Genomic DNA, 230,686 nt, shown 5'->3' on the forward strand with positions numbered 1-230,686 from the left:
CTCACCTCTTACCATTCCGAACAGAGAAGTTAAGCCTATTTGCGCCGATGGTACTACACTTGTGGGAGAGTAGGTCGTCGCCTTTTTTAGAAATCCTCAGCATTTATTTGTTGAGGATTTTTTGTTTATAATCGGTTTTTCTTTTTGAAACCTTAAAAGCGAGGATTATCATAGAACTGTAAATCTAAAAAAAATGATACTGTTTCCTATAAAACAAAAGTTTAATAACAGCTTTTTATAATCATTTTTTTATCTTCAAATTTTCTACTTAATTAAATGAAAACTAATAAACAGTTAGAATTAGCTTGGAATTTTGTTAATAACACCGAGAGAAACGTGTTTTTAACAGGGAAAGCAGGAACGGGAAAGACCACTTTTTTGCACAAATTAAAAATGAAATCTCTTAAAAGGATGATAGTCGTTGCACCAACAGGAGTTGCAGCAATCAATGCTAAAGGGGTAACGATACATTCATTCTTTCAGATGCCTTTTGGCCCAATTCTACCTAACGATGACTTAAATAGCGCTTCTGGTTTTAATAGAAAATTTGGTAAAACCAAAATTAATATTATTAAGTCCATGGACTTGTTGGTGATTGATGAAATTAGTATGGTTCGGGCAGATTTATTAGATGGTATCGATAAAACCTTAAGAAAATTTAGAAATAGAGAAAAAGTTTTTGGAGGCGTTCAATTATTACTGATTGGAGATTTACAGCAATTGTCGCCTGTAGTTAAGGAGAACGAATGGCAAATACTAAAACCTTATTATAAAAATGCTTTCTTTTTTAGCAGTACGGCTTATAGAAATTGTCATGCTATTACTGTAGAATTAAAGCATATTTATAGACAAGATAACCCGAGATTTATAGAAATTCTAAACGAGATTAGAACAAATACATTATCCTATTATTCAGCTGACATATTAAACAAAAGATATCGACCAGATTTTTCTCCACAAGAAGATGAAGGTTATATATCATTAACAACGCACAATAATAAAGCAGAAAAGATAAATAATTTAGAACTACAACAACTTAAAGGGGAGGAAGTTGTTTATTATGCAACAATAGATGGCAAATTTCCTGAATTTTCTTATCCTAATAAAGAAAAATTAATTTTAAAAGTCGGTGCTCAAGTCATGTTCATTAAAAATGATAGTGCTGTTGACAAGCGTTACTTTAATGGTAAGATAGGTAAAGTCATTTTATTAGATAAAGATGAAGTTGTTGTAAAATGTCCTGATGACGACTTTAATATTATTACTACGCCAGAAGCTTGGGAGAATATAAACTACTCGGTTGATCAAACTACCAAAGCAATAACCGAAAATAAAATAGGTTCGTTTACACAAATGCCCTTAAGATTGGCATGGTCAATAACTATACATAAAAGTCAGGGTTTAACTTTCGAGAAAGCAATTATAGATGCACAAGGAGCTTTTGCTCATGGGCAAACTTATGTAGCTTTAAGTCGCTGTAAAAGCTTAGAAGGATTGGTACTAAAAAGTAAAATTAGCTCTAATCAAATTATTAGCGATAGTAATGTTATTTCATTCAATAAATTAGCCGAAGAGAATCAACCAGACGAAACTGTTTTAGAACAATCTAAATCAGAATTTCAACTTAATTTAATCTATGAAGTATTTAATTTTTACAAGTTTTTATATCCTGTAAATCGGCTTTTGGATTTATTTTATAAAAACAGAAATAGCGTTGAGGGTAATGTTGAAAGCCCAATGTTAAGTATAAAAGAATGTGTAACGCATTTATTAAAAATTGCCAACGCTTTTAAAGCGCAGTTGGTAGAACTTTCTGAAATTACTTTAATACCAGAATCGAGTAAAGAAATACAAATTCGTTTTAATAAAGCCATAGATTATTTTAAAAAAGAAATTGAAACGAAAATCGAAGAACCCTATAAAGATTTTAGCTTTACAACAGATAATAAAGCTACAGAAAAAGAATTTACAAAAAACTTAGATTTACTTGAAGAATTAATAGCTACCAAAAAACTTTACTTTAATGGCTTAAAAGATGGTTTTAAGGTTAAGGAGTTTTTAGAATTGAGAGCCAAATCTGTGTTTTTAAATAAAGATGCTCCAAAGAAGTCAAGAAAAACAGTAATTGATGGAACAACAAATGTTGAGTTATTTGAGTTACTCCGTGAACTTAGAAATAAAATTGCAAATGATAATGATTTAATTCATTATCAAATTTTTACTCAAAAATCCTTATATGAGATGTGTGAAATCTTACCAACTAATAAAACAGAATTGTTAAATGTAAACGGTTTTGGAAAAACACGTGTTGAAAAATATGGTTCGGATATTCTAAAAGTAATAAGAGACTATTGTGATGAAAATGACATTGAAACCTCTAAAAACAATGAGATTTTTGAAGCACCAAAACCAAAACGACAAAGAGGTGATACGAAGAGAACATCTTTAGAATTATTTAACTCTGGTAAATCTATTGAACAAATTGCTATGGAACGCGATTTAAATGTAAATACAATTATTGGTCATTTGGCAAGTTTTATTACTTCAGGAGAAATAAAAATTTTAGATTTAATTTCTGAAAAGCATTATAAGGAATTATCTGAAATTATACCAAGGCAGAAATTTGAAAATCTTTCAGAATTAAAACATCAAATTGATGATAAATACACTTATGGAGAGCTACGTTTGGTGTTGGATGACTTATCCAATAAATAGCTTAATTTTGTGAAATTAATACTTACGTTAAAATAAAAAGGCTTCGAATTTTTTCCGAAGCCTTTAATAATTTACTTGTATAGTCTTTATTACCCTTTAATAACACCTCTCGATATTACGATTTTCTGTATTTCGGAAGTTCCTTCATAAATTTGAGTAATCTTGGCATCACGCATTAAACGTTCTACATGGTATTCTTTTACAAATCCATTTCCACCATGAATTTGTACAGCTTCTACGGTTTGCTCCATTGCAACTTTTGAGGCATACAATTTTGCCATAGCACTAGACATGTCGTAATTATTACCTTGATCTTTATCCCATGCAGCTTTCATAACTAACATTCTTGCAGCTTCAATTTCAGTATACATATCTGCTAATTTAAAAGCAATAGCTTGATGGTTGCAAATCTCTGTTCCAAACGCTTTACGCTCTTTAGAATATTTTAAAGCTAATTCGTAAGCACCAGCAGCTATGCCTAATGCTTGAGATGCAATACCAATACGACCTCCAGAAAGTGTTTTCATGGCGAATTTAAAACCAAATCCATCTTCACCTATTCTATTTTCTTTAGGTACTTTTACATCATTAAACTGTAAAGTATGTGTATCGCTTCCGCGTATTCCTAATTTGTCTTCTTTAGGTCCTACATCGAAACCAGGAGTGCCTTTTTCTACTATAAAAGCATTAATACCTTTATGTCCCTTGTCTCTATCAGTTTGTGCGATTACTAAATAAACGTCTGCTCTTCCTCCACTTGTAATCCAGTTTTTTGTACCGTTTATAATATAATGATCACCTTTGTCAATTGCCGTTGTTTTTTGAGATGTGGCATCACTACCAGCTTCAGGTTCACTTAAACAGAAGGCTCCTACAAATTCTCCAGTTGCTAATTTTGTTAAATATTTTTGTTTTTGCTCTTCGGTTCCATAAGCTTCCAGCCCATAACATACCAAAGAGTTATTTACAGAAACAATCACCGAGGCAGAGGCATCAATTTTAGATAACTCTTCCATGATAAGAACATAAGAAATAGCATCCATTCCACTTCCTCCATATTTAGGATCTACCATAATACCCATAAAGCCTAAATCTCCCATTTTCTTAACTAATTCTTGTGGGAACTCTTGTTTATTGTCACGTTCAATAACGCCAGGTAGTAATTCAGTCTGTGCAAAATCACGAGCAGCGTCGCGTATCATTAAATGCTCTTCGGTTAAGCTAAAATCCATAATTGAATGTAGTATTGATTTGATAAAATAAGAGTGCAAATATAGTTTTTTATTGGCTTTTTGTCAATAGATATTTATATTTTTACTTAATATGATAAAAAACGAATACAATGTTATTGGTGTTATGTCTGGCACCTCATTAGATGGAATTGATTTAGCATTGGTAAACTTTAGTTTACAAGATAAATGGAAATTTAAAATTATTACAGCCGAAACGTCCTATTATGAGGAAGATTGGGTCGATAAACTTAGATCCTTATCTCAATATAGTAAAGAAGAACTTGTTGAATTAGATATAAATTACACTAATTATCTGGCAGGAGTTATTAATAAATTTATAAAAAAAAATAATATTAATTCTATTGATGCTATTTGTTCTCATGGACACACAGCACTACACGAACCTAAAAAGGGATTGACTTACCAAATAGGCAATCTTTCTGTTCTGGCAAGCCTTATAAAGCAAAAATTGGTTTGCGATTTTAGAGTGCAAGACGTAGCATTAGGAGGTCAAGGTGCGCCGTTGGTGCCTATAGGAGACCAACTATTGTTTTCAGATTACGAGTTTTGCCTAAATCTTGGAGGATTTGCCAATGTTTCTACTTTAATCAATGGAAAACGCATAGCTTTCGATATTTCTCCTGTAAATATTGTGCTTAATAAATATGTTGCATCATTAGGTTTATCTTACGACGACAAAGGTAATATAGCGAAAAAAGGAAAGATAAATAGTGATTTATTATATGCTCTTAATAACCTTCAATATTATAAAGAGACTTATCCTAAATCGTTAGGTATAGAATGGGTTAATGCAGTTGTTTTTCCTTTAATAGACAGCTATACAATTTCTGTGGAAGATATTTTAAAAACATTTGTTGAGCACATTGCTATTCAAATTACAAATGTAATTAATGGCAAACAAAAAGCGTCTGTCTTAGTTACAGGAGGCGGTGTTTTTAACTCATATCTCATGTCAAGAATAAAAGATTTAAGCCACAATGAAATACATATCCCTTCAAAACAAATTATAGAGTTTAAAGAAGCATTAATTTTCGGTTTTTTAGGCGTTTTAAAATTAAGAAGCGAAAATAACTGTTTAGCCAGTGTCACGGGTGCAAAACATGATCATTCTTCAGGTGTTATTTTTCAGTTCTAAAAAAATAAGAAATTTAACTTAGTACACTTTTTTGTTTTTTATATTTGTGAAACTTAAAACAAACCATAAAATGAACCAACTTTAACTTTTCTTCAATTATATTCAGAATTAAATCTAAAATTATAAAAGAGTTTAAAAATATATAAATGAAGGAATTACTAAAAAAATACGAAAATAAAGAACCAGAAATTGTTTTTAATTGGAAAGATGCTGAAACAGAAGCTGAAGGTTGGACGGTTATAAATTCGCTTCGAGGTGGAGCAGCAGGAGGTGGTACAAGAATGCGTCAGGGTCTTGATATGAATGAAGTATTGTCTTTGGCAAAAACCATGGAAGTAAAATTTACAGTGTCTGGTCCTGCTATTGGAGGCGCAAAATCTGGTATTAATTTCGACCCTAACGATCCAAGAAAAAAAGGAGTTTTAGAGCGTTGGTACAAAGCCGTTTCTCCATTATTAAAAAGTTACTATGGAACTGGAGGCGATTTAAATGTAGACGAAATACATGAAGTAATTCCAATCACAGAAGAATCTGGAGTTTGGCATCCTCAAGAAGGTGTGTTTAATGGTCATTTTAAACCTACAGAAGCAGATAAAATTAATAGAATAGGACAATTACGTCAAGGCGTTATAAAAGTGATAGAAAACCCAGGTTACTCACCAGATGTTTCGCAAAAATATACTGTAGCAGACATGATTACTGGTTACGGCGTTGCAGAAGCTGTTAAGCATTACTACGAAATTTATGGAGGCAGCGTCGTTGGTAAAAGAGCTGTTGTTCAAGGTTTTGGAAATGTGGGATCGGCTGCAGCCTATTACTTAGCCCAAATGGGAGCTAAAGTAGTTGGTATAATAGATATTTCTGGAGGTGTTATAAAGGAAGAAGGCTTTTCTTTCGATGAAATTACAAACTTTTTCTTAACCAAAAATGGCAATACGCTATTAACAGATAATATGATTCCGTTTGCCGATATGAACAAACGCATATGGTCACTTCAAACCGAAATTTTTGCACCTTGTGCAGCTTCAAGATTAATAACTCAGGATCAAATCAATCAATTAATTGACACAGGACTTGAAGTCATTTCTTGTGGTGCAAATGTACCTTTCGCAGATAAAGAGATTTTCTTTGGTAGTATAATGGAGCACACAGATGAAAAAGTGAGCTTAATACCAGATTTTATTTCAAACTGTGGTATGGCAAGAGTATTTGCTTATTTTATGGAACGTAAAGTACAAATGACGGATGAAGCCATATTTAATGACACTTCTAATATTATTAAAAAAGCCCTGCAAAACACCTACGATAAAAACCCAAGTAAAACCGAAATCAGTAAAACTGCTTTCGAAATCGCACTAACTCAACTCGTATAAATATTTAATAGACTATGGAAACAGTTATAATTCTTGTATTTGTTTTTGGTTATTTAGCCATTACTTTAGAACACAGCATTAAAATAGACAAATTAATTCCTGCTTTAGTAATGATGGCCATAAGTTGGGCATTAATATCGTTAGGTATAGATTCGTTCCCATCATGGTTCGACTCTGCTAAACACGCATTAGTAGACAACTTTCCTTCGTTAGGGCATGACGATAAAATGCACTTAATGGAAGAAACCTTGTTGCATCATTTAGGGAAAACAGCAGAAATTTTAGTGTTTCTTTTAGGAGCAATGACTATTGTTGAAATTATTGATTATTTCGATGGTTTTTCTACGATTAAAAATTTTATTAAAACAAAGAAAAAATCTAAAATACTTTGGATTTTTTGCTGTTTAGCATTCGTGTTATCTGCGATTATAGATAATTTAACAGCTACAATTGTTTTAATATCAATTCTTCAAAAAATAGTAAAAGACAGAAGCGTACGTATTTGGTATGCAGGTTTAATTATTATTGCAGCAAATGCTGGTGGTGCCTTTTCACCAATAGGAGATGTTACAACTACCATGCTTTGGATTGGTAAAAAAGTATCAACAGGACACTTGTTTGGGTATTTATTATTACCATCATTAATCTGTATGTTGGTGCCAACAATTATCGCATCGTTTATGCCAGCGTTTAAAGGGAATTTAGAATTCGATGAAGGTAACGTAGATAAACCAAAGAGCCGTTTTAGCGCTACAATGCTATATCTGGGATTAGGAGCTATTGTATTTGTTCCTGTTTTTAAAATGGTAACACATTTACCACCTTATGTTGGTATGATGTTGTCTCTGGGTATTGTAGCCGTTTTTGCCGAAATTTATAGTTCTTCAAAATTCAGCCTTACAGAAGTAGATGATAACGTTAGCGAAGCTCATGCGCATCACAGTCCAGTACATCATTCACTATCTAAAATCGAATTGCCAAGTATCCTTTTTTTCTTAGGAATTTTAATGGCAGTTGCTGCATTAGAGTCATTAGGAACACTGTTTAATTTTGCTTCTACCTTGAAAGAAACCGTACCAATGATGGGAACAGAATTGCATCACTCTGGTGTATCAGATTTAGTAGTTATTTTATTAGGAATAGGCTCTGCAGTAATCGATAATGTACCATTAGTAGCCGCAAGTTTGGGCATGTTTTCAGAACCAATGGATAACGAGCTTTGGCACTTTATAGCTTACTCTGCAGGAACAGGAGGAAGCATGCTTATTATAGGTAGTGCTGCAGGGGTTGTAGCTATGGGAATGGAAAAAATAGATTTTTTCTGGTATCTTAAAAAAATATCTTGGTTAGCACTTGTAGGGTTTTTGGCAGGAACATTAGTCTTCTTCTGGACAAGAACTTTATTTTAATATACTTAAGAAAAAAAAATCACGTTATACTTTTATCTAAACCAATACTATGTTAAATACTTTTTTACAAGAAACAGCTCAAGATGCAGATGTTTTAACTGATGGAGAACCAGTAGAAAAAACACTTTCAATTATCGAATTAATTACCACAGGTGGTACAGCCGGAATTATTATAATTTCAATTTTATTCGTGCTTTTTGTAGTAGCAATATATATTTATTTTGAAAGACTCCTTGCCATTAAAGAAGCCTCTAAAGTAGACGCTAACTTTATGAATCAAATTAGAGATTATATAAGTAATGGTAAAATAGATTCAGCTCAAAACCTTTGTTCTCAGGCAAATTCGCCAGTATCAAGACTAATAAGTAAAGGCGTTTCAAGAATAGGAAAGCCATTAGACGATATTAATAAGGCCATTGAAAACGCTGGAAGATTAGAAATTTATAGCCTGGAAAAAAATGTTAGTGTTTTAGCAACAATCTCTGGTGCAGCTCCAATGATTGGGTTTCTAGGTACAGTAATCGGGATGATACTTTCAATTTTCGAAATTGCCAATTCAGGAGGTTCTATAGATATTAAAACCTTGGCAGACGGTTTGTATACTGCCATGACCACTACAGTAGGAGGTTTAATTGTAGGTATTATTGCATACATTGCCTACAATCATTTGGTTGTTAAAACCGACAAAATAGTGTATAAAATGGAAGCAAATTCATTAGAATTTTTAGACCTGTTAAACGAACCAAGTTAATAATTAATTTATGAATTTACGCGGAAGAAATAAAGTAACACCAGAATTCAATATGTCGTCCATGACAGATATTGTATTCCTTTTACTAATCTTTTTTATGATTGCTTCTACGCTCGTTTCAGCCGAAGCCATAGATTTATTACTGCCAAAATCGTCAAGCAAAACAACACAAACTAAAAGTGTTTCAGTAAGTGTCGATAAAGACACAAATTATTACATAGATTTAAAGCAAGTTTCTAAAGAAGCCTTAGAGTCAGAATTACTCTCCAAACTTGGAAATGCCGAAGCACCAACAATAACCATCCGTTCAGATCAAGATGTAGAAATGAAACATGTGGTTTACATTATGGATATTGCTAACCGAAATAAAATTAAATCAACACTGGCAGTTAAGTCGCAGTAAAATGAAATATTTAGAAACAAAACACGAACAAAATTCAGCTAAAATCACTACTCTTATTGTAGTGATTATGGTTTTATTGTGTTTTGTTGTAGGGCAAAGCTATCAAGATCCACCAGAAGAATATGGAGTTGCAATAAACTTTGGAAATGCAAGTGCTATAAATGAAGAGTCAGAGCCGAGTAATGCTGAAGCACTTCAGGAATTTGAACCTGAGCCAGAAGAAGTATCTCCAGAAGAGATTATAGAAGAAGAATCTACACCAGAAGAAACCATTCCTGAAGAAACCGAAGAAGCACTTGAGAAAGCAAAAGAAATAGCTCAGGAAGAAGCTAAAGCTGCAGAAGAAGCAGCAGCTGCTGAAGCAGCGGCAGAGGCTGAGGCTGAGGCTGAAAAATTACTTATGCAAGAAGCTGAAGAAGCTTTAAAAGTTAAAAAAGCAGAAGAGGCCAGAGAAGCAAAAAAAGCAAAAGAAAAATTAGAGAAGGAAGCATTAGAAGCTAAAGAAAAACAACAAAAAGAAGCCGAGGCAAAAAAGACCGCAGAAGCAGAAGCTAAAAAAATAGCAGAAGCTAAAGTAAAGGCAGAAAAAGAGGCAGAAGCTAAACGCGCAATTGAAGCCAAGAAAAAAGCAGACAAAGCAGCCTCCGATGCAAGACAAGCAGAAGCAGCCAGGATTGCCAAAGCAAACGCAGAGGCAGCTTCAAAAAAAGCAGCAGCAGACGCGGCTGCAGCATCTGCAGCAAAAAATAAAGGTGATGGAAACAAGCCCGTTCCTTTTGCTTTAATAGAAAATGCACCAATATATCCAGGTTGCGAAGGTGGCAATAATGATGCTAAGAAAAGATGCATGAATGAAAAAATTAAGCAATTTTTAGGTGATAATTTTAATAGAATATTAATTTCAGATTTAGGCTTAACTGGGATACAAAAAATAAATATTTTCTTCAAAATAGACGAAACTGGTAAGGTTGTTGGTATAAGAGCTAAAGCACCAGACTCTAAATTAGAGCAAGAAGCAAGACGAGTAGCGAATTTATTGCCTAAAATGAAACCTGGAATGCAACAAGGGAGGCCTGTAGCTGTATCGTTTTATTTGCCACTTAGTATAAAAGCTAATTAGAATAATACCGATACAAAAGAGCATATTCAATTGTAAATAATAATACAATAAACTAACTCTATACAAGATTGATTTTTTTTAGTTAAAACGCCAAAAAGCAAAGGTTATGAAGTATTTAGAAACAAAACACGAACGTAATTCGGCAAAAATCACAATATTAATTGTAACGATTTTAATTCTACTTTGTTTTGTTGTAGGGCAAAGTTATCAAGATCCTCCAGAAGAGTATGGTGTTGCTGTAAATTTTGGAAATTCGGCAGTAGGGAGTGGCAATATTCAACCAAATAAACCGGTAAAATCTGAAAACTTAAATGTAAATAAGCAACCTCAAGAAGCACAAACGCAACCCAATAAAGCAGAAGAACAAACAGAAGAAACACAAGACGCAGCTTCAGAACAGGTTAAAGAAAATGTATTAACCCAAGAGACAGAAGAAGCAGTAGCTATAAAAAAAGCTGAAGCAGCAAAAAAAGCAAAGGCACAAGCCGATGCAAAAGCGAAAGCCGAAGCACAACGCAAAGCAAAAGCGAAAGCAGATGCAGAGGCTAAAAAGAAAGCCGAAGAAGCAAAAAAGAAAGCCGAAATTGATGCCATGATGGGAGGAATGACGAATTCCGATGGCGAATCAAGTGGAAGCGAAGGTAACGATAACCAAACAGGAGATAAAGGCCAATTAGATGGTAATCCATATGCTCCAAGTTATTTTGGTGGAGGCAAAGGGAATGGTGGAGTAGGATCTGGTCTGGGAGGTCGTGGTCAAGGAAAATTTAACGAAGTTAAACAAAATTGTAACGAAGCCGGATTGGTGGTAGTTAGAGTAGAGGTAGACAGAAGCGGTCGTGTGGTTAAAGCTACACCTGGAGTTAAAGGTACAGAAAACACAGCACCTTGTCTTCTAGAGCCAGCTCGTAAAATCGCCGAATCTGGAAAATGGCCTGCAGACTCGAAAGCACCAACCAGACAAATAGGTTTCGTGAGTATCGATTTTAAATTAGGACAATAAAAAATGACCTATCAAGATGCAGTTAATTGGATGTTTTCTCAACTCCCAATGTATCAAAAACAAGGTAAAAGTGCGTATAAAGTAGATTTGCACAACAGTATCTTATTAGCTAATCATCTTTATAATCCCGAGAAGAAATTTAAATCTATTCACGTTGCAGGAACTAATGGTAAGGGTTCAACAAGTCACATGTTAGCATCTATATTGCAGGAAGCAGGATATAAAGTAGGGCTTTATACATCTCCACATTTAAAAGATTATAGAGAGCGTATAAAAATTAATGGAAAGGATATTAGTAAGCACTTTGTTATTAATTTCATTAAAGAAAATAAGTCATTTTTTGAGACTCATTCATTATCTTTTTTTGAGATGACTGTTGGTCTGGCATTCGCTTATTTCGCTAAGCAAAACATCGATATTGCTATAATAGAAGTGGGTTTAGGTGGCAGATTAGATTCTACAAATATAATTACGCCAGAAGTGTCTGTGATTACAAACATTGGATTGGATCATACACAATTTTTAGGAACCACCTTAGCTGCAATAGCCCAAGAAAAAGGAGGGATTATTAAACCTAACATTCCGGTCGTTATAGGAGAAACTCAAAAAGAAACAACTCACGTTTTTAACAAATTAGCTAAACAAAATAAATCTAAGATTATATTTGCCGATCAGGAGAATTTAAAAAGTTACACAAGCGATTTAAAGGGAGACTATCAAGTAAAGAATATTCAAACTGTGGTTCAAACCATTGAAGAACTTAAAATTAAAGGATTTATTATTTCCGAAGAAAACATCACAGAAGGGATTTTAAATGTGATTAAAAATACTGGTTTACTTGGCAGATGGCAAATTTTGCAAGAAAATCCAAAGGTTATTTGCGATACTGCACATAATCGAGAGGGTTTGTTAATTACTATGCAACAGCTTAAAAACGAAAAATTCAAGAACTTGCATATCGTTTTTGGAGTGGTAAGTGATAAAGATTTAGACTCAATTGTAGATTTACTACCTAAAGATGCCACTTATTATTATTGCAAACCAAATATTCCAAGAGGATTAGATACTAAAAAATTAAAGCTATTTTTTCAAAACAAAAATTTACTTGGAAAAGCTTATAATTCTGTAAATGAAGCATATAAAACAGCCCTAAGTAGTGCTAATGAGAACGATGTTATTTATGTAGGCGGCAGCACTTTCGTGGTTGCAGAAATTATTTAAAAATTTTTGTAAAAAAGTTTTTGTGTAATCAAAATCTCGTGTATATTTGCACACCTAATAATTAGGGCGACTAGCTCAGTTGGTTCAGAGCACTTGGTTTACACCCAAGGGGTCAGGGGTTCGAATCCCTTGTCGCCCACATAAATTGAAATCCCGATGACATTCTCATCGGGATTTTTTATTTTACAAATACACCACAGTTTAAAAGTTTCAGTTAATTGAAAGCGTTTGTAATTTATTGTTTTGCAATAGTGATTTGTAATTCGGTTTCTTTAAATTTGTTATTAATGAATCTTTATATATGAGTAAGTGGTTGCGTATTAGTTTAGTAAGTTTATTCTCTATTACGTTAGTAATCATTGGTGTAGTTTTAGTCAGCAATCATTTTATTAAGAAAAAAGTAGAACATTTTTTAGAATATAGGCTTCCTAGTTATATTTCTCAAAATTACAGTAGCATCGACTTAAACTCTTTTGAAGGCACTGTTACTATTAATGAACCAGTTATAAATATCAGTAATACTGATAACCAAACCGTTCATACAAAAATAAGTTTAGACAAAATTATTGTAGAAGATGTTAGCTATTGGGATTATTTATTTAATGATAAAATACACATAGAAGATATAAAATTAAAACAACCTAAAATTTTATATTTTAAGGATAATTTCCTTCAAAATAAAACCAGAGATACCACAACTGGTTTGGTGAAAATTTTCAAACCTTTTATTATTGACGAATTAAGCATAGACAATGCTACGCTGCATATTTACGATAAGAGTAAAGATTCTTTAATGCTTTATGTGGAAAATGCAACTATAGAGATTGATGATATTGATATTAACAATAATACCATTACAAAAAAAATTCCTGCACAATTTAAAGACTACGAATTTGAAGCAGATTCAATATTCTTAAAAGCGAATACTTTCGAAAATTTAATGACTTCTAGTATTAAGCTTAAACATAACAAAGCAAAAATTAGAGATTTAGAGTTTAAGACCAAATACTCGCGGCAAACAATGTCAAAAATCATTAATAAAGAAAGAGATCACTTCGATTTAAAGATAGATAGTTTACAACTTGAAGGCATCGATTTTGGCTTTAAAAACCGAAAGCTCTTTATTAAAACAAATGCTATTGAAATTAATACACCCAACTTAGAAATTTTTCGCGATAAGTTAGTTGCTGATGATCTTGAAATAAAAAAATTCTACAGCCAGTCTCTACGTGAGATTCCTTTTAACTTAACTGTAGATGCTGTTAAGCTTAAGGATGCTCAAATAATTTATACTGAAAAAGTAAAAGCAGAAAATAGCGGAGGTACTATAACATTCACAAATTTTTACGCTACTATTAATAATGTCGGTAATACATACAGTTCGCCCAATAAAACAACCTTAGATATTGCAGGTGATTTTATGGAAACCACTCCATTTAAAGCCTTTTGGAGTTTTGATGTTAATAACAATGCGGACGATTTTATCTTTAAAATGAATATGAATTCCCTCGAATTCTCAAGAGTTAATATGTTTACCGAACCGAATTTAAAAGTACGCTTAAATGGGGAATTGAAAAAGATGTTATTTACAATTGATGGAAATAATACTAATTCAACCGTAGATATGAAAGTTGATTATGAGGATTTAAAAATTTCAGTATTAAACAAAGAAGGCAACAAAAAGAATTGGTTGTTATCTACTGTTGCAAACTTATTTGTTTCTAAAGATAGTAAGGATGTAGATGGTAATTATAGAGAAGCAAAAACTGAGGTTGAGCGCGATAAAACCAAATCGGTTTTCAATTTTATCTGGTTAAATACCAAACAAGGTTTGCTAAAAAGCATGGCAGGTGATGGTGAAAAAGATAACTAAAGGTAATTATAAATTATAACAAGTCTAAAATACGCTCCAGAGCCATACCACGTGAGCCTTTAATTAAAAGGGTTGATTTATTAACTGAAGACGTATTAAAATTGGTTTTAAAAGCTTCAAAAGTAGCAAATTGTTTAATTTTATTTGACTTGCTTTTGGTTCTGTTAAAGTTCTCACCAATTAAATAAACTTCATCTATATCTAAATCTGTTAGTAAATTTGAAATGTTTTGATGCTCTTCTTTGGCTTGGTCCCCAAGTTCAAACATATCTCCTAAAAAAACAATTTTATATTTATCCTCAAGGTTATTAAAATTATCCAAGGCAGCTTTCATACTTGTTGGGTTTGCATTGTAAGCATCTAAGATTATTTTATTTGTGCCTTTTTCAATAATTTGAGAACGATTATTTGCAGGCGAATAGCTTTCTAAAGCATCTTTTAGCTCGACTAAGGGCACATTAAAATACTTACCTATTATCGATGCAGCACAGAGATTAGTAAAATTATAGCTTCCAATAAGCTGAGATGAAATAACGGTGTCTTCCATTTTTAACGATACAAACGGATTTGCTTTAATAAATTCAATTTTATAAAATTTTTCATCATCTTTAGAAAAACCAATCTTCTTAACATAAGTGCTGAGTTTTTCTTTTTGTATGCTATCATCAGCATTAAAAAAAACGGATTTATTATTTCTAGTTAAATAACGATACAACTCACTCTTACCGTTAATTACACCTTGTAAGCTCCCAAAACCTTCTAAGTGTGCTTTACCAAAATTAGTTATGTAACCATAATCTGGCTTTGCTATGGTACATAAAAATGCTATTTCTTTTAAATGATTGGCTCCCATTTCTACAATTCCAATTTGAGTGTCTTTTGTCATTGCGAGTAAGGTGAGCGGTACGCCTATATGATTATTAAGGTTGCCAATAGTAGCAGTAGTAGCATATTTTTTAGACAAGACCGCATTAATTAACTCCTTTGTAGTTGTCTTACCGTTGCTGCCAGTTAAGGCAAGAATAGGGATGTTTAAATAGGTTCTGTGGTATCTCGCTAAATCCTGAAGCGTTTCTAAAACGTTATTAACAACTATTGTTTTCTCAGGTACTTCATATTCAACTTCATCTATTATAACATATTTTGCTCCCGCTTCCACAGCTTTTTTAGCAAATGTATTACCGTTAAAATTCTCACCTTTCAGGGCAAAGAACATATCGTTTTCAGAAATTTTTCTGGTGTCTGTAGATACATCGCTACAGTTTAAAAATAAGGTGTGAAGTTGTTCTATTTTCATTAAATAAAAGTATAAAAAAAGTCCTAACTAAATGTTAGGACTTTAAATATTATTTGAAACTAAAATTAGTTTTTAGATTTATTTTTAGTTTTAGATTTAGAACCAACTCTTGACATAGCACATCTAAACCCAATATAGTCTGTTGCCATATTTTGTGGGAAATAGCGTCTTTGTGCTGGGTCTAACCAGTATTCTCTATCTTTCCAAGAACCACCTTTGTAAACACGAGCCTCGTCGTTAATTAAAGATGTTCTTTTATTACTTTTATCCCATTCTCTAACCATTGTTCCAGTAGAATCGTACTCGATATTATGTTTAGGTGAGTTATACATTTTACTTGTAGAAACGTTTTCTTCACCTACCACTTCGTCGAAATCATCGTAACCACGAGAAGAGCGTCTGTCTCCATCTCTAAAGTTACGGTTATCACTTCTGTCAAAGTTAGTTCTTAAATAAGTCTCGTCTTCATCAACAGGTACCTGCGCAATTTCACCTGGTAAATCTCTTGCAATTACTTTACCGTTTGGTAACGTATCGTAAACAATTTCATCTGTAGTTACAATTTTAACAGTACCATCTTCCCCAATTGCATTCTTGGTATAAACGTTACCTCTATAATAGTTAAAATCGTTAAACTCGTCATCAACAATAGGTCTGTAAACATCAGCAACCCATTCTGCCACATTTCCTGCCATATCATATAATCCGTAATCGTTAGGCGCATAAGATTTTACTTGAGCTGTAATATCTGCACCATCGTCAGACCAGCCAGCAATTCCACCATAATCACCTTTTCCTTGCTTAAAGTTAGCCAATTGGTCACCACGAATTTTACGTTTTCCAGAACGAGTATATTGTCCATCCCAAGGATATTTTTTACGACCTCTGTATACGTTGTAGCTTCTTATTTCAGATAAACCTAAAGCAGCATATTCCCACTCAGCTTCTGTTGGTAATCTATATTTAGGAGAAATTATTCCGGTTTGTCTTGATGCAAAAACATTCATTTCGTTTCCTTCAGCATCAGTTTGTGGCTTTAATTTTCCACCTCTTAAAATGTCTTCATTACCTCCAAAAGTTTGTGTTGGAGCATTAATATAAGTATCTGTACTAAAGTTAGCATCAGCAGTTGCTTCATACTGGCTGTCTTGTTTTAAATAACCATCTTGTTGTAAATACATTTCGTTTACACGATCTGTTCTCCAGTTAGCAAATTCAACAGCTTGAATCCAACTTACACCTACTACTGGATATTCTGCGTATCCTGGGTGACGTAAGTAATTTTCTGTCATTACTTCATTATAACCTAATCGGTTTCTCCATACTAAAGTATCTGGTACAACACCTTCGTAGATTTTTCTGAAATTTTCATCTTCTGGCGGATAAACACGCTTAATCCAATCTAAATACTCCATGTACATTAAATTGGTAACTTCAGTTTCATCCATATAGAATGACTGAATGTGTTGCTGGTTTGGTGTATTGTTCCAATCGTGCATGACATCGTCTTGTACACGTCCCATTGTAAAAGTACCTCCTTCTACAAAAACTAAACCAGGAGCAGTTTCCTGCTCTTTAAATTTTGTGTTGTATTGAAAACCACCTTCTTTGGCATTAATTTCCCAACCTGTAGCTCTAGAGGTATTTGATCCTCCAGACCTTCCACATCCAACCAAGGTTAGCGATACTGCTAATAACATTAAAATCCTTGATGCAATTACTTTTTTCATATTCATACGTTTAAGTAAGCTAATTATGTTTTTTTTGGAGACGCAATATAAGAATTCTACCTAACTCTACAAGTTATTTTGTAAAATTTACTCAAAAAAAAATTACCGTTCATCCTATTTATTAACTATACATCGATGTTTTATTTACGTTTTAACGATGTTTTGAGTCAGTATAACGCATGTTTTTTTAATTTATTATTGTAATTTTGAAACGTTTTTAAGAAAATGTTAAAATAATCAATACTAACATGGAATTAATAACGTTATTTAAAGCAATGAAAAAGATATTATTTGTTATTACTGTGCTGCTATGCACTTTAGTTTACTCACAACAGAAAAAATTTAGTATAGACTGGGATACGGCTAAAACTTTTAATACTGAAGGTTATAGCTTAACACTTCCTAATTTTTCTCCAACAAAGCATTATAGCTATGATGCCGATAACGGTATCGCTTTTGTCGCACAATGGGAAACAAATGCACCTGTTAATGAACGTAGTGTAAAATTGATTAACGTTCAATATACATCGATATCTGTTAATGAACTGGGAGATTTAGATGTTAAAACAATACCATCTACTATTACATATAGTTTAAAAAACAGTATTGCCCGAGCAGAACGCTATGCGATTTTAACTGTCTCTCCAATTGTTAAAATAGGTAATAATACCTTTAAAAAAGTAACTTCTTTCAGTCTAAATTATGAAAACGGAAGCACAACGTCGTTAAGAAGTAGCAAGTTTCCTATTACTAACTCTGTTTTAAGTACAGGAAGTTGGTATAAATTTGGTATCGACAGATCTGGAGTTTTTAAGTTAACAAAAAGCTTTTTAAACGATTTAGGAATAAATACCAATAATATCGATCCACGAAATATAAAAATCTATGGTAGTGGAGGCCAGATGATACCTTATTTAAACAGTAGCACTTACCCAATTGACCCTGCTGAGAATGCAATAAAAGTAATTGGTGAGGAAGATGGTGTTTTTAACGATGGCGATTATGTATTGTTTTATGGTGTTGGCCCCAAAGGTATTGTTGAAGATCCATTAATTAATACAAATATAAATCCTTATCAAGATGTTGCTTTTTATTATTTAAACGTTGGGTTTGGTACTGGTAAGCGTGTTCAAAATATGGTTGAACCTGCTGGTAATGCTACCACAAACATCAATACATTTCAAGACTATCAGTTTCATGAGGTCGATGAATTTAATATAGGTTTTGTAGGGAGACGATGGTTTGGTGATAAATTAGACGTAGAAACTACCAAAACATTCGATTTTAACTTTCCAAATCTGGTTTCAAGTGAAGACGTCAATTTTAAATTTTATGGTGTTTCTGCAGCAGAAACTACAGCAAGTTTTACCCTAAATATAAATGGCACTGCTATTACAACACTAACCACTCCTGGTGTGGCAAACGATAATTTTGGGGTAGGAGCAACTTACGATGAAGACATAACAGTTGGTACAGATAATATTTCTGTGCAGGTTGTTTACGATAAACAAGGCGTGCCAAGTGCAGTGGGTTATATAGATTACATAAGTTTAGAGGCAACAAGAGCGCTTACGTTTAATGGCAACCAATTTCAGTTTTATAATAGAGCTACTACGCAAACTTCTGGTATTGGTATGTACACAATAGCTAATGCAGCAAACGTTTCAGAAGTTTGGGATATTACTAACATAAATGATATTACTTCTAAAGTAAATACAGGTGCTACCTTAACTTTTAAATCTACTTTAGGAAGTTTAAAAAAATATGTAGCAGTAACAAATTCAGATTTATACAGTCCGTTAATTTTAGGAAACACAGCAGTAGCAAACCAAAATATTAAGGGTACAATTTTTAATAATAATCAAGGCAGTTTTCAAGATATAGATTATGTAATTGTGTCACCTAATACGCATTTAAATCAAGCGCAGCGACTGGCTCAAATTAATAGGGACAAAAATAACTTAAATGTAAAAGTAGTTAGTGTCGAATCTATATATAACGAGTTTAGCACAGGAAATAGAGACATTTCGGCCATAAGAAATTTTGTAAAATACGTGTACGACAATGCAAGTACTCCCGAAAATAGAGTAAAATACTTATGTATTTTTGGAGACAGCTCTTTTGATTATAAAGATCGTATTTCTTCTAATGCTTACAACATGCCTTCATGGAACGCATATAATAGTTTCAATTTAACAAACTCTTTTGTCTCAGACGATTTTTATGGCATGATGGACCCAGGAGAAGGTACCATGCAGGCAACAGACAAGTTAGATATAGCAGTTGGTAGAATATTGGCAGATTCTCCAGAGCGTGCCAAACAGATGGTAGACAAAGTTGAAGTTTATTATTCTAAAGAAGCATTTGGGAGTTGGAGAAATAATTTTATCGCAGTTTCAGATGATGTAGATGTCGATTGGGAAAGAGATTTACAAGAAACAACAGATATGATTGCAGACGAAATTACTGCAGCAAAACCGTTTTTAAATGCCATTAAAATTCATTCAGATTCTTATCAGCAAGAAGCTTCAGCAGGAGGAGATCGTTATCCAGCGGTTACTACCGCAATGGCAGATGCTATAGAAAATGGCGCATTAGTTGTTAACTATTTTGGGCATGGAGGAGAAGATGGATTGGCTTTTGAAAGAATCTTTCAAAAAACAGATGCTCAAGCTTTGAGAAACGATTGTAAATTAAATTGTTTTGTTACCGTTACTTGTGAGTACACACGATTTGACAATCCGTTACGTGTAACAGCTGGTGAGTTAATTTATTGGAATAAAGATGCAGGATCTATATCGCTTATTACAACAACACGCCAAATATTTGTTACCGTTGGAATAACTTTTAATACTGTTTTAGAAGAATATTTATTTTCCTACAGCGATAATGATACTTTTGGAGATAATGAATATCCATCAATGGCTGAAGCACTCAGACTTGCAAAAAACGATAATAATGTTTCAGGAATTAGCCAAAAATACTTAGTATTCTATATTGGAGATCCAGCTTTAAAACTCTCCATTCCTAAACCAAACGTGGTGCTTACTAAAATAAACGATGTGCCAGTTGCCGGAAATACCGAGGTGTTAGAAGCATTAAGTTATGCTAAATTAGCAGGACAAGTTACAGACGAAGCTGGCAACTTACTCTCAAATTATAACGGGAAACTGGTAACTACTATTTTCGATAAACCTATACAAAGAGAAACCTTAGGTAACGATAATGTGTTTGAAGGTGGCCAACTTATTACAATGCAGTATGAAACCTTAGGAGAAGTAATTTTTAGAGGTCAAGCTACGGTTACTAATGGGGAATTTGAATTCGACTTTATCGTCCCTAGAGATATAGGCATACCTGTTGGCTATGGTAAAGTAAGTTTTTATGCTTCAACCGAAAATCCTGTTAGTGATCAAACAGGTGGAACCATTAACACCTTACAAATAGGTGGTATAAATGAAAATGCTCCAGAAGATAATCAAGGACCAAACATAAACTTGTTTATGAATGATGAAAATTTTGCTTCCGGAGGGATAACAAACGAATCGCCAACCCTTTTAGTAAAATTACAAGATGAAAACGGAATAAATACTGCAAGTGGTATTGGCCATGATATTGTAGCAATTATCGATGGAGATGAAGTTAATCCTTTCGTATTAAACGATTATTATGTAACCGAATTAGACGATTATACAAGAGGAAGTTTAAGTTTTCCTTTTAGGGATTTAGAACCAGGCTTGCATACATTAACTTTAAAAGCATGGGATGTTTACAATAATTCTTCTACAGCAGAGTTACAGTTTAGGGTTTTCGATGAAAAAGAAAACTTAGTTATTGAAAACGTTTTAAATTATCCAAATCCATTTGTAAACTATACCGAGTTCTGGTTTACGCATAACAGCTCCGAAACCTTAGATGTTTCCGTTCAAATATTTACCATTTCAGGAAAATTGGTAAGAACTTTAAATGGTAAAACTACTGGAGTTGGCGTAAAATCTACAGGTTCTACTTCTAGAGATATTGTTTGGGATGGTAGAGACGACTTTGGAGATAAGATAGGAAAAGGAACCTACGTATATAAATTAAAAGTACACTCTAGTGCAACAAATAAAACAACCGAAAAAATAGAGAAACTTGTAATCCTATAATAAAAAATTATATTTGCCAAATAAAACCCATCTATGAAAAAGAATATTTTAGTAATTATTGTATTAATTTTTGCTTTTAATGCAAAGGCGCAAACCGTAGTAATACCAGATAACGACTCAAGAGTAATAACCACAGGAGTGCCATTTTTATTAATTGCGCCAGATGCCAGAGCAGCTGCAATGGGAGATATGGGAGTAGCAACGTCTCCAGATGCCTTTTCGCAACAATGGAACTCGGCTAAGTATGTGTTTTCAACAGATAAATCTGGATTTGCAATAAGCTACACACCATACTTAAGTAAATTAGTAAAGGATATTTTTTTAGGTAACATTACTTATTTTAATAGAATTAATGAGCAAAGTGCCTTTGCTGCCAGTTTTAAATATTTTTCTCTTGGAGAAATTGCCTTTGTAGAAGATGAGTTTTCCGAAGAATTAATACAAAAACCAAATGAGTTAACAGTAGACCTTTCTTATGCGTTAAGACTAAGCGACCAGTTTGGTATGGCAGTCGCTATGCGTTATTTACGTTCAGACTTAAAATTAAATTTTGGTGATAACGATGCTACAGCTGCAAGTACCTTTGGTGTAGATATTACAGGATATTACCAAAGTGAAGAAGAAGCCTATAACGATTTCAACGGACGTTGGAGAGGAGGTTTTGCTATTCAAAATTTAGGACCAAAATTTAAATATGATGAAGGAGGACAAGAGAACTTTCAGCCTACAACATTACGTTTAGGAGGTGGTTTCGATTTTATTTTCGATCAATATAACAAATTAGGTGTCACTGCAGAATTTGCAAAATTATTAGTACCAACACCACCAGTTACAGGAAAAGAATACGAATTTAACGACGATAATGGTAATGGTGTTTACGAGCCAGAAGAAGGTGAAACTTTAGGAGCAATTGTAGAGCCACGTGTTATTATAGAAGGTCAAGATAACGATGTGGATTTTGTCTCAGGAATGTTTCAATCTTTTGGAGACGCACCAGGCGGTTTTAAAGAAGAATTAAACGAGTTTACTTATGCTTTAGGTTTAGAGTATTTATACCAAGAATCGTTTGCTTTTAGAGCAGGTTATTTTAACGAGCATGAAACTAAAGGCGCACGTAAATTTTTCGCCTTGGGAGCAGGTTTTAAATACAATGTAATTAATATAGATTTATCTTACTTATTTTCGGCGTCTCAAGTACAAAGTCCGTTAGAAAGTACATTGCGTTTCTCTTTAACATTTAACCTTGGAGAAGGAACATATACAGAATACTAAACGTGTAAAAAAGTTTATAAATAAAAACTATTGCCAAAAGCAATAGTTTTTTTGTCTAAATTAGTTTGTAGTTTACACTAAATTTAATTTATGAAAGAACTTAAAATAGAATCTAAACTCTATGTTTTCGATGGTTTAAACGAATCACCAAAAGAGATTCAAAATTTAATGCAAAAGGCTATAGAAGTACGAGACAATGCTTACGCTCCTTACTCTAATTTTTATGTTGGTGCCGCTTTATTGCTGGATAATGGAGAAATTATAGCAGGAAGTAACCAGGAAAATGCTTCCTATCCTTCAGGTTTGTGTGCAGAACGCACCGCTGTTTTTTATGCAGGTGCAAAATACCCTAATGCTAAAATTGTAAAAATGGCTATTACAGCTGCATCACAAAATCAAAAAACCGATAAACCTATTCCACCATGTGGTGCGTGCAGACAATCCATTGCAGAGTACGAAACGAAACAAAATCAACCCATAGAAATCTACTTTATGGGAGCAACAGGAAAAGTTGTAAAGTCTAATTCGCTCGCTAATCTTTTACCTTTTGGGTTCGATTCTTCAAATCTATAACGTTTTCGTAAACTTAAATATTAAAATTCATTACAGATAAGTTAATTTTCACTTTTGCATTACCAAATCAAAGTGTTACTTTTGTTTGTGAAATTTTATTTTAATTTATTAAATTAAAAAATTCAACTCATATCAATTTCATATTGGAATCTAATAAAACAAAGATTTTCTAATGCAAAAAATAACAAAAGAAGTTTACCTTAAATGGTACGAGGACATGTTTTTCTGGAGAAAGTTTGAAGACAAGCTTGCTGCAGTTTACATTCAACAAAAAGTTAGAGGTTTTCTTCACTTATATAACGGTCAGGAAGCAGTTTTAGCAGGTGCTTTACACGCCATGGATTTAACAAAAGATAAAATGATTACCGCTTACCGTAATCACGTACAGCCAATAGGTATGGGCGTTGACCCTAAACGTGTAATGGCAGAACTTTACGGTAAAGCAACAGGAACATCCAAAGGATTGGGTGGTTCTATGCATATTTTTTCTAAAGAACACCGTTTTTATGGTGGTCATGGTATTGTAGGTGGCCAAATTCCTTTAGGAGCTGGAATCGCTTTTGGAGATAAATACCACGATAAAGATGCTGTTACCATTTGTTGTTTTGGTGATGGTGCGGCAAGACAAGGTTCGCTTCACGAAACCTTTAATTTGGCTATGCTTTGGAAGTTACCAGTAGTATTTGTTTGCGAAAACAACGGTTATGCCATGGGAACATCGGTTGAAAGAACAGCAAACCATACCGATATCTGGAAATTAGGACGTGGGTACGAAATGCCTTCCGGACCTGTAGATGGTATGAATCCTATTAAAGTTGCCGAGGCTTTCGATGAAGCCATTACAAGAGCTAGAAACGGAGAAGGACCAACATTTTTAGAAGTAAAAACGTATCGTTACAGAGGGCACTCTATGTCCGATGCACAACATTACAGAACAAAAGACGAAGTTGCAGAGTACAAGAAAATAGATCCAATTAAGCAGGTAAAAGATGTTATTTTAAAGGAAAAATATGCAACCGAAGACGATATTAAAAAAATTGATAAACGCGTAAAAGCATTAGTTTCAGAATGTGAGAAATTTGCAGACGAATCTCCATATCCAGAAAAGAGTGTCATGTACGATTCGGTTTACGAGCAAGAAGATTATCCATTTATAGACCATAAAATAAATTAAGCTATGGCAGAAGTAATAAACATGCCGCGTTTAAGCGACACAATGGAAGAAGGCACAGTTGCATCTTGGCTTAAAAAAGTTGGCGATAAAATTGAAGAAGGTGATATTCTGGCGGAAATTGAAACCGATAAAGCGACTATGGAATTCGAGTCTTTTAACGAAGGCACATTACTTCATATTGGTATTCAGGAAGGCGAAACTGCAAAAGTAGATACGCTTTTGGCAATTATAGGTGAAGAAGGTGAAGACATTTCAGATTTGTTAAACGGAGATTCCCAAGACAATAAAAAGGAAACAAAAGAGACTGAAGATAAAGACGAAGATTCAGAAGAAGAAACGTCATCTAAAGCTACTAAAGACGATAAAAAAGAAGACGACAGTAAAACTGAAACAGCTTCTGAAGATAATACCGATTCCAATAAAACAGAAGAATTACCAGAAGGCGTAACTGTTGTAACCATGCCACGTTTAAGTGATACCATGGAAGAAGGAACAGTAGCGACCTGGTTAAAAAAAGTTGGTGATAAAGTAGAAGAAGGCGATATATTGGCGGAAATTGAAACCGATAAAGCCACTATGGAATTCGAGTCCTTTCAATCTGGAACCTTATTACATGTAGGTTTAGAAGAAGGAGATTCCGCAAAAGTAGATGCTCTATTAGCTATTTTAGGACCAGAAGGAACAGATGTTTCTTCTATTGCTAAAAATTTTAACGATAGAGGCGCTTCAGCTAAAAAAGAAGACGCACCAAAGCAAGAGCAAAAAACCGAGCAACCTAAAGCAGAACCAAAAAAGGAAACGGCTAAAAAAGATGTGCAACCTGCTGCGTCAAAATCAGGTTCAGACACCAATAGAATTTTCGTTTCTCCTTTAGCTAAAAAAATGGCCGAAGAGAAAGGTATTCAATTACAACAGGTGCAAGGTACTGGTGAAAATGGACGTATTGTAAAACGCGATATCGAGAACTTTACAAGCTCACAGGCTTCCTCTGCTTCTGCAGCCAAGTTTGTGCCAACTGGTCAGGAAGATTTCGACGAAATTCCAAATTCGCAAATGCGTAAGGCAATCGCCAAAAACTTAGCGAAATCTAAATTCAATGCTCCGCATTACTATTTAAATGTGGAATTCGATATGGAAAACGCCATAGCATTTAGGGCTCAATACAACTCGATTCCAGATGTAAAAATTTCTTATAACGATATGATTGTTAAAGCCTGTGCTTTAGCTTTACGTCAGCATCCACAGGTTAACTCGCAGTGGTTCGATGATAAAATGAAATTAAACAACCATGTACATATTGGTGTGGCTGTAGCTGTAGAAGATGGATTATTAGTACCTGTTGTTAAATTTGCTAACGAGCAAAGTTTACCGCAAATTGGAGCAGCTGTAAAAGAATATGCTGGAAAAGCCAGAAATAAGAAGTTGGCTTTAGATGAGATGGAAGGCAGTACATTTACTATTTCTAACTTAGGTATGTTTGGTATAGAGAGTTTTACATCTATAATCAATCAGCCAAATTCAGCTATTCTATCTGTTGGAACCATAGTTGAAAAACCAGTGGTTAAAAACGGACAAATTGTCCCTGGAAATACTATGAAATTAACATTGGCTTGCGATCACAGAACGGTAGATGGTGCAACAGGAGCACAATTTTTACAAACCTTAAAAGGGTATATTGAAAATCCAGTAACCATGCTTGTATAAGTCGTATTACTGTCATGCCGTAACTAATACGGAATCCATAAATATAAAAACCTATTTCAAGTAAATGAAGTAGGTTTTTTTTATCTTTAAACTCAAATAATCAACACATGAAAATAATTACCACACTAAGTCTTTTAGCTGTTTTTATAGGCTGCGATTCTACTAAAACCACAACCGAAACAAAGACAGAAAACACCAAGGAAGTTAAAGTTACCGAAAGCACGCCTAACACTGTTGAGTTCGTAACTGCAACAGAAGTAAAAGAAATGGTTTCCTTTTTAGCTTCCGATGATTTAAAAGGAAGAGATACAGGAAGCGAAGGCATTAACGAAGCCGCTAATTATATAGAAAGCGCGTTTAAATCTTACGGTGTAAAACCTTATTTCGATACCTATCGTGATAATTTTAAGGTTGGTGATCTGGATGCTTTTAACGTAGTTGGTTATCTTGAAGGTAACGATCCGGAGTTAAAGGATGAATTTATTCTTATTGGTGCGCATTACGACCATATTGGTGTATCTCAAGGTAACGATGAGGATACAATCGCTAATGGTGCTAACGATAATGCCGCAGGAACAAGTGGTGTTTTGGCATTGGCAAAATATTTTGCTGAAAAGAAAACAAATAAAAGAAGTGTTATTTTTGCAACATTTACTGCCGAAGAAAAAGGATTATTAGGCTCTAAGCATTTAGCGGAACGATTAAAAGAAAATAATCTAAATCTTTACACCATGATTAATCTTGAAATGATTGGTGTGCCATTTACAGACCGAGATTACGACGCTTTTATAACGGGTTATGAATTATCGAATTTAGCCGACAAGATGAATAGCTATGCAGGCGAAAAACTAATAGGCGCTTCAGATGTGGCAAAAAAATACGGACTCTTTAAACGCTCTGATAATTATGCGTTTTATCAGGTTTTTAACGTGCCAAGCCACACCGTATCGTCTTGCGACTTAACAAACTTCGATTTTTATCACCATGTGGACGATGAGGTCGATAAGTTAGATTACAATTTTATGGCAGGTTTGCTAAACAAATTGGCACCCGTTTTAGAGCAAATAGCAAATGCTACAACACAAGACATTAAAATGCATGAGTAAAAACATTATTATTACAGGAACAAGCAGAGGAATTGGTTTCGAGTTGGTACATATATTTGCCAATCAAGGTCATAACGTATTGGCATTATCGCGTAACGAACAAAAAGTAAGCAATCTTAATTTTGATAATATAGAGTCTTTTTCTTTCGATTTAAGTAAGAAAGAAGATTATAAAAAGGTTGAAGACTATGTTGCTAAAGAGTGGAAACAGGTCGATATTTTAATTAATAATGCAGGAGCTATATTAAACAAACCATTTGCCGAAACATCTATTGAAGATTTTGAAACGGTCTATAAAACCAATGTATTTGGCGTTGCCGAAATGACGCGTTGCGTATTACCATTTATGAAAAAAGAAAGCCATGTCGTTACCATAAGTTCTATGGGAGGCGTACAAGGTAGTATGAAGTTTCCAGGATTAGCAGCTTACAGTTCCAGTAAAGGCGCTGTAATAACATTAACCGAGTTGTTAGCCGAAGAATATAAAGATACAGGCATCAGTTTTAATGTACTTGCTTTAGGCGCTGTACAAACCGAAATGTTAGCCGAAGCTTTCCCAGGTTACCAAGCACCAACAACAGCCTTAAAAATGGCGCAATACATTGCAGATTTTTCTTTAAATGGGCATAAATACTATAATGGGAAATTGTTGCAGGTTTCTAATTCTACGCCTTAGGTTTTTGGGGTTTTGAATTTGAATTAACGGTTTTGTATATGAAAAGTAGGGCAGAAAATAGGCTTTATCCATTCGGTTGAGTCACAAGCCACATTTTTAATTTTTCTTTTTTAACTTTTCAGTTATAAAAATACATAATTAAAAATGTGGTGGCATTGCAAATACACAAATACCTTCCTTTTAAGCCAAAATCGCCCTATTTTTTATATACTTTGTTCTCTACTGGCTTTCTGCGTTCAGATTGGTTTTCGGCGTTGGCAGAGCCATACTCTTTTACAGTTTGGGTGAAGCTTGGATGGCGTGACTGTGAAAGTGTATGGCTCGTAGCGTTGGCATTTTACTACTTGTAATAGATAAAAACGCAATCTAAAGTTTTAGCTCGATTTGTTGGGTCTGGCAATTTGATATCTTCAGTAATCAGCTCGCTTGCATTCAACTTATCTTTTGAGGATTGCGGAAATTCATCAAAAATTGTTTTTGGAATAAGTGCTTTTACTTCAAAATCATTATTACCCCATTTCTCAACTAACTTTGAAAATACTTTTTGAGGATGCTTAATTACCCACATTCCTCTTATTCTCAAATAGGTAATTTTTAAGTTATCGACATTGTTAATTCGACCTAATTCATTCGTTTCTGTATCTTCATCTTGAAGTTCTTCCAAATTACTTTCAATTTTGTTTGCAGTTACTTCATAGACTTCTTGTAGGTCACAAAAAATTCTTCCATAAACAAACCAGATTGATTTTAATAAATTTTTCTTGCTTGGAATATAGCCAAAGCAGTATAACATCTCTCTTTCAATCCATTCCTTATCCTCACAAATTCTTGCGGATGCAGCAATTCTTTTGTTACTGCATTTAAGAGTGTGTTTAGGACTTGAACTATTGAGTTGAACTGTAGATTGAGAAGATTTTTTAATTTCTAACGCTTCTGCTCCTCTAACTATAGCATCTGGCATTTTACTTTTAGAGCCTAAAAATGAGAAAACTTTTCGGTGTTCTTCTAATCGCTCATCTTCATCAATTATCTTAAAAGAATTACAATAAGAATCCAGAATATATTGTTCAAGAGCTTCTCCCATATTTTGGGCACGATTACTTCCAGTCGTATATTGTTTGATTTCATAATCCTTGTTCTCAACTATATTTACTAAAGCTTCTAAAATGTTACTCATATCGTTTCAACTAATTCTCTTTGTTTCTTATTCTGTTTGATGGCGTTTGTTTCAATCTGTGATTTTATACTTTTTGCTAAAAATTTAGCAAGATTAACAGGGACAGCATTTCCAATCATTTTATAACCTGCTGCAACCTTTTTATAATGAAAAATAAAATCGTTTGGAAAAGTTTGTATTCTTGCACATTCTCGAACACTCAATCGTCTATATAAATGTTCTTTTCCTGGAACGAAAACACGAATATTTTGCTCAATGAATTTCATTTTAGGTGCTTGTGGATGAATAGGTGCGTGTCTTCCACCTGCTTGAATTGTATATGATTGTTCATCCCAACTTCTTACACGGTTTCTTGACATAAATATTGTAGAAAAACTGCCAATCATATATTCGTGATTAGGAACTACGCAATTCTCTCCATTTGTCTTATTAAATTCTAAAGCAGGCAAAACGCCTTCTTTCAAATCTGAAATTACATTTTCTAATGGGATTTTTGGAAAGGTTTCGGTTGGAAATTGATATTTGAAATTCAAATCTTTTCTAATTCCTATGAAGAACACTCTTTTTCGGTCTTGAGGAACATTGTAATCAGATGCGTTTAGCATTTGAAAAGAAAGTTCATATCCGATTCCTGCGTTTCTGAAAAGTTCTTTTATTCCCTCTAAAGCTTCTGTATGTTTTGAAATTAGCATCCCACTAACATTTTCTGCTAAAAAGAATTTCGGTTGTTTAGCTTCCAATATTCTGATAAAATCGTAAAACAATTGACCTCTTTTATCTTTAATTCCTCTCGCTGCGCCAGCCTCACTCCAACTTTGACAAGGTGGTCCGCCAATAATCCCATCACATTCTGGAACTTCATCTGCTGGAATATTTACAATACTTCTTTTGTCAAGTATCGTATTTGGATGATTTTTTTCATAAGTTTCCCAAATCTCTTTGTCATATTCGTTTGCCCAAATAACATTGAAACCAGCTTGTTGGAATCCTAAATCAAGTCCGCCAGCTCCTGCGAAAAAAGATACTATTTTCATATTCTATTGTGTTTGAAGTGATTTATTAAGTGTTCTGCGATATTCTGCTTTTTCCTCTGCAACTTGTAAAAGTTTTTTTGTGCAATTTGTTTCGTATATATGTTTGCCAATTTGGTCAGTCACATATTCATTCCGCAATTCTGTAAGATTGAGTTTAAAAATTTTCGCAAGTTTTGGTAAACGTTTTTCATCAAAATCTCGTTTGCCGTTTTCGATTTTACTCAAATTAGCAGAGTCCAAATTCAGTTTGGCCGCCAGTTGAGTTAAAGTCAATTCGTTTTCATTTCGTAAAAGTCGGATGTATTCTCCAAATGTGGTATTCATAAGACTTGTCATTTTTTGACAAAATTAAACTTTTTATTCGGATTTCCAAAGAGCGCTGGCAAAAACAGCTCTTTTATTTTTTAAGCGAGGGATTATGTGTTTGGAAAAAATGAAAGTGCTGTTTCGAGCGTTGGCTTAAGCTTGTAGAGAACGATTACAATGATATGAAATCGTTTAAATGTTTTATATCATCCGTTAGTTTCAATTCGAAGTTCGACTATTTTTTTGAGAAAATCAACAATTATATAGTAGTTTAAGGCGTTTCTTTTTTAGCCTGTTCATAGAGTTCGAGGCATCTTTTTTCAAACTCAAAATTTATAGCATCACTAAAACAATACAAAAAGGTTTTGGTAAAAACCATAGGTTTGGTAATGGTTGGGAGTTTTCTTAATTTATTTTTAGACACGTCGTAAAAATTACCAATGTAGGTATTGGTTAATAAATTAACACTGGATTTCCCGCTGCCATGCTTTACTTCTGGACCGAATTTATGCCTGTCGCGATCATAATCTGTACGACGCATGGTAATGAGTTGCATTTTTTTTTCTTCAGTGTTGTACTCAAATTCGTTTATCCAACCCGAACGTCCATAATCGTTCCAAAACTCGAAACCGTTTTTAGTCTCTACAAGTGTGTTGCCAAAATTTAAACTTTTAATTTCCAGACTCGAAATGGGTTTGTAATTGTTAGAGGATAATGCACAGATTAATTTGCGTGCATCGCTATCTATAGAAACCGTATCCATTTTTTTATCACCATCAAAGTCTTTTATAATGGCTCTTGTAGATTGAGAAAAGCCAATACAAGTGGTTAAAAATATTATTAAAAGCAGGTGGTGTTTCATTCTGTAGTTGCGTAAATTAAATACTAATGTTACTAATTAGGCTTAAAAAGTAATAAATAGCCAAAGAATAAAATGTAATGCACAGCTACTATCGATAATAGTTTTAAAACGGATGCCAATACCTTATCTTTTACTTTAGCATTTAGTTTTTTATTAATGAAATAAAAAATAACAATATTAATAATACCCAAAACACTACCAAGCATTAAGCCAATAATTGGCCAATCTGTCCATAATATAACGAGTACAATCGAAATAATAAGTATAATTACACTCCACAGTAAAAACTGAACGGTCTTGTTTTTGGTCATATTATCCTTTAAATCCTGGGTTTTTACCAGATGAGAATGACGACATTAAAGCGTCTTTTACGTTGTGCTTGCTATCGTCAAATAATTTTGTATGGCTTAAGCTATGCGCTGTCATGGCTAAATAAGGTATGCTGCCAGGTTTTATATCTAAGGTATCATCATTCATATCAGACTCGGCAATTAAATCGGCATTGTATATTTCTACCAATTCCTGATAGACACCTAAACGCGTGTGTAATATATTTAATTGCGTATCTGTTGCGCCCCAAACAATAAAGCCAAACCACCACAGTTTATCTCTCACATCGTCTAATGCATCTGCCGAAACAAACTGACTTAAAAGCCTAATAAGTGCTTCCTTAACAGAGTTTTCGTCGTTTCTGGCGATACTGTCCTCTATGCCTTTTGCAAATTTCTCAAAATTATTCTTTTTGTTTCTTGAATCGTAAATGTCTAAATCTGTAATATTAATATCTACAATTTCAAATTTACCATTAACCTGGTTTTTAGGCGTCCACGAGGTATCGTCAATCATGTCAATCAAGCCTGTGTTTTCTTCGGTTAAAATAGTGTTTAATAAGTTTATTAAATAACTGTCTTTCTCGTCATCTTCTATGGCAAATATTCTGTTTAATAAAGTTAAAGCGGTTAACAAATCTAAATCTTCAAAATATTCACTGCGTCCATAACCTCCGTTTCTGCCCTGAGCGTTAGCTTGAAACACGGCTCTTTGTGTAATAGACCAATTTGTTAGTGCTTCTAAAATATTTAAAAGCTCTAATTTTTCTGGAGATGTAATGCTACTATTTCCTATAAAAGAAACACTGTTTTTAAACGCTTCTATTAACTCGTTAAAACCTTGTAATAAGGTGATGGTTTCGTTCCAAACCGCAGGACCTTCGGTGTGGTTATTAACTACAAACCCTTTTAAGTGGTCTAAGGTTTCAAAATTTACGCTGTTTAATGTTTCTTTTGCTTTTTCAAAGCCTTTATCGTCTATACTGGTTAGAATGGTTTCCAAATTTCGCATAGAAAAATCGGCTACAAAGCGTTGCGTAATATCGTATTCATTATACACATTTATAAGCTTACATTCTGGATGTAAGTTTTTGTGGTTTAATTGATGCTGCTCTTTAAAAAAGGGCGTTGATAAATAGGTTATGGATTTTACTTTCCATTTTTTAGGAAAGCCACCATCGTTGGCAATAACGTTAGTAAATTCATTAATGACGTTGCCGCCATGAGAATGCCCAATAAGATGAAAATACACATCGTCGTCTTTCCAGTTAGGATAGAGCCTGTAAAACAAATCTAACAACCTGTTGGCACCTTCGGTTCTATCGGCATTATTGTTGTCTCCAGACCAGCTGAAGAATTGATCTTCAATATGAAGGTCATGAAATTGTGGTTTTAACTCTTTTACGCTCGCATGTAGGTTTTTTAAATCTTTAACATCAGTTCTCCAATAGTCCTTATTTGCCTGATGTTTTGCTGCAGTAGTGTTAACAGGATCCGTTGTTCCGGCAACAAACATCACAACATCTTTGGGAACAATAATTTCTATTGAGGCTGTTTTTGTTGTGCCATCTTCGAACGCTATTTTAAATGTGTTTTTTCCCATGAGGTATTAGTTTTGTTGTGCTACTACTTCTAATTCTATTTTTTCAGAATCGCTTGAAATTAAATAATCGCTTATGGTATCGTTTTGTAATAGTTGTCCGTTGTATTTAAAGTCATGTGTTTTATCCTCTAAATAAATCGTCATATTATCACCAATTCTATTTGCGGTTTCAATGTTAAGTACAATGGTGTCGCCAACTTGATAACGTTCCAGTTCTTCGCCATCTGTGTCTGTAATAAAGTAGCCTGTTACTTCTTTTTCCTCTTCTTCACGAGTAGTCTGGTTTATGGCAATAAAAGGATTGTGTGGGTTCCAAGGCTCCTCATGGATAACACCTTTTGTTTTCATAATTCCCCAACCAATAGCTATATTTAAATGGAGAGGTAAATTGTCATTAGCATTAAAAGACTCGTATAAGTTTAATATTTGCGCATTGGCAAATTCCATTTTAAACAGAGTACTCACACCATCGCGTTTATAGAATATAATTTCTCCCTGACATTTGGTTGTGGGAGAAAACATGTTTTCGTAAAAAAAGCTATCGTCTGTAGTAGATTCTATAGCAAACTCTAACTTGTGACCATACGGTCTTGCAGTTGGTCTTCCGTTAACATCTGTTAAGCGCGAATACGCTTGTTTTGCATTAAGGATGTTTCTAACTTCATCATTAATAAACAGTTTTGCTAAAAAACTCATGGATTAAATTTTAAAATAGAGAAACTAAAATACAAAAAAAAGTCTCTTAATTGTGGTTTAAATACATTAAAACACAAACATTTCCCAATTAATTTACCAAAACCTAAAATAGCACTACCTTTGCTTTTCATTTAAAGAGGTAGCCTAAATAAATAGTGTTTATCTCACCATTTTATTTATGTCATTTCAATTATTAGGCTTATCTGAGCCTTTACTAAAAGCAATTAGTAAAAAAGGATACAATACACCATCTCCTATACAAGCAAAAGCCATTCCGCCCATTTTAGATGGGTACGATGTTTTGGCCTCTGCACAAACAGGAACAGGAAAAACAGCAGGTTTTACTTTACCCATGCTGCATATTCTATCCAAAACAAAACAAGAACGTTTCAGACCAATTCGTGCTTTAATACTAACACCAACACGAGAATTGGCTGCACAGGTGTATGCCAATGTAAAGGAATATAGCGAGTTTTTAAATTTACGTAGTGCTGTTATTTTTGGTGGTGTAAACCAAAAACCACAAGTTGCTAATATTAGAAACGGATTAGATATTTTAGTGGCGACACCAGGACGTTTATTAGATTTAAACAATCAAGGATTACTGTCTTTAAAACATGTGGAAATTTTTGTCTTAGACGAAGCAGACCGTATGTTAGATATGGGTTTTTTACGCGATATCGAGCGCGTTATGAAAATTATGCCTGATAAAAGACAAAATTTAATGTTCTCGGCAACCTTTTCTAAGGACATTAAAAAGCTCGCATTTAATATTCTTAATAAACCAGTTCAGGTTGAAGCTACTCCAGAAAATACTACAGTAGAAGCTATTTCGCAGAAAGTGTATCGCGTGGCTAAAGGCCTAAAAACGGGTTTGATAATTAAACTTATTTCTGATGGAAACTGGAATCAGGTGTTAGTTTTTACACGTACCAAACACGGTGCAAATAAATTAACCAAAAAAATGATTAGCTCTGGCATAACTGCTGCAGCAATACATGGTAATAAAAGTCAGGGAGCCAGAACTAAAGCTTTAAAAGGTTTTAAAGAAGGTACAGTTCGTGTTATGGTAGCAACAGATATTGCTGCTCGTGGTTTGGATATACCGTTATTGCCACACGTTATTAATTTCGAAATTCCAAATATTTCTGAAGATTACGTACATAGAATTGGTAGAACAGGTAGAGCAGGAGCAAAAGGTGAAGCAATCTCTTTAGTAAGTGCAGACGAAACTACGTTTTTACGTGATATTGAAAAATTAATAGGTGAGAAGCTAAAGGTTGAAGTTATGGATGGTTTCGAGCCCGATCCTAATGCCTCTACCGCACCAGTAAAACAAGGTCAAGGCAGGCAACAACGTTCTAATAAAAACACGAGAAACTCTAAATCTAATAATTCCAGACGCCCAAAAGAAGGCGGCACCTCTGGTAATGGAGGAAGAAACCGAAATAAAAATCGCAATAAGAACAGACGCTCTAATAATTCAGTAAATTAAAATGACTGAAAGTTTAAAAACTAAAATCTTAGCAGTTTGCAACAAAAAAATCGAAGAGAAAGGCGACACTGTTGGTCTTTCATTTTATGCTTTTTTTAAAAACAAAAATGATGATCCCGAATTATTAATGGAAGCTGCAACGTGGTGGATTAAAACACATCAATTAGATCATTTTGAAAAGGCAGTTAAAGTAAAAAACCTCGTAAAATAAAATAATGTCAGTTCGAGTGAAATACTTGCAAAGCATTTTGTATCGAGAACCACTAGATATAACAACAAAATAAACTAATTTGTCATGCCGCACTTGATGCGGCATCAAAAACAACAAAAATAGATTCTTGCTTTCGCAGGAATGACAGTATGAAATCACAACCAAACAATCCACTTCACGGTATTAAGTTAGAAAAAATCGTAACCGATTTACATGCGCATTACGGTTGGGAATATTTGGGTTACAATATTAAAATAAAGTGTTTTACAGATAATCCTTCGGTTAAATCGAGCTTGAAATTTTTACGACGGACACCTTGGGCACGCACAAAAGTTGAAAATTTTTATTTGGAGTATTTGGAGAAAAATAATAAATAAAAAAAATGTCTTAGAATTTTCTAAGACATTTTTTTATTTTAATTAAGCTTATTTTTTCATTTTAGCTTTCTTACCTTTTTTAGACTTGTTCATGCCAGCTTTAAATTCTGCCATGTCTAAAACACCATCTTCATTAGTATCCATTTTCGCAAAACGCTTTTCAATTTGTTCTGCTTTCGAGGCATCTTTCATTCTTTTTTCTTTAAACTCTTCTAAAGAAATAGAACCATCTTCATTAGCGTCTATTTTTGCAAACATTTTCTCAGGATTTTTTTGTTTTTCTTCTTGAGCCGTTACAAAAGTAACAGAACATAATGCTAATGCGAAAAGACCAATTTTTATTGTTTTAGATTTCATAATGATATTGTTTTTATAGTTAATGCTTATTTTTTCTATAAGACTTCAAAAAATTAATAAAGTTTAATTAAGTTTTTAAAATATTTATTGAGCACATAAATCTATGGACATTAAGTCATCCTTAGTCTTCATCCTCTTCTTCAAATTCAATAACTTTTACATCAAATTCTGCTTCTGTAAATTCATCGCGACTCATCCAGTATTCAGATGTGGTTAGCGTGTAAGATGCATCTCCAGTAGCTTTTAAATCCCAGATAATGCTTTCGGCTTCATCAAATGCTTCTTTACCATTTATGGCGTCATCAAACAACCTTTTAATAACATTGCTTTTTGCCAATGTTGCGTTCAAGCATTTTAATACTACCTCTTTGGTAACGTCTTTATTTGGTGTGATTTCGAAGGTAACTAGCGTGGCTTTTGCATTAGGGAAGGTTCCATTATAAGCTCTGTATAACAGCTGATTGATGTTGTATAATTGATGGTGCAATGTAATATCTGCATACTCTTCAGAAATTTTATCTAAAAGCATTTCATGAGAAATCTGTTCTATTTGATTGTCGTTTAAAACATCAGATAATTTGTAATTTAAAATGATTGCAGCAGCTTCTTCGGGCTCAAAATCTGAGATGGCTAAAAATAATAATTCTAATAATTCTTTTTCTGAAGCATCTCCTGCATCTTCAAAACCAAATTTGTCCAATAATTGTACATAATCTGCTTTATTCCAGGCGTTTTGTAGTTCTTCAACAGTTTTAACACTGTTTATTATAATGTGGTATTTCATTTTTATAAGTTTATTAAAATGTACCACAAATTGAGCATTTTACCACGAGATTTTGGTTAAAAAAAGCATAAATTACAGCTTGAAATAAATGCTATTTTTTATTTAGATCTAAATAGCAATATGGAGTTATCTTCTGTAAATGTTGTGGCTCTGTTTTCACTAAAATCAATTGCCAGACGCATGGTGTTTTCATCTTCAAATTTCACAATACCTTTCATGGTTCTGCTCTCATCACTGTCCATTTTGGTCATAATAAAATCTAATTGTATAGGTGTTGTTTTTGTGTTAACAGCGTAAGTCATCTTCATCCGTTTTCCATCCATTTCAAATTCGGGTCCTCCAAAAACTTCATCATTAATTTCAAAAGTGGCATAGCTATCGGCTTCTAAGGTTATTACGCCTATGTCACCTTTGTCCTCACCTTTCCATTTGCCTACAAAAAGGGATTCGGTTTGTATAACATTAAAGGAAAATAATGGAAGTAATAGAAATATTAATGCTAATTTTTTCATAGATGTTGATTTTGCTTTACATGTTAAAAATAACAAAAATCGAGGTATTTGCCATATTAATGAACCGCATAAATTATTTAATGAGTCGTAATGCTTCTTTTCTACTTAAATTACTTAATGTGGTAGCATCGACAAAATCTAAAACCCATTCTGGATTTGTGCGACTGTATTCTCTTAAAACCCAGCCAATGGCTTTGTTAATAAAAAATTCTTTCGAGCCTAATAAATGTGAAATAGTATAAGCCATTAAGTTGGCGTCTAATGCTTTTTTATATTTTAGTTGAAACAATAAGGCCGAACGTTGCAGCCAGATGTTTTCTGAAGCCAGCCATTTATCGATATATGTTTGGCGTAATTCAGGATAGACCTTAAAATAGTTCCCCATTAATTTTACAGCAATAAAATCTACAGTGTCCCACCAGGATTTGTGTGTGACCATAAATTCGAATAAAGGAATATCTTCTTTTTCGGTTTGTTTTAAATATTTAAATAAGAGCTCCTGCGCAAAGTATTGATATTCGCGTTGCGGTTTGCGCCAAAGTATTTTTACAAGCGGCTTAAGTTCGCTTTTTAAAGGTAGAAATTCTTTAGCTAAAAAGGGTTTTTGAATGGTTCTCCTATCTTCGGTTTTTATGCCAAAGGTTTTAAATTGATTACGCATGTAGGCTTCTTGCTGTAATGCTATATCTGGGTTAGAATTATTAGCAAACTCTATTTCTAAAGTATTTATTAAATCGTTCATTTTAGTTGTCTTAAACCTTCATAAACAACAATACTTACTGCATTAGCTAAATTCAGGCTGCGAATATGGTCGCTATATAAAGGAATTTTAAATAATACATTGGCAAACTTTTTAGTTATAGCCTTAGGCAGACCTACAGATTCTTTGCCAAAGATTAAATACATGTCGTCTTTAAATTCAATATCCCAATGTTCTTCTGTGGCATGGCTTGAAAGAAATACCATTGTTTTATCTTTATTTTTTATGAAGAAATCGTCAATACTATCGTAATATATTAAATTGATATGCTGCCAATAATCAAGTCCTGCACGCTTTAATCTAGTGTCTGTAATTTCAAAACCAAACGGTTTTACTAAATGTAAATTAGCGCCAGAGGCTAAAGCCAATCTGCCAATGTTTCCTGTATTGTTAGGGATTTCGGGTTCGAATAGTACAATGTTAAGCGGCATTTTTTTTATATAGTTTTAAAAGTAAAAATCGAATGAGTAACAACCAAGGCAAGCCGTGTAGCAAAACATCTAACCAATCTTTCAACAGCATACCTTTTGCGCCTCCTAAAAGCCATTTAAGTTTTCCCCATAGATGTGGTTCGGGAAAAAAAGGAGCTAAGCCAATGGTTAAGCAAAGCAGTAAAACAATACGATAGTCGTTTAAAAAGTTCAACCTTTAATGGTTTTTGTGCATAAAAATAAAGCCCAAACTTAGTATTAAGTTTAGGCTTTACAAAATAATAATTTAATATGTTAACTTTAAATTATTTCTTTTTTTGTTGGTCTTTGATTGTCGATTTATCGATATCAAATTTATTAGTTTCTATATCCGTTTTTCCCGTAGGATTTGTAGGATTTGTTTGTGTTTTAGTTGTTTTAAATTTTCTTTTATCTTCAGTAATTCCCATGATTTCTATATTTTTAGGTTCATAACTAAGTTAATAAATACTTATTATTTCTCTATTAATATTATCATAAGGTTTTGTTGATAAAACGTTAAAACTAACTAATAATATGCGTGTTCTTTCTTTCTGAAATAGGGGTTGGTTCAATAGGTTTTTTAGGGTCTGGACCATATTCATTAGGACCATAGTCTCCTTCGGTAGCCATTAAAACAAGAAGCCAGATGCCTCCAACAAACGGAATTAGTGATACCAAATAATACCAACCACTTTTTCCCTGATCGTGCAAGCGTCTTACCGAAACCGCAAGACCCGGAATTAAAACTGCAAGTGCATACAACGCGTAAATAATCATAAACGCAGGTTCTTCTGTTACGCCAACCAATATTCCAGAAACTATTGCTAACGCAATAATTATTAAAACATTAATAAGTGTAAACATCCAATATTCTTGGCGTCTTGCTCTTCCTTCAAAATTTGCGTAATTATCTCTTACGACTTTTAAATACCATTCCATAAATTTAGGGTGTTAGTTTGTTAAAAAAAGGCAATATATAAATTTAATTTAATATTGATTTTATAAAATTATCAATTTTAGATGTTCCGTTTTTTGTTAGATGTTTTATAAATGCCGAACCAATAATAGCGCCTTTAGCATGTTTGGTAGCCTGAGTAAAAGTCTCATTATTAGAAATCCCGAATCCTACAATTTGCTGATTTTTTAATGTCATATCTGCGATGCGTTTAAAGTAGCTGGTTTGTTGCTCACCAAAACCAGAACTATTGCCAGTAACACTTGCACTGCTTACCATATATATAAACCCATTAGAAATGGAATCTATAAATTCTATACGCTCCACACTTGTTTGTGGTGTGATTAAAAACACATTAATAAGCCCATGTTTTTCGAATGTTGCTTTGTATTGTTCATTATAAACTGCGACAGGAAGATCAGGAATAATTAATCCGTCAATTCCTATTTCCTGGCATTTTTTACAAAATGCTTCCACACCATATTGAAGCATAGGATTAAAATATCCCATAATTATTAATGGAATAGAAACTGTTTTTCTAATGTCCTTTAGTTGGTTAAAAAGCACTTGGGTTGTCATGCCGTTTTTTAACGCTTCGGTTGAACTGGCTTGTATGGTTGGCCCATCGGCTAATGGATCGCTAAAGGGAAGTCCTATTTCAATCATGTCCACACCACTTTTTTCAAGGTTTTCGATTATTGAAACGGTATCGTTTAGTTTTGGATAGCCTGCCGTAAAGTATATTGACAGTAGTTTTTTGTCTTCGTTTAGTTTTTGGTTTATTCTATTCATATTCATTTCCCACGGAAGTGGGAATCTTATTAATTATACTTTTTAATCTCTTTATTATGTTTTTGTTAGCTTAAATTATTTTTCATTTTTTCTAACTGCTAACTGCTAACTGCTAACTGCTAACAGCTAACAGCTCACTGCGTTAAGGATTGAAAGGTTTGTTTGAGCTCCTCGCAGAGAGCGAGCCTTGAAAGCCTGACTTTTTGCGATCCTGCAAGGTTTTTGAAACCTTGTAGGTATGAGTAAAAAGTAACGCCATAATTCTATAAATTGAAATATTTTATATAGTTACTTAAATCTTTATCACCACGACCTGATAAATTTATTACCACGATATCATCCTTTTTAAATGTTTTCTCATTTAAAACAGCAAAGGCATGTGCACTTTCTATGGCAGGAATAATGCCTTCCAGCTTGCATAGTTCTAACCCAGCTTCCATGGCTTGGTCATCTGTAATCGATATGAATTCGGCACGCCCAGTTTTATATAAATGGGCATGCATTGGGCCAACTCCAGGATAATCTAATCCTGCCGAAATAGAGTAGGGCTCGGTAATTTGTCCGTCGTTAGTTTGCATTAATAAGGTTTTACTACCATGAATAATGCCTTCTTTTCCCAATGCCGATGTTGCTGCACTTTCTCCAGAATGCACACCTTTTCCAGCGGCTTCTACAGCAATAAGATTAACATTGGTATTTTCTAAATAATGATAATAGGCGCCAGCAGCATTACTACCACCACCAACACAAGCAATAACGTAATCTGGTGTTGTTTTACCTTCTTTTTCTTGTAATTGCCATTGTATTTCTTCTGAAACTATGGCCTGAAAACGTGCCACCATATCTGGATAAGGATGCGGACCAACAACACTACCTATAATATAATGTGTGTTTACCGGATTATTAATCCAATCTCTTATGGCTTCGTTTGTGGCATCTTTAAGCGTTTTACTGCCAGAAGTTGCTGGTACGACTGTTGCGCCTAACATCTTCATTCGTGCCACATTTGGTGCTTGGCGCGCAATATCTATTTCTCCCATATAAACAATACATTCCATACCCATAAGCGCACAAACGGTAGCTGTAGCAACACCATGCTGTCCAGCGCCAGTTTCGGCAATAATCCGTTTTTTGCCTAAACGTTGTGCCATTAAAATTTGTCCGATGGTATTATTTACTTTATGTGCTCCTGTATGATTTAAATCTTCTCTTTTTAAGTAGATTTTAGTCTTATACTTTTCACTAAGGCGCTTGGCAAAATACAGAGGAGAAGGTCTGCCAACATAATCTTTTAATAATTGGTCAAATTCTTTTTTAAACGATGGTTCTGCCATTACTTTTAAGTAGTTTAGGCGTAACTCTTCTACATTAGGATATAGCATTTCTGGAATGTAAGCGCCTCCAAATTCGCCATAATAACCGTTGTCGCTAATATTATATTTCATAATTTTTATTCTATCGTATGTAATTAGTTGCTACTAATTTTTGCTTGAATGCTTTTAATTTAGTGGTGTCTTTTAAACCTGCAGCTGTTTCGAATTTACTATTTAGGTCTAGCGTACAGCAAAATTCTGATTCGGGTCTTTTTAAAAACAGGAGTAATGAGTCTATTTCTTTTGGACCAATACCACCACTTAAAAAATAGGGTTTTATAGATGGGTATTTTTTTAAAACGTTCCAGTTAAAGGTGTAACCATTACCACCTGGTTCTTTGCCTTTGGTATCGAATAAATAGTAATCACAATGCGCTTCGAAAGGCTCTAAAACTTTAAAATCGAACTGATTTTTTATAGAAAATACTTTAATTACGATGATGTCGAGTGCTTTTAATTGTGCGCAAAGTTCTGGTGACTCATCGCCATGTAATTGCACGCCTAGCAAGTTGTGTTTTTCAACTTTACCTCTTATATAATCGAAAGTTGCATTAACAAAAACGCCTATTTTTTTAATGCTTTCAGGGAGTTCCGGAATAGTGTTATTGAAATAGCGTGGCGATTTTTCGTAGAAAATAAAACCCATATAATCTGGATTAAGGTCTGCAACATCTAAGATGTTGTTTTCATTTTTCATTCCGCATATTTTTAGTTTCATAGTCTTTGGCGTTCCTGTGGATGCAGGAATCTATTTTAGTTAATGTTTTTTATGTTTTGTTTATTTCTGTTCGAGTAATTTTTTTAATCGATTTAAAAGTTTTTAGAGCCTTCTCGATACGATTTTTTTCATGCTTCAAAAATCACTCGAAGTGACGTCGTTATTTAATGCTTTTATAAATTGCTTTGCGCTTTCTCCGGCGTTTTCAGTTTTCATAAAATTTTCACCTATTAAAAAACCCTTATAACCATAAGGTTGTAATTCTTTTATAGCTTCAACACTACTAATCCCACTCTCTGAAACTTTTACAAAATCGTTAGGTATTAATTGGCTTAATGCTTTACTGGTTTGTAAACTGACTTCGAACGTTTTTAAATTTCTATTGTTTACACCAAGCATATCTAAACTTGGCATTATTGATTTATTTAATTCTTTTTCGTTATGAACTTCTAAAAGCACATCTAAATGTAAGCTTTTTGCAAATTCTGAAAATTGCTTGATTTCATCTTTAGAGAGTATGGCTGCGATTAATAAAATGACATCTGCACCATAAGCTTTGGCTTCTAATATTTGGTATTGGTCAATTATAAATTCTTTACGTAGTAAAGGTAAATTACAGCTTGCTCGCGCTGTCAATAAATCGTCTAAAGAGCCACCAAAATATTTACCATCTGTTAAAACCGACATGCCGGAAACGCCAGCATCTTCGTATCCAATTGCAACATCGAACATGTTTAAATCATGATTTATAACTTGTTTAGATGGTGATCGACGTTTGTGTTCTGCAATGATACCTGTTGTGCTGTTTTTTAATTTTTGAGCAAGTGAAATGGTTTTACGCTCAAATAATATAGATTGCTCTAACTGCTTAGTAGGTATAAGTTGCTTTCGAAGGTTTACTTCGATGCGTTTGTCTTTAGTTATTTTATCTAAAATATTCATATTTATTTTTTATTAATGTTCATTTTGCCTTGATGCACTATTTAATTTAAAAGGTCTTGTAGACCTTTTAAATTAAATACAAAACCAAATCTGCCTGTCGGCAGACAGGAAATCACGATCAAAATAAGGAAATTGCTAAAGCATCATTCATTTTCGGAATTTCGTACTTAAAGCTGCGCTTTGCATCCTCATTCCTTCATTCATTATTTCTGAATTTTGATGTTTTCCGACTTTATTAATCTTTTTCTTTATGAGTTGGTACTGCTAACTGCGACTAAATAATGCTTACTTTCTATCTACTCAATTCTATTAATTTTTCTAAACAAGCTTTCGCTTTTCCGCTTTCAAGACTATCTTTTGCACGGTTAAATCCTTCGGTATGCGAAATACCTTCTACTGTAGCTATAGCTAATCCTGCATTAGCACAAACCACGTTGTTTTGAGCTTCGGTACCTTTGTTGCTAATTATCTTTTTAAAAATTCTTGCTGCTTCTTTTACTGTTGTGCCACCAGAAATTTGAGATTGCTCTATTTTGTCGATATTTAAATCTGAAGGTTGTAAAATGTTTTCAGACAGATTAGAAATAATTTTTGTTTCTCCGGTAAGAGAAATTTCGTCATAACCATCTAAAGCGTGAATAATGCTGTAATTTTTATCGGTATTCTGATAAAGGTAACCATACAATCGTTGTAACTCTAAACTAAAAACACCAACCATTTGATTTTTTGGAAATGCCGGATTTACTAAGGGACCGAGCATATTAAAAAATGTTTTTACGCCAAGCTCTTTTCTAATTGGTGCAACGTTTTTCATGGCTGGGTGAAATAGTGGTGCATGCATAACGCAAATTCCTGCCTGATCTATTGCAGTTTTTAATTTGTCTATGTCGTTTGTAAATTTCACACCCAGGGCTTCCATAACATTAGATGAACCTGAAGCCGACGAAACACCATAATTACCATGTTTAGCAACTTTAACGCCTGCTCCAGCGGTAACAAATGAGGATAACGTTGAAATATTAAATGTGTCTTTACCATCACCTCCTGTACCACACAGGTCTATGGCGTTAAAATTCGATAAATCCACAGGTATGCATAATTCTAAAAGTGCATCGCGAAAACCTTGAAGTTCTGAGAGCGTAATGCTTCGCATCATAAAAATAGTAAGAAATGAAGCAATTTGACTTTGGTTATATTGTCCTTCGGAAATATTTACCAATACTTTTTTAGCCTCTTCGCTACTTATATTTTCGTGATTAATTAATCTGTTTAGTATTTGTTTCATTGTAAAACTTGTTTTTTATTTCCGCGAACCTGCCTGTCGGCAGACAGAGCGGTAATCTGGCTTTCTTTCTGTTCATTTTGCCTTGATGCAAAACGAACCAAAAAATCACAATCAATCTGAGGAAATTCCTACGGATCATTCGCTACCAAAACTTCATGCTTGAAGCTACGCTTCGCAGTTACGTTTTTTCGCTCATTATTTCTGCAGATTGATGTTTTCCGACTTAGTCGGAATTTAGGACTTGACTTTTTATTTTCTTGTTTATTAATTTCTTTACTCTTATTCAAATTAGTAAATACTGTTTACTGAACACTGAACACTAATCCTTAATCCAATTCTCTAAAATCTGTTTTCCGTGTGGCGTAAGCACACTTTCTGGATGGTATTGCACACCTTTTACATCGTAAACTTTGTGTCTTAAAGACATAATTTGTCCATTATCATCTATTGAGGTAGCCTCTAATTCTTCGGGTAAATTTGCATCTACTACCCAAGAATGGTAACGCCCAACCTCAATAGTTTTATCCATGTTGTTAAAGAGTGTTTCGTTATTAACGGTTACTTTAACTTTGGTAGCCACACCATGAAAAACGGTGTCTAAATTTATAATTTTTCCTCCAAAAACTTCTGCGATTGCCTGCTGCCCCAAACATACACCAAGAATGCTTTTAGTTGGCGCGTACTGTTTAATAATGGCTTTAAGTAAGCCAGCTTCGTCTGGAATTCCTGGTCCAGGAGACAGTATTATTTTGTTATACGCGTCCACTTCATTTAATGTTAATTTATCGTTTCGTTTTACGGTTACTTCGCAACCCAAGTCTTCTAAATAGTGGACTAAGTTGTATGTAAAACTATCGTAATTGTCTATTACTAAAACCTTCATAATTTATTTATTATTCTTTCACTTTTTAAGTGGATGATTTGCTTTTAACTTATGTATTGTGCTAATTCAATAGCTTTAGTTAACGCACCTAATTTATTATATACTTCCTGTAGCTCGTCCTCTGGTTTGGATTTTGAAACCAAACCTGCTCCAGCTTGCCAATGGAGTTGATGGTTTTTACTTAGAAAAGTTCTAATCATGATGGCGTGATTATAGTTGCCATTAAAATCCATAAAACCAATAGCGCCACCATAGAAAGCTCTACTTGTTTTTTCGTATTTTTCTATAAGCTCCATAGCCTTGTATTTTGGAGCACCACTTAAAGTTCCTGCAGGAAATGTATCTGCAACAACCTGCATAGTAGGCGTGCCCTCGTGTACTTTTCCAGTAACCTTACTAACTAAATGGATAACGTGCGAGAAAAATTGTGCTTCTCTGTAGGTTTCTACTTTTACTTGACTACCATGCCTGCTTAAATCGTTTCTTGCAAGATCGACTAACATCACATGTTCTGCATTCTCTTTTTCATCGCTAGCTAATTGTTTTGCTAATTCGGTATCTTTCTCATCATTTCCTGTTCGTTTAAAAGTTCCTGCAATGGGATGTATTTCTGCAGTGCCATTATTAACAACCAATTGAGCTTCTGGCGAACTTCCAAAAATTTTAAAATCGCCATAATCGAAATAAAATAAATAAGGTGATGGGTTTATGCTGCGTAAGGCTCGATAGACGTTAAATTCGTCGCCTTTAAATTTTTGAGAGAATTTTTTTGAAAGCACCAGTTGAAACACATCGCCTCGCGCGCAATGTTTTTTTGCTAACTCTACGTGAGCTTTGTACTCCTCATCTGTTAAATTAGATTGAATATTAGAATCTGTTGAAAAAGCATATGATGCAAAATTCCGCGATTTAATAATATTTAAAATCTCTTCTATATTGTTTTCTGCATCATGACAATGTGCAAAAACATAAGCTTCATTTTTAAAATGATTAATAGCAATTATATTTTGATAAACAGCGTAATAAATTTCTGGTATGTCTATAGAATTTGGTTTTTTAGAAATTTCAATATCTTCAAAATACTTGACAGCATCGTAAGTGGTGTAGCCAAAAATACCATTGTTTATAAACTTAAAATCTTTTTCAGAATTTACTTTAAAACGCTTAGTAAATTTATGAATCATTTTAGGCACATCTTTCGTGCGGTTTCTTAATATACTACCATCTGGAAAAGTTTGTTCAATAGTATTTCCAGAAACTTTTATAGAGGCTATGGGATTAAAACAGATGTACGAAAAACTATTGTCATTAGCATGGTAGTCGCTACTTTCTAACAAAATGCTATTAGGAAATTTATCGCGTATTTTTAAATAAATACTTACAGGAGTAATAGTATCAGCAAGTATTTTTTTATAATGTGTGTAAAGGCTAAACGTCTTCATAATGTTGGTTAAAATGAAAAGGCTTGTCGTGAGACAAGCCTTTTTGTATAGTTAATTAAATAATACTTATAGGATTAGTTCACGAAGTTATAGTTTCGAGAATTCCACCACCAAGAATTATTTAAAGTTGCGTTCATAATTAAATTTTGAAAACTCAAATATATAAAGGAAATCGCTATTAACAAATTAATTTTAACGTAATTATTTGTTAAAAAGTGAAATAGATAGATTTGTCTGTTTATTTTTATCTAATGAAAAGATATGTTTTAATATTGGTTGTCTTATTTATAGCCTGTAAACAAGAAAGAGAAGTAGCTAATAAAGAAGAAGATGCTAACTCACATGCTATAGTTACGCAAGAGGAAGAATCAATAAATAACAAAGCGATTGAACTTGAAGTTTACGATTTTGAAGGTCTCGAGCCATTATTAAATAAACAAGACGATAATGTGTATGTTGTCAATTTTTGGGCAACATGGTGTGCGCCTTGCGTAAAAGAATTACCGTATTTTGAAACCCTAAATCAAGAATATCAATCTAAAAATGTGAAGGTAATTTTGGTAAGTTTAGATTTCCCTAAACAATATGAAACGAAATTAAAACCTTTTATAAAAGATAAAAATTTAAAATCTAAGATTGTAGTTTTAAACGATGTAGACGCCAATTCTTGGGTGCCTAAAGTAAGCGAAGACTGGACAGGAGCAATACCAGCAACAGTAATATACAATAAAAATAAACGAAGCTTTTACGAAAAGTCGTTTAACTTACAGGAATTAAAAGCAGAAGTAAATAAATTTTTAAATTAATAAAACAATGAAAAACGTAGTAAAATTAGCGCTGTTGTTAGCATTAATTATTAGTGTAACAGCATTCACCAAAAGTGACAAAACAAAAAACGATGGCTATAAAATTGGAGACGTAGCTACCGATTTTAAATTAGAAAATATCAACGGCAAAATGATGTCTCTGTCAGATTTTGATGAGGCAAAAGGCTTTATAATTACATTTACCTGTAATACATGTCCTTATGCAGTGGCATACGAAGACAGAATTGAAGCCTTAAATAAAAAATACGCGCCTAAAGGTTATCCTGTAATTGCAATAATGCCAAATAATGTAAAGGTTAAGCCTGGAGATAATATGGAAGCAATGCAAAAACGAGCAAAAGAAAAAGGGTTTACTTTTCCTTATTTAATGGATAAAGGGCAGGATGTGTACCCAAGATATGGTGCTACAAAAACACCACATATCTATGTGTTGGAAAAAACAGAGGAAGGTAATATTGTAAGATATATTGGTGCCATAGACGATAACTATCAAGATGCAAACGAAGTTAAAAATAAATATGTCGAGAATGCGGTTAACGCGTTATTAAATGGTGAAGAAGTAGAGGTTAATGAAACTAAGGCCATTGGTTGTTCTATAAAAGTTTAAATTAATACCTAAAATTTAAAAGAAAACCTGAAGTCATGACTTCAGGTTTTTTTATTAATATCACTTGGCAAAACATTAATTGATTAACTTTGTAGTATTAAAATTTTAAAATGGCAGATTTAACCCAAGAGCAGTGGGCTCAACAGTTAGAAGCAGATGATAATGCTTTAATATTAGACGTAAGAACGGAAGAAGAGGTAGAAGAAGGCTATATTCCAAACGCTAAAAATCTTAATATTTTTAAAGGTCAGGCGTTTATTTACGAGTTGGAAGCATTGGATAAAGATAGAAATTATTACGTGTACTGTAAGTCTGGTGGTAGAAGCGGTCAGGCCTGTGCAATTATGAATCAAATGGGATTTAAAAATGCTTATAATTTGCTTGGTGGTTTCTCGGAATGGACTGGTGCAAGGGAAGAGTAAAATTAACCAACTAATTTAAAAAAAATCATGAAAAAAGCTTTAACCGTTTTATTACTTGCAGTGCTATTTACCTCTTACAGTTGTTCTAAAAAAACAGAAAGCGTTATAACTGTAGTTTCTGTAGAAGAAATGGAGACACTTTTAGCCTTAGAAAATGTACAATTGGTAGATGTTAGAACACCTGAAGAATATAAGGAAGGGCACTTAGCGAGTGCGCAAAATATAGATTTTAATTCTCCAACTTTTGAAGAAGATATAGATAAACTGGACAAGAATAAACCAGTGATTTTATACTGTAAATCTGGAGGGAGAAGTGCCAAATGCGCAGATAGAATGCAAGAAGCAGGCTTTAAACTCATTTTCGATTTAAAAGACGGTTTTACCAAATGGCAATACCAAACATTGGATTTAAAGCTTTACCCGTAAAAAATTATTTCTCTTTTAATGCTCTTTAATAAAACGTAATATTTCGTCGTAGCGATTAGTCCACGGAAAGAAATAGTGCGACATCATTGGTACGTGTTTTTTATCTAAAAAAATCTGTTTAACGTTTGGTTGATAGGGTTTTAATGCACTAACAAAAGCTTCGTTTTGTTTAATAATAGAGGGATAAGTTTTCTCTCCTACATAAACCATAAATGGAGGTGCGGTGTTATCTAAAAAATAAATAGGTGAGGCGTCTTTCCATTTCTCTGGGTTTTCGGTCCAGGTGGTTTTATAATTGTACTCATTTGTTGGTGGATTCTCTTCGAGATAGCTTTTCATATCTAAACCAGCAGCATCATTTAAAATGACGCCTTTAATAACATTTTTATCTTCCAAATATTTAGGATTGGTACTTATTAACGCAATTAAATGCCCACCAGCACTATGTCCCATTAAAAATATTTGATTGGGATCTCCTTTATATGCCTCAATGTTATTTTTAGTCCACTGTACCGCTTGCGCAATTTCTTTAGCCATTGTATCGTAGTTTCCTTCTGGGCTTAAACTATAGCCAGGTATTACAGTAACTACATCGTTTTTAGCAAAATTACGCCCTAAAAAACCATAGGTTTTTTTATCGCCTTCTGTCCAATAACCACCATGCACAAAAATAACTACAGGATTTTTAGCAGCTTCGGTCTTTCTGGGTTCAAAAATATTTAGTGTTGGTTGGTTAACCGCTTTAGTTTCGGCTTGCGTTAAATAAGCCACGTCGCTTATTTTCCGCGAAGCGCAATTAAAAAGCAATAGAGAAAAAAGCAGGAAAGTGGTTATTTTATGGTTCATTCTTTTTAAAGCGAATTTAAGTATTTCAATCTCTTATTTCGTTAAGGGAATTATAAAGGTTTAGTAAATACACTGTCGTTAATAGCTCTTTTTACTAAGTATTTATACTCGTTTTTTCATTTAACGTAATTCTACTCTTTTTTATCCGCTTGATAATCAGCAACTTTGATAAAACGAAAAATAATGATAGCCAAGGCTTTAGAGTTTTTAACAAGTCAACTAGATGATTATTTAATTAGAAAACATCCAAGCAATAAATCTATAGTTGTTCTGTCTGGGTTAGTAACTGCAAGTGGAGAGATTGCTGTGACACAAGAAAATGCTTTGGTAATTTCTGTTGTAAACATTGCAGAGGAAGGAAGTATAGCCAACCAGCCAAATATTAGAAGACAAGGAAATACTATCGAAAAACAAGCATCGCCAGTATATATAAATCTATACATTTTAATTACGGCTTTGTTTAAAGACAGTCAGTACAAAAGCGGTTTAAGTTGGTTATCTCAAGTTATTACATTTTTTCAACAGAATCCTTACTTTAATTCAAGTCAGGTTGAAATGCCAGAAGGCATAGACAAATTAAGTTTGGAGCTGGTAAATTTAGATATTGATAACATGAGTAGATTTTGGGGCGCATTAGGAGCAAGATATCAGCCTTCAGTAATTTATAAAATGAGAATGTTAAAAATTAGCGCAGATTCTGTTGATGCTGTTTTACCAGAAATAAAAGAGCCTAATGTAAATGTGCCAATGCCATGAAACCATTTTTTAGTATTGAAATAATACATGATTACGATAATGGACTGGCTCAACATTTAAGCATTACACCAGCTAATTCAAGTGCTCCGCTAATTAGAAACAACAGGCTTTTGTTTAGGAAGCAGTTAGGTAGTATAGCCTGTTATATAGAAGAGGATAAAGCAATAATAAATGACATAGAATCTATTGGTTTTTGGGTGATTTGCGATAATGAAGCTTTCTATAATTATACCGAATACGGTCAAGATGTAAATTTTTACAAACCGCATTATTATTGGTTTAATACAGAAATGGAAGAGATAAGTAGTTCCACAATAAGTGAACAAAAAGACGATTTAAAAATATCCGAAGAACAGTTGCATCAGGCGCCAAAAAACGCTATTGGATATATAAATATTAATTTAAGTGATGTAAAGGATGATACCATATTTAAAATCCGCTTTTTAACTAAAGCCACGATTTGGGAATATAATATAAAACTCAGGCCCGAACACAAAGAGTGGGATTATAGTATTATAGACGAAGAAGGATCATGGCAATTTAAAGCGGTTAGTAAAGATGATGAGTTTATAAAATTTCAATCGGACACAGCAATTGCATATTCAAAAAAAGCAAGCAAACGATTAAAGCTTATTTGGACAACTAAGGAAGAATCAAGATTTCAAGAAGCGCAAAGCATGATATTACCTTTTGCAAATTATACATATAAAATGGTTACCGAAGACAGCAAAGAGTTGACACCAGTTTACATATATATTTAACTTTTAAACAACAAAAATTATGGCATTACCACCAACTTTAAAAACTCCGGGTGTTTACATTGATGAGAGAAATGCATTCCCTAACTCTGTAGTAGGAGTTGAAACAGCAATACCAGCATTTATTGGTTACACCGAAAAATCAAGGTACAATGGTCAATCTCTTCTTAATAAACCCATTCGAGTAGATTCTTTTATGGAATTCGAACTCTTTTTTGGTAGAGGAGCACATACCACTTACAAAATGGATGAGGTTACTACACCAGTAGAAGATCCAAAAAATTACGATTTACACATTAACGACAAAGCTTATTCTTTAAATGCTGAAGCAAATACACGTTTCAACTTATATGAATCGATGAAGTTTTTCTACCAAAATGGAGGTGGAAGTTGTTTTATTATATCTGTAGGGACGTATCAAAATGGCGTTATTAATCCTCAACTTTCGGCAAACCCGTTTATGGCAGGAATTAAAATATTAGAAAAAGAAACAGTACCAACCATGTTGGTAATACCAGATGCGGTGCTTTTACCAGTTAACGATTGTTATTCGTTACAAGTACAAATGCTTAATCACTGTGGCGCTTTTATGAACAGAGTGGCTATTTTAGATATTTACAGAGGAGACGAAGGATTAGATAATCCTACTTATAATCCAATAGATGAATTTAGAAACAAAGTGTCTTCAAGTTCTCTAAAATATGGTGCAGCCTATTATCCTTGGTTAAATACTACTATCCTGCAAGCACCAGAAGTAAGCTATAAAAATTTAGATGATGATTCCGCAGCAACATTAAAACAAATATGCGAAGACTATATTAACGAGGCATTAAATCCTGCTCAAATTACTACTATAAAGCCTTATTTAGATCAACTAATTGGCGTTGTTGCTCCTGGTGAAAAAGAAATGGCAGCTTTAGTGAAAGCGCAAAAAACACAAGCGGACTTAGCCGAAGATGCATCAGACGATGATAAAAAGAAAGCACAAACCGCTGTAGACGAAGCTCAAACAGCATTAACTGAAGCAAAGAAAGTGCCAACAGACGATGAGATTACTGCGCTTAAAGAGGCTGTTGAGAAAGAAACAGATGATAATAAGAAGAAAGAGGCGCAAAAAACACTTGATGCGGCTACCACGAAAAAAGAAGCTGCAGATTCAATTTTAAAACCAGAAACAATAAATAGTGTTTTAAATATTGCCATTCCAGATTATAAATTAATCATGGAAGCCATCTTAAAAAAGAAAAATTTGTTACCACCGTCTGCAGCAATGGCAGGAATCTACACACTTGTAGATGCACAACGTGGCGTATGGAAAGCACCAGCTAATGTCGCGGTTAGTAGTGTGGTATCGCCAGCCGTTTTAATAGACCATAAACAACAAGAAGATTTAAATGCGCCAATATTAGGTAAGGCCATTTGTGCTATTCGTCCGTTTATTGGTTTGGGTACCATGGTTTGGGGAGCCAGAACATTAGATGCCAACAGTTTAGATTGGAAATACATGAACGTAAGAAGAACTGTAATTATGATGGAGCAATCCATAAAATTTGCAGCTAAAGCTTATGTATTCGAGCCTAACGTAAAAAACACTTGGGTTTCTATACAATCTATGATTTCTAATTTTCTTACCAATTTATGGAAACAAGGTGCTTTAGCAGGAGCTTCTCCGGCAGATGCCTTTAGCGTAAATGTTGGATTAGGAACAACTATGACAGCAATCGATATTCTTGAAGGCAAGATGATAATAGAGGTAAAAATTGCCGTGTCTCGTCCAGCAGAATTTATTGTGATTTCGTTCGAGCAGCAAATGCAAAAATCGTAAACAGTTAACTAAAACATTAATTTAAAAATATAATATTATGGCAGATGATGGATCAAAACAAAGCGAAAAGGTATGGCCAATATCTAAATTCTTTTTTACTGTAGATTTAGGTGGAGGAATGGAAAATGCCTCGTTTCAAGAAGTTTCAGGCTTAGATATAGAATCTCAAATTATAGAATACAGACATGGCGACAGCCCGCAATTTTCAACAATAAAAATGCCTGGCATTGTAAAATCAAGTAATGTAACACTTAAAAAAGGCGTTTTTGTAAAAGATAATCAGTTTTACGATTGGTACGCTACTGTAAAAATGAATGTAGTAAAACGGGTTACTGTTACCATTAAGTTGTTAGACGAAGAAGGGAATCCAACCATGACATGGACACTTCAAAACGCATGGCCAACTAAAATTACAGGAACCGATTTAAAGTCTGATGGAAATGAAGTAGCTGTTGAGACTATTGAAATTGCACACGAAGGATTAGTAATAGCAAACAAGTAATAACATGAGTGCTCAATCGGTTTATCCAGTTGCTGGCTTCTATTTTCAGGTAAAAGTGGGAACAGAAGCCTACAGCTTTAAGGAGGTCTCTGGTATTTCGTCCGAAATTAATACGGAAGAAATTGCAGAAGGTGGCGAAAACCGTTTTAAATACAAGGTGCCAACAGTAACCAAGTACACTAATTTGGAATTAAAAAGAGGTGTAGTAGCTAAGAATTCTAATCTGTTAACATGGGTTAATAACTCGTTATCACAAGGGTTTTCCAAACCAATTAAGCCTAAAAAACTCGAAGTGTCTTTATTAAATAGAGAAGGCGATATTATTATGCTTTGGGATTTTGTTGGTGCATGGCCTGTGGGTTGGAGCACTGCTAATTTAGATGCAATGAATAACGAAGTTTTAATAGAAACTCTTAGTTTTTCTTATAACTATTTTACAAGTAAAATAATAAAACAGGTAAAAAAATGACAGTCATTATAAAAGAATTAGTGGTTAAAACCAGTATTGTGGAAAACCACAATCGAAATCCTGATTTTGATAAAAACCAATTTAAAAATGATATTGTTAAAGCCTGTCTTCAGAAAATAAAAAAGACCAGTAGAAAACAAGCAGAACGCTAAATTTTTTTAGCATGGGAAAACTTAATAAACTTAAAATTTATGCCTATTCAAACGATACTTTTCGCTCGGAGGTGGGCAATTATACGGTGAACATTAATCCGGAGAGTTACTCCTATAATCATGCTGTTAAATTTTCAGATACTAAAAATGTAGCTGAAGGCGCCGGAAATTCGGGTAAGTTTAATTCTGTAGACAAAGAAACTGTTGGGTTCTCTATATATTTTGATGGCACAGGAATTTTTAAGGAAAAAGGGAGCGTTAACGATCAAATTATAAAATTTAAAAAACTTGTATACCAGTATAATGGTAAAATTCATCGTACCAATTACATAAAACTGTCTTGGGGAACACTTGTATTTTACTGTTATTTAACAAAGTTAGATATTTCTTACACGCTTTTTAAAGACAATGGTAACCCGTTAAGAGCGAAAGCAGATGTTAGTTTTTCGGGGTTTTCAAACTCAAAATTATTAGCAGCTTCTGCAAATAAACAATCACCAGATGTTAATCATTTAAAAGTAGTTAAAATTCATAATACCATTCCATTGTTTTGTAATGAAATCTATGATGATTCGAGCTTGTACATTCAAATTGCTGAGGCTAATAAATTAGATTCGTTTAGAAACGTACCCATTGGTACAAAACTTTTATTTCCTCCATTAAAAAAATAATATATGGCAGAGGCATCAGATCTTTTATCGGTTCAAATTAATATAAACGGAAAAGCTTCAAACGCAGAAATCATGGAAATTGAAGTGTTTAAGACTATTAATAAAATTGCAAGAGCAAAAGTAAAACTCATTGATGGAAGCAAAGCAAAGGAGGATTTTAAACTAAGCGATTCTTCAGATTTTGTACCTGGAAACGAAATAGAAATCAAGGCAGGCTACCATTCTAAAGAGAAAACAATTTTTAAGGGTATTCTTATAAGCCAGACCATTTCAATTGATGCAGAGGAAGGTCCATCGTTAGTTATCGAGTGTTTCGATAAAGCTTTCGAGACAACTAAAGTGCAAAACAATGCTTATTTTATTGATAGGAGCGATAGCGATATTATTAATAAAATTTTAGGTAATTATTCTTTTTCAAAATCGGTCGATAGCACTTCTTATAAATATGAAAAAGTAATACAATATGGTGCTACAGATTGGGATTTTGTAGTGTCGCGTGCAGAAATAAACGGTTTAGTTGTAATTACTAGCGACGGTAAAACCACAGTTACCAAACCAGATATTAGCAGTTCTCCAGTACTTTCTCTAACGTATGGCGATAACATTCTTGAGTTAGATATTTCGGTAAGTAGTAATGATCAGCTTGCCGATGTTACAGCTATAGCTTGGGATACAGAAAATCAAGCACTTGTAGAAGGTAACTCTGTAGAGCCAAGTGTGAACTCGCAAGGCGATTTAACAGGGAAAAAACTTTCGAGTGTTCTAAGTGCCAAAGCGGTTTTACAATCGCCAGTTCCTTTAGAGGGTGATGTTTTAACATCCTGGGCAAATGCTCAGCTTTTAAAATCTCGATTATCTCGTTTTCATGGTACTATACTTTGCGAAGGCAGTGCAATTATACTACCTAACACATTAATAGAGATTAAAGGTGTTGGAAAAAAAATAAACGGTAAAGCTTATGTTTCTGGAGTGCACCATGAATTAAAAGAAGGTCGTTGGTTTACAGAGATTTCTATTGGGTTAAGAAAGAACTGGTTTACTCAAGACGTACCAGTAAATGCACTCACAGCAGCTGGTAGATTACCTGCTATTAATGGTTTGCAAATAGGTGTGGTAAAAAAAATACATGAAGATCCAGCGCAAGCGTTTAGGGTTTTAGTAACCTTACCATTAATAAAAACATCAGACGATGGTCTTTGGGCACGTTTAAGCACTTTTTATGCGTCTAATACATTTGGAAACTTTTTCTATCCCGAAATTGGCGATGAGGTTATTTTAGGTTTTTTAGACGATAATCCCTCTGCACCAATAATATTAGGAAGCGTATACAGTAAAAAAAATGCTCCGGCTTTAGTGCCTGATGAAAAAAACACACACAAAGCGATTACTACGCGCAGTAAAATGACGATGGATTTTGATGACGAACTTAAAATAATTAAAATAGAAACACCTGCTAAAAATAGTATTATTATTAGTGAAGAGGACAAAGCAATTACTATAACAGACCAGCATAAAAACGAGATTAAACTCAATGAAGATGGTATCACCATACATAGTATTAAAGATATTATTATAGAAGCCACTAACGATATAAAAATGTCTGGAGTTAACATAGACATAAAAGCCTCTGCCGATCTTACAAGATCTGGAGCCAACACAAAAACTAAAGCACAAATGGCATACTCTGCCGAAGGTGGAGCCACTGCTGAGTTAAAAGCAGGAGGAAATACAACCATTAAAGGTGCTATGGTAGCTATTAATTAAATAAATAAAAATCATGAAAGCTCAAATTGATAAAACACCTAAAAACAAGAGCGAGTCTTTTACTCCCGATAATTTTCAAAAACAAAATAGGGAAAAGGCTTCACTTCAATTTGTAGACAATAGACCAGAAGCAATTGCTCAAAGAAAAGTTCAAAAGCTTGTAAACGATAAATCACAAACTATTCAATTTACTAAATGTGAAAATTGTGGTAAAAACGAAAAAACATGTAAATGTACAAAGGAAGATAGAGGAGAACCATTGTCTGCAGTAAGTTGGTGGGATACTTTATCCAACAAAGAAAGACAACTGTTGCTAAGAAAAATGGGTACTCATGAGGCAAGTGGTGGCGCAAACAAAACCGATACAACTACTGCTGGTAGTAAAAAAGGAGATTCGCATGGTAATTCATCGGGAGATGGTAAAGCAGATATTTTTAGAATATATAAAGGAAACCCAACCCTATATTCTAATATTAAAAGTTGGAATAATAAAAATGCTGTAAAAAAGGCAAAAAAGAAAAAATAAAGCTAACAATAAATATTTCTCTTTTTTAAAAACAAGTAGTAACACTGTTTTTTAAAGCGCTAAACTTCTCTAAATTGTAGCTTATAATTCTTTAATTATGAGCGAATTAAAACCAAATATTTTTCTTGGTACTGGTTGGGGCTTTCCACCTACTTTCAACTTTGTTACAAAAAAAACAAACATGGTTTCTGCCGAAGAAGATATAAAAGAAAGCTTATTTATTCTTTTATCTACCATGAAAAGCGAACGCGTCATGATGCCTGAATATGGCTGCGACCTAATAAAACTTGTGTTTGAAGAAATGGATAATACCTTATACCATTTTACTATCGATATGGTTAAAAATGCCATTATTCTTAATGAGCCAAGAGTAGATGTTGAAACGGTCGATTTAACCATTGAAGCCGATACGCTTTACGTTAATGTAGATTATATTATTAGGGACACAAACAGTCGCCACAATCTTGTTTACCCATTTTACATTGGGCAAGGCACAAATATAGAGAGCCATGATAGAATCTATTGATGATGTTAACGTTTCGGTAGAGCCTTTCCAGCCAGATTATGTAAGGTTAGATGAGCGCTCTGTTAGAGATTTAATGCAACTGTTTTTAGGCTATGCAAAACAAATTCCTTTTGTAAACGAAGATGGAGCGACCTTAGGTAAATGGGACGAAATGTACTCGCAGCAAACTTTATTTCTATGGCTGGATATTTCGAGTTTAGATACCATTACACTAAATAACCGAAAAAAAAACATCTTAGAGTTTTGGGATTCCGATGGCGAATCTAAAGCTGTGAACTTAATAATAGAGATACTTGAGATTTTAAAACAATTATTCGACAAAGCGGTTTTGGTCGATGGAATTTGGGTGTTAGAAGAAATACGCTCTGTTATTGCTGGCGATTTGTTTTTTAATATTTTATCCTTAAAAGGTTTACTAAAAGAATGTACACCAGAGCAGTTAAAAAGTTTAGAAATCTGGATAGAATGGTTGCAGAACACTAAAGCAACTTTCGATTTAAACTATCTTGCATCCGCGCCACAGGACACAAAAAAAAATCTATTTAGAGATATTGTAAACGAAGGAATCAATTGCTTATTCATTTTAAAAAAGAAGTCTAAAGGAGAGGATTTTAATAACATGCTTAAAAACGGAAAGCATCCTGCACATATAGGTTTGCTATTTGGGTTTTTAAAAAGTTACCAAACAATACAGCAACAAGTAAATAAAATACCTAAACGACATTTAGATTATTATTTTAGAACAATTTTAAATCAAAAACAGCTTAACGCAGAGCCGGATTATGCATACTTGTTTATTGACTTGGTTTTAGGTGTCCACACAGCAACCATAGAAAGTGGTAGTTTATTTTCGGCAGGACAAGACGAAACTGGCGAAGAAATTATTTTTAAAAATGAAAAAAGCATACCACTAACAGGAGCCAATATTACAGCTTTAAAAACACTACTGTTTCATAAAAACAAAAGCGTATTGCCATTACAATATGCTAATATGGTAACAGGTGTTTATATGGATAATATTCCCTTGGAAACCATTAAAAAAGAGCAGGTTATTAGTAATGCATGGCCATTGTTTGGTGGGCCGCAAAGCTATAAAAGCAATAAAGAACTGCCAGAGGTTGGCTGGGCTGTTGCATCTCCAATTTTTAATTTAAACTCTGGTGAAAGAACAGTGAAACTTTCTTACAAATTAGAAAGTGAAAGTATACAGGCTTGCGATTCCATTTTAGAAAAGTTAGTAACGCAAGGCAATGATATTGATTTAGTTTCTAAGGAAGAAATGCTATTCCGTTTTATAGATAATGCTTTTAATATGGAAATAACTACAGCAAATGGTTGGTTAGCTATTGAAGCGTATTCATCTAATTTTACCAATGCCTTTAGTAATGAAAACTGCTGTTTAGAGTTTTCGTTCGTATTGTCTGAAAATTTTCCTTCATGGGTTAACTATTCAGAAGCCATACACCAAAGAAAATTCGATTCGAATTTGCCTTTGCTAAGTATAAAATTAAAACAGGATTCTGCATATTATCCATTTTCATTATTAGAACAATTAACAGTTAAAACCTTAGATATAGATGTTGCCGTAGCCAACTTTAACGATTTCATAGTTTACAACAAACACGGTTTGGTAGATGCTTCCAATCCGTTTCCACTTCTTGGAATTAATCCGCTTCAAGGTAATCGATTTTATATTGGAGCTAATGAATGGCTGAATAAGAAAATGAGTCATCTAAAATTAAAAATAGAATGGGCAGATTTACCAAAACCTAATTTTAAAACCTATTACAATAATTATAAAACGGAAACGATTACAGATCAATCTTTTAAAATAGAACTTACCAATTATGCAACTAATAAAACTACTGAAAATTTATTTGCCGTAGACAACGGAGTTTTAAAAAATGAAACTCATTTTCCTGAAAAATATATTGACAAACCAGCCAGCAACAAGCTAAATAGCAATTCAGAATTTTTAAACCCGAACACGTTTCCTTTAGCATTTATTGGTTTCGAATTGGTAGCCCCAAATATAGGTTTTGGTAGTTCTATCTACCAAGAAGAAATGACGCTATATGGGCAAAGTGCAATAAAAAATCGTAAAAAACAGGACACCCAATTTCCGCCGAAACCGCCTTATGTGCCCTTGGTAAGAAAGCTAAGCATAAACTACAAGGCTAACCAGTCTATTTCTTTTAATAGTATTACAAGTGTGAAGCAAACTGAAGCATTCGATTTTTTTCATATGCACCCATTTGGAAATATTAAAGAAGCTCATGAGAAAAAAATCAGAAATAACAATTTGCTTACCAATGCCTATCAGGACAAGGGTTATCTTTTTATAGGATTAGAAAACCTGCAACCTTTTACAGAGATTTCCATTTTTTTTAAACTTATTCCTTCGCAAAAAAAATTAAGCAATGATAATATGGTTTCAATCTCCTATTTATCTGGAGAATCCTGGTCAGATTTTGGAGAGAATGTAGTAGAAAACACAACGATTGAAACTCAGGAGACAGGAATAATCAGACTGTTTTTACCACTAGATATAGAGAGTAACCATCCGCTTTTCGATAAAGATAAAGATTGGATTCGCCTTTCAGTAGATAGCTCTAACTTAAAATATATTGGACGTTGTGTTTATATAAACACTAACGTTGGTATGGTAAAGCGAAAGCTTAAAAGCAGGGATGCTTCATTTAAAATATTAAAACCTTTATCTATAAATAAAATAATTACCAAAAATGCATCTGTAGTGTCTGTTACCCAGCCTTTTTATTCTTTTGGTGGTCGACAAAAAGAAGAAGAAACTAAGTTTTATTCCAGAGTTAGTAATCGTTTAGGTCATAAAAATAGAATGATTAGGCCAAGAGATTATAAACGAATGATTTTAGAGAAATTTCCAGAGGTAAACTGGATAAAAGTCTTAACACCTTCAGTCTACGGAAACAGTAAAGGATCGGACAGAACAAATCCTGGTACGGTAAAACTTATAGTGATGCCAAAAATTAATCAGGAGAGCGATAAAAGCAGTTTTTATATTCATAAGAATACGCAATTAGCCATTAAAAAGTATGTAGAAGCACATTGTGCACCAGAATTAACTATTGAAGTAGAATCTCCCGAGTATGAAGAGATTGAGGTAAGGTGCAGGTTGGAGCGTGAGAATATAAACGAATACATTCCTTACGTAGAAATTGATGAGATTATTAAGAGACAAATTTCACCTTGGTTGTATTTTGATAAAACCGATTATAAAAAGGTAGAAACCGAATTTAGCGTTGGTAATTTAGTATACGCCATAAGCAAACACCCAAAAGTAAAAGATGTGCCATGGTGTCAAGTTATTAGAGTATCGAAAGACAATAGATTATCTGTTATGAAAGACGATTATCGTTACACTTATTTCGATTCGAGTGTCGATGGCGACATTGTAAAACCATCTAATGGAAAAGCCATATTGGTTCCAGCAAAGGAGTTTAAAATATACCAGTCGCAACAGGACTATGCACAATTTAAAAAGCTGTCGCTTAGTAACATGGATTTAGAGCAAACCTATATTATTACGGCTAAAGATAATGCGCAACAAAAGGAAGCAGAAAGCTATATAAATAGTCTTGAAAAGGAAGTGTTAAAGGCTAAAACTAAGAAGAAACAATATTACGTTCTTAATTTAAAAGAACTTTAAAACTAAGAGATATGGAACAGGTTACAAAAAAACAAAACCATACACCAAAACAATTAAATAGAGATACACTTTACGAACGTTTTGAAAATGGCATGCGCCCATCTGGTAACGATTTTAAAGATTTAATCTATTCCTCCTTAAACAAATTGGACGATGGAATTTCAAAATCGTTTAAACACGGTTTAAAACTGTCGCCACAAACAGAACAAAAGGATTTAACAGATACAGATTCCAGCGGAAGAGTAATAAGTTTTTACGAAGTTATAAATGGAGAAGAAGCTGCATGGACCATAAGTTTGGTAGGTGAAAAAGGAAATAAATCTTTAAGCATTGCTACTGGTAACAATCCTAAATCTAATATTACCATAGCGCAAGATGGTACTTTAAACGTTGGTTCTGTTAATATAAGCAGCAAAATTGGTACGCATGCAGAGGGTGTTACAAAGGCAGATGGCGAGTGGCATACGTTATTAGATAATCTTGAAGGCTGTAATATGTTCGAAGTCGTTGCAATGGCACATAGCGAAAGAGGAGAAGGCAAATATGCTTCTATTCACGCCATAGCATCTAACGCTTATGCAGGAAAAAAAGGAAGAATACATTGTAACCGTAACTTTTATGGCTGGAAATTCTGGAACAGAATATCCTTACGTTGGGTAGGTAATGAGTTTAACTATAAACTACAAATTAAGACACACAGTAATTATGGTAGTAATGGGAAAATAGAATTTAATATAATGAAATTAAACAGACCGATTAATTATAGTAGAGCAGAATAACTTTAGTTACCATGAAGGTGAAATAGTGTATTCAAGCAATTGTTTATCGACATCTACAAGTTCGTGCATTAATGCAAAAACAACTAAACCAGCCGTGTTTTTAGCACCTGTTTTGTCTAAAAGATGTTGCCTGTGGCCTTCAATAGTTCGTATACTTCTGGAAGTCTTTTCGGCAACTTGCTGGTTGGTTAAGCCATGGCAAATTAATTTTAATATTTCCAGCTCCTTTTTAGTAATACTTTCTTTATTTTCAAAATGTGGTTTTTTGGGCATTTGTAAGTTTTGCACTTTAAAAGCTTCGGCATATTCTTTAGTAAAATAAAGCCCTTTTTCGTGAACCATATCTATTGAAAATATTAATTCCTGCGGATTTATATTTTTTGGTAAAAAAGCGTTCACTCCCAATCTTACCATATAATTAATAAAACTTGGGCTGTAAAAAGAAGATAAAATAATAATCTTACTTTCTGGAAATCTTTCTTTAATGGCCTTTGTGGTTTCAATACCATCTAAAGGAGTCATTTTTAAATCTAATAAACAAACGTCAGGAAATTGGCTGCCAGCATCAAGCTTCTCTAATAATTCATTACCACTTGATAAAGAATATAAAACCTGGTAGTGCAAGTAGTCGTTTAAAAGTTTGGCAATACCTTCTCTAAATAGAGATTCGTCGTCAACCAATGCTATGTACACTTTAGAATTCATATATTAAATAGTATTTAGTGGAACAACAATAATAAAGAGCGTACCAAGATTCTTTTTAGTAAAAAACTTATACTTCGCCTTTAAGGCTTCAGCTCTGTAGACAATGTTTGTTAGTCCTATACCCTGTTGCTTACCCAATGTTTTAGAAAAACCTATACCATTATCTTTTACCGAAAGACTAACCGATTGCTCTGTAAAGCGAATACGAATTAATATACAGCTCGCATTGGCATGTTTTAGAATGTTGTTTATCAACTCCTGGAAAATCCGGAATAAATTAAGCTTTGTTATCGTATTTAATGGTTTCGGCTTTTCATTAACACATTGTACTTCAATATTTATAGAATTATGAAGCGGTGTAACAAAATCGCGAACAGCATCCAGAAAGCTACAATGCTCTATGGCAGGAGAATACAAGCCATGAGATATTTTTCTAACAGATCCAATAATATTATCTAAAAGTGAGAGTAATTCAAAGTCGGTATTATTAGGTTTATCGCAAAGTTTAAACCTAAGTATGGAAAGTTTAGACGATAAGTTATCGTGCAGTTCTCCAGCCACCCTTTTATTTGCTCGTTCTGTTAGTAGTATTTCAAAGTTTGCATGTTCGTTAAAATTGGTTTTTTTAAGTTTTTTTGATAGCATGTAAAGTAAAAGTATTTCTATTCTTAGGAAGCGTAAACATCTTTTTACTATATATCTTTAAATATATTATAATTCTATGAGATTTATAGTGTTTTAGGTTTAAAATATTGAAAAACAGGTAGTTCTACGTGAATTTGCAATCTCGAAAAATAAGTATTTTTACGCTTTCCTATTGCTTATGGTTTTTTTAAATTGTTCTTCTAACTTTTTAAAATGAGATTTAAAGTAAATAAAACCGTTTTATTTTTAATTCTACTTTCAAGTATTGTTTACCATAATCATGCTAATGGTTTATCTGTTGAATTTAATAAAGTAAATTATGGTTATGGTAGTAATAAAATTAATTTCATTACTACCATAAACGATTCAGTTAAAGAAAACACCGAAGAACAGAAGCCATCTCCAATTATTGATTATGCTAAAAACAAGATGTATAAATATTTTAATGCAGTCGAATGGTTTTTAAAAAAGCCTGTAAAAAATAAGGAAGATGCTGGCTACACCTTAACACGTTGCGAGGAATTAGCCTTACTTCCTAAAACCAATAGTGTTACCAAATCTGTAGATATTCCTGAAAAAAAGAATAAAAAAGTAAATATAACAACCGATAACGAAATCTTTGGCTTTCATGCTTACTTTGGAAACCAGCAGGCCTACGAGAATTATAATTATAAAATTCTCACTTCGCTATCTTATTTTGCTTATGATTTAAACCCGAAAACCGGAAAATATAAATCCATTAGAGATTGGAAAACAAATCCGGTAATAGATTTAGCACAGGATAATAATTGCAAAGTTTTTCTAACCATTACAAATTTTGGGGCGTCCAATAACAGAACATTTCTTACTAACGAAGAAGCACAACAAAACTCTATTAATATAATAGACAATCTGTTAACCTTAAGGCAGGCCAATGGCGTGACTTTAGATTTTGAAGATGTTCCAGCATCATTAAGTTTAAATTATACCAACTATGTTAAAAATCTATCTAACAGGTTAAAGAAAAATGCGATGACTTTAAATCTAACCTTACCTGCAATAGATAGGGTTAAAGCGTTTAATATTGAAGCGTTAAATCCGTATGTCGAGCATTTTATAGTTATGGGCAAAAACTTTTATGGAAAATGGGGTGACATAGCAGGTCCTGTAGCACCACTTAAAAGTGGTGATATATGGAAAGAAGGCAGTATTGAAACTGCCGTTAATACCTATTTAGACGATGGCTTACCTAATAATAAATTAATATTATCACTTCCGTACTATGGTAGCAGGTGGGAAACTTTAGACACTTTAATAGCATCTAAAAATGCTGTCTTTAAAGATCATTTATCCTATCAAACCATAAAAGAAAAATTTCCAGAAACACCCAATTACGAACCTCAAAGTGAAACCGCATATTTAATGTTTTCAGAAGGCGGCAAGAACGTTCAGGTATGGTTCGACGATGTTGCGACGTTAGAAAAAAAATACGATTTTATAAAAGATAAACAATTAGCTGGTGCAGGAATCTGGGCTTTGGGATATGGCGATGGACGTTCCGAATTATGGAACGCACTATCTAAAAAATTTGGCAACACCAAAAAAGTAATAAGCGCTGACCAAACTAAACCAGTTTTAAATACCCAAGACAAATGGCATCCACTACTGCCAGGAATAGAAGTACTAAAAAACCTTGGCTACATACTCTGTATAATATTTGTGTTAGGATTTTTATTATCATTACGAAGTCAGGCCGTACGAGCTGTCGTGTTTAAAAACCAGTGGATAAAAAATATAATTTTATTAGGTATTCCTTTACTTATTTTAATCCTGTTTTTTGCAAAAAAACAGTTTTTATATGGTGTATTGGTATTCGCAAGTTTGCTCCTGGGTTATATAATATATTCAGGATATGATAGAACAGAAAATTACAACAAAAACCATAACCGAATACCCTAATGGAATATATCGCAAAATTTTTAGAGTGGTTAAAAGTAGCTTTAGCAAAGAGCACCTTATTTATAATTTTTGGTGTTTTAGCAGCTATTTTTATGTCCTGGATTGCAAACATGCTATTGGTAAAAATACCAAGATTCAATGAGCACCTAAGTTGTTTAGATATAAACAATCGTGAATATTGGTTATTTCTATTTATCACATTTATGATTATAATAATAGCCATTCGTGTGGTAGAGATTGTAATAAATATATTATTAATTAAAAAAGAGGAAAAATAATTATGGGACAGCAAGTATGTATGGGAGCTTTAATGCAATGCTCATTTGGAGCAGCACCCTCAAGTTTAGTAGTATTACCAAAAAATAGAGTCACAACGTCGTTTATGCCAGACGCTAATATTATGGATAACATTCCATTTGTTAATATTCTCCCGTTTGGAGTCTGTACTTCGCTGGCTAATCCAGCAGTTGCAGCTGCCACGACAGCAGCACTTGGCGTATTAACACCAATGCCATGCACACCAGTAATTCCGGCACCATGGACTCCCGGAAATCCAACTGTTTTAATAGGTAACTTTCCAATAATTAATAATACCTCACAATGTTTTTGTGCATTTGGTGGTGCCATTGCTTTTACTTTTGCTGGACAAACTACCGTAATGGATTGATGTAATTATTTAATAAACAGGTATTTATACGCTTTCTAAAATGCCCGAAGCTTTTTAACTTGTATCCAAATATTCATGTTATGCGTACTTCTATTGATAAAGCTGAAAGTTTAAACCGAGATAAAACATCAAAACAATTACAATCTGAGGTAAAAAACACACTTAAAAACAACACCTCTAAAGCGAAATCGGACAGATCCTTACAGCTTAAAATCCAGGAATCTGAAAATGGTAGAACCATTCAACATAAAAAAAACAAAACAGGTTTGCCCGATTCGCTTAAATCTGGAGTAGAAGCCTTGTCTGGTCATACCATGGACGATGTTAAGGTGCATTATAATTCTTCTAAACCAGCAAAAGTACAGGCACATGCCTATGCGCAAGGCAACGAAATCCATTTAGCATCAGGACAGGAAAAACATTTACCACACGAAGCCTGGCATGTAGCACAACAAAAACAAGGGCGTGTACAACCAACAACTACTGTTGCAGGCATGGCAGTTAATGATAATGTTGCGTTGGAGAAAGAGGCAGATGATATGGGAAGTAGGGCTACGCAGATGAAATTTTATAAACCAACCAATAATCCTAAGTTAGCAGTAACAAGTAATAAGCAAACCAAACAGTTGAGTGTTATTCAATTAAATGGTAAAAGTGCTAAAATAAAACTCTCAAAAGCAGCAAGGAAACATTATAAAGATCATAATGAAAAATCGTTACCTAAAACTGATACATCTTTAATAGAGTTAATCCGAGAGGATTATAATTATTTTAAACCAAAGGGCAATGGAGAATGGGTTTTAGATTTAGATGAGTATGAAACTACTAGCAAAGGTGGTAAAGATTATAAAATGTGGACTATAATTTTAGTTGAAATTGGGGCAGAAGGAGAAGAAAATTACTTAGTTAAACATTATGGACCTTCCAAATCTTTATAATGAAAAGTATGACCATAATAGAAAAACAAAACATAAAACAATTCCACGCAGTCAGATTAAAAGACAAAACCATTACACGTTCTAAAATGATGGGTTGGACCACCAAACAAGCCCAACAATTAAGGTTCGAAGCTATTGTGTCTTTATTCGATTTTAATAACGCTTCAGTATTAGATATAGGTTGTGGTGATGGTGATTTTAAAGCTTTTTTAGACGAGCGTTTTGTAAACATCGATTACATAGGCATAGATATTCAAAACCAATTTATAGACTTTGCAAAAAAGCGTTTTAAAGACCAGAAAAATACTTGGTTTTACCACACAGATTTTACTACCTGCCAGTTACCAAACGTAGATGTAGTCGTGGCCTGTGGCGCATTATCATACAAAAGCGCGATACCAGATTTTTATACAAAAATGATTGAAAAATTTTACAAAGCGGCTAGCCAAGCATTCATTTTTAACATGCTAAACGCAGCGTATTTTGAATCTGGAAATATCATCGTGGCACATAGTAAAACACAAATCTACGAGTACTGTCAAACGCTTAGCTGTAACGTGAAAATTGTGGATAATTACTTGAAAAACGATTTTACAATCATTATGCATAAATAATCTTACAACACGTAGTAATACCCTTTTTCTGCTCCCTTTACTCTTGTATCTTTTTAGTACAACTTAATAGTTTGAAAGAAGATATTATACATAACCAATTTCCCGTTTTAAGCGGCAAACCATCTCATTTTTTCCAGCATAGAAAAACAGCCTTACGCTGGATACAATTGCTGTCTGGTAAAGAGTGGACAGACTACAATACGCACGATCCAGGCGTTACCATTTTAGAAGCGCTATGCTACACCCTCACAGAGATAGAGTATAAACTGGACTTTTCAATCGAGGACATTTTATCATCGTCATCACTAAACAAAACATTCAACCTGTCTAACAATGCACTTTTTTTAGCCGAAGACATCCTTACCACAGCACCTGTGACCATTGCAGATTATCGTAAACTAATTATTGATGCAGTTCCAGAAATTAATAATGTTTGGTTGATGCCTTCAGAAGAAAACAACACCGCCTTCGAGGTCATTCTGTTAAAGAAAAAACAAGTAGAAACACCCATTGCAATTGAAAGAGTTACAACACTTTTAAAGCAATACAGAGCATTTGGTGTACCACACATGAAAGTAAAAGCAGCCAAATTTACCGCAATAGCGCTAAAAGTGGATATGTATATAGATAATGACAAGGAAGCTGAAACCATTTTAGCCGAAATGTTTTATACCATTAACGAGTACCTTATAAATCCAAATCCGCTCAGGCAACCGTTTACGGAGTTAGAAGAACATTGGAGTTACAACAAAATATTCGATGGCCCAAAAATGCATAACGGCATCATTAAAACAAGTAACCTTTCTCCTTTTTTAGCTACCGTTACCAGCATTACCATAAAAAAAATCGTGTCTGCTTTAGAAGGCGTACAAATGATTAATAATTTATCTATTTACGATAATGAATCGCTAAAAACACAAAAGGAAATAGATACTAACGAAGCGCAAAAGGAATCGTTAATTCAATTAAAAAAAGGATATGTGCCGTTTTTTACACCCAAACATTTAGATAATAATATCAGGGTTTATAAAAATAAAGAATTGATGGCTGTAAATTTCTTTAAGGTTTTCGAAATCATAGAGAATATGGTTAGAGTAACCAGTAGAAATTATGTTTTAAAAAATGAAGTCAACCAGAAAACCTACTCTATAAATGCTAAAAACAGAAATATTAAAAATTACTACAGCATTAAAAACGATTTTCCGCAGGCTTACGGTTTAAACGAAAATGGTTATGCTTACATTCAAAATCAAGAAGCTTATAGTACAGATCAGCTTAAGGCGTACTTATTACCTTTCGAGCAAATTATAGCCAACACCTTTATGCGTTTGGCGCATACCAGCCATTTCTTTTCCATTACAGCACTTACCGAAAATGTACTACACCAGCCACTGTATTGGGAAGATTCTCGTGTGGAGCAAAACCATATTAACATTTTTTCCACACAACTTACCACAACCAAAACAAAGTTAAATGCCGTAGAAATAAACCCAATAAACCGCCTGAAAGCACGTAATAACATGTTAACCCATTTGTTGGCTAGATTCGATGTGCATCTAGATGATAATTTCGAAATGCACAGTTTCCACAGTGAAGCAGACCATTTAAGCCAGGAGATAAGAAGCAAAGAATTATTACTTCAAAATATAAAAGACATAGGTTACAATAGAAATATTTATAATTCTGAAGAAGTTACAAGTTTAGAAAAAGAAATTTATTTACGATTAAGTATTAACGAGATACCAGAGAAACCTCTATACAGAGCAGTTTCTAAGTTAAAGTATAATATAATTGAAATTAAAAATAAAAAAGTAAAACATGTAGATGCTACTAAAATAGACGATAGTATCTATAGCGATTTAAAAATTGAACGCATAAAGAATTTTAGTTATAGCCAACACACAATTGCCTACCATACCCATAACAAAAATCTTATTCCAGAGCTTTTATATAAAGGCAGCAACAAAGGTGCTTATAAAATTGTCGAGGCTGCTAACAGAAAACAAAATTATGTGGTTTTAGAGTATAGCGATCAAAATCATGCTAAGTTGTTAACCATAGAAAAAACAAAGAAAGCCGCATTAAATCAAGTCCATTATTTTGTAGATACCTTTAACGCCATGTCTAATAAAAGCGAAGGTTTTTATTTAATAGACCACGCGCTATTAGAAATAGATGATAGTGATTTTACAACATTCAGAATGAGTTTTGTGTTTCCAGATTGGAGTACGCGTTTTCAAAATAAAGGCTTCCGAAAAGAGGCAGAACGCATTATCATTAAATTGGTGCCTGCTCATATTTGCGCTCGCTTTTTGTGGTTGGATTTAGAAGAGATGACGCGTTTTGAAGATTTACACCTTAACTGGAAGCAAGCCTTAAATAGAACATCTCACACCACACAAGAATTAAGTTATAAACTAAGCGATTTCTTAAAAAAGCATCTTGAAAAAAAAGGTAACTAATGGGAAACGCTCATCAAATACAGACTTTAAAATTCGATTTCGATATTCCATCTTTATCTAAAAATATGGAAATACAAAATCGGTTAGTTAGCTTATTCAATACACGTTTTACTGCTATGCTAAACGAGGTGTTTAACCGTTATGGCGCAGATAAAAATATCGCAATTGAAACCATTAATTTACAATTAGAACCTGTTTTACTGGAGGATTTCGAAAAAAACGTCATCAACCAAAGTCGCGAACAACTCATTGCTTATTTTGAAAGTGAAAGTATTAAAAAGGCGATGGCGAACAGCCATTCTATTACTATAACCAATAGCGAAGATGCGACGTTTAATGCTGTTTTTTATTTTTTGTTACACGGTGTTGCCACATGGAATGTAAAAGATAAAAGCACATTTTTAGTGCAATGGCGAGACATACTAAAAGACCATGCTTTTACTGTAAAATCGAAAGCCTTTGCCTGGAATAAAACCGCAGTTAAACGCTTGGTGTTTCAGCTAAATGAAACAGTATTAGAAGCAACCTTAAAAAAAACAGCTGCAGAACATGCGATATCCATTTTAGAATACCATAATAGCTTATTTCACTTTTATAACTCCGGAAAACATAACATCTCCATACCATTTTACCGATTTAAACACTTGGTTTGGGAGCTTAGCTTATCATATATTTTATTAGCCAAAACCAATAGGTTTTCGATAGTTAGTTTTATAGCCTATCACACAAAAACGTTGGCAAACCAGGTTGGTATTAATGCAAATAAACTAATTATTAATCTTACAAAAACGCTAAATAAGACAGCAAACAAAGTAATAGCTGCTGCAGATTTTAAATTGATTTTAGAAAGCGTTCAAGATGAAATAATTATCAATTCCTCTGTAAAACCCGAAGAAAAGAATGATGCTTCCATACAGGAAATTGAAAAATTACTGCTTAAAAGCAACAGTACAAAAACCGAACTCCTAACCATTAAAAATTGGCTGGTACACAAACAAAATAAACCTAAAATCAAACATTTTTGGATAGCCACTTTAAAAGAAAAGGTATTAGAAAGCGCCTTGTTGGTGCTATTACCTAAAGGAGCAAAAGTGATTTTAGAATACCATGATGAGGTGATACACACGCAAAAATTAATAGCTGTGGCGTCGTCGCTTTCTACTATTAAAAAAGCTGTGTGGCTATTTACTATGGAATATGCGTTAAGCAGGTTTAGTTCCTTTTTTCAGCTTAAAGAATTTGTAAAATACCACAGCAGTAAATTCGCCAATCACTATGCTATAAGTTATCCGCTTTTTTTGGACGCCTTACAAACAAGCGTGCTGGCGTTTTCTAAAAACGATGTAAAAAACAACGCACTATTAGCTGCCATTCAGGCATTACAGACAGAATTAGTCAAGGCAAATAACAGCAAAATAAAAACCAAAGTTAGCGCCTTTTCGTTGCAGGATGTTAAACATATTTTGGAAAGTAAAGCGGCAATTTTCTGGCAACAAGCTCAAAACATCAAGCTTTGGTTGTTAGAGCAAAACAACACAAACACTATTTTAAAATGGTGTTCTAAAGAAGGTGGTGAAATACATTTTAAAAAACTACTAATGGTTGTGTTTCCAAAAGAATTTTTATTTGTTTCTGAAAGTCTAAACGCTATTTATAACCTCTTCAAAAACGAGGAAACGATTAAAAATTCAGAAGTAAATTTTAAAGCAAACAGCTATAGCCAAGCCATACATTATGGCATTTCACATTTAAGAGCGTTTGATAAAACCGACTTTATAAACCACCAATTAAAGCACATAGTTAAAACGTATAGTCTAAGTTTTAAATCCATTGTAACAGCTTATAAAAACCATTTGTTGCATCATGCAACAGGCAATAAGCTGCCGTTAGCATTTGTTTCTATTTTAAATAGCTTGCAATTAGCTATCGAAGCAAAAAACAGCGTAACAAATAACATTGCAATAAATAAAAGCACGGTTGAAGTCATTTTTCAATTTTTTACTGCAACGAATTTAAACACCAAAAATGCCCAACAAAAGGCGCTCTTAGTCCAAAACATTGAGGCTTTAGTGCATTTAATAAATAAGGAGCCAATTCTTTGTTTTAATTATGTAAAGGATAAAAAAGCGTTTTTTTATATCCCGAAAATGGTGTTTTCTAAGTTAAAACCACAGCAAATCAGGACTATTTTATACTTTAAAGCCCAACTCGTAAAGTGGGAAACGTTCCAAAAATCTGCTAGCAGTAATTTGGTGTTATCTCAAACTGAAGATGAAATAGCCATTCTGTTTTATTTGGAAACTGGTGTTTTTCCGCAATGGATTGTTAAAGCCAAACAAATGGTGCTATTAAAACAAGCATTTTCTAAAACCACAATTTTGGTTTTAGAGCAGCATAACTGGTCGCAAAAAGCCATTGCGAACTGGAGCAAAACGGTTTCGGAAGCAAACAGATTGTCTTATTTAAAACACCGCTTTAAAAACAATACAAAGCACGTTGTATTTAGCTTTTATCAGCATTTAGAAACCATTTACAATAGCATTCCGGCAAATAAACGACCCATAACAAGTTCTCATTTTGAAACATCATTTTGGACACAGGTCTTTAAAATTTTTAAATCGCAGCATACTGTTGAAAGTATTCATTTTTCCGAAGCATTTTTCAAAGTATGGCAACAAAAGGTTCAGGTTAATGTATTTGATAATATTGTAATATATCATCTTTTAAAGCAAACCACTTACTTCTCAGAAAAGCAATTTAAAGAAGTGGCAGCACGTATTTATGCTTCCGAAGTTAATAACAAAAATAAAAATAGCAGTATGCATCAATTGGCGAACGAAACAGTTAAAGGAGAACATAAAACAAGAAATTCAGCAACCGAAAATTCAAAAGCAGAAAACACATTAGAAAACACATTAGAAAGCGCAACAAACCCTAAAAACAGAACAGAGCATACAACAGGACATGCTGTACATGATAAAAATAGAGCAGAAAGTAATGCAACACAGCATCCATTTACCAATTTACAGCAAGACAATACAACTAAAAACGATATATTTATGGAAGAGAACAGTAATATAATGGATTCAGAAGTAGTGAAATGGTATGTGCCACATGCAGGCATAATAATAACCCATCCGTTTTTAAACAACTTGTTTAAAACCTTAGATTATTTAGAAGCAGACAAACATTTTAAAAACCAAGAGGTGCAATGGCGAGCCGTATATTTAGTCTATTTTTTAGCCACTGGCAATAATGGCAATGTAGCGGAAGTCGAGTTGGCAATGCCCAAAGTGCTTTGCGGTATGGCAATTAATGATCCCATTCCTTTAGATATTGTGTTAAACGATAGAGAAACAGACATGGCAAATTCGTTACTAATGGCATTAATAGACCATTGGAAAAAATTAGGGCAAACCAGTATAGAAAACCTTCAAAACACCTTTTTAATGCGAAACGGTAAGTTGGAAATTCAGGAGAATGGCTACCATATATTTGTTGAAAAAAATGGTGTAGACATACTCATCGATTTTTTACCATGGAGCCTTAACATGATAATATTACCTTGGCAACCTGCTATAATTCATACACAATGGAGATAAATCATTATTTAGCAACCGAAACCTTTTTACAGGAAGAATTTAAATGGTTAGAAGAACTAATCAGCATTCGTTTACAATCGTATTTTAATGTCGCCGAAACCGAACAATCCATTTACGATGTAAAACCACCTATTGTTGGCGACAGAAGTACTTACGAACAGTTTTTAATTAAATACAGATTCGATTTTAGGGAGCGTGTTATTGTAGCCATGATTGCAGCATCGGCATTAAAACCGGAAGTTTTCGATTTGTTGCATACGCAAAATGCAACCACAGGCATGACCTATACCGAATTTGGTGGTAAAATTACAGACCGCAGATTTGAGCCAACCTTTAGAACAGCTGCTTTTGTTTTAAACGAAAGCCAGATGGCACTCCCATTAATTCTGTATCCTTTGTTCGATGAGTCGCATCCCTTTTCCACCTTTTCCTTGTTAGATTTTTCTCAAGCCACTTTCCAGACCAGAATAGACACGGTTATGCGTTTTACCACAGAAGCAGAACACCTGTTGTACACAGGCGAAGATTATTTACCAGAATACAACAGCGAGTTTCCCGCCAAAGCCTTGGTTACCGATTTAGAATGGGAAGATATGGTAGTCTCTAAAACCGTAAAAAAGAACCTTGAAGAACTATTAATGTGGTTTACATTAGAACCTACGTTAAAAGCCGATGACCATTTAAAAAAATGGATAAAACCAGGCTACAGAGCGCTGTTTTATGGCGTTCCGGGAACAGGTAAAACACTCACGGCATCTTTACTGGCTAAAAAGGTAAACCGACCTATTTACCGTATCGATTTATCTATGGTCGTATCTAAATACATAGGCGAAACCGAAAAAAACCTGGCAAAAGTGTTCGATCGTGCCAAAAATAACGATTGGATTTTATTTTTCGATGAAGCCGATGCACTCTTTGGGAAACGTACCAAAACAAGCTCGTCTAACGACAGGCATGCCAATCAGGAAGTCGCTTACCTGTTGCAGCGTATAGAGGATTTTCCGGGTATGATTATCCTGTCTACCAACCTTCAAAATAATATGGACGATGCCTTTTCGCGTCGTTTTCAAATGCAGATAGAATTTAAAAAACCAGACCAAGAACAACGTCTGAAACTGTGGAAAAAAATCTTTATAAAAGACTATGGTTTAGACGAAGCGTTTATAGACAAAGTTGCCGAAGATTACGAGCTTACAGGTGGCGCATTAATCAACATTCTACGTACAGCAGTGGCACATAGCCACAGTAAAGACGGCATTACCATTGTACCCGAAACACTGTTATATGCTATAAGAAAAGAACTTGAAAAAGAAGGGCATGTTTAGGGTGATTTAAGTGTAATACATTGTTTTTTAATAGCTTACGCTATTTGCTGTTAACTGGAAAAAGTTGCTCTAATTTTACTATGGTTTTTTCCAACTATTTTTTCTACGGTTTACTACTTCAAATTTAATAAAGGTGTTATATTTAAGGTCTCCCTTAATAATACAAATCAATAGCAATTTTAATTTTATTAAAAGATAATTGTAATTACAATATGGCAAAAAGCAAAAACACCTTTGAGCAAGACCTGTTCAAAGCAGCAGATAAATTGCGTAAAAACATAGATGCAGCAGAGTACAAACACGTAGTGCTTGGGCTTATTTTTTTAAAATACATTTCAGAATCTTTTGCAGAACTCTATGCCGAATTAGAAGAAGATGAATGGAGCGACCCAGAAGACAGAGATGAGTATATTGCAAAAAACACCTTTTTTGTTCCAAGATTAGCACGTTGGAGTCATATTCATGCACAAGCCAAGCAACCAAGTATTGGTCAAACTATTGACGAAGCGATGGAAGCGGTAGAAAAAGAAAACACAGCACTTAAAAACGTATTACCACATGTGTACGGTAAAGCCAATTTAGATAAAACCGCTTTAGGCGAACTTATCGATTTAATATCTAACACAGAGTTACAAGCCGAAAACGAAAACTCTAAAGACCTCTTTGGCAGAGTATACGAGTACTTTTTAGGAGAATTTGCCAATGCCGAAGGTAAAAAAGGCGGACAATTTTACACACCAAAAGCCATTGTAAAGCTCATGGTAGAAATGATAGAACCTTACAAAGGACGTATTTACGATCCTGCTTCTGGTTCTGGTGGTATGTTTATCATGTCCGAAAAATTTGTAACTGCACACTCTGGTAACATAAAAGACATTACGGTTTATGGGCAAGAAAGTAACCAAACCACCTGGAAACTCTCGCGTATGAACCTTGCCATACGTAACATCAACTCCAAATTTGTGGCTTGGAACACCGAAGGTTCTTTTTTAAAAGATGCACATCCAGATTTAAAAGCAGATTATATTCTCGCCAATCCACCATTTAACCAAAAAGAATGGGGAATAGATATTTTACAGGACGATGCACGTTGGCAATATGGCACACCACCAAATGGTAACGCCAATTTTGGTTGGATGCAACACATGCTCTACCATTTATCACCACGTGGTGTCATGGCAACTGTTTTAGCCAATGGCTCTTTAAGTTCTAATACCTCTGGTGAAGGCGATATACGTAAAAATTTAGTAGAAGCTGGCTTGGTAGAATGTATCGTCGCCTTACCAAAACAATTGTTTTACAATACTGGTATTCCTGCGTGTATTTGGTTTTTAAGACGTGGCAGAACCAACACCAACGAAGTTTTATTTATAGATGCCTCAGAAATGGGCTATCTAAAAGACCGTGTACATCGTGATTTCTCCGATGCTGATGACGACAACAAAAAAGGAGACTTCCACGACAACGGTTTAGGCGATATCCAGAAAATAACAAAAACCTATCATAATTGGCGTAAACACATTTTAAACGAACCGTCATTGCGAGGCACGAAGCAATCTCACGAAGCTAACGTCATTGCGAGCGAGGAAGGAGCGAAGCAATCTGCCTATTATAAAGACATAAAAGGCTACTGCAAAAACGCAACCCTAGAAGACATACGCAAACACAACCACGTACTCACACCAGGACGTTATGTTGGCATACCAGACGAAGAAGACGATGGCATCCCATTTGAAACCAAAATGGCAGACCTTACCGCAACTTTAAAACAACAAATGCAAAAAGAGGAAGCGCTAAACCAAGAGATTAAAACACAACTGGCTAATATTGGGTTTAAGTTATGAGTATAGATAATGAATTACCAGATCGATGGGTGAGTAAGAGTTTGGATGAAGTGGCTAAAATTAAATATGGTAAAGATCACAAAAAGTTGAACGATGGTGAAATACCTTGTTTTGGTTCAGGTGGATTAATGCGTAAAGTTGACGAAATTTTATACGATAAGTCTTCAGTTTTGATTCCTCGAAAAGGAACTTTATCAAACCTGTTTTTTATTGAAGAACCATTTTGGACTGTAGATACTTTATTCTATACAATTATTGATGAAAATGAAATCATACCTAAGTATTTTTTCTACAAACTGAAAACAATAAACCTTGCCGACTTAAATGTTGGTTCTGCAGTACCTAGTTTAACCACAGCTGTATTAAACCAATTAGAAATAGATATTCCAAAAGACATAAAAGAACAAAAAGCCATAGCCAACGTCTTAACCGCTTTTGATGATAAAATAGAAAATCTACGCGCACAAAACCAAACCTTAGAGCAAACCGCACAGACTATTTTTAAAGAATGGTTTGGTAAATACCAAATTGGTGATGAACTGCCTGAAGGTTGGCGTGTTGGGACGTTGGGAGATATAGCTTTTAATCATTCTAAATCTTTCAAATTCACTGAAGAAGATGTTGTTTTTGTTAATACAGGAGATGTTTCAGAAGGGCAGTTTCTTCATGCTAATAAAGTTAGTCCTCAAGGATTACCTGGTCAAGCAAAAAAAGCAATTGAATTATACGATATACTATATAGTGAAATAAGACCAAAAAACAAACGTTTTGCATTTGTAGATTTTGATACTTCAAACTATGTAGTGTCAACAAAGTTTATGATTATAAGACCTAAAGATGATTTTAGTTCTCATATACTGTATTTAATTTTAAAAAATCAAGATACTGTTAACGAGTTTAATGTAATTGCTGAATCACGTTCTGGTACTTTTCCGCAAATTACATTTGATTCAATAAGTGATTTCCCTGTTAATATTCCAACCAAAGAATTTCAAAATAAATTTGAAAAAATTTTAAGACCTTTAATGGAAAAGGAAAGAGTTAATCATCAACAAATCCAAACCTTAACCCAAACCAGAGATGCTTTATTACCCAAGTTAATGCGTGGTGAAATTAGGGTTAATGGGTTTAAAGAGTAAGAGTAAAAGAAAAAAGCGTAACGTCATTGCGAGGCACGAAGCAATCTCATAATTTATAGAAATTTTATAGTGTAATGAATAACAACCAACAAGTAAAAGTATTTACAATAGTTTAGTGTACAAATTATGCCAAAATTAACTGAAAACACCATAGAACAAGCCTTTATAGACCAATTAGTTGGGCAAGGTTACACGTATTATTACGGTCCAGACATTGCACCTTATAGCAATAATCCACAACGTGAAGGTTTTGAGTCTGTGTTGTTAGAGCAACAATTAAAAAATGCGTTACTCCATTTAAATCCAGAGGTTCCAGAATCGGCAAGAGTAGAAGCCTATCAAAAAATTGTAAATCTTGGTACACAGGATTTAATGGAAAACAACGAGCGTTTCCATACCTTGTTAACCAATGGAGTAACCGTAGAATATAATAAAGAAGGCAGAACAAAAGGCATTAATGTAAAATTGTTAGATGTTGTAAATCCAGAGAATAACCAGTTTTGGGTAGTCAATCAATTAGTCGTTAAAGAAAATAATAACGAGAAACGTTTTGATGTCGTTATCTACATCAACGGTATGCCTTTAGTATTTGTAGAGCTTAAAAATGCCACAGATGAGAAAGCAACGGTTAAAAAAGCACACAGACAAATACAAAATTATAAAACAGCTATACCAAGTATATTTTATTACAATAGTGTTTGCGTTATTAGCGATGGTATAGATGCAAAAACTTCTAGTGTGTCTGCTCCTTTTTCTCGTTTCTTATCTTGGAAATCACCAACACCAACAGACAACGACCCAAGAACAGAATTGCAAATTCTAACAGAGTATATGCTTAATAAAAAAACGCTGGTAGAGCTAATTCGCTACTGTACGGTTTTTGAGCAAGAAGAAAAAAAAGATGATGTAACAGGATTAATTTTTCAGGTTAAAATTAAAAAAGTGGCAGCTTATCATCAATATTATGCTGTGCAAAAAGCAGTTACACAAACCATAAGAGCCACAGATAGTGAAGATGGAGACAGAAAAGTAGGTGTTGTTTGGCATACACAAGGTTCTGGTAAATCGTTATCTATGGTATTTTATTCTGGGCAAATTGTAACACATCCGCAAATGGGAAATCCAACCATTGTGGTATTAACAGATAGAAACGATTTAGACGACCAACTCTTTAGTACGTTTGGTAATTGTAAAGAGTTACTAAGGCAAACGCCTGTGCAAGCACAAAGCAGAGACCATATAAAAGAGTTATTAAATGTATCTGGTGGAGGTGTTATTTTTACTACTATTCAGAAATTTTCTCCAGAAGAAGGTAATGTGTTCGATACCTTATCAGAACGCACAAACATTGTTGTGGTTGCAGACGAAGCACACCGTAGCCAATACGGCTTTAAAGCTCGTGTGGTAGATTTAGATGAAGGCTCAGAAATTAGATATGGTAATGCTAAGTATTTACGCGATGCATTACCAAAAGCCTCTTACATAGGGTTTACAGGAACACCAATTGAAAAAGAAGATAAATCTACACCAGCAGTTTTTGGTGAGTACATTGATGTTTATGATATTAAACAAGCGGTTGATGATGGCGCAACTGTACCAATAAGCTACGAGTCGCGTTTAGTAAAAATTAAACTCAATGAAGAGGTAACCAAATCTATAGACAGCCAAATAGACGAGATTGAAGGCGCCACCGAAGAGCAAATAGAAAAAGCTAAAACGGCAAGCGCAGCTATAGAAAAAATTGTTGGCAAAGACGATAGATTAAAAGATATAGCTGCCGATTTAGTATCGCATTTTGAAGCCAGACAAAAGGTTTTTGAAGGTAAAGCAATGATTGTGAGTATGAGTCGTAAGATTTGCGCAAAATTATATAACGAGATAATAGCCTTACGTCCAGATTGGCATCATGAGGATTTAGATAAAGGTGCTATAAAAGTTATTATGACAAGCACCAGTGATGATGAAGCCATATTACAACCACATCATACCACAAAAACACAACGAAAACTCTTAGCAGCACGTATAAAAGACCCTAACGATGCCTTACAAATGGTTATTGTTAGAGATATGTGGCTTACTGGTTTTGATGCACCAAATTTAAACACCATGTACATCGATAAGAAAATGCAAGGTGCTAATTTAATGCAGGCTATAGCACGTGTCAATCGTGTGTATAAGGACAAGCCAGGAGGTTTAATTGTAGATTATATTGGTATTGGTCAAGATTTACGTAATGCCATGGTTACTTATTTACAAAGTGGAGGCGAAGGCACACCAATTGTAGATATAAAAGAGGCAATTGCAGGCATGTTGGAGAAATTTGAGATTGTCGAACAAATTTTTCATGGCTACGATTACAAGTCTTATTTTAAAGTAGAAACTAATATTAAACTTCAGGTTTTATTAGGCGCACAAAACTTTGTAATGCAAAGCGAAAAGTTAAAAGACCGTTTTCTTAAAGAAGTGACATTATTATCTAAGTTGTTTGCAATGTCCATTCCTAGTCCGCAAGCCGATAATATTAAAGATGAGGTTGCCTTTTTTCAGGCAGTAAAGGCAAGACTGAATAAGTTTACAGGAAGTACAACTAAATCAGACTACGAAGTAGAAACAGCTATTAAGCAAATTGTAGATGATGCTTTATCTAGTGAAGGTGTTATAGATGTGTTTGAAGCCGCAGGTATTAAAACACCTTCTGTAGGTATTCTCTCCGATGAGTTTTTATTGGAAGTAAAAAACATGCAACAAAAGAATGTAGCTTTCGAGCTACTTAAAAAATTGTTAGCAGATGAGGTGCGTGTTCGCAAAACTAAAAATATAGCACAAGGGAAACGCTTTTCAGAAATGTTGGAATCTGTAGTTAAACGCTATCACAATAACCAAATAGATTCCGCTCAAGTACTTGCAGAATTATCTGCAATAGCTAAAGACATGCGATTAGAAGACCATAAGTCTGAAGAATTAGGCTTAACACCAGAAGAATATGCTTTTTACACTGTGTTAACTCAAAATGATTCTACAAAAATGTTGGATGATGAAAAAATGAAGGAGCTAATACATACTATTGTTGAGGTAGTAAGAAAAAATGCAACAGTAGATTGGAGCAAACGTGATGATGTGAGAGCAAAATTAAGGCTTACGGTTAAGAAAATTTTAATGCGTTATGGTTATCCGCCAGATTTGGCAAAAATTGAAGCTGATAGGGTTTTAGCACAAAGTGAAAACTTAGCCGAATTTTTTGCAGGAAAGTAATTTTTGAGTAAACAGATTGCTTCGGCTTAAAAAAGCCTCGCAATGACCTTGCGACCGTCATTGCGAACGCAGTGCAGCACTCTTTTGAAGTTTAGAATGAATAAGTAACAGATTGCCACGTCCTGCATCTCTGTCTGCCGTCAGGCAGGCTCGCAATGACGGTTACATATACTCGCAATGACAAAACATGATGAAACCAGGCTACATATATATACTCACCAACAAAAACAATACAACGTTATACGTAGGTGTCACAGCAACATTAAAAGAACGTGTACAACAGCATAAAGACAAGGCAGATGCCAAGTCGTTTACTGCACGCTATAATTTAAATAAGTTGGTGTACTACGAAGCACACCAAATGATTGGTGATGCCATTGCAAGAGAAAAACAATTAAAAGCAGGAAGCAGAGCTAAGAAAATAGCGTTAATACACAGTATAAATCCTAATTGGGACGATTTGTTTGATGCGTTGTAAACGTCATTGCAAACACAGTGCAGCTATCTTAAAAAACCACTACATCTTAGCCAAAATAGTTGGTTTTAAAGCCAAACTACATAAAGCGCTAAACGCTAAAACGGCAAATTCGTTAAACGTATTGGGTACAGAGAACCTTAAAAAACTAATGCCAAGTACATAATAAATAACAGCGCCCAAAAAGCCTATTAAAACGCCAGCAATAAACAATTTTGGAGGCATTTTTTTTTCTTTTTTAAATCCTAATTTAATCACCATTCCTAATAGGCCTCCAATAAGTGAAGCGATTATAAATACATACGGAAAGGTTTGCCTTATAACGAGCGTGTTAGAATCTGCAATGGCTAATGCACCAGAAGACGTAGAAGCAGTTATCTTAAGGTTTTTAAGGCCTTGAGACCTTATACTCACCAGTTGAGCCTCATTATAGGCCAATGTAAAAGACGAAGGGTCAACTTCTCCATGATTGGATCTTACAATTACTTGTTCTCTGGTTTTAGAATTTGAACCAGAAAACCTAACCAAAATCTGCGCCTTGTCTACGCCAAAGCCTTGTATGTCCTCATCATTAGTTGTTAACGTAAGTTTAGGACTTACTTTTATATAATGCGTATAGCCTTTTTTTAGATTACTATTTGTAAGTATACGAATAGCAACAGAGTCTTTTATCTGCGCGCGTTCTGTATAAAGCTCCACATCTGTAGAGGGTAAATTAAGATTTGTTAACGTTAGTTTGCCTTGCTTTACTTTAAGCGCATTGGATACAATTTCTAATTTAACATCAACCACAGCCTTATTGGCTTTTTCAGTTTCATTTTCACTAAATAATACAAGGCTTATTTTGGATTTATAGCCTTTTTCACCGTCTTTAATTAAAGGTTCACTTCTTATAATCATGGGAGTGAAAATTAAAGGCTCGTCCTCGTCTTCAGACTCTTCTGGGAAATTTACATAGTATTCGGGTAAAATAAAGACATCCTTAATATTAATATTTGGATATAGTGCTTTATACCTGCTATTAGCAATTTTAGGAAGCGCTTTAAGGTGCTCATCATATTTTAAAACAGTGGTTTTTTTTATGTCCTTAGGAATGTTAAACTTATTCAGTTTTATAGTTTCGACCGTAAGTAATTGATTGGCATCATTAAACCGCCTCAACTCTATATTTTCTTTAGATGACGAAGTCTTAATTGTATTATTAAGTTCTTGTATCGTTTTTTGCGCATTACTAAAATTTATAAAACACAAAAAAAGGAGTACTGTTATTACTTTTATCATCATTATTATATTAGTTTAACGCTCTGTATTCCAACTTAAATCCTCTACTTTTTGCTCAAGCGCTTCTATTTTAAGCCGCATGGTTTTAAGTATGGCTAAAACATCTTGTCCGGCAATCTCTAAGGTATTCGGGCATTTTACAGTACCGTTTATAGTCACGCCTCCAGGATAATCTTTAGCCCAGTTAATGGTGAGCCCATCTTTACTATCATGAACCAAAGCTCTGCGATGTGGAGTTTGGTTTTTTCTTCGTGGTGTATGGTCAATCTTAAAATCTGCACCTAACATTTTTAATGAAAACGCATCAATCTTATGCTCATGAATGGCATTTTTGCCCGCTTTTGCTTTTGCTTTTGCCTCTGCTGCTTTAGCTGCTGCCTGAACAGCTTTCATATTCACTTCGTGTAATTTTCCCAATCCAAAGGGTTTATTTGTTTTGCTCATAATTGTTATGCTTTTATAATTCTAAGTGTATGGTAGTCGTTACATTTCTAAAGGTGTTTCAATCCATCCTTGTAAGAAATTTTCTCCCATTCTATTACGTTGCCCAAATAATTGAGGTGTTTGTGTAACACCAGGACGACCTGGGTTGATAAGCGTTCTTATTTTATCGGCAACATTAGCTTGTAAGGTGTCCATAAAATCATGGTAGGTAATCTCCATATTACTTTGCGTTACAGATTCTAAAATAGCCTTAGTAAAAATACCATGACCAATGCTGCGAGTCTCCCATGAGAGTTCATTAAAGTGACACGCTGAAAGTAAGGTGGATTTAGTAGAACCTATTAATATCTTGTTTGGATCCGGATCTAAATCTATATTGCCATTATTATTCTCAACATTACTAACGTTATTATTTAATTGGCTAGTATCCTCTACACAAATACCGCAAGGAATGAGGGTGTTTAAAAAACTAGCGATAGTGTTAAGCAAGTCGTCGCTAAAAGTAGGTGTACGACACTTAATGTTATCATCTGCGCTGTGCATACCACCAGAATTACAGGCATCTGTTATAATTGTGAAATTAACGGCATCTGGATATAAATCCTCTGTAATTTGCTTTAAATCTCTGTCTGTAATCCAACCTCCTGAAGCTGGTACTAATGCTTCGTAATATTTATCGCAATCTCCTGCAGACATATCTGAACGCTGGCGTGAACCATGTCCAGAAAAATAAAAGCAAATAGTATCTCCTGCTTCAGAGATATTGATTAAATGCCTTAAAGTATCTATGATTCTGGTTTTACTGGCATTTAAATCTTCTAAATGATAAAGATCTGTAAATCCGAAGCTGTTTTTTAACAAATGATACATGCTTCTCGCATCTGCCACACAGGCACTTAAATTCGCTCTTCCTCTTGGGTCTAAAATTGAATAATTATTTATTCCTACTGTTAATGATCGTTTTGCCATGATTTTATGTTTTATATTGAACTAATTGACGTGTTCCACCCTTCTAAAAAGTTGTGATCCATACGTCCTAATTGCCCTCTTAGGGTCGGATTTTGTTGATCTCCAGAGTAACTTCTAACCCGTGTTACCAACTCATCTATTAACTGATTGTAACTTACTTGAGGATTACTGCTGTTTACAAAATCTAAAAGCGCTTTGGTTAAATAACCATGACCTTGAGCACTGCTTTCTCCTGCGGTTTCATAATATTTACAGGCTGCTATTAATGTGGCTTCGGCTGAAGCAACAAAGGTTCTGTTTGGGTCTTCATCTAAATCGACCAATACATGATTGTCTATTACGGGATTACTTACATTAGGAAATAATTCGTTTGTACCATCTGGCATACAAATACCAAATGGCCACACTTCGCGCATATGTTGTAAAACATTGGCTGTGCCAGGACTAAAAGGAATGGACCTCGCAATGGCTTGATCTGAAGTTACAGTAGGATGCATACCTCCCGAATGACAAGAATCTATAAAACAAGTGAAGTTAACTTCATTGGCATTAAAACCAGCATTTAATGCTGCTTCATGCAATCTGAAATCGTAAATCCAGTCGCCTTGATATGGAATTATAGATTGGTAAAACCGTGTGTTGTCCGGCTCTGTTGTTGCTGGGAGTAAACTGCCATGCCCTGAAAAACTAAAGAAAACAGTATCGCCTACATCTGCCTGTGAAAACAAATAAGTTATTGAACTTAGAATATTGCGTCGTGTAGCTTGCGCATCTCTTAGTATAATAACATTATCTCTGGGAAACCCTAAGGCTTCAATAAGTAAATGATATAAACTATCTGCATCTGCCACACAAAAGTTAAGTGATGGCCAATTTAATCCAACTGTTGCTGCACTGTGTTGACTTTGAACGGAATAATCATTTATTCCAACGACTAAAGCATATTTTGCCATAATAATATTGTTTATGAGATATCTATCCCGATTAATGTTTCCTTTGTGTCTATACTGTCATTCCTCTTAAGAGTGTTGTCTTTTCCTACTACTGTGGTTTGGTAACTATAAGTCCCTTTGGTATCGTCAATAACAAATAAATCGAACAGAATAGGATCTTGTGTTTCACCTGTCATTTTTAGTCGTTCTTTAACTTTGTAATCGTTCTCAACATCCTCATAAGTGATATCTATAAATATCGTTTTTACGCTATCGGGTTCAAATAATGGTATAAACTCTATGTTAATTGCTTTTGAAGGGTTATTAACAACAACGCGTGTAGCCTCAGTAGATACTGGCTCTAACTTACGTGTCGTGCCATCTTGCATGTGGTAAGTAATGGTATAAGTATAACCTTTGTTATTAACGTCTGATGATCTAATTTTCCAATGTTGATCTTCAGCTTTAGATTCACTAAAAAACAAGGTTTCTTTGTCACTCCAGGTATCAGATTTATACTCCAGTTCTATTTCTACGCTATCCACTTGCGACCAATTAACTTTGGAGGCAGAAACCACAACATTAAGAAAAATTAAAGAATCGAAAGGGTGTAAGCTTAGTGTTCGGTCTTCTGTCAAGGTATCATCAAAATCATAACTCATTTTATCACCTCTCCAGTTCGAATCGGGATCAAAATGGTATTGTACAGAATAACTGTATTTATTTATGCCTGGAATGGTTTTAACTAACCATTCTAATTTCTCAGAAGTTTCCTTATCAATAACAAAATCTTTATTTTTTTTATCGGTGTCGCCTTCTATGCCATAATTTAATTTAACATGAGCAGAGGATAAACCTATGCGTTCTCTGTCGAAAGGCGTTTCAACGGTTACTTTAAATTCTCTAAAAAAGGCACTGTCACCATCAATTTCAAAAAAGTGACCTTCCTTTTTTAAATCTTCGGCATATAAGCCAAAGAACCCTTGTGGTGCATAGGTACGTTGTACCACTTCTGCACGTGTAAATTTAAACGTGAGTGTTTTTTCTTCTATCTGTTTAATAAACTTTAGTTTAAAAGACACTAATGCTGTATCTAAAGACAAGTTTGCAGCACTTGGTGCAGTATCTGGGCGTACACCAGCTGCTGCTGCAGAGGTAGTTGGAGCTGTTGTTGGTGGCATTGCAGTAGCTGCATTGGCTGCATTGGCTGCGTCTCCAGCAATTACAGGAGGATTTGTAACAACAGCTTCAGATTCTGTCGCACCAGAGGCTTCATCTGGTCTGGCTACGGGTGGAGTTACAGGAGTAGGTGTCGCAGTACTTGCGCTAGCAGGAGTCGGGACAGGTGGTGGCGCAGTTGCAGCTGGTCGCATCATGTTTTGAGCCAAGGATTGTACTGCGCTAAGCGGTGATGCAGTTGCAGTACCTCCTGCCAAAGTACCAGGCGTAAGTGTTGGTTTAAACCAATCGTTTAATAAATCTTCTTTAAAGAAATTTAATGCCCAATCTTCTTTTGTAGCACGATCTTCTTGGTTAGAATAGTTAATCACTTTTATTTCTATAACACCGTCTTGCACTAATTTTTCGAAACCAGCATCTATACCTGCTCTTACAAAATAAACCTGAGCTTCTAATCCAGCACTAAAATGATCATAAACACGCTTTAAATTGGCTTTAATTTCTACATCTAATGCAGGCGTTAAAGCTGAGTATTTTAAATTATAAACGGCACCAACAGGTGCGCCTTTTTTCTTGAAGACATCTTCAAGTATGGTAACGCCTTCTTTAGTGAGCGATAAACTAAAAGCGGCACTGTTATCGCCATGTAAGGAAGGTATGGTGCCACCCAAAATATTTTCGACAGCTTGAAAAGTACCTTCTGCAGAAACTTCGGCAGTAGTACCGCCACCGCCTTGTAAATCTAATGCGATACATTCTACAGTGCCCTCGTCAAAAGGTACTGCAGCTAATTTAGGCGTGCCTTTTGCTAATGAAGATATTTTAGACATAATTTTACGTTCGGTACTTTTGTCTAATTTTAAGTTTACTTCAAACATTAAAAATCCTTTGCCTTGTATGGTGTCTCCCTGAACATTACCATATTTTATTAGTGTAAAAGCAGCTCTGTTATCATTAGCGCGTCGCGCCAATTTTACTTGTCCTCCTGATAAATACCAAAATTGATCTTCGTCGGCATGATCTGGGAATACGGTCACACCATCAACGGTAAATGTTTTGTTTCCTATTTCTAACATAGTATGTGTTTTTAAAAATTAATTAATTGATAGTACCAACGCTTCATCATTGCTGGTAGTCCATGGTATCTTTCTATTCATTCCATTGTCGTGTTGTACGCTTAGCTGATAGGAATAAGCGGCATCGGTTTCGCTTACAAAATCGTACTCGAAATAACGTACACGATCGGCATTGGAAATGAACTTAAACGAGTCGTTAAATGAAAGTCCAGCAGCTTCGTTTTCAAATTTTATCTGGACTTTTACATCTTTTATTTTCTTCGAGCTAAAAGGAATTTCAGAAGGATGTACAGCCACAATTTTATGGCCACGCATTTGTGGTGTTATAAAGACACGGTCTGCTAAGGTTTGGCACGTTGGAACTTCTAAAATCCTGCCATCTGCAAAGAGTAATGTGGCTTTGTATTGTATAATCCGTTTTTCAGGATTTTTAAATTCCTGTAATACCACCTCTTTAGGAGCGCTATCTGCTTCTGTGAAGCTTAAGCTTTGTTGTTCTCTTATATTATTTTCTAAATCTTCATAGGTAATATCTATAAACACATTTTTTACTTCGGTCCAGTTTACGGCTGGTACAAAATTAATTTTACGTTTATTTGGAAAAGGGTCTCTTATAATAAGTTTTTCCTTATCCGTTTCTTCCCAATTCATCTCAAGATCACGATGATCTACAGCTCTGTAAATGAGTTTGTAACTAAAGGTTGTTTTATCTGGATCTAAGGTGAATAAATCCCAAACGGCTTCTTTGGTTTCTGCATTTAGCAGGATGTTCTCATCAATTTTTATAGCATTTTCTTCATCGGTATATTTCAACAAAATTTCAATATGCGAATATACTTCCCAAGGAAAATCTAAGGCCATTATAGCGACAGGAACCGACCCATAAAGATCATGAGGACGTACTTCAAAATTTTCTACTTCAATAATTTGAGGTTCTGAAGCAATCTTTGTTGGACGTTCCATACTGTCGACATTCTTAAAATGCACTTCGTAAGACACTTCTACAGGCATAACCACCTTGTCACCTGCTGTTTTGCTCAACCATTGAATGGTTTCTTTCGTTTTAGACTTGTCTAAAACAACATTTTCTTTGTCTCCACCATAATTGAGGGTTACATTTAACGATTCTACATTATCTGATGCGAAATCTGTTCGTGAAATGATATTGATGGTACGTTTTTGAAACCAAGGATGATCTAATTCTACAGGTACTATAAATTGAGAAAGGTCTACACCATCTTCTCTTAGTACTTTAAATAAGCCTTGTAAATGTCCTTGTGGATAGATACTACGAACTACGGCAGTTCTTTCGGACATATTTACGTCGAGTTTCTTTTTATCTATACGTGTAATATCTGTTTTTTTATAACTGAATAATCCACCGACTTCTGAAGCTCCTGCCGAAAATAGCATGAGTCCTATTCTGGCGGCATCATCTACCTTGTCATCATCATCTTCAGAAGTAATAGGTTCTAAAGAGGGTTCAAAGAAACTATCAACAATCATTTCTTTAACCTGACTTACGGCTTGATCCATTCTTGCTTCCATAGATGCAGTAGAGTCATCAGTTATAAAAAGTTTATCCACTTGCATATCGATTGTTCTATCTTCAATAAGCTCATCTACAACGGTACTTATACTTGAACTGAAAACTGGTGTGTCTACGTTAAAAGATTCGTCAAAATGCTTTTGTACCCGCTCCCAGTTAACACTTACTTTTACCTTGTAACCATCTCTAAGCGCCATATAATCTAAGGCATAGACAATTCCAATTGGTGTCATGTTTCCTTTTATAGCTTCTTCTACAACAACAACGCCTGCCTCATCCAACTGAACCGAAAAAGCAGCCTGGTTTTTACCATATAATGAGGGTTTGGCATAATGCTGCATGTCGATTACAAACTTGGGCTGATTATTATCTACAGGTGTAGACACTGGTGTTGGTGTAGTATCCTCTGTATCTCCAATCTCGGTCTGTTTCCCTAAAATCATGAGTTTTACATAACCATCTAAAAGAGGTACAGGCGCCATGCGAGGTTCATTTCTTAAATTTTCTTTCGCTTGTATTGCGCTTGCAAGAGCACTCAACTGGTCTTCTGAAACGCCTAAATTGACATCAAAATTTAAAAACCCTCCGGAGCCTGCTTCTCCTCGGTATTTTATTAATTGAATTTGTGGCATCTCTATTCCAGTATCTTCGTCTTCTATTACCGTTAGATGTGGATCTAATGGCATAAAATAGTATTGCTCTTCATCTTCATGGTCTCTAAAAACAGAGATGCCATCAATAATATGATAAGGTGGTTTTAAGTATAACATAGTCTATTAATTTGTTGGTGGTTCTGGTAATATGGTAAGATCATCAGCCTCGGTTTTCTCGGTTTCTTTTCGCGAGCCATCTTTAAAAAAGTAACTTGCTTTCCAACTATATTTGGTCTTAGACTTATCTTTTAATTTAATATTCCAAATGGCTTCTTCTGCAGCGCCTTCTTTAAAGGTGAAATCTTTTCGTTCCTTTATATCGTTGTCTGTATCTACATACTCCATATGTACTATTGCTAATTTTAAGGTGCCAGCAAAGTCTAATAAGGCAGGGTTAATAGAAATACTCATTAAGTCTTCAACATTTTCTCCAACGATGATTGTTGATGCATCTGATGTTTTTTCGGGAATCTCTTCTTGTGTCCCATTTATTTTCACAATATGTCCTTTGTAAGTAATGGTATTTATTGACTCGTCGACAAGCGGTATTAACCAATCGAAAAACGTGAGATCCTTAGATAAGGCAATAGATTGTGTTACCACATAATCGTTGGCTTCATCTTTATAGGTGGCATCAATAAATATGTTGGCAATATCTGTAGTTAAATCTCCAGAAGCACGGAAACCAACAGTTTTACTCTGTGTAAAAGGATCGTTTATAAACAAACGGTTCGAGTTGCCTTCCACCCAATCGGTTTCAAATTCCTTACCGTTGCTCATTTTGTAGTTCACCTTATATTTATAAGGTTTAGAGCGTTTGCTAAAAATGATGTGTTCGAATTTATGATTAGGATTGTCTTTATCCATTATAAATTGATCCGTAATTTTATCGACACCATTAGAACGATCTTCATACTCCATGGTAATCTGTACTTGTTTAACCTGATCAAAATCGACATCTCCAGGTATAACAGCTACAGATAGGATTCCTGTTGCATCGGCGTTTATGGTAAGTACAGATTCGTCTGTAGTAATTTCTTCCGATTGAAAAATTTTACTTGCGCCTTTATAATTTACTTGGTAACTATAGGTATAGTTAAAGTCATCATCTTTTATAAAGGATGCAAAATGTGCAACATCATCAGCTTTTGAAAATTGAAATTCCCCATTGATAGCGCTACCTATAACATCCATAGGTTCGCCTTTGTAATTTAATTTCACTTCAATACTATGGATAGGTAATTCATCAAAAGGTGCATTGACTTTTACCGTAGCATTGATTTGTTTAAAAAACGGATGGTTTAAATCGACTTCTTCTGCATAATCTTCCCAAACAATAGGTTTACCTTCTTTATCTTTAAGCGTTGTGATATTAGGCATTACACCTTGAGGGTTAATGTTTACCTCTATATAAGCATGCTCTTTATACCTTAATGTAAAATCTGAAATACTTTTTCTTGTAACCTCTTTACGAACATCTTCTATATCTTGTTCTTGATACCATTTTCTTGCTTCTTCTGGATTTTCTACAGGCAAAGCTTCTATCATTAAACGTTCTGCAGCATCATCTAAAGAACCTTGAGCCCAGCTTCGTATTTGATCTAATACTTTTTTATCTACTTCTGCGCTTCCAGGATCTATGGTTAGAGTTTTCGATTCCGACCGCTTCATTATTTCTTTTAAAGTTTCTTTATAATCGTCTTCTGCACAAACACGCTCTTCAACATCAATTTCTTGAACAAATTTGTAAAATGACTTTGCTCGAAATTTACCTACAACCTTTATTGGTGGTAGTTTTGCTTCATGATATAATTCATACATGACTCCAAAGAAGCCGCCTTTTCCTTGTAATGCTTTTTCAAATAATGCAGCACCTTCGACCGAGAGTTCAACACTATAGGTTGATATGTTTTTACCAAATAATGAAGGTTTACCTGCATCTATTATACGTTCAACTAATACGCTGTTTTCATCATTTAGCATTAAACGAGAAGTCCCTTTTATATAACGAACAGCTCCTATTTTTACTGGTGGAGGTGGTGATATGTTTCTTTTCTGGGCAATACGGTTTACCTCTTCTTGAAGTTTTTCTTTGATGATGGTCATTTTTTCGTCGGGTACTGAAAACTCGACATCGAACACAGCAAAACCGCCACCTTTTTTACCGTCTGGACGGTCTATAGGAAATCTGTATTTTAAAAATTTAAAAATAGGTTTTCCTTCCTTGTCCAATCTAAATCGAGGTTGCTCTGGGATTGGATAAAAGACGTTCATTTTTAAATCGTCACCATAAACGATTACATCTTCTATTACTCTTTGATTATTAATGTATAACATAGTTTTTTGTTTTAAATGATTATTCTTTTATGCGATTATTTTTATATGATCGTTCGGGTTATTTTTAAACCAAGTACTAATATCTGTAGAGGCTACAAATTCTTCAGCGATAGGGACATCTTCTTGAATTTTTACTTCGAGAATGGATGTATCTGGTGTCATTTCTAAAGGATCTAAACCCATTTGGATTTCTGCGATTACTTTGTCAAGCAATTTTTCATGTACTTCTTTAACAAGATGCTCAGGTACAGCGTCATCGAAGTGGCTAATGAGTTCTATTTTACCATGTTCTATTTGCGCTTCTACCCATTCTTTAATATCCTCTCTGCTGCTTTCTGTATTTAAGGATGCACTGGCTTCATGTATAGCGCCTTTTAAAGTCATGTCTACAGCGTAGGTTTTATTCAATACCACGTAATAGTTTACTTTAAGGATGTCTTGTTGTCCATGAAAAGCAGCTACTACTTGCTTTTGCTTATCCTCGGTTAAACTACTGTTGAAAACGGCTGTAAACGGATAGTGGCCTGAAGATTTCGAAGTGCCCAATACTGTTTTATCTGATGCCGATGTTAAAACCAGTTCTACATTTTTAACTTCTACTGGTGCCAAACTTAAATCGGAAGAAGATTGTATTAATTCTTGTTGTATTAAACCTTGTGTTAAGGCTTCCAGTATTTCTTCTGGTACGTGATATTTAGCGCTTACCTGCAAAAACCAATTATTTCCGCCGCCCATAATCGATATCATAGGGTCACCATTACCGTCTGTTTGTGGCATTGCTTGTGTTGGAAAGTAGTTATAACGTCCTTTTTCTGAAGAATTAGGATAATAACGAACGCCTTCGAAATGTTGTTGCTCATTCATAATAGAATTGTTTTTGTTTTTTAGTAATAAGGTGGTTGTAAATGGCGATTGTATTTCAGACCAAGAAAGAGGTTCTTTATGTAACCGATACTTAAAACCAGACTTGAAAATTGAAGGTGAAAACCAGCGCCAGGTTTGAGTTTTGTTAGGGCTTAAAGCAATAGTAGTTATCGTGGTACTATTGGGTTCTGAATATTCTGGTACTAAATCAAGACCAATTATTTTTTCGCCTTCAGATGCGTAAGTTATATGCACTTCATGCGATCCGTATTCTTTAAAAGAGGTCAGGTCAATTTTTTTGTCTGATAACAGCGATATATTTGTTTTTACTTCTTCTGAAGCCGATAGAGATTGCGCAACAACCTCGCACGTAAATGCTGATAGATTTTCTTGTTTTGAAAACGCAATTATCGTAGCTGGCTGATTTATATCTAAAACTATAGGCTCTAAAAATGGTTCTTTTTGTGCTTCATTTTTTATAGTTAATTTAAGCGATGCCTGCTTTATTAAATTGGTGGAGCAGGAGAATGAGGTAAACCAAAAAGGATAATTGTCTTTGCTTAAAATCAATTCTTGGGTGCTGGTTTTAAACGCTGTTCCCAATAATTCTTTAGAACCTGTTACATCCTTATAAATAGCAAAAGGAATGACTTCATACGTTACAGATTCACTTGCAGAAAACCGTAAGGTTATTATTTTTTTATCTTGGTCAGATTCGAAAAACACAGTTTCATGAATGCTTTGGCTGCGGTGTGGCAAATTTGGTGGTGCTACTAATTTAACACCCAGTTGCTGGATGCCTTTAGGTATTTGAAAAAACGGATGGAATAGCTCTACTCTCACAAATCCTGTTGGTATGTCTTTAACAACCGTTGTATGGACCAAGGCATCGAGACCTTGTGATCCAACGATGGCTCGAGCCTCTTTTATAAGATCCATATCAAAAAAGGTATGGCGTGCTACCACTACATCGTCCATTAAATCCCATGTAAAATCGGCAGCAATTAATGCATCTTCATTTAAGGCAAAAATCACTTCCTTTTTACCAATTTCTGGCGCTGTTAAGACACAAAAACGTTGGCAATACCAATCCGCTAAACAGTTTGCTAAAAGCAAATCATCAGTGTTTTTATTTTTTTGAATTAAAAAAGGGAGTTCTGTAATTGACTTTTTAAAAAATTCAGTAATGGTGGCTTGCGATATAGCATCTTTTTGTCCTCCTGTGCTTAAAAGTGCGGTTGTAAGTGTTTTTGGATTAAAGGTTAGGGTTACATTAAGTCTTGGTGCATATCCTTTTACCGAAAATACGCCAAAGCCTTTCATCAATAACGTCTGGCTTTGAAGCGCATCTTTAATCAAGGTGGCATAGTCAATACTTATACGTCTTAAAACTCTTAATCGGGATAGCGGTAAATGATGTAATTGCACGATTTCTTGAGAATTCTCAACAATACTTTCCTTGTCTTCTGCTATAAAATAAATACCTAAATACCCACTGTTAAAATCGGGTGAATACGCTGTGGCTTCTGGAAACTCGTTTCTAACTGTTTCAAGCATATCAGGACTTATTTTTTCAGATGTCAATTGCATTTTTAACATGCCATATGGTTGTGGTTTGCTAAAAGGCGTCATACCTCGAATAAATTCAACATGAAAGGCAGGGAGATTATTGATGTTTTTGTAAACCTCTAAGCGGTTGGGAACTATACAAATGTCTTGAGAATTGCCCATAGTGGCATAAGCCGTAAATTCTGGCTCTCTAATACAATATGTAAAGTCTAATAGCTGCATTTTATTCTTGATCTTTTTTTGGTAATTTATCAGTGGTTATAGATAGATTATCTCCTTGTGTTTTAATCCATTCGCCTGCAATCTCTTCGGTGTTTCCTTGAGAGTCAGTACTATGTATTAGTTGTATTTTATACCAATAAGAACCACTATCTACACTGTCTAAAACAAAATCCTGCAACGATTGTCTAAGCACAACACGCTTTTCAATTACGCCTAAATCTGTATTTGGAACTTCACTGGCGTCAAATTGTAATTCGTTTGTTTTTGGCCCATCTTCTTCAGTTTTAAATAATACTTTTAATATGCGTATTGGTGACGCTTCTCCTTGTATAACAACGTGAAGTTGTATCGTAATTTCTTTCTCGTAAGTGTTATTAATAGAGGTGTCGACTATACTTTCATATAAATTTTGAAGATTTGGTTTGGCGCTAAAATCTAACCACTCGAATACTAAGTTTTCAGCACCTATAGAAATATTGTTCTGTGATACAGCTTCAAAAGAAAACGACTCACCAGGGTTTAGTTCTATTGGTGATGGAACATTTTTAAGTGTAAGCAATTGCTTGTCACCATCAACCACATTTAATACCTTTATTCCTGTGGCATTAATAATACTTTCTGTAGGATTAAATACTTGAAAACTTTGCCCTTCGTTAATGGATTGATTGGTAACAGTAAAAGATGCTGTGGTAGACGAGGTATTTCCTTCACTATCAAACTCTTTCATGCCTTCCCATGTTAAATTAACCAATGCTTCGGCTGGGTTTTGTATAATACCTTTAGGAACTACAACAAAGGTTAAAGAAGCATTAGGCCTCAATATTATTGGTAACTGTAAATTAATTTTAGAACCATCTACTATAGTTTCACCATCTTGAATTTGAGGCAATAAACCTTGTGCAGATAACATTTTAGAAGAGGTGTTAGTAATCTCTATTTGAAAATTGAAACTGGGTTGTGGATTAATAACCAACATACTCGCATCAACTGCTGCCAATGTGTTTAATACTGGTATTGGAGCTATGGGTATGCCAGGAAGGTCTATTTCTACATGGCCAGTAAAAAGGTTAGTAATGGCATTTTTATTTCCCAGATTGTTTAAAAAATCCTGAAAATCCTCTAATGAAATATCGGTAATTATATCTTGTAAATGTTCTGCGGTTATTAAACTGTTTTTAAGCTCAGATAGTCCATTGGTTTTTGGTAGAAAGAGCTTAAATTTAAACTGGTTTCCGCCCCAAGGTGGTAAACTTAATGTAATTGGAATTTTAGTATCGGTTGGGAGATTTTGTAACTGCTGTAATGCATTTTTTTTCCTATTGACATTGGTATAGGCTTTAGCTCTGTAATCTATAGTAACTTTTAATTGTTCTAAATCTTCTCCAACGAATTCTGCTCCCAATATGGGTGTAAATGGTGCTGAATTATCCCTTGCTATAACATAATGGTCTGGAAAAAAATAAAATTTTTCTGGCGATACTAAATCTTGGATGTATAAATGCTCACTACCATCTTCTGGAAAAGTTAAGTGAAATTCAGTATACCCTTCAGTAATATGCTCTTTTTTACCTATTAAATTTAAGTAGGTGTCCTCTAATAAGTTAAACTCCAGTTCTTGCGTAAATTGCTTTGCGACGCTTCTATATAATCTTTCACCAGATTTAACAGGTTGCATATCTGGATTCCCTTTACAATTTATTTTATTTGATGTGTATCTTTTGTTTGTAATTCTATCCCAGAGTACAATATGACAGGTGTTGGGTATAGGCTTGCTTAAAGGAACAGCAAAAGAAAAGTCTTGCAGTCTTTTATTTGTATTAATAGCACAATAACCATAAAGACGTTTTCCCTTATCATCATAAATTTCAAGCCAGGTTCTAGACGCATTCTTGTTTTTCCCACAAGGAGGTAACTGTGGAGAAGCTTTAAAAAAAGCATCTGTATATGCATCCCAGTTTTGTACTGATAAGTGTATTTTTAAAAACTTTAGTTGTCTTACAGTAATGGTTTCTTTCTTGGTAAATCCTAGAATGGGGTTTGGTATTACCGAAGAGCTAAAAAATCTAGGCACACCAAAAGTCTGACTACTTTTAACCAGTAGTTTACAGTTGTAAGCACTGTCGTTAATTGCCATTGAAATTTGAGACAATTCTGAAAAATTTGTAACCCGAAGTGTGGCGTCGTAACCAGAATCTGTGGCAACTAATTCTTGAAAACTGAAGGTCTTTTCTACCTTAGTACTAGGTACTAAAAATTGTAATGTAATTGAAGGTTTTAAATCAAAAGGAATGGCGTTGTTTACATCGCCAGTTAATTGGTCTGAAGGTACTGTTTTTAACGATACTTTTAATAAACCACCTTCTCCTTCGGAAGCTTCTAATAATTGGACTTTATGTTGCTGCATTCCAGAAACACGGTGTACATCTATTTTGTATGCTGGTATAAAATAATGTTTAGTATCGTTATTAACTTCATATAGTAATGTAGCAGTTGGCTCTTTTTCGTCTGTAAATGGTATTTTTAATTCAGATTGAGGTATACCTTTTTGTACACCCTTACTCCAAATTTTACCAATGGCTTTAAAATCAAGAATGGATGCTTTAAACAAGGTTGGTTTTGCCAATATTTCTAATCTCTGCTTTGTCATATAGTTAAAGTTTTGCTGCCAATTGTTTGGTCATGTGTTCTCGTGTAGCACGATCAAACACGCCATTAATGTTTAGTTGATTGTAACTGGATTGAAACAGCCTCAAAGCGTTCTCCGTTTTAGGTCCAAAAATACCATCAGATGTCCCTGGATTGTATCCTAATAGTTTAAGTGCATCTTGTAATCGAGTAACGTCATTGCCATAATCTCCATTTTTTAATGTTACCTTAGACAGGGTGAATTTTTGTACAGGCCTTAATCTTCTAAAGCCTAATAACTGGGCCGCAGAATAAGCCGATTGACTAACCATATTGCTTTGGTTTCCACCAAGGGTATATATTCTGGAGTTATCTTGACTATAACCCATAAATAGACCAACGTGTCCTTTATAAGAGTTTGGATCTTCTCTCCAAAAAATAACAATATCTCCCGGCTCTGGATTAATAACAGGTATTCCCACGTTCAACCAAGATCTGGCATTAGCGAGATTAGTAGTTTCTAAACCTGCCTTTAAGGCGACCCAATTCATAAAGACGCTACACCATGGGGTTTCGTCGTCTTTTATTGTACTAAAACCAGCTTCGCTGGCATAGGTTAAAACTCTAGCGCTATGCTGAGGTCCTGGAATTTCTGTAACTCCAATTTCTTTTGTTGCAATTGTTATTATATTATTCATTTTAATTGAGTGTTAAAGTGAAATCAATTACTATAATTACTATTCAAAGGGATTCAAATAAATAGGGGAGAATCTAAATGATTAAATTCACATTTAGAGGTGAGTTGTGCTATAGTCAGTATACCTCTAAAATGTGTTTTAAAGGTCATCATTTTTTACAAAGTGCACAATCCCTAAAAATGGGGATATTAGCGCCTGGTTGTTAAAAAACAAATGCGTAATTGTTTTGTATTGCTTGTATTACGGTAAAACAAGGCACATTAAACTTACAAACAGCCAGGTTCTAAATAAAAAATATCTTAAGTCTAAACAATAGTAAAATAGTATTGTCAAAACAATATTTAGCAAAAGGTTAAGGTATAAAGAAGGGAAAATCGGGCGTATTTTTTGATTTAAGAGATATTGACTGGTAAGGAGAGATTTAAGAAGCGTAATGATTTATTTATATTTCTAAAAAAAAAGTTGTTTAGTTGATTGAAAATCAGTACATTTATGTCTCCTTACTAATTAAGTTTACGTGTACAGTTATAATATTCATCATTTTTTTTAAATCTCCCTAGTTAACCTTTTAATTAACTAATCTATTAAAATTAGAATTAAGACAACTTTGTTTTTATACGAAACATTGTGCTCGATTCAATTTATAATTTTAGTTATAGAATGGGATTTAAAAGCAACAATATTAATCTTCATAATTTTGGTGATCAATCGAACCAGTTCGGTATTTCAGATCTCCTCAAAAGTTGCGATGCTCTCGAAGACCTTCAAATAGCAATCTATGTCCTTAAAAAAGAAAAATTTATATATAGCAATTTAGCACTATCAAAAACTATTGGAAATTATGCCTCCCAAATTCTAAATAAAGGCTGGGATTTTTGGTTTGAAATTATTGGTAAGGATGAGATGGTATCTGTTAAAAACAAAATAGAAATATTTTTTTCAACGCCATACTTCAAAATGCCATATGTGTTAAGGTACCATATAATTAATGAGCATGGTAAAAAAATTTATTTAAAACATGAGATGTCACTATACTACTTAAAAGAGAATGTCTTTGTGTTTAATTATTTTTTTGATATTTCTGATAAAGAAAAAATTGATGATTATTTTAAAAGAGCCAATGATAATAATAACGAGTTGTATATAAAACAAAATCGTATTTCACCCAGAGAGAAAGAAGTATTAAAATTGGTGGCTAATGGGTTTTCTTCTAAACAGATAGCCGACAAGCTTTTTATAAGTAACCATACTGCAATATCGCACCGTAAAAATTTAATTGAAAAGTTTAAAGTTAAAAACACGGCACAACTAATTAACAGAGCGTCGAGAAATATTGAGCTCTAAAACATGGTAAGTTGCTAATCTTTACATTTCAATAATAATAATGACAACCTTTATTATACTGCATGGCAATCCCAATCATTATCACAATAAACAATCTTTCTAAACAGCGAAACTAATAACTTCAGCTAAAAGTTGCCTCTCAAAAACACAGCCAAATATTGAGATGCTTCAATAATAGTTTTATAAAAGCACAGTTTCTAAAAATTAATTTAAGATTTTTGTAAAAATCAGACTTTAGTATGAACAACACTATACAATCAACACACACACCAACCTTTATTTTTACATTACTTTTCTTATTATTCTTAGGTTGCATTGGTCAAATACAGGCTCAGGAACCTGCCAAAGACATTTCAAAAAGTATCTATTTTACGGCTAACATAGGGTTAGAGAACAATACAGGAGCTAAACAAATTCTATCTGCCATTGTAAATGCTTCAAAAGAAGATGATAACGCAACTTTTGTTGCATTAGGAAACAGTACAAGAGAAAATGGGTTTCCAAAAAATGATAAAGACCGAAAAGCAGAAGAGGATTTTCTAAAATCTCAACTTTTAGAACCACTTGCAACCTTTAACGGTCAAGTTATATTTATTCCTGGTAAAAACGAATGGAATAAAGGAGGACACAAAAATATAGACGATTTAGAATCGTACTTACAAGACAATAGCGAAGCAAAATTTTGGCCAAACGATGGTTGCCCAATAGAACGCGAAACCTTAAGCGATGAGGTAGAATTGGTAATGGTAGATACCCAATGGTATCTTGAAGATTGGGATAAACATCCCTATATAAATAACGACTGTGAAATTAAAACAAGAGAGCAGTTTTTTATCGAGTTTAAAGATGAACTAAAAGACGAGCAGAACAAAACCATTATTGTAGCTTTACACCATCCTGTATTAACCGCTACGCGACCAGGTTTGGCTAACAGAATGGGCGGACTCTCTAAGCAAGCCTATTACCATAACGATATGCAATATCTGGTGGGTAGATTAGAAACGCTGGCCAGCCAGTTTAACGATGTTATTTTCGTATCTGGAAGCGATAAAAATTTACAGTTTTTAATGGATGATGGCATTCCGCAGATAATTAGTGGAGCCGTTGGAAAAACTAAAAAAACAAAACCAAACGAAAAGAAAGGATATTTTGGGTCTAACGAACACGGTTATACAAAACTTAATATTTTTAAAGATGGCAGCTCTGAAGTAGAGATTTATACCGTTGCAGGCAACACAACAACCAAAGTATTCTCTAAAGCGATTAGATTAAAAAAAGGAAGTGTTGAAGATTTTGCCTATCATAAAAAAAGTGATTTTGGTAATACCCAAAAAGCCAGTATTTATACGCAGGAGGAAGTAGATAAATCCGGCATATACAAATGGTTTTGGGGAGACCATTACAGAACAATTTATGGTCGTGAGATAGAAGCACCAGTGCTTTTTTTAGAAACCTTACCAAATAACGTTAGAGCCATTACCGAAGGTGGTGGAAACCAATCGAGAAGTCTACGTTTAATAGACGATAACGAAAATGAATTTACTGTAAGAGAACTTAGAAAAAGTGGCGTACGGTTTATTCAATCTAAAATAAAAGATCATTTTGTTTTAGATTACATGGATGAAACGGTTGCCGAAGAGATTGTACAGGATTACTACACAACAGCACAACCGTATGCGCAGTTTGCCATAAACGACCTTTTAGATGCTATTGATATAGCACATGCCAACCCAAGAATAGTATACTTGCCTAAGCAGGAACGATTAGGCAGGTTTAACGAAAATTATGGCGATAAGCTATACATGTTCGAAGAGCATGTTGGCGATGAAAATAAAAACTTTGATACGTTTGGTAATGCAGACGATATTATTAGCACCAAAGACATGTTGCTGGAACTGCAAAACGATAAAGATGCTAAAATTGATGAAGACAGCTATTTAAGAGCACGATTATTCGATATGCTTATTGGTGATTGGGACAGGCACGAAGACCAATGGCGTTGGGCGTTGCACGAGCAAACAGACGGAACAAAATTATACAAACCTATTCCACGAGATCGCGATCAGGCATTTTCAAAGTACGATGGTGTGTTTCCGTTTATACTTAAAGCCGTATCACCATTGGCACGTAACATGCAATCGTATGCACCAGAAATTCAGAATATAAAGACATTTAACAATGCAGTCTATTATTTAGATAAAAACTTTATTAATAGCGCCTCATGGGCAGACTGGAAAAAGCAGGCAGAGAACATACAGAATCAATTAACCGATGCGGTTATAGATGATGCTTTTTCAAACTTGTTAGAAGATACCAAAGGAGAAAGTATCGATAATATTAAAGACATTTTGAAGCAACGACGTAAAAACATGGTAAACATAGCTCAAGATTATTACAACTATTTTAAAGCTCACGAAATTATTGTGGCAACAAATAAGGATAATAAAATAGATGTTTTAAGGCAGCCAAACGGAAAAACTAATATTACCATTTCGCAAAAAGACATTACTATTTTTGAAAACACCTATTCTAAAGAGGAGACTAAAGAAATCTGGATTTATGCTTTAGATGGCGATGATACCATTACAGTATCTGGTGATGGTAGCGATTATATTAAACTAAAAGTTTTTGGTGGCGAAGAAAATGATGTTTATAACATTGAAAACAACTCAGCAATTAAAGTTTACGATTATAAATCGAAAGACAACACCTTTAATGGCGCTGTAAGTAAAAGGCTTACCGATTCTTACGACATAAATAATTATGATCCGCAAAAGCGCAAAACGTCTAATAACGTGTTATTGCCAACTATTGGTTTCGATCCGGACGCAGGCTTAAACGCAGGCATAACAAATACTTACACAACGTATGCGCTACTACGCAATCCGTTTACAACGCAGCATACACTTAACGCATCGTATTATTCGGCTACACAAGGCTATGAGTTTTCTTATAATGGCGAATTTGCCCATGTGTTTTACAATTGGAATTTAGGGTTAGACGCGCGCATTACAAGTGCAAACTATGCCGTTAACTTCTTTGGAGTAGGTAATGAAACGATGTACGATGAGGATGCAGTAGATATGGATTTTAACCGTACCAAAATAAGTCAGTGGCACTTTCAACCCTCTTTAATTTATAAAACAAGCGGGAATGTAAGTGCCCATATTGCAGCACGAGTAGAATCCCATAAAGTTGAAGATTCCGATAATGGTTTCGCCCAAATAGTCTTCAATCCAAATAATGATGTTTTCGAAAACCAAGTGTATGCTGGCGGTGAGGTAGGTATTCATTTTAATAATAAAAAAGGACTCTTAAGTTTACCACGCAGAGGTTTGGAATTAGGTGTTGTAGCAGGTTATAAACAAGCCATCGATTCAGAATTCGATAATAAATTTGCTTATGTTACACCAACAGCATCGTTTATATATCCTATTCACGAAAGCGGTATGGCTACTTTAGCTACAAAGGCACAGGCCAATTTTATTCTGGGTGATGACTATGAGTTTTATCATGCAGCCACTGTTGGTGGTAATACAAGTTTACGAGGCTTTAGAAACGATCGCTTTTTAGGGAAAACGTCGTTTTTTCAAACCACAGATCTTCGCGTTTGCTTTTTAGAAATGCGTACAGGATTTATACCACTGCGTATGGGAGTAACAGGAGGATACGACCTTGGTCGTGTATGGAATGAAAACGAAGACTCTAACAAATGGCATAGCAGTTATGGAGGTTCAATTTTTATAAATGGCTTTCAGGCATTTACGGCAAATATTGGCTATTATACCAGTAACGAAGACAGTCGTATTATTTTTACAGCTGGTTTCCGTTTTTAAACCAGGCACTAATTAAGAATATAAAAAAGGGCAATTCAATTAAACGGATTGCCCTTTTTAATGTTCAAAATGTATTACGTTAAAAATTAAAGTATCTGCATACACCTGTTTTAATGCTTTAAAGTATATTATTCTACAATAAAACTTAAAATACAGAAATTATGACAAAAGATAAAAAACATGCAGATTTTCAAAGTAAATACAGGAAATCTTCAAATTTCGATAAAGTAACTAAGGATGAAAAATTTCAGACAGACGGTAAAGGAAATTTAAAGAAAAAAAGTGATTTAAATGAATTAAGTGCAGAGCAAAAAGATAAAATTGCTAAGTCAATGGATAATATGCACCATGATATAGAAATGATCCCTGGAGCGCCGAGTAATGAAGAAGAATAAACAATTACTTTAAAAGTAGGTTTGGTCTTACTTTACAATAATGCAATTTAATATAAGGCTTAAATTTTTACAACTACATCCTCAGTCTTTACTTTACGCAGTAAGATTAAACCATAGATAAAACACGGTATAACCACAATGGTAAGTATTAAAGCATCTGCCATGCCAACAGTGCTGGCAGTGACGCCATTTGTAGTGTCTAAAAGGTTTTCTTTACGTTCTAATTTATCAAGATTCCCAGCCAAATCAATAAGTGCATGGAGGACAATTAAAGGCCAAAGTTTGTTGGTGCGTAATAATATAGCGCCAAACATGGTCCCAATAAAAGTTGCAAAAAACACTTGAGAAATCTCACCATATAATCCTTTGTCGAATTTTAGTAAATGTAATAATCCAAAAATCATGGCAGCACCAATAACCGAGAAATAAATCCCTTTTTTAGTACGTCCGTATTTGGTTAAAAGCATAGATTGTGTAAAACCACGAAGCATTAATTCTTCCGAAAAGCCTACTGAAATACTCCATGCTACTAATAAAACGTAGTTTAAAACGGTAACACCTTCTAAATTTATATCTTCTGGATAAGGTATATTTAAAATAACCAGATAAAGCGGAAACAATAGTAAAAACCAATTTTTAAATTTAAATTTTTTCCCTAATCCTGCTAAATCAATTAATCTATAACGTTTAATAAGCCATAGCGAGATAATAGCATAAACGGTATTAAAACCTATAATAACGGCGTGTTTAATATCTATGGATGTATAGCCTTGAGTGCCTAAAAAGTCTAAAAGCTCGGTTTTTAAAAAATTAAATGCAAAGAAGCACAGTAAAAAAATAATGATAATTAATGTTGGCTTGGTGAATTGGTTCTTCATTATAATAATTAGTTAGTTGTTAGAAAAAGGCTTCTATTATTATAGACGCTAAAAACTAACAATTGGTTGCCTGAAGTTTTTTTAATAGACTAAGTAGCCTCTATACCTTCAAGACGTTTAAGTTTAGGTTTTGATACAGCATTTCGCAAGAATTTATTTTAATACCCAAACTGAAAAGAAATAAAATATTCTAAAATACACACCTAAAAGCAAATAAAAAAAAGCCTTAACTAATTGTTTAGTAATTAGTTAAGGCTTTGTATTGTGGAGTCGGAGAGAAAGAGTTCGAACTTTTTAGATGAGGATATCAGTTTAATCATCTCAAAATCAAATAGTAAGTTGATTTAGTTTTTAGTGTATAATTTCAATTCTATCAACCGCTTTTAAAAATTTAACTACTGCTTCTGCAAATTCCTTTTGATTCTTTTCTTCATTAATGAAAGTCCAGGCATTTGGAATTCTTGTGTTCATTCTCATAACAACAGTATTGTGATGATCATTCTTTGCTATTCCGTGATTGAAATCGTAGTATTCAGGAAGCTCTTTATCTAATTGTTCTAAATTGGCTAAAGTTGAATTAAAGCGCTCTCTTGCTTTTATGGATACTGCATCTGGTTCATTTAAGTTAGCATCAAAACTTTTATGTGGTGCCTTTATAAAATACCAACATTCATATCTAGTTTCAATACGGTAATCTTTTGCACCAGGATGAATTGAAAAATCTACTCTATATCTATGCTTTGGTTTTTGTATGATGTAAGTCAAGTTTGACTGAACTCGTTTTTGATTGTACTGTAGTTCAATGCCAGATTCTTTAGCTAAAGAAATCAATGACTTTGAAATACGATTATTTAATCCTTTTAAGAAATGTGATTTATGTATTTCTTTAGGTTTTACTTCCTCAATGGTATCATCGTAACTAGTTACTGAAGCAACATCGATTGCATTGCTCATAATATCTCCAACAGATGAATCTTCTGAACTTCCAAGTGCTTCTTTTGCATTGTCTTCAATAAGGGATTTAAGAGTATTAAGCAAACGTGAGATTTGCATTGCTCTAGTGCTTAAGTAATTTTCTCTTTGGCAAAGCTGATAAAGAACCTGTTCCCATTCTTCATCAAAATATTCATTTTTGCTAAGCTGCTCTTTTAACTCGTCATCTAATTTATCTATCTTAAAAGTATCTAGTAACTGTTCATCCCAATTCTCAAAATCTGGATAGCGCTCTAATGCTCTATAAATAAATGGGTAAGAAATTTGAATACTAAAAACACCTATATTAATAAGCTTTTGAAAATCTGATGGTTTATTTTCCTTTTCAACAGCATACATTACATTTTTAACTAAAGACAAACTATTGAGCAGTCGTTTTATGGCTCTAGGATTAGATCCAACTGTTTGCTGACTTACTTCAACTATTGCTTCTAAGGAATTTTGCTGGTAATTCGAATCATCAAAATATCCAATGTTTTTAAGACCTTCACTTATTAGATCATTCACTTTGTATTGACCAACCGGCATTGTAAATGGAAGCTGGATGATTTTTTCAAAAAAGGATCTAAACTCTCTTTCATTTTGAGAAGTCTTTTTTCCAAATTTGGGTTCAAGACCTTTAACTACAACATCATAATCTATGGCTAATATGAAAATGCAATTTTCTAAGTCAAATATGTTTTTGAGTAATTCTAGTATCTGAACAGCAACAGGTGGATTTATCCTATCTAGGTCGTCAATAAAAAACAAGAATCCTTTAGTTTTTTCGTCTTTAGCTACACAGGTATTTATTTGTTCTTGTAATTCTGCATGTAAGTCTCTTAAAGAAGATTGTCCTGCACTTTCTTCCCAAAGCGCATCTACCGCATCACCAGCAATTCCTGCGGTGGCCATATTAGCACCAGTCTTCATCAAGCTCTTTGTTGCTGACATTAAAAAACGAGATGCTTTCTTTTTTAATACCTGCACATTTTGATTCTTATCTTTTTCTAATATAGCTATAACAGAACCTATAACACCTTGGATAATATTAGTCATTGTAGTGTACTCATCACTTAGTAATGAGTATTCCCAAGTGTTCACCCATATAGCTTGAAACGCACCATCTGCATCACATAAATCGTGTCGTACAGAATTCATCAATGATGTTTTTCCGCTTCCCCATTCTCCTTGTATAGCTATGGTTAAAGGTGTTTGCGCTGTATTTATAAAGTTGGTCAAGCCATTTTTGTATGCATCTATTCCTAACTGATCTGGCGAATCTGCTTTTTTTGGAACATCAATGATGCTTGAAGTAATCATTTAGAAAAAGTTCTGCTTAATTTCTTCCCTTTCTTATCATAGGTTTCGGCATAATTACCATCTTGAACAGAAAATGTCTCTCCAGAAGCCCCTATAAATCGATCAAACTTGCAAAACATTCTTTTAAGTTGTTTTAAGTTTTCATCAAAAACTTCAATATAGTTTCCATCCTTTACAAGGACTATACTATCTGAATGCCCCATCAGTTCTCCCTTATTATACGACCTTTTCAACTTCTTTCCTTTGGCGTCATATACTTCTATATAATTACCATCTTTTTGCACTCTTGCTATCATTTATGATTTGTGGTTAGTTATTAAAATATTTCATTTTACAAAATAAGAATTTTATATCGCCATTTTGTGTCGTTTTATTTTTAAATTTATATCGACATACTTTGGCGAAGTGCATTTATATATTTGAAACATAACAAAATGGCAAATTATAAACTATTGAAACGACTGTCCTGCATAATGCATCTTGTCACTAGCAAGCGAGGGATTTCAAAGATTGAAATGATTGAGAGATTGTTTACTGACTTTGATATTGATACTACTCCTAGAACGCTGGAAAGAGACTTGAAAAATTTGAAGGATGATTTTGGCATTGAGATAAATTATAGTAGATCAATTCGAGGCTATGTGTTAGAAGAGGATGAAGGTCAAATAAGTAGCTTTCTGAAATTTGCTGAATTTTCCTCTCTTGCAGAAATGTATGAAGAAGGGATCAAGGACTATAAATCTTTCAATAAGTATATCATTCCTGATGATAGCTCAGACTTTACGGGTCTTCATAATATGGCACGAATTATAAAAGGAATTACGCTTTCGCGAAAGCTAATTTTCACCAAAGAGAATTATTATAAAGAAACAAAAAAACTCTATAAAGTAACTCCTTTGAGATTGAAGGAGTACTTAAATAGATGGTATTTAATTGCTGTTCCTGAAGGAGAAAAGGAAATAAGAAATTTTGGAGTGGATAGGATATCAGATTTAAAATTGACAGAAGAAAGTAGTGTAACCTCAAATGATTTTGAAACACAGATTGAACTCTATGAAGATATCGTTGGTCTTAATTATAATGAATCAGAAAAAGTTGAGAAGGTCATATTAAGTGCAGACAACAAGCAGTTGAAGTATTTAAGAAGTCTACCACTTCACAAGTCACAAGTTTGTGTAGACGGTGAAGATGGGAAATGGGGACAGGCAATCTTTCATATAAAGCCTAATTACGAGTTTGAAACACAAGTGCTAAAAATGGCTGGAATGGTAGCTATTAAGGAACCTAAATGGTTACGTATAAAAATGAAAAATCATATAGATAGTATGCAAAGGCTATACACAGATTAAAACATTAAGAATAAGTATGCTAAAAATAAAGCAAGGACAAAAACTAGGAAACTTTTTAAACAACAATGAGGACAATCTAACCTTTAATGTGTTTACCAGACTTCTATATCTTAAAGAAGACTTTTTTATAGAGATATTGAAAAATGCTTTTGGGATAAAGTATGAACTCAAAAGTCTTAATTCGGTTACTTTTTGGCCGAGTTGGAATGCTTTAAACACAAACAATAATAAGAGAGTAATTCCGGATCTATTTATAAGATGCGAGCATTACGATATTATAATTGAAGCTAAGCGCTATGACTTAGGACAACAATATTATGGGCAGTGGGAAAATCAAATAAATGCCTACCAGAATGAGTATAGAAAGGATAATAAAAAGCTTATTTATATCCCTTTAGGTGGAATGAGTTACAGTAAATTCAATAATGCTGAAGCTGATATGTATCAGTCCTATTGGTTTCAATTAGCAAACGCTTGTGAGCTATCATTAGGTGAACTATCTGATAATGATAATAGCACGTCTAAAATCCTAGTTGATGTATTGAGAATATTAGCTTTTTATGGTCATACATCACTTAAAACACTTGGTTCATTACCCCAAACAAAGATTACAACAACACCTAATTATTTTATAAATGACTAGAGAGAAAACACAAGAAGCGCTTGAAGATGTCAGAAAGGCATATAGATTAATATTTGCTTATCAAAGACGCATCCTTGATTCAATAAGACTACTTACTCAAGAATATGAGGTGCTATATGGAGGTCCTAAATTTGCAGGACGTCCTAAATTTAAACGTTTTGAGTTTGACAGGTGGAGTTGGGATTATTTACCGCTTTACCAGGCAATATTTAAGTTCAGAATTAATGCAGAATTTGAGTTGTCTATCTATATAAATGCAGATAATGGTTTCTTCTTGAACGATAGAGGTAATCATCTTGATAGAACTAACCTAGATAGATTTGAAGATACTGAAAATTGCGATTCATATATCACTTTAATTGTTGCTAACGAGCACTTCGACCACGAGCAAAGAATTGCGTTAAATAACAAGTTTATTACCAACAAATTAGCGAATAATGAATTGAGTAACGAACATTTTATAGCCAAACGATATGACTTAACTGATTTGATAGATGTGCAGTCTATAAAAGCTGTAAGAGCAAATTTTAAAAGTTATTGCTTTAGTGTAAACCCTAACATTAAAATATTTTCTTAATGTCAAAACCACGCTACCTTACTAAATCCAGATTTAAGTTGGCTCTCGATTGTCCAACAAAGTTATTCTACACTAGAAAGAAGGAGTACGAAAACTCAAGTGAAACGGACACTTTCTTGGAAGCACTAGCACAAGGTGGATTTCAAGTGGAAGAGTTAGCTAGAATGGAATATCCAAATGGCGTTGCTATTTTGGGAGAAGATTGGAATTATCAAAAATTAGCTGATCGGACAAGTGAACTATTACAAAACGAAAATGTAGTCATATTTGAAGCTGCGTTTTTATTTGAAGGTTTATTTATCAGAACAGATATTCTTGTAAAGCGAGGCAATAACATAAAGTTGATAGAAGTGAAAGCTAAATCTATTGATAGTGTTCATCACGATAGCTTTATCAGTTCAAGAGGTAATTTAGGTTGGGCAGACTTCTTATATGATGTCTCATTTCAGAAATATGTAATACAACAATGTCAACCTGAATGGATAATCACACCATATCTTAACCTCGTAGACAAATCAAAGAAAACAACTGTCAACGGTTTAAATCAACATTTTAAAATAGTTCAAAATAGTGAAATGCGTACAGGCATTATTACAACACCTGGACTCACAAAAACACAAATAGGAGACTCTATTCTTTGTGACATTAATGTAGATGCAGAAGTACAAATGATTCAAAACGAAAATCCACTTTTTGAAACGCAATCTTTTGAAGATTGCATTCTGTTTTTTAGAGATAACTACAAAAATGATATTCGTCTAGAGACACCAATTGGTAAACATTGTAAAGGTTGTGAATTTAGAGTTGACGATGACAGCTCAGAAAACAAAAGTGGTTTTCACGAATGTTGGAGTAATCAGTTATCGCTTTCGCGAAAGCGTATATCAGAACCTAAAAGTTTTGATGTTTGGAACTTTAGAGGTAGTGGCAAATTATTTGACCAAGGCATTGTCTTTATGGATCAAATAGAATTAGAACACATCGATATACAATTAGAGGCTGATGCTATAAGTAATTCTGAAAGACGCTGGTTACAAATTGAAAAATATAAACAAGGAGACAATACACCACACGTTGAGTTAAATGGACTTCGCAATGAGATTAATAGGTGGAAGTTTCCGTTAAACTTTATCGATTTTGAAACTACAGCAGTTGCTATACCTTTTACTGCAGGAAGAAAACCGTATGAGCAATTAGCCTTTCAGTATAGCCATCATATTGTTTTTGAAGATGGTAAAGTTGAGCATTTTTCAGAACATCTAGACACAAGGATTGGTCATTTTCCAAACTTTGATTTTGTTAGAGCCTTGAGGGATTCTCTATCTAAAAACGAGGGATCAATTTTTAGGTATCATAATCACGAAAACACGATACTTAATAAAATCTATGGACAGTTATTAAAATCATCTGAAAAGGATAAAGACGACCTCATTTCATTTATCGAGTCCATTAGTCATAATACAGGAAGCTCAGCAAAAACTTGGAATGGAGCAAGAGATATGATTGATTTACATCAAGTAGTAAAAAACTATTACTTCCACCCAGAGATGAACGGAAGCTTATCTATAAAAGCTGTTCTTCCTGCGGTCTTAAATGCTAGTGAAGTCATAAAGGAAAAATATATAAAGCCAATAAGTGATATCAACTTAACCTCTAAAAACTTCCCTCAAGATTACGTGTTTCTTCAGTTTGAAAATGAAAAAGCAATAAGTCCATATAAAGCCTTACCATCTGTTTATGAAAACTGGTCTCAAGAACAATTAGATAATGCATTAGCAAACATAGGGGATATTGCAGATGGAGGAACTGCTCTAACAGCTTATGCAAAATTACAGTTTGAAGATGTAACTCAAGAAGAACGTGATGCACTTGAAAGTGCGTTACTTAGATACTGCGAGCTAGATACGCTTGCAATGGTAATGATATATGAGCATTTTAAAGAATTAATATAAATGTCTGAAATAGAAAACATAAAAAATATATTGAAAGATTCACCTAGTGTGAACCTTCTTAAGTTGCGTAATCCAGATATCGTAATAGCATTTTTATATAGCGCATTCAACCAAGATAGAAACTCAATCCTATCTGATGACTTGCATAGACGACTTGAGGACTATTTAGACCATTTTGAAGTTGATTTAGAGGATGAGAATGAAATACAACAAGCGTTTGACACTAATGAGGTGAAAGCTAAAAGATTAATCAAAAAGTGGGCAGACAACGGTTTTCTGAGTAATTACTACAACGATAATGGGGATATTGTTTTTCAGTTATCACCTTATACAATCAAAACAATTAATTGGCTAGAAACTCTAAAGAAAAAAGAGTTTGTAGGTGCCGATTCCAAGTTCAAGGACATATTTAATCAATTGCAGGTTTTAGTAGAAAACACGGATGAGGATGTCAAAAAAAGGATTAAAAGTCTCGAAGGGAAAAAAGCAAAACTGGACGATCAAATTCAAGATTTGAAAATGGGTAAAGAAGTTGAGACTTTGGATGATTTTCAAATAATACCAATGTTTGACAGGCTTAACAGTACTGCCAGAGAATTACTTTCAGATTTTAAGGAAGTAGAAGATAATTTTAAAAAAATCACAAATGAAATCTATCAAAAACACCTTGACCAATCCTTGTCTAAAAGCGACGTTCTTGATTTTACTTTTGATGCTCTAGATAGACTAAAAGCAAGTCATCAAGGCAAAAGCTTTTATGCTTTTTGGGAGTTCTTAATGGATCGCTCACTTCAAGAGCAATGGAAAGAACTTACTGAAGAGTTATACCTTAAACTGGACGAAAAAGGGATAAAGAACGATGATACTTTTTTAAAGGGAATAAAACGATATCTATTTAAGTCAGGAAAAAAAGTTTATGAAGCAAATGATAAAATGGCTGAGAAGTTAAGCCGAATAATAAGAGAAGGAAATGCAGTTGATAAAGTAATAATTAAAAATTTAATTCAAGATATTAAGAAGTGCCTATCTATTATTAGTCAAGATAGAATTCGACCTGATTTATCAATAGAACTAGAAACAGGAATTGTGTTTAATATCCCTTTTGAAAAGAAATTAACCTTTGAAAAAAAGGAGAATCATACGTATCAAACAAAACCTAAAAGGGCTGATAATGACTACTCACAAGCAGATGACTTTAAAGATGTAGTTACTAGGAAAACGATAAATAAAATCAAGCTCAAGTCAAACATCAAAGATGTTTTAAAGAATACCAATCAAACAACACTTACAGAAGTCATAAACAAGAGTGGAGGAATTTCAGAAGGACTTCCAGAGCTGTTCGGATATTTTGATGTTCTACAAGACTTCTCTCACGAGTTTAATGATGACCAAATGCAGACAGTATTCTTTGATACCAAAAAAAGCAAATCGATACAAATACCAAAAATACTAATTATAAAATGAGTTTAATAGAAAAGATACAACCTTATTCAAAAGCAGTTGTAAGACTGCTTAAAGGGACAGTAAATAAAAAAGACAGCGTCTGGGGAGATGTTATACTTTACAAAAAAGAGATTGCAGATTATATAAACATAATTGGACTAGAACTAATCATTCAAGAAGAAGATGGTTACGCCTTTGTCAAACAATTTATTATTGACGAAGATGATAATACTCTTGGACTAGTAAATCGAAGAGCTATTGGATTTGAAGTTTCTGTTGTTTTAGTCATTCTTAGACAGATGCTAGAGGAGTTTGAAAACAATCCAATAGAAATTCAATCAACGACTAAGTATGTTCTTAAAGAAGACCTTAAAGCTGAAATTGAACGCTTTCTTCCACAAAAATATAACACTGTACAATTTTTAAAAGACCTCGATGCTCATATTAATAAGATTATAGATTTAAAATATTTAAAAGAAGTTAGTGAAAACGATGAGGAACCAAAATATATTATTCATAAAATCATTAAAGACAAGGTTTCCCTTGATGTATTAAATGATTTCAAAAATCAATTAGAAGCTTATGTCGAGTCTATTTAGCACAGTATCTAGTGAAGCTGGATTTAGGCTTCAGTATATGGAAATTCTTAATTGGGGAACTTTTGATGAGAACGTTTTTAGAATAGATCCCGAAGGAAACAATTCGTTACTTACTGGAGCAAATGGCTCTGGAAAAACCACATTTATAGATGCGCTACTTACGTTAATAGTACCTCTTAAGAACAGTCGTTTTTACAACCAATCTTCCGGTGTAGAGAAAAAAGGAGATCGTACAGAACGTAGTTATGTATTAGGTCATTATGGAGATATTCAAAAAGACGGAGAGCTAAGTACTACAACTCAAAGTTTAAGAGATACTAGTTGCTATTCCATATTACTAGCAAATTTTAAAAACACAGATGGTAAAACCATTACGCTATTTCAAGTAAGATGGTTTTCTGGCAATGAAATGAAGAGAAGCTTCGGTCTAGCTTATCAACCACTTGAAATAGAGAAAGATTTCGCAATGTTTGACGGTGGTGGTGTATGGAAAAAGCTTTTAGAAACAAAGTACAACCAAAATAGTACTAGACGAAAGCTTGAGTTTTTTGATGGCCCAACCAAATATGCAGAACGCATTACTAAACTCTTTGGGATGCGCTCAGTTAAAGCACTTAATCTGTTTAACCAATTAGTAGGAATTAAAGTACTTGGAGATCTCGATGCATTCATTAGAAATGAAATGTTAGAATCCAAAGATGCAGAAGATGAGTATAAAACTTTGGACGAGAGTTTTGCAACCTTAATGAGCGCAAAGCGAAATATTGAAAAAGCGCAAGAGCAAATAGAACAATTAGAACCAATTAATGAGCTAGCTAATCAATTAAATTCAGAAAAAGAAAACCTAAAAGAGCTTGAATATAACAGAGATATAGCACTTTATTGGTTTGCAGAAAAAGGAAAAATACTATCTGAAATTGAAAAAAACAGATTAAACGAGGATATTAAAAAGAGTACTTCTAGAATTAATGAATTAGAAGTTGAACAAAAAGATTTACAATCTAAATTCAATAAAGTAGACCTTCAGATTCAGAATGATGAAGTTGGTAAACAAGTCGAAGATTTAAAAACAGAAAAAGCTCAAACAGATGTTGAAACAGCAAATAGAAAAAACAAATTAAAGTCATACAATAATATAGCTTCAGCTGTTCAATTAGATAAAGATCCATCTAAGAAGATATTTGAAAACTCTATAAAAGAGGCTGAACAAAACATTATAGACATAGCGAATCAACGTCCAATTCAAGAGCAGATTTTTTACAATTTAAAGACAGAAATCGAAACAAAAGGAAAGTTCATAGATGATAGTGTTGAAACTGTAAAGAATCTTAGAAATAACGGAAACAACATAACGGGTCGCGTTTCAGAAATAAGAAACGAATTAATTGAGGCAATTGGCGCTAGCAAAGAAGACATTCCTTTCGTTGGAGAATTAATTGCTATTAAAGACACTGAAACTACTTGGGAACTGGCAATTGAGAAAGCATTACACAGTTTCGGTCTCAAACTACTAGTGCCAGATGAATACTACGAAGCAGTCAATAAGTACGTCAACAAGACCAAGCTGAATGGTAGGATATCATACGAACGTATTCGCTCTTCTTTTTCTATCAAAAACCTTTCACAACAAGATTATGATAATAACTATTTAGTAAGTAAACTAAATTTTAAAACCTCAAGTCGCTATCAAGAATGGGTAGAGCAAAATGTTACAACGCGGTTCAATTTTTTATGTACCGACGATATGTCCGCTTTCGCGAAAGCAGAAAAAGCTATTACCTCAAAAGGGCTTACAAAATATGGTAAAGGCAGACACCAAAAGGACGATAGAAAACGAGCTTTGTCAAAAGAAAATTATGTTTTAGGATGGGACAACACTGCTAAAATAAGTTTCTTGAGAACACAAGTTCAAAAATTAAGAGAAGAGAAAGAGATATTAGAATCTCAGTACGATTCTGTTGAAGAGAAATTAACTAAATTAGACACTAAGAGAGATAACTTAAGAGAACTTATTACATTATTTCCATCATTTGACATCATAGACTGGAGTGCGTCAGCTAAAAACTCAGAAGCGCTTAAAAAGCGAATCGAAGATCTAAAAAAATCGAATGATAAGATTAAAGCTTTGGAGAAAGAAAAAGATATTCTTGAAGGCAAATTAAGTGAGAATAGCAATGAACGTGACCAAATACTAAAACGAATTGGTAAAACTGAAGCTAATATAGAAGACGCTAACAAAATCTATGATGAAAACTCTATATTGTTAGAGTCAATACCTACCCATCAAATTGACATCTCTAATTTTGGCTCAGATGATGATAGCTTAAGGAATATTTCTTACATCAATTTTGCGTCTACAAAAACAGCTTTCCAAAAAGAGAACATTACTCATATAGACAAGTTAACAAATTCTATCGGTAAACTAAAAACTTCACTTGAAAACAAGATGAGAGTGTTTAAGCATCCAACAGAAAAGACAAGGTTACGTTTCCCTTCTTGGGAATCTGATGCAAGTAGTTTGAGTTTAAATGTTGATTTAGTTTCTGCTTTTCAAGAAAAATATGTATTACTTAAAGAAGAAGCGCTACCTGATTATAAAAAGCGCTTTGATAGTTATCTAGAAGAGACTTTAACCAATAAAGTTGGCGAATTTAATGAGTTTTTTGATTCTTGGTCTGATGAAATCAAAGAGAATGTATCTGCCCTAAATGACTCATTAAGACAAATAGATTTTGAAAAGGTACCTCAAACAACTTACATTCAACTAGTAGCAAAGCCTAAAAAAAACGACTTGATAGCAGAGTTCAAAGAGTATCTAATAAAAGCTATCCCAAATTTTAAAGAAATGCATAGTAATATAGATGGGCAAAGAGTTCATTTTGAAAATGCAATTGAACCATTTATTAAAAAGCTTCGTGATTTTGAATGGCGAAGTAAAGTAATGGATGTAAGAACTTGGTATGAATATAAAGCTGAAGAGTTTTATAAAGAAGATGATTCTAAAAAGAAAACCTATGAAGGAATGGGACAGCTTTCTGGAGGAGAAAAAGCGCAGTTAACATATACTGTTCTTGGCTCTGCAATAGCATACCAGTTTGGCTTAACCAAAACAGGAACCGAAAGTGATTCTTTTAGATTTATAGCTATTGACGAAGCGTTTAAAGCTCAAGATAGTAAGAAGGCTAACTACTTAATAGATCTTTGTAAACAGTTACACTTGCAGTTGCTAGTTGTCACACCTAGTGACAATATTGATATCGTTGAAGATCATATATCATTTGTACATTTTGCATCTCGTAAAAATGACCGAAATAGTTGGCTATATGATATGACTATAGAGCAATTTCGAGAAGAACGTGAAAAATATGTTGCTGAAGAAATATGATAACACCAGAAGAGATTTTAAAAAAAGCTAATAGAAAATACACCTCTTATTTACAGAGTAAGATAACTGATGATGTGTTTTTCCCATTAATTATACCTGGAAACAAGATACCAAGTAAGAGCACTTTAAATTACAGTGAGGAAATCAAAATACTTTACCTAGATTCTAAGGAAAATAAAGGATATGGTTATGAGATTACTTATGCTGAAAAACGAAAAAAGGGATTAGGGTTACAGAGCTTACCGACACTGTTTACGTTTACTAATGAAACCGACTATTTAAAATATCTAGGAAAGCAAAAAGAGGTGGATTTATTCCATAGGTTTTGTGATAGCACCTTCACATTTTTTCCACAATTAAAAGATGTGATTTATAAGAAACCAGGCATTTTGCTCAAGAACCTAAGTAATTGGGAAGACCTTTTAAAGGTTTGTACATATTTCAAAAACAATCCTAGACCTAACCTTTACATAAGAGAATTACCAATTAAAGTTCATACTAAGTTTGTAGAGAAAAATCAAGCAGCTCTTACAATTCTACTTGAAGCTATTTTAATTCCAAGCGATGTTTCTTCAGAAAAGAGATTTGAGAAAAAGTTCGGTCTTAAATGTGCCGAACCTATGATACGTTTTAAAATCTTAGATCAAGATGTTGCAGACACTTCATTTTCTGGCGTTAATGATGTGGCTTTACCAATAAGTAACTTCAAACAACTTAATTTAGATGTTTCAAAGGTAGTTATTGTGGAAAACAAAACCTCTCTATACACTGCGCTAACACTTCCAAATATGCATAAAACTATCGCGATATTTGGACAGGGATTTGGAGTGTCTAGTCTTAAAGGAATCGACTGGTTGAAAACAAAAGAGGTATTGTATTGGGGAGATTTTGATGCGCACGGTTTTGAGATTCTATCACAAGTAAGAGGTTATTACCCACAAACTAAAAGTGTTTTGATGGACAAGATGACCTTTGATGTGTTCTTCGAAAATGACAAAGGAGCTGGGTCTAAAGTTTCTCAATTAGATAATCTCACGGAAGCTGAAATTGAATTACATAGATTCTTACTAGAGAATAACTATAGGTTGGAGCAAGAGAAAATACCTAATGACTATGTTATCAAACACTTTATTTCGTAGTTGCTTAAAAGGTGTATTTTGTAATATATTATAAAATAAATAATATATTGTGTTATTGAATTAATTTTACTTTAGTAACCTATTGGTTTTTAGCACTTCTATTTTGTGGTATTTAATTGGCTTATTAGCTTATTAAATATCGTAAAATGAAAATACTAAACTACCAATTGACATCGCACTTTGAAGAGCGAATGAGAATAAGACACATACCAGAGTTTTTAATTTCACTATGCCTTGTAAAGGGAGAGATAAAAACGACTAGTAAAAACAAAAAAGAATATAGCTTGAATCAAAATTACATATTGGAAGCAGTTGGTCAAGGCTACTTGAGTATTGCAGAATGCCTATCTATAAAGAAGATCGTTGTCGTAGCAAAAAAGAACATTCTCATAACCACGTATGCTACTTACGGAGATACAGGAATAAACTATAGCAACTAAATATGAGGTCTGAACCAAAAAGAACTCTTAGGCAGCTTAATGCTTTTAACAGAGAACATCAAGATGAGTACCGAGTTAATAAACTTTTAGATGGCGTTTTTCACGGTGTTAGAGATTCTCAAGATTATTTAAGAAGTGCAAAAGAAGTTATCCAAAATCAAAATGCTGTAGCTATACCAGTTCAATTAGAAACTTTTGAGAAAGAAATTGAAAAAGGCAAAAAAGGAAGAACTATTCTTTGGAGATATCATCTACTTAAAATGGATAAGATGAGAGATAAAGAATCTTCTGTAATTACTAATTACCTATTTAAAAATGAACAAGATACAATCTTCACTTCTAAACCTACAGGAAATTACAAAGCAGATAGAGAAAATGAGGTTAGGATAAGTGATCGAAATGAGGAGGAATTATACTTAGACTTTAATAAAGATCCGGGCATTGATAAAACCATTTATCTTAAGGCAAATGATTATCAAATCAGAATGCAAGAAAAAGCATTGTTATCATTAACTAAGAATCCTGAAAGTCATCATACGCCACTTCTTAGATTATTTGATTTACCGATTAAAAGTAAAACTTACTTTGAAGACAACTTTGACTTAAATCTATCTAAGGATATTGACTTTAAAATCCTCAACAATACAGCTATCGATGGAGCTAAAGAACAACAAGAGTTTGTCAGAAAGGCTTTAGCATCTAAAGACTTTGCACTTTTAGAAGGTCCACCAGGATCTGGCAAAACGACAGCTATTATAGAATTAATCATTCAATGCGTTTTACAAGGACAACGTGTATTATTAGTTTCTTCTACACACGTAGCAGTAGATAATGTTATTGACAGAATAATAGGTAAGTATAAAAGACATACCGAAGGCTTAATAAGTCCTATGCGCATAGCGTCAAGTCCTAGAGTAATAAGAAAAGAAAGCGTAGAGCCGTATCATTTAAAGCAGCTTATCAAGCATACCAAAAAAGAAATGCTTAATAACTTGAATAAAAAACAAGATTCTATTGGAGTGAATGCTCTAAAAGAAAGCCTAAACTCTGATAAAAAAACTTCCAACTTCGATCAGATTATACTGGATTCCGCAAATCTAGTAGGAGGTACGGCAATAGGTATATTACAGCATCCTGATATAAAGTCTGGTGTAGGTAGGCCTTTTGATGTAATGATTGTAGATGAAGCTTCAAAAGTCACCTTTTTAGATTTCCTAGTTCCTGCACTCCACGCAAAAAAATGGATTCTGGTAGGTGATGTAAATCAACTCTCTCCATACACAGAAGGTGACATAGTCACAGAACATCTCAACAAATTATTAGACCAAGACCAACAGGATCTTGTAGCTGAAACCTTTGACCTTCAAAAAAACTTGAAGTTAAAAAACGAAGAGAAAGTAATTCACGTATTATTTACTAGAAAAGATCAGCAGCATTGTAGTAATTTAAGAGGTGGCGACCTAGAAGTATTTCACTTAGATACACAAAAGCCATTATTGTCAAATATTTCGGGACAGTGGCTATTAAATAGTGCAGATATAATTGTAGCTCAGCCTTCTGAAGAAAATGAAATACTTCTTTCACAACACTTAAAATTTAAGGCAAAATTCTACGGTTCTAATCTTAAAAACCCAATTCTAAAACATTTTCAAAACTACTATCATAAAGGAAAGAATAGAAACAAAACTTGGATTGAGAGCTATTCTTTTAAATTAGATTCAGACCAGAGCTGGGGAGAATTAGTAGGTAACAGCCTTGAGCAGATGTATCAATATCGATTTGAACCAGAACTAGAAATAAATAAAAAAATAGAATATGATATACTAGTTCCTCCTTCCATTGAAAAAAAAGTAGAAGGGTTACGGCGAGTTGCACTACCATCAATATTAGAACTTTTGCAAATAGGTGTAGGAGAAAAAAATCGCACCACAAAAGACGGTAAAACTTATAGTGTAGAGAAAATACTTTATTCTGGTTTTAACAATATGCAAAAAGTGAAAGAATTGAAATTTCAATCCTTAAGCTTTCAGCATCGTATGCAAGATGATATTGCTCAATACTCAAGAAAACACTTTTATAATAATAGGAACTTAAAAACCGCAAACACAATTCTTAAACGTCAAGATAGTCTCATACCAGAAAGAGAAAATATTTTAAAAAAATATAATGAGAGCGAAGATTCGGTTATATGGATGCCCAATAACTACTATAGTTTTAAGAATAAGAAGAAAGGCAGACAACTTATAGAACCTATTGTTAACCCATACGAGGTAGAACATATAAAACAAGAACTGAATTCTTTTCACGCTTTCGCGAAAGCGAGGTCAGGACAAGTATATGAAGTAGCAGTACTTTCTTTTTATAATGATCAGGTTGCCAAATTAAAAGAAATGCTAAAAGAGCTCACGAAGCAATCCAGAAAAAATAAATTTTTCACTCTAGGAAACATCAAAATAACACTTTGTACGGTAGATAAATTTCAAGGTGACGAGGCAGATATGGTTCTATTATCTTTTACTAAAGCGACAGCTGGTGCTCACTACAATAGCCCCAACAGATTGAATGTGGCAATTACTCGAGCACGCTATAAACTTGTGCTTTTTGGAAATCCAGAACGATTAAAAAAGAAAGCAAGCCTTCCAGCTCTCCAAAAGATGGCAACCGATATTAACTCACGATTAACCAGTCGCAAAACAAGAAACTAAGGCAATGAAACTAGCACAACATATACCTACCATAACTTATCAAATACTTGCGGATTACACAGAAATTAGTAAGGAATCTCCACTAATTTCTATTTTAAAAGTTTGCAAAGAGATTGGCGTTTTTAACGTTTCAGAATTACAAGACTTCTTGAATCCATTAAACAACAAAGCTGTATCAAACTTATTATCTAGACTAGAAAGCCTTGAATATTTGAAAGGCATCGAAAAAGAAAATGGTGGATGGATATTTTCAAACAATGAAAAATCCTATGAGCTAACCCAAATGGGGCTTGATGTTTGTCTGAATGAAAAAATTGAAGAAGAGAAAAGAGGTGTCATAGAAATGACGGTTGCTTATCCCAAAACTGCAAGTGCTTTTATTGTAAAGCTAAAGCCTTTGTCTAAAGACGATTGGCACGACAAGGATATACAAAAAAGTAATGCTAAAAGAGAATTTAAAGGTTTTATAAATCAAAGTCAGAGCTTAGAAAACGGCACGTTTAAATTAAAACATATTGAAGATACCTATGTTGTTGTGGAAAAAAAAGAACAGGATTACATCTTCAAATTCAGTGATGATAGCTATACATCTCAACTACTAGATTTTTCAGAAATGTTTAAAGTTTCTAAAAGCGAAGTGATAGCAGAACTTTTGATTAATGAATACCAAAGTGATTATGATGAAGCGCAACAATTAATAAGATTGCCATTTAAAACGACGGAACTCTCACTAAAAAGAAATATTTCTATAGAAAATCCACAATATAACGGTCTTTGCTTTAATAAAATTGAACTCGAAGAACCTATACAAATAAGTCCATTGGATGATCAGGAAGCAGCACAGTGGTTTACTGCATTAGTCGTTTCACGTATTCAAAGTTATTTTTTTTCTGATGAAGAGTTCAATATGTACACAGAGAAGATTGCTGAAGAATTTGTAGAGTATCATCAGTCGTTGACTAACTCCATATCCAGATCGCAACTGATTAATAAATTAAATAAAAAGCCGGCAGGCTTCTATATCAAAGCAAAACTGGACACCATAAATTACCTTAATTATTAAAGACTATCAGATGCATACTATAAATTTCAAACAGACATTCCGTAATGAAGAGATTCTTGATAATGTCTTTGTCCCAACTACCAACAACTGGCAAAGTACAGAAGGGCAACAGCTTTCAATAATGGAATCAGGACCCAAACAGGTGCTTTTTCACAGCATCATTGAGTATATCCAGCAGGCAGAAGAAATGATTTGCTTACAATCCTTTCTTATTCAAGACACGAGTATCATTGATGCATTAATTGAGACTACCCAAAGAGGTGTGAAGGTATTTATTTTAGATGCAGCGGAAACACGTTTAAAAACACAGGCGCATCCAGAAGATGATAGCTTTATCGCTGATGAGTACAAAGAAATGATAAATATGAAGTTTAGAAGACATTTCGTACATCGTCAAGCAGAAAACCTACACGCAAAATTCATTTTAATTGATCCTAGATCAAACAACGCTAATGGATTTTTATTTACAGGTAATTTCAATGAAAAACCTTTTAAAGAAAATCCTGAGTTAGGTGTTGAACTTGATGAGGTACAAACCAATGAGCTATTTAAGTTATTTGTATATCATTTTTGGGAACATACTACAGATGAGCAAAATGACAGTAAAACTTTTGATAAAGTTAGGCCAGCAAATAAATTTCAAGCGCCAAAATTACATCATATTCTTTGCACATCTCCAAATACGGACTTGTCTAATCTAAAGAGCACTTTAATTACCGCTATTAGTAATACTCAAACTAGTATATCATTTTCAACGTTCGGATTCGATATGCAACACGAGTTAGCGATAGAGATTTTGAATAAAATTAAATCAGGAGTTGAAGTGACCATTTATTGTAGACCAAGAGAAAAAACCATCGTAAATCATATTTCGGAATTACACAAAGCTGGCGCAAAAGTATACTGCCATCCATTGATACACGCCAAAAGCCTTATAGTGGATGATAAAGAAGCGTATATTTTTACAGCAAACTTTGAAAAGCACGGAATGGATACTGGATTTGAGGTCGGTGTGCCTCTCAGTAACATACAAACCAAAGATTTAATAGGAATACATAATAAATGGAAACAGGACTTTCCCTTGATATTTCATTCTCAAAAAAGTGTCCAAGAAATTAGCAACTACAATACGTTCAAAAATAAGGTACTAGAAAGTGATGAGATATTAGAAACTAAAGAAGTACCACAGAAAAAAGAGGTTACAAAACTATTAGACATAATTACTTTTTTTAAGGATGATAATGGAACCAATAATTTTGAAAAACATAAAAATTTGGAAGTTGATAAGGTAGCTACATTAAAAGCATTTACAGAAAACGAATCAGTTAAACTAAAACCTATTGATGAAGTACTTTCTCAAGTATTGATTAAAAAAACAATTACGTCTAAAAAGAAAAAGGGAAAAGATAGGTCTCAAGAATCAGAGATTGAATGGAGAGCTGCAGGGAAGTTAGTTGTGAATGTAGATTGGGTAAAGTCAAATAAGGAAGAATTTCTACAAAATATTAATACAAAATGGTCAGAATATAAAAATATGGAGCTTTATGGGAACTAAAAACTACCTATTAACTTGGGATTCTTACAATCACGGTTTTATTGTTACTGCTAGAACTATTCTTGGTTTATTGGAGAATGAAAGTATTTTAATAAATGAAGTTTTGCATTTGCATAATCAACCATTAACGAATCAAAACATAGCTGAAAGAAAAGTCTTTTTAAAGGAAGAGTTAGATACTAAAATTTCAATTGACAGAGAAAGGTTAACCAAGGTAAAAAGGGTAAGAGATAAATTTGAATTACTAGAAAAACCGTTCCCAAAATTCAAAAACAAGCGAATCACCATAAAAGGTGTAACACATTACCAATCAATATATGATGGATTGGTACAATTACTTAAATCTGATTTTAGTTCCTATTCTGGTAATTTGCACATTAACGTTTCTCCTGGGACACCGCAAATGCACGTAGTATGGTTAATGTTAAATGCGAGTGGTTATCTTCCGCAAAACACTAAACTATGGTCTAGTCAATGGTCCAAAGCAGATGAAAAATATGCTCTTGATGAAATCAAATTTAAGCCTAAAACATATTTAAGTGAAGTTCTTAAACGTAAGTTTAATAGTGAATTTACTCCACTAATCAATCCTAATGATACAAGATCAGGACTCCGTCAAGAAGCAGAAAATCGAATTAAAGTATTTGCACATTTGTTAAATGTTCCCATATTACTTCTAGGAGAACGTGGAACAGGTAAATCAACTTATGTAAGAGAAGTGATTGCTCCATTACACAAAGATTTGCCTTATAAAGAACTTGCTTGTGGGACATTCAATGAAGAGCTATTAAGAGGAGAGCTTTTTGGATATTCCAAAGGTGCATTTACAGGAGCGATTCAGGACAAAGACGGAATATTAGCTGAATTTGAAAAAGGAGGTCTTCTGTTTTTGGATGAAATTCAAGATTTGTCAAAACCATTACAACGTCAGCTCATTCAAGTTTTGCAAACAGGTGTTTACTATCCTCTCGGTTCTAATATACCTAAAATAGCTAAGTTTAGATTAATCACAGCTAGTAATAAGAGTTTTCAAGAATTAAACGAAACTTACCTAGATCTAGATTTTATAGATAGAATTGCTCGCTTTATTGTGGAAATACCACCTCTGAGAAAGTCAAAAGAGGATTTATCAAGATTTTGGGTTGAAGCTTGGAAAAGCGTTAACAATAGCGATGATGGTCTTAAAGTTATAAGTTCAACTAGGCTTGATAATTTTTTGGCTGAAGATACACTTTATGGCAACTTTAGAGACTTACAAAGACTTGCGGCACTTGTAGGTGCCTTTTACTTATCTCATAAGAATCAAAAAACAGCTGTTAAAGAAGCCCTTTCAGAATTTAAAAAATGGTCTACTATCCAGCAGCCGTTAAAATCCAACGATATATTATTTGAAAAAGACAAAGATTACAATCATATCGTTGCACATTTTAATAAAGAACTAGTTATCTGGGCAGAATCTCAATATGGTTCATTACAAGAAGCTAGTAAGGTGCTGAAGCGTTCAGAAAGTGCATTGAGAAAAGATAAAAGTATGGAACGGCTGTTCAGGTTAGCAAAGACTAAACAAAAGGATTAATCTCAGCAGGTGTACCACTAGGATAACCCCAAGCCACATATTGTGACTTCATATCATCAGTATCGAGATGCACAAAGGTATTGCCAACACCTATGCGTTTAAAGCCAACATCACGAGCCGCTTGCACGAGATTGTTTCTTATGGTTTTAGAATGCGCTTTTATATCTACCGCTTTACAAATAGGCATTTTATGAGAAGAATTAGGAACACCACCAACTTTACGGTTATGCGATGGACTTCGAGCTCCAGAGTTTATCCAGCTAAAAATTGGGTAACCTGTACGAGCCTCAAGTTGTTGTAGCATAAAGAGCAGCTTTCTATCCATACAAGCACCAGAACCAGGAATATCAGGACTATCAAAAACCGACAAATCAATCGTTCTGTTTTGTATTGACATAGAGCGAGTAGCTTTTGTCTTTCGCTTTCTGTAAACAAGAAAAGCACCTAGCAGTAAAACCGACAAGGTGCCTAAACCGACATATATATGTTGGTTATTACTTCTTTCCACAGCCACAACCTTTTGCAGGTATTTTGCTCTTCTTGTAGCGCAAGTATAAATCTGAGCCCATTTTTACCGCACTTAGCAATATGAATGTTCCAAATAAGAGATTGAGTGTGTTACTTCCTTTGTCTGCGTTCATTTTCTTTCTGTTTGTTATAAAGTTGAATTTCGCCTTCTAGTTGCTCGATGTACTTTTCTAGTTCTGTGATGCGGTCACGCTGTTTTGTAATGGTTTTATTCATCAACGTGTTCTTACTTTCAAGTTGCTTGAGTCTTTTCTCCATATTCTCAGACCATAGCTTATAATTATCAATCACAAGGCTATTCGCCTGAATATTAAGATTTCGTATTTCGGCATTTTTCAGTCGTTTTTGCATACCGTACTGTAGCAGCATTTCGACAAGCTTCCAAAAACCTGTGGCGCCGAGTACGATAGCAAGTATTTTTAGTAAATCCATTTTCATTATTGTTTTTACGCTTTCGCGAAAGCGTAATTAGAGTTTACTCACTAGCATCGTTTCTAGTTCTTCTCGCTCTACGTCGTTCCTCTTGCGGAGTTTCTACAACCTCGGTAACAACTTTCTCTCGAAGTAATCGCTCATCTGGCACAGGTCTCGGTATGTCAGGTAACTCATCTGGAGGAAGCTCAAATGCTACACCGCCAAACGGTCTAAACTTTAAGGGTAACTCTGCCACATAAGGATTTATATTAAAGATGATTTCATCGTCCTCATCGTTAAATTCTCCACTTACAAATACACGACCATCATCATCTATGGCATAATAAAATGGTTTTCCCTGACGGCTCATTAATGTTCCAGTATGTTCGCCTTGTTGGTTTTTATTTATGGGTGCAGGTAGACTAATTTGCCAACCAGCTACTTCTTTCTGACCGCGACGAGAACGAATGCGAATGTCCTTACCAATAACGATGTTATCGTTTATGACCGCTATGATATTTCGCCCTGGAGAGTGAAGCATCTGTGGATTGATATATTGAGAGGCGAGAGCTATCTCTGTTTGACTATTTTCTATATTACCACCGTCATTTGGTATTTCTATCGGTGTGCTTTGATATCCTACTATACTCATTATTTCGCTATTATTATTCCGGTTAATACGAGTAAGCCACCGCCAAAAATCCAGCGCTCTAGCTTGCCTCTTTTAATCTTTTTGTTCTGTTGTTTGATAACTAGATTTAGTTGTTCCATCTGGACAGCATCATTTTCTTGAATAAGTGATAAATGCTCCACCTTAGTTTCTAATTTGAAAATGATAGTATCCTTCTTGTCGAGTAATAAATTCCATCGCAGCGTTTTCAATTTCAATGTGTCCAAAATGCTATCCTGAAACACGCTATACTCCAATCTTCTGGCGATGAATCGAGATTGCTCAATATCAAAACAGAAATACTTTTTACTGTTGATGTGCTGTACTGTCGGTTCTAAATCTTGCGAAATAACCGTACAAGTCCATAGCAGACATCCTATTAATACTGTCCATTTTTTTATAAAGTTCATTTTCTAGGTCTTTAATGGTTTGGTTACTATGGGTAATTTGACCTTTGAGCGCTTTAGCTTGTTTTTTAAGACTGGTTATTTCAGCATCTAAAGTTTTGTTTTTTAATTCTAGGTCTTTGTTTTCTGCCTCAAGCTTGATGATGGTTTCACTGTGTATCACTTCTTCTTGCGGAATGATATAAAACACTAAAAGCAGGGTAATTCCAGCAATCCAAAGAACCAGTAAAAAAGGTTTCCAAAACTTCATTATTCCTTGGGTTTCGTTTGAAATAGTTTATTTAGAAACTTCTCCAAAAGCAGTTTATGAAACACTAAGGCAAAAGCAAATGACTGCAACAAACATTCAATCATTTTGAGCTGATATCCACGTATGAAATACAATGCAATACCGTACAACAAACCGATTATGAAAACACGATAACGCGTCGCTATTTTGAGCTTAAAGACTTCATAGAAAAAGTCGGTAGCTCGGTAATGATTTAAGCCATAAGCTATCACTATAAATGTGAGTATATATGCCCAATCGAGGCTATTGAGGTAAATTGAAATGTGCTGTAAAATTTCTAACATTTGATTTAGTTTTTTAGGGTTGATTTTATTGATTTAATGTCCGCTTGTAGCGCTGCGAGTTGATGATTTGGAAATAGATTTTTGGTTAGATGAGCTACGACAACGATGGTCAATCCAGAAGCAAGAAGCGCTAACACAATCTTCGTTAGCGTATTGTTTGTTAGCGTAACCGTTACTTCTGTTTTAATGCCGTCCTTATCGACCAGACCATCTATTAAATCTTTAATGCTTCTTTTCTCTGGCATTGTTCTTCTTTTTTTTCAGGTTAGCCATATTGAGTTCTACAAAAAGTTCTTCAGATACTTCTTTCACTTTTAGATATTTTAAAACGTGAGCTTCGGTAGCATCATCAAAATCATCATTTACTATTTTCTGGGCTCCGTGATGACGCAGCAAATACATTTGAAGCTCCTTAACTCGATTTCCTTTACTGTTCCGTTTTAAAGGAAAATCATCATTCGGTTCTAGTGTAGCTTCCGCTGTTTTAGGAATCACTTTTTCTTCCTTTTTGATAGCTTCAACAGGCATCATTTTAATGACTGGAACAACCACTTTATCGGCTTCTACTGGTTTTTCAGCTTTTGGTTCAGCATCTTTTACGATGGTAAATTCAGCATCTTCAACCGTTTCTTCTTTTTCCCTGAAGAATAAGTAGCCTAGAATGCCCAAACCGAGAAGTCCGCCAGCAATCATTAATCCTTTATTTATGGTTTGCTCTCTCATTACTTTCCTAAGCTTGTCAGCGCTTTTCGCATTCCTGCGATATCTGCTGACGTGAATACTGTTTTCTTCAATCGCTTTTGCGCAGCTCTTGATGTCTTAGGGCCAAAAATGCCATCTACGCCATCACGTTTTGGACCACTACGACCTAAATCTTCTTTGTAAATTTTCAAGTAGCGTTGTAGCACTTTTACATCAGCACCACGGCTACCTCTTTTAATGGTAATGCCGCCAGTTGTTGTAACAGGTTTAGTTGCTGAAGAACTACCTCTAGTAGATACAGGGATAAATGGTGGTGTCGTAAATGTGGTCGTTGTTCCAGGAACAGAAGTTGTCGATGCCGTTGAAGTACTTGCTTGCGCTAGTTTCTTTTTCTCCTTTTTCTTCGTCATTAAATAGTATGTGAGCGCAGCGCCAGAAAGTACTACGATAACACCACCTACTACTAAAAGGTCTTTATTCTTTGCCATAAAAGATGGCTTTGCTTTGAGATTTGTTTGTTTCATTGATTCGTTTTATGATTGATAATTTGGTAATCTGCTCACATATTTTGAGACATATTCCTTCATTTCGCATTGACTTAAAAAGCTATTGAGATACTGCCACATATCTTTTTTATACAGCTGATAAAAGGCTTTTGACAGACTAGCTACTTGTGTTTTATCTCTCAACTTCTTACCAAAAACATCCTTTACAGCATCTTCATCATCGTTAAAAGTGCCTTTTGCATTCTTGATAATCGCAGCAAGCTTTTTTGCTGAAGCATCGTCCAGCACTTGAATTCCCTTTGGTGCTACCCATTTCTGGACATCGGTCAGATAGTTCATATCAAAGGGACTGTTCCAATTCGGTTCTTGCTTCGTAGTTCCTACATTTCCAGTAGTGACCTGTACGCCGTTACCGATTGCCGTGCTAGATGATATAGCAGTAGATTGTTGTTGTGTACGCTTTCGCGAAAGCGTAATAAAAACACCTATCCCAACCACGCCTAATCCTGCGCCGCCTATCATCCACCATCCTGTTTTTGAGATTTCCATTTTATGCTGTTCTGTAATTAGGTAGTGCTTTAATGATGTTGAGCACTATGGTTATTTCGCTTTTGTCAAAGCGGTCTTTGAGTGTGTCAATCAGGTTTTTGGAATAGTTTTCTTGATAGGCTTTTGCTACCTGAGACACCTGAACTTTATCCTTTAGTCTTCTGAAAACACCATATACTTTTTCTTCATCATCGCCGCCTTCATACCAACTTCCCCAAGCCTTGTGAATCTGGTCTGCATATCGTGATGCGGTACTTGTTTTGAGTACCAAAACCTCACGATTTACAGCTTGCAATACCTTATTCAAATAATGAATATCGAAAGCGTTTTGAGAGGTCAATCCACTTGAAATCGGTTGAATTTGCGCCTGAATCGCAGATAACAGTTTACTCGTGCGTGTATCACGATTCCGCTTTCTAACCGATAGCACCGTCGTTCCTACCAGTAGTGTTCCCACACTTACGCCTATGATTTTGTATGCCAAATTCATTTACCCAAGAGTTTTAAGCCACGACCAGCTGGCGTTAGCATTGCTAAATCTGATACATTAGCATCTTTTGCAGTATTGCGCAGTAATACGATGATTCCGACCAAAACCACGGCAAGAATCACAGGAACACCAATAGATAAGACCTTGGTAAGATTCTTACCTAATCCGAAAATATTACCACCTATTTCAGATAAATCTGCAATGGTTCTGGTTGCCATATTGGACACATTTAGGTTATTTTGATTGAGCCATTTATTAAAGTTTGGACTCGTGGTACAGGATGTTGAGCCGTTGGATTTCCAAGTGATAAGCCATATCATTTTTGCATTGTCTTTACCTAACTCACTTTTGAGTTTAGCATAGTAACTTGTCCAGAAGTCACAAGGGTCATCGGCTTCTGGAACTAGAAATATGCGGTTATCAATATTGATTTGTATGGCCATTGGTTTATCCTACGAGGCGATTACTCTGTTTTTTACTTTCGGTTTTAGTGAAATTATTGTCTTCTAAAAACTGCTGAAGACGTGCTTTGAGTTGGGCTTCTTTTTTAAGTGCTGTGCGTTTATCATAATTGATATACAACTGGCGTCCTAACCAAAAACCTACACCTAATGTGAGTATCGTCTTCATTTTTATCTTTTGAAAATATTGCGTTCTGGAATGTCTAAATCTCTTAGCCATTCTGCTACTTCAAAACCAGGACTATCTTCATCTGCTTTGGCTGGAATTTCATTAAAACCAGCGATAATGATATCTGGAAAGCGCAGTATATAGAACTTTACAATAGTTGCCAGTGCGTCCTTTTGTTCATCGGTACGTGTGTCCTTATCCCAAGCTTCCTTGAGCGTTCTTCCGCCAACGTAGGCTATATGTTTAGCAATACCAGTCACAGCATTTTTACCGTGAGAGATGCCCCATAAATCTGTGGTCGTCGGGCTGTCTTCATCAATGATGGTTTGCAATGATCCATCTTGTAAAATGAGGTAATCGATACCTGGACGGTTCCATCCAAAACCGCCATCGCGTAACGATGATGTGTGTTGTTTGATAATAACTTCTTTACCGAAATCCTTCACTTCAGAAGTATCGGTGCTTTGTATAATGAGGTAATCTACTCTTTCCATAATCGTAGTTTTAAGGGTTTATAGTTTCCAAGCGTCTAAAGCCCAAAAGGCGATACGCTGGATATTTTTTGATGTTGACTTGATTGTTTTGATTGCCACCTAAGACGTAGATGTATTTTTTGTCTTTGGTATAACCTATAAAGAATCCCACGTGACCTTTCCAGCTAGACTTTTTATGTCTCCAGAAAATCACAAGGTCGTTGAGTTGTGGTTCCTTAATTTCAGTCCCAACGTTGAGCCACGAACGAGCTGTTAGTTTATGACTGCGTTCTACGTTAGCTTTGAGTGCGACCCAGTTGACGAAGGCAGAACACCAAGCAGTTTCATCAGTAGTCACCCATTTTTGTCCTATTTCAGAAAAGTAGTTGAGGACTTTAGGATTGTGTGCATTGCCTACAATTTCAGTAACACCGTACTGACTTAGAGCGATATTAATAAGTTGACTCATTTGGTGGCTCGTCTTTAGGATTATCGAGCCACGATACTGGAATGCCCTTACTCATTTGGACACCAGTAGATATTCTTGATTTCTCGGGAAGTAGACTGTACATCTCGAATTGTTTGTGGTAAATCAAAAAGGTTACCACTTGTTTAGGATTAATTTTAAAGCACCAGATGGAATGTCCATCGATGATGTCACCATCAATGTCAAATACCTCAGAAATATTTCCGAAGTTCTGCGGACTTTGATGATTGCTCAATGAGAGCGTCTGGCAACTTTCTTTTCCAGTTGCAGATTTCTCAATAAGTTGTAAGGCATTGATTCTATCTTGGCCTGAAGCCACAATCTTTAAATGTGATATCAAGGTTGGGTTATGTTGAAAGTCTTCACGGTATTCGTAATACTCATCATTTACGGTTACGGTAGGACCACTTTGATTCCCAAAAACAGAAACCGTATCGTTGTTTGAGTTACTCAAAGCGATGATATCCTCTTTGGTACTGATTGCAAGCCCTAGATTAAAATCAGTTAAATCAAATCGTTCCTCAATTTGACGTTTGCTATTAATGGTTACAATCTTTTGGTCGTCTCTAGTCGTTACATAGGTCAACTGTTTATGGAGATTGTAGGCTATCGCAATAGGTGTATTACCCAGTTTTATTTTTGCAACTGCTCGTAATCTTGACGTATCTAGGATATCTATCTGCCCCAACGTATCTGATAAGATGTACATCGTCTTTTCAACAGGATGAAATAGAAATTGTACACTTTCGGTGTTTATCGTTCCGTAACTTCCACGTAAGTTTCCTAGCGTATTGAATACTTGTACTTGTTTTGAAAAACTACTGAACACGTATAAATCGCCATTATCCGAATTTACACCGATGCTTCGTGCTTGCTCGATTCTTGGTAGATTATTCACACGACGCACAGCACATATTTTTGAGATAGAACCAAAGACCAAATTCGTTGTGTAATAACAATCGTCAAAGCTGTTATAGACTACAGATACGGGACGTTTATCCGTTGCAACTCTTTTAGTGATTTGATGCGTAGCATCTATAAAAACCACTTCATCAGAAACAGAACACGCAATCGCTATTTCACCATAATTTGCGCTGTTGGGATTATCATTTACCGCGATATCAACAGGACTTATTGTTCCTGGCATTAAGGACGTACTCAAAGGAATCGTAGTCACTAAAACACCAGCCGAACTAATTACAGAAACTGAATTGTCCAACTGATTGACCGTATAAAAACTATCATTTACAGGATTGTAAGCCATTGCTTGGGGTTGTCCTGCAACAGCTATTGTAGCTTTCACTTGACCATCCAAAGTCATTGGGTCAGTAAGTGGCACACAAGAAATTGCACCCCATAGACAAACCTTACGAACATCATCGGTATGATTTGTGACTGTTATTTGGGTAACATCTGTATCTCTATGGAGCTGCTTATAATACTTGCGCATCGCAGCTTGCTTATCGAGAAAATTGTATGCTGAATTACGCATTGGCTCTGTAGTTTTCTATAAAATTGATAACATCTTTTGTACGCTCTATTTGAGACGCACCGACCATTTCAGGATTTTTACCGAATACTTTTGTGACTGCATAAACAGCTTCAATCGTTGGAAAACCATAATCCAGATATTGCTTCATTCCACATAAATCTGCGGTGGTTTGACTTCGTGTATTCAAGAACCAATGGCAACCTTCGTGTGCTAAAATGGCAACACGAATGGGAATCGTGTAAGCCTTGAATAAGCGCTGGGAAATCTGAACTCTCGGCATCTTACGATGTGTTCTCGCTGGCGTGATAAGCTCTGTGCCAAATGGGTCTGTGATAGCACTCAAATACTGAAATAAAAACTCGTGATCTGGGCTTTCATAAAATCCAGGTGGCACATAACCTGCCTTTTGTGCGAATTGAATTGCAAATTCTAAAAAGCGATGTTGCTCATCAGTCGCCCACATTTCAATGGCGGGCATCTTTTCAATCTTTACGTTTATGATTTCAAAAGCATCGTCTTCGGTTGCGTTTTTATCGTAGACTTCCATTTCCAAAACTTCTGGCGATACAGGTAATGAAATAACAAATTCTCTTTTTGTGTTCGCTTTCGCGAAAGCAGCCTTTCTACGGAAATAATACGAATTAGCATATCGTGGGTCATACACACGAATGCCTAACTGAAAAGGCATCTTCGCCAAGACAGTTAATTTGATTTTAAAGCGTTCGTTATTTGATGGAATGGTCGTTATCACTACGTGTATTGCTGATATTGTTTATTCTTATTACTACTCATTACGGCGAGACCTATCACACCAACTACTGCAACACCACCTAAAACATAGACAATGGTTGGGATGCCTTTTTTCTCTTCTTCGGGAACTTCTGGAGCGCCTATGTCAATCGAGAAATCCGTCGGTTCAGCTGTTGTACTATTTGCATAATCTGGTAATTTTGGTTTTGTAAATGAATCAATAGCCGCACCGATTGCCGTTGCTCCTCCAATGTCATTATACACTTGCCCAACGTCTTTAAAAAACTGTTTTCTCTTCGCCTTGCGCTCAATACGCTTAGGTGCAGAACGTCTAACGGTTCTTCTTTGAAGTCGTTTTGCTTTACGAGCAGCACGTCTTGCACGACGCTTCTTTTTATTACCAAAGAAGTCGTCATATTCCTCTTGCAAGTGGTCGTCTAGTAATTGTTCTGTTTCTCCAGTAATCATAAATGCTAATAAATTGCCATTATTCGTAATGTGGTTGCTCCTGTATCGTAGGCTATTTTCTTATAGCCTTTCCCTACAAAGGGATAACCCTTTGCTTCTCCAGGAAAGAGTAACACACCATTTACAAGCGCCTTGTTTTCTCCTACATTCTTGATAGATGCTGAAAGAAATCCTTCATTGATTTCTCCTGGTTGTTGAACGTCACTTTCATTTACTTGTGCTAATATGTCCATCGTTTAGTTTTTTGTTTTGAATGAATTTATAAATACCGAATCCTGTGACGCCTACCACACCTACAATTGCGATGACTTTGACAACTTTACTGGTTTTACTATCGCTCGCTATCGCTTTCTTCATCGTTTCCTTTTGAGCAGTTTCTAATTGCTTTACTTCGGTTTTTGCAACTTTAGATAACGGCTTACGTATTGCTTTTACCTGAGACTTTTTGATTAAATGGTCTATCGGTGTTTTGGTTTTGACAATCGGCAGTTTCTTCGTTTTAATAATTGCTGGTTTCCCTTTTTTACGTGGAATCACAGGCAAACCTTTTACTGGAATACGCGGCAACTTCATAGGACGGCCTTTGATTACTCGCGGTCGCTTTTTGATATATCTGGGAATACTTCTTATTGGTGGTCTTCCCATAATCGGTCTCACATATTTTCTACGTTTTGAGATTACCCTTTTGCGTCTACGTGCTTTTCTTCTGCGACGACGTCTGCCTCGAAAGTTGTCATAATCTTCATCATCGTACACATCGTAATCAGTAAGTGCGTAAGTGTTTGTCATACTATCGTGGCATTGGCATCGGTGGTTGTCCGTATAGTGGCGCTGGACGTCCCGATTTCATTAATACTACTGCTCCTAATCCTAACACCACGACGCCACCACCTATCATCAGCATCATATTGGTTTTCTTTTTGGCTGCTTCAGCTTTCTTTTTGGCCTCTTCACGACGACGTGCTTCTTCTTGTCGTCTGCGTTCTTCAGCTTCTCGACGTCGTTGCTCTTGTTCAGCACGCATACGTTGCATTCGCATTTCCATATCACGTTTGGCAGCCGCCGCTTGTGCAGCAAGTTTAGCTTGAACTGATTGCCCACTTGGTGTTGAACTACGGCGCTTTTTCTTTTTAAATATGCCACCTAAAATGCCTACAGCACCTTTAGCAATTGCACCCCAAAACTGGTCGTTCTCTTGTGATGAAAAGCGCTGGATTAAATTTTCTAACGCTTTCGCGAAAGCGGAATTGCCATCTTTGAGCAGTTCTACAACTTCATTAATAAGTTGTTCCTTAGACGGTTTTCCTTGAAAGAACACATTGCTTTCAGCAAGTAATTCTTGAACAGGCTTGGGGTAGTTCAATACCAAATAAGTGAGGTTGTCTATTGCCTGATTGTATTGTGATTGTTTATTTGACATTGCTGAAATTGAATTTAAAACCGTGACCGACTAATGCTCCTGCGATAAATACTACGCCGAAAAGCAGTAGTTCATCTTTTGTAATTCGGAAGCCTTTGGCTGGTTCAGTTTTGGGTTGTTCTATCTTTTTGAGGGCAAGCTTTCTGGTTCGGATTTCATTCCAAACCATTTGCACTTCTTGTGCTAGATTCTTGTCTTTTGGATTTGCGTTGGACTTCTTAACAATAGTCTGGTAATAGCGTTCTAGTTCTTTATCTGAATAACTTTCAAACTGACTTAGAAAACTATCCTCAGTTCCAGAACCTGCATAATTAGAATGTCCACAGCTTTGGCAATAATTACCTTCAGTATTGTATGAATCATTGCTACAAGCACCGCAAAAGTTATCCTCGTCTGGCGCACTCACTTTAAGAATAGCGCCCTTATCAGGATGTAATTGCAGTAACTCTTTAATGACCTTTCGACCTTTTTTTCGCGCAAGCTCCTTGATAGCTTCGGCAAGGTGTTTAGGGTTTTCTGGTGCTTCAAAACCGTATTGTTCCAACAAATCTGAAACATCATCTGCATTGTGGTAGACGATGTAGTCGATTCTGTTTTGACCTAGCGTTGTTGCGTTTGATTGATGTTTCATAGTTCTTAGAAATAAAAACAGCCAGAGTGTATGGTTTGGGGGAAAACCGACTCTGGCTGTCTGGTATTAGGTACAAAGTCGTAAGCTCGTTTCTAAAAACTAGCGTCTTTTACGTCTCACTAATCGTGACGCAGGTCTCTTACGAGCCACTGGTCTACGGATGTAGCGCACTCTTGGAGACGGACGTCTGCGCACTCTACGAACTCTACGCTTTCTGCGTAATCCTAAAGCTGTTGGTCTACGTCTGCGGATTAAATCCAGCTGTGGTAAACCTGTTGTTCTAGGTGCTCTTGAAAGTTCTGCGACGTTGCTTCCTTTAAGTAAGTTTCCAAGATTTGCTCTTGCCTTAATGGTAAATGTGAACACAGCTGTCACACCATCTTCGACCATCACACGCAGGGAATCCTGACCTGTTACATCCATCTCAAAGTTATCGTCATCGATAAGAGACTGTGTAAAGTTTTGCGGAGAAGTCGCATTACGTGGTTGGTACACACGTGTGGTCTTAGAACCTGATGCCGTTCTACGGTCGATGCGTAGGACGTTATCAAACTGCAACGGACTGCTTACCGAGTACTTCATTCCCGCAATTTTGAACGGATTTGATTTACTCTCTTCACGTACTTCCTTGTGACTCGATTCCTCGATATCAACCACCACACCATTAGGCTGAGGCGATTCTGCATTACCACCAAATATTACAGCCTCGGCAGCTGCCCCAGATTTGTTAGTAACAACAACTGTAAGCGTTCTGTCGTTAGGGTCTATTTTACCGATGCTTGATTTTGTGTAATCATCGTAGGCGTCATCGTCGTACTCGCCTTCATCGGCATAGTCGTCGTAATCGTCATATTCATCTTCGTACTCGTCGTCGTAGCCGTCTTCTAATCCTTCAAATCCAGAATCGAAGTCGTCTTCATCATCATCGTACATTTCGTCGTTATCGTAGTCGTCATACTGGTCTTCAGCAGCTTCTTCGTAACGCATTAATTCGTCGTTATAATCACTCATTATGATTGTCTTTTATTGCCTGTACTCAGTACAGGATTATACTTTTTTGAGGTGTCCACGTGCGTCTCTAAACACTACTTTTTCTTCGGACTTGCGATAGCTGTTTTCTTCTTTTCAGCTTCCTTTTTTGCTTTCATCTTTTGAACCATTGGAGCGACCAAAAATGTTCCTAATGCGAGTCCAGCGACGCCAGCTCCCACACAATATAAAATTGGTGTCCAGGCGATGTCTTTATTGTTTGCCATTCGTTTATTGATTAATTGATGTTAATTACTTGGCGAGGTCTCTAAACCTTTGTTGACTGCGAAGTTGGTGTGAAGTGTTGGTTTTTCCGCTGTCGCGAAAGGGACTTTGGGACATAAAAAAAACGCCTATGAGTGTCAAGGCGTTTCATTAGTGGTTTAGGCATTTTACAAAGGACTTGTAAGCCCATCATCGTGATACCTCAATTTATCTGAAATGAGTTTTACAATAGCCTCATTCTTGGTTTTATAAATATTATTCCCATCAAAGTCTTGCTCATTAAGTAGCATTTTTACTTTGCGACTTTCTTCCTGGTCAATAAATTTTTTACAAGCTCTTATAAATGCAGCGCGACTGCAACCTTTGATTCGTTGCTCTCGCATATTGACATAAACGAAAAAGCTTTTCTGAATTTTATATTCTAACTCTGTAATCTTGCCCATTGCAAAGGCATTAGAGCATAATTCATATTGTTCATCAACGATAAGCTGACCAATACGCACCATCTGATATTTAGGAATACGCTCTCTGTATCTCGTTACATCATCTACTTGATGATGCAAGCGTAACCACGTACAGTTTTGCCATTCAGATGTTGTAATTTTTGCAACGGACTGGTGTGTGAGTACAATGTCAATTCCTTTGTGACGTACTGTACACAAAGCACCTATCATTGATTGTCCTTTTGCACCTGTCATATAATGGTCAATATCATCTAGTACGACGAGTCCATTTTTATAGTGCTTCATAATTTTGGTAATGACTTCTTTCTTCTCGTCATTATCCATAGGCGAACCATCACTATTAAATGGACGTATTCTGCGTGATGATACCTTTGTGAGTGCCTTTAAATGGTTTGGGCTTACTGTTCTGAATTGTGGGTAATCATCGTCGTTAGTATCAAAAGCGAGCACCTTGCGACCTTTCTTTCCCATTACAAGATTATCCATCATATAATGTTTGATTTCTTGCTTGTTGCGATAGGTCTTACCGACACCTGTTTCGCCACAAACAAGCATAATCATTGGCTGGCGCTCTAGGTCTTCCTTTTTGTAGATAATGGGTTTGCGACCTCTGTTAGATTTTGTCGGTTCCATTAGGCTTCTGTTTTTTGTTCTTCAGCTACTTCAAGAATGGGTAGGTCTTCATCTCCTTCTTCTGCTTCGATGTTCTGAATGGCAGATTCCGCCTCTTTATGTTTTACTTCCGCTTTCACGAAAGCGGAATCATTATTTTTAACATCATCTTCAAGTACAACATCATCTGAATTCTCATCATCTTCATCTTGTTCAGAATAGCCTTTTTCTTGTCGTACAATATCCAAAATTCGGTTTTCAAGTAAGTTGTTTTCTGCACGGACTTCCATAACTATCTGAGCTTTCTTGATCAAAATTGAAATCACAGCTCCCATAAGCTGCTGCTCTGGAGTAAGCTTTTTTGCTTTCTTACGAAGTACTTGAGCCAATAATGGACGAAGTAATGCTTGGTCTTCCTTGTCAAGTTTTATGCGCTCGACATTCTTTTCATTCTGCTGGTCTACAACCTGAATGATTTCCTCAAACTCGTAAAACTCTTGATGCTTTTTGACCTTTACAAAATAACCGCCACCAACGGCAAGGACGTTGTTAGACATTCCCAGTATGGCATCCGCAGCTTGGTTAGCTTGTGCAAGTGGTACTTGAAAATCTTCATCAGTAACTGTGTCTTCCTCTTGGGTCTCAAAGCCGTTTCCATTGATTTCCTGTTCTGGTGCATCTAATGGTTCTTGTGCCTTTTCCTTTTGAACATTTTCTTCGACCGTACTACGGAAATCGGTTTGTGTATTTCCACTTTGACCAGGTTCTAACTCATCTATAGATTTTACATCTTTTTCTGGTTTCCAAACGTTCCAACTTTTCTGTTTTTCTTCTTCTGTTTCAACTGGGCGTCCGCCACCGATATCTTTTTCAATGACTGGTTGGTTAAGTGGACTGCTATCTTCGTTTTGTAACTGTTCAAAGCTGATTTCTTCTGGACTGGCGGTTAAGGCATCTTGTACCTCTTGTGCGATTTTATCTTGCATAGGCTAGTTCAACTTAGCAATAAAGTTGATGATGTTATTTTCTAAGATTTTAAATTTTTCTACAAAAGGCTTGTAGAACTGTGGGATGGATAATATTTCATCGCACTTGTGGTAATTGTAAAGAATAGCACGCTTGGACTGATTAAAGCTTTCTCCGATTTTAGCATAACTAGAATCTGTGTATTTCTTCAGTAAAAAATAACAACACATACGCGCCTCACGATATTCTTGGACGGTACTATCGTAAAAGTTAGCTTCCTTTAAATCGAATACTTCAATGCTTTGAGAAATGATAAAGACGAGCAGTAATTTGACTTTCTCTTTATCCTGTGAAGTAAGCTCCGTATTACTGGTTAAACTATCGATAACTTCAATCGTTTTTTGAAGTCCGAACTTCCCGATAAGGCTATCGATACTCTGTTGTAAATCGTGGTAATCGTATGCTGTCTTTTTCATTGGGCAAGTGCCGAATTGTTTGACAGGCAATGTATAGAAAGTTGTTTTACAGTCTTTTTATAATTGATTTACAGAGTATTTACTTTGGATTTATTCAAAACTCATCTCTATCTAAACCTCTAAATGTTTCATCTTCGCTTTCAATAAAAGGGTCGTACCAATCTGCTTTTTTCTTAGCCCAACTTAACCATTCAACAGCTTCGGAACTTAAATTATCTTCTTCCTTTAAACGTGTTTCGTATTCCTTTAAATACCTTCGTAAAGATTCAGATTTCTGCCAACGACCAGAATTATTAATTAAGGCCTTAAAGTCTGATATCTCTTTATCTCTTTTAGCTTTAATTTTCTGCTCCTTTTCTCTGAGTATTCTTTGTTTTTCCCAGCCTTTTTCAAGATAGATTTGATACGCAATTAATTCTTCACTAACATATTCAAGTTTAGCAAGTATTTCTGGTAATCTTTGCTCAAGAGGTCTCTTTTGAGAATCTCTCCATTCTGAATGACCTTTTGAATCGAATCTAAATGATAATATTCCAGAAGGCATACTAGTAATCCAACTATATTCTGGATGGGTTTTACGCTTAAGTATTTCTCTAAAGCGAACTTCTATTTTTTGACCATTAACTATGATTTTGGTAGTCGAGTCCACCTCGATTGTGTGCCCTCTCTTTTTTACCAGTTTTATGAACGTATCCATAAAACGAAGGGCTCGAGATATGTGCTCCTTTGCTACAGCTATGGAAACTGTTTCACCTCTAGCAAAAACAATAGTCCCTTTTGTATAGTAACGTTCTTTTTGAAAATTTTCGAGTCCTGTTTTTACAGCTACAATTAGTGGATCTGGTTTAACAAGCCTAGCAGGTACAGTAAAATCAAGATTTTTATCATTTAAAATTTCTCTCTTCAACTTAGCTAAGCGAGATTGAGGACTATCTGGTATACCAATTGTATAGAGATTGAAATTTATAAGATTATTTTCGTCTGGTGATGGAAGTGGTTTTGGAGGTTTATCTACACTGTGTTTAAGTTTTATCCAATGTCCAACTTCAGGAAGTGGGATATTATTTTTTACACAAATCGTTTTGAGTAATGTTGGAGTTAAGCCAAACTTTGGGGCTAACTTATTTAAAGGCAAAGACCAGACTTGATTGTATAGATCTTTTCTAAGGATAGATTTAGTCATCAATTTTATGAATTACCTGATCCTTTGCTCTCAAGTAAATACGCCCATCAGATTTTTTACAGACCTTGACATTCTCAGCAATAAAATGAGTTCCTATTTTATTTTTCTCTCTAATTTTTTTTAGGCATTCAATTACTAAAGTTGTAGGCACATCTTGACCTGGTAAAGGTCTTACGCGTATCCTATTAGTCTCTTTGTCAAGAAAAGATTCACATTTCACATTATCAATGTAATTTCCTATTATTAAACTCATTTTTAAAATACTTTTACTTTTCTACTAATGTAGACTTCTTTGTAAACACCGTTTTCGTCTTGTTTTAAATTGTCAGACAAAATTGGTGAATAAAATTCCAATTTTGCATCTTTTAGAACTTTACGAATCATTCCGAAGCCCATAGACTTACTAAAAACAATGCTGTTAACTAGTTGAGCATTAACTTCTGTACCGTTTATAGAGTTCTCAACTAAACCTTGCTTAAATTTTAAATAGTCATTGCAAAAACTGATGTCTAATAATTTACTAAGCGGGTCTTGATCTTCAAATTGTAATGCAGGCAGATTAAAAGAGTCGTAAATGTTGAGTAATATTAATTCCTTCCAGTAACTGAACTTATTATTCCATACTAACTTATTGATTAATTGGTTACTCAGTATTATCAACTTTAGTCTTTGAGATTGGTCAACCGTAAATTCTGAAGATTTTAATGCTATTATAATTTGACTTAAGCCTAAATCTATAAAATCAAATATCCAGTTTTTAGACGTGTAATCTTGGATGTATTTTATTGATATAATAGGATGGTCAATATTTATAGGCTCTGAAGGAGTATTAACTAATCTAAAGGCTTTATTACTATTTTCTATAAATAGGACAAATTGGGATAGAAGAGCGTAATCCACATAATAGCTTACTTCGTAATTCGAAGAGTTGATTTGTGATTCTAAACGTTTCAATCCAAATTTACGTTCCAATTTGTGTAAGTCGTCTAGTTCTTTATAGTAAACTTTAACTTGAGATAGTTCTTCAACATAGACTTCGTCCCAAAAATGTAACAGAATATGAAATCCCACAAATAGTGCATTAAGACTTTTTGTATCCTGTGAAACTTTATTAATCCTTCGATTATCAATTAGAGTACTAACCGCTTTAATTGTTTTCTCAATCTTACGACCTATTCGTTGACCTTCACTTGCATTGATAAACGATTGGGTATGATTTAAACTCGTTTCCTCGTCCATACCGTCATCGCCAGCTTCCGTAGCCAGTTCTTCTGCATTGTCTGACAGTTCTTCTGGATTCTCTCGTATTTTAAGAACATCCAAAAACTCTTCTACCATTGAAGTTATGTTATCGTTTGTCACTCGCTCATCAAGACTAAGACTTGCATTTTTATTGTATTCGTTTTCAGAAATAACTTCACCTTCATCCTGAGCAATTTCAGTGCTTACCAATAAAGGAGCCTGTGACGCCGTGCTATCCTTAAAGACTTGTTCTTCATTTACGAAATCTAATACCAGTTCATAATTTAAAGAACTAAATATATCTAAGTGCTCAAAACTCTGTAATCTAGCAAGGCGTTCGTCAGGGTTAGATTTTTTAAGAGCGTTGACATTTTGAATCAGTCCAAAGGTTGAGAGACGTTTTTCTGTAGTTGAACTATATAAGGCAACTTTAAAAATTCTTTCAACGATCTTAAGCGAGGTCTGGATGGTTTTAGAATTAAACGATAGATTTATATTCTCAAGCAAGATATTATTACTATCAAACGTTTTTAGAACGCATTCTTCGGTAAGTTTTTTGCTCAATGAAATTTCGATGATGCCATCATTCAACTCTACGTGTTTAATTCTAAATAGATCAGCTGTGATTTCTGGATTGTCTGATTCTGTATTTACTATCTTTTTAATATCAAGACTTCCTACTTTTGGAATTTTAATACCCAATTCTTTTATAAAGTCTTTCGCTTTTTCGGTTCGTATAGTAATTATAGCTTCATCATTTTTAAAGGCTCGATTACTTATTCCATAAGCCTCCAAGGTTGCATTTGCGCTTCCTAAAATAAATACTGTTTCATCTTTATATTCTATTTGTATAATCTTTGCGTGAAGTCTTTGAATGCTCTTAGAGTTTTCTGTATTGATAACATCTTTCCAATCAGAAAATTGACAAATACTTGATGTGAAGTTTACAGGTAGAATACCATTGCTAGTATCAACACAACAATGCATTTCTTCAGGCGATAAATCATCGATAAGTCTTTGTAAAAAGGCTCCAGACTTATTGTAATAAGGTGAAATTATTTTGATGCTTTTAGGCTTTCGCGAAAGCGTACTTATAACCTCACTGTAAAGAGACTTTGAAGTTCGGGTATAAAACATACTGTACTCTACACCCTTAATGTTAGCTATATTTTCTTGACTACTTTCTAACTCTGATATCCATTGCGAATGCAGTGTAATCCAATTAATCTTAGTAAGGTTTATACCTAAGCTGTGGGACGATAGTGATTGAATATATTGCCAAGCAGATTTAAAAATAGGCTGTGCACTCAATCGTTCTTTTGACGTGTAAAATGATGACCATATTTCATCGTTGTATAGCAGGCCACTCGAAGTAATATTACCACTACCTATGGCTAAATAACCTTTATCCTTTCCTGCTAAAAAGAGCATTTTAGGATGAAATGCTCCTGAAATACTAATTGGTGTAATACTATAATTTGCTTTGAATTTATTAAGACTATCTCCTAAATGTGACGCAAGATATTTTTCTAACATTGATGCATCTACAAAAAGATTAATATTAGTAATTCCTGCGCCGCGTAATCTAGGTAATATGAGTTGTTCAAAAAATGCGAGGTCGATACTGTAGCTTGTAATAACGCAACTATGGTACTTGTTCTTACCAGTTCCTATGAGCTCGAGAATATTAGATCTTTCTATTTTCATTGGGCAAGCATTTTTAAATGTTCTTGTCCTTTTTGTGTTAGAGCAGTACTGTCTTCTTCAATAATACTTAGATCTCTCATAAAGTCAACGAGTGTATGTATTCTCGGAGAAGAGTAGTCATATATAAAATGATCCACTAATCTAATCATACCATCTTCTCTATAAAACTTAGCACTGTTCTGAGTAGCATTAAGTTTTCGCAATGCTACAAAGTGGTGTCTATTGATAACATTACGAGTGATAAAATATCTGATAAATTCTGAAATTGTTAGATCTTCCTTGGATTTAAAGTCAACATAAGAAACAAGGAAGCTACTGGCTGTATGTATCTTGAACCTATTTGATATTTTTAAAAGAGCATCTTTACTTTCGCTATTTTCAAGAACTAATTTTTGGATTGCGCAAAGGGAAAATGATATTTTGATATAGGGATCAGGTTCACTTTTTGAGTGATAGACTAATTCTTCAATTGTATATTCCATAAAAGGAATTCCAAAAAATAAATCAGACTCTACATTTACACCTTCTGTTTCAAATAAGTCCAGAACTTTTGATACAATATGATCTACTAATTCAATCTCGTCTATCCAATTATTCTTGGATTGTTCATCCAGAATTTTGAGAAAAGCATCTAAACACCCTGTACACGAAACACTCCAGAATTGTTCAATAATAAAGAAATACCAAAGTTTTTGTGAGGTAGAGTAATCGTCTTTCCATCCATCACTATAAATGGAAAAAGGAACATTTAATTGTTCATATTTTACCTCGCTATCAATTACATCTACATTAGACAACAGTAGTTTTATTGTGTCTTTTCTGAAATAAGTTTCATTCTTTTCTTTGGGACGGTCTACACCAGAAAACAGCTGCCACAATAGCTGTTGTTCTTCGCTATTTTCAGGAATACTTAGCATATTAAACTGACTACTCAATAGCTCTAGCTCAGTCTTAGTAATAAAGTTGTTTTCTATCGCTTTCGCGAAAACGTGAGACGTATTAGAAATATTCAACCTAAAGGCATCGGCTAACTGTTTACCAGAAATTTTAGTTTCGTGTTGAAAATCAGTACGAATGTATAATCCTTCCTTGTCGCCCTGATCCCCTAAAATCCCCATCTGTTTTATAGAGCTTATGTAATACTGACCAAGCACTCCTCGTGGATTTTTCCAATAAGAACCATCACTTTTAGATCCTTCCTGCGTCCCTTTAGTTAAATCAATTTTCTCATCACTTTCGGCATAAATCGATAATGCTTTAGTGATTCCAGGAACACCACCTAATTCTTTATGTGCAGCTACTAATGATAGTAAAAACTCTGCTCTTCTTAGGTAGTTGTTTTGTTTACTTCTAGATGTTGTTCTAACTTGAGAAGCATACCAATCAAAAAACCAACAATAAAAAGAATAATAACGTATGCGACCAGTTACGTTATTAAGTCCAGGTAATAGTAAGTCAAAAATACGCTCACTTGTAAGATTCAACCCTAGTTGATCTAGACCTGATATTGGGTAATGTGGTTTGCCCAAAAATGGTGCTTTTACCTGTGCGGTTTCAAATTGTCTTATACTCATATCTTGACTTAATATCCTTTTCTTCCATACTCCTTCACTACATCTAGATGCTTATTATGCAATCTCAAATAGTTCTCTAACAAGTACTGAACACTTCCATTTTCTGAAGCCTCAAAGTGCTCTGGTAAGGGTTTGTATTTTTCTATGAGTTCATCATATAGCTTATCTAGTATTAAAAAGTAATCCATAACAAATTCATATCCTGCAATATCTAATTCTAATTCGACTTGTTTCTTTCTGTAGGATATGATTGTATTTGTTTTCCAATTCTCTGGAAACTCATAATAGGTGGAGCCATAATGATGCTTTTGGTTTTTGAAGAACCAAATCAATCTTTCTCTTTCCGTTTTGCAATTTTGATACTGAATCAGACTTTCAGTGGCTTGGTCTTGCACTTTAGACATCTCAAATACACGTTCTACTTGACTAGTTAAACTATAAGCATCGCTATATAAATTGTAGTCAAAACATTCAAATGGACCAAAACCATTAATTGTCTTGCTTAAGTAGTTGAAGTTGTCGTAATACCAATTCTTTAACTCATCTACTTTAATAGGTTTGCTAATTGCAGTTATTTGATTGAGCAACGCATTGTATTCTTTTTTTATAATGAGGTATTCTGCAGTAGGCTTAAAGTAATAGTATTCATCTTTTCTAAAACTAAAGCCTAAGTCCATAGATTTTTCAAGATCCGTAAAATTAGTAAGCTTATTGCATACGTAAATGTCATCAGCAGTTTTATTGTCTTTGCTCTCTATAAAAAGGTCTAGGTAGTATCCAGAATTAGATAGAAAAGTCATCCCTTCACAACCTTTATTACAGGATTCACAAATACCAAAAAACACATCATCAAAACCGTGACAATCATCCTTTTTAGCTTGGTTAAATTTTTTCTCTAGCGTTTTAAGAAATAGTGATTTTGATACGTCTTGATAGGGTTTGTCATCATCGAGCAGCTCGTTTAGAGAAGCTATGTCGAAGTTTTTGATGGCTTGGGTTATTTTTTCAATCATTAGAATTTTCAACTATTCTTTAAGTTCACTCAATTGATCTGAATAGCTAGCTAATTTTTCTAGAGCTGTTCGTGGTGTTCCATTACTTGAAAGCGCATTTAAATCACCAATAATATAAAGAGCTCCTTTGGCTCGCGTAATTGCAACATTTAACAAATAGGTTTTTCTATTGATAAAGTCCATTTTTGATTTGGCTGAATTACTACTTACAACGGTATTAAAAATAATTATATCCTTCTCGTCACCTTGAAATTTGTGCACTGTATCAATTTTTAATAGCTTATCGTTAGACCCAATTTTCAATTCCAAAAGATTTATTTGTTTACGAAATGGTGCAATGATCCCTATTGTTTTACCTGGGTTGTTAGTTCGTATTTGTTCATACAGTTTTTTAGTTGCTAAGGCTTGATTCTCATTGGTATTATTTTCATTATCCATATTTCCAGAAATATCAACCCAATGAAAACCTTTTCCACTAATATCATATTGTTCTGGTGAAGTCTTTATGGTCATTATTTGTCCTAGAGTTGTTTTATAAATGTTCTCATTAGACCATTTTATAATATCTGGATGACAGCGATAGTGTTCGTTTAACATTATTGATCTAAAATTTGACCTTTTAGATAAATCATCGACGTAATCAAATAGTGATTTGCTAGCAAACTGAACTTGATGCTTACCAATGTCATATTTAGTTGCAACGTAATTGGCTTCCGATCTAGTAATGTTTGTTATATGTGGCAGTTGATTAGGATCGCCTAAAATCACAACACGTTTAGCTCTATAAATCACTGGTAATAAAGATGCTAAATCACATTGCGAAGCTTCATCTACGATTACCATATCAAATATTTCTGGGCTTAATGTAAACGCATTCCGAACAGATAAGCTTACTGCGGTAACTAGATTTAGTGATTTAATAGCTCCAGACTGTACAACTTTTAATCGTTCTATTTCGTTGTGCTGCCAGGCATTTTTTGCAGGCAGAAAATCACGGTAGCTTATTAAAGAATCTCCATCAGAATTTGATATTTTTAATTCAATCAATGATTGCAAAACTTGCTTTGATAATTCCTGATGAGCAGTATCAAAATCGTGTAATTCTTCATTAAGGTGTGCTAAACTTTTGGTCGCAGTATTTAGCAGTAATCTTTCTTTCTCAAGTTCACTTTCCAGCTCTTTCAATTCATTAGTAGCTTTCACTAACTTTAAGCTATAAGCATCTTGTTTATTTTTAAACTTTTCAATTTCGTTTAAAAATTTCATCCCAGAGACTTGAATGGCTACTCCATTAACTTTTAAAGGAGCTTTATCATCAACTAGCTTTTCTAATTCTGATGGTAAATTTTCGCGAAACTGTGTAAGCGCAATATCAATTTTTCTTTTTTTACCCTTTCGAAATATATTGCTCAGAAAATCAACAGGATAACTTTCCAATTGACTTTTTAAGTTTTTCAAATCTGAATTTCTATAATTGAGTCTGTTGCTGTTTTTTATTAAAAAATCCCAGTCGTCAACATTAGTACCCAAATTATCTAGCTTGCTTTTAGCTAATATTATTTCTTTTTCAAGAGACTGTACTTTTATCTCGAGAGTCTCGATTTCTTGAGGAAGATTCTTCTTCTTATTGTTTTTGCTTAAGAGTTCTTTAATTTGTTTATTTTTTGCCTGAAATTCAATGTCTATAGATTCGTCTATACTCTGCATTCTGTTAGTAAGAGCCGTAATCGCAGGTTTTACATCTTCATCTATACTTCTGCTGCCAGCAAATTTTAGAAGATAGGGACTCGAAACAAGATCATCAAATCTTTCATTTACAGTATCTACAGCTTTATGATTTCTACTTACAAACAGACACTTTATATTATTGTATAAAGCATTTGCCATTATGTTTAAAACCACTTGTGATTTTCCTGTTCCAGGAGGACCAGTTATAACTGCAATAGGTTGTTTGAATGCTAGTGCAACCGCTCGCTTTTGAGAATTATTAAGAGGGCTAACACTCAATACGGGAGACGGAAGAATAGGCGAATTATTTTTATGAATGGGATTATTTAAAAGAAGTTGCTTGAATAAGCTACTATCATCCAATTCAACTTTTATTAATTTTCGTAATTCACTCATTAACTGTGCACTGTATAAACCTTCCTGATGCAGCGCTAGTGTTACACTTGATGAAAGCTCTACTACAGTATTTATTTCTTCACGTATAATAGATAGCTTTTCATCTAAAGTTTTAGTAACAGCAAGTTTAGATTGAATAGTCTCTAAAACATCTTCAGCTAGTTGCATTTTTTCCAGACTAGGTACGTAAAGTTCAGTATCTTCTTGGTTAATTTCTATGCTATAGTCTTCTGTAATGCCGCTCCTAGAAATAACTTTATAAAATAGCGGTACTAGGCTAGTTCCTACTAAGACGTTTATGCCAACAAATACATCTTTAGACCATTGCTGGGCACCATCTTCGATGTATGCCGACAAAAAATCTGGATAATTCTCTAGTTGAATTTGAAAGTTAGCTTGGTTAAAGCTAATATTATCTGCAATTACTTTTTCTAGTAGATCACTAGCTTTATAGCGTTCTGCCCTTACAAGGGTAAGATAATATTGTAAGATTTTTTTATGTGGCTCCCAACCTGTTGTATCCGCCAGATGTTTAAGTATTATACTGAGCCTGCCTGGATCTAAGGATCTATTAACAGGTTGGTCAATTGTATTTTCTGGATCAAACAACATTTCATCGTTTATGCCCAAACAGTTTACAAGTTTTTCAATTTCAATGTCAGTAAGGTTGAGTTTTTCACTATTCCTGTCATCTAACGAAGGTATAATCGTATTAACGTCTGTAACTTTAAACCACCTAATCGCATTCTTAGGTATATCTTTCTCTTCGTATTTAACGGGTTTTTGAAAGTTGACAAAAGCACTTATATGTCCCAAATCAATCTGATGGTTATCGTCTAGAAAATCTTTCGAGTGTAAGTTTAAAAATTCTAAAAGTGAAAACTTATATGCACGAACCTGTTGAAAAGGATTTCGCATTCTAGCGCCACCACTTACAAATACGGTTCCGCTCTCTTCAGAATCCATACTCCATTGACCATTTTCACTAAAGCTTAGTTCACCACCATAATCCTTAAAATCTATAACAGTAATTTGTCCGTGAGAAATATAAACAGCATCTAATTGATGACCATTAACGCTTAAATTCACAATTAAAACGTGAAGTCCTTTGGCTTCTTTTTCGCTATGATGTTTATGTAGTTTGATGGCTAGACTCCTGAAATACTCATTTTCGTGAGTAGTTTCTTTGTTGACACGATAAAATTTAATTGGCATAATAGGTTGGTTGTGTTAGTGCTTTCCCAAAAATGAGAAAATAAAATGTAAAACCATTACGGAAAACCGTAAGGAAAATCAGATTATTATTTTCTCTTAATTTTAGTCCAACAAAGTAATAAATATTCCACACATATTCCTTAAATTGTCCAATATTTGTCAAGTCTTTTAATGAAAACTTTACTAAGATGATAGGTGAACGCATACGAACTCTGAGAGAAGCTAATGATATCCTACTTCGACAGCTTGCAGCTAAGCTGGATATGGATCAAGCATTATTAAGTAAGATGGAACGCGGCGAGCGGTCGTTTAGAAAAGAAGATATAGATGCACTTGCAAAAATCTTTAAACAATCTAAAAAAGAACTACTTACACTATGGCTAGCAGACAAGATTTTAAAAATGGTAGGCAGTGAAAAATTCTCTAAGGAGGCATTAAGACTTGCTATTGAAAATGTATAACGACCAATAAAGTATAATTTGAATAACGATACACTAACCCAACAAACCAAAAAAGTTACTCCAGGAATAAGGATTAGCTTAAGAGGAGAAGACTTTATTGTAACAAATAGGGAACGCGACATTATTGATGTTGAAGGAATTTCTGAATTAGTCTATGGTCAAAGCTTTAAGTTTGATCTAAGATTAGAAAAAAACTATAAGGTTATACAGCCGGAGGAAACTGAATTAAAAGCAGACACCTCTACGCATTATAGACAAACAAAACTGTTTCTTGAAACGACCTTTAGGAACTCATCACATTACTCAGAACACATTGAGATTGCCCATAAAGCAGCCATTCGTGGTGCAAGCTATCAATATGAATCAACTATAAAAGCACTTAAATTACCGCAACCTAAAATTCTAATTGCAGATGCAGTAGGATTGGGTAAGACTGTTCAGGTGGGAATCTTTCTTGCGGAATTGATAAGACGAGGAAAAGGAAAGAAAGTATTAGTAGTAACTCCCAAATCTATCTTAGCTCAATTTCAACAAGAAATCTGGGCACGTTTTGCTATTCCTTTAGTACGATTAGATAGTCAGGGAATTGCTAAAATCAAAACAGAGATTCCATCTAATAAAAACCCTTTTGATTATTATGATAAAGTAATTGTCTCGATAGATACACTTAAAAATAATGCAAAGTTCAGGCATTATTTAGAGCGTGTTAAATGGGATGTAGTTGCTATTGACGAATGCCACACAGTTGCAAACGTAGCTTCTCAACGTGGCGGTTTGGCTAAATTCTTGTCAGAGCGCACAGAAGCAATGGTATTAACCTCTGCGACACCGCATAATGGCAAGCGAGAGAACTTTGCAAACCTTATTGGTATGTTAGATCCAACAGCTATTCCGTTTGATGGCGAGTTTACCAAAGAAGATATTCAGCCTTTATATGTGCGTCGATTTAAAAAGGATGTTGAAGATGAAGTTGGAGACGCCTTTAGGGATCGAGTTACAAGTAAAATTGATTGTCCTCTTAATCTAGATGAAGAGGAAGCACTAAGAATTATTCAGGAATTTAAAAAGGTAGCCCAAGAAGACAGTGATGGCGATCATAATTTTGGAGCACTCTTATTTTCCATAGGACTCTTTAAAGCTTATATGTCTTCGCCAAAAGCTTGTTTAGAAACGGTAATTAAAAGAATTGAAAAAAATGTAGATGAAGAAGGTGTTATTGAACATCTTGAAGAATTAAGAGACGTCCTTCAGAAAATTGTAGACGAAAAGAGCGATTCTAAATACAATCAGCTCAAATTTAAGTTAGATCAAATGGGTTGGAAAGGCAAAAAGAATGATGAACGTATCATCATTTTTGCCGAACGCCGTGCTACTTTAAATGAGCTTGAAAAAAACTTAACAGAAGACTTTGGATTAAAACCAAAAGCAGTTGTTCAGTTTAATGGAAGTTTGACCGATACACAACAACAAGATATACTGGAGGATTTTTCAAAAGAGGATAGCGAGATCCGTTTATTCTTAGCTTCAGATGCAGGAAGTCAAGGTGTTAACCTTCACTATTTCTGTAATCAGATGTTTAATTATGATATTCCTTGGTCTATTATCACTTTAGACCAGCGTAATGGACGTATTGACCGTTTTGGTCAAAAACAAACGCCTTTTATATACTATTTGATTTCAGATTCAAAAAGTGAAGACGTACAAGGCGATATTAGAATTGTAGAAAAATTAAAAGAAAAAGAAGAAGAGGTTCACAAGAGCTTAGGAGATGCCGGTAGTGTAATGGGCTTTTATGACCAGCAGCAAGAAAATAAGTTGGTTGAAAAAGCTATAGCCACAGGTGATGATTCTCTTTTGGATACAAAAAATAAAGATGTAATTGATGACGACTGGCTATCTAGTCTTATGGAAGATACAGCCACGACAAAAGAAGAAATAAAAAAAGACGAAGGTTTTGCTTCTTTCTATCCTGATGACTTTACTTATTACGCCACATTAATTGATGAATTAAAAGCTGAAGATGAACGATTAATACCTCGTATAACTATAGATAGAGAGGATAAGGTTATAGAGATTGAGCAATTTGAAGAGTTATCATCTAAAGGTGTTTTATACGATATGCCTAAAGAAGCTTTCCCGCAAAAGAATGAAACCTTTAATCTAACTACAGATTCAGAAATTGTAGAACGGTCTATTATAAGAGCCAGAAAAAAACAGAATGAATGGCCTAAATTTCAGTTGTTATATGACCTAAATCCCATTGCCAAATGGATGCAATACAAGTTGCTAGCACAAGTAGATCGTGGTAAAGCACTTGTTGCAAGATTACGTGAGCCATTACCTAAAAACACTGCTTGGTTTGTTTTTCAAGGTATTACTTCTAACCAGCAAGGAAAGCCTATGTTTTCTAAAACCTTTGTAATAGGTAAATCTTTTGATGGTGCTAGCGTTGGAAATTTAGAAACCTTCAATGAGTTTTTAAACCAGTTTCGCTTAAATGATAGGTTGACAGAATTAGAAACTACTAACGAGCAACTCGATAAAATTAAATCCTTACTACCTGAAGCAGTAAAAAGAGGCGAACAATTGTATAAATACACATTACAAGGTGGGCTTGAAGATGAGCAGGAAGAGAAATTAGAAAGCTATCAAGAAAAATTAGAATCTTGGTTAACCGCTTCTGAAGCACAAATGGAACTAAAATTTGGCGATGAAACATCCGGTTCCTTCCATAAAAAGAAAAGACAACGCGAAGTGAATTACGTGAAGGAACAAATGGACGAGTTCTACAATGAATTTTTCCAATTAGAAAACGAACCCTTTTTAAGAGTACTAGCAATATTTTTTAATGCATAACAACTGATGATAGAATTTTTAGAAAATATAGGCGATTACTTTTCTCAGCATTTCTTTGATGAAGATTTCCCGAAGAAAGTATTTGATAAATCGGGCTATGGTGCAGACCACATTAAGGAATTTACTAGTAAGATAGCGCCATTAAGTGAGAAGTATTATAAGTTTAAAAACGATTACTTAAACATACGTAGAACGAAGGACAAAGTAAAAAGAACCCACGATTTCCATACCCAATTATTGCAAGCACTAGGATACATAAATGGCGTGCGTGCTTATGATGAACCTGTGGTGATGGATGATAAAAAAATCATCCCAGTACGTTATCGATTTAACAAGAATGACAAGCCGTATTTGTACATAATGGAGATGCAGCCTATGATTCAAGTAGGTGAAGTAGACGCAGATGGGCTGTATGAACAAAGCTACATAAAGGAGGACTGGGAGAAAGTTCTTCCAGACTCTTGGGATGGTTATGACATACGACCAGAAGTTATAAAAGAAGCGCTGTCAGAATTGTTTTTACTGCCAGAAGAAGAGCGTCCGGTTTATTTAATAATGCTTGCAGGACCCAAAATATTTCTGATACAATATGAAAAATGGAAGTTTGATAGCTATTTACTTTTTGATCTAGAAGAGCTTTTTACAGTAACTAAAACAGCCTCAAATAAAAATTTACTAGCGCTATTTTATGCACTACTCGCTAAAAAGCAATTCATTTCGGAAACCGAAAGTGTTCTAGTAGGTTTAGAAGAAGATGCGCACAAAGCCAGTTATGGTGTTACGGTTACTTTAAAAAGTGCCGTAATCTATGCGGTAGAAGCCCTAGCAAATGAAGCCATATATTATAAATCATCACAAGCAAAAACCTTAGAAGCTAAAAAGGAAATTGTCAAGCTGCTAGATAACGACAACTTTGCAAGAGAACTTAAGGATGAATGTCTAGAAATGGTATATCGCCTGCTGTTCTTATTCTATGCAGAGTCACGAGCAGATCTTGAAATATTACCTATCAAAGACAGTACGTATCAAAAAGGGTATAGTCTAGAAATGTTACGTGATCTTGAGATGGTGCCTTTAACTACAGACTCGTCCCGTAATGGTTATTTCTTTTCAGAGAGTTTATGGAAGCTTTTTGACTTTTTACATACGGGATCAGATTTAAAAGATGGTTTCCAGATGCGACCACTAGACTCGCCATTATTTGATAATTCATCCTTAAAGCAGTTAAAAGGCATTCAGTTTCGTAATAAGATATTGCAAGAAATTGTGGTACGCTTATCACTTTCTGAACGCACAAAAAATAAAGGTCGTGGTAGAATTTCGTATGCTAATCTAGGTATTAACCAGTTGGGAAGTGTTTACGAGAGTTTATTATCGTACTCTGGTTTTTTTGCCAGAGAAGATCTTATCGAGGTAAAAAACGCTAAGGATAAAAACGGAACAGACGGTACCTTTTTAGTGCCTAAAACTAGGCGTGATGATTTTAAAGAAACCGAGATATTAAAAGACCCAGAGCATCCAGAACAAGACGTTATTATCCCTAAAGGACATTTTGTGTATCGCTTGAACGGTCGTGATCGTAAAAACTCAGCATCGTATTATACGCCAGAAGTACTTACACAAACCACAGTAAAATACACGCTTAAAGGCATTATAGAACGCCTCAAAGAAAAACAAGCTATTGTAGATGGTGTGCTTACTGGTGAAGCCTGTGCAGACGAGATTTTAAAACTTAAGATACTTGAACCAGCAATGGGTGCGGCAGCCTTCCATAATGAGGTGATTAACCAGCTGGCTGTTGCCTATTTAGAGCTAAAAGAAAATGAAGAACAAGCAGCTGGTCGCAAGCGCATTACACCTGGCGATTATAAAGACGAGCTACAAAAGGTAAAAGCCTACATCGCCGCAAATAATGTGTATGGTGTAGACCTTAACCCAACTGCGGTAGAGCTAGGTAAACTATCCTTATGGCTTAACTGTATGCATAAAAATATGGAAACGCCATTTTTTGCGCACCGTTTAGGTGCTGGTAATGCAGTTGTGGGCGCCTGGTTAAAAGTATATAATGATAAAGACTGTTTAGAGGAGTTTCCTGTTTTGGCAAACGGTAAAATTGGTAAGAAACCCATCCCAAAACCGTGGTGGGATAAGGCGCCTAAACGTGTAATGTGGAATAAAAAGGGTACGCTTTCGCGAAAGCGTAATCAAATCTATCATTTCTTGCTACCAGATGATAATATGGTACCTAGTTATGGTATTAAATTATTAAAAAATGAGTTAACCGAAGTTGAGCAAAAAGCATTTAAAGACTGGCGTAGCGATTTTAAAAAACCACTAACGCGTGTAGAGTTAAACCGACTGCAAAAAATAAGCAGCGTTATAGACTACCTGCTTGAAGAACATTACAAGCAGCAAATGGGTATGGTAAAAGATACCGCCAGTGTGTACCAGGTATATGGCCGGCCCAACCCACAGACCACTACCAAAGCCTATAATGAAAAAGAGCGACTGACCGATGCCCGTAAAGACCGCAGCGCGCCCTATTTTAAATTAAAAATGATACTAGACTACTGGTGTAGTTTATGGTTTTGGGACGTGCGCGATATACGGTTACTGCCTAACCGTACCGAGTGGTATAACGAGGTAGAATCTATACTACAGATAGACACTAATGAGCTGCTGGCAGATGGCACACCACAGGACATTAAAGAGCAAATACGTAAAAAAGCCCGAGCAGGTACCTTATTTGATACCAGCGACCGTATAGAAAAAATAGAACAACTGGCACAGCAACACCGCTTTTTTCATAACGAGCTAGAGTTTATAGAAGTGTTTTATGAACGTGGTGGTTTTGACGTGATTGTTGGGAATCCACCGTGGGTTAATATTTCAATGGATGAAAGCGGAATAATATCTGAAAAAAATCCAGAAATATTAATAAGAAAATTTACAGCACCGAAAGTTAAAAAGATTTCAAAAAAAATATTGAAGGATGACAAATCACTTCAAATTAGTTACGTAAATGAGTATATAAGTAGTGAATCTACCAAAGTTTTCATTGGAGCTTTTCAAAATTATTCTCTTCTAAACGGACAAAGGAATAATTTATATAAATGTATAATTTCTAACTCTATTACTTTAGTTGGGAGATTAGGTTTTGTGGGTTTAGTTCATCCAGAAGGTGTCTTTGATGATCCTAGAGCAGATTTAATGAGAGCTGTTTTATTTAAAAGATTGAAATATCATTTTCAATTTAGAAATGAATTAATGCTCTTTGCTGAGATTGATCACGACGCTATTTCTTTCAGCGTAAATATCTATTCTGGAGTTAATAGCGATATAAATTTTATTTCAATCAATAATTTGTTTCATCCAACTACTATCGAATCTAGTATAACCCATAGTGGTTCGGGAGTTGCTGGTGGAATCAAGATTTATGATGAGTCTTTAAATAAGATGACTTGGAATGTTCATCCTCATAAAAGTCGTGTGCTTAATCTAACATTGGAGGAATTAAAAGTTTTTGCTAGAGCTTTTGAAGATAGTGATTGTGGAGATTCCGCAAAACTGATAGCAATTCATACAGTTGAAATCATTAGTGTTCTTAAAAAGTTAAGCCTTTTTGAAAATAAAGTCTCTGATTTTGATTTTAAAATCACAGATGGACTGAATGAGACAAACGCTTTAAATGATGATTTTTTAATTAAGGAAACAACTTTTCCTACTGTCCAAAATTATGAATTGGTTATTAGCGGACCTCATTTTTTTGTTAGCAACCCTCTTTATAAAACACCTCGAGAAATTTGCGTGCAAAACTCTCAATATGATATTATTAATTTATTGGATTTAAGGGAGAAATTTGTACCAAGAACGAATTATTTACCAGGTATAAACTTTGTACAATATATTGAAAATGAAAATTTTTGGTTAAACTCATATAGAGTTGTTTTCAGTAAAATGCTTTCGACAAAAGGAGAAAGAACTTTACAACCAGCAATAATTAGCCCTAGAATTTCTCACGTAAATAGTGTTATTTCTATTTTATTTGAGAAAGAATCAAATGTGATTGAATTCTGTGGTTTATGTTCTTCTTTACTATTGGATTTTTATATCAAAACAATAGGAAGGGAAAATCTATATGCAGATACTATCCAAAATCTGGTTTTAGGTATAGGTAGTGAATATAAACGACAATTATTTTTACGAACGCTTATTTTGAATTGTATTAATAGTAACTACAAGGGGCTTTGGGAGCGCAACTGGAATGAAGATTTTAAAGAAGACACTTGGAGTATCAATGACTCTAGGCTAAAACCACTTAATACTCTAACTAAAGAATGGAAATGGGAAACCCCATTACGTAATTGGTTTGAGCGCAGGCAGGCACTGGTAGAGATAGATGTGATTACTGCTATGGCATTAGGTTTATCGTTAGATGAGCTTATTTTAATGTATAATGTACAGTTTCCTGTATTACAACAAAATGAAGATGACACCTGGTATGATACTACTGGTAATATTGTATTCACAGTATCCAAAGGACTGGTAGGTGTAGGTCTAGACCGCAGCGACTGGAACAGCATTAAAGATCTAAAAGCAGGAGAAACCTATGAGCATACCATTACAAAAAGTGAGTTGTATCAAGGCAAAACAATAACCTACCACGCACCATTTACTAAGTGCGACCGTGTAGAAGATTATAAAACAGCGTGGGCACATTTTGAGTCTATTTTTAAAACAAAAGAAGCAGTAGTATGATCACAGATAAAGACATAAAAAGTATTGCAGCTTCTGGAGAAGGTTACAATGCAGAGTTTAAAGTGCGTCTGCCTAAAAAAATAAAAGAGGTTACAGAAGAGATATGTGCGTTTGCTAACGCCTCTGGCGGCACATTATTACTAGGTGTAGATGACGATAATGTGATACAAGGATGTACTATAGACAATGCAAAACGGTCTGCCATACAAAATAGCATACGAGAAATTAAACCATCGCTTAATTGTGATATATATGCGGTAGATGTAGATGGCAAAGAAGTCTGGGTGATAGAAGTACCATCTGGTACTCAAAAACCTTATGCGTTAAGCGGTGCTATTTATGTACGTATAGGTCCTAATTCTCAAAAAGTAACAGAGATTGAAGAAATGCGTGACTTCTTTCAACAAGCAGATCGCATCTATTTTGATGAAACACCGTGTCCAGCTTTTGACATTGCGACAGGTATTCACGCAGATAATTTAAACGAGTTTAAAGCAGAAGCAGGTTTATCTAGCACAGTACCCAACGAGCAGATTTTTAAAAATCTAAAATTACAAGATCAAAAAAACGCCTTTAAAAACGGAGCGGTGTTGTTTTTTGGTAAAGAGCCACAGCAATATATTGATACTGCTTTGATACGTTGTGTCGCTTTTGATGGTAAGGATAAACGATATATTGTAGATGATAAAAAGTTTACAGGACCATTATACGTGCAATATAAAGAAGCGATACAATGGCTAAAGAATAAATTAGATGTTCGCTATGCTATAGAAGGTTCTACAGGACCACGTGAGGAAATTTGGGAAATACCGCAAACCGCATTTAAGGAAGCTATAGTTAATGCACTTGCTCATAGAGATTACTATGACAGAGGCGCCACCATTACCATAGAACTTTTTGATGACCGTGTTGAGATTGCCAATCCAGGTGGATTAGTGAGTGCGGTGTCTTCTAAAGATTTTGGTAAACGTAGCCATAGTCGCAACCCATTAGTATTTGGGCTTTTTGCCCGTATGCGTATGGTAGAGCAAATAGGTTCTGGCATAGGTCGTATTAAAGACCTTATGAAAGAAAACGATTTACAACCACCACATTTTTCTTTTGATGGAATGTTTACGGTAACACTCACAAGACCTTTTGATTTTGAAAAATGGATAGCCCGATGGGAAAAGCATCTTACAGCTACACGTATTACGATTTTAAGAGCGGTTCACAATAACCCAAAAATGACTAAAACTGTAATAGCAGATTTAGCAAGTATTGGGTCAACAGCGCTAGATAATAATATAGAACACCTAAAGGATTTGGGGTTATTAGATAGAGAGGGAACAAAAGGCGGACGATGGATTCTCAACTATATTAATCCAGAAGTGGGTGAATCAGGTGGGTAAATAAATAATAGATGATACCTCTATTTACGGCGACCAGAAGCATATTTACAAATATTGGTTGGTAAATCAGGTTGGTAAATAAATAGATTATAACCAAATCTTAAATTATTGATAATAAAATAGTTAATAAACAGACTGTTTAAAAGGTTGGTGAATTAGGTGGGTAAATAAATGAATTTGAATTGCTCATAAACCGCTGTAAACACTTGTTTTACGATTAATTAGGTTTTTTAGGTGGGTAAATTGGGTGGGTGAATAATTTTAGGGTTAAACACTGTTAATCAGTTTTTTAAGAGGTTTTTCTTTTATAAAGTGGGTGAAAAGAGTGGGTAAATAATGAAGAAGTTGGTGATTGACTCTTAAAAAGGATGTTGGTAAATCTGGTTGGTGAATAAAAACATTGTCGTTATAGTATTTACAATAGTTGACAAGGTGAAAAAAATAACAGGTTGGTAAATTCAGTTGGTGAATAAATGAGAATAATAACAATAAACAAAAACATATAGATGCTACCATTATTACAAGCAAACGAAATAAAGCAAGCGGTGGTAGATTATCTAAGATCTACCTTCAACTTTGAAGATCCGTTACTGGATCAATCATTTGAAGATTTCCTTTTAAGTGAACAAAAGGGAATGTTTAAAGGACCGTATATGCAGTTAAGACTGCCTTTTGATAAGATTGCTACAGATGGAGATAGAGACGCTTTCGCGAAAGCGTTATACGTAAAACCACCTTTTGATCCGTACCATCATCAATTTTTATCCTTTCTCAAACTATCTACACGTAACGGTCACAAGCCAGAACCTGTAATACTTACCACAGGAACAGGATCTGGTAAAACAGAGAGTTTTTTATTTCCGTTACTAGATTATTGCTATCAACATAGAGATAAACCAGGAATAAAAGCCATTATTCTGTATCCTATGAACGCACTAGCAACAGACCAAGCACGCAGGATAGCAGAAGAAATTAATGATTTTAATGACGGTGAATTAAAGGGAAAAATACGTGCCGGACTATTTATAGGAGAAGGAAAAGATAAGGATGGAATACGTGCAACACGTATGAGTGAGGATCGTATTATAGAAGATCGTAAAACACTTGTAGATGCACCGCCAGATATATTGCTTACCAATTTTAAGATGCTTGATTTTGCTTTACTACAAGCAAGATTTCATAATTTATGGAGCCACAACTTTAAAAATACAGACCTTTTAAAGTTTATAGTACTGGATGAACTACACACTTATGATGGAGCAAAAGGATCTGATGTAGCAAACTTAATACGTCGCTTAAAGTTAAAACTAAAACTGTCTAAAGATCAAATCGTACCTGTAGGAACATCAGCAACAATGGGTGGTGGAGATCAAGGAAAACTGGAGCTTGTAGATTTCTTTTCTAAAGTATTTGGAGTAAAAGTTACAACCGATGCGGTTATAGAAGAACAGCGTTTAGAACCAGATGAGTTTTTTGATGATACTATAGAAGAACCTGTTATTGATATAACACAGATTCAAAAATGCGCTTTTGAGGAGAACGACACCTATAACAGCTATTTAGAGCGGCAACTGGTTTTTTGGAGTTATGCAGGTTTATCGCCCAAAGATTTAGGAGATGCACTCAAAAAAAACAAATGGTTTTTTGACCTGTTGAAAATTTCAAAATCTAAGGTAGTTGAGATAAAACCACTACTTAGAAGATGGCAAGAAAAAATAGGCCTTGAATTAGATGATAAAGAAATTCATTTACTATTTGGCTCCCTACTGGCGCTCATAACGTATGCCAAAGAACAATCTGGCTCTAAACAGTTTCCTTTTTTATACCTGCAAATCACCTATTGGTTACGCAGTCTTTCAAAAATAGTGCGTAAACTGCAACCTACCGCAGCTTTTGAATGGGAAAGCGATACGAATCCTAATGATCCCGTAAAATCGTTACCACCATACTTTTGTAGAGAATGTGGAGGTAGTGGATGGATAGGTATCAAGAAAGAACAAAATGCGCATTTTGAGGACGATTTATCTAGAACACGCCAGCAATTAATGGCGCACAGCCAGAATAAGAATTTATACTTTATTAGCAGTCTTGAAGACCGGAAGTATCAAGAAGTTTATGCTTCTGACTATACGCACTCTGGAGATGCGATAGACGGTTATTTGCATCCAAATTCCTTAAGTATTTATGATAATTACGAGAGTAACGATTATTTTAAAATACTAGGAACACGTATAGTTGATGGTAATAGAATAGATAAAATCTGTCCACATTGCAATTCTCGTAATACACTAGCACTTATAGGAACAGGTGTCCCTACCTTAGAGTCCATAGCAACAGCGCAGGTACTTGCTACAGCAACAGATCCTACTAAAGATGGGCAACGTAAGTTACTTGCTTTTACAAATGGCGTTCAAGACGCAGCACATCAAGCCGGTTTTATAGAAAATAGAAACTTTCGTTTTGGTATGCGCCACGCAATACAAGCAGTTTTGAAAGATGTAAAAGAGCCTATTACACTACCACAAGTGTATGAACGATTTATAGAACACTGGAAAGAACACTCAGACGATGAAGAAACAGGAAATTTAGACGCTTATTATTACAAATTTTTTCCGCCAGATTGTGAGGCGAGATTAGAAATAAGCGATTACAGAAATAAGGACGGAAAATTAAGTAGTGTTTTTGATAAAGAGTTTTCTAATAGAATGTCTTGGGAAATATGGTCTGAATTTTCATATAGCGCGATGATAGGTCGTACGCTTGAAAAAACGGGAGCATCTGCAACCTATTTTGATACAGCGGTAATGAGTGAGGTCTATGACCAAATGAAATATTGGTTAGACGAAAATAAATTAGGAACAGCCATAGATAAAGAGCCCTTTTTAAAATTCTTAAATGGCTTTTTACACCGACTACGAACAAAAGGAGGTGTAGATCATAAATATCTAAAAAAGTATAGGACAGAACGTACTAACTCATATTTAATAGGACACAGAGGTAATGTAAACAAACAATACTTTTTAATGAAAAACTTTGGGCCATCATCAAGACTGCCTAAATTTTTAGCGCTTGCAAGTGGTGCAAATACAAAAGCTTTTGATGTTGTTCAAACAACTACTAAGGACAACTGGTTTAGTGCGTATTTTAAAAAGTGCTTTCAAGAGATTATTCAAGAAGAGACCGTTTTAATAAATGATTTTTATGCCCAGTTGTTAGACTACCTAGATGCTAATAAAATATTAGATAAACGCGTTGCAGCTGGTGTTACAAACTATGGGTTGTCTGAAAATAGCATTTATTTGAGTCCAAATGTTGTTCATTATGAATGTACTCATTGCGGTAATCAAATTAATACTGGTGCAGCACAAGCATCATTAGTAAGTGGGATGAAGTGTCTACAATACCGTTGTAAAGGACAGTATGAAGCTGCAGAAAACACCCAGTTAGATTATTACCGTATGGTTTATAATCGTGGACGCTCGTTACGAATTTTCGCAAAAGATCATACTGGGCTTATTGATAGAAATGAACGTGAAAAATTAGAGTATGATTTTAAAAGACAACCTAAACAAGATAGTACAAACGTATTAGTAGCAACCTCTACTTTAGAGATGGGTATTGATATAGGAGATCTTAATGTGGCCTTCAACTCATCCCTACCACCAGAAACTGCAAATTATTTACAGCGTATAGGACGTGCAGGAAGATCAAGTGGTAATTCTATGATTTTGAATATAGCTGGACGAAAACCTCACGATTTGTATTATTTCCAAGACCCACAGGATATGATGAGTGGGCAAATAAAAACACCATCGTGTTATTTAGAAGCAAAGGATATTTTAAAGCGACACTTTATGGCTTTTTGTTTTGATCATTGGGCTTCAATGGATCCTGAGGAAAATAATATACCTCCAATGGTGAGAGTATTGAGATTGAAATCTCTAAAACCAGGTGATCCTAATTTCTTATTTCAAAAAATAGCTACACATATAGAGAATAATAAAACCTTACTTTATGATTTATTTGTTGAGCAATACAAGGAACAGTTAGGGGATAATTCTAAAAGTCTTGCATCTATTTTTGAAGATTTAAGTTCTGGACGTTTTATTAATAGATTAACTTGTTTACATAAGAATTTACTGGATGAGATAGAGTATTATCAAGGGAAGATAAAACTTGTAAACAAGAGACTTAAAGCACTACCGGAGACAGGTAATGAAACGGTAATCCTTAAAAATGAGAAAAGAGCTTTGTCTAGTGCGATTGGCAATATTAATAGACGTAATGTAATTGAGTATTTAACGAACGTAGGTGTTTTACCTAATTACGCTTTTCCAGAAACAGGAGTTACCTTAAATGCACAAATTAAAAGAAAGAAGGAAGTAGATGGGAAAACAGAATATAAATATGAAGATTTTAGTGAAATAGTTAGACCTAGTTCATCTGCATTAACAGAATTGGCTCCTGCGAACATATTCTATTCTCAGGGTCATAAACTGAAGTCTGAAGGTTTAGAGATCAAGTCTCAAGAAGATTATGAAGAGCATCGTTTTTGTAGTAACTGTAATCACGTAAAGAAAGAAATTGATGTAGAGGAAAATGAACAATCTCAATGCCCAGTTTGTGGTCACGGCTCTTGGTCTAGTTTAAATAACAGAAAATTTCTTGTAAAACTTCAAGGCGTTTTATCTGTAAATGATAAAGAACGTTCAAAAATCACAGATTCTTCAGATGACAGAGAGCGACATTTTTATCAAAAATCGGTACATATCAAGATTAATCAATCATCTTCTCAAGGTGCACACGTCTTAAAGAGAGTGCCATTTGGAATCGAGTTTTTTCAAGACGTAGACTACTTAGAGATAAATACCGGTATTAGAGAAGAAGGTTTTTTTGGTACAAGGGAAATTGAAATCAATGGAGAAAAACACCCACAAGTAGGATTTGTAGTTTGTAAAACGTGTGGAAAATCTACAGAACGTTCACTGTCAGCAAGAGAATTAAACAATAGAGATAGAGCCTACCACTTCCCTTATTGTTCTAACCGAGAAGTGTTGTACGACGATCAATCTGATGATGTTTTTAATGAGATTTATTTGTACCGTAAATTTAATACTGAAGCCTTATCGATACTACTTCCTATTGAAGATTTTAGATCTGAAGAGCGTATAGCATTATTTAAAGCAGGTCTTCAGTTAGGTTTGAAAGAATATTTTAAAGGTCGTCCAGATCATATCTTAATTAGAGAGAATGAAATATTTAATAAAACGACAAATAGAAAAGATCGATATCTGGTTTTCTATGAAACCATTCCTGGAGGAACAGGCTATTTATCAAAGCTTTTTGATACTACAGTTTTTACTAAAATTTTAGAAAAGGCTTATGAACGTATTGCTTTCTGTTCGTGTAAGCAAGAAGGAAAGGATGGATGTTATAGATGTATTTATACTTACGGTAACCAATATGAGAGAACCATCTTAAGCCGTACTGAAGCAGAGGAGTTATTTTCTAATATACTAGAAAAGACTGATGAGTGGAATAGTATAGAAAGCCTTCAAAATGTAAGTACGTTTGGAAATAATGAAGAGTCAGACTTAGAATGGAAGTTTAAAGGACTTCTCGAAGAATTTGCAAATAAGTTTTCAGGTTCAACTTTTGAGTCTGATAATGAGATGGGACTTAAAATTTACAAACTTAAGCTCGCTTATTATGGTAATGAAATTGTTTACAAAGTATATCCTCAAAATCTCAATAGGTGGCTTTTTGGTATCGAGAAGAAAACACGTCCTGATTTTGTTTTAAAATGTGTTGGACTTACTAAAAATGGTAAGAAATTTACGCTGGACGAATTAGAAACCATAAAGGATATTGTAATATATCTTGACGGTTATGAGTATCACGCTAGTGAAAATCATAGCGATCGTTTTCCTAAAGATTTAGAAATAAGAAATAGTATTATCAATTCTGGCAGATATAATCAGTGGGTATTTACTTGGAGTGATTTTGCAGAGTCTATATTTAATGATAAAGATGCTATAGGGCTTAAACAAGACGAGAAATTTATAGTTGGTAAATTTTTTCTGAAACATAGTTCTTTTAAAGAATATGATTTTAGAGACGTTTATTATAATAATAATGCGACGCGATTTTTTCAACTTCTTATAAATCCTATTACCGTAGTCGATAATAAAAATTGGTCAAGTCTTGCCGTATTTAGCTTTCAAAGTGAGATGATGGGAATTTCTTACAGTCCCGAAAGTGTTGAGCAAATAATTGAGACGAGAAGTATCAAAGATATTGAAAAGGGCAACTTAAAGCTAACTAATTATATTCACGCAGATGATTTACAATTAAAAGACGAAGCTAGTTTTGGTTTGTTTATTCGTCCAGAAGATTTTAAACTAAAAGGCTATGGTTATTATAAAGCTGTACCGTTTTGGGATAAAGAAAATTGGGCTTTATTCTGGAGGTTTTACAATCTAACACAATTTCACAATATAGAGGTATACTCTTTTGATAAAGAGAATAAAAAAGAGGCTCCAATATCAGGAGGTGCAGTAAGCGAGAAGACATTGCTGAACTTCTCCGAAGAATTGCACGATATAGTCAAGCTATTTGCAAAAAATGGTTTTGACTTTAATGCGGATACAGATTTTGATTTGATGGATAATGATGTCATTTTAGCCTCTGCCGAATTAGGCTCTCACGGTAAAAAATTAGTTGTAAACCCATTTGACTCAGAGTCAGAAAAAATATTTATAAGAAATGGATATCAGGTTTTTACTCCTGATAATTTTAAACTAGAAAAATAAGATGAATCACGCCGTTAAGCTATTTATACACGACTCATTTTTTGATGCTTTCTCTGTACTTCCTAGAAAGATACAGAAGAAAACTAGGGAGTTTATGAAGAAATTCAAAGAAGACCCTAAGTCGAGTGCTATCAATTATGAAAAGATTAATACATTCAAGGATCAATCTCTTAGAACAGTCAGAATAGATCAAAAATACCGTGCGATTATTCAAGCACCAGAAGAAGGTAATGGGTTTCATTTACTTTGGGTTGATAATCACGATGAAGCAATGGATTGGGCTGAGAATAAAGTTTTTGAATGGAATGCGAGTACGCAATCATTTCAAATGTATGACCGCCCTAAAAACCAAACTAAACCTGTGCCAACTAACGTCACCGTAAAAGATGTAACCTCACTTTATTCATCATATTCAGACGATCAACTGACTAGTATTGGTGTGCCTAAAGACCTTATTGGATTGGTTAAAAGCATCGAGCGCGTTGAGCATTTAGAAAGTTATGCTTCCAATCTTCCATCAGATGTTTATGAGTATTTATACTACTTGTCTGAAGGAATTTCATTAGAAGATATTCTTGAAGAAATAGAGGCTGGTAAAGTATCAGATGACAATACCTTGAGTCCTAATGCTCAGAAGAATGTATACGTGCTTACAGATGATGCAGAGCTTGAAAATATATTATCTGGAGATTTCGAAAAATGGAAATTATTTCTGCATCCATCACAGCGTTCTATAGCTTATGGAGAGTTTAAAGGTCCTCTTAAAGTCACTGGAAGCGCGGGTACAGGTAAAACAGTCTGTGCTTTACATAGAGCTAAGTATTTATCGCAAAAATTAGAATCATTTGATAAGCCAATTCTTTTTACAACATTTACTAAAAGCTTGACGCAGTATTTAAGTACAGTAACTGAAAAATTTAGTATACCTGATAGTGAAATAGTAATTTCAAATATCGACAAACTAATCTTTGAATTGGCACGTGAATTTAAAGTAATTGATGAGTCGTCGGGAATGATTAATAGTAGCCAAGAGCTAGAACTGTGGAAAGAGATTATTGAATTTAATCCATCTACTTTTGATGAAAACTTTCTTCAGGATGAATACAACGATGTGATTTTAGCAAATTCAGTAAAATCGGTTAATGAATATTATAAAACTTCTCGAGTTGGTCGCTCTGTTAGAATAGGTCGCCAAGATAAAACTCAAATTTGGGAGCTTTGCGAAGAGTTTATAAAGGCTAAGGAATCAAACTATACTAAATTTGAGTTGTGTAATTTATTAATTGCATATTTTAGTAGCATTAGCCAGAAGCCTTTTTCTCATATTATTTGCGATGAAATTCAAGACTTTTCAAATTTAGAATTATCATTATTAAGAGTTTTAGTAAATGAAAAAGAGAATGATTTGTTCTTGGTAGGAGATCCTTTTCAGAATATTTATGGAAGAAGAATTAATTTTTCTAAATCAGGTATTCACATTCGTGGTCGTAGATCTAGAAAATTAAAAGTTAACTATAGAACTACAGAAGAAATAAAAAAGAGAGCTGTAAGTATATTGTTAAATACGCAGTACGATGATTTTGATGGAGAAAAAGAAACAAATACTGGTTACGTGAGTTTAATGCACGGTTCAGACCCTACCTATAAAGTTTTTGCTAGTCCTGAAGCGGAGGATCAGTATATTTCAGAGCAGATAGAGACATTACTCCTTGATGATAGTGTAAACCCGAGTGATATCTGTATCGCAAGTAGAACAAATCGCTTAGTAGATGAAAGCAAGAAATTGCTTAACGAGATCCAACAAAAGTTTTCTGATATTAAAGCTACAATACGATCAAATGATTCCATTGTAGTGTCAACTTTTCATAATTTAAAAGGTCACGAATTCAAGCATTTATTTGTAAGGGGCTTTAGTAAGGATTATGTGCCATTTAGGCATCCTGGTTTTGATATTTATTCTGATATTCAGAAAAAAGAATATCTTAAGAAAGAGAAATCTCTTTACTACGTAGTTTTCTCACGAGCAATTCAAACATTAATAATTACAGGTGTTGGCGAGAAATCAGCTTGGATAATTGAGTAATTCAGAATTAACATATCGTAACAGAATTAAAATTTTGATTTTCAAAATAACAAGATATCATTTTCCTGCGTGTTTATGTAAATTTCCAAAAAATGAGCAAATGATGGATATATGTGAGCGGTGTAAAAAAGTAGTCTAGTCTATGAATGAGGATTTAATCAATGAAACTGTAGATAATTTATTAGATTTTAATGCATCAAAGCCTTTATCTCACTTCGTTACTTTTAATGGAAATAGAATCAGGTACACTAATACGCCTGACAACGAAAAAGGACTTTATGCTTTTTGGTTGACTAATAATGATGGTGACGTAGAGAGGCTTAATCGGTCATTAGAAATAAAAGGGCCAGGTAACATACCAAAAACATTTACTTGGGACTGGAATGTAAATGAAAAATACATATTGGTGTATATTGGTAAAACAACTACGTTTAAAAGCAGATTGACACAACACTTAAAACTAAAAACTTTTAGTTGGGAAATTCCAGAAGAAAAAACCAGTCCTTATAAATTAACAACTTCTTGTCAATTACGGACTGGTATTGAGCACTTGCTTACAGCAAAGAACCAGCCTAATAATCAAGGATTAGATTTTATAAAAGAAAGAATCCAAGTTTCGTATATACCATTAGACGGTTTAGGAAATCGATTCTTTGCAGAGGATCTTGCTATTGGTAAAGGCAAGCCGTGGTTTAATGTGGATTCAGAACGGTAAGTATTTTAATTGTTCAATATAATTTACTGTTCATTGTCACTGAACAGTAAATTATATTGAACACTATTAATTTAATTTTTCAACTTTATACCTATACCTAAAAACATTAGTCCTAACCACGCGATATTTCCCAATAATCGTTTCCCAACCTAAATGCGTTTTCATACCCAAATCTTTAAACGTAGAACGACCAATATCTTTAGTACGTCCCATTTTTACTAACTCATCCAGAATAGCTTCATCTGTAATTGGTCTTGAAACTTCTTTTTGAGCAACAATTTTCTCTAAAACAGGTTGCTCGTTAAGCTTTTCTTCAATCTCGTTAAACTCTAGTTTATCAGCATATTCTTCATCGATGTCTTCTAAGATTTCTAGGTCGAGTTCTTCTAGCTGTTCCAGTAAGTTCCCTTTTTCACAATCAGAGACCGTTTCCAGCAAACGATACATTCTATCAAAGATTTCAATCTTTTCCTGAATGGGTTGTAACAGTAGTTTCTTGTCTAGGCTGTTGCGTTTTAAAAATGCTTTGTGTTCTATCTTTTTCATAAGGTCTATGCAGTTATTGGGATGAGTGTTTCTTTTTCTTGAAGCGCATTCTCAATGATATTTGACAGCGCTGCGGTGGCCAGAGAGGTCGCTATTATTATTCCAGTGGTTTTTAAAAGTTCAGCACCTTTTGGAATTTGTAACTTAAACTTTTTCTGATTTTCGTTCTTACCTAGATTGTAATAGATAAGCGCTTCGGCAAAACCTATTGCAAGTCCTGCGCCTGTGATGATGAGTACTTTTTTATTCATTATTTGGTCGCTTTTTCTTCCATTTTATCATACTTCGCTTTGATGTCTTTTTCGCCAGCTTCGGCACGTACAAAGTTTATTCCGTAGGTGTTCATAATACCACGATGTGCACGCAGTAAAATCTTCTCAGCTTCCTTTTGCATCTTAACATTATCTTTATGCGCTGGCGGAATTAGATTTGCAATGGCGATAAAATGATTCTTGATTTTAGTGTGACGCATCGGCTTAGGTTTCTTCGGCTGATTCTTGCGCTTTTCTTCGTTAAATTTTCTAATCTTTAACCGACACGCTTTGATGTCTTCACTCAAGGCATCCAATTCTTTCTTGACGGTTTTAGATGCTTTTTTCTCTTTCTTAGGTATTTCCTTTATAGGTGCATCGCTTTTTTTCTCTGGCTTCTCCGTTGCTTTCTTCTCGACTTTTTGCTTTTTGATAGAATCTGGAGCCATTCTCTCTACGAGTAGAAATACCTTTTCGATATTCTCTTTGGCGATTTCTTCAAAAGCTTTTTTATCTCTCGTTTCCTTATAATCATCCAGAATATCAGTTACGGCTTTTGCCAAAGCTTCTGGTTGCACCTTGCTCATATCGAGCGCTTGTAATTGTTGTATCGTCATCGTTTTATGCTGCTATTAATAGTTCAAGTTCCAGTAGCTCTAGCGCTCTGGCACGTTCTTTTTCTTGTAGGCGTATTGTTTCTGAGTTATCGGTTGCTCGCTTAACTTTCTTCATTTCAGGATGTAACATTTCAAAAAGTAACGCATCTGCTTCCTGTGCTTTTGCGTCCTTGTTTTTAAAATTGTCCGAAGCCTCTTTTATCACTTCCCAAGCCTTGACAGGATTGAGTTTGCTGCCTGTTAAATCTTCTATTTCGTCTTGGTTGACCACCTTGAGCGCCTGTAGCTGCTTCTGGGTCACATCTTTGGTTTTGTACATATCTTATAATTTATGGTCTATGGCATATTGTTGATGGTACAACGGTTCTAGCGACCAGATAAAATCATTGGCCTCTTCCTGGTCTGCATAATGAATGGAACACAACTGCGGTGTGCCATCGGTTTTGAAACATTCGTAGCGATAGCATTGCACAGGATTGTCTTCGTTTGAAATATCAATGATTGTCCAGCGCAGGATTAATGTGTTTTCACGCTTTCGCGAAAGCATAATCTGAAAATCTCTACACCGTTCCTTACAAGCTTTATTAATGTCAACAGCTCTATCCATTATCCTGTGAATCACACTTTGCTTCAATACTTTTTTATCCTTTACCAACGAGCTGATTTTTATAATTAGTAATGATTTGTGAGACCTCTTTTACTGCGGTATCCATCGAATAACTTTGCTCAAACACAAAGCTTTTAGGGTTGACCGCTTTCGCGAAAGCGTTACCCATACTAGCCGAAATCGTTCCCAATCCAGACGGAATGGTCAAACCGAAATAATTGCTCATCGCCACCAGACTCTTAAAACCTCGATAGCGGAAATATCTTGGGTCACTACTTAGCAGTAGCAGTTGGTTCTTATCCAGCTGGTCCTGATAGCGTTTTACACGCACGCAACCCATCGTAACTTGATTATTAAACGAAGTGCCCAACATCACATTAACTTCGACCGAAATACCACGCAGCTCCATAAACTGAACCAGCTCAGCGCAAGCCAAACCCACATAAAGTAAATCGTTGCCCTTCACATTTGCATTTGCACCAGCCATTAAATACAGTTGTAGCGACGGATACGATTGTTGCTTATCTTGAAAATAGGCATACACGCTTTTTACAGAAGTCTGAATCTGTTTGTTACCCAATTCAATGTTCATTTGGCTTACCGAAGTACTCATCGGTGTTTGTGTATCTACCGCAAACTGCTGAAACAAACCCATTGCCGCACGGTCAAAAGAAAACACACCAAGTCCTCTATCATTGTAAGTCATTTTTGGTTTTGGCAAAACAGCCTCGTTGAGATAGTTTAAAAATGGCGCCAACTTATCCTTGATTTGAGGTTGAATTTTTTCAACCAATGGCATCCCAAGAAAGGTGTAATGCGCTTCGAGTTCTGTGATGTCTTTTGGCGTAGGTGTACCGTACCAATCTGTGCCGTTTTTTAATTGGTCGGTAGTACTTTGTTGTACCCAATTCCACCGAGAATCATTAGCACTAGACAACTGCTTTATCTCACCATCTACAAATGCATTAAAGGCAAACACACTATCAAACAAGAGATAGTTGCATTTGCCATCAGAACTCTGGATGGTATGTTGCTGCGGGCGACTCACGTATACGCATAAAAGTAAGTTGATCTGTAATGAGCGTTACGTAGTGGGATTGTAGTTTGGAACGTTAAATTGATTTTAGTACTTTGTGACTGATGACAGTACCTAACTTCAATAAAGACTTTTTTTGTATCGTAAACTGGGAGCGGCAAGACTTAGCAGCTATGGTTTCGAGTTATATACACCAGTCCAAGAAATATAGTTTAATGTTTGAATATCCAAACGTAACTACAGCCGAAGATGAATATGATGAACTTACACAGGACGAACATTATATCTCAAGGGTTAGGTCTCGAGACTTCAATATCTATGTACATAATACACTTAAAAGAATAGGGTTTGACAAAAACTTGATATTAGCTGGACTAACAGCAGAGCAACTAAGCTTTCTAGATTTTTTAGATGACTATAACATTATAGTAATAGATACTTATGATGATGCTGAAGTTCTACTTGAACCACTTATCGCTGATAAAGAACCTCTCATAATTAGTGAGGAAGATTTATGTGAATCCTTGCCTTATGCGTTGAATAAAAACCTTGTCTTAAAAGTAGGTAAATCCGCTTCACAAGAGTGGAGTATTGAAGTAGCAGGTAAAGGTTTAGTAGTTATTGAAAATGATGGAAAATCGTCATCAATCATCGGCATAAATTACGCTGCTTCTATCGAATCGCCGATAGAGATAATTGAGCCAACAACACTCGGTAAGTATGAAATTAAAAGCCTCATTTCGGGTTGGAAAGAAGGAAATCATAATGCTTACAACGATTTGTCGGCTTCAATCTATCCGAGAATTGAGCATATTCACTTTGCAGATAGGGAATTTGTGACTTTTTTCTCTAATGGGTCTCCTTATTCATTGATTTTAGAAAACATAGTTCCAATATCACACGTACATTTAAGTTATAGACCAGGCTTCTTCGTATTCAACAATATTCATTTCAATAGTTATTTTGAGCCATTTTCATCTATTGTTTTCTCACCGTTAGAATTTGAAGATGAAGAAACGGATTATGTTATCCGAACTTTAGAGAGCAATGCGATTTACGTAAAATCATTAATTGGAAAGGAAGCTACTGTTTACAACATAGATAATTATGTAAAAGAATTTCCTTTTAGTTTAATACATTTTTGCAGCCACGGCGGTGAGGTCGAAGGTTCAAGAATTACTGAAGAGTTTACAGACAGTCTTGGAAATCCACATATTGTCACATACGATGAAATTGTAAGTATTGCGCCTTCAAAATATGATAAACTAATACCAGTATTGGTAAAGAGAATTTGGCGTGAGCTTAATGGTTTTAAATGGAAAAGTAAGGAGTTAAAAGCACAGAATATTCCAAGTGCCACATACGCAGAAATAGCAAGCTTTGTTGGAACAAGTGAAAATATTGACAGAAGCACACGGGTAGTTGTTCCTGATTCTTCACACATTAAATGTAACCATTTTATCTACCAAGCGATGTTCAGACATTTAGCTGCTGGTCATTCTCCTTTTGTCTTTAATAATACGTGCTCCTCCTGGTCAGACATCGCAGATTCATTTTTAGGGGTTGGTGCAAAGGGATATCTCGGAACACTCTGGGACGTGAATAATGATGTTGCTAAGAATACAGCTGAGATGTTCTACAGTGGAATTTTTAAAAACACCTTTTTAAATTCATTTTATGAATCCTTAGAAGCATCAAAAGGAACTGATGATGAAAACATCTACATTTTCTGGGGATTACACTTCAGTTCAATGGCAAAAGGAAGAAGTCTGGCGATAAGCAGAAGAATAGTATTATATCATTTACAACGTTCTTTAAGAACTTGGAAGGCCAAACTTGAAAAAACTACAAATGCTCAAAGAAAAGAGGATATCAAACGCTTTATCGAATGGAACGCTCGTTGCCAAGTTGAAAATTTTAAACCAGAAGTTTTAAATACTATTTTAAAGCATCGATTGAGAAGGTAAAACCCTACCCAATCCGCCTCTTAAACTCCGTAATAAAAGCCTGTTTCATTCCGCTACTTTTATAAGAATTTAGAAAACCTTCAAGGTTGACTTCAGTCTTGATGTGCTCTGCTTTGTCTTTTGACATTGCAATGAAATAGCTGTGTAGAGAATCCTTCAATGTCTTTCCATTAGGCATCTTGCGATAGGTTTTGCCAAACTCATCTTTCATTCCTGTTTCACGCTTCATCTCAAGCTCATATGCGCGTTCAAAGTTGAGCATTGTACGAAGTGTCATAATATCTTCAGTATCGTCGTCTCCAGCTTCTTTCCCTTCGTATTTGAGGATTGATTTACGAATAGTCAAACAGATATCTACAACTGCTGGATATACAAGCTGACGTTCTAAGGTTTCATTAAAACCAATGCGATAAATACAACCGCTAAAACGGTCAAGCAAAGAAGCATCTTGTTTATTGTTACCTACATAATTTCCACTAGCACCTTTACCGATTACATTACCAGTTGCAATACACCCAAAGTTTCTATGCTTCTTAATCGGTTCGTTATTTCCATTAAAGATGATAGCATCTTCACGAGCACTTTTGGCTAAAGCATCATTTAATAAGCCTGCGGTGTTAGCATCGAGCTTTGGCATTTCGTCCAGGATTAAAATCTTTCCATCACGCCAAGCTTCAATGAGCGCACCTTCTTTATAACCTGAAATCGTTTGCCCGCCTTTAATGTCAATAGGCGATGTCCATTGATTACAATTTACGATTGTAAATGGTAGTTCTTTTCCATCATTTTCTACTCGTCCTTTTATGGCATACGCAATTTTTTCGCCTATGGTCGTTTTTCCTGTTCCGGCACTTCCAACCAAATATGGATTATTCCCAACACTTAAATCATCCATAATTTTCATAAACTGCGGAATCTGTTGTACCTCTGGTATGTCTAATTTTCTATTATTCATTATGAATTGGCAATATGTAATTGATTTAATAATTCGTCTATAGCTTCAATTTGCGCTATGGTATCTTCATAAAACACACGACCTAGTTCCTGCGCGGTGTACTTTCCAAATACAAACTCTGCATTTCCATCTTCGTGTAGATTGTTCAAAATGAAATAGCCCAATGTTTCTATCGCTTCGTGTAATGGAACGTCTCTTACTTCATCAATAATTGCATTGAAGTCCTCTTTAATTCCAGTTTTTAAAATGGCTATTTTCCAATCTTGATAAGGCTCTTCGACATTTTTGAAAATGGGCATCAAGGAATAGTTATACTTCTCCTTATCAGTTAATGGTCTGTTGTAGATAACCGTTCCAAATTCAAACTCTCCATTAGGTTCTTTGTAGCTTATAAAACCGATAGTTGGATTACTACCTTGGCCATAAGCACGACCTAATTGATATTTAAAGCTTCCCTTTTTCTGTTGGGTCTGTGATTTCCAATCAGCTTCATTTTCAATCTCCCAATCTTCCAGCTCACGTGCTTTACCCATATATTGCACTTGAAACGCATCTAAACGATTTAGAAACGCTTGCAAGTTCTCCAGATGTAAAGCACCTGTCATATCTCCTGCATTCTGCACAAAGTCAGGCAACTCATCTTCAGACTGTCCAGATTCACGACGCAATAAAGAGCGTAGCTTTTCATCAATAATGGCTGGATATAAATCTCTTTTATCCAGGTACACCTGATAGTAATTATCACTAATTCGCTTTGCGCGAAAACTCAACTTGTGGTCTGCAAAAAAGTCGTCTAACTCTAGTTTACTAATGATGGGATAAGCTTCAGAAACAGGAAGTAATGCCGAATCTGCCTCGCCATCTTTGCCAAAGTCTCGATGCAAGAGAATACCATTTTTGATGGTTCCTTCTTTGGTATTGTATTTAATCAGTTTGTTTTGTGTTCCAATTTGACCTGAAGCACCTACAATATTTTCAGTAAGAATATGCCTGCGTTCTCTTTTTGAAGAAGCTTTTTTAATTAGTTCATTCCATTCGAGATTAACCATCTGCACATCAGCATCTGTAATGCCTCGACTTTCTGTAAATACCTGGCTTATGAAACTTTGTTCAGCTGGCTGTAAACTGTAGGTTAAAACCTTACGGGAATCCGTAACGCCAAATTTCAAACTGATATTACTCAAGGTGTATGGGTTCTTTCCAGACTTTCCGATACTCACGCCTAAAAAGATTCCCCAAGACGGTTTAATGGTCGTACCGATAAAAGGCACACGAACCACATCGCCAATATTCCACATATTGAGGTAACGTAAGATGATACGTTGAATGTTTTCTAATCCAGCGATATAGGTAGCTAGTTGTGATGTCTTTTGATTGATAAGTGCTTCGAGCTTATTCCAGTCGGCTAAGATTTTCTCGTTCTCCTTTTCAGTTTCTCCGCTGCCTCGTTGTGGCAAAACATCACGCTCTTCTTTAAGTTTTGTAATGACTTCAAAACGTTTGGCTCTTCGTTCTTCAAGAAGTTTAGGATAAGCTTCATTAATAGCGTCCTCCATTTTCATTCGCACTTGGACTGGCTTTTCGCCACCTAAAGCATCTTGAATACGCTCGTCAATATCTTGTTTGGTAAATGGTCGTTTTAAGTTATTGACGATGGTAATATCGCGCACCGTATCTTTTCCAAAAGGTGTTGCACCACCTTGACCTTTTTGAAACAAGAACCGTTTTTTTACTTCTGCATCTAATGGTAAAAACTCTGTTTCTAAATCATAAGTACCTTGTTGTTTTTCTAATTTGATTTGATGGTCATAGCGTTCTAACAAATCATCATACAGCGCATCTTGGTCTTCGACTTTTAATAGTCCTGCGCGACCAGTTAATTGTCGTACCGCTCCATCTTTAAATCCGTTACGCTCATAAGAGATGTTTCCGCGTTTATCGGTTTTCTTTTGATAGGTTGGATAGCCAAGCTGCTCCATCATTTCCTGATTTTCATCCACCCAATTCCACGCAGCGACATCTCCATATTTGTTTAAGAAGTCCGCACTTTTTAAGGTATCATCATTCGTCTTTTGCGAACCTGTGGTATTGGCATCAAGTGATTTTAATTTCGCCTTGAGCATTGTCATTAAACGCTTCTCGGTAGGAATATCACTTGTGACGTAATAGTATTCTGGAAGATTAACCTGACCAGTACGATTGATACGACCACGTTTTTGGACTTCAGTATTAATATCGAGTTCAAACTGATGCACAATCATTGCACGTTGTCGTTGGTCTTTAAAGTCTTTACTGGCGTGCGCAGAAGAACCTGTACTACCACTTTGATTGATGAGTAGCACGTCATAATCGCCACTATTAAATAATCGAAAAGACTTTTCTGTATTACTACGGAAAGATTCTACAACAGCTTCATCTTCTGTAAAATCAATACGTTGATTACGCCCTGTAACTTCAGCTACTTTGAAAAACATATCCGAATGACCGCCCAAATGTTTTGGCTTCTTTTCCGTTTGCAATAAGTGAATCAACTCGTCGATAGGCGAGATAGAAAGTCCTGAACTTTCTAAAAGCATTCGCTTTTTAATGTCGTTGTACTTTTCAATACCATTTTGCGGTAACTCTTCCAGCTCAATACGCTCTCTAGTTTTTTCGCCATCAATTGCTACGTAGTTGTAGTTGAAAATACCATCGAGACCTTTGACTAATGTTCGAGTAAAGTCGAGCTGTTCTTCAGGAATCACATCGCCACTTACCAAGTTTAAATCTTTTAAGAACGCACCCATTGTAGATTTGAAAGCGATGACCACTTTCTTGTCTTCCTTTAATAATTTGACCGTATGTGCTACGACGTCTTTTACTTTTAAAGCAAAAAGCATTTGGTCAATGATGTTGAATACTCTGGAAAAGTATGGCGATTGCTTAACGCCTAATCCTCTTGGTTTAGAAGACATATGTTCACCTTGCGCTTTCGCGGAAGCGTGTACTTCAGCTAATAATGGTACAACAAATTCTTGTTCAAAAGCAACCACCTCATTCATCAACGTGATTATGCGATTCACACTTTCTCGACTCTTGCTGCGTTGTGGTTCTGCATCAAGTGTAATGTAATCCACTTTGATACCTTCGCTTGAGCGCTGACGTCTTATGAGCTGTCCACTTTCTGAAAGATTGCTCGCTACAATTTCTTGCAATGCCAATCCACCGCTTGTCATTGAGCGGACAAAATTAGAATCTGTCAATCCAGTTTCGGCAATGGCAGTTTTCTTAGCATAAAACGGCATCACTTCTGGATACTTCGCAAACGTCGCACTTAGGAAACAACAAGCTTTTGTTTGTGGTAACACTTCGCGCATCCAGGTACCGATGATGGAATCGAAACCACCAGCCATATGCGACTCATCAAGAATGAAAATGCACTTCTTATATTTTTTACTACCATCCACACCATTGGCAACCATTTTCTCCATCCACATTCGTTTATACGGATGCGCCGATTGTACCTGAGAATAAGTGGCGAAAATCATATCATAACCGAGTGGTAAATGGTCTAATGTCAATGGAATTTTGACTGTTGGGTATTTGTCTGGGTCTGGTAATTTCTTGCCTATCTTTTTGTGATACTCTATGGATTCAGGGCTTTCTGTAGTATATTCAATTTCATTACTAATGAGTTCAGCTTGTGCAGAACTGCTCATTGGACTATAGACCACATTACCATCTGCATCTTTGATTTTTGCATTAGTATCTGTGTTTACGATAAATGGGTTAATGTTACCAAAACCAATCGCTTTTAGGTCACGATACATATCAGTAAATAGGTCTGGTTTCTTTGTAAAAAAGACAGGAAGGCAACCCTGCATTACTGCGTGTCGTATCACCGCCGCAGCCTGCCGACCTTTACCGATTCCTGTCTGGTCTGCTATAATGATGCCTTGTTCTTTCTCAAACTGCTTGAGGTACAAACCGACTGCATCCACTTGTTCTGCACCTAATCCTTTCCAAAGCTGTTTGGTAGATTCATACTTTAACTGATTACGTACGTAATTGTCAATGTTTCCTTGCGTTTTGACAATAGAATTGAGCGATTTTTGAACCTCAAAAGCCATATTTCTAGGAATGAGCGTGTTAATTCTATATGGTGCTTTTGACTTTGGCACGTACGGAACTAATGCGCTTTCCTGCGTGGCTAATTTTGCAACTTCTTCGGCATCTTGCTTGAAGTCGGCTTGTTCTATATCGAGTTCTTGATTAGTCATTTTTGAATTGTGCTAGAGCTTCGAGATACGTGCGAAGTGTAATTTCTGAATAGAGCTGAATGGCTTCTTCCTTATCGATACCTCTTCCGTACAACAACGAATCTTGTGGCGCGGTTTCGTCAAGCTTATCCCAGCTTTCTTTGAGTGTCCAAAGTGCGAGTTGCATCTTATCTGTATTCACTAAAAAGTCTGCTATTTCGGCTACCGATTTCCCTTCGGTGTAGACCAACTCCAGATAATCCTCAATAAGAGCAATTGGGTTGTCACCTTTCGCGAAAGCGTGCTCCACCAGGTCGTGAAGTTGAATGTATAAGGCAGCCTCGTGGTCTTCATAGCATTCAAAAGCTTTGGTGTTTGTAGTTATAAATAGTTTGGTAGCAGTATCGTTTGGCATTAATTGATTGTTGAAATAAATCATTGAGTTTTGGCAGTTTTAAGCTGTTTTATGACGGTATCGATATTAGGTTTGATATGGGACTTTGTTCGTTTCCAGAGGTCTTCAAAGGTCTCTATCATATCGTCCAAGTGTGGTTGTTCAGATTGGTTAGGCGCTACGCCAGATGGTTCGTTTTTGCGACCACCGATGAGAATGAGCATCGTTTTAGTTACAGCGCCTTGCTTGTTGTAAAGCTTGTAGCTGTTCATATTGATGATATCATCGACTTTGTAATAGCGGTAGAGCCAGTTAAAAAATGGACGGTATTTGGCAAAGAGTCCATCTTCTCCAAAATAGACGTGACCCTTTATGATAATCGCTGCTTTACCATCGTTTTTCATCGTGTGTAAGGCAAGTCCAGCCATTAAATGTTCCAGTCTGATATGGTTGGCAATACCACGCTGTTTGTTGAAGTATTTATTGGCAATCCGTTCTTTATCAAACTTACTCGCTTCCCAACTCGCAAATGGTGGATTGGTCACGACCACATCGTGAACTTTGTTCATCATTTCTGGAAACGGTTCGGCTGCGTTATCAGAAGTAATTCTTCCGAAACCTTGATGCTCTAAAGATTTCTTTCGGCTTTTATCGATTTCGTTAACGTGGGTAATTCGTGGATTTGCACCGACTAGTAACAAGCCATTTCCTGCGCTGGGTTCAAAGATGAATTTCGCTTCATCCATTTGAGTGTATTGGGCTATGATGGCACCGATAGGACAAGGTGTGGAATATTGCTTGTAGAGTTCTTTGCTGCTGTCAGAATAGGCATAGGTAGGTTGCACATTGTTCCAGAATTGCACCATTTTCTTGAGACGTGCTTCAAAAGGAATCGGTTCTTTATAGAGCATTTTGTACCACAATAGCCAACTGAGTTCTACCGCTTCCCAAAGTGCGCCCATAGTTGGTGCGCCAGTTTCATCTTTAAGTCGTTCAATTTTCTTTTTTGTGAGACGTTCCGCTTTCGCGAAAGCGGTATGCATAATGGCAATGACTCTATCTAGATAATCATTGGGTTCTTCTTTAGGTTGCTTTTCTGGCTTTGGTTCTGGTAACGATTGTTCTGGTTCGGCGTCTTTATTTTGATAATCGACAATGACTTGCTTGGAACGCTCCAAACGATTGATTTCCCATTCAATATCATTAACCGCTTCTTTGGATTTCTTATCCGTTTTCGGTTTGTTGGTCTTTGGGTTTATGAATTCTAGTTTCTGCTCGATGAGTTCCAAAAGCATATCGTCTATAATGACGATTCCTTTTGCCAAGTCTGCAACAGGACGTGAATGTTCCACTGCAGACCACCATTGATGCCTATCATCTAAAGCACCAATTTGGGATGCTAATGTGGAAACGCTTTTATAACCTGTATGAATGTTTACGTAGGGATAATCTAAATCTGTTGGGAAGCCTATTTCCTCAAAACATTCACGACCACGAGCTTCCCATTCTCTTAAAACGGTTGAGCGATTTACAGCGATGCCGTAATCGTTTGGGTGCGCCATCTGTGATAAACGGAACAGGTTTAAACCTGACGCACTTTCGAGAGTTTCATCAGTAAGTTGGTGTAGTATGCGAAACTTCATTCTGATGAAATTGGCATCGCCCAGATTAAGACCACCAGACTGAAATGGTTCGCCAGCTTTTACAGGAACTAGAACATTTGGAACAATGTGGTCTCGACTGAAAATATCTTTTGTAACCGATAATGATTTTGGGAAATCTTTTTTTAATGCGAATAGCGGAACCTCGAGAGCTTGATTCAAACGGTTAACCTCCATCAAGGCTGCTGTGCGTATAGAGAATGTTAAGTCATACATCCAGTCTTGAAAATTCTGTAATGCTTTTGATAGTTCATTTTCAAACCTGGTATGTCCACTTTGCTCGGCTGCATCTTCAAAGTCCATTACGGAAGTGGCAAGAATGGTTTCTTCTTCGCCTTCCGATGTTTCTTCAATTACTAGAAGCTTATTGATAACTTCCTGTAGAATTTCTCTTATTGAAAGTTTACGCTCTGCATCAGTTTCAAACTCCGTTTTACTTTCGGTTGAAGTGTCTTGAGATTCTGATGGCTCAAAAGTTTTGCTGTCTTCTATAGGAAGTTCGTTTTCTACTTCCTTAGCAAGCTCGTTTTCTTTTGACGTTTGCTCTTCGCTAACCATTGGATCAAGAGTTGTTTCTTCTTGAGTTTTACTGTCTTCTATAGGGAGGTCGTTTTCTTTTGAAGTTTGCTCTTCGCTATGAATACGATGAATAATTTGCTCCTTATCATATAGAATGCGGGCTTTGCGCTTATAATTTCTCGGCGTTACTTCTACGTGCTTTAAATCGTCTCCATACTTCATCATCGCAAACTGAGTGGCTATTTCTAAAGCGACCTTCTTATAGGATTCGAATAATACGTACTCATCTTTCTCAGCTTTTTCTTTGCCTCGATAGGAAATCGTAACGTAACTGAATTTGCTTTTGTCAATGTTTTCTAAGGATGGTTCAAAGGATGGATAAAGATTTACCGTTTTCCAATCGTCTCCACGAGAAAACGCATCTCTTAAGGAATTAGCAAAACTTTTGTAGGCTGGATGTGCATCTGCATACCAGATGTTTTTCTTCTTTAAAACCTCGCGAAAGCCTATTTCTAAAAGGAAGGTCGAAAACTCTTTGGGTAGGTTTTCACTGAATAGCAATTCTATTCCACCTTTTTCTTCGTTCTCTGTAATTGTTAATTGCATCTGTATCCTAAATAGGAAAACTCATCGCTATAGGAAGCTCGTTTTCTCTTTGATTTAGGATAAATATAGATTTGTGATGTAGGGATTTGACTGTAAGGGAATGTACTACGGTACGTTGGGAATGGGCTTAATATGATTGCAAATTATGTAACCGTAGCAATGGTAGGGGATTTGAATTTATAGGTGGGATAAATTGACGATGTTTAGCAGGTACACTAAAGTAATATCCCTGAACTAACACTATAAGTTCAGGGATATTTATTGACTAAATATATAAGGAAGCTATTTTATTAATAGCTGCCTTTGTAAAACTGTTCTTATTCCAGATGCTCTTAATGAGATTAGAAGAAAAGTTTTTCTCTTTGTCATATTTTACAAGTGTTTCAAGAGCCTCTAACCACTCTGGAACTTCACTCGCTAAAAATCCATTTTTGCCATCAGTAATCCATTTCTTAACAGGATGCTGCACAGAAGCAATCACAGGAATCCCAAATACCGAAAGTTCCATAAAAAGCTGATGGTTTTGGTGTCTATTAAAAAGGCTTTCTATAGCAGGTAGCAAAACTAAATCGAGTTTCAAACTGTTCAACTTTTCAAAATGATCTAAGAATGAAACGGTAGGATGTGTTTCTATCTGATATTCTTTAAAAAGTTTTTCTACTTCCCATATAGAATGGGGCTTCCCGAAGTAAATCAACTCAATTCTATCCCCAAAAGTTTTTCTCATTTCAAAAAGTACTTCCTTAAGAGATAGCAAATCTTCTTTACTCGTTTTTATCAATCCAATGCGTAATTTCTCAGAAGTGTTTTTTGATAGAGGTGGCATTTCTTCATAACCAAACCTGGATACTAAACTAGGTTGATATTGCACAATCGTATTTACATTTGGTAAGCGGTCATCTATAAAACGTTGTAAGAATTTTTGAAACGCTTGATTTGCCACGGTCACTAAATCGACAAGTCCTGAATTATATTCTAATTGCTTTAGCTTTTCTTTAGTAAGCTTTCGCGAAAGTGGAATACTATCAGGCATCGCAAAATAATTTCTATCTACGTCCATAACTAACTGCACCGATGGATTGATTGTTTTGATGGCCTGAAATAGATAATTCACATCACTAAATAGAGATGGGAAAATGATATAATCTGCCCAGATAATCAATCGCTCGTCCAACTGATGCACCATTTCGGTCAGATTGCTGGAGAAATCGTTGTTCTCAATACTTGTGATTATGGCTTTGTGAGTGGCAGTTTTGTTTATTTCTAAAGCTGGAGCAATCATCCTGTAATAGCCAGTCGCGTTCATTTTAGGACTCACGTAGAGCAAATGAATTTTATCATCTGGCTCAATGTCGTATCTGGCCTGAAAACTGTTTTTAGGGTTTAGTTTTACTTTTAATTCTTTGATGGTTCTCATTGTAAATCGTTTGGAAGTTCTTTTTCTATTCCCTCGTAAAACTTAGCTATGCGTTGTCCAGTTGCTTTGTCATAAATCTCAATTGTGCCAGCTAATGGCCCATATTGTTTTATTTTTTTTCGGAAACGTTCTAGTCCAGTTTCCTTACTCCGTGTTCTGGATAATTTATGTCTCCAGTCTATGGAGTACATTGTTCTTACATTACCATCTTTAAACCAAACAATCATTTTTGTAAATGAGTCCTGACCGAGTTTCCATCCTTTTTTCTGTGTCATTATTTGAAGAATTTAATTAGTGATTTAAGCGGAATTTGTTTGATGAATTCTTCATCTTGAAAAGCTCTAACCTGAACCTGGTTATCCTTTACGTGAATCCAAATGCGCACACTTTCTTCCTCAATACGGTTTGCAGCAGCAAATTCCTTGAGATATTGCTTGATACTAAAAGCCACCTTGTTTTGATAATCGCCTAGTTGGGCTATCTGTTCTTCTAAGAAGAAGTAGGTAAGCTCGCCAGTAGGGATTGCAGTTATGGGTTTGCTTTGGTCGTAGAGGAATGATTTTATGGCGTGGTCTTTCTGAAAAATCCTGATGTATAGGCGTTCTCTAGGAATTTCCAAACGTTTTGAAATGTAATCTGTACGGTGTGTAATGTTCTTTGTGACCATCTTTTCATAACCGAAAATATCAACGGATAAATCGGTTAGCGCTCCTTTGAGTTTTCTGCTCAAAGAGCTGTCTTTTTTCTTAAATGGATTCATTTTTTAAGTATTGAATTGTAAAAATTTATGTGTACTGTGGTTTAAAACTGATGCGTGAAACTCACGGACTAAGTGCGGTTGCCCTAGCTTTCCAAGCCTTGTTTCACAAGCTTTAAAAAGTGCTAATCGTGGTTTTTGTTTTGCAGTTTCTTTTTTCTCATTGTTGAGAAAGCGACGAATTTGAGCGTGTAAGATGAGCTTCATTTGCACATCAAATTCTCGTTTCTTCTGCTGGTAGTACCAGGCTCGTGTCCCAGTAAAACCTGAGGGATTGTCTGGATTAAAGTACTTGTCTGGTAGCTGGACGTAGCGGTTTTTAGGGTCTTTTGCTATGTATTTCTGGACGATACCCAGACGTTCCACATAGACCTGATGTACGTCAGTCAGTTTTTTATCGGGTACTGGGTAATACCATTTAAAAAGCAGTTGTTTTGCTTTTTTCTCTTGACTTTGAGTGAGATAGTGTTCCTTGTAAATTGAATTTCGCGCAAGCTTCCACAACGCATTGATGTAAAAGGAAAGGGACGCGGAACGAGCTACATCGGCTTCCGAAATTTCGGCGCCAGTTTGCTCTGTGGCTCTTTTGTTCCGCGCTATTTCCCCTGCATCATTATTTTTTTTAGGGGCTATTTTCCCTGTGTATCCTGTCAAGGTGTTACTAGTTGCGTTGCGTGACTCATATCCCGATGTGAGTGGTAACGAACTCGTTGTTGTCTTCAACTTATCAACCTCTATTATTATATTATTTATGTAACCATTGTTACTAGTATCTGTATGAGGACAAGTTGGCGTTCTAGTATTTTTAAAAAACTGATTATCAGTATGTTTTGATTTTTCGGTTCTACGGTCATTTTTGGGCTTATCAACGGCTTTTACACCACCTATTAACAAGATATTTGGGTTTATAAAAAGCTCATATCCTGAATTAGAACCGTGCCATATTTTTTGAGTTATGACATTAGCTTCTATAAGACGTTTAAGGTGTCTTTGGATGGTTCTTGTACTTGCTTTGGCACGTTTTGCTAACTGTACATTGTTGGTCTTTAAAGGTGGTAAATCCTGAAAATCTACCGCTTTAATACTATTGGCTTTCAAGAGTGAAAGCGAGTATATTTTAATGATTTCCCTAGCGGTTAAAATCATTGCCTGTCTTATGTGAGAAGAGAGGTCTTGTTGGCTAGCATTATGTTTACTTACATAAAGGTCTAATGCATTAAATGCAGTAGAATATTGGATGATGGGCATTAATTAAGAAATAACCACACCTCAGTAAATACTGTCAGTGAAGTGGTATGTCTTATTTACCGTTATGGTATTGTAATTATAGTTTGAGGGCAGTTTGTGATTTCTTAGTTTGCTCTCGTTGTGATTCTTTAAAAAGTCCTTGTTCTCTTCTTAATGAGGTCTGTCGCTTTTGTTCTTTGGCTTCAATTAAATCAAGACATAATTCATAAAGAATTTCAACACTGCTTGGCTTTATAGTCTGACTATTAAAAAATTTAGAAACTGTCGGTCGAGACAAATTTGACTTTTCAGTAAGTATAGTGATAGGACTATCATATAGCTTTTCCATCTTCAGCAAGACAGTTTTAATTTCAGATTGTAAATACATTGTAAAAGTTTTGTAAATAAAATGGCATCAATAACTCATCATATAGTAAAAAACAACATCATTTTATTTGTTTATGATGCCAAATATATATAATATTGCTTCAATAAGTAAAATAAATGCTGTTTAATTTACTTACAAACAATTAATCGTCACAAAGACAATACTTTAATATAAAATGAAAGAAAATCCAGTATTAGATAACATTGATTCAAAATTTATAGATGCAGTTGATGAGCTCATCGCAATCAATACAGAATTAGGCATAAAGCCAGCAAATGATAGTGCTATTGGTAAGGCAGTATACCCAAATAACAGAAGCATAGTATCAGCAGTACGCGGTAAGAGTAAGCATATTCCTCATATGGCACTTATTAATTTTGCTAAAGAGTTTGATGTGGATATGAACTATTTCTATTGTGAAGATGCTCCTTTACATTACAAGCCTAACACGATAACGAATATTACTGTTTCTGGTAATGCAATAAGTAGTACAGGTAATAACACCACTAATATTCACGCAGGAAAAGGAGAAATAAAAGGCATCAATACAGCAGAAGCTGGCTCTAAAAATACATTAGTTGAAGTTGTAGAAGTCAATACAATGATAAACAACTTTATTTCACAAATAGACAAAGAGCGTGTCCAGCAGTTTTTTAAGATTATTACATCCATACAGGCAGAGAGCAAAAAGACTTCAAGGAAGTTTGAAAAGCTATTTGAAGCAAAATCAAACGAGATGCAAGATATGCGACGTTATTTTGAAGAAAAACTAGAAAAGTTAGATAAACAGTTAGTTGAAACACGTGAAAAACTTGATGAAGCTATGAAACGCGAGATAGACTTGCTACGACAATTACTCGAAAAAAAGCAGTAATTAATTATGGAAGAAAAAGCATTAGAACAAAGCTTTGAGATTCTCTCTGAAGAAGAAAAGCAAGTCATACAGATGTTACGAAAAAGAACTTTTGAATCTATAAAAGTAACACAGCGTAATGGTCGCATTGAAATGATAGAAAGTACAGAACGTATAGAGCAACGCACGAAGATTGTGGACTTGTTAAGAGAGCACAATTACCAAAATATTGAAATTAAACAAAATGATGGTCGAGTGGTATTTATCAATCGAACTATCAAAACCAAGGTTAAGTAAACCAATTATACTTGTTATGTAGTGATTCAATAATGAAAGCTATGTAGAATAAAGACCATAAGGGTCAGTTGTTCAGATTCGATTGTAACCATTAAAATTTGGAGCAATTGATTATTGAAAAATAATGTCTACATCAATAGTTAAAAAAAAGAAATATAAACCTGAGTGGCTTCGTAAGTTTAAGGGTTTTGAAAATTATACAGAAGAAGAAGCAGATAAAGAATTAGAGAAATTAGAATTGTTAGCCTCAATAATGGCTCAACATCTACAAAATATTAACAAATGCAAGACTTAGAAGTATTTAACAAATTTGCGAAGAAGAGTAATTCGGTTGTTTTTAGAACAGACGGTAAAGCAGTAATTTATACAAGAGTATCAACAAAAGAACAAGCTGAAAATAATGCTAGCCTTGACACACAGCTTAAATATTGTAAAGAATTAGCAAGTAAAAAAGGAATTGAAGTGCTTGAGTATTTCGGTGGAACTTATGAGTCAGCTAAGAGTGATGAACGTAAGCAGTTTCAAAAGATGTTATCTTTTGTGAAAAGGCGCAAAGACGTCGGTTACATAATAGTTTACTCGTATGATCGCTTTTCCAGAACTGGAGCAAATGGAGCTTATATAAGCGACCAGTTGAAAAAACAAGGCATTGTTACTATAAGTGCTACACAAGAGGTTGATACTTCTACCAGCGCAGGCTCATTTCAGCAGAATCTATACTATTTATTTTCTCAATTTGATAATGAACTTAGAAGGGATAAGTGCGTAACAGGAATGAAAGAGAAGATTCGAAGAGGTTATTATATTGGGCCTCTCCCTTTCGGATATACCAACTTAAATCCAGGGAATGGAAAAACTCCGGAGTATGTCATAAACAATCAAGGAAAACTTTTGCGTCAAGCATTTTTGATGAAAGCAAGATTAGGATGTGCTAACTCAGAAATCATAAAAAAGTTCAAGAAAAAAGGGTTAAAGGTTACAGAGAAATATTTCAGTAAATATTTGAGAAATCCATTTTATTGTGGATTAATTTTAAGTCCGTTACTTCCTGAAGAAGTAATAGAAGGGAAGCAGGAACCTTTAGTGTCAAGGTCGGTTTTCTTGAAAATACATGATTTGCTTAGTGTTAGGGCTTCTGGTAAAGCATATAATTCTGAAGATGAACATTTACCTTTAAAGACGTTTATGAAATCTCTTCATTGTAAGTCACCATACACTGGATATATAGTGCGATCGAAAAATTTATATTACTATAAGAATAGAAGAAAGGGTAGTAAAGAAAACAGGAGTGCTAAAAAGATGCACGCTACATTTCTTGATTTTCTGAAAGATTATCAACTGTCAGATGAAAAATATATAGCACCTTTAAAAGAGCTTATTTATGCGAACTATATGGAGCAGAATGCTGAGAAGCTGCAAGATAAAATCAATACCGAAAAAGAACTTGTAGAGATAGATAAGAAGCTCGAAAGGTTAGAAGAAAGGTATGTTTTTGAAGAGATTACAAAAGCACAATACGATAAGTTTAAGGAAAAAATGACATCAAAGCGCAGGGAAATTGAGCAAGAAACTAGTGGAAATAAATTCAATAGTTCGAACCTTAAAAAAGCAATCAATAAAGCTTTGGAATATTCATTGAATCTCCCGTCATTGTGGGAATCAGGTACTGTTGAGGTTAAAAGATTAATTCAATATATGGTGTTTCCAGAGGGAGTTTACTATGATTTCAAAAATCATCGAGTTCGAACTTTTCGAGTAAACTCAATATTTTCTTCAATCGCAACTATATCGGGCGAAATGAGCGGAAATAAAAAAGAGAATTACCATAAAAATTATGATAATTCTCTTGAAGTGGAGTCGGAGAGAATCGAACTCTCGTCCAAACAAGTAACCAAAGAGCTTTCTACACGTTTATTCTTTTCTTGTTTTTTCGATTAAAAGCTGGTTAAAGACAACCCACTTTTAACTTATCTTCTTTAGTTTCGAAAGGGCATCAAAGCACTACCCAATCTATCTTGACTTTTACGATGTCTCAAAATGGAACGCCGTCAATCAAGGCTTTCCGGAGACATAAAGCTTGCTCACCTTGTGAGCCGAGGCTTAATCCTACTATAATTCAGATTAGGCAGCTAAAGCGTAGTTATTCTCGCCGTTTAAAAAGTTGACTTAGCCTTTTACGTGTTTCAAAATCATTACACGACGTGCTTACTATTTAATTAATCTTGCTGTCAAAACCAGTCGACCCCATAAATAATAATGTTTTTGGCGTTACCCTTTTTTGCCTTTGTGGGCAAAAAACGGTCAGGCTCTCGGCAGTCGCTTTTTTTTGAGAAAAACAAAAAAAGAGCTTCAACAATGCCTCCATCCCTAACGCGCCAAACCAAGAAACCAATTTATAAGCCTCAAGGAGTGCGAAATTACTAAAAATATTTGCTCAAAAAGCATACCATATTGTTTTTATCAAAAGATTAAGATAAATTTGACATGCTATTATTAAATAATGAGAAAAATGATAAAAACAGGAACACAGGTAAAGTGGAAATGGGGAAACGGTATGGCTACTGGAAAAGTAGAACAAACCTACACTAAAACCATTACTAAAACCATAAAAGGAACCGAGGTTACCCGAAATGGTGAAGTAAACAACAAAGCTTTATACATTAAACAAGACGATGGAGACTTTGTTTTAAAACTGGAAAAAGAAGTTTCCAGAGCCAATTAACTTTATTTGCGAAACGGTATTAATAGAAGTATTTTAGCACAAAATAACTAAGATATTTCCAACATGAAATTCGCTATAATAAAAGAACGTAAAAACCCGCCAGATCGTCGTGTGGTTTTTTCACCTCAAGATTTAAAAACCCTAAAAGAGACCTTTCCAAAAGCAGAAATTGTTGTCGAGGCTTCCAATATTCGGGTGTTCAAAGATTCAGAATATAAAAATTTGGGCTTCGAGGTTAAAGAAGATGTAAGCGATGCCGATGTGATGTTTGGTGTAAAAGAAGTCCCAATCGATGCTTTAATACCTAATAAGAAGTATTTTTTCTTCAGCCATACCATAAAAAAACAACCTTACAACCGTAAGCTTTTAAAAGCAGTTTTAGATAAAAAAATAGAACTCTTCGATCACGAAACCATAGTTAGAAAAAACGGAGCGCGATTAATAGGTTTCGGTCGTTATGCAGGCTTGGTTGGTGCTTACAACGGCTTTAGAGCTTTAGGTTTACGTGATGGTTTATTTAAATTACCTAAGGTAGAAACCCTAAAAGACTTAGACGAGGTTAAAACCGAATTAGATAAAATTACAGTACCAAATATTAAAATTCTGCTAACTGGAACCGGTAAAGTAGCTCATGGCGCAAAAGAAATTTTAGACCATTTAAAAATTAAACAAGTTAGTGATGCCTTGTATTTAACAAGCGAATTTACAGAGCCGGTATATTGCATGGCAGATGTCATGGAATACGCCAAACGTAAAGATGGTAAAGTAGGCGATAAGTTTGCGTTTTACAAGGACCCTTCGGGTTATGTAAGTAATTTTATGCCCTATGCAAAAGAAACCGATTTCTTTATCGCTGGACATTTTTATGGCGATGGTGCACCTTATTTGTTTACCAGAGAAGATGCTAAACATCCCGATTTTAAAATTAATTTAATTGCAGATATCTCTTGCGACATAGATGGTCCTGTAGCAGCAACCATTCGTCCATCTACTATTGCAGATCCGTTTTATGGATACGATGCAAAAACAGAAAAAGAAGTTGCTTTTAATACTAAAGATGCTATTACCATGATGGCAGTAGATAATTTACCTTGCGAGTTGCCAAAAGATGCCAGTGAAGGCTTTGGAGAGATGTTTTTACAGCATGTAATTCCAGCCTTTTTTAATAACGATGAAAACGGTATTTTAAAACGTGCGCGTATGACAACAAGTGAGGGCAAGCTTACAGAACGTTATGCCTATTTACAAGATTATGTAAACGGTAAGGAATAATAAAAGATCAAGTTAGGAGTTTTAGACTTCAACTTGTTATATTAAAAATAATAGACGCAACCATTAAGTTAATATCGCATCTATTAAGTAAAACCAATCAATTAAAATATATATGAAATCATTTAACTACGTTTTAATTTTATTAGCAATACTTAGTTTTAGTGCTTGCGAAAACGATAACAATATTCCCATTAACGAAAACTCTGAAGCAGGAGAAACCAATCCGTTTTTACAAAACTTCGGGAACGCCATTCAGGCACGATTTGTTGGTACAGTGGTTAATGAGCAAAACAACCCAATTGCTGGTGTAACTATTAATATTGGTTCTCAATTTACAACCACAGATGCCAATGGAGTTTTTTCGGTATTGGCAGCCACGGTTTACGAAAAATATGCTTATATAAAAGCGACTAAAGCGGGTTATATTGATGGTTCTCGTGCAGTAGTACCTTCCACTGGTGTTAATCAGGTTAAAATTATGTTGTTAGGCTTAGATCCTGTTGCGACAATAATTGCTGGTCAAGCCTTAACTATAGATTTACCCGATGGAACAGAGGTAGAATTACCTGGACAATTTACAAATCAGTTTGGTGGTCCATACCAAGGCGAAGTAGATGTTATTATTAAGCATTTAAGTGTAGATAATGAGGATATGAAATACCAGATGCCAGGTTCTTTATTAGCCCAAAATGCAGATGGTGATTTAAGAATTATGGAAACCGTAGGAATGATTGCTGTAGAACTTAGAGGTGAAAATGGCGAAGATTTAAACATTGCGCCAGGAGAACCAGCTACAATAAAAATTCCGGTTGGTAGTAGTGTTACAAATCCGCCAGCTACTATCCCATTATGGTCTTTTGACGAGGATAATGGCTATTGGGTTGAAGATGGTATTGGCGAATTAGTGGGTAATAAATTTGTGGGTGAAGTCTCTCACTTTTCATTTTGGAATTGGGATTTCCAATATCCAGCAGTAACCGTTTGTATTACTTTACAGGACACCAATGGCAATCCGTTGCCAAATACCGAGTTAGATTTATACTCTCCAGCATTAAATAGTACAGGAATGTATGGTTTTACAGATAATAATGGTGTGGAATGCGGCTTAGTACCACAAGACGACACACTCACTTTAGTGATACCAGATTATGGTTGTTTAGATGATGATTTTACAACTACGATTGGGCCTTTTTCAGAGGATGAATCAATAGTTATAACGGTTTCAATAGGCAGTGCTTTAACTACTAATTTTACAGCAACTTTTAACGATTGTAATGGTGCCGCTATTACTAATGGCTACTTACAATTGTTCTATAATGGCCAACCTCATATTATACCAATTACAAATGGGATGATTTCACAGGTTATAGATTATTGCTCTGCAGATACTACTTTTTCTGCTCAGGCGTTCGATTTTACCAATGGGCAATCCACAACAGTTTTTAATGGTAATTTTACCTCTCCAACTACAGATTTAGGTACAGAAATGTCTTGTGTGGATTTGGCAGATACAGATGGTGATGGTGTTTTCGATTTTAATGAAGATATAAATGGAAATAATAATTTAGATGATGATGATACTGATGGTGACAGTATACCTAACTATCAAGATGAAGACGATGATGGCGATGGAATAAATACGGCTGATGAAGATTATGATAATGATGGTAACCCTATGAATGACGATACAGATAATGATGGCATACCAGATTACTTAGATGCTTTTGATAATTGTGTTTATGAGACTGAAATTTTCACTAATGGAGATTGTACCAATTCTTACAATTTAGATGCTGCATATAACAGCCCTAATTGTCCAAATGTAACTTATACTTTTCACGAAACGGAAGCAGACGCTTTGGCAAATACTAATGCGCTTATAAGTCCGTACACGAACACTTCAAATTTACAGCAGGTTTTTGTTTCCGGAACAAATACAATTTCTAATGTGTCTTATGTATCTAATGTTTACCTGTTAGGTAATGAATTTATGGACTCAGACAATGATGGCTTAACAGATTGCGAAGAAACAACAGGTGTGGATGATCCTGCAACAACAGCAAATCCTAATGGTGTAACATCAGATCCAAATGACCCTTGTGATCCGGTTGCAACAAATTTAACAGATAGCGATGGTGACGGCTTAACAGACTGCGAAGAGCTAACTGGAGTTGACAATCCAAGTACACCTATGGATCCAGCAGGTGCAACATCAGATCCTAACGACCCTTGTGATCCTGTAATGTGTGTCAACCCAATTGCTGAAAATGATGTGAGCTTAAATAATGCCGTTGGGACTTCAGTGACAATATTAGTAACTGCAGACAATGGTAATGGCCAGGATTTTGATGCTAATGGAACAATTATAGCCAGTACAGTTTCTATTACAACACCAGGCGCAACAGATGCAACAGGTGATGGTGATAATGATACTTTGGTAGTAGCAGGTGAAGGCACTTGGACATTAGATGAAAATGCCAATTTAACATTTACACCAGAACCTGGTTTTACAGGCGATCCTACACCAGTGACTTATACAGTAGAAGATAACGATGGTAATGTATCTAACCAAGCAACGGTTACTATTACTTATAATTAAAAACTATAACTTTAGATATAAAAAAGAGGCTCAATTTTGAGCCTCTTTTTTTATTAATAATTTTGAACGAGATTTAAGACCTTAACAAGTCTATCATCAAATCCATTTCTTGTTTTAGCTTATCGTTATTACCGCTAAAACCAACAGATCTAAAGTTTATTTTTCCGCTTGGACCAATAATTACTTTGGTTGGTATGCCTGTAATACCATATTTATTGGCAACTTCATATTTGTCGCTATCTTTTACTTTACCATCTATTAAAACATGGAAATCATATTTATTATCTTTAATAAATTTAGCTACATTTTCTTCTCTTTTTGCACCATCTTCAAACGTGTCTACAAATAAAAGCACCACGTTTTCATCGTCTTTATATTTTTCTACTACTTGTTGCATACCAGGAAAAGACGCTTTACAAGGCCCACACCAGGTTGCCCAGAAATCTAAGATTACTGTTTTTCCTTTTAATTCTGAAAGCGATACATTTTCACCATCCAGATTTTTAAGTACAAATTGAGGCGCTTCTTCATCAAGCATCGAATCTTTAAGCTCCGCTAACTCTCTTTCACGGTTTTCCTTGTCAATAGTTGCTATAATCGCATCAAAATCTGTAGCATCCGGATTTACATTAGTGTAAGCAGTTTCGTAATATTCTTTTACTTTACTGGTCCCATTGCCTTCACTTAAAAATAGTTTTGCTTTTTCGGCTGCCAATTCATATTGTTTATCGGCCACTAAAAATTCAATATAACGTTCGTTTACATCGCTGCTTTTGCCATCTCCAACAGCTTGTTTCTGATATTTAATAGCTTCTTTAACATTGCCTAATTTAAATTGTAATAACGCATAGGTATCGGCATACATATTATAAGAATTCTCAATGTTCTTTTTGTATTGTTTTTTGGTGTAGTATGCAGGTTTGTTAGACAAATCTTTCATTTCCTTATTCAACAATTCTAAAGAGGATTTAGATAATTGCGACGCCATTTCCATATTTTTTCCTTCTTCTGCAGCAGGCCAGGCTACGCTATTGTATAATCCTGCTTTTTCGTTATCGCTTTTTATTTTATCTGCATAGCGTTTAAAACCAGCTTCATCTCCTGCTTTAAATTTTTGGGCAGCTATACTTGTTGCAGCGTAAGACATGGCTGGATCCATATCGAAGTTCGCTTCCATTTCATCAAAGATTTTTTCTTTTTCGGCTATGGTCTTAGCATCATAAAAACTATTCATTAAGGCCTGTTTTTTAAGCTTCCCTTTTGGAAATTTAGTGTTAGCAACCATCATTATAGAATCTGCCAATGCACGATCTCTTTTCATAGAATAAATACTGTGCATTTTGGTGTAATCCTCTTCAGTGAGATCCTTTTTAGCAGATAAATCGGCTAACATTGTATTTGCTATCGCTTCACCTTTTTCTTTATTGTTTCTAAGCATCGTGTTTAAATACGCATTTCCCCAAGTTTCTTTTAGCTCAGGATTGCCTTCTAAATCATTATGTAGCGTTTCTGCCATTAATACAGCATCGCCTTCAATCCCGTAATTTTTACCATTTCCAACCTTATAGTATTCTATAGTTGATTCACTTCCTACAATTGGTTTGCCTTCAGCATCTTTTACAGCAAATACAAAACCTTTTTTATTGTTATTTAAATAATCGCCATCTACTTTTAAATTAAATGCTACGGCTGCAATAGAATCTGGAATGGTAATAGTCGCTTTTCCGTTATCGAAATCTAAATCTTGTGGATATGATTTGTAGCCGTTAAGCATATAGTAAAAGCCTTCCATATCGTCGTCGTCACCATTATACGTAATAGTAATGGGCTTGTTATGTGTAATGTTCTCTGTAGAGAGCTCAAAATCTCCCATCGCCATTGTTGCGGTTTTTTCCTCTTCTTTTTTACAAGAAAATACAATGAAAATTGAGAGCAATAATGCTATTGATAAGTGTTTCATTTTTAGTGTTTTTAGTTTAAATTTAATCTTATAAATTTAATGAAAAGCAATGAAACAAAGTGCTAATTCTCCATTTTAAGCTTAAAATTTTTAAAAATGAAATAGCCAAGCTGTAGAAATAATCCAAAAAACAGAGTAAATATCCAAACCTCCTTGTTTGCTAAAGGATGAAGCATCATATTAAGGACGTCATTAAATAGTCTCAAGGGATTACTAACTATTTCCCAGGAATTATAGCGTAAAAACCGACCTATATATACACCAAAAGCGGAAAGAAAAATTGAAAGTATAATTATAGTATTAGCAATTTTTTTACTAAAAAAAGCTAAGAGTAATTTTTTCATTTCAAACAGAGAGAAATAGAATAATAACATGCCAGTAATGGCAAAAGTACTTATAACTAATGTATCTATCCATATGTTTTTAAAGGCGCTTCTGCTTAAATGAAATAAATCTGTAATTATGTAAGGTGCATTGGGTAAAAACGCCAGCCACACACCAAATAAAACAATAAAACCAATCTTAGATCGTGTTTTTTTATCAATTAAATACAGGGTTATTACATAGGGAATAATGGCTAAAAATACATTCCAGATAAGAAAAAAATAATGTAGTGTTTTAGTAAGAGACACACGTATAAAAAGAATGCTAAAACTAAAAAGCATAAGCATAAAAATAATGGCTACTGATTGCTTTGATTTTGAAAAAAGGGTTTTAATTAAATTCATATGTAGAATTTTTTTTGATAATTAATGAATCTGCTATAAATGAGAATAAAGCACCAAGCGTATAAGCGAGGAGATCTTGATATGAAAATGAAATGCCAAATACGGTTTTAAAAAAGGTGTTTTCTTGTAAACTGAAAATCTCGAGTACATTATATAATTGAAGACACTCAATTACAAAAGCTATGAATAAGACTAGTAATGCTACGAGATAAGATTGCATTGTAACAAAACTTTTTATAAAGGCGTAGAGGAGAATGACAACTAAAAAGTCTCCAAAAGTATGCCTGATAAAACCATCATCTAAAAACAATGCAATGGCTATTTCTATTAGCAATAACGAATAGAAAACGGCAAAATAATAAGGTTTGAATGTTAATTTCATAGAGTATTTTTTAATGAAATGACACTCATGCAAAATAGCAGAGGAGTGCCATCACACACAATTACTATTTAGCCATTATTCCAGTCTATTTTTCTCGACACAAACATTACCAAGGCCAGAATGACAAATAAACCTATGCTACCAACAACCAAGGCGTAATTTTCCAATTGAATAATTATATAAATAAACGTATACAAAGCGGTTAGCGAAACACCAATAAATACAGGGAATTTCCAGATTTTTAAAATGGATTTTGAGTATAGTGTTATAAGTGAAATAACAGCCACTCCAGCAATTAAATAGGCTTTTAAAAAGTTACTATGCTCGCTTATTGATACCAAAAGCGTGTAGAACATGGTTAGTGCTAAACCAATCATTAAATACTGAAACGGATGGATGCCTATTTTACTTAATGTTTGAATTAAAAAGAAAAGCAAAAACGTTAAGCCAATTACTAAAAAGCCATATTTTGCTGAGCGTTCACTCTTTGTGTATTCATCTACCGGAATCATAAAATTAACACCAAAAGCAAATTCATTTAAGTCTGGTAAATGTCCAAAATGCTGTTGAGAAAACGGTCTGTTTAAATCTAAAACATGCCATTTGGCGTTAAAGCCTTCGGCTGTAAATTTATCGTCGTTATAGGGTAAAAACTCTCCAAAAAAATTAGCGTCTTTCCAATTGGAATTTAGGGTTGCTTTCGTTTCCTTACCAATTGGTATAAACCTTATTTGCTCACTCCCTTTTACATTAAAGTTAAAGTTAAAAGTCATACCGTTTTTAAAAGCATTTTCATCAATAGCTTTTAAATGTTTCGTTTCCAACGCATGCATTATAAGCTGGTTGTAGCGATAATCTGCTTTGCCATTGTAAGTTGAAGATAGCTCGTAATCGGTTTCATTAAAATTAAGTTTTGCCGTATTAACACCTTTTAAATTAGATGTTTTAACCACAAGCTTAGCTTTTTCCCAAAGCACAAAATCCGGATTAATTTCGCCCAAAGAAAAGTCGGGTGTTTTAAAGGTCCCGTTTAAGGTCATTTTACTGTCGTAAACAGCGGTTTTAAAAATGCCACGTTCTTTTTGTTCTGGGTTTACGGTTGAGGTGATATCTAATTCCGAAGGAAAAAAATAGGCATAATTAATACTCTCAATCGTTTCGGTATAGGTTTTTTTAGTCTCTTGATTAGTAACTGTTTTTTCTGTAAAAACTTTGTACGGAATTTTTAATACTGGTCCGTAAAGCAAAACCTCGTTTCCCCATTTTTCGTTAATTTCCCTGATAACGCTTTCCTGTCTTCTGGCGCGTTCGTCTATTAGATTCTGTATAAAAAATAAGGGAATAAGAAGGATAAGAGTTAAAAAACCAACCATAAAAAAACGTGCGGTAATCGATGTTTTTAGCCAGTGTCCAAATTTGTTTGTGTTTCTGTTGTTTTGTGTGTGTTCCATAATGTGAGGTGTTAATTATTAAAGATGTTATGTGTAATAGTTGAGAATGGTGTATGTAATAAGCTTTTAAAATCTAAATTGTAAAACGGATTCATGGTCTTCCCCAAGCTGTAAGAGTTGTAATAGTATTTAACATATTCAGGCAGAATTAAAGTGCCTATTATAATTACGCCATAGAGATAAGGGCTACGTTTTCCATTACCATAGCAGAGGTATTGTAAGGCGATTTCATCTTGCTCTTTGGTATGGTAACCTGTAATGGTGTGATAGGCATCATGCCTTTCGGCTTTTGGGATTATTTCAAAATGATTTTGTTTTAAAAACATCCCAATGTGATATCCAAAACTCTGTTTTGGAAAGTTTAATAAATGTGATTTTGTAAGATTCCAAGGCTCGTTTTTTTTAAAATATTTGGTATATATTTTTTGAGTGACCTGAAATAGCCAAGCGACTAACTGTTTTCTTTGTTTTTTCATTTAAAAGTACTTTGTTTTTCAAAGTGAAATAATAAAAAATATATGTTATTGTTTTTTAATTAATTTTTCTAAAGCGTTAATATGTTTTTTAAATTCAGCTTTCCCTAAAGGTGTCGTGCTGTATCTCGTGTTAGGTTTTTTGCCAATAAATTGTTTTTCTACGTTTATGTATTCTGCTTTCTCTAAAGCCTTTATATGGCTGGCAATGTTGCCATCTGTTGCACCAAGTAGTTCTTTAAGCATATTAAACTCGGCATACTCGTTTACCATTAAAACAGACATGATGCCCAGTCTAATGCGATGATCAAATAGTTTGTTTATGTTAGTTATTATACTCATAGTTTCATACTGCTCGAAACCGCATATACAGAGGTGATTAAGGTCTGTTATTGCTGTTTTCGATAATCGATTTCATTGTCATTTATTCGTTTTATCTTACTAAAAAGGATGGTCATACCAAACACGAATAAACCTATAATTAATGACACAGGAATTAAAACGATCATGGCTTGTTTAGTGGTTTTACGTGTCTCCATTTGTTTTATAAATAAAGAAGAAGCCTTTGTTTTTTCATCTCCATTTAATACGCCATTTTTATCTCTATCTAATTGCTGAAATTGTGAATTAAATTTATTGTTTGTGTAATATGAAAATGAAAGTCCGCAAACATAAATAATCACTGTTGCAATGAGTCCTATTTTAAAAGCTTTAATCATTTTCTATCGTATTTAAAGTGCATCCAGGTGCCATAAATTATATGCATAATGCCAAATCCAATAACCCATAGCCAAAAACCTAAACCAGGATACCAAGCGGCAATAAGCCCTAAAGATATTTCAATAAAACCTAAATATTTAATATCACCAATACTATATTTTGAAGCACTAACTAAAGCCAAACCATAAAAGATAAGCATTAAACCACCAGTTTGTCCGTATTTGCCTTGGCCCAAAATAATTAATATGTACAGACCACCAGCGATGAGCGGAATTAAAAAATTAAAGATTAAGCGTCTTGACGAGCTATCCCAGATTTTCTCTCCGTTTTTTTTGGCTTTTCTTGTGGTGAGTAAAATACCAGTGACTATACTAAAAAGTGCCACTAAAAATAATACCAACATTACAGTTCTAAAAATCCAACCATCGAGTAGGAGTACACCATAACTATAAGTGTCTACCAGATAATAGGTAATTGCAGCACCAATTAAGGCATAAATGCCTGCCATGATTCCAGATAAACCACTTAATGAGATAAAGCGGGAGCTTTTGTTCATGAGATTTTTAATCTCACTAATGTCTTTTAGATAATCTTCGTTGCTCATAATAAAAGTACTTTGAAATACAAAGTAAACTTAATTATTTTAATTGAGCAAGTTAAAAGTTTCATAATTTTAGTGAAACCCTATTTTTGAAAAGGCGTAGCCGCATTCAAAATAGTTGGTTGAACTAATCCCGTTTTTAAAACGGGATCTTTATAAATTATGCTATTAGTTTTGAAAAGACGCAGTCGCATTCAAAATAGTTGGTTGAACGTGCCTGATGTAGGGCAGGCTAATCCCGTTTTAATAACGGGATCTCATCCTATATGTTAGTGCTGTCACCTCGAGTGAAATTATTTTATTTAAGAATTTTGTATCGAGAAGTTATTGCGAGTAAAGTATTAGTTCTCGATACACTTCTCCCAAGGTCGAAGCACACGAACTGACAAGAATCTTATTATAGGCTAAATGTCACTTCGAGTGAAATTCTTTTTAAAGAATTTTGTATCGAGAAGTATTTTTTAATTAACTTTAAAATCTAACCAATACCAAAAACAAATGATTGTAACATTTTTAACCATTGCTAACATTGCAGGTGGCTTGTTATTAGGCTTAGCAACATTAGATAAATGGGATGGCGAGCGTAATTTCTTTAATAAAATAGCAGCGTTTCTGGCACCTTTTCAAACTATAATTGGTGGTGCATTGGTAATATTAGCATTAATAAGATTATTTGGATCTGGCGGATGGCTGTTTAATATCATCAGCCTTTTGGGTGGCTTTTTGTTACTAAGTCATGTTATAGTAAAAGCACCAGCTTTTAAAGATTCACTACAAAAAATGTCTGATAACTTAATGCCATTTAAAGCCATAATAGGTATTGCTTTAATAGTTATTGGTTTGATTACTTTGTTTTAATAGGAAGTATTAACAGAGGGAATCACTTTAAACTCCATAAGCACTTTAGAATTACTTGAAATCAAGAGATACCCTTTTTTATTAAACCTGTAATTGATTTTAGTGTAGTACTTGTTGTCTTTTTTATAAAATGCCAAGGGTTGAGAATGCTTATCGTTTTCAAAAGAATAATAATACTTCTTAGAGGTATCTATGGTCTTAAAAATAAGAATGATTGGTTTTTTTGGCTTGGTTTTAATTATGCCAGATATGTTACTATCCAACTCTAAGCCAGAAGTAAAATAAGCACCATAAATTAGTGGCTTAAATATAAATTTAGATTTTGAAACAGGCTGTTTTAAAAGCTGCCATTTCTCATCTTTTGGAAAGTGGTTTTCTATTAGTTGCTCTGGTGGGATTAAATAATAGACATCATTAAAATCGAAAACATTTGGCGTATTTACAGTATTTCCTGTAGACCAGGTTACATCTATAAGATGCCATTGGTTATTTAATTTAACAGCATTCCACGCATGATTTTCCATACTGTTTTTAACACCAATTTCTCTGGAAAACGTTTTTGCAGCACCAGTAATATATTCGCAAGTAATATCTAATTCCTCTAAAACAAATTTAAATAAAAGCGAATAACCCGAACAAACCGCAGTTTTACCTAATAATGCATTTTCGGCAAATTTATATTTGTCTGTGTTGTATAAATGACCGGCAAAACTCTCCTTTTGTATTTTTTTTCGCGAAATGTCTTCTGCTTGGTGGTAATTATATTTAATATTATTAGCCATCCAAAAATAAGTAGCGCGTAATCTGTCTTCATCTGTAGTAAAATCTTTGGCAATGCGTTTAGCGAAATACTCAATCGAACGAAATTGTTTAGGATATTTTTTAACTTTAGCATCAACAATACTATAATCTTGTGCGACCATAGAAAAGGAGAGTAATAGAAAAACGAGAAGCGAAAGATAATTTTTCATAGTATTGTTGCAATCAAAAAGTATTCCATTTTACTATGAATCCAGCTGAAGAATATATAAATAGTCAAGCAGAACCTTACCGTTCTATTTTAATGCACGTGCAAGCCGTTATAGAACATACTATTCCAGATGTAGAGTTAAACTATAAATGGCAAATGCCTTGTTATTACGTTGGTAAAAAGCCTATTTGTTACATAAGGCACACAAAAGATTATGTAGATGTTGCCTTTTGGCATTCTAACTATATAACAGCATTTACAGAACATCTTGTTGGCGAAAACCGCAAAGTTGTAAAATCTCTGCGCTATAAAACCTTAGAAGCAATTAACGATACTGTTTTAATCACTATTTTAAAACAGGTTTATGAATTTAAAGAGCAAAGTTTTTATAAAAAATAATTATAAACTTTTAATCACTTTTCTAATAGCCACCAAGTTAGACAACAAGCCTTCTAAATTATCGAGATGTAACATATTGGCACCATCACTTTTGGCATTAGCAGGATCAAAATGCGTTTCTATAAATAGTCCATCTACATTATTTACAACACCTGCGCGCGCAATGGTTTCAATCATGTCTGGTCGTCCTCCTGTTACACCTACACTCTGGTTTGGTTGCTGTAGAGAGTGCGTTACATCTAAAATTGTTGGTGCATATTCTCGCATGGTTGGTATACCTCGAAAATCTACAATCATATCTTGGTAGCCAAACATGGTACCACGATCTGTAATCCATGCTTTGTCACTACCACTATCTTTTACTTTTTGCACAGCGTGTTTCATGGCTTCCGGACTCATAAACTGTCCTTTTTTTAGGTTGACAACTTTGCCGGTTTTTGCAGCTGCTACTACTAAATCGGTTTGGCGCACTAAAAACGCAGGTATCTGTAAAACATCTACATACTGCGCAGCCAAAGCAGCATCGCTTACTTCGTGGATATCGGTCACGGTTGGGACATCAAATTTTTCTGAAACTTTGGCTAAAATTTCTAAAGCTTTCTCGTCGCCAATGCCTGTAAAACTATCAATTCTGCTTCGGTTTGCTTTTTTAAAACTGCCTTTAAAAATGTATGGAATTTCTAATTTATTAGTTATTTCTATTACGTTTTCGGCAATTCTATAAGCCATATCTTCGCCTTCTATGGCACATGGTCCGCATAAAAGGAAAAAATTATTAGAGTTGGTATGTTTTAACTTCGGGATATCTTGCAGTTGCATAAGTTGTATTCTTAAATTTATGTCACAAAGTTAATACTAAAAAATCGATTATTATTATACACCACAAAAGGATGAAAACGGTATCCTTTTTTTTTGCTTTAGCAAAAGAAAAAAAAGGATATAGCCCTTAAACCTCGCTTGGTATAAATTTAATCCGGAATATTTGTTAATGAGTTACTTACGTTAAAATGGGTCTGAAAATTAATAACCAACAAAGCATAATTCTCAAATAAAAATAAAAATAGTAATAATACGTAAAAATTGAGTACCTTTGCACGCTTAAAATAAGGCACTAATATAATGGGCAAAACAAAAAATATCGCAATTATTGCGCACGTAGATCACGGGAAAACGACTTTGGTAGATAAGATTATGTATCACTGCCAGCTGTTTCGTGATAATGAAAATACTGGAGATTTAATTCTGGATAATAATGATTTAGAGCGTGAACGTGGTATTACCATTACCTCTAAAAACGTTTCTGTTGTTTACAAAGACACAAAAATTAATATTATCGATACACCTGGTCACGCCGATTTTGGAGGTGAAGTAGAGCGTGTTTTAAACATGGCTGATGGTGTATTATTATTAGTGGATGCTTTCGAGGGACCAATGCCACAAACGCGTTTTGTATTACAAAAAGCAATTGATTTAGGTTTAAAGCCTTGTGTTGTAATTAATAAAGTGGATAAGGAAAACTGTACTCCAGATATTGTACATGAAAAAGTTTTCGATTTAATGTTCGAATTAGGAGCGGAAGAATGGCAGTTAGATTTTCCAACCGTTTATGGGTCGGCGAAAAATAACTGGATGAGTGACGATTGGCAAAACGAGACTGAAAACATCGAGCCTTTGTTAGATATGGTTATCGAGCACATTCCAGAACCAAAAATTGAAGAAGGAACTACCCAAATGTTAATTACATCTTTGGATTTTTCTTCATTTACTGGACGTATTGCAATTGGACGATTAACAAGAGGTGGATTAAAAGTTGGACAACAAATTTCTTTAGTGAAAAGAGATGGTTCTATTGTTAAAAATAAAATTAAAGAACTTCATACTTTCGAAGGTTTAGGTCGTTTAAAAGTAGAAGAAGTAGAGACTGGAGATATTTGTGCTATTGTTGGGTTAGAAGGTTTTGAGATTGGTGATACCGTTGCCGATTTTGAAAATCCTGAAGGACTTAAAACAATTGCTATCGATGAGCCTACAATGAGTATGTTATTTACTATTAACGATTCGCCTTTCTTTGGAAAAGACGGAAAGTTTGTAACATCGCGCCATATTAAAGACCGTTTAGCAAAAGAATTAGAAAAGAATTTAGCACTTAGGGTAGAAGATACAGATAGTGCAGATAAGTTTATGGTTTTTGGTCGTGGTGTATTACACTTATCGGTTTTAATAGAAACAATGCGTCGCGAAGGTTACGAGCTTCAAATCGGGCAACCACAAGTAATCATTAAAGAAATTGATGGTGTAAAATGTGAGCCAGTTGAGGAAATGACTATCGATTTACCTGAGCACGTTTCTGGTAAAGCGATTGAAATGGTAACAATGCGTAAAGGCGAAATGCTTAGCATGGAAGCCAAAGGTGAGCGTATGGTTTGCGAATTTATTGTACCATCTCGTGGTATTATAGGTTTACGTAATCAGTTATTAACAGCCACTGCAGGTGAGGCTATTATGGCACACCGTTTTAAAGAGTACCAACCATTAAAAGGTGGTATTCCAGAACGCCAGAATGGCTCGTTGGTATCTATGGAAAAAGGCACAGCAATTCCTTATTCTATCGATAAATTACAGGATAGAGGTAAGTTTTTTGTAGATCCAGGTGAGGATATTTACGAAGGTCAGGTAATTGGAGAAAACTCTCGTGGTGATGATATGACAGTAAATATTACAAAAACGAAAAAACTATCTAACGTACGTTCTTCTGGAGCAGATGATAAAGCTAAAATTGTACCCGCAATTAAGTTTTCTTTAGAAGAGGCTTTAGAATATATTCAGAAAGATGAGTATGTTGAGGTGACACCTAACTTTTTAAGACTACGTAAAGTGTACTTAACAGAAAACGAACGTAAAAGAAATAAAATAATATAATATTATTTTAAAAGATGTAATATATAAAAGAGAAATGCTGAAAAGTATTTCTCTTTTTTTATGAATAATTTTATATAAAATATATTTGCCAGTTCGCATGCTATTTATTTGAAAACAAGAACTGAGAGATTATTTTACTTTAATGGATTAGAGTGATTATTTAATCGGTCTTTTTGTTAAAAAAATATAAATTATTGTATTTTGCTATCCGTACAATTACTTGTTTAAAATTATTATAAGTTTTAAATAAGAAATAGTATTAACCCTTAACTAACACGTCTTACAATTTATACCGTTTTAAAATATTCGCCTGATAAATTTAAGCTTTGGAATGACTTTGTTGCGAAAGCTAAAAATGCAACGTTTCTTTTTCAGCGCGATTTTATGGACTATCATAGCCACAAGTTTAAGGACTATTCTTTAATGGTTTTTAATAACAACAAACTTGTGGCTATTTTACCTGCAAATATTAATGATAACCAAGTGCACTCGCATCAAGGTTTAACGTATGGTGGATTGGTATGTCTTGAAAAATTAAAATTCAAACAGGTTTTATTAGTGTTTCAAGCGGTTTTAAAATTCTTAAATGAGTCCAGGATAAAGCAGCTGCACATTAAAATAATGCCCTCTATTTACTGCAAAACACCAAGTGACGAATTATTATATCTCGCCTTTTTACTTGATGCTAAACTCTACAGAAGAGATTCGCTTGCTGTAATTAATAATAACAAGAATATTAAATACGCTAAGGACAGACTTGAAGGTGCTAAACGTGGAGTGAAAAATAATTTAAGAATTAAGGAAGTAGAAGAATTAGCAGACTTTTGGAATACAGTTTTAATCCCAAACTTATCTGAAAAACACGATACAAATCCTGTACATACTTTAGCAGAAATTACCTTACTTAAAAAAAAATTCCCTAATAACATCAGGCAATTTAATGTTTATAATAATGAAGGTATTGTGGCAGGTACAACAATTTTTGAAACAAAACACGTTGCACATTCTCAGTACATATCTGGAAATAAAGACAAAAATACTTTAGGCAGTCTAGATGTTTTACACATGCATTTACTAAAACAGGTTTTTAAAGACAAACTCTATTTCGATTTTGGTATCTCTAACGAAAATCAAGGTAGAAATATTAACGAAGGGTTGCAATATTGGAAAGAAGGTTTTGGAGCCCGAACTATAGTTCAGGATTTTTATTCGTTTAAAACCGAAGATTATTTAAAACTAAATAATGTCATGCTATGATTAAGTTTTTAGACTTACATAAAATCAATGCGCGTTTTGAAACAGAATTTGAAAAGGAGTTTCAGCTGTTTTTAGACTCAGGACATTATGTTTTAGGTGCAGGTGTTTCAACATTCGAGACCAATTTCGCTGCCTACTGTGGAACCAAGCATTGCATTGGTGTAAGTAACGGTTTAGACGCTTTAATTCTTATTTTTAAAGCATATATACAATTAGGAAAACTTAAAGTTGGAGACGAGGTTTTAGTGCCTTCAAATACGTACATCGCAACAATAATAGGTGTTATTGAAGCTGGTTTAAAGCCTGTTTTAGTAGAACCCAATGCAAATACCTTTAATTGCGAGGCTTCTACATTAGAGCAATGCATTTCTAAAAAAACCAAAGCTATATTAATTGTGCATTTGTATGGTCAGTTAGCAGAGATGCAAGCACTTTTAAAATTAGCAAAACAAAATAATCTATTGCTTATTGAAGACGCAGCTCAGGCACACGGAGCCGAAGATAAAGAAGGAAAGAAAGCAGGTAACTTAGGCCATGCTTCAGGTTTTAGTTTTTATCCCAGTAAAAATTTAGGAGCATTAGGAGAAGCAGGAGCAGTAACAACTAACGATACTGAGCTCGCAACTGTGATTTCCGAACTGAGGAATTATGGTACAGTTTCAAAATACGAAAACATAAGATTAGGTGTAAATAATAGATTAGACGATTTACAAGCACGTTTTTTAAATATTAAACTGCAAAAGTTGGATGCAGATAATGAGAGAAGACGAGAAATTGCAAAAACATATATATTAAAAATAAAGAACGACAAAGTAAAGCTTCCGTTTTACGATGGTTCTAAAAACCACATTTTTCATTTGTTTGTTGTGTTGGTTGATGACAGAGAAAAATTTATGAATTTTTTAGCCGCTAACAATATTCAATCGGCTATTCATTATCCCAAACCGCCACATAAGCAAAAGGCATTAAAGGTATTTTCGGCATTACAATTCCCTGTAACAGAATACATACATAACAGTTGCGTTAGCTTACCCATAAGTCCTGTATTAACAGATAAGGATGTGGAACAAGTAATAACCATTATTAACACCTATTAATTGAAGCGAGTGCTAAAATACATAAACAATAATGTACTAGTTAAGGTGGCATCACTTAATTCGGTATCTGTAATAGTTAAAATTATTGCCGGGTTTTTAACCTCGAAGTTTATCGCTATTTTTATTGGAGCCGAAGGGTTAGCTTTAGTAGGAAATCTTAGAAATTTTGTAAGTGCTGCGCGTACATTTTCTATTTTAGGCATGTATAATGGCGTAGTAAAATATATTGCAGAACACAAACACAATAAAACAGAATTAAGCAAATTACTTTCTACCACTTACTATTTAGGTTTTACGGCAACCGTTATAGTTTGTGCGATTAGTTATTACTTTTCTGAAGCGATAAATGACTATATTTTTAAAGAGTATAATAATTATGGCTACATTATTAGAATCTTTGCAATAGCTCTGCCGTTCTATGCTTTGAATATGCTGGCATTTTCTATAATGAATGGGTTTTCAAAGTTTAAGTACCTCATTATATTTAATATTTTCGGACAAATTTTAGGTGCAGCTATTACCATTATTTTAATTTGGCAAAAACAGATTGATGGTGCTTTAATTGCTGTAGTTATAGCAGAGTCTTTACTGTTTTTTATAACCCTTGTAGGGATTTATAATACCCGAAATTTATCGCCATTAATAAAAGCCACTAATTTTAATTTTGGCTTTGTTAAAAAGCTAAGTAGTTTTTCTATTATGGCATTGTTTTCTGCTATTTTATTGCCTTTAGTTGCCTTTCTTATTAGAAGCTACCTTATTGACGAATTAGGTTTGCAAAGCGCAGGTATGTGGGAAGCTATGAACCGCATTTCTAAGTATTACTTAATGTTTGTAAGTTCGTTATTAGCGTTATATATTTTACCAAGATTCTCCGAGATTGATACGATTAAAGAATTTAGAAAAGAAGTGTTTAGTTTCTATAAAACTATTATTCCTGTTTTTGCCGCAGGACTTATTCTTATCTATTTTTTAAGACATATCATCATTAAAATTTTATTCACGACAGAGTTTGAGCCTGTTGCCGACTTATTTTTTTGGCAGCTTTTAGGAGATTTTGTTAAGGTGTTGTCGATTGTTATTGCTTATCAATTTTTGGCTAAAAAAATGTTCTGGCATTATATTATTACAGAAGCTTTTTCTGTAAGTATATTGTATTTAACAAGTATTTATTTTGTAGACAAATTTGGATTAAAAGGAGCTAATATTGCTCATTTCGTTACGTATGTTATGTATTATGGCGTAATACTTCTCATTTTTAGTTCTTCGCTGTTTGGTATTATACCAGAAATTGCAGAAGACGATGACACAAAAGAGGATTAAGCATTCCAATATTTTAAATATTGTGCTGCAGATTTCACATAATCATGTTCACGTTCAATAAATTGTCTCGCATTTAAGGAAATTTCTTTAATTTTTTCTGGATTTATAATGAGCCATTCTAATTTTTTAAAGATGGCATCGGCATCTGGAAGCGCATTAATGGCAACAGTATCTTCGGTTAAGTTGTAGTAGGCTAACCACTCTTTTTCTGCACCAGAAAATACAACTTTGCCTTTTGCCATAGCTTCTAAGGCATTATAGCCTTGATCGAAAGCATAGACTTGATCCAAAAGAATATGTGCTTCGTCATATATTTTTATATAGTCTTTGTAGGGTAAGTTTTTAGTGGTTTTTATTATTACTCTATCAGCGTATTTTTCTTGAATATGTGCCAACGCTTTTTCAAAAAAAACAGATCCCTTTTTAAAACTTGAATGCGTATTTATACCATGAAATATAATAACTCTGTCCTCTATATTAGGTGCTTTATATTCTAAAAGCGAATGATTAACAGGGTTAGGTATCATGCCTAAATAATGCTCATGACCAAGCATTGGTAAATGATAATCTAAATCTGTAGCAATAACGCCTTTAGAATTTTTGAATATAAAGTCATGTAATGTCATATAATTTGGTGTTACATATTTTAAAGCATAGACAAATTTGTTTTTTAAAGCTGTGTTTTCAAGATATGGTGTTAGTACAGAGTATCTTAATTTTTCTTCTAAAGAATATTTTACCGTTAAATAATCGTTGCCACAGCAAAGCAGGAATAATTTGTTATTCTGTTCAATAATTTTTTGTAGAATATTAATCTGGGTGTCGGGTTCAATAAAAAAAGCATCCTCATTTATTAATTGCACAACATCAAAACCCTTTAAAGTAGGAAGGATTTTTTTTAATCTGTAAGCATTTTCAACTTTAATAAAGTCTACATTAAAAAATTTAATGAATTGAGAATTAATACGATTGAGGACATTATGGTTTTTAATTTTAGATCGAATAGCGATATCGACATTATAATTTTTAAAGCCATCTCCAGCACCAACTAACACAACCTCGTGACCAAGTTTTATTAAACCTTCTTTAAGTGTATTGTGCAAACGACTGAACTCGCCAAGCAGTAAAATTTTCATTTATAATATCTATATTTACACCAAAAGTATTGAATTTTTTTATGACTAATCTCGAAAACATCAAATTAGAAATCTTAGTAGCTACTATGGGAAAGGAGAACTTAGATTTTTTAAAAAAAATGTTCCCTCAGGATTATAAAAATTATACTATTTTAATAATAAATCAAACTAAAAAAAATAAGCAATTACATTCTAATCTGTCAAATATTAGAGTAATTAATTCCTGTTCTAAAGGCTTACCACAAAGTAGAAATCTGGCCATAGCAAATGCTATTGGTGACATTTGTCTAGTAGCAGACGATGATGTGGAATACCTGCCTGACTTCGATATTAAAATAAAAGAAGCTTATTTAAAACACAAAGAAGCTACTATTATTACCTTTAAAATGAAAGACGATCAAGGTCGGGATTTTAAAGCTTATAAACCCATTTTAAAACATGATATAGATACTATAAGAACGGTAAACTCTGTTGTTATTTCCTTTAATAGAGAAAAACTTTTAAAAAATAAAGTGCTGTTTAATAATCATTTTGGCTTAGGTTCAACGTTCGAGTCTGCTAATGAATATGTTTTTTTGCGTAATGCTTTAAAAGCTAATATAGGACTGTATTTCGAGCCTGAATATATATTAACTCACGACTATTTGAGTTCAGGAAGAAAAGAGGGAGACGATAGAATTATTTTTGCAAGAAGTGCGGTGTTTTATAAATATCATGGTATTAAAGCTTATTTAAAATTAGCACACTATCTTTATTTAATTAAAAAAAGAGGTTTTATAACCAATAAAGAATTTTTTAAGAAATTTAAAACAGGATTGCGAGGCATTGCAACTTATAGAAAGCTAATAAAAACAGGACAAGAAGAACGCTAAGATGAAACACACTACAATAGAAAACGTAGCTTTAATAGATATCCCGAAAATTATCGATAAAAAACGCAGAGGTAATTTATGCGTTATTGAAGGCAATGTTTTACCCTACAAAGTTAAGCGCACGTATTATTTGTTCGATGTGCCAAGCGATGCCAGTAGAGGAGGGCATTCTCACATTGATTGCCAAGAACTGTTAGTGGCTTTAAGCGGAAGTTTTGATGTGGTCGTAAAAGATGGTAACAATACCAAAACAATAACGCTTAATAAGCCAGACAAAGGCTTGCTAATAGTAGATGGCATATGGCGAGAACTGGATAACTTTTCTTCTGGAGCAGTATGTTTGGTATTGGCCTCGGAAATGTTTGATGAAGCCGATTACATTAGAGATTATCCTTCGTTTTTAAAATCTAAGCAGTAATGCCTTGTTTATATGCATAGCACATAAAACTTATTTTATAAAATTGTAAAATTAAAATTGAAGGATGGCTTCCTAACAGATGCTGTCGCATTGTTTTATTAAAAACACGATAAAAACCACTAAAAAGCCAAAGCATTCTAAACTTTTTAACGCTTAAAAAAAAGTGTAGCAAGTCGTTACTATGGCTGTCTATAGCTTCGGTATTATAAAAATGTAGTAAGGTTAACGTTGCTTGGTCAACCTTTTTTAAATACGCTTCGCTTTTTTCAATCCCTAAATGATAAACTTCGTTATCTAAGTGCCAAATTTTTATGGCATATTCTTGTAATAGTGCTCCAAAATAGGTGTCGAAACCGTAGCTCTTAGTGTCTGTAATTTTCGAATTAACAGTATTAAAAACAGATTTCTTAATCAAATAATTAGCCGAGATAATAACCTTGTATGGTCTCTGGTTTCTCTTGTTGGCTAAAACCTGTTCTTTGGCCTTACCATATTTCCAACGTAGTATAAATTCAGTAGGAGGCTTAGTTTTATAATAGGCAAAACCACCAAAATAAGCATCGTATTTTAGTACAATTGCATGTATGTAGTTAGCAATAAAATGTTCAGATTTTGGTAAAACATCGGCATCTAAAAATAATAACCAATCGTAAGATGCATGAGAAGCAAGTGCTTGTCGCGCTTTAACGCGTCCAACATTATTTTTATTTACAATAATAGTTGTGTTAATTAACTGGTTATTGGTGTTAATATTTGTGGAGCTACCGTCTTCTAAAACAATGATTTCGAAGGCAATAGTACTATTAATTAATTGCGAATTAATAGTTGCAATTAATTGTGAGACATCATAATTATATGTTGGGATTAAAACTGAAAGCATAAGTAATTTCGAGATTAAAAATACTGTTTTAAAGTGAAGCAATAGTAAATAAGCCTTTAAAATTAAAGGTAAATGCATTTTAGCATAAACTGTAAAGCTATTTATTAAACTTTTCGCTGTACCACTTCAAAAACCTGATTTTCATCACATTTTAAAGTTTTACTTGGGTATTTTAAAAGCAAAGCATAATCATGGGTAGCCATTAAAATGGTGTTACCGTTTTTATTAATTTCTTGCAACACCTCCATGATTTCAACACTGGTTTGTGGGTCAAGATTTCCAGTAGGCTCATCGGCAAGAATAAGTTCTGGGTTGTTTAATAGCGCTCGTGCAATCGCTACACGCTGCTGCTCGCCTCCAGATAATTCATGAGGGAATTTAAAACCAGTAGTTTTCATACCAACCTTATTTAAAACCTCTTCCATTCTTGTTGCCATAGCAGTCTTATCTTTCCAGCCAGTAGCTTTTAAAACAAATTCTAAATTGGCATTAACGGTTCTGTCTGTTAACAATTTAAAGTCTTGAAAAACAACACCTAACTTGCGTCTTAAATAAGGAATGTCCTTTTCTTTTAGCGTTTTTAAATTAAAATCTACAATATTACCTTCGCCTTCCTTTAATGGAATGTCTGCATACAAGGTCTTCATAAAGCTACTCTTACCAGAGCCCGTTTTACCAATTAGATAAACAAAATCACCTTTGTTAATTTTTACATCCACATTAGCTAATACTAAGCTGTTACCTTGAAATATAGATGCATTTTTAAATTCTAAAACTGGTTGAGACATAAAAGAGTATTGATATTTTGAATATAGATAAACAAAGAAAATGAAAAAAAATGACAGATAAATATTTTCGGCTATTAATTAAAAACTAAATGTTAATTTTGTTTGGTAATTTATATTCCATGTTAAAGCAACTACCTAAACATTCTCGTTTTTTATATCTACTTATTTATTTGCTTGCAGGTATTTTCGTTTTAATAATAGGGCCAATTTACTATCCAGATAGTTATGCGTTTTTAGACATGGCAATAAACAGGTCTCCAGTGTATGCTGTCTTTTTAAAGTGTTTCACAATAGTGTTTGGTAATTGGTATGAAACGCCAGTGCTTATTGCACAATATCTAATATTAGTTTTGGCAATCCATTTCTTACTTAAAACGCTTTACAAAAGCTTAAAATTACATGCTTACAGCGTAGTAGTTTTTCAGTTTGTATTGTTGGCAAATGCAATAATCTGGTATTATGCGGTAAATAAAATCTTATCCGAAGCTTTAGCATTTCCGCTAGTTTTATTTTTAATAGCGTTGTTGTTTCAAGCTTTAAAATACAAATCATTTTCTGCACTGTGGAAAGCGATGGCTGTGTTGTTTTTGCTTCAATTTACTAGAGGTCAGTTTATAGTTTTTATTCCTGTTTTTGTATTAGTTATAGCTTACATGATTTATAAATGTAAAACATATAAAAAAGGAGTTTTAGCTGTAATCCTCGTGGCTCTAATTCCAGTATTAATAAGTTTTTCGGAACGTCTTTATAATAAAATAACAATAGATCAATACAAAAATTATGCAATGACCTATGTGCATTTTATTGCTGCACCATTTTATCTTGCCCAAAGCGAGGACGTTTCAGTTTTTAAAACTGAAGAAGAAAAGGCGTTTTTTAAGCGCACATTCAATATATTGGAATCTAAGCGATTAACTTTGCAGTACGCATCTAAAGATAAGCAGCCTTTATATATGTTTTTCGAAAGGAATTTCACTAAAATATGTAACGCAACTGTACATCAATATAATATGGATTATTATGCAGCTAAGGGTTTCAACGAATATGAGCAGCAGTACAAAGTTGATGAAATGACAAGTAAAATGTTCTTACCACTGTTAAAAGCTAATTTTAAAGATTGGGTACACCACGTAAGGCGAAGCTTTACGAAAGGAGTAGGAGGTAAGGCTGTTTTAATAATGCTGCTTTTAGTTTTGGTTTATAGCGTGTGGCTATTTATTAAAACTTCAGAGTATCGCTTTATGTTTTTAATAATGGTAATCGTACTTAAATTCGCTAATAATGCTATAATTGCCATGGTGGTACATTCCATAGACCGCTATACCTTTTATTTCGACTGGATTGTATTTGCCGCCTTAATATTTTTATTTAATCCGCTAATTAAACAACATAGCAAATTTAAATAATTGAGCCTTTTTTCACCTTTAAGATGAAATGCAAAAACAATTATAACAAATTTCTAACGTTATCATATTAGGATTAATTTATCTTTGATTTCTAAATTAAAAACAAATAGTCTATGACTAAAAAACATATTTTTTCACTATTCGCTGCACTATGTTTTGTGTTGGTGGCTCTTGCACAACAATCTGCTACTTATACTAACGATTTTGTAGCATACCAAAAGGCATTATCACTTTATAACAGCCAGCAATACTTAGCGTCTCAAGCCGTTTTTAGAGACATAAAAAAAACAACTGATTCTGAAGCCATCGAAGCAGATTGTACTTATTACATTGCTAATTGCGCGGTACGTTTAAACCAGAAAAACGCCGATAGTTTAATAGAAGAATTTGTAGAGGAATACCCAACAAGTACTAAAAGAAACACTGCCTTTGTAGATGTTGCAGATTATTATTTTGAAAATGAAAAATTTGCTTACGCCGAAAAATGGTACAGTAAAGTAGATGAGAATTCCTTGTCGAGAGCAGAACGCGAGAAATTTAATTTTAATCGTGGATATACTGCTTTTTCAGCTAAAAATTATAAGGAGGCTAAAAAGTATTTAAACAGAGTGGAAAACTCTCAAAAGTACGGCTCACAAGCCAAATATTATATTGGTTTCATGGCTTACGAAGGCGATGATTACGACAAAGCTAATGAGTATTTTAATCAAGTAGGAGAAGAAGAAAAATACAAGGAGAAACTAAGTTATTATCAAGCCGATTTAAATTTTAAATTGGGCAAATTTGAAAAAGCTATCGAGCTGGCAAAAGCACAATTAAGTAAAACCAACGACAGAAATGAAACGTCCGAATTAAATAAAATTGTTGGTGAAAGTTATTTTAATTTAGAGCAATTCGCAGAAGCAATCCCGTATTTAAGTGAGTATCAAGGTAAAAAAGGAAAGTGGAATAACACAGATTATTACCAATTAGGTTATGCGCATTACAAACAAAACCATTACGAAAAAGCGGTTTCAGAATTTAATAAAATCATAGACGGAAATAATAGTGTTGCCCAAAATGCCTACTATCATTTAGGAGAAAGTTATGTGAATTTAGACAAAAAGCAAGAAGCTTTAAATGCCTTTAGAAATGCATCGCAAATGGATTACGATTTAAAAATCCAGGAAGATGCGTGGTTAAATTATGCTAAAATTAGTTACGAGATTGGTAATCCCTACCAATCTGTACCACAAATTTTGGCTGGTTATTTAGATAAATATCCAGAGACCAGTTATAGAGAAGAACTGGAAACGTTACTTATAGACTCGTACATAACGTCTAAAAACTATAAAGAAGCCTTAGAGTTGTTAAAAGGAAAAAAGAGTTTCGAAAACAAAGTGGCATACCAAAAAGTAGCTTATTACAGAGGAATAGAGTTGTTTAACGAGAGCAATTATATGGACGCAGAAAAAATGTTCGACGCTTCGTTAAGCGAACAGCAAGATGCAAAATATACTGCCAGAGCAACCTTTTGGAAAGCAGAAACAGATTATAATTTAACAAATTACGACGATGCTTTAATTGGTTTTAAGCAATTTCAGCAACAAACTGAAGCCGACCAAACACCAGAATATAAAAATTTAGATTATAATTTAGCGTATACCTATTTTAAACAAAAAAACTACAATCAGGCCATTAATAACTTTAAAAGCTTTACCACAAATAGAAAAGACGATAAAGTAAGGTTAAACGATGCTTATTTGCGTTTGGCAGATTGTTATTTTGTAACCAGCGTTTACGAAAATGCCATCACTATGTATAGCGAGGCTTTAAGTCTTAGCGTTATTGAAGCCGATTATGCATTCTTTCAAAAAGCGATGAGCTATGGGTATTTAGGTAAAACCAATCAAAAAATTTCGGAGCTGGAGCGTTTTATATCACAATATCCACAATCCAAATTGCGAGACGATGCCATGTACACCTTGGGTAATGAATATGTAAAATCTGGTGATGCAGATAAAGGCATGACCATGTATAATCGCTTAATTTCAGAATATAATGGAAGTTCTTTTATCTCTAAAACCTTGTTACGTCAAGGTTTAGTGTACTATAACAAGAGCCAGAATGAGCAAGCCTTAACCAAGTTTAAAAAAGTGGCTGGAGATTTCCCTAATTCTCCAGAAGCAAATCAGGCTGTGGCAACTGCACGGTTAATTTATATTGACTTGGGTCGTGTAGACGATTATGCTACTTGGGTACAAACGTTGGATTATATAGAAGTTACAGATGCAGATTTAGACAATGCCACGTATCAATCTGCCGAAAAACAATATTTAGATGGTAACACAAACCAAGCAATTAAATTATTTAACAATTATTTAAATGAGTTTAAAAACGGATTGCATGCCAACCAATCGCATTTTTATTTGGCGCAATTGTACTTTAAAAAAGATTTAAAAGAAAATGCAAAACCGCATTATCAAGCTGTAGTTAGTGCTTCGCAAAGCGAATTTACCGAAGAAGCATTATTACGTTTGTCTCAAATTATTTTAGACCAGAAAAATTGGGGAGAAGCAATCCCAATTTTAAAGCGCTTGGAAACAGAAGCTAATTTTCCTCAAAATAGCGTGTTCGCACAATCTAATTTAATGCAGGCAAATTATCAGTTAAAAAAATATAATGAAGCTGTTGCTTACGCCGAAAAAGTACTCACCAATCCAAACTTAGATAATAAAGTTAAAAGTGATGCACACGTAATTATAGCACGTTCTGCAATGAAAACCAATGATGAAGCAAAGGCTAAAGCAGCATATGCAAAAGTAGAACTAACTGCAACAGGAGAAACCGCAGCAGAAGCCTTGTATTACAATGCTTATTTTAAAAATAAAGAAGGCAGTTATGCGGCATCTAATACTGTGGTGCAACGTTTGGCAAAAGATTATTCTGGTTATAAATATTATGGCGCTAAAGGTTTGATTATTATGGCTAAAAACCAGAACGCTTTAGGTGATGCTTTTCAGGCAACATACATTTTAGAAAGCGTCATTAAAAATTTTAATGACTTTCCAGAAGTAGTAGCCGAAGCGCAACAGGAATTAAATAAAATAAAAACAGAACAAGCAAAAACAAACGCTTCGGTAGAAACCGAAGATTAGGTTTTAGTTAACAATAGAGGTTTCGTACTTAAAATTCGAAGACTTAATAGGTTTCAATAAAAATTATACAAACAAGCATATATGTTTCAAAAAAAGCAATTCTTTTTACTCTTAGCAGTATTAATTACAACGGTAATTTTTGCACAAGAACGCGGACAGGATACCTTAAATCCAGATGTAATAAATGTAATTAAGCCGTATTCACCTACCATTTCAGATGCTTTTAAAGTAAAAGAAATACCAACATTGGATGATGAGGCTACAGCAACTAAAAAAGAAGTGAAATACAATATCTTTTCATTTCCGGTAGCGTCGACATTTACACCTGCAAAAGGCAAGGCTGCAGTTGTTGATAAAGCTAAAAAAGTAAAATTATTCGATAATTTTGCAACTCTAGCTGTAGGATCTTACACCACTATTTTAGGTGAGGTTTATTTAAACCATGAGCTTAGTAGTGGCGAAAATATTAGCGCACATGTTGGTCATCATTCTTCAGGAGGAGGTATTGATGGCGTGTTAACAGACGACGATTTTATAGATTCTAAAATAGATTTAACCTATAGCCAGCGTAATAAGGATTTCGATTGGAACATCGCAGGAGGTTTTGGCTTACAGTCTTACAATTGGTACGGATTACCACAACCGTTATTCGACCAAATGGATGCCGATGCTTTAGATGTTGGTCATAGTTTTACAAATGCACACCTGTCTGGAGAAGTAAATTTCGAAGACAGTATTTTTAAAGGCGCAGAAGCACTATTTAGACGTTTTGGCGATAATCAAGGCTCTGGAGAGAACAGGTTTAAGCTAAGTGGTGAAGTAGATATTCCTGTTCAAGACGAGTTAATTGCTACAGTGGTAAGTTTAGATTATCTGGGCGGTAGTTTCGATAGAAATTATTTTACCGAAGATGAGATTAACTATGGGAATATTCAATTTGGAGTTTCGCCAACATACCAATTAAATAAAGACGATTTAACCGTTAATCTTGGTGTAACCCTAACCTATTTAAACGATACAGAAGCCAGTGAAAGTAAATTCTACATCTATCCAAATGTAAGCGCAAGTTACCGTTTGGTGGACGATGTTGTTATTGCATTTGGTGGTGTAAAAGGAGGGTTAACACAAAATTCTTATTATGGATTTGCTACCGAAAACCCGTTTGTATCACCAACGTTGTTTATTGCACCAACAGACCAGCAATTTAATGCCTATGCAGGATTAAAAGGAAAATTATCTAACACCATTGGCTACTCGGTTTCAGGAAGTTATAAATCTGAAAAAGGGAAAGCCTTATTTTTAAATAATGCAATTACCGAAACCGAAGAAGATTATACCTATGGTAACTCGTTTCAAGTTACTTACGACGATGTATCTACCTTGGGTTTAGCGGGAGAATTAAATATTGATGTAAATAGAAACTTTACCTTGGGCATTAAAGGCGAATATTTTGTTTATAATCCAAAAAATGAAGCTGAAGCCTGGAACTTACCAGATGTAAAAGGGACGTTGTTTATGGATTATCAAATTAACGAACAATGGTTTACTGGCGCAAATTTATACTTTGTAGGCGAGCGCGACGATTTATTTACAAGTTTTGATACCGCTTTTCCAACCGCTTTTGTTTCCTCTAAAATAACTTTAGACAGTTATTTCGATGCAAATGTACACGCAGGATACCATGTAAACGATAGAATAGCTGTGTTTTTAAAAGGCAATAACCTTATTGGAGAAAAGTATACAAAATGGCAGAACACACCAGTGCAAGGCATCCAGATTTTAGCTGGAGCCACGTATAAATTTGATTTTTAATATTTAGTATTATTGATTAACTTTAAATCTCATTGAAAAATATCTTAAACGTTTTCACATTACGAAGGCGTTTTTTTTATTCCTATATTTATGCTCCAAAAAAATAATTAAGATGAAGCACCTCTTTCTAACTCTAATATTGCTAACTGTTTTAAGTTGTAATAAAGATAAAACCGAAGTCGATTCAATAGTAATAAACGCAAACGTTTATACGGTAGATTCAAATTTTAGTAAAGCGGAAGCATTTGCAATTAAAGACGGAAAATTTGTTGCTGTTGGTAGTACTTCAGCCATTCAAAAAGACTATTCGGCTAAGGACATAATTGATGCTAATGGACAAACCATCGTACCTGGATTAATAGATGCGCACTGTCATTTTTACGGCTTAGGTTTAAATACAAATACAGTTAATTTGGTTGGTACTACAAGTTTCGAGGAGGTTATGAAGCGGGTTATCGATTTTCAAAATAAAAAAGAGACCAAATTTATTATTGGTAGAGGTTGGGATCAAAACGATTGGGAAGATAAAACCTATCCAGATAAAAACCTTTTAGATAAATTGTATCCAGATATTCCTGTGGCTTTAACACGAGTTGATGGTCATGCTATGTTGTGTAATCAGGCAGCATTAGATTTGGCTAATATTACAGCAAAAACTAAATTTTCTGGAGGTGAAATTAAAACCGATAACGGTAAACTTACAGGAATTTTAATAGATAATCCTATGGAATTGGTAGAGGCTATATTTCCTAAACCTACACATCAGCAAAAAATTGATGCCTTACTAGAAGCGCAAACCATTTGTACAAAATTAGGTTTAACAACCGTAAGTGATGCAGGATTAGACAAAGACGTTATAGAGTTAATAGACAGTTTGCAACAAGCTAATGTATTGCATATGCGAGTATACGCTATGATTAGCAATAAACAAGAAAACCTCGATTATTACCTAAATAAAGGTAAAATTAAAACCGAAAAATTAAATGTGCAATCCGTTAAAGTGTATGCAGATGGCGCATTGGGCTCACGAGGAGCTGCTTTAAAAGCACCTTATAGCGATGAGCATAATCACTTTGGTGCAATGGTTATTGGCACAGAAGACTATAAAAATTTAGCTACCAGAATAGCAAAAGCAGGCTACCAGATGAATACGCATGCCATTGGAGATTCTGCCAACCGCTTTGTGTTGCAAACTTACGAGAAGACCTTAGCAAGCCAGAATAATCGACGCTGGAGAGTGGAGCATGCGCAGGTAATTACAGATAATGATTTCGATTATTTTAAAAATGAAAACATAATTCCTTCCATACAGCCAACACATGCCACAAGCGATATGTACTGGGCAAAAGATAGAGTAGGAGAAGAACGTGTAAAAGGAGCTTATGCCTATAAGACGTTGTTGGAAAAAAGCGGAAAAGTAGCCTTAGGAACCGATTTTCCTGTAGAACAGGTGAATCCGTTTTTAACTTTTTATGCGGCAGTTGCCAGAAAAGACACAAAAGGCTATCCGGAAAATGGGTTCCAGAAAGAAAATGGACTGTCAAGAGAAGAAACGTTAAAAGGAATGACTATTTGGGCAGCATATGCAAATTTTGAAGAGGATGAAAAAGGAAGTATAGAGACTGGTAAATTTGCCGATTATGTAATTTTAAATCAGAATATTATGGAAATTCCTGAAGAAAAATTACCTTTAACAACAGTGCAAAAAACATACATTAATGGTGTGGCACAATAATTGAGATTTAAAGAAAAATATAAAACATTATAAAATGAAAAAATTAGCTGCTATTATTCTTTTTTTAACTTTTTCAATCCAGTCTTTTGCACAAGTAGATGCATATAGTGCAGATGTAAAAAAGTGCATTACAAGTAATGGTACCATGTCTTACTACGAAGATGTCATGGAGCAAATGTACGACATGTTAAAAGTGCAGTTTAAGGACGAGAATGTGCCAGACACTGTTTGGGCAGATATTAAAAAGGGTAAAAAAGCAGCAATGGATGAATTGGCACAAATGATAGTGTCTGCATACAGAGGGCATTTTACGCATGAAGATGTTAAAAACATGAACACCTTGTATGCCTCGAAAGCAGGAAAAAATATGTTTAAAAAAGAAGCGCTAACAGAGAGTGATAAAGCTGTTTTAAACGAATTTTATAAAAGCGATACAGGTAGAAAAATAACAGAATCGCAAGATTCTATGAATAATTCGATGAGTAAAATAGCAGAGATGTGGAGTAGCGATGTCTATCGAGGTGCTATTGCAACCTTATCTGAAAAAGGTTATAATTTATAAAGCAATTTGCCTAAACAAATAATCTTGCCAAATAATCGAAATGCTCGCCTTCAATAACCTTTTCGCACTGCAAACCAACAGAAGCGCAGGCAATATTTAAAGTACTAAAATCGAGATATAGCCACTTCATGGGTGATTCCTTTTCACCTTTATAGCTTAAAAAATAATCGAGCTCGCCATAGTAACCCGAATTTAAGTCTTGCCAAAAACCACCATCTTCGTCTTCAAACATGTATTTAATGTCACTGGAGTCAATAAGAATTTGGCCATTGTTGTTTAATAAACTCTTCAAATGCTCTAAATACTCTGGTATCTTTTTTATAGTTTGAAAAATACCTGTTCCATTCATTAAAAGCAAAATGGTATCAAACGTCTGTTTTTCGTCTAAAAGGGCTTTCAATTCGGCATTAAGAACACCACGTGCCTTACAAACTTTAATAGCTCCTTTAGAAACATCTATAGCCTTGACTGTAAGCTCTTGTTCCTGAAGCCATAAACTATGGCTACCAGCACCGCAACCAACATCTAAAACTGAGCCTTTACAAAGCGTGAGTGCTTTTTGTTCAATTTTTGGCATGTTACTAAAATCTCTAAATAAATAATCAACAGGCAACACATCTTCACCAGAAATATTTGTTGCTGTAATAATATCTTCCGGAGAATTATTATTATAGAAATCGAGTAAGGCTTTTCCAAATAGATCTTTTTTCATAGTATATTAATTGAGGGACTTTGTCTGTACAATGTGTTAATTATTAGTTTCTATTTTAAAGTTCTTACTTTATAATATCTAAAAAACTTATTTTTACGCCATGCAAGACATTATAGATAATCTCCCAAAGCATGCCAAAGATAAGCATAAGGAGAACAAAAGCTTTTTTACAAAGCTTAAAAAAAAGCCACCAAAAAAATTAGATTATATCATGCAGGAATTGCATGAGGAAGAATTTAAACAAACCGATTGTTTAACATGTGCAAATTGTTGTAAAACTACTGGGCCGTTATTTACAGATAAAGATGTGAACAGGATTGCCAAACATTTTAAAATGAAAACCCAACAATTTATAACACAGTTTTTACGTGTAGATGAAGATAACGATTATGTTTTGCAAAGTGTGCCATGTACCTTTTTAGGTGCAGATAATTATTGTTCAATTTACGAGGTAAGACCAAAAGCGTGCAGAGAGTTCCCACATACAGACAGAAAAAAGTTTCAGCAAATAGCTAATATCACTTTAAAAAATGTCGCTATTTGTCCGGCAGCTTTCAATATCGTTGAGAAAATGAAGAAGAGATTAGACATTTAAAAAACCAATTGCCTAAAGTTTTTATTAGGTGTAAGAAAATATTTTAAATATATTTGTAAGAAGAAACCCAAAACCTACTTATTATGAAGCATTTAACTAATAGTTTTGCTGCACGAATTTTTCGTTTATTAACTTTTTTAACAACCGTTTTTATTAGTTTTATCTCCTGGTCACAGACTACCTGTACACCACCTAACAATCCGGTTGCCGATATTGTATTAACTCAGGATTATAGTGCAAACTGGGATGCTAATAACCCAGATTCAGGTTCAATTCAGGAATATCGTCCTGCTCCTGGAGCTGTAGATAATATGCTCATTGATGGCTATGATGCCTTTTGGGTTTTTCAAAACAATGGTCAGTATCCAAACGATCCAACCACAGCTAATCCTGCAAATACAGGTTCTGCAGTTACTAAAACTTACCCTATACAATTATATCAGCAAAGTGGAACTACTTTTCGCAGAGCGAGAATTAAAGGCTACACGTCCTTAACTTCAGAATGGGGACCATCATATTTAAACGGTACAGCTTTTCTTGCCCGCCAATCTAATAACATAACCGTTGAGGAGATTAGAGCAGATCGTGTTTGGGATGGCTTACGTTCTTCTAACAGTGAGGATACAACTTTTAGAAATTGTTGGATTTCCAACATTCGCGATGATTCTGTTGAGAACGATCAGCTTAAATCGGTAACATTAGAAAATTGTTTATTCGAAAATGCATTTGTAGGTATAAGTATGCGTCCTGTAAGTGGTGACACCACATCAGACGGAACAGGCAAACAGGTTACAATGGATAACGTACATATTTATTTAACACCATATTGGTATACCGATGCTAAACCTCATGATACTGCAACAATATTTAAAACCTCAAGCAGTTATACCATGCCAAAAATGTTGATAACAAATTGTGTGTTTGGATGGGAAGTTAATCCTACAGTTAATAATCCTCAAAACATAACTAATGTTCTTGGAGATATTGATCCTAACAGCGGAAATAATGTGGCATTATGGATGAGTTTAGAGCCTGTGCCAAGCTGGTTTTACGATGAAAATGTGTTGCCTTCAAGTTTATTTACAACAAAGCTTACAGGACAAGCAGCCATTAATTTTGCAGATAATGATAAAGCCGCTTTTAAAGCACAATGGATTTCAGATTGTAGACCATTGTTAGATGGTGATACAGCTACTTTGAGTGTTAATAATACGTCTTTGTCACATGTAGATGTAGCGGTTTATCCAAACCCAGTAACGGATATTGTAAATATTAGAATTGATAACAGTCCACTAAAGAAATTAAAAACCAAGGTGTTGGATATTAAGGGTAAAACACTTTTTCAAAAGGAGTTCTTTAATACAAATACGCCATCTTTATCTTTAAAACAATTAGCCAGCGGCATGTATTTTGTGCAGATTGAAGGTGAAGCTATTAAATCTACGGTAAAAATAATTAAGCAATAACTCCTACATGTTAAAAGTGAAACTTCGCTATTTCCATTGCTAAAAGATAAGTTGTTTCTTTTTAATTATCTTTAAACAAAAAAAACGATTGGAGTCTTTGATAACATATTTTGAGAGCATACCGCCACTTCACAGAAGTATTTTACTTGTAGGTGGTATTACGCTGTTTTGGTTTTTAGAAGGCATACTGCCTTTATTCACTTTCAAATATAAAAAATGGAAGCATGCCTGGCCTAATCTGTTTTTTACGTTTACAACAATAGTAGTTAATTTTGCTTTGGCCTTTTTGTTGTTAAAAACTGCCGATTGGGTAACTATCAATGATTTTGGTATTATTAATTGGTTACCAGAAATGCCCTTATGGCTTTATGTAATTTTAGGTGTTTTGCTTTTAGATTTTATAGGAGCTTATTTAGCGCATTATACAGAGCATAAAGTAAAAGTGCTTTGGATGGTGCATTTAGTCCACCATACAGATCACGAAGTAGATACCACAACAGCTAACAGGCATCATCCTTTAGAAAGCATCATCCGTTTTATATTTACATTAACAGGTGTTTTTATTATTGGAGCACCAATAGGTATTGTTATGTTGTACCAATCGCTATCGCTTGTTGCAACGCAATTTACACATGCAAATATTAAAATGCCCAGACAGTTAGATAAAATTATGAGTTACGTTTTAGTATCTCCAGATATGCACAAAGTCCACCACCATAATATGTTACCTTATACCGATTCTAACTATGGTAACATATTTTCCGTTTGGGACCGTTTGTTTGGCACCTATATGCATTTAGACAGGTCGCAAATTACCTATGGTGTGGATACCTTTCCTAATGCCGAAGAAAACGCCAGTTTAAAACATTTACTTAAGCAACCCTTTCATAAGTACAGAAAACCCACTACAAAAGCTAATTAGCTGAAATTCAATCTTTTTTGAACATAATTTACTATGGCATAAATCTTGTATTTATGTTATTAAAATAACGTTTTTAGGATAGATAAGCAGATAAAAATGCACTTTAGCGAATTAATTAGGCTTTTGGGCTAATTTCTACTAAATTAAATATAAAATGTAATCGTTTTAGTACGCTATACTTTACTTTTACACTTCCCTAAACGAATTGATTTTTTAGCAAAAATTAAACTAATAGTAAAATTTTCAGATTATGAAACGCCTAAAAATCCTATGCCTACTTTCGCTCGCTTTTACTTTAAGCTGGTCGAGTTATTCGCAACAACAAGCACTTACGAACATTCAAAAAAATATTAACGAGCAAGCAGCTGGTTTAGAACAGCTTCTTAACTTTACGTTAGATACTTTAACGCTTAGAAGTGATAAAAATATTCTTCGTGTTACTTTTTTAAGTCACGATGAAAAAGATTCGGTAATTATAGATGTAGATGCGCCAGAAATTAAAATTCCATTATACCATTTTAAAAAAGGAAGATATACCATCGCTGTTTACAGAGAGGATAAAATTATAGCCTTAGGTGTTAAACGTGTGGAAGATATCCCAAGACCAGAGGACGCTATTGCAGACTTAGAAGAAAGTATTTTAAGATCGAGTTTAAGTGATAAAGAATTGCTTAACCGAAACATTAAACCGCTTAAGAAAACACCACGAGTGGACGATACACGTTTAGCAGAGGCAAAGCCGAAGGTAGACCGAACAAAAAATACGCGTACTGCTCCAGAAAGACCAAGTAGAGAAAGAAATAAAAGAGAAGTTACTAACGTCAATAAAAAGTCGGCTTTCGAATTGGCAGCAGAAAGAGAAGCAGCCCAAAAAGCAGCAAGACAGTTAAGACAAGAAAAGGAAAATGATGTAGCTTCTGTTAAGCCAGAAAAGCCAAAACGACCAGAAAAACCAACAACTTTAATAGAAGTGAAAAAGGTAACGTATAACTTATCTATAATTAATAACGACGAGTCTATAGAAAAACAAAGTCGTGAGGATTACAGAGCAAATAATTTACGTCCCAACGGGACACCTTATCAGAATTAATTATAGAGCAAATACTTAGCTCGCCTATTTTTAAAATTTTCTAAGCCATCTTTCCAGGTGGCTTTTATTTTGTCTTCGGTTTCGCCAGCTTCAATTTGCTTTTGCAACTCTTTTGTACCAGCCAATTTTGTAAAAAAACCATTTGAAAGAAAAAATTTGCTTTTGTCTGCTGTGCTATTATAAGCACTTATTAAGTAACTTAAGTTTAATGCCTCAAGCCTTGGTGTCTTGTTTAAATTAAAACCATTACAAACTGTGTTTTCGTGTTTTGGATACTTAGCACCTTCGTTTGGTTTTGGTGTAAACTTGAATTGAGATTCTGGTAAAAACGGAGAGCCATAAATTTGAAACTGTAAAGCTGTACCACGTCCAGCGCTAACATTTGTTCCTTCGAAAAAACACAAACTTGGATATAAGTTTATAGCACTATCATTTGGTAAATTAGGAGAAGGCTTTATGGGTAAGCTATATTCTAAATCGCGTGAATAATGCTTCACTTTAATGACGGATAATTCACATTTCACGTTATTATTAAGCCAGCCTTCGCCATTTATCATTTGTGCATATTCGCCAATGGTCATACCATGCACCACAGGAATAGGGTGCATGCCAACAAAGCTGGTATGTTCTTTTTCAAGAATGGGTCCATCTACATAATGCCCATTTGGGTTTGGTCTGTCTAAAATTAATATTGGAATATTTTGTTCGGCACAAGCCTCCATAACGTAGTGAAGCGAAGAAATGTAAGTATAAAATCGTGCTCCTACATCCTGTATATCGAAAACCACAAGATCTAAATCTGCTAATTGTGCTTTGGTAGGCTTTTTATTTTTACCATAAAGTGAGACTATTGGCAAACCGGTTTTTGTATCCATTCCATCTTTTATCACTTCGCCAGCATCTGCGGTACCACGAAAACCATGTTCTGGTGCAAACACTTTTTTAATATCTATATCTAAAGACAAAAGCGAATCTACAAGATGCAAATGGCTATTCTCTGTAAATATAACCGAAGTCTGGTTGGCAACCACACCAACACGTTTCTCTTTTAATAAAGGCAAATAGGCTTCCGTTTGGTTAGCGCCAACAATAATGGTTGTATCATCATTTTGGGCAATGGTTTCCAACGTCTCATTTCTTACACCTATCTTCTCACTTCTATCTTCAAATTTATTGGTCTTTCCGCAAGAAATTCCTAACAAAAGAAATAATAAAACTGTATTTTTACACCACATTAATTGTACACTCATAGTCTATTGAATTTCGAATACTTTATAGCTAAACGCATTATTGACAGTAAAGCGTATAAAAGTAGCATATCGGCACCAATAATAAAAATTGGAATCGTAGCAATTTCCTTAGGGATTATTGTTATGATGATTGCCATTGCCACTGGAACGGGACTTCAACAAAAAATAAGAGATAAGATAGTAGCGTTTAACGGTCACGTAATAATTACCAATTACGATACTAATAACTCGCAGGAAAGCCAGAACCCTATTTCTAAAGATCAGGATTTTTATCCCGAATTTACCAGCGTAGAAGGTGTTTCTCATGTGCAGGGCGTAGCGACAAAATATGCTATTTTCAGGCAACCGGAAACATTTGAAAGTGTAGTGATTAAAGGTGTAGGAGCAGATTATAATTGGCAATATTTCGAAGAATTTTTAGTAGCAGGCAAACTGCCAGATTACACCCAAAAACGAAATGAAGACCTTTTACTTTCGCAATATTTTGCTAACAGGCTCGATTTAAATGTAGGAGATACAATAAATGCCTATTTTTTAAATGAAGACCTAAATAAAGCACCACGAATTTTGCCCTATAAAATTGTAGGTATTTATAATTCTGGATTTAAAGAATTCGACCAGCAATTTGCAATTGCCGATATCAGGCATATTCAAAGGCTTAACAAATGGGACAATAACGAAGTTGGCAATTTTGAAGTTTTTATAGATAATTACAACGAGCTGGATGAAAAGGCGAAAGCCATTTTTCAAAATACGCCCTCCACGCTAAATACCACTTCAATTAAAAACAAGTTTTTTACCATCTTCGAGTGGATTGGCATTTTCGATAAAAATATTGCGGGCATTATTGGTATCATGATTCTCGTAGCAGGTATAAATATGATTACTGCGTTATTAGTCCTCATTCTGGAGCGTACACAAATGATTGGGATTTTAAAAGCATTGGGTAGCAGTAATTTTAGTATCCGAAAAATATTTGTTTACAATGCCATCTACTTAATATTAGTCGGTTTATTTTGGGGCAACCTTATAGGCTTAGGTTTGCTTTTTGCTCAAAAATATTTTGGGTTTTTAAGTTTCCCAAATCCCGAACAGTATTACATGAAAACCATACCTGTTTACATCAGCATCGACTATATTTTATTACTTAACATTGGCACATTCCTGTTATGTTTAACCATGCTGTTGTTACCCTCTTATATAATCACTAAAATCTCTCCAGTAAAGGCCATTCGTTTCGAGTAGCCTGTAAATAGTATTATTTGATTGCCTGCCAGTTTGCAAAGACAGGTTGCCTTAAAGTCGGTTTTTTTTGCAGTCGTTCTCTGCGAGGCGCTAAAAAATACTTTAACGCCCAACGCTGGGATATTATGAAAACACGTAATTTAACAAAGGTTTAATCGCTTTAGTTTAGCCTTTTTATTACTTTTGCCACACTAAAATTATTAAATGACTTACGCAGAAAACATCCTCGAAACAATAGGTAACACACCATTAGTAAAAATAAATAAACTCACGGCAGAACTTCCGTGTTTGGTACTTGCTAAATACGAAACCTTTAACCCAGGAAACTCGGTAAAAGACCGTATGGCTTTACAAATGATAGAAGACGCAGAAGCAGATGGCAGATTACAACCTGGCGGAACCATTATAGAAGGAACCTCTGGAAACACAGGTATGGGCTTAGCATTAGCAGCCATTGTAAAAGGTTACAAATGTATTTTTGTAATTAGCGACAA

201 protein-coding genes, 1 tRNA gene, 1 rRNA gene, 1 other RNA gene and 1 pseudogene (1 of these 205 cut by a window edge) are annotated in these 230,686 nt (G+C 34.5%); 101 read left to right on the forward strand and 104 right to left on the reverse strand.

Translation table 11 applies throughout. The features are described 5' to 3' along the window. Both rrf and ACVC43_RS05490 read left to right on the forward strand, forming a co-directional pair. Positions 1-86 (forward strand): 5S ribosomal RNA (gene rrf, locus ACVC43_RS05485); the annotation flags it as partial. Between the two features lie 190 nt (positions 87-276). Next, positions 277-2,715 (forward strand): helix-turn-helix domain-containing protein, encoded by a 2,439-nt coding sequence (locus ACVC43_RS05490; protein ID WP_452223570.1) that lies wholly within the window; start codon positions 277-279, stop codon positions 2,713-2,715. An 89-nt stretch (positions 2,716-2,804) separates the two neighbouring features. Here the strand turns inward: ACVC43_RS05490 and ACVC43_RS05495 are convergent, their stop codons facing one another. Next, the gene (locus ACVC43_RS05495) at positions 2,805-3,947 is read right to left on the reverse strand and encodes an acyl-CoA dehydrogenase (RefSeq protein ID WP_452223571.1); all 1,143 of its coding nucleotides are present in this window, start codon (positions 3,945-3,947) and stop codon (positions 2,805-2,807) included. 91 nt (positions 3,948-4,038) lie between these two features. On the opposite strand from ACVC43_RS05495, the gene ACVC43_RS05500 reads away from it, so the two are divergent. The 10 genes from ACVC43_RS05500 to ACVC43_RS05545 all read left to right on the forward strand — a co-directional run bounded on the left by ACVC43_RS05500 (position 4,039) and on the right by ACVC43_RS05545 (position 14,256). After that, a complete protein-coding gene (locus tag ACVC43_RS05500) occupies positions 4,039-5,103 on the forward strand; it encodes an anhydro-N-acetylmuramic acid kinase (RefSeq protein WP_452223572.1) in 1,065 nt (354 codons plus the stop codon). Positions 5,104-5,249: 146 nt separating this feature from the next. Continuing rightward, positions 5,250-6,476: a Glu/Leu/Phe/Val dehydrogenase dimerization domain-containing protein gene (locus tag ACVC43_RS05505; RefSeq protein ID WP_452223573.1), complete on the forward strand. Its 1,227-nt coding sequence runs from the start codon at positions 5,250-5,252 to the stop codon at positions 6,474-6,476. Positions 6,477-6,490: 14 nt separating this feature from the next. Next, complete coding sequence (nhaD, locus tag ACVC43_RS05510) at positions 6,491-7,885, forward strand: sodium:proton antiporter NhaD (protein WP_452223574.1); 1,395 nt, start codon at positions 6,491-6,493, stop codon at positions 7,883-7,885. A 49-nt stretch (positions 7,886-7,934) separates the two neighbouring features. Next, positions 7,935-8,636 carry a MotA/TolQ/ExbB proton channel family protein gene (locus tag ACVC43_RS05515; protein WP_452223575.1) on the forward strand — a complete coding sequence of 234 codons (702 nt, stop codon included), beginning with the start codon at positions 7,935-7,937 and terminating at the stop codon, positions 8,634-8,636. 10 nt (positions 8,637-8,646) lie between these two features. Then, positions 8,647-9,039, forward strand: coding sequence for an ExbD/TolR family protein (locus ACVC43_RS05520; protein ID WP_452223576.1), 393 nt, complete (start codon positions 8,647-8,649; stop codon positions 9,037-9,039). A gap of 1 nt (position 9,040) precedes the next feature. Next, the gene (tolA, locus tag ACVC43_RS05525) at positions 9,041-10,159 is read left to right on the forward strand and encodes a cell envelope integrity protein TolA (protein ID WP_452223577.1); all 1,119 of its coding nucleotides are present in this window, start codon (positions 9,041-9,043) and stop codon (positions 10,157-10,159) included. Between the two features lie 106 nt (positions 10,160-10,265). Next, entirely contained in the window at positions 10,266-11,162 is an 897-nt protein-coding gene (locus ACVC43_RS05530) for an energy transducer TonB (protein WP_452223578.1), read from the forward strand. A 3-nt stretch (positions 11,163-11,165) separates the two neighbouring features. Next, positions 11,166-12,383, forward strand: a complete 1,218-nt coding sequence (locus ACVC43_RS05535) for a bifunctional folylpolyglutamate synthase/dihydrofolate synthase (protein WP_452223579.1) — start codon at positions 11,166-11,168, stop codon at positions 12,381-12,383. 64 nt (positions 12,384-12,447) lie between these two features. Beyond that, positions 12,448-12,522: transfer RNA gene (locus tag ACVC43_RS05540), tRNA-Val, on the forward strand. 162 nt (positions 12,523-12,684) lie between these two features. Next, positions 12,685-14,256: a hypothetical protein gene (locus ACVC43_RS05545; RefSeq protein ID WP_452223580.1), complete on the forward strand. Its 1,572-nt coding sequence runs from the start codon at positions 12,685-12,687 to the stop codon at positions 14,254-14,256. A 13-nt stretch (positions 14,257-14,269) separates the two neighbouring features. Here ACVC43_RS05545 and ACVC43_RS05550 read toward each other — a convergent pair whose 3' ends face one another. Together ACVC43_RS05550 and gldJ are read right to left on the reverse strand one after the other, a co-directional pair. After that, on the reverse strand, positions 14,270-15,553 hold the full coding sequence (locus tag ACVC43_RS05550) for a UDP-N-acetylmuramoyl-tripeptide--D-alanyl-D-alanine ligase (protein WP_452223581.1): 1,284 nt from the start codon (positions 15,551-15,553) through the stop codon (positions 14,270-14,272). 65 nt (positions 15,554-15,618) lie between these two features. Continuing rightward, positions 15,619-17,289: a gliding motility lipoprotein GldJ gene (gldJ, locus tag ACVC43_RS05555; protein ID WP_452223582.1), complete on the reverse strand. Its 1,671-nt coding sequence runs from the start codon at positions 17,287-17,289 to the stop codon at positions 15,619-15,621. 269 nt (positions 17,290-17,558) lie between these two features. Between gldJ and porU the strand changes: the two genes are divergently transcribed. The 7 genes from porU to ACVC43_RS05590 all read left to right on the forward strand — a co-directional run bounded on the left by porU (position 17,559) and on the right by ACVC43_RS05590 (position 27,936). Next, positions 17,559-21,431, forward strand: coding sequence for a type IX secretion system sortase PorU (gene porU / locus ACVC43_RS05560; protein WP_452223583.1), 3,873 nt, complete (start codon positions 17,559-17,561; stop codon positions 21,429-21,431). Positions 21,432-21,464: 33 nt separating this feature from the next. Further along, positions 21,465-22,703: a type IX secretion system outer membrane channel protein PorV gene (gene porV / locus ACVC43_RS05565; protein WP_452223584.1), complete on the forward strand. Its 1,239-nt coding sequence runs from the start codon at positions 21,465-21,467 to the stop codon at positions 22,701-22,703. 90 nt (positions 22,704-22,793) lie between these two features. After that, on the forward strand, positions 22,794-23,276 hold the full coding sequence (gene cdd / locus ACVC43_RS05570) for a cytidine deaminase (protein ID WP_452223585.1): 483 nt from the start codon (positions 22,794-22,796) through the stop codon (positions 23,274-23,276). A 172-nt stretch (positions 23,277-23,448) separates the two neighbouring features. Beyond that, positions 23,449-24,450, forward strand: a complete 1,002-nt coding sequence (gene pdhA, locus ACVC43_RS05575) for a pyruvate dehydrogenase (acetyl-transferring) E1 component subunit alpha (protein WP_452223586.1) — start codon at positions 23,449-23,451, stop codon at positions 24,448-24,450. A 3-nt stretch (positions 24,451-24,453) separates the two neighbouring features. Continuing rightward, positions 24,454-26,154: a pyruvate dehydrogenase complex dihydrolipoamide acetyltransferase gene (locus tag ACVC43_RS05580; protein WP_452223587.1), complete on the forward strand. Its 1,701-nt coding sequence runs from the start codon at positions 24,454-24,456 to the stop codon at positions 26,152-26,154. 107 nt (positions 26,155-26,261) lie between these two features. Continuing rightward, on the forward strand, positions 26,262-27,260 hold the full coding sequence (locus tag ACVC43_RS05585) for a M28 family metallopeptidase (protein ID WP_452223588.1): 999 nt from the start codon (positions 26,262-26,264) through the stop codon (positions 27,258-27,260). Then, positions 27,253-27,936, forward strand: a complete 684-nt coding sequence (locus ACVC43_RS05590; RefSeq protein ID WP_452223589.1) for an SDR family NAD(P)-dependent oxidoreductase — start codon at positions 27,253-27,255, stop codon at positions 27,934-27,936. The genes ACVC43_RS05585 and ACVC43_RS05590 overlap by 8 nt, the downstream gene beginning before the upstream one ends. A 340-nt stretch (positions 27,937-28,276) precedes the next feature. Here the strand turns inward: ACVC43_RS05590 and ACVC43_RS05595 are convergent, their stop codons facing one another. The 7 genes from ACVC43_RS05595 to tssD all read right to left on the reverse strand — a co-directional run bounded on the left by ACVC43_RS05595 (position 28,277) and on the right by tssD (position 33,943). Then, positions 28,277-29,113: an NgoPII family restriction endonuclease gene (locus tag ACVC43_RS05595; RefSeq protein WP_452223590.1), complete on the reverse strand. Its 837-nt coding sequence runs from the start codon at positions 29,111-29,113 to the stop codon at positions 28,277-28,279. After that, a complete protein-coding gene (locus tag ACVC43_RS05600) occupies positions 29,110-30,147 on the reverse strand; it encodes a DNA cytosine methyltransferase (RefSeq protein ID WP_452223591.1) in 1,038 nt (345 codons plus the stop codon). The genes ACVC43_RS05595 and ACVC43_RS05600 overlap by 4 nt, the downstream gene beginning before the upstream one ends. 3 nt (positions 30,148-30,150) lie before the next feature. Further along, positions 30,151-30,471 carry a helix-turn-helix domain-containing protein gene (locus ACVC43_RS05605; RefSeq protein ID WP_452223592.1) on the reverse strand — a complete coding sequence of 107 codons (321 nt, stop codon included), beginning with the start codon at positions 30,469-30,471 and terminating at the stop codon, positions 30,151-30,153. Between the two features lie 253 nt (positions 30,472-30,724). Then, the gene (locus ACVC43_RS05610) at positions 30,725-31,315 is read right to left on the reverse strand and encodes a hypothetical protein (protein WP_452223593.1); all 591 of its coding nucleotides are present in this window, start codon (positions 31,313-31,315) and stop codon (positions 30,725-30,727) included. A gap of 32 nt (positions 31,316-31,347) precedes the next feature. After that, positions 31,348-31,626, reverse strand: coding sequence for a hypothetical protein (locus ACVC43_RS05615; RefSeq protein ID WP_452223594.1), 279 nt, complete (start codon positions 31,624-31,626; stop codon positions 31,348-31,350). 1 nt (position 31,627) lies between these two features. After that, on the reverse strand, positions 31,628-33,247 hold the full coding sequence (locus ACVC43_RS05620) for a hypothetical protein (RefSeq protein WP_452223595.1): 1,620 nt from the start codon (positions 33,245-33,247) through the stop codon (positions 31,628-31,630). Between the two features lie 6 nt (positions 33,248-33,253). Beyond that, positions 33,254-33,943: a type VI secretion system tube protein TssD gene (gene tssD, locus ACVC43_RS05625; RefSeq protein ID WP_452223596.1), complete on the reverse strand. Its 690-nt coding sequence runs from the start codon at positions 33,941-33,943 to the stop codon at positions 33,254-33,256. Between the two features lie 178 nt (positions 33,944-34,121). Between tssD and ACVC43_RS05630 the strand changes: the two genes are divergently transcribed. The 3 genes from ACVC43_RS05630 to ACVC43_RS05640 all read left to right on the forward strand — a co-directional run bounded on the left by ACVC43_RS05630 (position 34,122) and on the right by ACVC43_RS05640 (position 36,026). Beyond that, a complete protein-coding gene (locus tag ACVC43_RS05630; RefSeq protein ID WP_452223597.1) occupies positions 34,122-35,438 on the forward strand; it encodes a DEAD/DEAH box helicase in 1,317 nt (438 codons plus the stop codon). 1 nt (position 35,439) lies between these two features. After that, entirely contained in the window at positions 35,440-35,649 is a 210-nt protein-coding gene (locus ACVC43_RS05635) for a DUF6500 family protein (RefSeq protein ID WP_452223598.1), read from the forward strand. Positions 35,650-35,798: 149 nt separating this feature from the next. Further along, a complete protein-coding gene (locus tag ACVC43_RS05640) occupies positions 35,799-36,026 on the forward strand; it encodes a VF530 family protein (protein ID WP_452223599.1) in 228 nt (75 codons plus the stop codon). A 48-nt stretch (positions 36,027-36,074) separates the two neighbouring features. On the opposite strand, the gene ACVC43_RS05645 is transcribed toward ACVC43_RS05640, so the two are convergent. The 15 genes from ACVC43_RS05645 to ACVC43_RS05715 form a co-directional block, all read right to left on the reverse strand. Then, positions 36,075-36,383: an EF-hand domain-containing protein gene (locus ACVC43_RS05645; protein ID WP_452223600.1), complete on the reverse strand. Its 309-nt coding sequence runs from the start codon at positions 36,381-36,383 to the stop codon at positions 36,075-36,077. Between the two features lie 121 nt (positions 36,384-36,504). Further along, entirely contained in the window at positions 36,505-37,167 is a 663-nt protein-coding gene (locus tag ACVC43_RS05650; protein ID WP_452223601.1) for a hypothetical protein, read from the reverse strand. A 98-nt stretch (positions 37,168-37,265) separates the two neighbouring features. Beyond that, a complete protein-coding gene (locus ACVC43_RS05655) occupies positions 37,266-37,679 on the reverse strand; it encodes a hypothetical protein (RefSeq protein WP_452223602.1) in 414 nt (137 codons plus the stop codon). 73 nt (positions 37,680-37,752) lie between these two features. Beyond that, positions 37,753-38,421 carry a DNA alkylation repair protein gene (locus tag ACVC43_RS05660; RefSeq protein ID WP_452223603.1) on the reverse strand — a complete coding sequence of 223 codons (669 nt, stop codon included), beginning with the start codon at positions 38,419-38,421 and terminating at the stop codon, positions 37,753-37,755. Beyond that, positions 38,418-38,870: a tRNA (cytidine(34)-2'-O)-methyltransferase gene (locus ACVC43_RS05665; protein ID WP_452223604.1), complete on the reverse strand. Its 453-nt coding sequence runs from the start codon at positions 38,868-38,870 to the stop codon at positions 38,418-38,420. The genes ACVC43_RS05660 and ACVC43_RS05665 overlap by 4 nt, the downstream gene beginning before the upstream one ends. Next, complete coding sequence (locus ACVC43_RS05670) at positions 38,860-39,084, reverse strand: hypothetical protein (protein WP_452223605.1); 225 nt, start codon at positions 39,082-39,084, stop codon at positions 38,860-38,862. The genes ACVC43_RS05665 and ACVC43_RS05670 overlap by 11 nt, the downstream gene beginning before the upstream one ends. Before the next feature lie 91 nt (positions 39,085-39,175). After that, positions 39,176-39,319 carry a hypothetical protein gene (locus ACVC43_RS05675; protein ID WP_452223606.1) on the reverse strand — a complete coding sequence of 48 codons (144 nt, stop codon included), beginning with the start codon at positions 39,317-39,319 and terminating at the stop codon, positions 39,176-39,178. Positions 39,320-39,413: 94 nt separating this feature from the next. Beyond that, positions 39,414-39,830 (reverse strand): DUF805 domain-containing protein, encoded by a 417-nt coding sequence (locus ACVC43_RS05680; RefSeq protein WP_452223607.1) that lies wholly within the window; start codon positions 39,828-39,830, stop codon positions 39,414-39,416. A gap of 43 nt (positions 39,831-39,873) precedes the next feature. Continuing rightward, the gene (gene trpA / locus ACVC43_RS05685; protein WP_452223608.1) at positions 39,874-40,638 is read right to left on the reverse strand and encodes a tryptophan synthase subunit alpha; all 765 of its coding nucleotides are present in this window, start codon (positions 40,636-40,638) and stop codon (positions 39,874-39,876) included. 263 nt (positions 40,639-40,901) lie between these two features. Continuing rightward, positions 40,902-42,083, reverse strand: coding sequence for a tryptophan synthase subunit beta (trpB, locus tag ACVC43_RS05690; RefSeq protein WP_452223609.1), 1,182 nt, complete (start codon positions 42,081-42,083; stop codon positions 40,902-40,904). Between the two features lie 10 nt (positions 42,084-42,093). Continuing rightward, complete coding sequence (locus ACVC43_RS05695; RefSeq protein ID WP_452223610.1) at positions 42,094-42,729, reverse strand: phosphoribosylanthranilate isomerase; 636 nt, start codon at positions 42,727-42,729, stop codon at positions 42,094-42,096. A 135-nt stretch (positions 42,730-42,864) separates the two neighbouring features. Then, on the reverse strand, positions 42,865-43,671 hold the full coding sequence (trpC, locus tag ACVC43_RS05700; protein ID WP_452223611.1) for an indole-3-glycerol phosphate synthase TrpC: 807 nt from the start codon (positions 43,669-43,671) through the stop codon (positions 42,865-42,867). A 292-nt stretch (positions 43,672-43,963) separates the two neighbouring features. Next, positions 43,964-44,956: an anthranilate phosphoribosyltransferase gene (gene trpD, locus ACVC43_RS05705; protein ID WP_452223612.1), complete on the reverse strand. Its 993-nt coding sequence runs from the start codon at positions 44,954-44,956 to the stop codon at positions 43,964-43,966. 319 nt (positions 44,957-45,275) lie between these two features. Then, positions 45,276-45,842, reverse strand: coding sequence for an anthranilate synthase component II (locus ACVC43_RS05710; protein WP_452223764.1), 567 nt, complete (start codon positions 45,840-45,842; stop codon positions 45,276-45,278). Positions 45,843-45,883: 41 nt separating this feature from the next. After that, positions 45,884-47,281, reverse strand: a complete 1,398-nt coding sequence (locus tag ACVC43_RS05715; protein ID WP_452223613.1) for an anthranilate synthase component I family protein — start codon at positions 47,279-47,281, stop codon at positions 45,884-45,886. A 251-nt stretch (positions 47,282-47,532) separates the two neighbouring features. Here ACVC43_RS05715 and ACVC43_RS05720 point away from each other — a divergent pair, with 251 nt between their 5' ends. From ACVC43_RS05720 to ACVC43_RS05735, 4 genes are all read left to right on the forward strand, one after another. After that, positions 47,533-48,087, forward strand: coding sequence for a TlpA disulfide reductase family protein (locus ACVC43_RS05720; protein WP_452223614.1), 555 nt, complete (start codon positions 47,533-47,535; stop codon positions 48,085-48,087). Between the two features lie 7 nt (positions 48,088-48,094). Next, positions 48,095-48,715 (forward strand): thioredoxin family protein, encoded by a 621-nt coding sequence (locus tag ACVC43_RS05725; protein WP_452223615.1) that lies wholly within the window; start codon positions 48,095-48,097, stop codon positions 48,713-48,715. A gap of 110 nt (positions 48,716-48,825) precedes the next feature. Continuing rightward, positions 48,826-49,137, forward strand: coding sequence for a rhodanese-like domain-containing protein (locus ACVC43_RS05730; RefSeq protein ID WP_452223616.1), 312 nt, complete (start codon positions 48,826-48,828; stop codon positions 49,135-49,137). Positions 49,138-49,164: 27 nt separating this feature from the next. After that, positions 49,165-49,563, forward strand: coding sequence for a rhodanese-like domain-containing protein (locus ACVC43_RS05735; protein ID WP_452223617.1), 399 nt, complete (start codon positions 49,165-49,167; stop codon positions 49,561-49,563). A 15-nt stretch (positions 49,564-49,578) separates the two neighbouring features. Here ACVC43_RS05735 and ACVC43_RS05740 read toward each other — a convergent pair whose 3' ends face one another. Next, positions 49,579-50,409: an alpha/beta hydrolase gene (locus ACVC43_RS05740; protein ID WP_452223618.1), complete on the reverse strand. Its 831-nt coding sequence runs from the start codon at positions 50,407-50,409 to the stop codon at positions 49,579-49,581. A 183-nt stretch (positions 50,410-50,592) separates the two neighbouring features. On the opposite strand from ACVC43_RS05740, the gene ACVC43_RS05745 reads away from it, so the two are divergent. From ACVC43_RS05745 to ACVC43_RS05800, 12 genes are all read left to right on the forward strand, one after another. Next, complete coding sequence (locus tag ACVC43_RS05745) at positions 50,593-51,165, forward strand: DUF4255 domain-containing protein (RefSeq protein ID WP_452223619.1); 573 nt, start codon at positions 50,593-50,595, stop codon at positions 51,163-51,165. Further along, positions 51,162-51,926, forward strand: coding sequence for a hypothetical protein (locus ACVC43_RS05750; RefSeq protein ID WP_452223620.1), 765 nt, complete (start codon positions 51,162-51,164; stop codon positions 51,924-51,926). Before ACVC43_RS05745 ends, ACVC43_RS05750 begins: the two co-directional genes overlap by 4 nt. A 19-nt stretch (positions 51,927-51,945) precedes the next feature. Next, the gene (locus ACVC43_RS05755) at positions 51,946-53,748 is read left to right on the forward strand and encodes a phage tail sheath C-terminal domain-containing protein (protein WP_452223621.1); all 1,803 of its coding nucleotides are present in this window, start codon (positions 51,946-51,948) and stop codon (positions 53,746-53,748) included. 37 nt (positions 53,749-53,785) lie between these two features. Continuing rightward, positions 53,786-54,250 (forward strand): phage tail protein, encoded by a 465-nt coding sequence (locus tag ACVC43_RS05760; RefSeq protein ID WP_452223622.1) that lies wholly within the window; start codon positions 53,786-53,788, stop codon positions 54,248-54,250. Positions 54,251-54,254: 4 nt separating this feature from the next. Then, a complete protein-coding gene (locus ACVC43_RS05765; protein WP_452223623.1) occupies positions 54,255-54,719 on the forward strand; it encodes a phage tail protein in 465 nt (154 codons plus the stop codon). Beyond that, positions 54,716-54,871 carry a DUF5908 family protein gene (locus ACVC43_RS05770; protein WP_452223624.1) on the forward strand — a complete coding sequence of 52 codons (156 nt, stop codon included), beginning with the start codon at positions 54,716-54,718 and terminating at the stop codon, positions 54,869-54,871. Before ACVC43_RS05765 ends, ACVC43_RS05770 begins: the two co-directional genes overlap by 4 nt. An 11-nt stretch (positions 54,872-54,882) precedes the next feature. Beyond that, positions 54,883-55,542, forward strand: a complete 660-nt coding sequence (locus ACVC43_RS05775; RefSeq protein WP_452223625.1) for a CIS tube protein — start codon at positions 54,883-54,885, stop codon at positions 55,540-55,542. Positions 55,543-55,545: 3 nt separating this feature from the next. Further along, complete coding sequence (vgrG, locus tag ACVC43_RS05780; RefSeq protein WP_452223626.1) at positions 55,546-57,306, forward strand: type VI secretion system tip protein VgrG; 1,761 nt, start codon at positions 55,546-55,548, stop codon at positions 57,304-57,306. A gap of 13 nt (positions 57,307-57,319) precedes the next feature. Then, positions 57,320-57,832 carry a hypothetical protein gene (locus ACVC43_RS05785; protein WP_452223627.1) on the forward strand — a complete coding sequence of 171 codons (513 nt, stop codon included), beginning with the start codon at positions 57,320-57,322 and terminating at the stop codon, positions 57,830-57,832. A gap of 97 nt (positions 57,833-57,929) precedes the next feature. Continuing rightward, entirely contained in the window at positions 57,930-58,358 is a 429-nt protein-coding gene (locus tag ACVC43_RS05790) for a GPW/gp25 family protein (protein WP_452223628.1), read from the forward strand. Continuing rightward, positions 58,342-62,046: a hypothetical protein gene (locus tag ACVC43_RS05795; RefSeq protein ID WP_452223629.1), complete on the forward strand. Its 3,705-nt coding sequence runs from the start codon at positions 58,342-58,344 to the stop codon at positions 62,044-62,046. The genes ACVC43_RS05790 and ACVC43_RS05795 overlap by 17 nt, the downstream gene beginning before the upstream one ends. A gap of 11 nt (positions 62,047-62,057) precedes the next feature. Further along, positions 62,058-62,825, forward strand: a complete 768-nt coding sequence (locus tag ACVC43_RS05800) for a hypothetical protein (protein WP_452223630.1) — start codon at positions 62,058-62,060, stop codon at positions 62,823-62,825. Positions 62,826-62,831: 6 nt separating this feature from the next. Here the strand turns inward: ACVC43_RS05800 and ACVC43_RS05805 are convergent, their stop codons facing one another. Both ACVC43_RS05805 and ACVC43_RS05810 read right to left on the reverse strand, forming a co-directional pair. Next, positions 62,832-63,530, reverse strand: coding sequence for a response regulator (locus ACVC43_RS05805; RefSeq protein ID WP_452223631.1), 699 nt, complete (start codon positions 63,528-63,530; stop codon positions 62,832-62,834). Between the two features lie 3 nt (positions 63,531-63,533). Then, positions 63,534-64,175 (reverse strand): sensor histidine kinase, encoded by a 642-nt coding sequence (locus tag ACVC43_RS05810; protein ID WP_452223632.1) that lies wholly within the window; start codon positions 64,173-64,175, stop codon positions 63,534-63,536. A gap of 213 nt (positions 64,176-64,388) precedes the next feature. On the opposite strand from ACVC43_RS05810, the gene ACVC43_RS05815 reads away from it, so the two are divergent. From ACVC43_RS05815 to ACVC43_RS05870, 12 genes are all read left to right on the forward strand, one after another. Beyond that, entirely contained in the window at positions 64,389-66,113 is a 1,725-nt protein-coding gene (locus ACVC43_RS05815) for a glycosyl hydrolase family 18 protein (RefSeq protein WP_452223633.1), read from the forward strand. Further along, positions 66,113-66,391 (forward strand): hypothetical protein, encoded by a 279-nt coding sequence (locus tag ACVC43_RS05820; protein ID WP_452223634.1) that lies wholly within the window; start codon positions 66,113-66,115, stop codon positions 66,389-66,391. The genes ACVC43_RS05815 and ACVC43_RS05820 overlap by 1 nt, the downstream gene beginning before the upstream one ends. A 2-nt stretch (positions 66,392-66,393) precedes the next feature. Then, positions 66,394-66,780, forward strand: coding sequence for a DUF4280 domain-containing protein (locus ACVC43_RS05825; protein WP_452223635.1), 387 nt, complete (start codon positions 66,394-66,396; stop codon positions 66,778-66,780). An 80-nt stretch (positions 66,781-66,860) separates the two neighbouring features. Then, complete coding sequence (locus ACVC43_RS05830) at positions 66,861-67,718, forward strand: eCIS core domain-containing protein (protein WP_452223636.1); 858 nt, start codon at positions 66,861-66,863, stop codon at positions 67,716-67,718. An 8-nt stretch (positions 67,719-67,726) separates the two neighbouring features. Beyond that, entirely contained in the window at positions 67,727-68,332 is a 606-nt protein-coding gene (locus tag ACVC43_RS05835; RefSeq protein WP_452223637.1) for a class I SAM-dependent methyltransferase, read from the forward strand. A gap of 71 nt (positions 68,333-68,403) precedes the next feature. Then, positions 68,404-70,794: a hypothetical protein gene (locus ACVC43_RS05840; protein ID WP_452223638.1), complete on the forward strand. Its 2,391-nt coding sequence runs from the start codon at positions 68,404-68,406 to the stop codon at positions 70,792-70,794. After that, positions 70,794-74,396, forward strand: a complete 3,603-nt coding sequence (locus ACVC43_RS05845; RefSeq protein ID WP_452223639.1) for a contractile injection system tape measure protein — start codon at positions 70,794-70,796, stop codon at positions 74,394-74,396. The genes ACVC43_RS05840 and ACVC43_RS05845 overlap by 1 nt, the downstream gene beginning before the upstream one ends. After that, entirely contained in the window at positions 74,387-75,721 is a 1,335-nt protein-coding gene (locus tag ACVC43_RS05850) for an ATP-binding protein (RefSeq protein ID WP_452223640.1), read from the forward strand. The genes ACVC43_RS05845 and ACVC43_RS05850 overlap by 10 nt, the downstream gene beginning before the upstream one ends. A 212-nt stretch (positions 75,722-75,933) precedes the next feature. Continuing rightward, positions 75,934-77,565, forward strand: a complete 1,632-nt coding sequence (locus ACVC43_RS05855; RefSeq protein WP_452223641.1) for an N-6 DNA methylase — start codon at positions 75,934-75,936, stop codon at positions 77,563-77,565. Next, positions 77,562-78,704 carry a restriction endonuclease subunit S gene (locus ACVC43_RS05860; RefSeq protein WP_452223642.1) on the forward strand — a complete coding sequence of 381 codons (1,143 nt, stop codon included), beginning with the start codon at positions 77,562-77,564 and terminating at the stop codon, positions 78,702-78,704. Before ACVC43_RS05855 ends, ACVC43_RS05860 begins: the two co-directional genes overlap by 4 nt. A 126-nt stretch (positions 78,705-78,830) precedes the next feature. Beyond that, entirely contained in the window at positions 78,831-81,956 is a 3,126-nt protein-coding gene (locus ACVC43_RS05865; RefSeq protein WP_452223643.1) for a type I restriction endonuclease subunit R, read from the forward strand. A gap of 190 nt (positions 81,957-82,146) precedes the next feature. Further along, a complete protein-coding gene (locus ACVC43_RS05870; RefSeq protein ID WP_452223765.1) occupies positions 82,147-82,434 on the forward strand; it encodes a GIY-YIG nuclease family protein in 288 nt (95 codons plus the stop codon). A 39-nt stretch (positions 82,435-82,473) separates the two neighbouring features. Here ACVC43_RS05870 and ACVC43_RS05875 read toward each other — a convergent pair whose 3' ends face one another. Genes ACVC43_RS05875 through ACVC43_RS05920 form a run of 10 tightly spaced genes read right to left on the reverse strand, consistent with a single transcriptional unit; the run spans position 82,474 to position 98,829 of the window. Continuing rightward, the gene (locus ACVC43_RS05875; RefSeq protein ID WP_452223644.1) at positions 82,474-83,715 is read right to left on the reverse strand and encodes a hypothetical protein; all 1,242 of its coding nucleotides are present in this window, start codon (positions 83,713-83,715) and stop codon (positions 82,474-82,476) included. A gap of 12 nt (positions 83,716-83,727) precedes the next feature. Beyond that, positions 83,728-84,156 (reverse strand): hypothetical protein, encoded by a 429-nt coding sequence (locus ACVC43_RS05880; protein ID WP_452223645.1) that lies wholly within the window; start codon positions 84,154-84,156, stop codon positions 83,728-83,730. A gap of 39 nt (positions 84,157-84,195) precedes the next feature. Beyond that, on the reverse strand, positions 84,196-85,125 hold the full coding sequence (locus ACVC43_RS05885) for a caspase family protein (protein WP_452223646.1): 930 nt from the start codon (positions 85,123-85,125) through the stop codon (positions 84,196-84,198). An 11-nt stretch (positions 85,126-85,136) separates the two neighbouring features. Next, on the reverse strand, positions 85,137-86,078 hold the full coding sequence (locus ACVC43_RS05890; RefSeq protein ID WP_452223647.1) for a caspase family protein: 942 nt from the start codon (positions 86,076-86,078) through the stop codon (positions 85,137-85,139). Between the two features lie 11 nt (positions 86,079-86,089). Continuing rightward, a complete protein-coding gene (locus ACVC43_RS05895) occupies positions 86,090-88,312 on the reverse strand; it encodes a hypothetical protein (protein WP_452223648.1) in 2,223 nt (740 codons plus the stop codon). Positions 88,313-88,330: 18 nt separating this feature from the next. Then, complete coding sequence (locus ACVC43_RS05900) at positions 88,331-90,631, reverse strand: hypothetical protein (protein ID WP_452223649.1); 2,301 nt, start codon at positions 90,629-90,631, stop codon at positions 88,331-88,333. 6 nt (positions 90,632-90,637) lie between these two features. Next, positions 90,638-92,851: a hypothetical protein gene (locus tag ACVC43_RS05905; protein WP_452223650.1), complete on the reverse strand. Its 2,214-nt coding sequence runs from the start codon at positions 92,849-92,851 to the stop codon at positions 90,638-90,640. Between the two features lie 27 nt (positions 92,852-92,878). Then, a complete protein-coding gene (locus ACVC43_RS05910) occupies positions 92,879-95,506 on the reverse strand; it encodes a hypothetical protein (protein WP_452223651.1) in 2,628 nt (875 codons plus the stop codon). 1 nt (position 95,507) lies between these two features. Continuing rightward, complete coding sequence (locus tag ACVC43_RS05915) at positions 95,508-98,153, reverse strand: hypothetical protein (RefSeq protein WP_452223652.1); 2,646 nt, start codon at positions 98,151-98,153, stop codon at positions 95,508-95,510. 4 nt (positions 98,154-98,157) lie between these two features. Continuing rightward, positions 98,158-98,829 (reverse strand): C40 family peptidase, encoded by a 672-nt coding sequence (locus ACVC43_RS05920; protein WP_452223653.1) that lies wholly within the window; start codon positions 98,827-98,829, stop codon positions 98,158-98,160. 660 nt (positions 98,830-99,489) lie between these two features. On the opposite strand from ACVC43_RS05920, the gene ACVC43_RS05925 reads away from it, so the two are divergent. From ACVC43_RS05925 to ACVC43_RS05935, 3 genes are all read left to right on the forward strand, one after another. After that, positions 99,490-100,173 carry a response regulator transcription factor gene (locus ACVC43_RS05925; protein ID WP_452223654.1) on the forward strand — a complete coding sequence of 228 codons (684 nt, stop codon included), beginning with the start codon at positions 99,490-99,492 and terminating at the stop codon, positions 100,171-100,173. A gap of 239 nt (positions 100,174-100,412) precedes the next feature. Beyond that, entirely contained in the window at positions 100,413-104,009 is a 3,597-nt protein-coding gene (locus ACVC43_RS05930; RefSeq protein ID WP_452223655.1) for a metallophosphatase, read from the forward strand. A 161-nt stretch (positions 104,010-104,170) separates the two neighbouring features. Beyond that, on the forward strand, positions 104,171-104,404 hold the full coding sequence (locus tag ACVC43_RS05935; protein WP_452223656.1) for a hypothetical protein: 234 nt from the start codon (positions 104,171-104,173) through the stop codon (positions 104,402-104,404). Between the two features lie 59 nt (positions 104,405-104,463). On the opposite strand, the gene ACVC43_RS05940 is transcribed toward ACVC43_RS05935, so the two are convergent. The 3 genes from ACVC43_RS05940 to ACVC43_RS05950 form a co-directional block, all read right to left on the reverse strand. After that, complete coding sequence (locus tag ACVC43_RS05940; RefSeq protein ID WP_452223657.1) at positions 104,464-105,282, reverse strand: CPBP family intramembrane glutamic endopeptidase; 819 nt, start codon at positions 105,280-105,282, stop codon at positions 104,464-104,466. Between the two features lie 351 nt (positions 105,283-105,633). Beyond that, positions 105,634-107,577 carry a KAP family P-loop NTPase fold protein gene (locus ACVC43_RS05945; protein WP_452223658.1) on the reverse strand — a complete coding sequence of 648 codons (1,944 nt, stop codon included), beginning with the start codon at positions 107,575-107,577 and terminating at the stop codon, positions 105,634-105,636. Further along, on the reverse strand, positions 107,574-107,873 hold the full coding sequence (locus ACVC43_RS05950; RefSeq protein WP_452223659.1) for a hypothetical protein: 300 nt from the start codon (positions 107,871-107,873) through the stop codon (positions 107,574-107,576). Before ACVC43_RS05950 ends, ACVC43_RS05945 begins: the two co-directional genes overlap by 4 nt. A 138-nt stretch (positions 107,874-108,011) precedes the next feature. Between ACVC43_RS05950 and ACVC43_RS05955 the strand changes: the two genes are divergently transcribed. The 13 genes from ACVC43_RS05955 to ACVC43_RS06015 all read left to right on the forward strand — a co-directional run bounded on the left by ACVC43_RS05955 (position 108,012) and on the right by ACVC43_RS06015 (position 126,003). Then, positions 108,012-108,926, forward strand: a complete 915-nt coding sequence (locus ACVC43_RS05955; RefSeq protein ID WP_452223660.1) for a helix-turn-helix transcriptional regulator — start codon at positions 108,012-108,014, stop codon at positions 108,924-108,926. Positions 108,927-108,942: 16 nt separating this feature from the next. Next, a complete protein-coding gene (locus ACVC43_RS05960; RefSeq protein ID WP_452223661.1) occupies positions 108,943-109,569 on the forward strand; it encodes a hypothetical protein in 627 nt (208 codons plus the stop codon). After that, positions 109,562-110,146, forward strand: coding sequence for a hypothetical protein (locus tag ACVC43_RS05965; protein WP_452223662.1), 585 nt, complete (start codon positions 109,562-109,564; stop codon positions 110,144-110,146). Before ACVC43_RS05960 ends, ACVC43_RS05965 begins: the two co-directional genes overlap by 8 nt. Continuing rightward, positions 110,146-112,098, forward strand: a complete 1,953-nt coding sequence (locus ACVC43_RS05970) for a DUF2779 domain-containing protein (protein ID WP_452223663.1) — start codon at positions 110,146-110,148, stop codon at positions 112,096-112,098. The genes ACVC43_RS05965 and ACVC43_RS05970 overlap by 1 nt, the downstream gene beginning before the upstream one ends. After that, a complete protein-coding gene (locus ACVC43_RS05975) occupies positions 112,099-113,562 on the forward strand; it encodes a DUF3375 domain-containing protein (protein ID WP_452223664.1) in 1,464 nt (487 codons plus the stop codon). Then, on the forward strand, positions 113,559-114,140 hold the full coding sequence (locus ACVC43_RS05980) for a DUF4194 domain-containing protein (protein ID WP_452223665.1): 582 nt from the start codon (positions 113,559-113,561) through the stop codon (positions 114,138-114,140). The genes ACVC43_RS05975 and ACVC43_RS05980 overlap by 4 nt, the downstream gene beginning before the upstream one ends. Continuing rightward, entirely contained in the window at positions 114,124-117,525 is a 3,402-nt protein-coding gene (locus ACVC43_RS05985; RefSeq protein WP_452223666.1) for an ATP-binding protein, read from the forward strand. The genes ACVC43_RS05980 and ACVC43_RS05985 overlap by 17 nt, the downstream gene beginning before the upstream one ends. Then, on the forward strand, positions 117,522-118,664 hold the full coding sequence (locus ACVC43_RS05990) for a Wadjet anti-phage system protein JetD domain-containing protein (protein ID WP_452223667.1): 1,143 nt from the start codon (positions 117,522-117,524) through the stop codon (positions 118,662-118,664). The genes ACVC43_RS05985 and ACVC43_RS05990 overlap by 4 nt, the downstream gene beginning before the upstream one ends. A 284-nt stretch (positions 118,665-118,948) precedes the next feature. Then, positions 118,949-119,104 carry a hypothetical protein gene (locus ACVC43_RS05995; RefSeq protein ID WP_452223668.1) on the forward strand — a complete coding sequence of 52 codons (156 nt, stop codon included), beginning with the start codon at positions 118,949-118,951 and terminating at the stop codon, positions 119,102-119,104. Between the two features lie 2 nt (positions 119,105-119,106). Then, positions 119,107-121,809, forward strand: coding sequence for an AAA domain-containing protein (locus tag ACVC43_RS06000; RefSeq protein ID WP_452223669.1), 2,703 nt, complete (start codon positions 119,107-119,109; stop codon positions 121,807-121,809). A 4-nt stretch (positions 121,810-121,813) separates the two neighbouring features. Continuing rightward, on the forward strand, positions 121,814-122,872 hold the full coding sequence (locus ACVC43_RS06005; RefSeq protein WP_452223670.1) for a hypothetical protein: 1,059 nt from the start codon (positions 121,814-121,816) through the stop codon (positions 122,870-122,872). Positions 122,873-122,882: 10 nt separating this feature from the next. After that, positions 122,883-124,427 carry a phospholipase D-like domain-containing protein gene (locus ACVC43_RS06010; protein ID WP_452223671.1) on the forward strand — a complete coding sequence of 515 codons (1,545 nt, stop codon included), beginning with the start codon at positions 122,883-122,885 and terminating at the stop codon, positions 124,425-124,427. Next, complete coding sequence (locus ACVC43_RS06015) at positions 124,417-126,003, forward strand: sigma 54-interacting transcriptional regulator (RefSeq protein WP_452223672.1); 1,587 nt, start codon at positions 124,417-124,419, stop codon at positions 126,001-126,003. The genes ACVC43_RS06010 and ACVC43_RS06015 overlap by 11 nt, the downstream gene beginning before the upstream one ends. Here the strand turns inward: ACVC43_RS06015 and ACVC43_RS06020 are convergent. The 32 genes from ACVC43_RS06020 to ACVC43_RS06175 all read right to left on the reverse strand — a co-directional run bounded on the left by ACVC43_RS06020 (position 125,987) and on the right by ACVC43_RS06175 (position 151,023). Then, positions 125,987-126,400: a D-Ala-D-Ala carboxypeptidase family metallohydrolase gene (locus tag ACVC43_RS06020; RefSeq protein ID WP_452223673.1), complete on the reverse strand. Its 414-nt coding sequence runs from the start codon at positions 126,398-126,400 to the stop codon at positions 125,987-125,989. The two genes, ACVC43_RS06015 and ACVC43_RS06020, sit on opposite strands and share 17 nt — an antisense overlap. Before the next feature lie 97 nt (positions 126,401-126,497). Beyond that, positions 126,498-126,644 (reverse strand): hypothetical protein, encoded by a 147-nt coding sequence (locus ACVC43_RS06025; protein WP_452223674.1) that lies wholly within the window; start codon positions 126,642-126,644, stop codon positions 126,498-126,500. Beyond that, positions 126,622-126,963 (reverse strand): hypothetical protein, encoded by a 342-nt coding sequence (locus ACVC43_RS06030; RefSeq protein WP_452223675.1) that lies wholly within the window; start codon positions 126,961-126,963, stop codon positions 126,622-126,624. The genes ACVC43_RS06025 and ACVC43_RS06030 overlap by 23 nt, the downstream gene beginning before the upstream one ends. Positions 126,964-127,006: 43 nt before the next feature. Further along, entirely contained in the window at positions 127,007-127,597 is a 591-nt protein-coding gene (locus ACVC43_RS06035; RefSeq protein WP_452223676.1) for a hypothetical protein, read from the reverse strand. A 324-nt stretch (positions 127,598-127,921) separates the two neighbouring features. Beyond that, a complete protein-coding gene (locus ACVC43_RS06040) occupies positions 127,922-128,272 on the reverse strand; it encodes a hypothetical protein (RefSeq protein WP_452223677.1) in 351 nt (116 codons plus the stop codon). Between the two features lie 328 nt (positions 128,273-128,600). After that, positions 128,601-128,840 carry a hypothetical protein gene (locus tag ACVC43_RS06045; RefSeq protein WP_452223678.1) on the reverse strand — a complete coding sequence of 80 codons (240 nt, stop codon included), beginning with the start codon at positions 128,838-128,840 and terminating at the stop codon, positions 128,601-128,603. After that, positions 128,818-129,318, reverse strand: coding sequence for a hypothetical protein (locus ACVC43_RS06050; RefSeq protein ID WP_452223679.1), 501 nt, complete (start codon positions 129,316-129,318; stop codon positions 128,818-128,820). The genes ACVC43_RS06045 and ACVC43_RS06050 overlap by 23 nt, the downstream gene beginning before the upstream one ends. After that, the gene (locus ACVC43_RS06055) at positions 129,318-129,707 is read right to left on the reverse strand and encodes a peptidoglycan-binding domain-containing protein (protein ID WP_452223680.1); all 390 of its coding nucleotides are present in this window, start codon (positions 129,705-129,707) and stop codon (positions 129,318-129,320) included. The genes ACVC43_RS06050 and ACVC43_RS06055 overlap by 1 nt, the downstream gene beginning before the upstream one ends. Positions 129,708-129,830: 123 nt before the next feature. Then, positions 129,831-130,352 (reverse strand): hypothetical protein, encoded by a 522-nt coding sequence (locus tag ACVC43_RS06060; RefSeq protein ID WP_452223681.1) that lies wholly within the window; start codon positions 130,350-130,352, stop codon positions 129,831-129,833. 1 nt (position 130,353) lies between these two features. Beyond that, positions 130,354-130,842, reverse strand: coding sequence for a hypothetical protein (locus ACVC43_RS06065; protein WP_452223682.1), 489 nt, complete (start codon positions 130,840-130,842; stop codon positions 130,354-130,356). Then, positions 130,839-131,285 carry a hypothetical protein gene (locus ACVC43_RS06070; protein WP_452223683.1) on the reverse strand — a complete coding sequence of 149 codons (447 nt, stop codon included), beginning with the start codon at positions 131,283-131,285 and terminating at the stop codon, positions 130,839-130,841. Before ACVC43_RS06070 ends, ACVC43_RS06065 begins: the two co-directional genes overlap by 4 nt. Positions 131,286-131,289: 4 nt before the next feature. Next, on the reverse strand, positions 131,290-131,472 hold the full coding sequence (locus ACVC43_RS06075; protein ID WP_452223684.1) for a hypothetical protein: 183 nt from the start codon (positions 131,470-131,472) through the stop codon (positions 131,290-131,292). 2 nt (positions 131,473-131,474) lie between these two features. Then, positions 131,475-131,918 (reverse strand): N-acetylmuramoyl-L-alanine amidase, encoded by a 444-nt coding sequence (locus ACVC43_RS06080; RefSeq protein WP_452223685.1) that lies wholly within the window; start codon positions 131,916-131,918, stop codon positions 131,475-131,477. A 58-nt stretch (positions 131,919-131,976) separates the two neighbouring features. Further along, positions 131,977-132,414, reverse strand: a complete 438-nt coding sequence (locus tag ACVC43_RS06085) for a TIGR02594 family protein (protein ID WP_452223686.1) — start codon at positions 132,412-132,414, stop codon at positions 131,977-131,979. Beyond that, positions 132,398-133,924 (reverse strand): YncE family protein, encoded by a 1,527-nt coding sequence (locus ACVC43_RS06090; protein WP_452223687.1) that lies wholly within the window; start codon positions 133,922-133,924, stop codon positions 132,398-132,400. Before ACVC43_RS06090 ends, ACVC43_RS06085 begins: the two co-directional genes overlap by 17 nt. After that, complete coding sequence (locus ACVC43_RS06095) at positions 133,917-134,612, reverse strand: hypothetical protein (RefSeq protein WP_452223688.1); 696 nt, start codon at positions 134,610-134,612, stop codon at positions 133,917-133,919. Before ACVC43_RS06095 ends, ACVC43_RS06090 begins: the two co-directional genes overlap by 8 nt. A gap of 62 nt (positions 134,613-134,674) precedes the next feature. Further along, positions 134,675-135,142, reverse strand: a complete 468-nt coding sequence (locus tag ACVC43_RS06100) for a hypothetical protein (RefSeq protein ID WP_452223689.1) — start codon at positions 135,140-135,142, stop codon at positions 134,675-134,677. Between the two features lie 5 nt (positions 135,143-135,147). Next, positions 135,148-135,375 carry a hypothetical protein gene (locus ACVC43_RS06105; RefSeq protein ID WP_452223690.1) on the reverse strand — a complete coding sequence of 76 codons (228 nt, stop codon included), beginning with the start codon at positions 135,373-135,375 and terminating at the stop codon, positions 135,148-135,150. Next, positions 135,350-135,931 carry a hypothetical protein gene (locus ACVC43_RS06110; RefSeq protein WP_452223691.1) on the reverse strand — a complete coding sequence of 194 codons (582 nt, stop codon included), beginning with the start codon at positions 135,929-135,931 and terminating at the stop codon, positions 135,350-135,352. Before ACVC43_RS06110 ends, ACVC43_RS06105 begins: the two co-directional genes overlap by 26 nt. Position 135,932: 1 nt before the next feature. Next, on the reverse strand, positions 135,933-136,562 hold the full coding sequence (locus tag ACVC43_RS06115; RefSeq protein ID WP_452223692.1) for a hypothetical protein: 630 nt from the start codon (positions 136,560-136,562) through the stop codon (positions 135,933-135,935). Next, positions 136,552-137,193, reverse strand: coding sequence for a hypothetical protein (locus ACVC43_RS06120; protein ID WP_452223693.1), 642 nt, complete (start codon positions 137,191-137,193; stop codon positions 136,552-136,554). The genes ACVC43_RS06115 and ACVC43_RS06120 overlap by 11 nt, the downstream gene beginning before the upstream one ends. Positions 137,194-137,292: 99 nt before the next feature. Next, positions 137,293-138,204, reverse strand: a complete 912-nt coding sequence (locus ACVC43_RS06125; protein WP_452223694.1) for a hypothetical protein — start codon at positions 138,202-138,204, stop codon at positions 137,293-137,295. A 74-nt stretch (positions 138,205-138,278) separates the two neighbouring features. Continuing rightward, positions 138,279-138,449 (reverse strand): hypothetical protein, encoded by a 171-nt coding sequence (locus tag ACVC43_RS06130; RefSeq protein ID WP_452223695.1) that lies wholly within the window; start codon positions 138,447-138,449, stop codon positions 138,279-138,281. Between the two features lie 165 nt (positions 138,450-138,614). Then, positions 138,615-139,544 carry a zonular occludens toxin domain-containing protein gene (locus ACVC43_RS06135; RefSeq protein ID WP_452223696.1) on the reverse strand — a complete coding sequence of 310 codons (930 nt, stop codon included), beginning with the start codon at positions 139,542-139,544 and terminating at the stop codon, positions 138,615-138,617. Further along, a complete protein-coding gene (locus ACVC43_RS06140; protein ID WP_452223697.1) occupies positions 139,544-140,509 on the reverse strand; it encodes a hypothetical protein in 966 nt (321 codons plus the stop codon). Before ACVC43_RS06140 ends, ACVC43_RS06135 begins: the two co-directional genes overlap by 1 nt. Positions 140,510-140,512: 3 nt before the next feature. Beyond that, positions 140,513-140,965: a hypothetical protein gene (locus tag ACVC43_RS06145; protein WP_452223698.1), complete on the reverse strand. Its 453-nt coding sequence runs from the start codon at positions 140,963-140,965 to the stop codon at positions 140,513-140,515. 94 nt (positions 140,966-141,059) lie between these two features. Further along, on the reverse strand, positions 141,060-142,148 hold the full coding sequence (locus tag ACVC43_RS06150; protein WP_452223699.1) for a hypothetical protein: 1,089 nt from the start codon (positions 142,146-142,148) through the stop codon (positions 141,060-141,062). Continuing rightward, positions 142,141-142,401: a hypothetical protein gene (locus tag ACVC43_RS06155; protein WP_452223700.1), complete on the reverse strand. Its 261-nt coding sequence runs from the start codon at positions 142,399-142,401 to the stop codon at positions 142,141-142,143. Before ACVC43_RS06155 ends, ACVC43_RS06150 begins: the two co-directional genes overlap by 8 nt. 2 nt (positions 142,402-142,403) lie before the next feature. Then, positions 142,404-145,097, reverse strand: coding sequence for a hypothetical protein (locus ACVC43_RS06160; RefSeq protein ID WP_452223701.1), 2,694 nt, complete (start codon positions 145,095-145,097; stop codon positions 142,404-142,406). Continuing rightward, complete coding sequence (locus tag ACVC43_RS06165) at positions 145,094-146,671, reverse strand: hypothetical protein (RefSeq protein WP_452223702.1); 1,578 nt, start codon at positions 146,669-146,671, stop codon at positions 145,094-145,096. The genes ACVC43_RS06160 and ACVC43_RS06165 overlap by 4 nt, the downstream gene beginning before the upstream one ends. 8 nt (positions 146,672-146,679) lie before the next feature. Beyond that, on the reverse strand, positions 146,680-147,684 hold the full coding sequence (locus tag ACVC43_RS06170) for a hypothetical protein (protein ID WP_452223703.1): 1,005 nt from the start codon (positions 147,682-147,684) through the stop codon (positions 146,680-146,682). Positions 147,685-147,696: 12 nt separating this feature from the next. Then, on the reverse strand, positions 147,697-151,023 hold the full coding sequence (locus ACVC43_RS06175; protein ID WP_452223704.1) for an AAA domain-containing protein: 3,327 nt from the start codon (positions 151,021-151,023) through the stop codon (positions 147,697-147,699). A 188-nt stretch (positions 151,024-151,211) separates the two neighbouring features. Between ACVC43_RS06175 and ACVC43_RS06180 the strand changes: the two genes are divergently transcribed. The 7 genes from ACVC43_RS06180 (at position 151,212) to ACVC43_RS06210 (ending at position 170,099) form a co-directional block, all read left to right on the forward strand. Beyond that, positions 151,212-151,484, forward strand: coding sequence for a helix-turn-helix domain-containing protein (locus ACVC43_RS06180; RefSeq protein ID WP_452223705.1), 273 nt, complete (start codon positions 151,212-151,214; stop codon positions 151,482-151,484). A gap of 18 nt (positions 151,485-151,502) precedes the next feature. Then, positions 151,503-154,340, forward strand: a complete 2,838-nt coding sequence (locus ACVC43_RS06185; RefSeq protein WP_452223706.1) for a DEAD/DEAH box helicase — start codon at positions 151,503-151,505, stop codon at positions 154,338-154,340. 6 nt (positions 154,341-154,346) lie between these two features. Beyond that, positions 154,347-159,098, forward strand: a complete 4,752-nt coding sequence (locus tag ACVC43_RS06190) for an Eco57I restriction-modification methylase domain-containing protein (RefSeq protein WP_452223707.1) — start codon at positions 154,347-154,349, stop codon at positions 159,096-159,098. Next, positions 159,095-160,489 (forward strand): RNA-binding domain-containing protein, encoded by a 1,395-nt coding sequence (locus tag ACVC43_RS06195; RefSeq protein ID WP_452223708.1) that lies wholly within the window; start codon positions 159,095-159,097, stop codon positions 160,487-160,489. The genes ACVC43_RS06190 and ACVC43_RS06195 overlap by 4 nt, the downstream gene beginning before the upstream one ends. A gap of 506 nt (positions 160,490-160,995) precedes the next feature. Then, complete coding sequence (locus ACVC43_RS06200; protein WP_452223709.1) at positions 160,996-167,301, forward strand: DEAD/DEAH box helicase; 6,306 nt, start codon at positions 160,996-160,998, stop codon at positions 167,299-167,301. Between the two features lie 94 nt (positions 167,302-167,395). After that, positions 167,396-169,384 (forward strand): UvrD-helicase domain-containing protein, encoded by a 1,989-nt coding sequence (locus ACVC43_RS06205; protein ID WP_452223710.1) that lies wholly within the window; start codon positions 167,396-167,398, stop codon positions 169,382-169,384. Between the two features lie 142 nt (positions 169,385-169,526). Further along, complete coding sequence (locus ACVC43_RS06210) at positions 169,527-170,099, forward strand: hypothetical protein (RefSeq protein WP_452223711.1); 573 nt, start codon at positions 169,527-169,529, stop codon at positions 170,097-170,099. A gap of 66 nt (positions 170,100-170,165) precedes the next feature. Here the strand turns inward: ACVC43_RS06210 and ACVC43_RS06215 are convergent, their stop codons facing one another. From ACVC43_RS06215 to ACVC43_RS06240, 6 genes are read right to left on the reverse strand one after another with little or no spacing between them, the layout of a single operon-like run. Next, positions 170,166-170,645: a hypothetical protein gene (locus ACVC43_RS06215; protein WP_452223712.1), complete on the reverse strand. Its 480-nt coding sequence runs from the start codon at positions 170,643-170,645 to the stop codon at positions 170,166-170,168. Positions 170,646-170,650: 5 nt separating this feature from the next. Next, positions 170,651-170,896 carry a hypothetical protein gene (locus ACVC43_RS06220; RefSeq protein WP_406783243.1) on the reverse strand — a complete coding sequence of 82 codons (246 nt, stop codon included), beginning with the start codon at positions 170,894-170,896 and terminating at the stop codon, positions 170,651-170,653. Next, the gene (locus ACVC43_RS06225) at positions 170,896-171,513 is read right to left on the reverse strand and encodes a hypothetical protein (protein ID WP_452223713.1); all 618 of its coding nucleotides are present in this window, start codon (positions 171,511-171,513) and stop codon (positions 170,896-170,898) included. The genes ACVC43_RS06220 and ACVC43_RS06225 overlap by 1 nt, the downstream gene beginning before the upstream one ends. 4 nt (positions 171,514-171,517) lie before the next feature. Further along, a complete protein-coding gene (locus tag ACVC43_RS06230; protein WP_452223714.1) occupies positions 171,518-171,814 on the reverse strand; it encodes a hypothetical protein in 297 nt (98 codons plus the stop codon). A gap of 21 nt (positions 171,815-171,835) precedes the next feature. Then, a complete protein-coding gene (locus tag ACVC43_RS06235) occupies positions 171,836-172,168 on the reverse strand; it encodes a hypothetical protein (RefSeq protein WP_452223715.1) in 333 nt (110 codons plus the stop codon). Beyond that, positions 172,155-173,168: a DUF7192 family protein gene (locus ACVC43_RS06240; RefSeq protein ID WP_452223716.1), complete on the reverse strand. Its 1,014-nt coding sequence runs from the start codon at positions 173,166-173,168 to the stop codon at positions 172,155-172,157. The genes ACVC43_RS06235 and ACVC43_RS06240 overlap by 14 nt, the downstream gene beginning before the upstream one ends. Positions 173,169-173,371: 203 nt before the next feature. On the opposite strand from ACVC43_RS06240, the gene ACVC43_RS06245 reads away from it, so the two are divergent. Then, complete coding sequence (locus ACVC43_RS06245; RefSeq protein ID WP_452223717.1) at positions 173,372-175,123, forward strand: hypothetical protein; 1,752 nt, start codon at positions 173,372-173,374, stop codon at positions 175,121-175,123. A 4-nt stretch (positions 175,124-175,127) separates the two neighbouring features. Here ACVC43_RS06245 and ACVC43_RS06250 read toward each other — a convergent pair whose 3' ends face one another. Together ACVC43_RS06250 and ACVC43_RS06255 are read right to left on the reverse strand one after the other, a co-directional pair. Further along, entirely contained in the window at positions 175,128-176,078 is a 951-nt protein-coding gene (locus ACVC43_RS06250) for an AAA family ATPase (protein WP_452223718.1), read from the reverse strand. Further along, positions 176,078-180,187: a strawberry notch C-terminal domain-containing protein gene (locus tag ACVC43_RS06255; protein ID WP_452223766.1), complete on the reverse strand. Its 4,110-nt coding sequence runs from the start codon at positions 180,185-180,187 to the stop codon at positions 176,078-176,080. The genes ACVC43_RS06250 and ACVC43_RS06255 overlap by 1 nt, the downstream gene beginning before the upstream one ends. Before the next feature lie 10 nt (positions 180,188-180,197). Here ACVC43_RS06255 and ACVC43_RS06260 point away from each other — a divergent pair, with 10 nt between their 5' ends. After that, positions 180,198-180,329, forward strand: coding sequence for a hypothetical protein (locus ACVC43_RS06260; protein ID WP_452223768.1), 132 nt, complete (start codon positions 180,198-180,200; stop codon positions 180,327-180,329). Here the strand turns inward: ACVC43_RS06260 and ACVC43_RS06265 are convergent, their stop codons facing one another. The 7 genes from ACVC43_RS06265 to ACVC43_RS06295 all read right to left on the reverse strand — a co-directional run bounded on the left by ACVC43_RS06265 (position 180,330) and on the right by ACVC43_RS06295 (position 187,246). After that, positions 180,330-180,755, reverse strand: coding sequence for a hypothetical protein (locus tag ACVC43_RS06265; RefSeq protein WP_452223719.1), 426 nt, complete (start codon positions 180,753-180,755; stop codon positions 180,330-180,332). Continuing rightward, complete coding sequence (locus ACVC43_RS06270; RefSeq protein WP_452223720.1) at positions 180,752-183,496, reverse strand: N-6 DNA methylase; 2,745 nt, start codon at positions 183,494-183,496, stop codon at positions 180,752-180,754. The genes ACVC43_RS06265 and ACVC43_RS06270 overlap by 4 nt, the downstream gene beginning before the upstream one ends. A gap of 265 nt (positions 183,497-183,761) precedes the next feature. Continuing rightward, a complete protein-coding gene (locus ACVC43_RS06275) occupies positions 183,762-184,913 on the reverse strand; it encodes a glycosyl transferase family 2 (protein WP_452223721.1) in 1,152 nt (383 codons plus the stop codon). Then, positions 184,910-185,188 carry a hypothetical protein gene (locus ACVC43_RS06280; RefSeq protein WP_041566820.1) on the reverse strand — a complete coding sequence of 93 codons (279 nt, stop codon included), beginning with the start codon at positions 185,186-185,188 and terminating at the stop codon, positions 184,910-184,912. The genes ACVC43_RS06275 and ACVC43_RS06280 overlap by 4 nt, the downstream gene beginning before the upstream one ends. Next, positions 185,188-185,580 (reverse strand): hypothetical protein, encoded by a 393-nt coding sequence (locus tag ACVC43_RS06285; protein WP_452223722.1) that lies wholly within the window; start codon positions 185,578-185,580, stop codon positions 185,188-185,190. Before ACVC43_RS06285 ends, ACVC43_RS06280 begins: the two co-directional genes overlap by 1 nt. Positions 185,581-185,676: 96 nt before the next feature. Further along, positions 185,677-186,918 (reverse strand): hypothetical protein, encoded by a 1,242-nt coding sequence (locus ACVC43_RS06290; RefSeq protein WP_452223723.1) that lies wholly within the window; start codon positions 186,916-186,918, stop codon positions 185,677-185,679. A 76-nt stretch (positions 186,919-186,994) separates the two neighbouring features. After that, positions 186,995-187,246 (reverse strand): hypothetical protein, encoded by a 252-nt coding sequence (locus ACVC43_RS06295; RefSeq protein WP_452223724.1) that lies wholly within the window; start codon positions 187,244-187,246, stop codon positions 186,995-186,997. Between the two features lie 214 nt (positions 187,247-187,460). On the opposite strand from ACVC43_RS06295, the gene ACVC43_RS06300 reads away from it, so the two are divergent. From ACVC43_RS06300 to ACVC43_RS06315, 4 genes and pseudogenes are all read left to right on the forward strand, one after another. Continuing rightward, positions 187,461-188,159 (forward strand): hypothetical protein, encoded by a 699-nt coding sequence (locus ACVC43_RS06300; protein ID WP_452223725.1) that lies wholly within the window; start codon positions 187,461-187,463, stop codon positions 188,157-188,159. A gap of 6 nt (positions 188,160-188,165) precedes the next feature. Then, complete coding sequence (locus tag ACVC43_RS06305) at positions 188,166-188,435, forward strand: hypothetical protein (RefSeq protein WP_452223726.1); 270 nt, start codon at positions 188,166-188,168, stop codon at positions 188,433-188,435. A gap of 124 nt (positions 188,436-188,559) precedes the next feature. Beyond that, entirely contained in the window at positions 188,560-188,730 is a 171-nt protein-coding gene (locus ACVC43_RS06310) for a hypothetical protein (protein WP_452223727.1), read from the forward strand. Beyond that, a pseudogene (locus ACVC43_RS06315) lies at positions 188,718-189,224 on the forward strand (recombinase family protein); the annotation flags it as partial. The gene ACVC43_RS06310 and the pseudogene ACVC43_RS06315, both read left to right, overlap by 13 nt. 1,060 nt (positions 189,225-190,284) lie before the next feature. Here ACVC43_RS06315 and ssrA read toward each other — a convergent pair. Further along, positions 190,285-190,681, reverse strand: a transfer-messenger RNA (tmRNA) gene (gene ssrA, locus ACVC43_RS06320). Positions 190,682-190,944: 263 nt separating this feature from the next. Here ssrA and ACVC43_RS06325 point away from each other — a divergent pair. The 3 genes from ACVC43_RS06325 to ACVC43_RS06335 all read left to right on the forward strand — a co-directional run bounded on the left by ACVC43_RS06325 (position 190,945) and on the right by ACVC43_RS06335 (position 195,028). Continuing rightward, positions 190,945-191,157: a DUF2945 domain-containing protein gene (locus ACVC43_RS06325; protein WP_452223728.1), complete on the forward strand. Its 213-nt coding sequence runs from the start codon at positions 190,945-190,947 to the stop codon at positions 191,155-191,157. Between the two features lie 63 nt (positions 191,158-191,220). Beyond that, positions 191,221-192,429, forward strand: coding sequence for an NAD(P)-dependent oxidoreductase (locus ACVC43_RS06330; protein WP_452223729.1), 1,209 nt, complete (start codon positions 191,221-191,223; stop codon positions 192,427-192,429). Between the two features lie 112 nt (positions 192,430-192,541). After that, positions 192,542-195,028 carry a hypothetical protein gene (locus tag ACVC43_RS06335; RefSeq protein ID WP_452223730.1) on the forward strand — a complete coding sequence of 829 codons (2,487 nt, stop codon included), beginning with the start codon at positions 192,542-192,544 and terminating at the stop codon, positions 195,026-195,028. 73 nt (positions 195,029-195,101) lie between these two features. Here the strand turns inward: ACVC43_RS06335 and ACVC43_RS06340 are convergent, their stop codons facing one another. The 8 genes from ACVC43_RS06340 to ACVC43_RS06375 form a co-directional block, all read right to left on the reverse strand. Then, positions 195,102-196,988 carry a TlpA family protein disulfide reductase gene (locus ACVC43_RS06340; RefSeq protein ID WP_452223731.1) on the reverse strand — a complete coding sequence of 629 codons (1,887 nt, stop codon included), beginning with the start codon at positions 196,986-196,988 and terminating at the stop codon, positions 195,102-195,104. A 62-nt stretch (positions 196,989-197,050) separates the two neighbouring features. Further along, positions 197,051-197,716, reverse strand: coding sequence for a DUF1361 domain-containing protein (locus ACVC43_RS06345; RefSeq protein ID WP_452223732.1), 666 nt, complete (start codon positions 197,714-197,716; stop codon positions 197,051-197,053). Next, entirely contained in the window at positions 197,703-198,098 is a 396-nt protein-coding gene (locus ACVC43_RS06350) for a ribosomal maturation YjgA family protein (protein WP_452223733.1), read from the reverse strand. The genes ACVC43_RS06345 and ACVC43_RS06350 overlap by 14 nt, the downstream gene beginning before the upstream one ends. 68 nt (positions 198,099-198,166) lie before the next feature. After that, positions 198,167-199,549 carry a cell envelope integrity protein CreD gene (gene creD / locus ACVC43_RS06355; RefSeq protein ID WP_452223734.1) on the reverse strand — a complete coding sequence of 461 codons (1,383 nt, stop codon included), beginning with the start codon at positions 199,547-199,549 and terminating at the stop codon, positions 198,167-198,169. 11 nt (positions 199,550-199,560) lie between these two features. Beyond that, positions 199,561-200,025, reverse strand: coding sequence for a hypothetical protein (locus ACVC43_RS06360; RefSeq protein ID WP_452223735.1), 465 nt, complete (start codon positions 200,023-200,025; stop codon positions 199,561-199,563). Positions 200,026-200,070: 45 nt separating this feature from the next. After that, positions 200,071-200,364, reverse strand: a complete 294-nt coding sequence (locus ACVC43_RS06365) for a winged helix-turn-helix domain-containing protein (protein WP_452223736.1) — start codon at positions 200,362-200,364, stop codon at positions 200,071-200,073. 47 nt (positions 200,365-200,411) lie between these two features. Then, positions 200,412-200,741: a hypothetical protein gene (locus ACVC43_RS06370; RefSeq protein WP_452223737.1), complete on the reverse strand. Its 330-nt coding sequence runs from the start codon at positions 200,739-200,741 to the stop codon at positions 200,412-200,414. Next, the gene (locus tag ACVC43_RS06375) at positions 200,738-201,346 is read right to left on the reverse strand and encodes a hypothetical protein (protein WP_452223738.1); all 609 of its coding nucleotides are present in this window, start codon (positions 201,344-201,346) and stop codon (positions 200,738-200,740) included. The genes ACVC43_RS06370 and ACVC43_RS06375 overlap by 4 nt, the downstream gene beginning before the upstream one ends. Positions 201,347-201,841: 495 nt before the next feature. On the opposite strand from ACVC43_RS06375, the gene ACVC43_RS06380 reads away from it, so the two are divergent. After that, positions 201,842-202,201 carry a hypothetical protein gene (locus ACVC43_RS06380; protein ID WP_452223739.1) on the forward strand — a complete coding sequence of 120 codons (360 nt, stop codon included), beginning with the start codon at positions 201,842-201,844 and terminating at the stop codon, positions 202,199-202,201. Here the strand turns inward: ACVC43_RS06380 and ACVC43_RS06385 are convergent. Further along, on the reverse strand, positions 202,198-203,172 hold the full coding sequence (locus tag ACVC43_RS06385; RefSeq protein WP_452223740.1) for a transglutaminase domain-containing protein: 975 nt from the start codon (positions 203,170-203,172) through the stop codon (positions 202,198-202,200). The two genes, ACVC43_RS06380 and ACVC43_RS06385, sit on opposite strands and share 4 nt — an antisense overlap. A gap of 35 nt (positions 203,173-203,207) precedes the next feature. On the opposite strand from ACVC43_RS06385, the gene ACVC43_RS06390 reads away from it, so the two are divergent. Further along, positions 203,208-203,570 (forward strand): DUF1801 domain-containing protein, encoded by a 363-nt coding sequence (locus ACVC43_RS06390; protein ID WP_452223741.1) that lies wholly within the window; start codon positions 203,208-203,210, stop codon positions 203,568-203,570. Here ACVC43_RS06390 and kdsA read toward each other — a convergent pair whose 3' ends face one another. After that, complete coding sequence (gene kdsA / locus ACVC43_RS06395) at positions 203,571-204,389, reverse strand: 3-deoxy-8-phosphooctulonate synthase (RefSeq protein WP_452223742.1); 819 nt, start codon at positions 204,387-204,389, stop codon at positions 203,571-203,573. A gap of 300 nt (positions 204,390-204,689) precedes the next feature. Between kdsA and typA the strand changes: the two genes are divergently transcribed. From typA to ACVC43_RS06415, 4 genes are all read left to right on the forward strand, one after another. Further along, complete coding sequence (typA, locus tag ACVC43_RS06400; RefSeq protein WP_452223743.1) at positions 204,690-206,489, forward strand: translational GTPase TypA; 1,800 nt, start codon at positions 204,690-204,692, stop codon at positions 206,487-206,489. 384 nt (positions 206,490-206,873) lie between these two features. Beyond that, positions 206,874-207,746 (forward strand): GNAT family N-acetyltransferase, encoded by an 873-nt coding sequence (locus ACVC43_RS06405; protein ID WP_452223744.1) that lies wholly within the window; start codon positions 206,874-206,876, stop codon positions 207,744-207,746. Further along, complete coding sequence (locus tag ACVC43_RS06410) at positions 207,743-208,843, forward strand: DegT/DnrJ/EryC1/StrS family aminotransferase (RefSeq protein ID WP_452223745.1); 1,101 nt, start codon at positions 207,743-207,745, stop codon at positions 208,841-208,843. The genes ACVC43_RS06405 and ACVC43_RS06410 overlap by 4 nt, the downstream gene beginning before the upstream one ends. Positions 208,844-208,852: 9 nt before the next feature. Next, entirely contained in the window at positions 208,853-210,166 is a 1,314-nt protein-coding gene (locus ACVC43_RS06415) for an O-antigen translocase (RefSeq protein WP_452223767.1), read from the forward strand. Here ACVC43_RS06415 and ACVC43_RS06420 read toward each other — a convergent pair. After that, positions 210,163-211,302, reverse strand: coding sequence for a glycosyltransferase (locus ACVC43_RS06420; RefSeq protein WP_452223746.1), 1,140 nt, complete (start codon positions 211,300-211,302; stop codon positions 210,163-210,165). The genes ACVC43_RS06415 and ACVC43_RS06420 overlap by 4 nt on opposite strands. Before the next feature lie 41 nt (positions 211,303-211,343). Here ACVC43_RS06420 and ACVC43_RS06425 point away from each other — a divergent pair, with 41 nt between their 5' ends. Both ACVC43_RS06425 and ACVC43_RS06430 read left to right on the forward strand, forming a co-directional pair. Next, entirely contained in the window at positions 211,344-212,174 is an 831-nt protein-coding gene (locus tag ACVC43_RS06425) for a glycosyltransferase family A protein (RefSeq protein ID WP_452223747.1), read from the forward strand. A gap of 1 nt (position 212,175) precedes the next feature. Continuing rightward, positions 212,176-212,592 carry a sugar 3,4-ketoisomerase gene (locus tag ACVC43_RS06430; protein ID WP_452223748.1) on the forward strand — a complete coding sequence of 139 codons (417 nt, stop codon included), beginning with the start codon at positions 212,176-212,178 and terminating at the stop codon, positions 212,590-212,592. Here the strand turns inward: ACVC43_RS06430 and ACVC43_RS06435 are convergent. Together ACVC43_RS06435 and ACVC43_RS06440 are read right to left on the reverse strand one after the other, a co-directional pair. After that, on the reverse strand, positions 212,582-213,472 hold the full coding sequence (locus tag ACVC43_RS06435) for a glycosyltransferase family 2 protein (RefSeq protein WP_452223749.1): 891 nt from the start codon (positions 213,470-213,472) through the stop codon (positions 212,582-212,584). The two genes, ACVC43_RS06430 and ACVC43_RS06435, sit on opposite strands and share 11 nt — an antisense overlap. Positions 213,473-213,576: 104 nt before the next feature. Beyond that, entirely contained in the window at positions 213,577-214,260 is a 684-nt protein-coding gene (locus ACVC43_RS06440; protein WP_452223750.1) for a cell division ATP-binding protein FtsE, read from the reverse strand. 119 nt (positions 214,261-214,379) lie between these two features. On the opposite strand from ACVC43_RS06440, the gene ACVC43_RS06445 reads away from it, so the two are divergent. The 5 genes from ACVC43_RS06445 (at position 214,380) to ACVC43_RS06465 (ending at position 222,912) form a co-directional block, all read left to right on the forward strand. Beyond that, positions 214,380-215,666 carry a hypothetical protein gene (locus ACVC43_RS06445; RefSeq protein WP_452223751.1) on the forward strand — a complete coding sequence of 429 codons (1,287 nt, stop codon included), beginning with the start codon at positions 214,380-214,382 and terminating at the stop codon, positions 215,664-215,666. A gap of 113 nt (positions 215,667-215,779) precedes the next feature. Beyond that, positions 215,780-218,803 carry a tetratricopeptide repeat protein gene (locus ACVC43_RS06450; protein ID WP_452223752.1) on the forward strand — a complete coding sequence of 1,008 codons (3,024 nt, stop codon included), beginning with the start codon at positions 215,780-215,782 and terminating at the stop codon, positions 218,801-218,803. A gap of 81 nt (positions 218,804-218,884) precedes the next feature. Further along, positions 218,885-220,615, forward strand: a complete 1,731-nt coding sequence (locus ACVC43_RS06455; protein WP_452223753.1) for a TonB-dependent receptor — start codon at positions 218,885-218,887, stop codon at positions 220,613-220,615. 112 nt (positions 220,616-220,727) lie between these two features. Then, on the forward strand, positions 220,728-222,350 hold the full coding sequence (locus ACVC43_RS06460; protein ID WP_452223754.1) for an amidohydrolase: 1,623 nt from the start codon (positions 220,728-220,730) through the stop codon (positions 222,348-222,350). Between the two features lie 34 nt (positions 222,351-222,384). Then, the gene (locus ACVC43_RS06465) at positions 222,385-222,912 is read left to right on the forward strand and encodes a DUF2059 domain-containing protein (RefSeq protein WP_452223755.1); all 528 of its coding nucleotides are present in this window, start codon (positions 222,385-222,387) and stop codon (positions 222,910-222,912) included. Positions 222,913-222,922: 10 nt separating this feature from the next. Here ACVC43_RS06465 and ACVC43_RS06470 read toward each other — a convergent pair whose 3' ends face one another. Then, complete coding sequence (locus ACVC43_RS06470) at positions 222,923-223,624, reverse strand: class I SAM-dependent methyltransferase (protein WP_452223756.1); 702 nt, start codon at positions 223,622-223,624, stop codon at positions 222,923-222,925. 100 nt (positions 223,625-223,724) lie between these two features. Here ACVC43_RS06470 and ACVC43_RS06475 point away from each other — a divergent pair, with 100 nt between their 5' ends. The 4 genes from ACVC43_RS06475 to ACVC43_RS06490 all read left to right on the forward strand — a co-directional run bounded on the left by ACVC43_RS06475 (position 223,725) and on the right by ACVC43_RS06490 (position 227,697). Beyond that, complete coding sequence (locus ACVC43_RS06475) at positions 223,725-224,219, forward strand: YkgJ family cysteine cluster protein (protein WP_452223757.1); 495 nt, start codon at positions 223,725-223,727, stop codon at positions 224,217-224,219. Between the two features lie 83 nt (positions 224,220-224,302). Continuing rightward, positions 224,303-225,685 (forward strand): T9SS type A sorting domain-containing protein, encoded by a 1,383-nt coding sequence (locus ACVC43_RS06480; RefSeq protein ID WP_452223758.1) that lies wholly within the window; start codon positions 224,303-224,305, stop codon positions 225,683-225,685. A gap of 88 nt (positions 225,686-225,773) precedes the next feature. Next, positions 225,774-226,607 carry a sterol desaturase family protein gene (locus ACVC43_RS06485; protein WP_452223759.1) on the forward strand — a complete coding sequence of 278 codons (834 nt, stop codon included), beginning with the start codon at positions 225,774-225,776 and terminating at the stop codon, positions 226,605-226,607. A 250-nt stretch (positions 226,608-226,857) separates the two neighbouring features. Continuing rightward, entirely contained in the window at positions 226,858-227,697 is an 840-nt protein-coding gene (locus ACVC43_RS06490; protein ID WP_452223760.1) for a hypothetical protein, read from the forward strand. Here ACVC43_RS06490 and ACVC43_RS06495 read toward each other — a convergent pair. Next, positions 227,694-228,947 (reverse strand): exo-beta-N-acetylmuramidase NamZ family protein, encoded by a 1,254-nt coding sequence (locus ACVC43_RS06495; protein ID WP_452223761.1) that lies wholly within the window; start codon positions 228,945-228,947, stop codon positions 227,694-227,696. The genes ACVC43_RS06490 and ACVC43_RS06495 overlap by 4 nt on opposite strands. Positions 228,948-228,953: 6 nt before the next feature. On the opposite strand from ACVC43_RS06495, the gene ACVC43_RS06500 reads away from it, so the two are divergent. Both ACVC43_RS06500 and ACVC43_RS06505 read left to right on the forward strand, forming a co-directional pair. Next, a complete protein-coding gene (locus tag ACVC43_RS06500) occupies positions 228,954-230,192 on the forward strand; it encodes an ABC transporter permease (RefSeq protein ID WP_452223762.1) in 1,239 nt (412 codons plus the stop codon). Positions 230,193-230,396: 204 nt separating this feature from the next. Further along, on the forward strand, positions 230,397-230,686 hold the beginning of the coding sequence (locus tag ACVC43_RS06505) for a PLP-dependent cysteine synthase family protein (RefSeq protein ID WP_452223763.1). 691 nt of this gene lie beyond the right edge of the window; the window shows 290 of its 981 coding nt (coding positions 1-290); it begins with the start codon at positions 230,397-230,399; its stop codon lies beyond the right edge, outside the window.

The organism is Lacinutrix chionoecetis, assembly GCF_053604665.1.

Bases quoted from the DNA above. Each gene is read 5' to 3' on its own strand.
- ACVC43_RS05980 (WP_452223665.1), top strand. From the start codon at position 113,559: ATGAGTTTAATAGAAAAGATACAACCTTATTCAAAAGCAGTTGTAAGA.
- ACVC43_RS05915 (WP_452223652.1), bottom strand. From the start codon at position 98,153: ATGACAAAGCAGAGATTAGAAATATTGGCAAAACCAACCTTGTTTAAA.
- ACVC43_RS06460 (WP_452223754.1), top strand. From the start codon at position 220,728: ATGAAGCACCTCTTTCTAACTCTAATATTGCTAACTGTTTTAAGTTGT.
- ACVC43_RS06030 (WP_452223675.1), bottom strand. From the start codon at position 126,963: ATGGATTTACTAAAAATACTTGCTATCGTACTCGGCGCCACAGGTTTT.
- ACVC43_RS06280 (WP_041566820.1), bottom strand. From the start codon at position 185,188: ATGACACAGAAAAAAGGATGGAAACTCGGTCAGGACTCATTTACAAAA.
- ACVC43_RS06375 (WP_452223738.1), bottom strand. From the start codon at position 201,346: ATGAGCAACGAAGATTATCTAAAAGACATTAGTGAGATTAAAAATCTC.
- ACVC43_RS06055 (WP_452223680.1), bottom strand. From the start codon at position 129,707: ATGACGAAGAAAAAGGAGAAAAAGAAACTAGCGCAAGCAAGTACTTCA.
- ACVC43_RS05720 (WP_452223614.1), top strand. From the start codon at position 47,533: ATGAAAAGATATGTTTTAATATTGGTTGTCTTATTTATAGCCTGTAAA.
- ACVC43_RS05490 (WP_452223570.1), top strand. From the start codon at position 277: ATGAAAACTAATAAACAGTTAGAATTAGCTTGGAATTTTGTTAATAAC.
- ACVC43_RS05590 (WP_452223589.1), top strand. From the start codon at position 27,253: ATGAGTAAAAACATTATTATTACAGGAACAAGCAGAGGAATTGGTTTC.
- ACVC43_RS05870 (WP_452223765.1), top strand. From the start codon at position 82,147: ATGAAACCAGGCTACATATATATACTCACCAACAAAAACAATACAACG.
- ACVC43_RS05895 (WP_452223648.1), bottom strand. From the start codon at position 88,312: ATGTTAGAAATAGGAAACAAAACATTTACCGTTGATGGTGTGACCGTA.
- ACVC43_RS05735 (WP_452223617.1), top strand. From the start codon at position 49,165: ATGAAAAAAGCTTTAACCGTTTTATTACTTGCAGTGCTATTTACCTCT.
- ACVC43_RS05835 (WP_452223637.1), top strand. From the start codon at position 67,727: ATGACCATAATAGAAAAACAAAACATAAAACAATTCCACGCAGTCAGA.
- ACVC43_RS06300 (WP_452223725.1), top strand. From the start codon at position 187,461: ATGAAAGAAAATCCAGTATTAGATAACATTGATTCAAAATTTATAGAT.
- ACVC43_RS05800 (WP_452223630.1), top strand. From the start codon at position 62,058: ATGGAACAGGTTACAAAAAAACAAAACCATACACCAAAACAATTAAAT.
- ACVC43_RS06110 (WP_452223691.1), bottom strand. From the start codon at position 135,931: ATGACAAACACTTACGCACTTACTGATTACGATGTGTACGATGATGAA.
- ACVC43_RS06370 (WP_452223737.1), bottom strand. From the start codon at position 200,741: ATGATTAAAGCTTTTAAAATAGGACTCATTGCAACAGTGATTATTTAT.
- ACVC43_RS06470 (WP_452223756.1), bottom strand. From the start codon at position 223,624: ATGAAAAAAGATCTATTTGGAAAAGCCTTACTCGATTTCTATAATAAT.
- ACVC43_RS06440 (WP_452223750.1), bottom strand. From the start codon at position 214,260: ATGTCTCAACCAGTTTTAGAATTTAAAAATGCATCTATATTTCAAGGT.
- ACVC43_RS05960 (WP_452223661.1), top strand. From the start codon at position 108,943: ATGCTAAAAATAAAGCAAGGACAAAAACTAGGAAACTTTTTAAACAAC.
- ACVC43_RS06020 (WP_452223673.1), bottom strand. From the start codon at position 126,400: ATGTCAATACAAAACAGAACGATTGATTTGTCGGTTTTTGATAGTCCT.
- ACVC43_RS05920 (WP_452223653.1), bottom strand. From the start codon at position 98,829: ATGAATAATATAATAACAATTGCAACAAAAGAAATTGGAGTTACAGAA.
- trpC (WP_452223611.1), bottom strand. From the start codon at position 43,671: ATGAATATTTTAGATAAAATAACTAAAGACAAACGCATCGAAGTAAAC.
- ACVC43_RS05855 (WP_452223641.1), top strand. From the start codon at position 75,934: ATGGCAAAAAGCAAAAACACCTTTGAGCAAGACCTGTTCAAAGCAGCA.
- ACVC43_RS05610 (WP_452223593.1), bottom strand. From the start codon at position 31,315: ATGAAACACCACCTGCTTTTAATAATATTTTTAACCACTTGTATTGGC.
- ACVC43_RS05875 (WP_452223644.1), bottom strand. From the start codon at position 83,715: ATGATGATAAAAGTAATAACAGTACTCCTTTTTTTGTGTTTTATAAAT.
- ACVC43_RS05850 (WP_452223640.1), top strand. From the start codon at position 74,387: ATGGAGATAAATCATTATTTAGCAACCGAAACCTTTTTACAGGAAGAA.
- ACVC43_RS06210 (WP_452223711.1), top strand. From the start codon at position 169,527: ATGAATGAGGATTTAATCAATGAAACTGTAGATAATTTATTAGATTTT.
- ACVC43_RS06140 (WP_452223697.1), bottom strand. From the start codon at position 140,509: ATGCAAGATAAAATCGCACAAGAGGTACAAGATGCCTTAACCGCCAGT.
- ACVC43_RS05645 (WP_452223600.1), bottom strand. From the start codon at position 36,383: ATGAAATCTAAAACAATAAAAATTGGTCTTTTCGCATTAGCATTATGT.
- ACVC43_RS05500 (WP_452223572.1), top strand. From the start codon at position 4,039: ATGATAAAAAACGAATACAATGTTATTGGTGTTATGTCTGGCACCTCA.
- ACVC43_RS05790 (WP_452223628.1), top strand. From the start codon at position 57,930: ATGAGCGAATTAAAACCAAATATTTTTCTTGGTACTGGTTGGGGCTTT.
- nhaD (WP_452223574.1), top strand. From the start codon at position 6,491: ATGGAAACAGTTATAATTCTTGTATTTGTTTTTGGTTATTTAGCCATT.
- ACVC43_RS06220 (WP_406783243.1), bottom strand. From the start codon at position 170,896: ATGAATAAAAAAGTACTCATCATCACAGGCGCAGGACTTGCAATAGGT.
- ACVC43_RS05925 (WP_452223654.1), top strand. From the start codon at position 99,490: ATGGGATTTAAAAGCAACAATATTAATCTTCATAATTTTGGTGATCAA.
- ACVC43_RS05675 (WP_452223606.1), bottom strand. From the start codon at position 39,319: ATGGGAATTACTGAAGATAAAAGAAAATTTAAAACAACTAAAACACAA.
- ACVC43_RS06330 (WP_452223729.1), top strand. From the start codon at position 191,221: ATGAAATTCGCTATAATAAAAGAACGTAAAAACCCGCCAGATCGTCGT.
- ACVC43_RS05805 (WP_452223631.1), bottom strand. From the start codon at position 63,530: ATGAATTCTAAAGTGTACATAGCATTGGTTGACGACGAATCTCTATTT.
- ACVC43_RS06465 (WP_452223755.1), top strand. From the start codon at position 222,385: ATGAAAAAATTAGCTGCTATTATTCTTTTTTTAACTTTTTCAATCCAG.
- ACVC43_RS06155 (WP_452223700.1), bottom strand. From the start codon at position 142,401: ATGAGTTTAATAATAGGAAATTACATTGATAATGTGAAATGTGAATCT.
- ACVC43_RS06130 (WP_452223695.1), bottom strand. From the start codon at position 138,449: ATGGCAAACAATAAAGACATCGCCTGGACACCAATTTTATATTGTGTG.
- ACVC43_RS06160 (WP_452223701.1), bottom strand. From the start codon at position 145,097: ATGAAAATAGAAAGATCTAATATTCTCGAGCTCATAGGAACTGGTAAG.
- ACVC43_RS06435 (WP_452223749.1), bottom strand. From the start codon at position 213,472: ATGCTTTCAGTTTTAATCCCAACATATAATTATGATGTCTCACAATTA.
- ACVC43_RS06445 (WP_452223751.1), top strand. From the start codon at position 214,380: ATGTTAAAGCAACTACCTAAACATTCTCGTTTTTTATATCTACTTATT.
- ACVC43_RS06275 (WP_452223721.1), bottom strand. From the start codon at position 184,913: ATGAGAACCATCAAAGAATTAAAAGTAAAACTAAACCCTAAAAACAGT.
- ACVC43_RS06105 (WP_452223690.1), bottom strand. From the start codon at position 135,375: ATGGACATATTAGCACAAGTAAATGAAAGTGACGTTCAACAACCAGGA.
- ACVC43_RS06390 (WP_452223741.1), top strand. From the start codon at position 203,208: ATGAATCCAGCTGAAGAATATATAAATAGTCAAGCAGAACCTTACCGT.
- ACVC43_RS05795 (WP_452223629.1), top strand. From the start codon at position 58,342: ATGATAGAATCTATTGATGATGTTAACGTTTCGGTAGAGCCTTTCCAG.
- ACVC43_RS06450 (WP_452223752.1), top strand. From the start codon at position 215,780: ATGACTAAAAAACATATTTTTTCACTATTCGCTGCACTATGTTTTGTG.
- ACVC43_RS05970 (WP_452223663.1), top strand. From the start codon at position 110,146: ATGTCAAAACCACGCTACCTTACTAAATCCAGATTTAAGTTGGCTCTC.
- ACVC43_RS06260 (WP_452223768.1), top strand. From the start codon at position 180,198: ATGAGCGTGTTAATTCTATATGGTGCTTTTGACTTTGGCACGTACGGA.
- trpA (WP_452223608.1), bottom strand. From the start codon at position 40,638: ATGAATAGAATAAACCAAAAACTAAACGAAGACAAAAAACTACTGTCA.
- ACVC43_RS06205 (WP_452223710.1), top strand. From the start codon at position 167,396: ATGAAGAAATTCAAAGAAGACCCTAAGTCGAGTGCTATCAATTATGAA.
- ACVC43_RS06380 (WP_452223739.1), top strand. From the start codon at position 201,842: ATGATTGTAACATTTTTAACCATTGCTAACATTGCAGGTGGCTTGTTA.
- ACVC43_RS05950 (WP_452223659.1), bottom strand. From the start codon at position 107,873: ATGATAGCAAGAGTGCAAAAAGATGGTAATTATATAGAAGTATATGAC.
- ACVC43_RS05945 (WP_452223658.1), bottom strand. From the start codon at position 107,577: ATGATTACTTCAAGCATCATTGATGTTCCAAAAAAAGCAGATTCGCCA.
- ACVC43_RS05955 (WP_452223660.1), top strand. From the start codon at position 108,012: ATGGCAAATTATAAACTATTGAAACGACTGTCCTGCATAATGCATCTT.
- ACVC43_RS05520 (WP_452223576.1), top strand. From the start codon at position 8,647: ATGAATTTACGCGGAAGAAATAAAGTAACACCAGAATTCAATATGTCG.
- ACVC43_RS06270 (WP_452223720.1), bottom strand. From the start codon at position 183,496: ATGCAATTAACAATTACAGAGAACGAAGAAAAAGGTGGAATAGAATTG.
- trpD (WP_452223612.1), bottom strand. From the start codon at position 44,956: ATGAAACAAATACTAAACAGATTAATTAATCACGAAAATATAAGTAGC.
- ACVC43_RS05885 (WP_452223646.1), bottom strand. From the start codon at position 85,125: ATGGCAAAACGATCATTAACAGTAGGAATAAATAATTATTCAATTTTA.
- ACVC43_RS05770 (WP_452223624.1), top strand. From the start codon at position 54,716: ATGACAGTCATTATAAAAGAATTAGTGGTTAAAACCAGTATTGTGGAA.
- ACVC43_RS06420 (WP_452223746.1), bottom strand. From the start codon at position 211,302: ATGAAAATTTTACTGCTTGGCGAGTTCAGTCGTTTGCACAATACACTT.
- ACVC43_RS06310 (WP_452223727.1), top strand. From the start codon at position 188,560: ATGTCTACATCAATAGTTAAAAAAAAGAAATATAAACCTGAGTGGCTT.
- ACVC43_RS06290 (WP_452223723.1), bottom strand. From the start codon at position 186,918: ATGCCCATCATCCAATATTCTACTGCATTTAATGCATTAGACCTTTAT.
- porU (WP_452223583.1), top strand. From the start codon at position 17,559: ATGAAAAAGATATTATTTGTTATTACTGTGCTGCTATGCACTTTAGTT.
- ACVC43_RS05505 (WP_452223573.1), top strand. From the start codon at position 5,250: ATGAAGGAATTACTAAAAAAATACGAAAATAAAGAACCAGAAATTGTT.
- ACVC43_RS06410 (WP_452223745.1), top strand. From the start codon at position 207,743: ATGATTAAGTTTTTAGACTTACATAAAATCAATGCGCGTTTTGAAACA.
- ACVC43_RS06455 (WP_452223753.1), top strand. From the start codon at position 218,885: ATGTTTCAAAAAAAGCAATTCTTTTTACTCTTAGCAGTATTAATTACA.
- ACVC43_RS05605 (WP_452223592.1), bottom strand. From the start codon at position 30,471: ATGAATACCACATTTGGAGAATACATCCGACTTTTACGAAATGAAAAC.
- typA (WP_452223743.1), top strand. From the start codon at position 204,690: ATGGGCAAAACAAAAAATATCGCAATTATTGCGCACGTAGATCACGGG.
- ACVC43_RS06050 (WP_452223679.1), bottom strand. From the start codon at position 129,318: ATGAGAGAGCAAACCATAAATAAAGGATTAATGATTGCTGGCGGACTT.
- ACVC43_RS05620 (WP_452223595.1), bottom strand. From the start codon at position 33,247: ATGGGAAAAAACACATTTAAAATAGCGTTCGAAGATGGCACAACAAAA.
- ACVC43_RS06005 (WP_452223670.1), top strand. From the start codon at position 121,814: ATGAAACTAGCACAACATATACCTACCATAACTTATCAAATACTTGCG.
- ACVC43_RS06385 (WP_452223740.1), bottom strand. From the start codon at position 203,172: ATGAAAAATTATCTTTCGCTTCTCGTTTTTCTATTACTCTCCTTTTCT.
- ACVC43_RS05580 (WP_452223587.1), top strand. From the start codon at position 24,454: ATGGCAGAAGTAATAAACATGCCGCGTTTAAGCGACACAATGGAAGAA.
- ACVC43_RS05865 (WP_452223643.1), top strand. From the start codon at position 78,831: ATGCCAAAATTAACTGAAAACACCATAGAACAAGCCTTTATAGACCAA.
- pdhA (WP_452223586.1), top strand. From the start codon at position 23,449: ATGCAAAAAATAACAAAAGAAGTTTACCTTAAATGGTACGAGGACATG.
- ACVC43_RS06325 (WP_452223728.1), top strand. From the start codon at position 190,945: ATGATAAAAACAGGAACACAGGTAAAGTGGAAATGGGGAAACGGTATG.
- ACVC43_RS05635 (WP_452223598.1), top strand. From the start codon at position 35,440: ATGACTGAAAGTTTAAAAACTAAAATCTTAGCAGTTTGCAACAAAAAA.
- ACVC43_RS05725 (WP_452223615.1), top strand. From the start codon at position 48,095: ATGAAAAACGTAGTAAAATTAGCGCTGTTGTTAGCATTAATTATTAGT.
- ACVC43_RS05985 (WP_452223666.1), top strand. From the start codon at position 114,124: ATGTCGAGTCTATTTAGCACAGTATCTAGTGAAGCTGGATTTAGGCTT.
- ACVC43_RS06070 (WP_452223683.1), bottom strand. From the start codon at position 131,285: ATGGCCATACAAATCAATATTGATAACCGCATATTTCTAGTTCCAGAA.
- trpB (WP_452223609.1), bottom strand. From the start codon at position 42,083: ATGAAATATAATATTAGCGACAACGGTTATTATGGCGAATTTGGAGGC.
- ACVC43_RS05820 (WP_452223634.1), top strand. From the start codon at position 66,113: ATGGAATATATCGCAAAATTTTTAGAGTGGTTAAAAGTAGCTTTAGCA.
- ACVC43_RS06490 (WP_452223760.1), top strand. From the start codon at position 226,858: ATGAAACGCCTAAAAATCCTATGCCTACTTTCGCTCGCTTTTACTTTA.
- creD (WP_452223734.1), bottom strand. From the start codon at position 199,549: ATGGAACACACACAAAACAACAGAAACACAAACAAATTTGGACACTGG.
- ACVC43_RS05750 (WP_452223620.1), top strand. From the start codon at position 51,162: ATGAAACCATTTTTTAGTATTGAAATAATACATGATTACGATAATGGA.
- ACVC43_RS06065 (WP_452223682.1), bottom strand. From the start codon at position 130,842: ATGAATTTGGCATACAAAATCATAGGCGTAAGTGTGGGAACACTACTG.
- ACVC43_RS06170 (WP_452223703.1), bottom strand. From the start codon at position 147,684: ATGATTGAAAAAATAACCCAAGCCATCAAAAACTTCGACATAGCTTCT.
- ACVC43_RS06480 (WP_452223758.1), top strand. From the start codon at position 224,303: ATGAAGCATTTAACTAATAGTTTTGCTGCACGAATTTTTCGTTTATTA.
- ACVC43_RS05880 (WP_452223645.1), bottom strand. From the start codon at position 84,156: ATGAGCAAAACAAATAAACCCTTTGGATTGGGAAAATTACACGAAGTG.
- ACVC43_RS05585 (WP_452223588.1), top strand. From the start codon at position 26,262: ATGAAAATAATTACCACACTAAGTCTTTTAGCTGTTTTTATAGGCTGC.
- ACVC43_RS06265 (WP_452223719.1), bottom strand. From the start codon at position 180,755: ATGATTTATTTCAACAATCAATTAATGCCAAACGATACTGCTACCAAA.
- ACVC43_RS06295 (WP_452223724.1), bottom strand. From the start codon at position 187,246: ATGGAAAAGCTATATGATAGTCCTATCACTATACTTACTGAAAAGTCA.
- ACVC43_RS06245 (WP_452223717.1), top strand. From the start codon at position 173,372: ATGTTTGAATATCCAAACGTAACTACAGCCGAAGATGAATATGATGAA.
- ACVC43_RS05890 (WP_452223647.1), bottom strand. From the start codon at position 86,078: ATGGCAAAATATGCTTTAGTCGTTGGAATAAATGATTATTCCGTTCAA.
- ACVC43_RS06195 (WP_452223708.1), top strand. From the start codon at position 159,095: ATGATCACAGATAAAGACATAAAAAGTATTGCAGCTTCTGGAGAAGGT.
- ACVC43_RS06305 (WP_452223726.1), top strand. From the start codon at position 188,166: ATGGAAGAAAAAGCATTAGAACAAAGCTTTGAGATTCTCTCTGAAGAA.
- ACVC43_RS06225 (WP_452223713.1), bottom strand. From the start codon at position 171,513: ATGACGATACAACAATTACAAGCGCTCGATATGAGCAAGGTGCAACCA.
- ACVC43_RS06035 (WP_452223676.1), bottom strand. From the start codon at position 127,597: ATGAGTATAGTAGGATATCAAAGCACACCGATAGAAATACCAAATGAC.
- ACVC43_RS05745 (WP_452223619.1), top strand. From the start codon at position 50,593: ATGATAGCCAAGGCTTTAGAGTTTTTAACAAGTCAACTAGATGATTAT.
- ACVC43_RS05595 (WP_452223590.1), bottom strand. From the start codon at position 29,113: ATGAGTAACATTTTAGAAGCTTTAGTAAATATAGTTGAGAACAAGGAT.
- ACVC43_RS06495 (WP_452223761.1), bottom strand. From the start codon at position 228,947: ATGAGTGTACAATTAATGTGGTGTAAAAATACAGTTTTATTATTTCTT.
- ACVC43_RS06215 (WP_452223712.1), bottom strand. From the start codon at position 170,645: ATGAAAAAGATAGAACACAAAGCATTTTTAAAACGCAACAGCCTAGAC.
- ACVC43_RS05755 (WP_452223621.1), top strand. From the start codon at position 51,946: ATGGCATTACCACCAACTTTAAAAACTCCGGGTGTTTACATTGATGAG.
- tolA (WP_452223577.1), top strand. From the start codon at position 9,041: ATGAAATATTTAGAAACAAAACACGAACAAAATTCAGCTAAAATCACT.
- ACVC43_RS06045 (WP_452223678.1), bottom strand. From the start codon at position 128,840: ATGCCAGAGAAAAGAAGCATTAAAGATTTAATAGATGGTCTGGTCGAT.
- tssD (WP_452223596.1), bottom strand. From the start codon at position 33,943: ATGAGTTTTTTAGCAAAACTGTTTATTAATGATGAAGTTAGAAACATC.
- ACVC43_RS05615 (WP_452223594.1), bottom strand. From the start codon at position 31,626: ATGACCAAAAACAAGACCGTTCAGTTTTTACTGTGGAGTGTAATTATA.
- ACVC43_RS05760 (WP_452223622.1), top strand. From the start codon at position 53,786: ATGGCAGATGATGGATCAAAACAAAGCGAAAAGGTATGGCCAATATCT.
- ACVC43_RS05550 (WP_452223581.1), bottom strand. From the start codon at position 15,553: ATGAAAATAGAACAACTTCACACCTTATTTTTAAACTGTAGCGATGTA.
- ACVC43_RS06000 (WP_452223669.1), top strand. From the start codon at position 119,107: ATGAGGTCTGAACCAAAAAGAACTCTTAGGCAGCTTAATGCTTTTAAC.
- ACVC43_RS06115 (WP_452223692.1), bottom strand. From the start codon at position 136,562: ATGTCAAATAAACAATCACAATACAATCAGGCAATAGACAACCTCACT.
- ACVC43_RS06100 (WP_452223689.1), bottom strand. From the start codon at position 135,142: ATGATTACTGGAGAAACAGAACAATTACTAGACGACCACTTGCAAGAG.
- ACVC43_RS06015 (WP_452223672.1), top strand. From the start codon at position 124,417: ATGGGAACTAAAAACTACCTATTAACTTGGGATTCTTACAATCACGGT.
- ACVC43_RS06010 (WP_452223671.1), top strand. From the start codon at position 122,883: ATGCATACTATAAATTTCAAACAGACATTCCGTAATGAAGAGATTCTT.
- ACVC43_RS05765 (WP_452223623.1), top strand. From the start codon at position 54,255: ATGAGTGCTCAATCGGTTTATCCAGTTGCTGGCTTCTATTTTCAGGTA.
- ACVC43_RS05640 (WP_452223599.1), top strand. From the start codon at position 35,799: ATGAAATCACAACCAAACAATCCACTTCACGGTATTAAGTTAGAAAAA.
- ACVC43_RS06085 (WP_452223686.1), bottom strand. From the start codon at position 132,414: ATGAGTCAACTTATTAATATCGCTCTAAGTCAGTACGGTGTTACTGAA.
- ACVC43_RS06345 (WP_452223732.1), bottom strand. From the start codon at position 197,716: ATGAATTTAATTAAAACCCTTTTTTCAAAATCAAAGCAATCAGTAGCC.
- ACVC43_RS05715 (WP_452223613.1), bottom strand. From the start codon at position 47,281: ATGAAGACGTTTAGCCTTTACACACATTATAAAAAAATACTTGCTGAT.
- ACVC43_RS05940 (WP_452223657.1), bottom strand. From the start codon at position 105,282: ATGAAGAACCAATTCACCAAGCCAACATTAATTATCATTATTTTTTTA.
- ACVC43_RS06060 (WP_452223681.1), bottom strand. From the start codon at position 130,352: ATGGAAATCTCAAAAACAGGATGGTGGATGATAGGCGGCGCAGGATTA.
- ACVC43_RS05825 (WP_452223635.1), top strand. From the start codon at position 66,394: ATGGGACAGCAAGTATGTATGGGAGCTTTAATGCAATGCTCATTTGGA.
- ACVC43_RS05730 (WP_452223616.1), top strand. From the start codon at position 48,826: ATGGCAGATTTAACCCAAGAGCAGTGGGCTCAACAGTTAGAAGCAGAT.
- ACVC43_RS06250 (WP_452223718.1), bottom strand. From the start codon at position 176,078: ATGAATAATAGAAAATTAGACATACCAGAGGTACAACAGATTCCGCAG.
- ACVC43_RS06360 (WP_452223735.1), bottom strand. From the start codon at position 200,025: ATGAAAAAACAAAGAAAACAGTTAGTCGCTTGGCTATTTCAGGTCACT.
- ACVC43_RS05545 (WP_452223580.1), top strand. From the start codon at position 12,685: ATGAGTAAGTGGTTGCGTATTAGTTTAGTAAGTTTATTCTCTATTACG.
- vgrG (WP_452223626.1), top strand. From the start codon at position 55,546: ATGGCAGAGGCATCAGATCTTTTATCGGTTCAAATTAATATAAACGGA.
- ACVC43_RS06135 (WP_452223696.1), bottom strand. From the start codon at position 139,544: ATGGAACCGACAAAATCTAACAGAGGTCGCAAACCCATTATCTACAAA.
- ACVC43_RS06340 (WP_452223731.1), bottom strand. From the start codon at position 196,988: ATGAAACACTTATCAATAGCATTATTGCTCTCAATTTTCATTGTATTT.
- kdsA (WP_452223742.1), bottom strand. From the start codon at position 204,389: ATGCAACTGCAAGATATCCCGAAGTTAAAACATACCAACTCTAATAAT.
- ACVC43_RS05535 (WP_452223579.1), top strand. From the start codon at position 11,166: ATGACCTATCAAGATGCAGTTAATTGGATGTTTTCTCAACTCCCAATG.
- ACVC43_RS05660 (WP_452223603.1), bottom strand. From the start codon at position 38,421: ATGAACGATTTAATAAATACTTTAGAAATAGAGTTTGCTAATAATTCT.
- ACVC43_RS06075 (WP_452223684.1), bottom strand. From the start codon at position 131,472: ATGAAGACGATACTCACATTAGGTGTAGGTTTTTGGTTAGGACGCCAG.
- ACVC43_RS05785 (WP_452223627.1), top strand. From the start codon at position 57,320: ATGAAAGCTCAAATTGATAAAACACCTAAAAACAAGAGCGAGTCTTTT.
- ACVC43_RS05975 (WP_452223664.1), top strand. From the start codon at position 112,099: ATGTCTGAAATAGAAAACATAAAAAATATATTGAAAGATTCACCTAGT.
- ACVC43_RS06350 (WP_452223733.1), bottom strand. From the start codon at position 198,098: ATGAAATTAACATTCAAACCTTATTATTTTGCCGTTTTCTATTCGTTA.
- ACVC43_RS06120 (WP_452223693.1), bottom strand. From the start codon at position 137,193: ATGAAACATCAATCAAACGCAACAACGCTAGGTCAAAACAGAATCGAC.
- ACVC43_RS05530 (WP_452223578.1), top strand. From the start codon at position 10,266: ATGAAGTATTTAGAAACAAAACACGAACGTAATTCGGCAAAAATCACA.
- ACVC43_RS06430 (WP_452223748.1), top strand. From the start codon at position 212,176: ATGAAACACACTACAATAGAAAACGTAGCTTTAATAGATATCCCGAAA.
- ACVC43_RS06180 (WP_452223705.1), top strand. From the start codon at position 151,212: ATGATAGGTGAACGCATACGAACTCTGAGAGAAGCTAATGATATCCTA.
- ACVC43_RS06425 (WP_452223747.1), top strand. From the start codon at position 211,344: ATGACTAATCTCGAAAACATCAAATTAGAAATCTTAGTAGCTACTATG.
- ACVC43_RS05665 (WP_452223604.1), bottom strand. From the start codon at position 38,870: ATGCCGCTTAACATTGTACTATTCGAACCCGAAATCCCTAACAATACA.
- ACVC43_RS06285 (WP_452223722.1), bottom strand. From the start codon at position 185,580: ATGGTCACAAAGAACATTACACACCGTACAGATTACATTTCAAAACGT.
- gldJ (WP_452223582.1), bottom strand. From the start codon at position 17,289: ATGAATATGAAAAAAGTAATTGCATCAAGGATTTTAATGTTATTAGCA.
- ACVC43_RS06365 (WP_452223736.1), bottom strand. From the start codon at position 200,364: ATGAGTATAATAACTAACATAAACAAACTATTTGATCATCGCATTAGA.
- ACVC43_RS05900 (WP_452223649.1), bottom strand. From the start codon at position 90,631: ATGTTATACTTAAAACCACCTTATCATATTATTGATGGCATCTCTGTT.
- ACVC43_RS05495 (WP_452223571.1), bottom strand. From the start codon at position 3,947: ATGGATTTTAGCTTAACCGAAGAGCATTTAATGATACGCGACGCTGCT.
- ACVC43_RS05935 (WP_452223656.1), top strand. From the start codon at position 104,171: ATGACAAAAGATAAAAAACATGCAGATTTTCAAAGTAAATACAGGAAA.
- ACVC43_RS05630 (WP_452223597.1), top strand. From the start codon at position 34,122: ATGTCATTTCAATTATTAGGCTTATCTGAGCCTTTACTAAAAGCAATT.
- ACVC43_RS05845 (WP_452223639.1), top strand. From the start codon at position 70,794: ATGGGAAACGCTCATCAAATACAGACTTTAAAATTCGATTTCGATATT.
- ACVC43_RS06095 (WP_452223688.1), bottom strand. From the start codon at position 134,612: ATGCCTTTTCAGTTAGGCATTCGTGTGTATGACCCACGATATGCTAAT.
- ACVC43_RS06200 (WP_452223709.1), top strand. From the start codon at position 160,996: ATGCTACCATTATTACAAGCAAACGAAATAAAGCAAGCGGTGGTAGAT.
- ACVC43_RS05930 (WP_452223655.1), top strand. From the start codon at position 100,413: ATGAACAACACTATACAATCAACACACACACCAACCTTTATTTTTACA.
- ACVC43_RS06025 (WP_452223674.1), bottom strand. From the start codon at position 126,644: ATGAACGCAGACAAAGGAAGTAACACACTCAATCTCTTATTTGGAACA.
- ACVC43_RS05680 (WP_452223607.1), bottom strand. From the start codon at position 39,830: ATGGAATGGTATTTAAAAGTCGTAAGAGATAATTACGCAAATTTTGAA.
- ACVC43_RS05600 (WP_452223591.1), bottom strand. From the start codon at position 30,147: ATGAAAATAGTATCTTTTTTCGCAGGAGCTGGCGGACTTGATTTAGGA.
- ACVC43_RS05860 (WP_452223642.1), top strand. From the start codon at position 77,562: ATGAGTATAGATAATGAATTACCAGATCGATGGGTGAGTAAGAGTTTG.
- ACVC43_RS05905 (WP_452223650.1), bottom strand. From the start codon at position 92,851: ATGTTATACATTAATAATCAAAGAGTAATAGAAGATGTAATCGTTTAT.
- ACVC43_RS06090 (WP_452223687.1), bottom strand. From the start codon at position 133,924: ATGCGTAATTCAGCATACAATTTTCTCGATAAGCAAGCTGCGATGCGC.
- ACVC43_RS06150 (WP_452223699.1), bottom strand. From the start codon at position 142,148: ATGACTAAATCTATCCTTAGAAAAGATCTATACAATCAAGTCTGGTCT.
- ACVC43_RS06190 (WP_452223707.1), top strand. From the start codon at position 154,347: ATGATAGAATTTTTAGAAAATATAGGCGATTACTTTTCTCAGCATTTC.
- ACVC43_RS05650 (WP_452223601.1), bottom strand. From the start codon at position 37,167: ATGAAATACCACATTATAATAAACAGTGTTAAAACTGTTGAAGAACTA.
- ACVC43_RS05810 (WP_452223632.1), bottom strand. From the start codon at position 64,175: ATGCTATCAAAAAAACTTAAAAAAACCAATTTTAACGAACATGCAAAC.
- ACVC43_RS05830 (WP_452223636.1), top strand. From the start codon at position 66,861: ATGCGTACTTCTATTGATAAAGCTGAAAGTTTAAACCGAGATAAAACA.
- ACVC43_RS06145 (WP_452223698.1), bottom strand. From the start codon at position 140,965: ATGAAAAAGACAGCATACGATTACCACGATTTACAACAGAGTATCGAT.
- ACVC43_RS05775 (WP_452223625.1), top strand. From the start codon at position 54,883: ATGGGAAAACTTAATAAACTTAAAATTTATGCCTATTCAAACGATACT.
- ACVC43_RS05815 (WP_452223633.1), top strand. From the start codon at position 64,389: ATGAGATTTAAAGTAAATAAAACCGTTTTATTTTTAATTCTACTTTCA.
- ACVC43_RS06405 (WP_452223744.1), top strand. From the start codon at position 206,874: ATGGACTATCATAGCCACAAGTTTAAGGACTATTCTTTAATGGTTTTT.
- ACVC43_RS06165 (WP_452223702.1), bottom strand. From the start codon at position 146,671: ATGAGTATAAGACAATTTGAAACCGCACAGGTAAAAGCACCATTTTTG.
- ACVC43_RS05655 (WP_452223602.1), bottom strand. From the start codon at position 37,679: ATGAAAAAATTAGCATTAATATTTCTATTACTTCCATTATTTTCCTTT.
- ACVC43_RS05515 (WP_452223575.1), top strand. From the start codon at position 7,935: ATGTTAAATACTTTTTTACAAGAAACAGCTCAAGATGCAGATGTTTTA.
- ACVC43_RS05910 (WP_452223651.1), bottom strand. From the start codon at position 95,506: ATGCAGCTATTAGACTTTACATATTGTATTAGAGAGCCAGAATTTACG.
- ACVC43_RS06175 (WP_452223704.1), bottom strand. From the start codon at position 151,023: ATGCCAATTAAATTTTATCGTGTCAACAAAGAAACTACTCACGAAAAT.
- ACVC43_RS05965 (WP_452223662.1), top strand. From the start codon at position 109,562: ATGACTAGAGAGAAAACACAAGAAGCGCTTGAAGATGTCAGAAAGGCA.
- ACVC43_RS05740 (WP_452223618.1), bottom strand. From the start codon at position 50,409: ATGAACCATAAAATAACCACTTTCCTGCTTTTTTCTCTATTGCTTTTT.
- ACVC43_RS06335 (WP_452223730.1), top strand. From the start codon at position 192,542: ATGAAATCATTTAACTACGTTTTAATTTTATTAGCAATACTTAGTTTT.
- ACVC43_RS06125 (WP_452223694.1), bottom strand. From the start codon at position 138,204: ATGAGTGATTATAACGACGAATTAATGCGTTACGAAGAAGCTGCTGAA.
- porV (WP_452223584.1), top strand. From the start codon at position 21,465: ATGAAAAAGAATATTTTAGTAATTATTGTATTAATTTTTGCTTTTAAT.
- ACVC43_RS05990 (WP_452223667.1), top strand. From the start codon at position 117,522: ATGATAACACCAGAAGAGATTTTAAAAAAAGCTAATAGAAAATACACC.
- ACVC43_RS06475 (WP_452223757.1), top strand. From the start codon at position 223,725: ATGCAAGACATTATAGATAATCTCCCAAAGCATGCCAAAGATAAGCAT.
- ACVC43_RS05695 (WP_452223610.1), bottom strand. From the start codon at position 42,729: ATGAAACTAAAAATATGCGGAATGAAAAATGAAAACAACATCTTAGAT.
- cdd (WP_452223585.1), top strand. From the start codon at position 22,794: ATGAAAGAACTTAAAATAGAATCTAAACTCTATGTTTTCGATGGTTTA.
- ACVC43_RS06255 (WP_452223766.1), bottom strand. From the start codon at position 180,187: ATGGCTTTTGAGGTTCAAAAATCGCTCAATTCTATTGTCAAAACGCAA.
- ACVC43_RS06040 (WP_452223677.1), bottom strand. From the start codon at position 128,272: ATGAAGTTTTGGAAACCTTTTTTACTGGTTCTTTGGATTGCTGGAATT.